We start from the raw sequence: 230,686 nt of genomic DNA on the forward strand, positions 1-230,686 counted from the left end.
GTTCAAAACTTAAGTTGGTCGTATCAACTTCAATAGCATCTACTGCTTTTTTGAGCGGATCAGTTTCCCTGTTCGAATCCTTATGGTCCCGCTCTTCGATATTCTGTTTCACTTGTTCAAGTGTTAACTCCGGATTGTCGGTCTTTCGCTCTTCATATCTGCGCCGGGCTCTTTCTTCAATATCAGCCGACATATAAAACTTTAAATCAGCATCTGGAAAAACGGCCGTACCCAGATCTCGTCCTTCCGCTATATATGTGCCGCGATCCACGACATCGCGCATCAAATCATTTACGAACTGACGAACATGGGGTCTTGCTGCTACCTCGGAAACATATTCAGCTACTTCTATCGTTCGAATACGGCTGGTAACCGACTCCCCTTCAATAGCAACATGGAAACATCCATTGCTATAATGGAATGTAATCGTTTTATCCTGCAACAACTTAAAGAACAACTCTTCGTTCCGGTCAGCCTCCAAATAAAGCAGGGTTGCTGTTCTATAAAGCGCTCCGGAATCCAAATATTCGATATCTAACTTGTCGGCAACGGCGCGTGCTGTAGAGCTTTTACCAGACCCTGCCGGTCCATCGATCACTATGATCATAATGGAAAGTCTCCTAAATTACCCTTCTTTTGTTAATTTTTCAATGATTTCTTGTTTTCTGATTCCAGAAATTTTAACTTTGGCCTCCTTCTGAAATGGCGAAGAAGATAATACGAATTAATTTGAAGAACTGATAAGAAACTCTCAAAAAATATGCCACAACATAAATCAGCAGTTAAGCGAGTACGACAAAACGAAAAACGCCGGCAACGTAATCAGCCCAAACGCTCAAAATTAAAGACGCTGGTAAAAAAAGCTCTCGACACAACCGAAAAAGAAGAGGCCAAAGAAGCTGTGAAAGAAGCCACCTCTTATTTAGATAAGATGGCGGCCAAAGGATTGATCCATGAGAACTTTGCAGCCAGAAAAAAATCCAAGCTGGCACAGCATGTAAATAACCTCTAAATAAATATCCCCTTTACTTTGGCCGATTCAACATCTAAAGCACTTTTGGTCATATTGGACGGCTACGGGCTTGCAGAAAATCCCGATGTTAGTGCAATAGACCGCGCGGATACTCCTTTTATTGACTCTCTATTCCGCGACAATCCCCATTCTAAGCTGAAAGCCAGTGAGGAAAAAGTGGGGCTGCCGGAGGGACAATTTGGCAACTCAGAGGTCGGTCATTTAAATATTGGAGCCGGACGTATTGTCCCCCAAGAACTTACCCGGGTCAACACTTCTATAGAGGACGGTTCTTTCTTTGAAAATGAGGTGCTCACTACCGCCGTTGAAAAGGCTAAGGAAAATGGTCGTATCCATATAATGGGGCTCTTTTCGGATGGCGGCGTTCATAGTCACAACGAGCACCTGTTTGCGCTCCTAAGATTAATGAAAAAAGAGGACGTACCTAATACCTATGTCCATGCTTTTACTGATGGCAGGGATACCGATCCGCACGAAGGCCTAAACTACGTAGAGGAGTTTAAAAAACAGGCTAAAGAAATTGGCGTAGGTACCATCGCCTCTATTGTTGGCCGATACTACGCTATGGATCGGGATAATCGCTGGGACCGTACCAAGTTAGCCTATGATCTGCTAGTCCATGGCGAGGGAGAAACGTATAACACCCCTCAAGAGGCTCTTCAGGCATCTTATGATGATGAGGTTACTGATGAATTTGTTACGCCCAAACTGATCGACCAGGATCCGGATTCGCGCATCCAAAAAGGGGATGTCGTTATCTTTTATAACATACGGGGCGATCGCGCACGACAGATCACCCGCGCTCTTACCGAAAAGAATTTTGACAAGTTTGACGTCGAAAAGGATCTCGACCTACACTATGCTACGTTTACCTCCTATGATGATACCTTCGATGTAGAAGTCGCTTATCCTCCCCTGCCGCTTACCAATACATTGGGAGAAGTCGTTAGCAGGCATCAACTTAAGCAGCTGCGAATTGCCGAGACCGAAAAGTATCCGCATGTAACGTACTTTTTTAACGGTGGTGAAGAAATCGCTTTTGAAGGTGAAGATCGCAAACTGATTCCAAGTCCCAAAGTAGCTACTTATGATCTTCAGCCGGAAATGAGTGCTGTAGAAGTGGCAGATACTTTATGTAAACAGCTAAGCACCGAAAAATATCATCTTTGCGTATTAAATTTTGCCAATCCGGATATGGTTGGCCATACCGGCGATATGGAAGCAACCATCAAAGCAGTTGAAACGATCGACCGACAGTTAAAAAAAGTAGTTGAGACGGCAACAAAGCATGGATATAAGATACTCATTATTGCTGACCACGGAAATGCAGATAAGCTTATTGACGAAAAAGGAAATCCCCATACCGCGCACACTACGGCGATGGTTCCCGCACTAATTTTAAATGAAGAAAAAGTACGAACGATGAATGACGGGATTTTAGCAGATGTGGCTCCTACCCTTCTCAAACTTATGGGACTTCCACAGCCAAACGAAATGACTGGCGACCCTCTGTTTTAACGGCCGACTACCCCTTTCCTGCAATTTATCACCTATCTTTTGGGCAAAAATTGAGTGAGAATTAAAAAAATACTGTTTGAGCAGTAAATCCTTCCGTTTTAGTTTGCTTTTGCACAACGCCAATACTACTTTCGATAGTGAGTATGAACTAAATTCCCGACTCACTCGTTAAAGCCATTGACAGATAACCCAAAAAAGTTAAGAAGGTTCGTTTTTTATGGAGGGTAATTTTTCAAGCAAAGTTCGAGACGTCATCCAGTTCAGCCGCGAGGAAGCTCTGCGGTTGGGGCATGATTATATCGGCACTGAACATTTAATCTTAGGAATTGTACGCCTCGGCGAAGGTGTTGCCGTTAAGATTCTAAAAAATCTTAACTGTGACCTTTTCAAACTGAAAAAAACCGTAGAAGATACGGTCCGTGGAACCGGAGGCTCTGTGAAAGTGGGCAACATTCCGCTCACGAAACAGGCAGAAAAGGTCTTACGCATCACCTATCTGGAAGCGAAGCTCTACAAAAGTGATACGATTGGCACTGAACACCTGCTGTTATCTTTGTTGCGTGATGACGAAAATATCGCTGCGCAGATTTTGCAGCAATTTAATGTGTCGTACGATGCAGTTCGAGAAGAGCTGGACCTTATTATTTCAGGTAAGTCACCAGACAGTGGAAACCGGCAGGACTCTCGTTCGGTTTCAGCCAGTCTCTCGTCTTCATCAAAAGGTTCAAAATCATCCGGAAGTTCACGAGAAAAGAAGATGGAAAAATCAAAAACACCAGTACTTGACAACTTTGGTCGCGATTTAACACAAATGGCCGAAGAAGGTAAACTCGATCCAATTATCGGTCGAGAAGATGAAATTGAACGCGTGGCCCAGGTCTTAAGCCGACGCAAAAAGAACAATCCAGTACTCATCGGGGAACCCGGTGTAGGAAAAACAGCTATTGCTGAAGGGTTGGCAACACGCATTATGGAGCGTAAGGTTTCCCGTGTTTTATATGACAAACGCGTGGTAGCCCTCGATCTGGCTGCACTGGTTGCTGGTACAAAGTACCGGGGACAATTCGAGGAACGCATCAAGGCCGTAATGAATGAACTTGAAAAAACGGATGACATCATCCTGTTCATTGACGAACTTCATACGATTGTAGGAGCCGGAGGCGCGAGCGGTTCTCTGGATGCATCCAATATGCTCAAGCCTGCGCTGGCCCGAGGAGAAGTTCAGGCGATTGGGGCAACAACACTCAACGAATATCGCCAACACATTGAAAAAGATGGCGCTCTGGAACGACGGTTCCAAAAAATTATGGTCGATCCCACTACTCCGGAAGAGACTATTGAGATTCTTTCCCAGATTAAAGATAAATATGAGCAGCATCACAGCGTTGCTTACTCAAAAGAAGCTATTGATGCCTGTGTAAAATTAACGGATCGCTATGTAACCGATCACTTTTTACCGGATAAAGCTATTGATGCGCTTGATGAAGCTGGCGCACGTGTACACTTATCCAATATTCACGTTCCACAGCACATTATTGATCTGGAAGAGGAAATTGAGGAAACAAGTAAAGAGAAAAACGGAATGGTCAAAAAGCAACGCTTTGAAGAAGCGGCCAGACTCCGTGATAAAGAAAAACGATTAACAGAAGAGCTTGAACAAGCCCAGGATGAGTGGGAAAAGCAAGCTGAAGAAATCATTTATGATGTTGAGGAAGAAGACGTTGCCAAAGTAGTAGGCATGATGAGTGGCGTTCCTGTCAGCAAAATAAATCAAAGCGAGAGTAAAAAACTCGTGAAGATGAAGGAAGAACTTTCAAAGCAGGTGATCGGACAGAATGAGGCGGTTGTTAAGCTTACAAAAGCGATTAAACGTACCCGCGCGGGTCTTAAAGATCCTACACGTCCGATCGGTTCATTCATCTTCCTCGGCCCCACTGGCGTAGGGAAAACGGAAATGGCCAAAGTACTTGCTCAGTATTTATTTGATAAGGAAGATGCGCTCATACGAATTGATATGAGTGAGTATATGGAAAAGTTCTCGGTCTCTCGCCTGGTTGGTGCGCCTCCGGGTTATGTCGGATATGAGGAAGGCGGCATGCTCACTGAAAAGGTACGCCGAAAACCGTACAGCGTTGTGCTTCTTGATGAAATTGAAAAGGCTCATCCGGATGTATTCAATATTCTTCTGCAGGTATTGGATGATGGTATTCTTACCGATAGCTTAGGACGGAAAGTAGATTTCCGTAATACTATCATCATTATGACATCCAACATCGGGGCCCGGGATATCAGAAATCTGGGTCAGGGCATCGGATTTACGCCTGGCGACAGTAGTTTGGATTACGAGAAGATGAAGTCAACTATTCAGGACGCTTTGAAAAAAGTCTTCAATCCTGAGTTTCTTAATCGTATTGATGATGTGATTACTTTCCGTGCACTCGAGAAAGAAGATATCTTCCAAATTATCGACTTGCTCTCTGACGACCTCTTTGAACGCATTCGTGATCTCGGCTATGAAATTGAGGTTACGGACGGAGCCAAAGATTTCCTCAGTGACAAGGGATTTGATCAGAAATATGGGGCACGTCCGCTTAAACGTGCTATCCAAAAATATGTAGAAGAGCCACTGGCGGAAGAGCTCCTTGAGGGAGAGCATCCTGAAGGCTCGCATATTAAGATCAAAATGAATAAATCCCGCGACGGACTTACTTTCAGTTGGTCAGAATCGGAGGAAGATGAGGTATCATCATCTGCCAATGAAGAAGAAACCGATAATAATTCTGATTCGAAAGAGAATAAGGAATCAACTGAAGCAAAAGCGTAATTTAACAACAACTTACAAATAAAAAGGCCTCCCTGATCGGAGGCCTTTTTTGTTTTAGGTAAAAATAGATTTTAAGAATGAATGTTTATATTCCAGTTTACTTTTCAACCTAAAAATTTACACCAATCGTTAATTCCTTATTTGCCCCTTTCAATTTATATTGATTGGCAGAAAGCCTGTCAATATCTATTTTAAAATCTTCATAAAAGCCTAATGCTTCCGATAAGCTGTTGCTCACAATATCGCGACGGGCTAAATCCACGGCCTTTAGTTCTATGTTATTCAGGATCCCTGAGGTTTCAGAATAACGGCCGCTTAGAATAACAATCATTTGATCCTCGGGGAAAAAATCTGCATAAAAGACCGGATCTTGTATACTTGTACTACCCAGGCGCTCCCCGCTCAGGACATTATGCACACGAACCCGCTTGGAGGAAAAAACTGTAATATGTCTGGCGTCTTTTGACAGTTGTGCTCCTTCCAATTGCTCTCCGGGAGAAAAAAACCCGATCTCATTACCATATCTATCCATAACCAAAACCCGGTCATTGGCTCCTTCCGCCCCGGTAATAATAGTTACCCAATTGCCATCTTCTGATACTTCCAACTCTTTTATAAACCGTTCTTCATGTTCAAAAATTCGTCTCAGCTGGTTATCCATTCCCAGTAAACCTGCTTTCGAACCAATTTTTTCACCTCTCTTAATTTTAGGGGTGAAGATAATTGTAGTTGCTCCATCTGCACTACTTCTTACTTCAGAAATAGTTTCTCCTTCCTCACTGTTACTTCCACTTGTTATGGTAGTGCCTGTATTTCCATAACCATCGTGCATGGCAAAATTCATAATATTACTGCGTAATAGTAATTTACCAGAGTTGAAAGGGTAAACAGCCAATGACGGATCATTCGGCTTAATTGAGATAGAAGAATAATTATTCAATGTATCTCCGTTGGCAGAAAGCAAGGTAATCTCTGCTGATTCGCCGGTATAGTCCAGTAAACTTATTATGGAACGATCAGGAGAAAATCCTGCAGAAAGATGACTACTAACAGACTTTCCAGAATCCAAAAAAGTTATTGCACTAGATTGAATTTCAACTTTAGCATCCCCGGATAATGAAAAAACAGTCGGGCTATTATTAGCGGTTTTACCTGCAGAGGAAAAATGGAGTGATTGTCCCAAAACTCCTATAGGTAACAAAAAAAGAATGAAAAAATACGATAAACTAATACGACTCATAAAACTATATTATTACTCAGCAATTAAAAATAAGAAGGTTCAAGAACGTAAATATTTAATACAGATGCAGAAAAATAGATCTCATTTTCTACCATATTCTTTGTAGATTTTGCCTACTTTGAATTTGAACAGAATAAGCATGTATTTTTCAATTATTATACCGGTTTATAACCGACCTCAGGAAGTAGATGAGCTCTTGGAAAGTCTTTGCAAACAGAGCTACACAAATTTTGAAACACTTATTATTGAAGATGGTTCCGATAAAAGCTGTAAAAATATCGTTGATAAATATATAGATCGGCTTAATATCCGGTATTATTACAAGGAAAACTCGGGACAAGGTTTTAGCCGGAATTATGGCTTCGAACGGGCGGAGGGGGATTATTTTGTGGTCTTTGATTCTGACTGTATCATCCCCCCGCACTATTTTGAGACTGTCAACCGGTTCCTTCTAGAGCATCCGGTAGATGCTTACGGCGGGCCAGATCGTGCTCATCCTGACTTTACACCTGTTCAAAAAGCGATAAGCTATGCTATGACTTCTCCTCTAAGTACCGGTGGAACAAGGGGAAATAAAAAACATGTAGGTATTTTTCATCCCAGAAGCTTTAACATGGGCATTTCTTGTGAAGTATATGAGCAAACCGGCGGATACCGGATTACCCGAATGGGAGAAGATATCGAATTCAGTATCCGAATAATAGAGTCAGGATTTTCTACCGCCCTTATTGAGAATGCCTTTGTTTACCATAAAAGACGGTCAAACATGATACAGTTTTTTAAACAGCTCCACTTCTTTGGACGAGCCCGTATCAATATTAGCCGGTTTTATCCAAATAAAGTAAAATTCATTCATTTTCTACCTGCACTCTTTACCCTTGGGATAATCTTTTTTTTCTCGCTCCCCTTTTGGAATCTATCTCTCTTTAAACTCCTCTCCGTTCCTTTTCTAGCATTCATTGCACTTATTTTATTCCATGCCTCATATAAAAATAAGAGTCTTAATATTGGAATACTGAGCGTAGTCGCAGTATTTACACAACTAACAGCCTATGGGATAGGTTTTTTACAGGAATTATGGACAAAGACTAGAAAATAAATTCATTTCAATTTGAAATTGATTTGGGTTAACAAGACTCTTATATTTGACATCTTTCTGAGAAGAAATTCGGGGAGTAGCGCAGTCCGGTAGCGCATTCGCTTTGGGAGCGAAGGGTCGCAGGTTCAAATCCTGTCTCCCCGACACATAAAATCGATATCTTCTCAAAAGATTGTTTTTTGAAATACTGCTTTGCGAAGCGTTTTTGATTTCAGCAGGCTTCGGACGCTTCTTTCTAAGCGCCCGTAGCTCAACTGGATAGAGCAACGGCCTTCTAAGCCGTAGGTTACAGGTTCGATTCCTGTCGGGCGTACTGGATAAAAATTGGCGACATGGCCGAGTGGTTAGGCAGAGGTCTGCAAAACCTCGTACGGCGGTTCGAATCCGCCTGTCGCCTCAATTTTGAAATAAACTATTAGGAGCTAATTTTACGCTAGTAGTTTTATCCACTCTACAGTTTTAAGATACGACAATTAATGCCGCGTTCGTCTAGGGGTTTAGGACGCCGCCCTTTCACGGCGGTAGCACGGGTTCGAATCCCGTACGCGGTACCATACTTATAGCCCTTGCATCCGGCAGATGCAAGGGCATATTTATTGGACAAAATGACGTATCGCGTTAAAGCGGCAAGTACTAATAAAGCCGCACTTAATTGATTGTTTTGAATATTCTTGTGTATCCAACTTAACAGTAAAATAAAGACTGGTGTTATATTTCCATTTTCTTTCTGTAAAGTTTGGAAAGATTATCTAATAACGAAGGCTAAAAACCTTTGAGTTGCAAAATAACATACAAGGTGTATCTTATGGGTACTTTAAGGACTAATCCAAATTAATCTAAAAATACTATAATGAAATCTTTCGTCCCTTTTTTGTTAGTGGTCCCTCTCCTCCTTATACTCTCGGCTTACTCAACTGAACAACCGAACGAACAAAAAATTGAAAGCCAGTCCACTAACATGCTACAGCATACCGTATATTTTTACCTAAATTCAGAAGTAACCACTGAGGAAAAAGAACAGTTTGAACAAGGATTAGAGGAGCTTCTAGAAATCTCTGCAATTCATAAAGCAGAGTTAGGGATTCCCGCCGAAACCGAAGAGCGTGAGGTAACTGATCACGATTTTGCTTACGCCATTTATACTTGGTTTGAAACCATGGAGGATTATAAGACCTATGCCGATCATCCCGATCACCTCGAATTTATTGATAAATACAATGATTTATGGGCGGATGTAAAAGTGTACGATGCAAACCTTATCGATACTAAGTAAAAATTATCCTGTAGTCTCAATTACATACGATAACATCTCTGTAATTTGGGGGTTCTTGAATCCACTAAACTTGTAGACATCACAAAATGCAAACGCTTTATCTTCACCCGGTATCTTCATAATACCGTTGACGGAGGCTTCTTTCCCATGGGTTATGATATGGTGGATTGTTAGCTCCATGGGTTTCTCCGTCTCCATCTCTTTTAATGCCCTGGTAAATGCCTTCTTGCCTTCTATCGTTTGATCGCCGACAATTTGCCACCGAATAGTGTCTGTAACATGGTCGGCAATAAAATCCGTATCGCTGCGGGCAAAGGCTTGGTTCAATTCCTCTAAAAATTCCTGATTCTTTGTTTTCATAGCATTTTTAATTTGGTGTCTATATTAGTTCACATTCTTTATTAAGAATAGCTGTTCCAAAATATTAAACCTATCAGATCTGGATTCATTTAAGTTTTATAATAATATTCCATCATCACTAAGCCATCTGGAAAAGCCTGACTATTCATAAACTCCAGCTCTGGTTTTTCTACAGCTCATTAAAATGCTGATGCAACTCTTCTCCAGATACATCCACTTAATTTTATATCCAGGTCTTCGATATATCCATCACCATCAATAGAGACCAGTTGGGGGGATTATTTTTCCTCATTAGATTAGTGGATTATTCCTCCGCCAATCTCTTCAATTTCTCCAGGGCTTTCGGCCACATATCTAGGAACATCTCTTCGTGCTCTTCTTCGATGTCCATGTCGACGGCTACCGTTGTTCTTCCATTTTCCTCAGTAAAAATGTAATTTTCAAATGCGGGCGCCCACTTTTGGGCTTCCTCGCTCTCGGTATCTTCTACACCGTCCTGTATGATGCCAATATGCTTGATGGAAATAAATTCATGCGGCCGGTTCTCCGCGATAGTAGATACCATGCCCTGACCGTTTGCGTCAAGGAAAAGAATCTTTTCTCCTTCCTCCCAGCTTCCCTCAAAATGCGAGCCTTCGGTAAAAGCCATAGTCCACTGCCGGTAGGTTTTGTCTTCAAGCATCGTACTCCAGACCTTTTCTTTCGGTGCGTTGATCGTTTTTGAAAAATGCAGTGTTATCATGATTTCTCCCTTTTTGATGATTACTTGTTTCCTTCAAACGCTTCCCGCAGCTTTTGGATGTCAAACTTTTTCATCTGCAGAAAAGCATTCGTTACGCGTTCTACTTTTTCGGAATCCGAATCGTTCAGCATTTCGAAAAGTTGGGTTGGTGCTACCTGCCAAAAAACTCCGAACTTATCTTTCAGCCAGCCGCACTGCTCGGCCGCAGGTACGGCTGACAAACTCCAAAAGTGATCAATTTCTTCCTGAGTATCGCACTGGATAAGCAACGATACGGCCTCATTAAACGTAAAACCAGCATGCTCTGGAGAGCTGTCCATGACCATAAACACCTCTCCATCGTTCAGGCGAAACTGGGCGTGCATAACGCTGCCCTCCGGCTGATCTTCACCCGGACCATAGCGCAATATTCCGGTGATGTCCGAATCATCGAAAAGTGAAGTATAGAGATTTACCGCTTCCTCGGCCTGACCTTCTTCATCAACAAACATCAGGGAGGGAACAATTTTTTGTCCGTGCACATCTTTCAGATTGCCGAGGGAAATCTGCCAGGTGAGTCCGTACTGGTCCTGTACCCAGCCGTATTTTTCACTCCATTCATATTTATCGAGCGGCATCATTGGAGAGCCGCCTTCAGATAGCTTCTGCCAAATTTTTTCTACTTCCTCCTCTGTTTTACAGGTCACATAGAAAGAAATGGCCGGGGTAAAACTGAAGTGTGGTCCGCCGTTGAGGGCGATCATTTTATAGCCTGCAAGATCAAAATCCACCGTCATTACGGTCCCAGCTTTCTGGCCATGAAATTCCTTTCCGGCTTCTCCGTATCGGGAGACACTTCCGATTGTTGAATCCTCAAAAAGCGAGGTATAAAAATTAACGGCTTCTTCGGCCTTATCATCGAACCACAGATGTGGTATAATTTTTTGAGTATGCTCTTTATTTTCGTTTGACATAATATCTCTCTCCATCTTTTTATTTTCTTTTAATTTTTAGTGAAGTGTCCATTATTAATTTTTACTTTCCATTATAGAATACATTCCATTTATGGCCGTCAAGGTCTGCAAAACCACAGCCATACCATTTTTCCATAATTGCCTGGGGTTCACTGAATACAGTACCGCCCGCCTTTTTAACTGCTTCCGCCCATTCATCAACTTCTTCTTTACTATCAGCCGAAAGGGTGAACATTACTTCATTACCTTGGTCTAAATCGGCTATTTCACCATCGATACTCCACTTAAATCTTTTCTCCTCAAAAAAGTGAACCACAAAGTCATCCTGCCCGACTAAAAAACTGGCCAGCCCATTTTCTTTGGAAAATTCTCCATTGGGCCTAAATCCCAACTTTGTATAGAACACGTGGGTTTGTTCAAGATCTTTTACCGATAAATTTGCCCAGACCAGCTTTGTTTTCATAATGTTTCTTTCTCTTTTGATTATTTTATTGTTTTTTATCAAAGTTTAGCATCCATACCTTACCAAACTTATCTTGTACAACTCCGAACAAGGCACCCCATGATTTTTCTCCTAAAGGATCAATGATGTTTCCTTCCCTGGAAAGTGTGGAAAAGCACCTGTCTATTTCTTCTTCGTGATCAAAGTTTAGAGAAATCGCCATATCATTCCCTGTGATGAATTCATCCGCCTGAGTCATATCCGTTGCCATTAACAAAAAGTCGCCATTGACAAGACTTGAATGCATAATCTGATCTTGCATGCCCGCCGGACATTGGTCAGCAATAGGTGTTTCAGCAATGGTTTGCAAAGTTAGTTCACCACCGAAACAATCCCGGTAGAATGTCATGGCTTCGCGGCAGTTGCCGTCAAATGTCAAATACGGATTTGCTTGTATCATAGCATTCGGTTTATTAGTAAGTTATTTTGCATTATGAAAAAGAGCCGAGCTTGATCTCACCGTCTCTTTTGTAAGAAGCAATTATTACACCGCTTGGTGACGACTTTGATTCGATTAGTTTGAAGGCGGCGGGAATGGTCCCCTTGCCAAATAACTGCTTGCCTTTCCCCAGCGTAATAGGAAATATTTTTAACCACAGTTCATCGACTAAATCATTTGCCAATAAAGTTTGTACAAAGTTACCGCTGCCATATACCTGTAAATCGGGCCCATCCCCTGCTTTTAGCTCTTTTATTTCCTCTACGACATTACCCTCCAATTGAATCGAGTTCTCCCAGGTGAATTCCATGGGTTCGTGTGAGGCTACATATTTAGTTGCTTCGTTGATGCCCGGCCATTCATCAGCATGCTCGGGCCAGTAAGAAGCGAATATTTCGTAGGTAACTCTGCCAAGAAGTAAATCAAACGGCTTACTCATCTGTTTATTCATGACATTGCCTAATAATTTATCAAAGTAGGGCACCGTCCATCCTTCAAGATCAAAACCACCGGAGGGATCTTCTCCTTCTCCTCCGGGTGCCTGAATAACGCCATCAAGTGATATAAATGTTAAAACTACCAGCTTTCTCATGATTTTAATGTTTTACTTAGGTGTTCCCTTAATTTAATTTCTGATAGTAATATAGTATCTAAATAAACAGGGTGCGTGGTGTTAATACGCCATTCTTACCGGTTGAATGCGACAAACCATTCTTGTAGATGGTGATCTGAATACAAAATGTAGTCTTAAATTAATCGATCACTCCGGAACCCAAGATTTGATACTTTTTTATCTATCAGCTTTGCTTCGAAATGGGGATGACATTCAATGCGCAATACATTATCCCGATCATCCAAATCTATATCCACCTGGTAAACATTATCTAGTTCCATAAGTTCTTTCTTTGTCTGCTCTACTTTGATCGGTGTATTTATGTTTGAACTAAATACCAGCACTTTCAGATTCTCCGAAATAATATTATTTCCCTTCACAGATTGTTGCATTTTTTTATAATAATTTGCTTTTCCTGAGTATAGCAGCAAGTATTGACAACCCTATGTCACAGTTTCTCTAATAAATTGAACTATATAGATATGTTTTTACCCTATAATCAGTACTTGTAACTACAATTAATTTTATAAATGCGACATGAATTAATGCTCTTGGAATAGTTTTACACTTGTGGAATGATTCCAAGTATGCTCATTATGCTTTGCTCTTCTTAGTCCTCATCATATTCATCCGGATAACGAATTTTATCACTACCCGCCTGGGCACCAAGCCCGGTGGCACGCCCTTTGGGCTCTTCCCATTCTTCTTGTCGGCCGAGGGCAGTCATATCCAGAAAATAATAGGCCCCACCCACCTGTTCTCCTCCGCGTCCATACGTGGAATAGGTGTGATAAACGATATCATCTACCTGCAAAAAACAACTTATGCCCGGTTGTTCACCTTCAGTGTGATAATGCTGCCCGAGATGTTCCAGTGTGGCTTTATCGCGATAGTTATAGATTATCGGTCTGACGGATTCATCCTGGGTTACATGAAAATCATAATTGAAATCGCTGCCGTACGAAGAATACCACGGTATCTTCCAGCCCATTCTTTCCTTAAAAGCGGTAATTTTATCCAGCGGGGCGCGTGAAACCAAGGCTAATGTGGTAGAACGAGCGTGCAAGTGGTTAAGATGCCCTCTTGCAATGTGATCCGCCCAGGCCGAACAGCTTGGGCATCCCTCGTCCCAATCCGGATCAAACATAAAATGATACACGATAAGCTGCATACGGTCTTTAAAAAGATCGAATAGTGTTTTCTTCCCGTCCGGACTTTCAAACTCGTAGTCTTTTTTAATCTCTACCATCGACAGGCGGCGGCGTTCGGCATTTAGCTGATCCCGTGCCCGCGTGAGTTTCTTCTCCCTTTTGAGTAGCTTTTTACGTTCTTTCAACCACTCTTCCCGTGAGACCACTTCGGGTAATGTTATTTCTGTTTCCATCATAATACCTCTTTTGTTGATTTATTAGACTTTTAAAACCTGGAAAGCCTCAAAATCTCCAGGTTTTAAGTTTTCGAACTCCTAGGCAAAATCCACATCTCCGGTATAGTTAACCATCCACTGGATACCAAATTTATCGGTAAGTGCACCATACCTTTCGGCCCACTCAGTTTCCACTAGTGGTATCTGAATTTTCCCACCATCTGAAAGCTTATTAAACAATTCTTCGGCTTCATCAGCACTGTCGACCTCAAGGGTAATGGAAAAATTATTACCGATTGTGAGCTTCTGGTCCATTGAGTCCAGTACATCCGTTCCCATCAATACAGTACCTCCAGTAAGAGGGAGCACGATATTTGCGATCTTATCCAGGTCTTCCCCTGTGGCTCCCATATTGTCAGCCATGTCTTTGAATCGCGTTATTTGAAGCTCTCCGCTAAAAATAGATTGATAAAACTCAAAAGCTTCTTCGCAGTTTCCGTTAAAGTTGAGGTAGGGATTTACAGATTTCATAACTAATTAGTTGTTAGCAGTTAATAATTATTTTTTACTCTTGATCATTTTCAACTGCCTCCATATCCATCCACAGCACTTCCCAGATATGTCCATCGGGATCACTAAAGCTTCGGCTGTACATAAACCCGAGATCCTGGGTTTCTCCGGCTTCCTTCCCACCGTTATTCAAGGCTTTATCAACGAATTCATCAACCATCTCTTTGCTTTGGGTACTCAAGGCATTGAGCACTTCCGTGGTTTCATGGGCATCCGCTATCTTCTTTGATGTAAACTGTTTAGCCTTCTCATGTGTTAGTAACATCACATAAATAGTGTCAGAAATCACCACACAAGCTGCAGTTTCATCGGTGAATTGGGGATTGATAGAAAAACCAAGCTGCTTATAGAAGGTCTTTGATATTTCGAGGTTTTTAACCGGAAGATTTACAAAAATTTGAGTATCCATAATATTCGGGTTTTGTTTTTTTATTTATTGATTAATGATTTAGTCAAAACTCATGGGCGGCTTTCCAAAAGCTCGCCGCAAAATTCCAATCTGACCAATATGATAGGATGTATGATGATTGATAAAAGCCCAGAGCTCTCCAACAGTTTCTGCTACTTGATTGAAAGGTGTCGGTGGCACTTGATTGAGTATTTCTGGGGTTAACTCTTTCAATCCGTCGCGGGTGGGTTCATACAACTGATTCCACTCAGATTTGATCTCTTTGATATCAGGATATTCAATATCATCTTTAGCCTCTGAATGTCCCATTACGGCAAAAAGATCGTTCCATTTTAACTGCGGATCTAAGCCAGCAATCATCGCCAGTCCGTATTGCGAATTCAGCAGATGTCCGGCCAAGTATTTTACATGATTTATTTTTTGGTCACCATAAAGCCGTTGATTGGTTTCTTCATCCGTAAAACCGTCCAGCACGTTATTATATAACCGCTGGTGCAGGTCAAATTGAGTTAATAAGGCGTTATTCATAATCCCTTTCTGCTTTCTCTATCAGTTTATTTGTTCTGTAAATAAGTATAATTGTAAAACAGCTCCCCTGCGTGGTGTATTTACGCCATTTTCACAGGTTGATTGCGACAAACTCTTTTAGTAGCATTAATTGTTAGTTGTTCGTTATCGATAGCATAAACAGTAATAACGAATAGCCGCTACCTTTTAATTAATTGCCTTTATCATGAAACATATATCCATACTCATACCGCGCGGACATACCAGTGTGGTCAATATTGGCGGAACCCATCAAATTTTTAACCAAGTCAATGGAATACTCGCCGAAAAGGGAAAAAATCCGGTTTTTGATATTCATCTTGTGGGGCTTGAAAAAGAAATAAGGCAGTCAACAGGACTCTTTGCCGTGAATGCGGACTGCCTGGTTGGGGATGTCGATAAAACAGATCTGATCATTATTCCTGCAATACACGACGACCCACGTCAAGGAATTGAAGAAAACAAAGACTTTATCCCCTGGATTGTAGATCAATATAAAGCGGGCGCGGAAGTAGCCAGCTTATGTGTCGGAGCTTTTTTTCTAGCGGCTACAGGTCTGCTGAACGGTAAACAATGCGCTACACACTGGATGCATGCTGACAACTTCAGAAAAATGTATCCTGAGGTTGATGTTGTAGATGAGAAGATTATGACCGAAGAAGACGGCATTTATACCAGTGGAGGCGCCTATGCTTTTACAAATCTGTTGCTGCATATTATAGAAAAATATGCCGGACGTGAAGCGGCTATCTTGGCTTCCAAAGCATTCTCACTTGATATTGACCGTGACAGTCAGTCCGCATTTATCATATTTGAGGGCCAAAAAGATCATGAAGATGAAAAGATTATACAGGCACAAAAGTATATCGAAAGTCACTATGAGGATGATATCAAGGTCAACCAGCTGGCCGAGGAATTAGCTATGAGTCGACGGACCCTTGAACGACGATTTAAAAAGGCAACTCATAATACGGTGACCGAATATAAGCAGCGCGTAAAAGTGGAAGCCGCAAAAAAAGACTTAGAAACTACCCGTAAGAATATTTCAGAAGTTATGTATGATGTCGGTTACTCAGATACTAAGTCTTTCCGCAATTTGTTTAAAAGAATAACCGGACTCACTCCTATTGAATACCGGGATAAGTATAACAAAGAAGCAGTTGCTGTATAAAAGCTCCCAAAATACTTAGAGATTTTTTTATCAAAGGAGTATTTCTGAGATAGGGAAGTTATTTGCGGTATAATATACTATGAAGTAGTGCTCCAGATGAGGGTGTAAATCTAACTTTGCCCAAGTTTTGTAACCTCAAACTGACTACACTATCTGGAATATTTCGACCAAGCTCATTTTGTGAAAAATTCCAAGTCCATAGTGGGGAGAACGCTTACAGAATACGCAGAAGCCAGGCATCCCAAAAGCTAAAGCGATCAATCTACTTCAGAAACCTGTTCAACAATTGAACCCACTAGCCCATATTCCTTTGCTTCTTCGGCAGTGAGCCAAAAATTACGTTGTGTATCTTCCGCTACTTTTTCGATCGGTTTACCTGTAGCTTCAGCAATAATCTTGTTCAATCGCTCCCTCATTTTTACAATTTCTTCTGCCTCTATAGCAATATCACTACCACTTCCCTTTGCTCCCCCGCTGGGTTGATGTAAAAGGAAACGCGTATTGGGCAGACAATATCGATCTTCCTTGGGCACTGAAACATAGATTAACGCGCCTGCACTTGCTACCCAGCCATTACCTACCATACGGACACGTGCATCTATGAACCGTATAGCATCGTAAATAGCGTGACCAGAGTCGACATGGCCGCCCTGTGAGTGAATAAACAAGGTAATTGGTTCGTTGGATTCCGAGGAAAGAGCTAAAAGTTGTCCCGCAACATTACCTACTAACTCTTGAGTTATCTCCCCATTAATGATAATGATACGTGATTTAAAAAGACGGTTTGCTACCGTTTGATGGAATGAGGTCTTGTTATCAGATCCCATAACAAGTATGCTCTTATTTTTATTATGTTAAAAATAGCTTCCCGATTTAGAGCTCTTATTCTTAGATAATTATAAAAAAGTGTATCGGTAGTTAAACTTAGAGTTCCGGAGTCAGAATACAAAAGAATTCTTTATATTTGATATGCCAAATCCCCATCATTCTTCAAATATTGATAAAAGACTTATTACGGATGGTAGAATTCTCAATTGGTAATATAAAACGAATATCTGACGTACTACTTACCTATTTTTATCTCTAAAAACGTAATCTCCGGATATTCGGAACCCCACCCCCTGGTTGTAGTCTCTCCGGTAAGCTTAATATCTGCAATAACCTGAACCTGATTCTTATTTTCAGGAAAGTAATCATTATAATCTTCCCTGTTCCCGGGAGCGCCATAGGTTTTACTTTTCGTCTCAAATAAAATACCTGCACCATCTGCAGCGGGAGGACCATTCCATGATAATGTACCCGTCTGGTCAAAAAGAACATCTTCCGAGGAATTTGAGCCAAATATTGAACAGGCCTGGAAAAGCAATCCTCCTATTAAGAATAGGATAATTAGTTTGGGAGTTTTCAAATTCATTTATTTTTACCTAAAACAAGTTTCTGGTTCATTCTTTATTACACTTCTATCGCATTAAGTACCTACTTGCCAGGTTTATTTCTATATAAAAATTATATACCCCATTCCTATTATCGGTCCTATTCTCCGATCTACCATATAATCCAATCAACTCCTAAAGAGAATTCGGGGACATTTAAATTAAAGTAGTATTTATGGATTCCCGATCTTAGGCTCAAGCCCAAAACAGAATATACATCCCAAAGCCCGATATCTTTTCGTTTGCCGAATGTCTCCATTTCCTGGATCGCGGTTATGACGACTGCCTCTATTCCATTGAAAGTGATCATCTCCTTAAGCCCTTATGTATTGAAGGGCAAAATATTCTCCTGAAAGTAACTGAGGAGCCAGCATTTTTAATTGTACAACCCTTATTTCCAAATGTAGTTTCGGAACAGACACTCAAGCAAGCGACAACCTATGTCCGCAAATGGTTCGATCTAAAACGCAATCTAAATCCTTTTTATCACCTCCTCGACGACCGGGAATCGCTCTCCTTTATGCAGAACCAGTACTATGGACTCCGATGATGGGGATACCAGACCTTTTTGAGGCCCTTTGCTGGTGTGTAATCGGTCAACAGATTAACCTGACATTTGCCTACCGGTTGAAACGTCGACTGGTAGAGAGATACGGAACCTCCATCACCTATAAATTACAGCGGCACCACTTCTTCCCAAAGCCGAAGATTCTAGCCCAGATAACGATAGATGAACTCCGAGAGATGCAGTTTTCACGCAGGAAGGCGGAATATATTATTGGAATAGTCCAACAGTTTGCAGAAGAAAAGTTATCAAAATCATTCTTAGCGAACCTTCCAAACAAACAACAACGGCTAAAAAGCCTGATAAAAATCAGAGGCGTAGGAGAATGGACCGCCAATTATGTATTAATGAAATCATTAAAACAGATGAACTGCATTACCTATGGAGATACCGGATTGCAAAGCGCCGTTTTCTCCCTTCTTAATCTTAAACGCAAACCCACCCGTAAAGAGATTGAGGACTTTTTTGAGCCTTTTACCGGGTGGAAGTCGTATCTGAATATCTATCTCTGGAGAACCTTGAGTTAAATATCCGCTTCTACCCACGATAAAACTCTGGTAGCCTACTACCAAGTAAATTACAAGTGAGCCGAGTTATTACTGATAGTCTATCGATTATTCATCTTTAAAAAAGACCCGGTTCTCAGGATTCATACGCTCGCCGGACCCGCAATCAATCGTCCATAGATTTTAAGTTTACGATTGCCTGCTAATGCAACGTTTCCATTTTTGACAAACTTTCGGATTTCTATTTTCCGCTTGTTTTCAGTGGTACCTAGCTCGGTGTGCCTAATCATTTTTTACATCCGTAATCTGTGACGCTTCCCATCCTATGATAGCCTGCTTTCGAATATCGCCCCATCGGTATTTCCCAATACCTCCCACCTTTCGAATTACCCGATGGCAAGGAATCAGGTACGCAATAGGATTATTAGCCAATGCGGTACCAACAGCACGGGAAGCTTTGGGATTCTCAATTGCTTCTGCTACATCGGAGTATGAAACCAGCTGACCAACAGGAATTTTCAAAAGAGCCTCCCACACTTTCAGCTGGAATTCAGTTCCTCGAATATGCAATTTAACTTCATCCAAATCCTGCCAGTCATTTGCTAAGATCTCTTCCAGATCTTGGATATGCTTATCTTTGCTTTGGGTAACATTGGCATTCGCCCAGCTTTTTCTGATAATTTCCTCTCCTCCCTCTTCGTCTTCTATAAAACTCAAATTACAAATACCTTTACCGGTAGAGGCTATCAACATTTTACCAAATGGACTTTTACTGAAATCATATCGAATATTTAGGTTATCACCTCTCTTTTTATATTCGCCGGGTGTCATCCCTTCAATATTGACAAAAAGGTCATGTAGTCTGCTGGTACTCGAAAGCCCGGTATGAAAGGTAGCTTCTTCGATAGACTCATTCTTTTTTAACAGTTCTTTGGCATAATTCAAACTAATATATTGCAGGAATTCTTTAGGAGTCACCCCTGCCCACTCTTTAAACATCCGGTGAAAATGATATGGACTGAGATGCACTGCCTTAGCAATAGCATCCAGATTGGGCTGCTCAACGGAATGTTCTTTAATGTAAGTGATGGCTTTGGCCACTCGCTGGTAGTCTGTCATCGTGTTCTTGCTCTATTATGTTTAATACAAACATATTAGGTATACACAATAGAAAAAATCCGATACTTGCGGAACTTGTTTTAAAATCTGTATGAAAAAAAATGCTGTAGCAGAATGCTAATCATTACTTTAATAGCAGAATCCTAGTATTTAATAAATATACCTCTATTATTTATTAACACTCATCCTTAGTTCTGCACAATTTTGATGGTTCCAACTTCTTTATCTCGGACATATTTATTACTAAGGCCATGAAAACTTTTTTTAGTGGAAATTAAATTTATGCTCAGGTAAAACAGAAGAGGACATCCCTTTTGCAGTTTTTTACTATAAAATTTGCTCATTAACCCCATCCTAACATAGATGGCATCTCTTCGAAACACGCTGTACAATCTTACTGACACTGATAACTTCTGTTTACGACTATATTTTATTGCTATAAACTTAGTTGCTAATTGTTATTGAAAATTATAGAAAAACTTTCATTAAGGCTTGCAGTCAATTCTTACATTGGATTTTCAATAGTCATTGCCTGAAATAATACCTACCTTTGCCCGCTTTGAAACTCCCATTACCCAAAGACTTAACGGGATAACAAAAATATTTCATGAACTATATTTTCTGTTTTACAGACAAAATGTAGGCTGAAATCAAGGTATTCACTTATAGCTTTGAACTTTAACACTACGAATGGTTTTTGTCGAACAACTTAAAAAGACTGATTTTAATCTTAAGAACGAAGTACTATCCGGCTTAACAGTATCCCTGGCCCTTGTACCCGAAGCCGTTGCTTTTTCGCTTATTGCAGAAGTAAGTCCCCTGGTAGGGCTGTACTCTGCCTTTATTATCGGACTGATTACTGCTGTTCTGGGTGGACGTCCCGGTATGATCTCGGGCGCCACCGGAGCCATCGCCGTCGTGATCATCAGTCTGGTGGCTCGTCATGGTATTGAGTACCTGTTTGCCGCTGTAGTATTAATGGGTATCATCCAAATGATAATCGGAGCATTACGGCTGGGTAAATTTATCCGTCTTGTCCCGCATGCTGTCATGTATGGCTTTGTCAATGGGCTGGCAGTAGTAATATTTATGGCACAGTTTAAACAGTTTCAATACGAAGCCGCCGATGGTGCTATGTATTGGTTAACCGGTATGCCACTGTGGATTATGCTGGGATTTGTACTACTTACGATGGCCATTATTCACTACATGCCTAAGTTAACCAAAGCGGTTCCGGCATCACTTACTGCAATTTTAGTAGTATCCGGTATCATTATTTCTTTTGGTATTTCCACTAAAACCGTAGGCGATATTGCATCTATTTCAGGCGGACTTCCCTCTTTCCATATCCCGGATATCCCGTTCAACCTGGAAACCCTTATGATTGTATTTCCCTACTCACTCATTATGGCGCTGGTAGGTTTAATTGAAAGCTTACTTACTCTGGCCGTAGTGGATGAGATGACAGAAACAAGAGGACGTGGAAATAAAGAAAGCGTAGCCCAGGGCATTGCCAACACCGTCTGCGGATTTTTCGGTGGAATGGGGGGTTGTGCAATGATTGGTCAAAGTATTATAAATGTCAGTTCGGGCGGCCGGAATCGTATATCAGGCATCGTGGCTGCAGTTATGTTGCTACTTTTTATACTGATGGGTTCATCACTTATTGAACAGGTGCCAATGGCTGCATTAGTCGGACTTATGTTTATGGTAGCTATCGGAACCTTCGAATGGGCTAGCCTGCGGATGTTTAAGAATGTCCCTCATACCGACTTCATTGTAATGATAACGGTGGCATTAGTTACGGTAATTTTTCACAATCTTGCTATAGCAGTGCTAATCGGAGTTGTTATTTCGGCCTTGAAATTTGCCTGGGAGAATGCTCTGCGTATTCGAGCCCGTAAGAGAATAGACGAAGACGGAATCAAGCACTACGAGATCTACGGCCCGTTATTTTTTGGATCTGTTGGTTTATTCCAGGAAAAGTTTAAGATAGAGGAAGATCCTGATGAAATTATTATTGATTTTGAGGAGTCGCGCGTGGTTGATCATTCAGCAATTGAAGCATTAAATAAAGTTACTGAACGTTATGCCAAGGTGGGCAAGAAAGTTCATCTAAAGCACCTCAGCTCCGATTGCAGAAATATGCTCGATAATGCTTCTGCAATTATTGATGTGAACTATTGGGAAGATCCCAAATACAAGTTAGTTTCGGATAAGCTTGCATAACAAGTCAAACTTCAAAAATCCCAACTGCCAGGTTTTTTATATTTTTCCTCTATATTCTTGCTCCATTCGGTTATGAACCGACCAGAATCCCCGGGGAGTTCGGCCATTAAGGCGATCAACCAATATATCCATGTGCGTATGCCAACCGCTGGCCACGCTAATGAGTATATCGGGATCATCGCCAAGCCGACGATGTGTTAATACAAGCCGAACCTTCTCTCCTTCAGGCGTCAGTTCAAAGGTAACTTCAGATTCTTCGCCCGTACCTTCTCCCCAGGTGTAACTAAGCAGGCGGGGTGGATCCCATTCGGTAACGCGCCCTTCGAAATAAGTTCCACCTTCCATATGCTTATATTTTTCCGGTATGGGTTCGTCGGTTTCAGATAAATCGCTGTGCTTGAATTTAAATTCTACTCTTCCGCCTACACGGGGCTCCACCACGCCGGCGGCCAGCCACTTTGCCTTCTTATCGGATTCTATCAAATAGGCCCACACCCGCTCAATCGGCCCGGGTAGAAGCCGTTCAAACTGAACGATACCCGGTTCTGGAAAGATGCCATAATTATCCATGGGGTTTCCTCATGTGTTAAAAGTTGCGTTCCTGAAAGGGAATGCCTTTTCCTTCTTCGCAATACCGTTTCAAGCTGTACAGAAAAAATGCCCAGTTGTAGTTACACCAGCGGTAGAATTCTGTTATTTCTTTCCATTTTTTTTGTTTAATAGTTACAGACGTCTTGCCGTTATTCTCTTCCAGCTCAAAAATTATGGTCGTTCCAACCCATTCGGGATCAGACTCGATGCAAAACCAGCGTATTTCTTTATTGGCTAAAAGTTCGTCAATCCGGAATTTAGTTGGACTCTCATCTCCAAATTCAAACACATTGATGGATCCCTTTTCATTCGCAACATTACATTGCCGTGTCCACGTTTCAGAGAGCCCTTTCTTGCTTGTAAGAGCCTGATGCACCACTCGGGGAGACACATTCAAATAGTTAGTAATTTCAATATCTGCCATAGTTTGTACTTTTTTTAAATTTGCACCAACTGAATGTAATTGCCACAGGTATCATCAAGAATTGCCTCATATCCCCAATCTGTCTGCGTAGGCTCCTTCCTGAACTCCACCCCGGCTTTTTGGAGACGTTCAAACTCTTTTTGTATATCTTCCACACCGAAAACTATAGCCGGAATACCTTGCTCGTATAATCCTTCTTTATAGTTTTTTGCGATAGGATTATCGCTGGGCTCTAAAAGCAGGGCCGTTCCTTCCGGATCTTCAGGCGAAACTACAATGGCCACATATGCATCAGGCATGTACATCTGCTCCTCAAAGCCCAGTATTTCTGTATAGAATTCAAAGGCTTTAATCGAATCGTCTACGTGCACGCTGGTGAGCTGTATTTTCATGGTAGTTATTTTTGTATTAAGCTTTTGTTGATAAAAAACTGATAATTTGCCCCGCATAGGTTTATCCTTCCTTCTCTGGTAGCTATCTATATATTTGGTTTGTGATCGCTTATCAGGTTCAAATTAATCCCATATTCCAGCCATGCTTTCATGGCCGAGAGTACTAAAGCCCAGCCTTCAGTTTGACCCGCAATCTTATTGATCAGCTGTTCATCATTTTTGTCAAACTCACTTTCAATAACCTGTACAAAGGTAGTTCCCCCTGCTTTCGATTCAAATGATAACCTAACCGTTCTATAGGCGGATTCTTCTTCACCGGAGGGCCATTGAAATTGGATCAGCTTATTATCCTCGATCTTAGTTACCGTTATATCTGCGCTAACGCCAAACTGTCCCCAAGTCCATGTCACAGTTTTACCTTCTTCCAGCCGACCACTGCTCTTGGTAAACCAAAATTGGGTTGTCACATCAGGATTAACCAAGGCTTCAAACACTTCGCCCGTGGACCGCCGAATGAGCATTCCTGATTTCGCATTAAGTTGAGCTTGTGAAGACATGATCTATTTGAACCTATTTTTCATTTTCTTCTTGCAATAAGGCTTCCAATGCATCCAGTTTCTGAGACCAGAATCTCCGATAGCGCGCCGCCCATTCCGCTACCTCTTGCAGCTTCCGGGGATCGGACCGATACAATCGCTTTCGACCTTTTTGTCGAATCACAACCAATCCGCACTCATCCAAAATTTTCAGATGTTTGGAAACGGCCGGCCGGGACATTTCAAAGTTGCTGGCTACCTCTTTAACCGGCAGCGACTGATCGGCCAACAGATCAATGATCTCCCTCCTGGTCGGATCGGCAATCGCCTGAAATACATCTCGTTGCATATAAGTACCAAGTTTATCAATTTATGTAACTGTTTGGTTACTAATTTAAGTGTAACCGATCAGTTACGCAAATATCTTTTTTAAAACTTAGACCTTTTTTGGGTTCCTCATTGCATATTTAAGAATCCATTGGGTATGCTCGTTCTCCGAGCTTCTCCAATCGGAGATAAATCCCTCCACCGCAGTAGGATTGACTTTTAAATAATCGGCAATATGATTGGCAACCGATTTTTTAACAAAAAGAACCGTGTCTTCTTTTAGGAACTCCAGAATATCAAATACCGGTTCCGGCTGGTTGATAAACAATTCCAGTTTAGTCGCCCAGGGCAATTTGGGACGAAGCCCTTCCAAAGCAAGTCGACGCAGATGAAAATTTTCGGATGTTGCCCATATCTTCATCTGCCGTAGCGTCTGATCAGGATATGCTCGGATAAAAGGTCGAATGGCATATTCCCCGGTATTTCGTTTCGTTATCTCTCCTATGGCCTCCATTGAAGTAGAAAAGTGGCTCAAACCATACTTTTCTATATATTTGGCGATGGGCATGACCCAATAAAAGCGGGAGAACATGCCCGTTTCCTCTTCGTTTTCGGGACCCAATATTTGAATCAACAGCGCTACGGATTCTTGGTAATCATCAGGAAGATACCAGTAGAGTTGATCCGCAATCAATTCAACGCGCTCTTTTAGGCTTTTGCCGTTACAACCAATAGCCACTTGCTGAACAAAAGATATATAGTCAAATCCTCATAGACTGATTTTATTTTTTTACCGAGTAACCCAGCGAGCTCTTCGTCAAAATATTCTGTCGGACGTTTATACGTCATGGCTGATGGTATTCTACGATATCAATACCCACACCATTGGGATCTTCAATGGCAAAATGGCGGTCGCCCCACAGCTCATCGCGCAACGCTATTTTAATATCAGCTCCCTTCCCTTTCAGCTCCTTAAATTTTTGATCTACATCCTCAACTTCAATGGTAAGAAACATCCCCTGTCCCTGAAAAGCATCCTGGAAGAGCGGCTGCTGTGAAGGATGATCAGGCAACAGAAAGCTAATTTCCGCCTGCTTGTTTGGCGTATGCATGAGCAGGTAAAAGTCGTTTTCAAAGGTTACATCAAAGTCAAGCAGCTCTGAGTAAAAAGCCTTGCTTTCTTCCATTTTGGAGGTAACAACACCAGCATATAATTTCATTTTCATAGGACATTTTCTATTAGTGAGAACGTTGAAATAAAAACCTATGGAATTTCATCTCCCGGGTATTGTAAAAAACGGACAAAATATCACCTCTTTAATGCTTTGGACGGGAGCTGACCATACAGCGCTTCAAACTCTTTGATAAAGTGCGACTGATCGTAATATCCGGCATCAAAGAAGTGACTCCTTCGTACATTATGATATGTTTTTGCTGTTCTCAGGACATGTTGAAAACGAATAATCCTGCTGAACGTTTTAGGTGATCCTCCGACGTCTTGATTAAATAACCTGCGCAGTTGACGTGGACTAAGTCCCGGATCCAGATCTCTTGCAAGCTGAAGATCTCCACCGTTCGCTAAAATCGTATGGAGTGCCCGACAGACTCTCGGGTCCCTCTTAACGGGGGCATGGCGGATGTGATTCAGAAAATAGCCGTCCAAAATCGACTTTTGTTCTTGAAACGTTAATGCAGGATGAAAACTTAGAGAAATAAATGCAGCCGCCCCTGAATCTACGCTATCCAGTGCTTCACACCGGTTTGTCAACTCCAAGGCAGTCATCCTAAAAAGCCGTGAGAATGCCGACGGCAAAAAACGAATCCCCACATAGTTAAACGATCTGCCAAGCGGAAATTCGGTATAACGGGAAGCCAAACCCATTACAAAGGATCTTTGGGAATTTTTTAGCTCAAAAAAATATCGATGCATCCATCGGCTACGACCCGATAGCGGAAGGAATCCTCCAGTTTGTCAGTCGTCTTAAGCTGCCAGTAGCAATAGATAAACTCCTGCCCCTCTTCATCGGGAGGCAGCTCTTTATAGGTTATGCTACCGTTCGTTCCGGAAACGGTTGGCTGCAATGGCTGGTAGAGCTTATGGATGTTGAATTGTTTATCCATAGTTATTTTTCATGTTCATCATCAGGCAATCTCGTATAAGTAAAAGATATAATCCGTTGGTACGCCGGCCTGCCCTTGTTGTCGGAGCATGGCAGTAATATTCCCCCTATGATAGGTTCCGTGATTAACTACATGTTTTACCAGATCCGCAACGGGCGTTTCAAGGCTTCCATATTTGGGATGATTGATACTAATAACTTTACTTAGATCTCCACAATCATCAAAAAATGTCTTGTATTCTTTGGCAAGCTCGGTATAGAGTTGCTGCATATGACCAAGACTCCGATCCGCGACTCTTTCTTTTAACTGATCGATTACGGACATGGTTTCTTCAAACGAATCGCCTGACATCACGCTCAGCCACATACCATCCGTTTGGTAGATATGGACAATCACTTCGGCGACGGATGAAAAGACACTTTGTATTTCCTTTTCGTACACTTTATCCGGAAGTTCTACCAGATGTTCAAAAAACCTGTTATTCGCCCATTGGTGGTAATCGTATTCCTGCTTAGTACGGTTCCCCATAGTAATTTCAATTGTTTTATTTACAGATATTAAATAGATTCCCGGTGCTTTTAGCACCAGGAACTTTCGGTTTCTTTATGCTAATTTCTTTAACCCGGTTTATTCAACAAAGTTGAACTATATTGTATTTTGTCAAAGACAAATATTAACAAAGTCTTAAACTATTGTGATACATAGTTTTGTAAATAATTCGGGCTAAAAACTTTGCTCATCTGCACTGGGACCATAACTGCCAGGAATCGGGATATCCAGCAGACGCAGATAAACCCCCAATTGAGCGCGATGATGAATAATCTGGCTTAGCGAGTGACGAATAATTTCGTGCCTGGGCATTACCATCAGTATCTGATCACCGTTTTTCATCGTCCAGTCAGGCAACAGATCGTCTTCGCTGGCTCCATTCAAGGCTTCTTTTGACTTCTGCACCGATTGTTCCAAAAGCTCTATCAAATCGTTCGAATTTTCTACAGGCGTCGGCTCGTATCCATCCGCAAAATCCAGTACATCTTGATTGAGAACCGTCTCGATCCAGCCGGGTATTTCGGCAATATGAACGGTTAGCTCCTTGAGTGTCATACTCTTTTGATGGGGGTTCCAGTCAAACTTCTCATCAGGAACAAGTTTAAGAAATTTTTGGGTTGTCTCGGCTTCCTGCTCCAGCTCATTAGAAAATAGAGGTACCAGTTCCATTGTAATATCAGTTTTGAGATTAAGATTATTATCTATTTTACAATGTAACAGCGGCTTGTGACAACCCTATGTCAATGGCAAAGAATTTAAGAATGATGAGGATTCACGAGTTGTGATGCTGGTACAACTCTTTACTCAACTCTCTTACCCGCTCCTTGAGTTGCTTAGATTGATGGACGATAACACCATCCCCCCACATCAGCAGCCAGCGGGCGAAATATTCTACCGAAGAAGTAAGGAAGGTCATTTTGACTCCACCATCGACTCTTTCTTCTGAGGTCCACCCCCGGTAATGCTTTTGGTCGCCCAGATAGCGAACCATCTCTTCATCGAACTGAACGACCACTTCCTTCAGGTCTTTCTCTTCACGCAGACTCTGCTCCGAAAACTCTTGCAGAGTATGCTCCGGCAATTCTGGTAATTGCTCTCCTGTTTTTTTATAGCTTTCTATCCGGTCAACGCGGAACATCCGATAGTCGGTGCGCAACCGGCACCAAGCCGCAAGATACCAATAATTGTCACGTATTAGCAGGCCAAGGGGCTCTACATCACGTTGAGTATATTGATCTTTGTAAGGCGAATAATATTCCAACGATATGACCGAACCCCGAACAACCGCATCCTGAAGGAAAACAAAGATGAGGTAATCAGTTTCGACCTGTCGTTCATCCGAATGGGTAAATGTTTTAATGTGTTGGTCAAGCGTATCGAGATATTTCTTTTCGCGGGAATGCAATACCGCCCGGATTTTATCTAAGGCAGAAAGGTAAGATTCACTGAGCTTGGTCTCTTTCCATTTTTGCATCAGGCGCTCACCAGCCAGCAAAGCCGCAGCTTCATCCTTATCAAACATGACCGGGGGCAGGTGATATCCTTTTACAATAAAATATCCCTTTCCCTCTTCAGATCCGATAGGTACCCCAGCCTCTTGGAGGGCGCGTAAATCACGGTAGACCGTACGAGTACTGATGTCATACCGATCGGCCAGCTCATCTACCGTGATCCGGTGATGTCCCTGCAGATAAATAATAATAGCTGTAAGCCGATCAATACGATTCATAAGTAAACGAATGAACTACTAATTAATGCAATAAGTAAATAGATATTGATACTAACCTATCTATAATTTCATACAATTTATGTCATATAAAATTTCATTTCCACAGATAAAATTTATTGAAATCCCCATATTATTCCGTATATTTGGAGCCTTGATTTAGGCGGTATTACTGGCAACTTTAATACACTTATTGTATCAGGATATATAAAGAGATGCACTGCTTTCTTAAGCAGATATTGCATCTTATTAAATTGTTACGGAGCCTGTAGCTCAGTTGGTTAGAGCGCCAGGTTGTGGCCCTGGAGGCCGTGGGTTCAAATCCCATCAGGCTCCCTTTTCTCATATTAGAGTGCTTGGAATAGAATAAAAATTATTGTATTCTCAGGCACTCAAATCAGCTTTGCTGAACAGCTGTTCGGTAAGGCTTTTTTACTGAATATTTGCCGCGTTCGTCTAGGGGTTTAGGACGCCGCCCTTTCACGGCGGTAGCACGGGTTCGAATCCCGTACGCGGTACTCAAGCCCTTGCAAGTCCTTGACTTGCAAGGGCTTATTTATTTCATCCTGCTGGAACCTGCGAAGGAAGCCTTCCCGTTCAGATTATCATCCTTTATTTCTCTATTTCTCAAATTCATCGTTTACCTCAACCCAATATCCATCGGGATCCGTAAAAAATATTTGCCTGATACCATCCGGACGTATATTGACCTCTCCCTCATTGCCATCGGAATCAGAATACACCAATCCGTGAGCACTAATTTTCTCAATAAAAGCATCCAGATCCTCGACGCTAAAACAAAAGTGAGTACTTCTATTATGGGAGGTTCTTTGATCAGCTGCTTTGATAACATGGAGCTGGGCTCCCCCCAGATCAAACCAGGCATGACGCCCCTCTTTAAAAGGTTCAGGTATTTGTCTGAGACCAAGAACATCCCTGTAGAATGCTTCACTTTCTGACAAATCAGTAACTGCAATAGCAATGTGATTTATATTCGACTTTATAGATGGAGAGTTTTTTTTGTCGGATGGTTTCGCCATAGTTCCTTAAAAGGTTATTCAATTATTCTTTTCACTAAGAATGAACTTATCATAGTTACATTCAACACATAAATATCTTCTTCTTTTAGACTTAAATAAAAGAATAAAATTCATCTTTTGGAGAAACTTTCAGGATGTATATCCTGATCTCCTAGTTATTATTAAATTGAAAATATAAATCTCAATTAAGAGTAAATAAAAAAAGGTGACCTAAAATTTAGGTCACCTTTAGAAGTATAATTATGCAATTCCTAAGTTATTTAACCGTGAGTATCCCCTTCATGCCGGCTGCATAGTGTCCGGGAAATGAACAGATATATTCGTAATCTCCTTTATCTTCTGGAACGGTAAACGTTACCTCTACGGTTTCACCACCACCGGCAAGGCCTGTTGCAGCAACGATCTGGTCCTCATAGTCGGGAGCCAAATATTCGTTATCCCGAGCTCGTGCGGAAGCGTTGGCAAAGGCATCTACTTCTGTATCTTTATCTAAGACAACTACATTGTGGGCCATTGCCTGCTTAGGAATCTGACTTTTGGTCGTCAGCTTAATTGTGATTTCTTCCCCTGGAGTAGCTTCAATGGTTGTTACATCGAACTTCATGTTATCAGTTCCAATGATCTCTATTGTTCTTTGTGCCATTGCCGAAGAAATAACTCCAGTGAATAAAACGGCCAGTATTAATGTTATTTTCGTAAGTGTTTTCATAATAGGTCCTCGTTAGGATTTATTTGTATTGTTTATTTAAAAAATATTCGTTTTTATATTTAAAACCTTCAGTACTGTCTCGGGAATACCTTCATCAGGATAGTCTGGGATAACATCAACAGAACCTGCAATAATGCGCCCTGCGTGTCCCATTCTTTCATGAGGCAGGCAGAAATAATCGTACACTCCGGCTGAAGAAATATTCAAAAGCCAAATATCACCACTTTTCAACAACCCGGAGTCAAAAGATTCAACGTGATCGGGTATTCTAAGAGGTCTCCGGTTATCTGGATGATAAGAGGTCACTGTATGCAACCCTTCCCGTACTACAAATTTGATCACATCGCCGGGATTTATTTTTGTAATGACCGGATCAAATCGCGGATTTTCACTTGTCCCCAGAACCTCCACCCTAACCGTGTCCTTATAAAGGTGTTGAGATTGGCTGGCAAGCGCTTCCGTGCCCATCCATAAACAGCTAAAGAAAAGGAATATTGTGGAGTATCTCATAACTCTATTTCCTCATTAGAATAGAATTTATCACCGCTGCAGCTTCTCCCATTGGCTGGTTTAGCCCTTCCATACGTATGGCAATCTTTCCTTCTTTATCCAATACCGTAACAAGATTGGAATGTGCGAAGTGACCGTCGCTCTTTTTTGAGTATTGCACACCCAGCATCATGGCAAGGCTACGAACGGTAGCATTTTTCGAGATCATAAAATGCCAGCCGGGGATATCCAGTTGTTCATATTTTGCATAGTTATTTAATACTTCTGGTGTATCATTTTCAGTGTCAAAGCTTACTGCCAGAACATTAACATCACCACGGACTGATTCATCCACACTGCTGTATAATCGCCAAGCATCCTGAATTAAAATAGGGCACACTTCCATGCAGTTGCCATAAAACATTACAACAATAACAGGTGATCCTCGAAAATCGCTAAGCTTGACGGTTTCATCCCGATGGTTTGTCCACTGGGCATCCAAATGATAGAGTGAGTGCTCAGCACTTATTTTACCTGCACCCAGTTCACCATCAGCCGCGTGATGATGCTGTGCGTTCAGGCTTGTTACCAAAAACAGGCTAAGCAATATGATTGAAATCATTTTCATAATTCTTCCTCTTCCAGTTTAAATTTGGAATCGATATCGTCATAGGCGCAACGAAATCCTATCATACTGGTAGAACTTCGGGGATTATAACTCATCCGGGTAATGTAGCGGATAGAGGCGGCATAGCTATATGCATTGCCAAGTTGTTGCATTCTTCCCACTGTTCCACAATCCAGAGAAAGTTCATCAGCAACGGGTGGTTTAAAGTCCTCTACCCATTCCATGATTAATCCAAACTGATCTTTAACGCCGACGCGGGTTTTAATACCGGTAGATCCTACCTCTCCTATGTTTTTGGTATCCACACTCGAATACCAACTGACTAATTTCGTGGTAAATTCATTTATTTCTGTGGAGGAATCAAAATCCATAAGTTGGGCGGAGTATTCCCATTCATTCAATGTAGGTAACCGTCCCCCAGCCCATTGACAGTACGCATTTGCAGCAAACCATGACACATTCGTAACGGGACGTTCACGACCAACATCTTCATAGTCAGGTCTCTGTCCTTCTTCTTTCCAATGTTTCAAATATCCTTTATTTGTAAATACGGCAGGTACTTCATTTGGCTGCCAATTTTTATTTTGATCTAAGAACTTTTCAAACTTTTCGTTGGTAACAGCTGTAACATCCAGATAGAAAGTATTTACCTTTACGGCTTCTCCTTCCACTTCGGGCATCACAGAATGAAATGAACCTGACGGAACCAACACCCGATTCTGCTGAGCCCAGGCGATATCCGCTGCGAAGCTCAACAAAGCCACCATAATAGTCCATCTGGACAGTACCGTGGCAACAGATGCTATGTTCGTCAGGAGTTTCATTTCAATGTTGACTAATTTTTTACTTAGTTATTCGTATGTTTATTTATTTACGCGGACCGGCTTTCAAGGTACCCGTGGCACCCTTTTCTGCGTCGGCAAATTCGTGATCGATCAGGATGTATTTACCTTCTTCAGGCACGATAAAGTCGATAGTGGCAGAACTAGAGGCTCCTAAAAGTACAGTCTGCATTCCGCGCATTTCATTAAAGGGGTGGCCTTCCAACCAAACACGATCAAATATAGCACCAATTACGTGGAAGCTTGATGTTCCGCTGGGACCGTTGTTTGATACATGAAGACGAACGCGATCGCCGGCATTGGCCTCCAGAGGCTGATCATGCAGAATAGTCTGGTGCCCGTTGAATACCACATGCGATGGGTTTACACTTTGAGCCGCTTCAAAATCGTACTGGTACAAGTCGCCGGCACCTTTTTTCAGGTAATATTCGGATTGGACCACTACAAATTCCTTGTCGACTTCGTAATCTGTGCCGTAACCGTCCTTGGGTGATACAACAACCACTCCATGCTGCCCCATAGCCGTGTGCATAAGTACACTGGGCGTACCACAGTGATAGATATAGGAACCTGGATAGTTAGCAACCCAATCGAACTTGATAGATTCACCTGGAGAAATACTTCTCCATTTGTCATCTTTTGCAACGGTTCCCGCATGGAAATCCATGGAGTGCGGCATAGGCATTGTGCCTGGTTGGGCTTTCATAAAGTTGTTTTCAGCAACCTGCTGCATAAAAGGAGAACCCTCTTTTGTAGGTTCGGTAATTGTAACTTCTTCATCCGAACGATTCTTCATAACAAAAGTAATTTTATCACCTTCTTTTACATGCAACACTGGGCCGGGTACGGTACCACCGAATGTCCATGCTTTATATTTGACCCCGTCGGCCACTTCTATTTCCTGAGCGACAATATCAATCCGTACCTCATGATGTTTGTTGCCTTCATAATCCAATGGCTTAAGATTGGGTAGCATCGTCAGATATTCCCCTACAACCGGAGGACCATCATAGTCTTCGGTGAAAACTTCAGCTTCCGGCATGCCAAAAGTCATTCCGTCTAGTTTGTATTCTTCCGTTTGGGCATAGGCAAAATTAGCCAAACCAGTGAATAGCAATCCAATTAAAAAGGATAACGTTATTTTTGAAATGTTCATGGTATTAGAGATTTACAGTTATTATATGTTAAGACAATTTTTTTATAACCTTATCTGCCTGTTCCTATAGCAAGAACAATTTAAGACAAGTTTGTCTTTTTTTGTTTACATATATACTTATAGCAATCGGCGTGCCAACTTTTCTATTTACTGGAAAAATATCTTTTATGAGTACTTGAGGTGCTTCTTTTACCTAAAAGGTGTGCTTAATCTAATTTCTTATGCAAAATTGCAACTGCTAATTAGGGCAATCTTGCATGCTTGCAATAGGTATTTCATACCTCAGGTAAGAGATAGCAGGAGGAAAATATTTTAAGGAAATTGACGGATAAATAACCTGCGATCTTCATACTCCTTTCAAAAAAGCGGCCTACTATATGGTCAGCATATCTTTGATATAACAATACCTAATTTTATTCTATGATCTTCATCCATAATGAACATAACACTGATCCACATCTCAATTTAGCTCTTGAAGAATACGCGCTACGCAACTTTGACCATGATTATGATTATCTACTATTCTACATAAACAGTCCCTCTATTATCATCGGACGCAATCAAAATACGCTCGAAGAGATTAACCATGAATATGTAGAGGACAATGAGATCAATGTGGTACGGCGTATTTCCGGTGGCGGAGCTGTTTACCACGATACCGGGAATCTGAACTTCAGTTTTATCACGAACTATGACAAAAAGAACCTAAATAATTTTCGAAAGTTTACCTCTCCCATCATACGTGTGCTTCAGTCCCTTGGAGTAAATGCTGAATTACAGGGTCGTAATGATATTGTGGCAAATGACCGAAAAATATCGGGCAATGCACAATACTCTACTGTTAAACGGATGTTTAGCCACGGTACCCTGCTATTTGACACGGACCTGGCCGAAGTAAGCAAAGCACTGGATGTGAAGATGAATAAGATAGAATCAAAGGGACATAAGTCAGTGCGCAGCCGGGTCGCTAACATCTCTGAATTTTTAACAGAAGAAATGAATATTCACACTTTTCGGGAAAAACTACTTGAGGGACTATATAAAGACCGAGAAAAATTTGAGACCTATCATTTAACTAATAGTGAGTGGGATGCCGTTTATGAGTTAAAAGAGAAAAAGTATAGCCAGTGGGACTGGAACTTTGGGAAATCACCGAAATTTAATATTCAGCGGGAACGACGTTTTGATATCGGCGAAATTGATCTTCGGTTAGATGTTGCAAAAGGATATATAAAAAATCTGAAAATTTACGGGGATTTCTTTGGGAATAAACCGATAAAACAGCTGGAAGATCACCTCCAGGGAGCTCGATATCACCGGCAAGATCTTTCTCAAAGATTAAAAGATGTGGATATAGAACAATATTTTGGAATGATATCCAAAGCAAATTTTCTTGAGCTACTTTATGGTTCAGATAAGTAATTATCCAAAGCCAATCCCTAAAATTGTGTAATCCACAAATAAGTGAGGGATCATACCTCTTTAGAAACTGAAGGTTTAATACTCGTAATAAGGGCATCATAGCCTGCGCTATGCATTTGGTGCTGAATTTTCTGCTGCGAAGATTCGGAATCACAGAGTGCGATCATGGCTCCGCCTCCTCCCCCTCCGGTTAGTTTTGCTCCCAGCGCGCCGTTTTCCCTGGCAATGCTAATAAGTTCCTCCACCTCGGGAGATGATACATTCAGTGCATTCAAGTAACCATGGTTCAGGTTCATAATGCGCCCCAACCTTTTGAGATCAAACTCTTCAATGGCTTCCTTTGATTCCAGCGCCAACTTATCCATTTTATGAAAAATTTCTCCATACCAGTCGGGCTGTTGCTCGTATTCCTCCCGAACACGCCGTACCATTTTTGCCGTCATGCTTTCCACACCACTTAAGCCAATCACAATTGGAATGGGCTCTTCAAGATTTAGTGTTTCCATCTCTGGGGGAGTCCCCTTCTGAAACATCAAAAGATTGCCGTAAGTCGAAACGGTATTATCAATTCCCGATGCTCCGCCATGTACAATATTTTCAGACTCATAGGATAACTCCCGCACTTCATTGTCGGACAGCCCAATTTGGAAATGTCGATCCAGTGCTCGGATAATTGCCACGGCCAATGCGGCTGATCCGCCCATTCCCATCGCCCGGGGGACCTCCGGTACAACCTCAATATTCATTCCCCGGTCTCTGAGCTCCAGCCGATCCAGAATCATCTCCAAAGATTTATAAATAGAATATTCGTGATCCTCTCCAAATTTAAGCGTTTGTTCCACTCCCCAGCGCGGAATAATAAGCTGTACATCTTTATCCGCCGCCCAAACTTTAGCTTTCATAGTGAGCGTAATGGGAGCAGCAACGGCATGCGTACCATGGACAACGGAATGTTCTCCGGTTAAAATAATTTTCCCGTAGCCAAAGGCCATATCCTCGGCTGTTTCTGATTTGGATGTCTGGACTTTTTTCTGATGTTGTTTGCGCTGGATTTCCTCAATAATTTCTTCGGCCTTCCATACCTTTATTTCTCCGCTTTCCACCAGCCGTTCCAGCACCTGGTCAAAAATATCGGCCGGCGCACCTGCCGTACTGGCAACACTGCGGGCATGGAGCGTCATGTGTCCCCGCTGGATGCCTTCGGTACCGAGAGAGCGAAGAGCTGAAAAATTTTGAGCTAAGCCCACCGCTCCCATGACCTGGGCTAATTCCGTAGCCGACTCTACTCCTAAAATATGATGCGCAATCTCCACCGCTTTGTTAGATTTAAGCGATCCTCCAACAATTCCCACTTTCATAGGGATATCGATGGTCCCAACTAAATCCCCCTCATCATTTTTAAACCAGTTTGTAAGCGACGTATAGTGACTACCCCGCGCGGCATAAGCATGGGCTGCGGCTTCAATGGCGCGCCAATCGTTACCGGTGGCAATAGCAACCGGATCGATGCCATTCATAATTCCTTTATTATGCGTGGATGCACGATAAGGGTCAATAGCAGCAAATTCAGCAGCCCGGATAATTCCATCACGCACTTCCTTTCCGGATGCCTCATTAAAATCCAGGTAGTCGACTGGAATTTCACATCGGGCCCTTACCATCGCGCGATCCGTCAAATTGGATAAAATGCGCAAATAAACCTTTGCGTTAGTAATTTTTTCGATCAGCGGCGCCACTCCTTCGCACATGCTGTTAACGAGGTTAGCACCCATGGCATCACAGGTATTTACCAGCAGATGAACGACTACCATACTCCCCGGATGTCGCGATTGCGGATAAATCATTACTTCTATATCTACAGCGCCGCCGCCCCGCTCTACCATATTGGGATGCAAACTGTTAGCCAAGTTTATGATCTCTTCCTTTTTCTGCAGCAGCAGGTGCTGGACCTTCATAGGATGGTCGACATCCACCAGCTGTATTTGCCCGATAAGAATTGGATCATCGGCATCCGCTGTAAATCCTCCTGATTTACGTACTACTTTAGCTGCCGAACTCACAGCTGCCAGTATAGAGGGCTCTTCCACCACCATAGGTACTATATAAGGCTGGTCATTTATGACAAAATTGAGACCCAACCCCATTGGCAAGCCAAAGACGCCAACCACATTTTCAATCATTTTGTCTGCCTCTTCCCGAGACAAAATTTGCTGCTGACTCAGAAGAGTTGTTAGCTGCTCCCGGGTAATAAGGTTCTTCTCGCGAAGTAAATGTAATCGTTCTTCAATACTTCGCTTATAGAATTTGGGAATACGAGATTGATCGGCAGAATTTTCTGTAGAGGATTTCTTGCTATTTATATTAGCCGATTCCATAAGGTTCTGTAGAGTTTACATCTTCGGTCTGAACTGATAGATTAAGCAATTCAAAAGAGCTTTCTTCTATAGCTTCTGAAATAGACTTGCATGTTTCGGAACTGCGACAAAACGCGGTTCCAATATCTCCTCCGCCTGCGCCGGATGGCTTGTAATAGCCACCTTTGTTTATAACTATCTTTGCAATTTGTTCATGAACGGAAGAAAAGATATCTGCTTTGCTATGGTTGGTTAATTTTCGTTCAATATTTCCAAAAGCTTCTATAACATCGAGAAACTTTTTAGTATTACCCAAACGAAAAGCCCGGCATCCGGCTTCAGATAAGTCAGCCATTTCGTTCATTATACCTTTATACATCGCTGTTTCTTTCATTCGAAAAGTACGCATTTTGCGTACCATCGTACGGGTAGATACAGATTTATCCGTCCATATGGAAAGCATATACAAATCATTAGGCCAGTGCACTTGCTGGATTTCTTCATTTGTCCCTTCAATAAGTTCTGGCATCCGATATTGTATGATCCCTCCGGTTGAGCTAGCTGCAATATCTACTCCGCTGCCAATCTTACCCTGTGCATACCGATGTGCGTGTAACGCTTTTTGAAAAAAATCAGTACTCGAGAAGGTGCTATTGAGCAGTTCCTCGATAGCGGATAGCAAGGCCACAGTTAGTGCGGCGCTTGAGCCCAACCCCATTTTTTTACCACTAATCGGATGAAAGAAATCGGCGGTATCAATACTGATATCAAAAGCGGGAACATTCTTATCCAGTTTCTGGCGGATGTATTTTAAAACCGACAAAACAAAATTCAACTGATTTCGCTGTAATTCTGTATGTCCATTGGTCAAGGAAATATCACCCTTTTCAGAAAGTAGAAAAGAGAAGTCCGGTATATCTAAATTCGGAGCCTCAATACGAAAAACATCATTTTGACTGGGACGTAGTTTAATCGTACAAAATTTATTAACGGTAGCAACAAGTGCAGGCGCTTGTTCGAGTACCGCATACTCCCCAAGCAAAATTAGCTTTCCGGGGGTTTTAACCGTAATTGTAGAATCAGCCATATATTAAAATTTATTTCTTTACTTCTGTTACTTTCGCATCGTCCCCAATGCCACTGGTTATAACTTTTTGCAGGCCTGTTACCGAAGTCAATGCCTGCTGAACATCCTCTATATCAGCCGGTTTACACAGTACTTTAATCTGGGGACCCGCATCAATAGTAATATACGCTTCGATACCTCTTTTGCGTAAGTCCCGAATCTTATGAATACTTTCCAAGGTGGCAGCATTCCAATATAAAATTGCAGGACGTGCAGACATAGCCAATCCATGCATCTTCAAGGCGCTATGCTCCGCTAATTCCCCCATTTGGGTAAAATCTCTTTTTGCCAGTGCATCCCGCATCCCTTCAAGGTCTTGTTCTGTAGAAGTAATCCAGGAATCATAATAAGGAGCCGTTTTTCGGCTGCGCTCCATTCCTTCAGTTGACCCAATTTTTTTAGGAGTAGCATCGGTGATACCTATAACTACCCGTAAATCCCAGTAATCTTTGCCATAAAGGGTGGCTGCATAATCTTCGCTTCCGGATAAATCCTTTCCACTCTTCATTTCCACAAATCCCCCGAATATAGAACGAGCAGCTGATCCCGATCCGCGTCGTGCGAGGGAGGACAATATCGATCGATCAGTTGGTTTATTCCACACTTTAGCTGCAGCTATGGTAAGAGCAGCAAAACCTGAAGCCGAAGAAGCAAGTCCCGCAGCGGTAGGAAACGAATTCTTACTGGTAATATAGGCCCGATCCCGTTCTTCCGTACCAACAATGATATCCAAAAAGTCAGAGATGCGCTTTAATCCCTCTCCGGAAACAGGCTTTCCATCCAGCTCGAAATAATCCTTTTGAAAGCTGGAATCTATCCGGATTTCTGTTTCTGTTTTCAGGGCATCCAAGGTCAGTGAAATAGATCCGGTAGCTGCCAAATTCTTTTCTAATGAGCGTTTTCCCCAATACTTGACCAAGGCAATGTTTGCATGGGCTTCCGCTTTTACCTGGCAATCCGCAGATTCTCGGGAACCTATTTTCGTTTTATTATCCACTAAAGGGAATTCTAAACTTTCTGAATATTAAGCTTATAAAGATACAGTTATTTCACGAAGATGTGTAATAGCGTGAGTAACTCTACCCTATATAACCTTTAACTGCCGGCTGCCTGTTCGATAGCTGCAATTATCCGCGGATGCTGATCTTCAAGCTTTTTCCGCTGATGAACCACTTCTCCTTCTTTATTTAATACAGTAATCATGTTGGAATGGGTAAAGTCAGTATCACTGATCCGTTTGTATTTTACCCCTAGAAGAGCCGCTATCTCCAATACATCTCCCTGATCTCCGTTCAATAACGTCCATTTATCTTCAGACAGATTATTTTCATAGGCAAAATTGGTGAGGCGCTGGGGTGTATCCCGCTCAGGATCAATGGAAATAATAGCAAAATTAGTCTGTGATAATATCTCTTCAGACAAGTTATCCCGGATACGCTTCATATCAGCCAAAATACGGGGGCAAGCATGTTCACAATGGGTATATACCATTGCAACGAGCTGTACCTTCCCACGCAATCTATCCAAGGCTACGATCTCTCCATGACGGTTTTTCCATTGGCTACTCACATTATAAATTGACTCATCGGTCGGTTCAATAGCGTCCATTTCCATATCCGCGTGAGCTGCGTGCTCATCACCCGCCATAGCCATTTGACCTGATTGAGATTGAGCGGTTTGTTGTTTCTCACCACTGCTACAAACTCCCAGAAGAAGTGCGACAACTGCGAAGAAAAAGCCAATGCTTTGATAGCTATATGTCTTCATATTTAATGATGTTTATTCCTTATCCTTGGCGCATCGAAATCCTAAATTCCCCACCGAGAAATCAGCTTCCAGACTGCCCCGAAAAGCATAACGCAAAAAAGCGGCATAATTCTCCTTGTCAGAATCTGTTGCAGCCGAACTTCCCGCGGCACAATAGAACTGTTTAAGCTCGCCCTGATCTGCCCGCGATTCTCCGCTTATAAATACGGTATTAAAGTCTTGCACCCACTCCCATATCAACCCATGCATATCATATATCCCATGGTAATTGGGCTCACCTTCTCCCACAGAGGGCATCTGATCTGGATTCGGCCGACTGTACCAATCCAATATTTGCTGAGCGAATACTTTATCACGACTGGCGAGTGGTTTGGATGCACTGGCTGAAGCTATGTATTCCCATTCATACAATGTTGGCAAGCGTTTCCCTTTCCATTTGGCATAAGCACGGGCAGCAAACCAGGTTACATTTGTTACAGGTGCATTGGGATTGATATTCCCCAGCTCCAATACTCCTTTCCAGTGCCGGAGGTAATCTTCACCAGCAAAAACGCTCTTGACCTGTGATCGTCTCCACTTTTCGTTTTCCTCTACAAATTCCAGGAATTCGGCGTTCGTGACCTGGTGCGTGTCCATATAAAAGGATTCTACTGTGGTACTATCATCAGTAGAGCTAGAAAAAGGCATAAAGGTTCCTTTTTCTACCGCAACCATCCCCTCCGGCTGTCCTACAGCACAAAGAGTTAACCCCCAGATTATGATAATTAAGAGCGATAAAAATTTTTGACACATATTACTAAATGCGAGCTATCATTTATCTAACTTATTCAATTGGTCCTTCCTCTCGAACGCGCTCTACATCTTCGGGGGTCACCCGGCCGCCCTCATTATCAAAACTATTGAGAAGATAAGTTGTTACGTTAGCGACCTCTTCGTTCGTAAGGTTTTGTCGGGGCATTACGCCATCATAAGTTTCCCCATTGACCGTAATTTCACCCGAAAGTCCGTGTACAATCGCGCTTATCCCACGATCTGGATTTTCATTCAAATAATCAGACTTTGCCACTGGTGGGAAAGCCCCTTCAATACCCGATCCATCTTTCATATGACACGATTGACATACGGAAGAATAAACTGACTTGCCCCTTTCGATACGTTCCTCAATTGTCTGTGCTGCAGGTTCCTCACGTTTTTCTTGCGGAATAGTTTGTACTGCACCGCCTTCGGGTTGATATACCTGTTCCAGCTGTTGTCCGGTATATATATTTTCGTCTTCTTCACCCGAAACAGACAACGTTGCAAGTGCTCCTTTGTTAAAAGCGCGGAAGATCGCGTGATCTACCAGGATATAATCGCCTGGCACTTCCGTTTCAAACTCAACAATTGCAGAACCACCTGCGGGTACGGATGTTGTTTGTACATTTTTCTGTATCCGATCGCCTCCCTCATAATGTACTCGATCAAAAATTTCGCCAATTACATGAAACGAAGAAGTTAGGTTTGGACCGCCATTCCCAACAAAAAGACGAACATCATCACCGGGATTAGAGGTAATCGCATTATCACCAGTCGTTGATCCAACAGAACCATTAAACACCACGTATTCCGGATCTTCTTTAATCGCACGATCCATATCAAATGGCTGCAGGCCGCGTTCCCCGTAGTCTCCCTCGGTATAAAATTCACTCTGCATTACATAGTATTCCTGATCCACTTCCGAAAGTCCTTCGGCTGGTTCAATTAAGATAAGTCCGTACATGCCGTTGGCTATGTGCATCCCGACCGGGGCCGTAGCACAATGATATACGTACAGTCCCGGATTTAATGCTCTAAATGTAAATACCGTTTCCCTACCAGGGGCGGTAAATGTAGATTCGGCTCCACCGCCCGGTCCGTTTACGGCATGCAAATCAATATTATGAGGCAATTTATTATCCGGATGATTCTGCAGGTGAAATTCGATCATATCTCCTTCACGCGCCCGGATAAATTTACCGGGCACTTCTCCACCGAAGGTCCACATAGTGTAAGTAACTCCATCCGCCAACCGTTTTTCTTCCTCGGTAACCTCCATATTTACAACAAGTTTTGTCGCATGATCTCGATCAATGGGTGGAGGCACATTGGGCGGTAACGTTAATTCAGCCTTTTCTTCACCAACTATTTCAGCTGTTTTCGGATCAAAATTATCTCCAGATGAGCATCCAAATAATATGCTGACTATTAAAAGAGTACCACATACCTTGATCATTTTGTTGTAAAAAACCATAATCCCTAATTGTATTATAATTATTTTAAAATCCTGAAAGGCACTATTACTCATTATATCCCCTTAGAAATGGGGTATAATGAAAATCGAGTTGTGATGTATAATCTTTAAAAAACCATCCTCAATCCTTTAGGTAAGGAATATTGTTAAAAGAAAGCAGAGTGTAAAATCAAACAAACAATTTAGACCTTATCAAAGTAGGTCCAGAAATAATAAATTAGGCCGATAGGACTACCATCAGATCTAGTAACCAAAAATAATAATATTTGGAGGTTAAGTTTCTCATCAACTTCCAACTAAAGAGTAAAGAATATTTAAACCCCAGGAGTTGCTCTTCCATCTTTACTCTATTATATGGAGCGTTGTATCAACAGGGATATCTTTTAAGTTTTGGGTATGACCGGAAGGCCAGCGGATGGATAGTTGTTTAACTTCTTCTTTACCCAATCCAAAGAAAAGAGATTTGGTACTGCTGCTTTGATAAGAGCCTCCGGCTTTCACTTCCTGGATGATGATATGCCCGTCAGTTTGCTCAAGGGTTACCCGCGCTCCTATGGCATCCCGGTTCGAAACAGTGCCTTCCAACTTTAATTTTAACCAATGGTTTTGATTTTGGGTACTGTTTAATAACAACTGTGGACTGCCTCCATCAATATTGGAAATCACTAAATCCGGCTTGCCGTTGTTCAAAATGTCGATGAGTGCAAGTCCCCTGGAAACATTATTATTTTGAAAGGTTCCTGAGGAGTGTGTTGCATCTTCAAATCGACCGTTCCCTTGATTCCTAAAGAAAAGATTCTCGGTACCTGTTGGGTTTACATCCCAGACCGGACCTGCGGCCATTACCAGGTCAAGGTGACCACTGTGATTAAAATCTGCAAATTCAATTCCCCAGCCGGATGATCGCCGACTGGGATTTAATCCGGAATAATTTGTTGCGTAATCAAATCGTAGGTCACCGTAATTACGAAAAAGAGAGATCATGGATCCCTCCAGGTTTGTAGTGACCAGATCGAAACTACCGCTGTTATTAAAATCAGCTGTATTGACTCCCATGCTACTTTTAACTTCATTCACTTTAGCAACGGCTCCAAGTTCAGCAAATGTTCCGTCCTCGTTATTGAGATAAAGTCGGTTGCGGCTCAAGTCATTAGCAACGTATAGATCTGGCCAGCCATTGTTGCTGAAGTCAAGCCAGACGGCTGACAAACCTTTACCTCCTTCATTATTAACCCCGGATTCTTTTGTTACATTAGTAAACGTCCCGTCCCCATTGCTTTTAAAGAGGAAAGACTCCTGTGCATCAAAAAAAGCGGGAAAAAGCTGTCGCTCGCCATAATGTTCAGGATTATTGACATCCCAACCCACATTATTGACGATAAAAAGGTCGAGGTGTCCATCACGGTTATAATCGGCCGCAGATGCAGCCGCACTTAAACAGGGATATTCACCACAAAGTCCTTTAAGATTTAATCCTGAAACTTCGGTAACATCTGTAAAGGTATTTCCATTGTTACGGAATAGTTGTCCACCGTCATAGGAAGCAATATATAAATCCTGGCGGCCATCATTATTATAATCGAAAAAAAGTACGCCCTGTGCATAGCCCTTAATATCACTTAATCCCATCTCTTCCGTAATATCTTTAAATGTACTATCTCCCATGTTTTTGTATAGGCTGGGTGGGGAAACTGTTTCATCGGAGTGCTCATCAAAGGAAGGCATACTTATAAAAAAGATATCTTCGTAGTCGTCCCCATCCACATCGCCTACAGCCATCCCCCCTGCCATTACCTCCAGGTAGGAAGGATTCGAACTATTCACTTTTGCACGTTTAAAGTTGTTAAGCCCGGCTTGTTTGGTAATATCTTCGAAAGTAAAGGTTTGCCCAGCTTCCGCTGAGAGAGCATTTCGGTTTGTCTCTTCAGCAGAAATCCAGGGTTCATCGAAAACCAGGTTTAGAACCGGTAATTCGTGTGGACCATAGTTATTAATTGCAAAAAGAAGCTGAGCAAAGAGAAAGAGAGTACCAAAAACTTTCACTTTTGTTGGCAGGGTACCGTTATTCATGAGTTGGTTATCCATAATAAGTCATCAGGTATTCAACAGTTAAGCCCGTAGCAATTCCCATCAGGAATGTAGCCACCATCAGCAATAAAGGTGCGGCATGTCCCACATCTTTCTTAAGCATAAAGTAGCTGACGATGCTGACCGATGGAGCCGTAACTATAAGTGCCGTGGCAGGTCCTAAACCCATCCCAATAAACAGAAAACCCAATACTAAGGGTATTTCAAAAAGCGTGGGGATTGCTATCATAGTCCCAAATGCCGACACCACAATAATTGCAAAAAAACCACTCCCGAGATATGTTTCTACTACTCCTGGGGGAAGCATTAAACGTATTATTGCTGCCAGGAACATAGCACCCGTCATCGGTAAAAACAGCCGATAGGCAATCTCTACACTGCTATTCCACCAATTTTTCAAGGCTAATAATCCAGCTTCTGTCCATCCCAGATTATCTTGTCCACCGTCCAGGACTGTACAGCTTTGGAGATTAGCAGAATCGGCTTTTTTTTCAAGGTAGTCCGAAGAAGAAATAAGTTTCCAGCTGTTTCTGTAATAAACAGCAAGTTTTACGACCAGTGGAGTTAAAACAACCACCAGAAGTATTGAGGCTACGATTCTTCCCCATGCTGCCGGACCGGGAAATAAAACAAATATGGTAGTTAAGCCCATGATATTCAGCAGTGCCGCTCCCATTACCACTCCCAGTGTAGTTTCGGGATTGGCTCCACGCTCTTTCCAACCGAGCGCTACAGGTACCGAGCAGGCACTACACATCATAAGAGGTGCACCGAGCAGTCCACCGTACGTAGAACCTTTGGTTCCTTTGGAATTTAACAATCTCCTAATCAGCCCCTGGGGTAAAACAAGGCTGGTAATAGCACCGCCGATTAGAAATGCGAAAGCCATTCCTATGGCATTGTTATCGGTCATGTTTATCCCGGTTGGTATCCATGAAAGCCAATAAGGCCAACCATCACGCGATACAATTTCTGTAAACGTATTTGGTGCACCCGTCGCCAGTACTGTAAGTATCTCAGACTTTGCCTGTACTGCTGGCCAGCGGGTATAATGCATAAAAATCCACCAGAGAAAAAGAGTGATCCCAATCCCAAACCATGTTTGTTTCGGGACAGCATATATTCCCCTCACCGCCTTAGAATAAAGTGACTGCATTGCAATAAAACATATTTAAGAGTATTTTATATTAAATATAGATTAACCAGATATCTTAATCAACAAAAATAAGAATATTTAAAACTCAACGTTCGGCCTAGATAAAATAGCTAATTTACTGGTACCTGAATTTACTTCAATTAATCCACTTGATATGAAATTCCCCAATAACCTCTCTTCTCCGCAAATTCCTTTAGAAGATCACCAAAAATTATCTGATTTGGGAATTATCAAAAGCTTTAGTGCCGGAAAAACAATTGTCAATGAGAACGCTCACATTCGCTCGGTGCCCATCGTACTTGAAGGAAGTGTTAAAGTCATGCAATCGGATGACGAGCTAAAGGAGATGGTTTTATATTATTTACGTCCCGGTGAAACGTGCGTGATGTCGGTACTGGCCGGATTATATCAGGATACCAGTAAAGTAAAGGCTATTGCTGAAGAGGATTGTAAAGTTTTGTTTATTCCCGTTAATACCTTTAATGATCTCATCCGAAAAAATCCTGGATGGCTAAACTACATTTTCCAAATTTACCATAAACGCTTTGAAGAACTGCTTGGCGTTGTTGATGCTGTAGCATTTAAGAATATGGATGAACGGCTACTTAAGTTCCTGGAGAAAAGAGCTGATTTATCAAATTCAAGGACCTTATCCATGACACATGAACAGCTGGCCCAAGAACTTGGTACAGCCCGTGAAGTGATATCACGCCTGTTAAAAAAGATGGAAGCAGAAGGCCTTGTAGAGCTCGGTAGAAATAAAATTACTCTTATGTAACAATTGTCACTGACATTGTTGGTTTGAAGATGTAATTTCTGATGAAATGAAATTATAAAACGATATTTAATGCAAACCAGAACCAAACAATCTTTTTTTTCAAACTGGCATTTAAGGCGGTGGGTGGCACTGATTGTTGGAATATTTTTTATGATCCAGGCTATCCGGTTTTCAGATATAATCTCCGGAATAGCGGGGGCTTTCTTCCTATTCCAGACATATACCGATAGTGGTTGCTTGGTCGGAAATTCTTGTACCCCACCCTCAGCTGATCACAATAAAGATGAGCAAAACAAAATTGAAGAGATTGAATTTACCGAAATAAAATAACCGTAATCATGACTACCGAAAAACAAAAAATTACTTTCTCGGATGTGATAAACAGCGATACACCGGTACTGGTAGACTTTTATGCCGATTGGTGTGGTCCATGTAAAATGATGTCCCCAATTCTCAAAAAGTTGAAAAATGAGATGGGCGATAAACTCAATATCATCAAAATAGATACGGAAAAAAACGCTGATGCCGCTATTAAATACCAAGTGCGGGGCGTCCCTACCCTTATACTGTTTCACAAGGGACGTATTCTCTGGCAGCAATCGGGAGTTGTACAGCTCCATCAGCTTAAACAGGTTCTAAATCAAAAACTACAGGAATTATGAGCAGCCAGGAACACTTTTATAATGTAGACCTTAACTGGAAAGAAGGACGAACCGGAATTCTCTCGTCTCCCAAACTATCTGAGGAGATTGAAGTCGTTACTCCACCTGAGTTTGAGGGCGGTATCGAAGGTAAATGGTCGCCCGAGCACTTGTTTGTAGCTTCCATAAGTAGCTGTTTGATGACAACCTTTGCGGCCATTGCTCAATATTCAAAACTCTCATATGAGTCGCTCATGATTAGGGCAACCGGAAAAATGTCTAAAAATGAGGATGGAAAATTTATGATGAGCGAAATAGTATTGAAACCTGAACTTATGATTTCAGATGGAAAAATTTCCGACAAAGCGCAACGTATTCTAGAAAAAGCTGAATCAAATTGCTTGATTTCAAGATCCATAAAATCAAAAATAGTTTTTGAACCTAACGTTCTAATAGGCACCTTAAATTAACATTTCTATAAAATTAATAAATCTATCATTATGGCAAATGTAAACGACATTGGATTAGACAAAAGTAAATCCAAAAAACTGGGAGAGAAACTAAACGAATTACTGGCCAATTACTCGGTATTTTATCAGAATACGCGGGGCTATCACTGGAATATCAAAGGAGATACATTTTTTGAATTACATGAAAAATTCGAAGAACTCTATAACGATCTCGTCGTTAAAATAGATGAAGTCGCAGAACGTATCTTAACGCTGGGTTACACTCCGGATCACCGGTATTCCAATTATGTGGAATTATCTGATATAAAAGAGAGCACACAGGTTTCGGATGGGAAAAAAGCGGTACACGAAATTTTAGATGCCTTTAAAGTAACGCTGAAGCTGCAGCGCGAAATTTTGGAGCTTTCTGATGACGCCGGTGATGAAGGAACCAACGCGCTGATGAGTGACTACATACGAGAGCAGGAAAAATCGGTCTGGATGTATTCCTCATACGTTGACAAGTAATTCTTAAAACTGGATATACATCATCAGTATGATCCATTACAATTTTAATTATCTAAACAAGTAATACTATGTCATATCACTTTAGTAAAAAATTGGATCTATCCTTTGAAGAAGCCATCGACAAAACAACGGCTGCTTTAAAAGAGGAAGGGTTCGGCGTGCTAACCGAAATCGATATTAAAGCCACACTCAAAAAGAAACTGGATGTGGACTTTAAAAAGTATCAAATTCTTGGAGCCTGCAATCCACCGTTAGCACACCAAGCCCTGAAGGCAGAGCCTCATATTGGATTAATGCTGCCGTGTAATGTTATTGTACAGGAACATGAGAATGGTGAGGTCGAAGTCTCTGCGGTAGATCCGGTAGCCTCCATGCAGGCTATCGAAAATGATGAACTGGGCGACGTAGCCGGTGAAGTCAGCTACCTGCTAAAAAAAGTAATCGATAGTTTATAACGACAACAAGCAGTTAGCTAATTACGGCTGCAGAGGACGAACCTGTACATCCGTATAATGAAAATTTTGCGAACATTGCAGAATATGAATGGTTGATTCCGCCAGTTCGTCGGGCTGTAACTTATTTTTATTGGAGTCCGAAAAACCGGTATCTACCGAGCCTGGCGACAGACAGGTAACTTTTATCCCGAAATCACGCAGCTCCTGATGCAGTGAACGGGAAATACCTACAACGGCATGTTTGGTCGCCGAATAGCAGCTCATCCCTGCAATGCCGTTGGTCCCGGCACCCGAAGATATATTGATAATATGTCCCTCTTCATGGGTTTTCATTTGTGGGATGACCAGCCGGCTTACATAGAAGATACCGTGAACATTCAAATCGAAGAGATAGCGCCATTTTTCCGGCGGCATCTCTTCCATTAGTCCTTTATATCCCAAACCGGCATTATTTATCAGGATATGGATCTGACCTCCAAACAATTCCTCGGTCTGTTGGTAAGCCACCTCCACCGATTCCTGTTGTGTAAGATCTGCCTTGATATGGTAAAAATGTTCATGGTGAAAATCTTTCGGTTCAGTGCGACTCCATCCGACCACCATAACACCATTATCCAATAATGCTTTAGTAATAGCCAGTCCAATGCCTCGGCTCGCACCTGTCACAAGAGCTGTTTTATTCTCCAAATTCATAGCTGAATATCTATATATTTTAAGTCTTAGCGATATTCTGTCCTCTGGCTATATCAATACCAACCATTATCTCAATATTTGATATCCAAGGAATAAATTGTTCCCGCACAATAATTTCTATGGCCAAACAGACCATGGAATACGGAGGAGAATAAGGAAGATACCAAGTCCGTAATAAATAAGAATTTTCTTATAACGCCCAGCATCGTCTTTGCCATTTTTAGCTTTGGAATATCCTACGGTGATCAAAATGATCCCAATAATCATTGTTAATGGATGTTCCAGCATATACAATCGTGACATTGCATCTCCCATCGCTTCACCTGAAAAATTGGATATTCCCATAGGAGAAATAAAATAAAGCACCAATCCAATCAAAAGCTGTATATGTGCCGCAATAAGCCCTGCCAGTGATATTTTACGAGCGCTTTCGGTAAATGTTTTTTTATTAATAAAATTAATGAGTGTGTAGAAAAACACACCCAATAGAACAGCAAGAACAATATAGGCTATATAGGAGTGCAGATGTTGAAAACCGATATACATACAATCAGGGTTTAGATGGATGGTTTAGTTGGATGGCTCAATAATAAGAAACTGATGGGGCAACGGAAACTTTAAAGTGTTCATTAAATTTTAGGAACTTAATAGACTAAAACTTCAAAGCCATATCATTTTGTCTCTACTGAGTCAGCTAAATGCTCATTACCTTCAACAACCGACTTTAACGACTGGACGAATGCCTCCGGATCATCAGGAGAAATGACAATTTGCTCATTTTCGATCTTAATGAGCACCGTCTTATCTCTGTGCGTTACGTAGGCTGTATAATTATTTAGAATACTGTTCCTAAAATATCCGATGTAGCCAAACATTCCTCCTATCCCCCAAGTACGGATAGATCCCATCATGGCAAGCGGTTTATATTCAATGCTTTGAATATCATTAATCAAAATATCTTTGGACCAACCCAACCGTAGCACTTTTAACTTTCCCTCTTGAATGCTATATCCATAAACCCCAAAAACAGCACATCCCAAGATAATACTCCAGGTTATTATGGTAGGAATGGTATTAGGAACAAAATAATTGAGTACCAACAGCATTGTGCTAATTCCTCCCGTCAGCGTAATTAGTAACCAATCCCAGGGAGCTTTAAATCGTTTTCGTGTTCCAGGCATAACTTCTTCCTATGTTTTAATTATCGCCAAGTTCTTTATTCACTGCAGGAGCTACCTCAGTAGCAAAAAGCTCAATAGAACGAAGCAACTTTTTGTGAGGGATACTGCCTACACTCATCTGTAATAAAAAGCGGTCGTGACCAAATATTTCATGCTGAAACAGGATTTTATCAATTATTTCCTGGGGACTTCCGACCACATTTGCCCCTCTAAGCGTTCGACTGGCTTCAAACTGGTCACGCGTCATCGGCGACCAGCCCCGTTCTTTTCCAATTTTGTCCATCGTAACTTTAAAAGCGGGAAAAGCAATATCCGCTGCTTCCTGTGAATCTTCAGCAACAAACCCATGTGAATTAATACTCAGTGCCGGGGTTTCTTTCCTATTTTCCCGGGCCCCTTTTTTGTGCAAATCTGCCAGGGATTTAAAACGCTCCGGCTGCCCACCTATAATGCCCAATGCCAGCGGCAATCCCAATGCACCCGCCTGATAAGCTGATTTGGGCGTGCCGCCCACCGCTTGCCAAATAGGAATTTGATCCTGATACGGTTGAGGATACACCGAGCGATTGTCAATATCCGGACGATGTTTGCCACTCCAGGTGATTCTTTTGCTTTCTCGGAGTTCCAGCAACAAATCCAGTTTTTCTTCAAACAACTCGTCGTAATCATTGAGGTCGTATCCAAAAAGCGGAAAAGACTCCACAAAAGATCCACGCCCCACCATAATTTCAACCCGTCCTTTTGAAAGCAGATCAATGGTGGAGAACTGCTGGTATACCCGCACTGGATCTTCAGACCCAAGCACCGTTACCGCGCTACTCAGACGAATCTGTTCGGTGCGCGCCGCCGCGGCAGAAAGAATGGTAGAGGGAGCAGAAGACAAATATTCTTCACGATGATGCTCACCGATTCCAAAGACATCAAGCCCGGCTTCATCGGCCAACTCTATCTCTTCCATCAGGTTTTCGAGTCGCTGGGCCGGGGAAAGTGTTCCGTTTATTTCGGGATGCGGGGTATTTTCAACAAAGGTATATATGCCAAATTCCATCTACACTTTCACTATTTTTCTAAATCAGTTTTATAAGTCTTTTTATTGCTATACCACTTCCGGGAGAAAGTCTTCAATGGCTGCCGGCTCGCGTCCCAAGAGCTTACCCAAAGCATCGTGCGTGTAGTTCAATGCTCCGTTGACAAAAGTAGTTGCAACGCTCGTACTCAGCGCAATGGTTTCATCCGGCAACCCTGCCTTTTCCAAATTCTTTTGAAAATCAGCAATGGATAGATCGTGGTAGGTAATATCATTGCCCGTTTCTTTGCTTATCAAATCCGCAATTTCTTCGAGGTCATAAGCTTGTCCCGAGGTTATCTCATAAACCTCATCTTTGTGCTCATCCCGGCTCAACAAACCATTGGCAAGAGCTTCGGCCATCTCCGAACGCAGAGCCAGATTTATTTTCTGCCCTCCGGATGGAAAGTACCATTCGCCGGTATCCAGCGCATCTCCCAAAAACATCGGTAGAAATTCACCATAGAACGTATGGCGATAGATCGTAGAATCAATTTCTGCATTCTTAAGAATGTTTTCGGTTTCATGATGATCCGGTGACAACGGACTTAGCTCCTCGTCGGCATGTACTATGCTTGTATAAAAAATATGATTCACCTCAGCTTCCTCAGCCGCATTGATCACATTTTTATGCTGCTGCACCCGCCCCTCCAGTGAACTTGAAGAAATCAGTAGCAGTGTATCCACATTTTGCATTGCCTCTTGAAGAGATGCATAATCGGTGTAATCGCCAATCCTTATTTCAACACCTTTTTTCTTGAGCTCAGCACCCTTTTCCTCACTCCTGACTAAACCTGCTATATCTTCAGAAGGATCCTGTTTCAGCAAAAAATCTATGGCCTGTGATCCTAAATTCCCGTTTGCTCCTGTTACGAGTATCATAATATCTTTATTTATATTTACCAGATTATTACCTCTTTCACCAATATATACCGAAAGCTGATTGAACCAAATTCGTTCCTTCAAAATTGTTTAAAAAACAGTGTTTTTCTATTTCTATTGATTATCTGGATGTTTAATAGCATCAGTAAAAACTATTTAGCAGATCATCAGAAATAATATTCAAAAATACTAACAGATTTCTATCTTGAAGTAATTCCAACGCATTATCAAAACCAATACCTATGCGCCCACTAGATACATCTATTGAACGAACCCTGCCCTTTAGCAGTGATAAAAAGCTGCGTAAAAAATTTATGATTGTAGATAAAGATATACCTGGCAATATTCGGTGGGGACGCCTGCTTGAAGAACTCGATAAGCTGGCCGAGGATATCGCGCTCGATTATGTACATCAGTTTGAACCGGAGGCCCGCGTAGTTACCGCTGCGGTGGATGATATTGCCCTGCACGTTCCGGCCGATATTACAAAGGATGTCTATTTGCGGGCCCGGATTAATTATGTGGGACGCACTTCCATGGAGGTCGGGATACGAGTGGATCAGGACAAAAAAGCGGAACACTCATTGGCGGCTTGTTATTTTACCATGGTTGCCCGGGTTGGGGAAGGTAAGAAAGCAAAAAGCCTCCCCATCCCTCCCCTGGATTATGAAAGCGATCTGGAAAAGGAACGGTACGAAGCGGCGATAGAACGACGTAAATCGTATCGTAAACAGATGGATGCGCTGGAGGAACCTCCCAGCAAGGAGGAGTTTCAACATCTGCGCGAATTACACCAGGCCCAGGAAGCGGAAGATTTTAAAGGACTTTTAGCGGGAAACCTTATCCGAAGCAATATGGAGCGGATGTATCCGGATCACGAGAATGTCCCGAAAAAGATATTCGGGGGCTACGTCATTCGTCGCGCTTTTGAACTCTCACTCATGCATGCCGAAGAGATCGCTCCCCATCGGCCCGTTTTTGTACGCGTCAACCGGATTAACTTTCTGCAGCCCATACGCATCGGGGACAAGCTTGATTTTACGAGTCGCATCGTTTATACAGGCGATACTTCCATAAGTATTGAAATTGATATCGAACGTACCAGCATGGACAAGATAACCAAAGCTCTGTCTAATACCTGTGTATTTACCTTTGTCAATGTAGATGAAAATATGGAACCACAGCCCGTTCCAAAGGTTTATCCCACTACCTATGCGGAGGACGAACGCTACCTTAAGGCCCATCGTCGCCGGAAAGAACACCTTGACACTATTTAGGTAATTTATTATCGCAGACTCCTCAAGTCAGCCCACTAAACTTAAAGGGGAAATACATTTTAAGTATCTCCCCTTTTATATCGTATTTACTGATTGCTAACTCAGTTAAAAACGAACACTGATATCTCCAAATAGTACCCGGCCCGGTTCGGCAATAGTCATTCCTGAATATGGGTTTTTAGCATTCAGGTGATTGATGTACTGGCGATCTAACAGGTTTTTCACCCCAGCCTGAAGCGAAATACTATTAGTAATATTCCACCCGCCTTGTAGATCAAAAACCGTATATCCTTCAGTGGATGTTTCTCCCCGTGCCGTTGCAACACGTTCCTGTTCACTTACAAACTTGGCTGTGCTCTCCAGAAATAGTGGCTGCTTTGAAAATTCGTAGCGCAGCCCAACGGTCCCGGAAAGAGGAGATACGCCCAGGGCCGGTTCATCGAGCTCTGTATCCTGTCCCCACAGGTAACTGAGTGAACTGTTAATTGTCAGTGGTTCGACAATACGATAGCAAGCTGAGATATCAAATCCTGCAAAACGCGCTGAACCGTTAATGTATTGATACACCGTTTCGGGACTCAGCGGCAGTCGTTTGGGAAAGTTGGTAGCTTCAAGCGTAATGTAGTTATCCATATGGCGGACAAATCCATTCAATGAAAGGTTGATATTTTCATATCTCCCGTTAAGCCATAAATCCGCCTGCGTGCTGCGCTCAGGCTCCAAGTCGGGATTACCGACAAATTCAGCGCTCATCTGGGCTTTACTTGCGGGAATACGGTCAGAATAGCGTTCCGTAGCATCAGCTGTGCGGACCACCGAGCCAAGCCCCAGACCAACCGACCAGAAATCAAAGAACTGGTAATTCAGTGTTCCTGAAGCGCTGAAATTAGCTTCCCGACTGTCCAGATTAGTAGCGATATTCTGCTCAAAAAACTGGCTGATGGTATCAGCATCCGCACGTACAAAATCCATCCGCCCGGTAGCGGTAGCGCTGAGTTTTTCAGAGAAAGAATAACTGAGGCGATTGAATATACCTAAATCTGTTATGGTAGCTTCGGGCCACATCAGGTCAAAAAACAGCTTTTGCCCATTGTCGCGGCGACTTAGTCTCCGTGTTGCATCCCGATAAGAACTGTATATATCGGTCCCTACTTCCCAGTCCCACTGATCTCCGGTTTCAATCATTGCAGCCAGCTTTCCCCCGGATACATAATTGTCCGCTTCGACTTCTACATCCAGCGCAAAAGGAGGCATGCGATCGGGATCAGGTTGGGCGGTCGGTTTATTATCATTATCCATACCATGGCTAACATTATTGATGTAAGCTTTGGCCTGTAGGTTTCGAATAATATTATTCTCAGGATTCCATTCCCAATCCAGAGAACCATTATAGGTGTTAAAATAGGTGGCATCGAGGAGTCGCCCGGGATAATCGATATCTTCCTGGTTTTGATATCCTAATGAAGCGGTAATCCGGCTGTTTGAGGTGACTTCATAACTTACCTTTCCACGGATCTCACGTGACAAATAATCACCGGGAATGTTCGTTCCGTTTCCAGAGGCGTAATCGTCACCAGTACGCCAGGCACCGCTGACCATATACCCCACTTTTCCAGATTGTCCATAGAGCGAAGCGGCCTCTTCGAGAGTATTGAAATTGCTGTCGTATCCACTGGTCAGGTTGCCCCCAAATGCTGTATTCAGATTATTCAACGACTTTGTTTCTACCCTGATGGCACTCATATTCCCAGCGCCCCAGCTCAGCGCATAGGGACCTTTTACGATTTCAATATTTTCGATCATCGTTGGATCAAGATGGCTGAGAGGGGAATCCATACGGGCAGGTCCGGCCGGAAAAATGCGGGTTCCATCCAAATAGGTACCCACTTCTGTTTCACGAAGGCCGCGTACCACGGGATCAAGTCCCACGGGTCCGCGACGAACGGCATCCACACCATTTACACTCCGCAACAATTCACCCGAATCGCGAGGATTGGCTTTTCTTATTTCCGCTTGACTTACGTTGGCATCTACGTTGAGATCGGGACGAAGTGCCGTAACCGTTATACCACCAAGCATCATTTCGGATGGATGCAGTTCTATGGTCAGCTCAACGGTTTCTCCGCCGCTAATAGCAACCGATTGCCGTATCTGTTGATAACCTACAAAAGAAATCTCAACATCGTAATTTCCCGGTGCTATCGACGGAATGGTAAAGTTGCCCTCAGAATCGGTCGCCGCACCTTTACTAAGCTCCGGAATAAAAATATTGGCTCCCGGAATAGGCTCAGAAGTTTCGGCATCAACGACGGCTCCCTCAAGAGTCCCTTTGGATTGGGCGAAAACGGCATAAGGTAGTAGTATACCTAAGAATAAAATTAAAAATAAACGTTTTTTGTGTTCAATCATTGTTATAGTCTGGTCCTTATCCGCTGAAAATCTGCAGCAGACTTTGTTAAAAGTTGTTCTTTTAAATGGATTGAGATATAGTTCTCTCCTCCTGTATTGGTCTGATAACAAATAGTGCAGGATAAGTTGAGAGAAAAATACTATGCAGTGGGTACGAACTGTGGCGGGGGGACCAGCGGATCAGAAATCCAGAGAGACTTCAGTTCTGATCGGAAAGGACTGAAATAAATTTTGTGGTAAAGGGGATCAATGGCAGAATTATTAGTATCCACAGCCAGCAAATTTATCCGGTATTGAATCAATAAAGATGTAGCTGATCGTGAGGTATTTTGATCATCTGAGTTATTGGATACATTTTCTACCATACAGCTTCCGTCACATTCATCATCAGGACTATCTTCATGATGATGCATTTGCATTTTAGATGCTGTCTCTGTCCCCATATCCATATGCGCATGCTGCAAGCAGTGCAGCGTACAGGGGATGGTAAAGCCTGCGACGCTTACAAAGACACTAAAGATAAGCGATATGGAGAGTAGTTTATTTTGCATCACCAAAAAATATAATCCGCATGTAAAATTATTATGAACCTTGCATAATTCAGATTCATTTTCTGTACTTAACTTAATATAAATTAAATAGAAAAATTTGTTTGGCTGATCTATTTATCCAACTTCATCACTTTCACCTTCCACTCTTTGGGCATCGTTTCCAGATACTCCCATTTAAACGGTTCGTCACTTTCGGCCTCCATCTGATAGTATAGCGGCTTCGGATCGTGGTCATTGATAAACACAAAGGCTTCCCCCGGTTTTAGCTCATCAAAAGCATCAAAAACCATATCGTGTCGTTTTGCGGGGATATGCGGACGCACATCAAATGAATTAACCACAGAAATATCCTCAAGCGCCGGATCCGTTTCCTCTTTTTTAGTCACGTGGATAATATATTCTCCCGGCCGGTCTTTTTTATATATCCATGTGTATTCCCCATCGAATTTTCTCTTAAAAATTTTGCGAATTTCTGCCGGATCTTTTTCCGATATGATCTCCATAGTATCACCTTTCAACATCATCCCATAGCGATGAAATACAGCATATTTCCAGTCTTTGCGGTCTGCCTTCCGAAGATCCATTAGGGTAGAAAAATCATCGAATTCACGCCCTTGTGATTCTTCAGTACGGGTCACACGCACCTTCCACTCCTGTCCACCGCGTTGCAGGTACTCCCAGCCGACTACATCGCCGTAAATCGATCGAAATTCATAATATAACGGCTTTGGATCGTGGTCGTTGACGAAGACAAAGCTGTCGTCCGCCGGTAGCTCCTTGAACAGCTTAAGCAGTTTTTTATGCCTTTTTATGGGGATTAGCGAGCGTACATCGAGTTCTTGTTCTGTTTTTTGCATTTGATCGTTTAATTAATTGTTTGCTGTTAATTGTTCATTTAAAAATTCTTTTAAAACCAAAGCATGATTGTGGTCTTCATCTTTGGCCGCATACAACAGTGTGACATGCTGCTTCTCTGTTTTGTCTATAAGATGATTTACCTCCTCTTCTTTTTGGATCAGCTCCCCCTTATACCGATTCGCAAACTCTTCGAATTTCCCCGGATCGTGATTAAACCACTTTCGAAGTTCAGTAGTGGGCGCTATTTCTTTGCACCACTCATCGAGCCCGGCCTCTTCTTTGGAAACGCCGCGCGGCCAAAGTCGGTCAACCAGCACACGGTATCCGTCATCCTCAGAATACTCTTCATAAATCCGTTTTATTCGAATAAGTTGATGATCAGAAGTATTCATAATTGATTTTTTTGAAAGATTATCTAGTTAAGGAATTGAGGAGTTAGCATTATCATAGCCCATCCCCAATGCTGCGTATATTTACCGGCTCTTTGTTGTAGGGCGTCCAGCGAAGAGCTATTGAAAAGTGTGGAATATCCCATTCTGAAACCTATTTCATCCGTAAAACTATAACTAAAGGACCAATCGATTTCGGATCCAAGATATTTGTCTGACACTTCATCTGTATTTAGAGGATTCTGAATGTTATTTGCCAATGCGAGATAATGATAAGTGAGACCAATACTGGCCTCCTCATTCACTTTAAAAGTAGTTCCTAAATATACGTCCTGTAATCCTCCACCTCGGGTATCTCGCGGAATGTTCAGGAAATAATCCATGTGGCCATAAAACTTGTGATTTGTAGCATACAAAGTATGAAAGGCGTGACGCGCTGGGTCAGCGTCATTTATACCTCCACCCGAAAGATAGTCGAAACCAGTTTTTAATTGAACATTACCTAAACTGCGTGTTGCGTTAAGCGAAAACATGCTAGCTGATATATTTCTCCTTGTGGCATCATCTCCCCCCTGGAAATAAGCGCTACCCGATAGTTCCCAGTCCTGCGTATTGTAGAGCAGATGTGTACCATAGGTATACCGGAAGTTTGTACCACCAGACTGGTGCTCAAAACCATCCGTCAAAAAAATCGCTGAAATATCCAGATAACTAATCTTTTTATTCATCCATAGATAAGACAATACTTTATAATTGTTCAGTGTATAGGGATTATTAAACAGGGTTTGGGCTTCCTGATTAAAAGCACCCCCCAGATCAATCTGAAGATTCGAGTCTGAGTCATGATATTTTAAAACAAGAGCATCGTGGCTTCTGGCCTGTTGTGTCCAGTTTACACTGCCGAGCAAACGCTGATCATCGTACACTAGTTCTTGTCGTCCCAATTTCAGTTGGAATACCTCAGACAGGTATAACTGAGCCCAGGCTTCATGAATATTGACATTCGCATTATCCTGTAACTGTTCAACCTCTCCCCAAACACGAACATCCTGGCCTGATACTTTTATTTTATATAGATCGGATTCGTAGTTAAGTGATAGCCGGGTTCGTTGTGATGTAAAGAATGCAGGTTCTGTTGCCGGAGTTCTCAGAAGTTGATAGCCATTTCTATATTCGCTTCTTGGCCGAAACTCTCCATCCAGACTCAGCTGTGCTAAAAGAATGCTCGGAGTTAAAAGAATGAGAATAAATAAGACAATATTTTTAAGGGATTTTAACATTAGGAGTCTCTACATTAAGATTAGTGTCAGGTATTAATATCATTTTGACAATGATGCCCATTTCAGCCATTTGGTATTATTCAAGGTGCATGTAGTTTTCTTATATAAATTAATAATTAATACTCTTTTATCTTTAATACAAGTATTCTACTTAATTACAATTTTTATGCCAGACTAAACGTCATTAGTAAATGCTGATCTTTACCGGTTTATTTATATAAAAACTACTCGCAAGTTGTAGAATATTGCAATCTTGCTAATGTACATTTCCCCTGCCCATTGCAACTCTGCAAGAATCTTTATCTCAAGCTGTTATTTTGCTTCTTATGATAAGGTGTTTAACGATGCCTTTTTTAAAAATGAGGCTAAGAATGATCATAACACCTTCCTCTTTGTGCAGGTTTTAGCATTGTTGGATTCATTATGTCACCATTTAATCTGTTGGGATCTTATAGGTACATGAATAATCACCTTCAGCGATAAAGGTAGCTCGTTCAGCATTTTCATTAAATAATTTTTTATAGAACATTTCTTCCAGCTTGCAAGGCAAACGCGTTTCTTTTATAACTTCACTAAAGGGGCAGTTACATTCTTTAACCGTGAGTTTATTTTCATCCTCATCAACCTGGTATTCCGGCATAAATCCCTCTTCCTCCAGCATCTCCATCAAAATCTGGATACGCACTTCGGGATCATCTGTGGAGGCATCTTCTATCCGCTTTCGTGCTTTTTCCAGCCGACTTTCCCAAAATGCTTCAAAAAACTCTTCAATAGCTTCTCTATCTCCTCGAGATTTAAAATAGCTAATCATCTCGCGGATTAATGCCGATTCTGAGGACGGAAACAGGCTATTTCCTTTTGAAGTCAACTGATATCGCAGGCTGGGTCGGCCCGGACCGGATCGCACATATTCTCGTTCCACGTAGCCATCCCTTTCGAGTTGTAAAAAATGTTCCCGAATGGTTGTTTTTGCCAGCTCAATTTCCTCAACCGCTGTATCTATTGAGAGGGTACCCTTGCGTTTGATTAAATCAATAATCTCTTTTTTTGAACCGGTAAACATAACGCTGTTATCAAATTATAATTAGATTACATTGAGTTCTTGCCTAACAATGGGAATCACATTTTCTACTTCAATCCTGAATTGCTTTTCCAGTATCTCCTCCAGCTCAAAAAAGTTATGATTCATAATACACAATGTCGTACATGCACCTTCAGGATTTTTAAAATTATTCCCTCTTTCTTTTACCACATCTTTCAGTTTAATTAACCGCTCCTGGTCATCTTCTATGATCTTAAGAGAACGTTCGAGTTTTCGAATAGTCCCATCCAGCACATTCCCATTGTCATTATTATAAAGCCTGAGTGCGATCGGATAGAATTTATTTCGTTCAAAACCGTAGTACAACCGCAGCGCTTCATCAAAAGAATTAAAGTGCCATTCCATATTCTTTAGCCAGGGATACTGATTGCCATGTATCTTATGAACCCTGGAAAAGCTATCGCTGATTTCATCCAGAAGACTAATACTTCTCTTAAGAAATTCCTCTTCCAGATAAGTTATCCACTGCGGTAGACTATCGTCATAATCAATATCCGTTTGTTTATGTTGATCTTCCTGTATTGAATAATCCTCATGATGTTTTTTGACCCAATCCAGTACTTCCACCTCACTCCAGTGGCGCTGCTGGCAAACCGATCGAAGAGTTTCTTCCTTGTGGTTCGACGGATCCAAACCAATAGATGCCAACAATTGTGCCGCCTTATCATAAACAGATATAATCTGATTCAACTTGGCATCAGGAGTCACTTGCTTGAAAGATTGATCGGAATTCATAACAATTTGTTGCTTTTTTCTATTGCAAATCTGTTTCTAAGATACTTATGATTTACAGACAAATCAATAAAAAAGGTTTAAACCGTTTTTATAGTTGATATTAATTTTCGGTACTCCTACCTTTAGGTCGAAACCAATTGAAATCGATTAGCAATAAGCAATATGGCTTATGTAGTCACCGATCCTTGCATCCAATGCAAGCACACTAATTGCGCGGCTGTATGCCCGGTGGATGCCTTTCGGGAAGGACCTAACTTTTTGGTCATTGACCCTTTTGAATGTATCGATTGTGATGCATGTGTAGCCGAATGTCCGGAAGAAGCCATATTTCCTGATGATGAAGTTCCCCTGGAATGGGAGGATTATATTGAACTAAACGATCGGCTTTCAGAAGAATGGGCGGAGCATGTTATCAACCAGGCAAAGGAGTCGCTGCCGGATGTTGACAAATGGAGCGGAAAGGAAAACAAGCGCAAACACCTAATCGAAAGCTGGGAAGAAGAAACAGTGTAATGGTTATTCGCTATTTATGATTTGGATCAAATCCATAGCCGATAACTATTAACAATAGCAATATGAAAAATTTGGAAACTAAATCTATGAATAATTCCTCTATAATTCGGCGCAGGATAGTCCGGCAGCTCCGTGAGGTTATCGACCCTGAATTAGGCGTAAATATTGTGGATCTTGGGTTGGTTTACAACATTTTGTTCGGCGATGACAAAGTGATTGTAGAATATACGACCACCACTCCGGGGTGCCCCATGCGCCGGTATTTACAACAGCAAATTGAGGAAGCCCTCAAATCTGTTGAAGAAGTCGATGAGTACGAGACGAACTTAGTCTGGGAGCCGGACTGGTCAGTGGATATGATCGACGGCGAGGTTGAATTCTTCGCGCATCCCCCACCCCGGACTCAAATGTCATAATTAGTTTTCTTCAATAATTAATAATTAATGACATCTCCTAAGGTTTCAACATATGTACTGGTAATCCTGCTCTTTGTAGCGGGTATTGGTCTGTTAAGCGGACTTTATTCCGGCTTGGTACGTTTAGGATTTTTAGCAGGAACTTCTGGAGGTATCTCTCCCCTGGCGCACGGTCCACTCATGATCAACGGGTTTCTGGGAACGCTCATCGGACTTGAACGAGCGGCCGCACTTGAAAAAAAATGGTCGTACTTAGCCCCTGTTTTATTGGGTATTTCAACCATCCTGGTACTTGCCGGATTTACAGTCCCGGCGAAGCTGCTGTTTATTCTCGGATCCTTTTTCCTGCTAGCGACTATGCTCTACCTTTACAATATGCAGCCGGTTGCTCATCATCTTATCATGGCCCTTGGGGCAGGCACCCTCCTCATCGGCAATATTCTATTCCTGTTTGATACTCCAATTTTTAACCTTGTTGCCTGGTGGGCCGGATTTCCGTTATTAACTATTTTCGGAGAACGACTGGAACTCAATCGTATTATGCGTCCGCCCCAAAGAGCCCAACACCTATTTTTAGCACTCATCATTCTCTGGACAGCTGCAATAACTTTTACTCATATCAACCGTCCGATCGGATGGACAATTGCCTCTGTTTCCCTGATCGCACAGGCCGGCTGGCTTTTTAAATATGATGTAGCCCGTCGCACTATCAAGTCTGTTAAATGGACCCGCTACAGTGCCATTAGCTTACTGACAGGCTACGGCTGGCTCGTATTAGCAGGATTTTTCAGCCTCTGGCAGGGCTTCCCTACAGCGGGTCCCCTGTACGACGCCCTGTTACATATGATATTTGTGGGTTTTGTATTCAGTATGATCTTCGCACACGCTTCCGTCATCATTCCTTCACTATCAGGGAAACTTGTCCCCTATCATCAATATTTTTATCTCCCACTTTTGCTCTTGCACGGATTTCTCTTAATAAGAGTCATTGGGGATATCGTCTGGCTGCCCGTTATACGTTCCATTGGCAGTTATGGAAATGTATTGGCTATTTTATTGTTTTTAGGTGGCATCATATTTCAATTACTAAGAGTAAGTGCAAGGAAGAAAATAACGAACAAAGGAATGTAACTCTTTTTAAAAGCCTTATATTAACACATAACTTACATCAATCAGAACTTAAAACACTATTATTATGCCTACAAAAAAAGCAAATGCAGAATGGAAAGGAGATCTTAAAAGCGGAAAAGGAACCATGGAATTAGAAAGTGGTTCTTATAAAGGAAGCTATACTTTCGCTACGCGATTTAAAGATGAAGACGGATCGAATCCAGAAGAATTGATTGGGGCGGCCCATGCCGGTTGCTTTTCTATGGCCCTTTCTAATGAATTGGCCGAAGCCGGATACGATCCAAAATCGGTCAAAACCAACGCCGAAGTAACTATCGATCCTTCAAAAGGAGAGATTACAGAAATAAAGCTCATTTCAAAAGCAACTGTTCCCGGAATAGATGAAGATACGTTCCAGGAATTTGCAGAGGGAGCTAAAAAAGGATGTCCGGTATCTAAGGCTTTGGCCAGTACTAATATTACACTGGATGCAACCTTGCTATAAGCAAAAAGATAGCTGTAATACAGCGAATACTTTCTTATTTTAAACCTATAAATTTCAACCTAAATAAATTCATTTTATGACACGTTTTGCACCATACTTATTCTCACTAATGCTATTATTTGTTACTGCTTGTGGGGGCGGATCTGACGATCAGCAACAAACAGAAACCCAGGAAAGCCAAACCACAGCTCAACAAGCTGATGATGGTGTTCGTACTATCGAAATAGTGGGTATCGATCGCATGAAGTTCGTCGTTGAAGGTGATGAAGACGGTATTTCTACCGGCGATACTATGGGCGATTATGTTCTGCTCGAATCTATCACTGCTGAACCCGGCGAAGAGATTCGTATTCGGTTAACCACAGAAAGTACTCTGCCCGCATCTGCCATGGCTCATAATTTTGTGCTGCTGGTTATGGATGCTGACGCTACTGCATTTGCTAATGCGGCAGCCAGAGCTAAAGATAATGAGTACATCCCTGCTGATATGGAAGATCAGATTATCGCTCATACCGATATGGCTGCAGGTGGTGAAACAGTAGAGGTAACCTTTACTGCTCCTGAAGAGGCTGGTGATTACGAATTTATCTGTAGTTTCCCTGGTCACTACTCCGGCGGAATGGCAGGTACGCTTACCGTAGAATAATCTCTGATATTTATATTTTATAATAAATTTAAAAGCGGCTGATCCTTTCAGCCGCTTTTTTTATTGCTAAAATTTCAGCCATTTAAAACTGGAAGGTTAGAAATCAGCCATGTATTACCTATCAATTTACACGCATATCCTTTCTGCTATTTTCTGGATCGGAGGGATGCTCTTTACCGCCGCCGTTTTAGTCCCGGCTACCCGCCATAAATTATTGAAAAATAAAAAAGGTGCCTTTTTTACGCTTATTGGGAAAAAATTCAGCCGAATATCCTGGGTACTCTTTATTGTTCTTACAGTCACCGGAATAACAAATTTACTTACCCGGGGTTTTACCACAGATCAACTTCTAACTGCTTCTTTCTGGACTGATATTTTTGGCGGAAATTTATTTATTAAGCTGCATCTTTTTGCCGTCGTACTAATTATTAGCGGTATCCACGATTTCTATGCCGGGCCCAAAGCAGCAGAATTAATGGACAAACAGCCAGACAGTAAAAAAACAAAGACAATGCGGAAACTATCTAGCTGGCTGGGACGTATTAATCTTCTATTGGGACTGGCAATTCTTTATTATGCCATGCGTTTGCTTCGGGGATAATCAGTAGAAAATAATGAGTATTGAGTATTAATTGTCACTCATTACTTACTTATAAGTCACAGCCCGATTCCAGTGGAGGCCTATAAACAAAATTACTGCTCCTATTTCAAATAACCGCCCGACAATGGTGGCCGATGAGCCAATCACATCCAGATAGGAAGCCACATTGATGAGAATGCCCAGATTTAATAATGCAACCATTACCAGCGCCAGCATGGGATTCCCTCTCGATGGTCTTATCAAGTAGCGCGGCAATATCCAGTAGGCGGTTCCCATAGTAAGCTGAATTATCCACCCAAAAATGCTGATTTCTATATGAATTGAAAGCAGACTCCACATTCCGGCAAATGCCGGATAGGCTTTGCTAACCAGAATTAAAGCGCCGATGGAAAATCCCACAAGCATATAAATCAACGATGCTTTTATCATCCAGCGACTCGGTATTGGCATAAGGTAGTTTTACTGGTTATTTGTTATTAGGATTCAAGCGAAAACTTAAATCATTAATTTTCGGATTTCTGTCGTTTCTTCTTTCGCTGCCTGCGACGCTGCTCTTTGGATTGAATTCGCGGCCAGAGTTCTATGGTATAAGTTGCAGCTGCTGCAACTTGGGCTATGGCCGAAACAACAATCAAAATATTCCAAATAGCTGCATTTGATGTGTAGGACGCGGGCTCAGAAACCATGCGGCATACAAGTCCAACATTTAACATGATATAGGTCAGCCATCCCCATTTTTGAGGCCAAAATCCTTCTTCTTTGGTTCGGCCGGGGAACATCCACATGGAGACGCCAAATATTATTTGTGTAATCCATCCAACCATCAGCAAGTGCCAGAAAAGGGGTGTTATTCCAGGAAAATTTAGCCATTTAAATTCGGTAGCTAACCCCAATAAGAGCGAGGCTAAAAAATAAAGGAGTCCCGTTTTAATAAATAAGCGTGCTAATCTTGGCATGGAGGTTCAAAGTCTTTGGATTCGTTACGATCACATTTTTTACAGTTCAATTCCTTTCCAAGACGACTTTCCCGGCCTTGTAGAGTCATCACCCATGGACGCAGCATCCAAGGAGGATTATGTCGCACATGCTGATTGTGTCCACATCGAAGCTCCGCTACCCAATCGTCTTCTTCATCTTTGTGATAGCCGATAATTGGTTGTTTCATAATAATATTTTGCTAGTCACCGGTCCTAGCAGAAGAAATGGATTCCCGAAAATTTGAGTGGCAATCCACACAGCCTTGCTGAACAATACGGTAGTGGCGAAGAACTTCCGTCATATCTTTTTGAATGGCAGCCATCCGCATTGAATCAGCATGATGATGTACTACCATGTCATACTCCACAAACTGCTTCATTTCGGTACCCAGCTTTTTCTTTACTAACTTCTTATCCTCAGATGTCATTGTAGGATGATCTGATATTCTGCCTGCTCCTTGTTTAATCAAACTAAATTCTTCCGTATAAATACCACGGTCAACCTGCTGCATATCTATCAACAGCTGTTGCATCATAGGAACCAGCGGCATGGTTTCCGGCTGTTTGGCTTTTTCATGCGGATAGATCACCCATCCCATAATGCTGATAGAAAAGACAATTAAAATCGTAGTTATTAATATTGAATCTCTCATAATTTCAAATATTTATTTTTAATTATATGAACTATATCTAAATTCCCGATTGCGCTAATGGAAACATCCATTGCCCCTTCAGTATATAATAATCTACTCATGGAGGCATCCCTTAGTCCTTCGCGTTCTGTGTCTATACAGGCATTTTGGACTTTTCAGCTAAGATCTGCATCCCTTGTTCCATTTTTGTTATTTTCATTGGCTTTCTTCTGATTCATTAAACTTACCTTCCATCTCCATTCTAACAGAAAAAGAAGAAGCTATTTTCCCTGCCATTTCCTTGGCATGTTCGGCTTTTTCACCTTCAAAATATTCATCTACGGTCTCTTCAAATAATCCATACCATCGACCAAAATCTTCCTTTTCTATAGGTAAAGGAAGGTGTTCTCTAAATGGATGTCCCTTATAGCGTTGAGTCTGAAACAACAATTTTGACCAAAAATCAACCATTTTAGGCAAATGGTTCTCCCACTCCACCCCCGCAAAATCATTAAAAATGGGTCCAAGCCGCACATCCTTTTCTACTTTGGCATAAAAAGCATGCACAAGTTTTTGAATGTCATCTTCATTTTGGATGTCTTTCATCTAATACTTCTCTTTTCTATATGATTTAACAATTTCTGTAATCTATTATAATTCCAAGTCGCTCAATTTCTTGAACCGTTCAATCTCATCCAATACGTAGTCACGGCAATAATCGGAAGCAGAGCACCAAATGCCAAAGCATATAAAATCCATGGCCCGGAAAGCACATCTGGCCACAACCGTGTAGGTATAAGTAACGTTACCAATGTAATGAGAATAGCAACCCCAACAGCCTGATAATATCTAATAGAAATGGGGGACTTTACCTGGATCCATCCTATTCCCATTAACGTAAGCCCTCCCAGCAATAAAATATGCAAATAGAACAGGCGTAATCCCGGATCGGACAGCCAGAATGAACTGGGTATTACTGAACTTACGAACTGCATTAATCCTTTTAAACTCAACAGGCAAATAGGCCAAATCCATATTCGGTGTTTCCAATTTCCAGATTTATATAATACCAGCAGCACTATTAATATTCCTATAGCCGCCAGTGCTCCCCCAATACGCGCCGTTATCAAAAGCGTAGAAGAAAGCAATGATTCGGATATTCCATATGGAAAAGTCAGCGGCGCCCCAATAGCTATACATCCTAAAGCCACGTGTGGAGGAATCGGCCAGTTTTTTTCGCTGATATTCAGCTCCGAAATTAAAACAGCCAATAGTATCAATACAACCCAACCTTCAGTAAAAGCAGCAAGAAAGAAATGAGTCATACTCTTCATCAACAGGTGCGACTGCGGAGCTATCTCCTGTATAACTGCCACTCCCCAGGCGCCCAGTGAGCAGATGGACAGCAGGAAGAGTGCTCCATCAAACCAAGGCAGACTATCATCCTCTTTTAAAGCGGAACGGCCTTTCCAGTATCCCCACATAAATCCATACCAGCTGAGCATTACCAAGCCTGAAAAGACCACGGAAAGCGGCATGGCAGCCGACCCCAAAGGTACAGGACGATAGCCATAGAATAAGAAAAAAGGATAAGCCAACAGGCCAAATAATAAAGTGGCGGCAATGGAATATTTCATCCATTTTATTACCCTGACCTGGCTGTGAGTATCTAATTTTCCGACTATTTTCTGCATAATAATGTAAAAAGGCAATGGAACCGCCCAAGCAAAAAACATCAAATGCGAATGAGCATGGCGAACATTGCCAAAGGATAATTCACCGGGCATCCATCCCAGCATTCCTAATCGATAGAAAAAGCCGGTAAGTCCCGCTAGCACAAAACAAGCCACTGATGCCTGCCATAGAAAGGAACCATTTTGCAATCTCACAGAACCGAAATTATGAAATCCCATAACCTGACTTTTTAAGATAAATCTTATAAATCATCGAATATAACAGGTCTTTATAAACATTTGATGATAAATAAGATGTTAACAAAATGAGACTCTTTAAAATATTACCTTGCCCTATCATTTTAGTATTGCGAGACACCTAGCTGATTATCAAATGTGTTGTAATTAACCTCATTAATACCTTGCTTCATCAAGCTGTCAATATTTGTTTGAAACATATCACAAAACATATCTTCTGAGAGCATAGCCCTCGCTCCTTTTTTTGTAGCCCCCTCACCATGTATTTGTATATGGCCCAGACTCTGATAAATCCTCCAGGCTTTCCGTAACCTTTTCTTGCCAGCCTCTCTTTTGTTCTCCTTCCAATCAATATAGCCTCTTAAAAATAGAGCCTGATAGTTTGAATTGTCAGCTGACAGAACAGCATCTAATAATTCCTTAGCTTCAGACATATTATTATCAAATATTGCAATTTTTGACAATTGCAAAGGAGCGCCAATCTCTTCGCGATTCAAATCTTTTGCATACCTATACTTTCTTTCAGCTCTCTCCATATCGAATAGCGGGTTATCGTCATCCGTACAGAAATATAGTTTCCCTAATTGCAACTGAGTACGCGGTACATTCTCCTGAATCTCTTCTAGTCGAAGCCAGTATTTTTCAGTCTGTTTGAATTTCCGTTGAAATAGATACATGTTTCCCAAATAGTATAATGCATCCGTATGTTCTCCATCTCGTTTCAGTGCCTCTTTATAATGATATATAGCTTGTTCATAGTCTCCGGCCGTTCGACTTGCAGTAGCTTGTTGATAGTGAGACCAAAATTCTTTACTTGCTTTCACTTCAACATTTTGTTCTTCCTTTATTGAATGAGCTTTTTGTAACTCTCCCTGTGAAATATACTTCCAAATACCAACAGATGAATACAGAAATACCAATAAAGAAAAGGATAATATATGTGACCTTTTGACCATCCTCTGATATAATTATAAGTTATAATTCTGCCAAGAATTAGTTTAGATTTCGTAACGCTGAATCACCCTCTTGGATATGCAGTCGCTGGTTTGCCTTCACATTCGTGAATACCTGTTCTTCTCCGCTCGGCCAGCGGATAAAAAGGGTATCGGCCTGACACGCTCTTCCAAGTCCAAATTGCTGTATTAACGTATTTTGTGAGAGATAGGAAGGCTGCATTCCAACCTGTCTTATTTGCACCTCATCATCCACAGTCAGTCTTATCTTTGTCCCAATTGCAGATTTATTACTTTCCGTACCTTCCAGCTTCAATTGCAGCCATTGATTGGCGGTTTGGGTTTGGTTTTCCAGCAAAACAGCAGGAGCATCATGATTCACAATAAAAAGATCCTGTTGCCCATCGTTATTATAATCGCCATAAGCACCACCACGCCCTACCCACTCTTCTTTGAAGTACGCTCCCGCTAGTTCAGATATATCGTAGAAGCCATCTTCATTGTTTCGATTCCAGAATATCCGATCTTCCATAGGAATCATATCTTGGGAGTTCTCTGTTTTTTGCATTGTGTGTCCGTTAACTACGAAAAGGTCCTCTCTTCCGTCATTATTTATATCCACAAACGAAGTTGCCCAACCTACATAATCAGTCGATAATTGTCCCATCCCAAATCGATCGGCTTCATCTCGAAATTCAAGTGTCCCCCTGGTATTGACCATATTGCTATAAAAAGCATTTTCTTCGGCAACCCAGTGGGTAACAAAAAGATCGTGATCCTGATCTCCATTCCAGTCACCAATGGCAACCCCCATTGAACCCCTATAATCAGCTACCTTAGCTTGGTAACTGATATTTATAAAAGTTCCATCACCCAAATTCTGATATAGCATATTGTCCGTTACATCATTTGCTATATACAGATCCGGCAAATTATTATTGGTCAAATCCACCCACGCTACCGCAAGACTTTTACCCTCCAGATTAGCAACACCCGCTTCTTTGGACACTTCTGAAAAGGTTCCATCCCCATTATTTTTATATAACAGATTGGAAGCAGGTTCAAAGACTGATGGATTAATAGAAGGCGGCTCCTGCAGGTTTCGGATTTCCTCATCATCAGGAATTTCAAAATATATTATGTATCCACCAATATAGAGATCAACGAAGCCGTCGCTATTATAATCCGCCCATGCCGCTCCCGACCAAAATCCCTCTTTCTCTGCAAGTCCCGCCTCAGCTGTAACTTCTGTAAAGGTACCATTACCATTATTATGAAAGAGTCTGTTTTGACCATAAGTGGTAATGAGACAATCAATATACCCATCATTATCATAATCGGCCCAGGCGGTACCAATACCATATACTGGAATTTTCAAGCCTGCCTGTTCTGTTACATCTGTAAAAGAACCGTCACCATTATTTTGATATAGTACAGGAGTTGCGGGTGAATTATTGAATGCTTCATGACCCATATCTGTCGGTCCGGCAAAATTCACCACAAACAGATCTTCATATCCGTCATTATTAAAATCAATCCACGCTACACCAGATCCCATATCTTCCGTAATCCTTGAGCCACGCTCTTTATAAAAATGCTTGAACTCAATTCCTTTTTGTGCCGTGACATTTTCAAAACGAATTTGCGGAACGTCTTCCGGAACTTTCCTATCCAGCCGTGCTGTTCGTCCTTCTACCTCGTCACCGGGTATATATTTTGCGGTATCCTGCTTCTGCCAAATAAAAGAAGCTGCAAGAATAGAAATTAATGCTATAAATACGGATGCGCTGAGTATTCTTTTTTTCCGGCGGCTTAAATTAGAAAACATGATGTTTTTTTCTTATCGAGACACTTTTACCTGATGAGTATCACTGGAAACGGTAGTTATAGGAGCCGTTTCGTCATCTACTTCTGTAAATACTTCATTCATCAAAAACTGGTTGAATTTTCGATACTGCAGCTTCGCTGTTATATAAATGTCTGTAATATTTTCTTCCGTTATATCCACAGCAAAACGAGCATAATCGGTTTTCCCGGGGTAGAGAGCCCGGCTGTACCGTACGCCTACAAGCTCCCAAAGATTGTGGCGGTCAATTAAATTTCCATATTGATCGACCGGCTCGGCTTTAAATATGAAACTACCGGATTCTATAAAATGATCTTCATCCAGCGTTCCTGATGAAAATAATATATTGCCATCCTGGTCTTTAGCTATTATTTCTATCCATGACTGCATCATATCCAATGGACCTGTTGGAAATTCATGGCCTGCTTTTTTGTTAGTAATAATGACATCCATATTTAATTCCTCGCCCACCTGGATACTATCTGGGCTGATAATTGAGATCGGAATGGTCTCACCTTTAACCCACTTATCCTGTATTTCCGGAATTTCATAATCTCCCCGAAGCCATTCCTCAATCAGCTCTACATGCTTATCTGCATTAGGCAAGTCCAGTAGCTTGGGCACATATTGATTTCCACCCAAAAACCGATGACTACGGTGTTTTTTATCATCAGCTGTCCTGTTTATATCAAGCGCATCCCCACGAGCCGGATCTTCTGAAGCTGTGAGCGGCATGTGGCAATCCCTGCATTCCAGTGTGGCAAATGCGTTCTCCTCATCATTCCAGTGACTCTTCCGCCATTGGTCATATTGATTCTGTAACTGAACCCACCCCACATTATTAATATCTTCGTCTATATATTGCTTATGACAGGAACCACAATACTCAGATGTTTTATAAAATGTCCGGCTGTAACTATCTACATGTTTTTCTGGATAGGCCCTTATCAGGAAATCGCTAATAAGCTTAGCTATCTTTCCATCCTTAAGCTCAAATATATATCGCTCCGGAGAGATAATGGCATAGTCTGCATTTCCCTGAACATCAGCCTCTGTCATAGTATGGCAAGAGACGCAGGATATCCCCTCATCAAGTCCGATATTATTAGTCAGTTTATCGGAATAGAGATTCGCAGAACCAGCAAATAATCCAATGGGATCGTGGCAACCAGCGCAATACCGGCTGGCCACTGCTCCCTTTTGTTTGCCCATATTTTCCTGAATTTTCCTAAAAAATGGATCCGAAGCAGCGTAGCGATGGGCACTAGTCTCCCATTCTTCTTTTATTTCAGAATGACAACCTGATGTACCACACGATTCCGATCCTCCGAGCCGTTCTGCGTCAATAAGATCTCCGCTTTCTGTACGGGCAAGGCTTGGCGCAAAGGGACTCTCAGCCCCCTCATGGTATGGATAATCATTGGGTAGTTTAACCGTATCAGAATAAGAAGATGAGTAAGCAAACATTAGTAGTCCTACTACCGCAAACTGATAGAGCAACAAATAGGCACTGTTAAAACTAAATTTCTTTTGGCCTAACTTTCTTTTTTGAATCGTTTCGCTCTTATTTTCTGCTTTTGAATCCCGGAAGATAATCAACCCTACGTGAGGGATAACCGAAGCGATGAGTACAAAGGTTGAGGTTAAATGTATTTTCTTCCAAACAGCTGTGATAGCCGACATGAATAACGCTTCATAAGTCAAAATCAAACCCGATATTATGGCTACTGTTGTAGCGGCCATTGCTACATATCCCATAATCACGAATTCGTTGATGGGACGGTCTTTATATTCCAGCCAATGCTGATATTGATACCACAGGTAAGGAAACAGAAATAGTAATCCCACAACTGTATGTAAAAGTACCATTAACTGATTGCCCACACTGAAAGGCAACAGATAAATAGAAAGACCTGTTAATATCTCAAATAAAAGAAAGCCAGATACCGTATAAAGAAGCGGCCGAACCCATTTGTTTCTTTTTGATGTCATCGATAGTCGCTAAAACCAATTATGAATTTCAAAAGTAATAATAAGATAAAATACTCTTTTATACCAAATAAAATCAGGTTCAATCATGCTTGGATAAAATTCTTGTACATTATTGAACAGTAACTGTATTTTTGAACTGATTAAATAAAGTTTATAGTTACCCTAGCCCCTTAACCCAAGGAACTATTTTATGAAACTAAATGAATTTGAATCCGATACTATTATTGAACCCTTTCGTATTCGGTCTGTTGAACCTATTCGATTCACTTCTATGGAGGAGCGGAAGCGACTTCTTAAGGAGGCCGGGTATAACCCCTTCTTGCTCAAAGCGGATGACGTGCTGATAGATCTGCTAACGGATAGCGGTACAGGGGCTATGTCCTCCAAACAGTGGTCGGGCATAATCGCCAGTGATGAATCTTATGCAGGCTCCTCTTCTTTTTACAAACTGGAATCTGCCGTACAGGATATAACAGGATACAAACACCTCATCCCTACTCATCAGGGACGGGCAGCTGAAAATATCTTCTTCACAACTATTGCTCAGGAGGGTGACGTCATTCCTAGTAACACTCACTTTGACACCACTCGTGCTCATGTAGAGCATGCTGGTGCCGAAGCACGTGACTTAGTGATAGCAGAGGGACATCAACCCGAAAGCCGGCATCCGTTTAAGGGGAATATGGATCTGGATAAACTGGAAAAAACCATTCATGATGTTGGAATCGATAATATTCCCGTAATTATGATTACGGTAACCAATAATTCTGGGGGCGGCCAGCCGGTAAGCATGGAAAATATCCGATCCGTCTCTGAGATTGCCCGAAAAAACGATATCCCTTTTTTCATTGACGCCTGCCGGTTTGCCGAAAATGCCTGGTTCATCAAAACCCGCGAAGAAGGATTTTCTGGTAAAAGCCCTATTGACATTGCACAAGAGATGTTCAGCTATGCTGACGGTTGTACTATGAGCGCCAAAAAAGACGGCATGGCCAATATCGGGGGATTCCTGGCACTGAACAGTGATGAACTGGCTTCTGAATGCCGAAACCTGGAGATCCTGACCGAGGGTTTCCCTACCTATGGCGGGATGGCCGGCTACGATATGGAAGCCGTTGCCCAAGGTCTCTATGAAGCCCTCGACAGCGACTATCTGCGCTATCGAATCCGTTCCATTGCTTATCTGGGAGATAAACTTACTGATGCAGGCATTCCCATTGTACAGCCTACCGGGGGACATGCGGTCTATTTGGATGCCAAGAAGATATTACCTCATATTCCGCCTACCCAATATCCTGCATGGTCTTTTAACAATGCCCTCTACCTGTTAGGAGGCGTACGCGGAGTAGAAATTGGAACCGTTATGTTTGGACAACACCCCGACGGTAGCGAAAAGCCTGCAGCTATGGAGCTGGTCCGTTTGGCTTTTCCACGCAGAGTTTATACGCAAAGCCATGTTGATTATTTGGCTGAAGTAATCATTTCAGCATATGAGCAACGCAAAAAACTCAGCGGCTACGAGATTGTTTCAGGCCCGGACGTGCTACGGCACTTTTCGGCCCGGCTGAATCCGCTTGAGGAATAACAAAATTAAACCTGTCGATCAAAATAAGTTATTACTTTATTTAGATAATTAAACTGTTTTTAAGCGGTATTGTACCGTGATAAAATGGGGGACTATTCTTTGAATCCATGAGTTTAAGAAGGGCTATAAATAGAAAAAGTCCTGCGGTTGCAGAACTTTTTTTCGATCAAGTGTTTATAATATAAGGCTAATACCCTACACAGAACAAGTCTTTCTTCTATTTGTAGATTAATATATAAGTAATATGTAACTAATAGTAACTAACCTATAATCAATAGGTTATTAATATAAGTATTTTAATACAACTACTGAATGTTTGATATCGAAAATATGAGCCTTTTGTGCTCCGTCCTGTAATAAAAAGATAGAATATCTGATTAAACTTTATTTTATATCAATCAGGGGAATAAACATTCCAAGCTCTGCGGAGGATGGGGAAAAAAGCAGAAAACTAATATTCTAATACTTGGTCCGCATAAGAGATACCGAACGAGGTTGATTATTACGACCATTAGTTTTGGGACAAACGGTATTTATCGCTTCTTAAATCGCGACTGGAAAAAGCGTAAATATTCCGGTTCATAATCAAATTCTAAACCAGTAATATCTTCGCGCTGGTAATAGACTGCTTCGACCGATTCGGCGACAACATCCATATGAGCCTGAGTGTAAACGCGCCGCGGTATGGTCAGGCGCACTAATTCCAGCTCCGGGTAATTGTGTTCACCGGTTTCCGGATCCCTGCCGGCGGAAACAACGCCCCGCTCCATGCTTCGGATACCCGCATCCACATATAGTTCGGCCGCTAATGTTTGGGCGGGCAATTCATCCTGACTCAGATGGGGTAGTATCTTTTTAGCATTGAGAAATACTCCGTGGCTTCCTATAGGTCGAACAACCGGAACCCCCATGTCAATCAGCTTCTCTCCAAGATACTGAACTTGTCCTACGCGGGCCCGAATATGATCTTCATCTACGGATTCTGTGATGCCAATGGATAAGGCCTCCATATCACGTCCGGCCATACCGCCGTACGTATGCAGGCCCTCATAAATAACAACCATATTCTGTGCTTTCCGGAAGAGCTCCTCATCATTAAGAGCCAAAAACCCGCCAATATTTACCAAGGCATCTTTCTTGGCGCTCATTGTTGCTCCATCGGTGAGCGAACAAATTTCCCTGACGATATCTTTGACAGGCGTATCCTCGTAACCTTCCTCCCGCTGTTTAATAAAGTAAGCATTCTCCGCTACACGCGTCATGTCGTGGATAATGGGAATCTCATATTTATTCGTTAGTTCCCGAACCTTTTTCAGATTTGACAGTGAAATCGGCTGTCCACCTGCCATATTTACTGAGGTGGCAATAGAAACATAGGGTATCCTTTCAGCGCCCTTCTCTTTGATCAGATTCTCCAGCTTAATGAGATCTACATCGGCTTTAAACGGATGCTCATTCTCCGGATCATGCGCCTCATCGATAATTACATCCACAAATGTGCCACCGGCTAGTTCCTGATGCAGTTTCGTCGTGGTAAAATACATATTCCCCGGAATGAAGTCCCCTTCATCAATCAACAGCTGAGAAATAATATGCTCTGCTCCCCTGCCCTGATGAGTAGGAACTACATAATCGTATCCATAATATTTTTGAATGGTTTCTTCCAGGTGGTAGAAATTTTTACTTCCGGCATAAGCTTCATCCCCCATCATCATACCAGCCCACTGCCGATCACTCATTGCAGAAGTTCCACTATCCGTGAGCAAGTCGATATAGACATCCCGGGACTTCAGCAAAAAGGTATTATATCCCGCTTCTTTTATAGCTTCTTCTCGCTCTTCCCGGCTAATCATTCGCACGGGCTCTACCATTTTAATTTTATATGGTTCTGCCCATGATCTTTCCTTATTTCTCTCCATCTTATCCTCTATTTTTGAGTTCTATTAAAAACAATGGATCTATTGGCTGATTAATTAATCCACTGAATAAGTAACCCAATGTATATAACTATAAAAGAACTTGTCAACTGTGACAGAGGTAATCCGTACTAGGCTTGAACCATTATCTTCGCCTCAGCGAATTTAATAATCTCTTCCAGTCGTTGTCGCTGCTCTTCAACAGTGGACGGAATAGAATCCAGGTTTTCCTCCTCATAAGCTTCTGTTTTTGCTATTTCAAGACAATAATCCATTCCCTTTTCCAAATTCTTCCGGATTTTTTTGAGTTTTTTAATATCCGCAGGATCGCCCTGCTGATTTGCAAGCTCTTCCACATAATCCACATAAAGTGTAATCTCTTTCGCAAACATATGCGGACGTTCAGCCGGTACCAGCGACGCTCCGCGCCCATAGATGTGATCGACCATTTCCCGCAGTGTATACTCTCCGTCAAACCAGGCAATATTGGGTCCTGGGCAAATAGCTTGTGGGGCGCGATGCTCGGCTAAAATTCCCAAATCAATGAGCGCCCCGTTGCCAAGATGGTCACATAAACAAGCCTTATTTAATACTTTTTCGCGCTTTTGTTCCTTCTGGTCTTCCGCCATTTCACTTTGAGCAATCTGGTCGAGCTTAAGCAGCTGATACTGCGTAGATGCGGTACAAATAGGCTGTTCCGTAAATTCGGTATTGGATTTTAGGAAGCCTTTGGGACAGGGTGAACCGGGTTTCCCCTTTTCTATTCGCTCCTTGTGATAATGCTCCGATCCGGTATCCCTAATGTTATTAAACGGCACTCCTAATGGGGAAACACCACTCAGATAAAGCTCGCTCTCACCCGCCTTTTCCAAGAGCTTACGTGTTGGTTTATCAACGGTAGTGGCTTCCGGAACTAATAAAAAGGGACTGCCCCATCCTGTGGCATCCATCTTAAAGTCCTTAAGCAGGCGCTCCGCTTCTCCGCTGTTGCCGATCCCCCCCTGCACCGTTAACCGGGGCTCAGTGATTTCCCAATCCTTTGAAAAGCCGCCGGCATGTTCATCATAATACTTTTTAATAAGCGGCTGTACCGCGGTTGTGAGCTGCTCTCTTTTCTCTCGGAATTCCCGAAGCAAACTTGGCATTAAGTGTCCATCTGAGGGGAAAGCGTGTCCTCCACAATTCAAACCTGATTCTATGCGATATTCAAATACCTCCAGACCTTTCTTAGCCAGGTACTTCCCCTGGATAAGGGCTGAACGAAAATCACTGACCTTCAGAATAATCTTCTTTTTAATCTCTCCACCGGCATCCCGATAAAAATCTTTAAACTCGGTAATATAATTATAGAGCCTTGGATTAAATCCCGCGGAGAGAATAAGACTCGACGACAGCTTGCTTTTTGCGTATCCACGTAAGGCAGCACTGGCATCACTGAATTCACTACTCATAGGCACATCGCCTTTGGTATAATTTAGCTTATCCACCTTCGCCATGATATTAACATCTATCGAACCCGGACTCATGAGCTGTGAGAGTTCACAGGAAAGACGATCACGAAGACTTCCCTCTTCGGTACTCATCAGTTTATTATATTTCTGCCTGATAACAGTCCCCCCAGGAAGCATCTCAAAGTACTTTGCCTTGTCGTTGTCCTCGAAGAAAGGCTGATTCCGGATCGCTGTAAACTTATCCTGAACAATCTCTTGCACCGTATCCAGGTAAACTGTAATACGGCGTGCGCGACCATCCTCCGCATTGCGGGCTATATTGGTGTATTCAAAGTCGAATTTTTGGCAATAATACTTGCGGATGCGTTCAACCAGCAGGTCATCTACAATAGAAATAACCGAATCGATTCCATAGGGACCAACACGGATGGGAGAATCAATTGAATGACCGGTTCCCATTACAGGAATAGAAAAGTCGTGAGGTGAAAGTTTCATAGTAAATAGGGTTATAGGTATAAAAGTTTTGCGTCGTCAATTCAAACGCTTCTCAAGTTCCAAAGCTTTTGGAAAGAGAATATTGTTTTCAAGGTGTACATGCTTGTGAAGGTCTTTTTCGAATCCTTCCAAATTTTCAAATAGGATTCGGTATGTGGTACATGCGTCTTCCGGTGGAGTAAAGTCATTACTCAGTTCACGGATTTTTGCAATAGCCGCTCCAGCATCGTCATGCTCATCTTCCATCATTGATACAGGATTAGCAGCACTGATATAATCCGGCTGTTCAGGGGTTTCATTATTCTTCTCAGCCTCTACCATCTCTTTGATATAGGGAAATAGGAGTTCCTCTTCCTTATCAAGATGATTAATCATTTCGCTGTGAAGTTTGGTAAACTCATAATAGATTTCTGTGAGTTCAGGATGGCGCTCCCCGTGTACTTTAGCTACTTTTTTTGCATAAGCACCTATTTCCGGAAGCTTCTTACGAGAAAACTGATGGTGGTTATTCACAATATAATCCACCAGGAAGTCCAGCGACCACTGGTCATAATTATCTTCTTTCCCGTTTTTATCAGTCAGTCCTTGTAAAGCAGTGTGTACTTTAGTTGGATCAACATTCTTTTTCTCACATGCTTCTTCTATGGTCAGATTTCCACCACAGCAAAAATCCAGTCCATAGTTTCTAAAAACTTGTGCTGCTCTATAATCATCAGTTACAACTTGTCCAATCGTTCGTTCTTTTACCGTATTCATAATGTGATTTTTATTTGGTTAAGCCTGTCAGGCCTTATTTAGTATTTAAGAGTATCTTATCTTAAATTAAGAATAATATTAGACTTTTACCCCATTAGATTTCAGATCGTGGTAGTACCAAATCCAGAAAAACAGTACCATAAACGCTCCGGCCTGGTGAATAACTCCTACCAAAATTTCCACATTGGTTATAACCGTTAAGATTCCGAGCACATACTGTGTCAAAATCATGCCGAGCAGAATTCGAGCTTTTTGTTCTATAATTGGACTGAGATCAGCTTTACGATTTTTCCACCAAAATATGGCAGCCGCTATTCCAAGGATAGTCCCTAAAATACGGTGCATCCATTGAACCGTACCGGGATTCTCTACCAGGTTTAATACCAACGGTTGCAGAACCCACGCGCTTCCGGGAAGCCAGTCCCCATTCATTGTGGGAAATGTATTGTACATATATCCTGCATCAAGTCCAGCGGTAAACGCACCCCAAACTACTTGAAAAGTAAAAATAATCAGTAGGGTTATGGACCACCGTTTGAGAGCAGGCAGATCGTTACTTTTCCCTGATGAATCTGAGTCGTAAAGATCCAGTGCATACCAGATACAAAATCCAAATAAAATCATAGCCAGCAGCAAATGAAGGGCCAACCGATAATGACTTACGTACGGCACATCCACCAAGCCGCTTTTAACCATAATCCAGCCCATAATTCCCTGCAGTGCTCCCAAAGCGAACAAAATACAGGCACGGCGTAACATTCTAGCATTAAAATACCCACGCACCCAGAAGAAGATAAATGGAACAAGAAAAACGAATCCGATGATACGGCCCAATAACCGGTGGATATACTCCCAGAAAAAAATTGCCTTAAATTCTGTTAGAGACATTCCTGTATTAATCTGCTGGTATTGAGGAAACTCCTTATAGCGTTCAAAAACTGCCATCCATTCGGATTCACTCATCGGAGGTAATGCTCCCATTATCAAGTTCCAATCAGACATTGAGAGACCGGAATCCGTCAATCGTGTAATTCCACCTACCACAAGCATGAAAAAAATTAACCACGCACCGGTCCATAGCCACCAGCGAATATATTTTTGTTGGTCGGGCGACATTTTATACTGTTTTTGAAAAGTTATGAACTTCCTTCTGTTCATTCAGGTAGTAATCAAAACACATAGCAATATTACGGAGAAACAACCGTCCTTTTTCAGTGATTATTAATTCATCAGAAGATCGTACAATAAGTCCGTCTTTTTCAAGCTCCAGTAAACGTTTCAATTCATCCGAGAAGTAATCAGTAAAATCAATATTCCATTGATTCTCAACGGAATGATAATCGATACCCATGCGACACATGATATCCATAATAACCGACTTGCGAAGCCGATCATCTCTGCTCAGTTGCAGTATTTTAAAAACCGGAGCATTTCCTTCATCCAATTGCTCATAATACCCTCCAATGTCTTTAGTATTTTGCCAATAATATTCCCCGACATTAGAAATACCCGACATGCCAAAGGCATATAAATCTGCTCCCGCCAATGTGCTGTAGCCCTGAAAATTACGCTGCAGTGTTCCATTGTCCATTGCCTGGGAGAGTTCCTCATCTTCCCGCGAGAAGTGATCCATACCTATAAATCGATACCTGTTCTCTGTTAAATAGGAGATACTCAGTTGCAACATGGCTAATTTCTCGTCAGTTGAGGGCATATCTGCCTCATTCAACAGCTTTTGAGCTGGCATCATGCTGGGAATATGGGCATAACTATACACCGCAAGCCGATCCGGATGCAAGGTGAGTACATCGTCTATGGTCTGCTGAAAAGTTTCCAGTGTCTGCAGTGGCAAACCATAAATTAGATCAAAATTAATAGAATCAATATTAGCTTCGCGAAGCCAATTTGTTACCTGCTGAGTTTGTTCAAAAGGTTGAATGCGATGTATGGCCTCCTGGACTTTTTCATTCGTATCCTGAACGCCCAGGGAGGCACGATTACACCCGATATCAGCCAATGTTTGGATATGCTCCCGGGTGCAGCGGCGAGGATCAATTTCAACGCCAAATTCCGTTTCCTCTGTAAGATTGAACCGTTTTTTTATTTCATCGCCCAAACGCTGCAGCTGATTCGGCTTCAAAAAAGTGGGGGTCCCGCCGCCAAAGTGGATCTGAACGATTTCAGAATCGGGATGCAGCAACTTTGAAATCTGGTCCATTTCTTTCTCAAGATAATCGAGATAGGCATCTCCCCGATCCTGATCTTTTGTAATAATTTTTGTACATCCACAATACCAGCAGAGCGAGAAACAAAACGGAATATGAAAATACAGAGATACCGGACGCGGTTCCCTATTACGATCGATTAAGTACTCATAAAGCGTTAAGATATCCTCATATCCCGTCTCGCTGAACTGTACCGCAGTGGGATATGAGGTATAGCGCGGACCCTGTACGTTATACTTTTTGATAAGGTCAATATTCAGTTTTGAAGCATCCATTTTACGTAGGTCTTTAAAATTGAACTAAAGCTGGAATTTTAAGCAGATAATCAGTTGAAATATTTGGGGATGAAATCTGTGGTTCCCTGCAAGAGTTCATAAACACACTCGGTACTATGAGATGTACCTGTAGGTATAAATCCCGCAGCGCTAAGCAGTATTTCTTCATCTATCTCGAAGTAGAAAGAGAATGTATCGGGATTTTTGATCTCCAGACACCGACGGGGAATAGCAAAATGACGATTTATTTTTCCGATAAAGTTGGCATAGCACAAAACGATATATGTAATCGCTCCATCCTGAGGAGTAATCATTACGTTCTGAATAACTCCCACTTCCTCTCCTGTAGGATTTTTAATTTTTGTTCCCATAATGTCGGTTACTAATTGTGTACCAGTTTTCATAATTTCATTTTCAATATTTAAGTGTTATTTGATTTTATAAGTTGTGTTTTCAACTCAAAAGTGCTGTTTCGGTTGTATATTTACATGCAGCTCATTCCTAAAAATCCTTCCTGTTAAACTGACGCTGACTTCTCCAAAGCGGAATGCCCATCCAGACCAGAAGGCTGGCAGACGCCACCCCTATCCCAAGCATGGTCCCAAAAAATCGATTGAACACCGCGCCGGTATATCCCATGAGTGCAGAAATATCGAATTCAAGTAATACAGTTATTCGAGCCAGATCTATTGGGTTTGCTAATGCCAGTGCCAGCATCGGTTTTTCAATGGGATAATCTCCAAAGGTAAAAATGGCTAACAGTACTAATCCGTCATAAAGCACCGCCAGGAAAAGCCAGCTGACCAAAGCAAAACCAAGCCCTTTTACCCGATCTTCGAAAAAGTATAGGCCGAACCAAAAACCAAGTCCTGTAAACAGAATCGTTAACACAATACCTAGTAAAAGAACCAGTAAAATTGACGATAGGTTGGCCGATAAAATCATACCGGTATAAATCATTGGCAGTGCCGTTCCCACTGCAAAAGCCAACGCCAACGGAACGCTAAGTCCGCCAAACAACCCCCAGAAAAAAGAGGAGCGATCAATCGGTTGGGCCAACAAAAGTTCGGTAAATTCTCGAGACTGATAAAGGTAGAGTGCACCGTAGATCATCCCTACCAGCGGTATAAGCAACAGCATTATATTTGACACACTAAGCAATGCCTTGGGACCCGCGCTACCGAAACGAATCATAGCATCGGCAATGAGCAGGTAAATGAGTCCATAGCCCACAATCCACTTCCCTCGAAGAAGATCTTTCCATTGGTATTTTAAAATTGTTAGTGTTTTCATGCTGCTGTTTCCTCCATCATTTTAGCCACAGCACCTTCGAGTCGCTGTTCTTTTTGCCGTTCCATCAGTTTATGCATGGGACCATCATATCGAATGTTTCCTTCTACAATAAATATGAGATGATCGGTTAATTCTTCTATCTCACTCATAATGTGGGAGGTCAACAGTACTGTTTTTCCTTTGTCCTTCTCTTCATGAACCAGCTTCTTAAACTGTACGCTCGACTTTGGATCAAGTCCCGCCGTGGGCTCATCAAAAATCAGGATTTCCGGATCAAACATCATGGACAGAATAGCTCCTACTTTCTGACGCATTCCACCGGAAAGTGTCCGCATGCGCTTGTCAATATCATTATCGAGCTCAAAATACTCGAGCAACTCCTTATCCCGATTTGTGGGGCTTCCACGCATATCTTTGATGAAATCAAACAGTTCTCTGATCGTCATATTTTCGGGATAACGGGCTATCTGTGGCATATAACCGATCTTTCGACGATAATCCCACTGCCCTTCTATGTTCTCTCCATTGATTAAAATATTTCCTGCCGTTGGCTTTACCAGTCCCAGCAGAGTTTTAATCGTGGTGGTCTTTCCCGAACCATTCGGTCCTACGATACCGGTAGCCTGTCCTGCCGGAATCTGTAACTCTATATCATTAAGGACCGTACGAGATCCAAAATCTTTACGTAAGTTTTTTATTGTAATCATAGAACAGGCTCCATTTTCGGTTTAGAATCAATAAGCGTTTCGGGAGTAAGGACCGGCATAAATTTTTCGGCAGCATCCAAAAGATCGATAAGCAGACTTCGTAGTAGCAGCAACGATTCTGGCTGTTTTTCTACCAGTATGGAAAACAATCGCACAGGACGATGAGGCACATCCCCTACTCCATCACGATCTAAATCGTATCCTTCATACTCACTCCAGTAATTTTTATCAAAATTATTGCTATAGTTCATCCTGCTGTTTGTTGATACTTCAAAGGAATTGGCGATAAAATTATTCTTACTAAATAGGTTGTCAGTAGAATTTGCCATCAGCTGAATCGCCCATCCATTTTGGCTGAACGTATTATCTTTTATATCATTTCTGCTGGATGCTTCCATATAGAGTCCCACTGAATTATTTTCAAAAGTATTATTTCTAATTACGCTTCTGTTTATCTCTTTCAGCAGCATTCCATAAGCAGATGAACCCCAGTTGTCCGCAAACCGATTATTAATGATCTCTACATTAGAAGTGTACATGACCGCCACCCCGCCACCATTATCACGGAAGGTATTATTTTCGTACCGGCAATTATCCGAATACATAAAATGGATTCCGTAACGGATATTCCCCTCACTGATATTACCGGAAATAGTAGCCCCGTCAACAAACTCAAAATAAAGTCCGTCGCGATGACCGTAGATATAGTTATCCGTAATTTCTACGTCTTTTGTGTACCAAAGGTGGATACCATTGCCGGAGTTGGTTTCACGCTGATATGATGCCGTAATATGATTGTTTTTCAGGACTGTTCCCTCAGATTTAGCCAGATAAATCCCAAAAAAGTTATTCACCAGCTTCACATTTTCAATGCGGACGTTATGCGCCGATTCAACCACAATTCCAGCATAATCGTCCATAAAACCGGCTTTGCTGTTATGAACTTCAATATCTTTTATTACTACGCTATCCGCTTCCACAACCACAACAAAGCCCTGTTCATCACCGTCGATGATGGCATTTTCTTCTCCCAATAACGTAATTCTTTTGTTTATGCGAATATCGTATTCAATATAGCGCCCTTCTTTAACAAACACGGTATCGCCTGGTTGAGCCTGATCAATTCCTGTCTGTACAGAAGTGATATCACCGTCTTTGGCAACAGTTATCTGGATAGCCGAAATCCGAGAGATAGGCATCGATAGCATCAGCCCCACAAACAGCATGGTTGTTAATTTTAATAATCTCATAGCCTCAATCCTTATTTGTAACTCAATTTACAGTACCAACTTGCAGCTTCAATGCTACCTTTCTATTTGGGACACCTCCGCCCATTTTAACAATGCTCCGGATTTTTCAGCCACATGCTCCCGGGCTTCTTTTTCCGATGGAAAAGCCAGTAGCGATTCGCCCATCGGGCTGTTTATCACCTCACTCTTCACGAACTGTGCCTCTCCGGCCTTAATCCAATTACCCGGCTGATTATAATCGCTCACATACCGTATTGCTCCTTGCAATTCATCGGCATTTTCTCGCTGATAGACTGCCATACATTCGATGGCGTCAAACTTTATCGCCTTTCCCTTATCTGTTACGATTTGGGAAGCGAACTGCTCGTCCGTTATCATCATCTTGCAATGCGCGCACTCGTCACTACCGTAGTGAATCACCGCCGGTTCCTGGCTGCAGGCTGTTGCCAAAAGAAACAACCCAGCAACAGCAATAATTTTAATAATCTTATAGAGATACATTATAACAGACCTCTTTTTTATCAATCCTCTTTGCTTTTCCACCATACCGTGCCGGCTATACCCATTGATAGTAGTGAGATATAAAATCCAATATGCGGCAGCGAAGTGGCATTAATATTCAGTAATTGCTTGCTACCCAAAAGCGGTGGCTGGTACGTCATGCCCGGTACTTTAATCGGGGCATCGGGGTTTAAATTATGACCATAATCGTATCCCCAGATATAAAAATCTACCAGTCCGGCAATGGCCAGCAATACAAAGATTCCAAGCCAGAACAGAATCCATTTCCTATCTCCTACTATTGCAATAACCACACCACTTATAATCAAAAAGCCGAATATAAAAGGCATGATCTTAAGTTCAGGGATAGAATCAGGGTTAATTTCTTTCATCCCGATATAATGGTTCAATCCATTAATATTTTGCAAATCATTCTTTTCCTTTCCCTGGATATTATCCACAGTAATATTCATGCCAATTCCCTCGGGATACTGTGGCGCATCCATGCTAATGCTCCAAATGGGTACAAAGTAAACGCCAATCAGTATTAGCGCCGCTACTCCCATCGAAATTCTTTTTTTTGTGTCCATTATATTAAGCCAAGAATGAAGGAAAATTACTACTATTATGAAATAAGAAGAAGAGAGGTTTCATCCTCTCTTCCACAGGGATTGAGGTCATTTAAGATTGACCTGTGCTATAGGATACTTCTACATCAGAATCTTCAGAAGATACTCGTACATAACCCTGCATCTCTTGGTGCAGCGCCGAGCAGAAGTCGGTACAGTAGAATGGGAAGACCCCTACTTTTTTGGGCTCCCACTTCAACGTCATAGTTTCGCCCGGCATAATAAGCAGTTCAGCATTATTGGCACCTTTCATTGCAAAACCGTGCGGTACATCCCAGTCCTGCTCGAGGTTTGTAACGTGGAAATACACTTCATCGCCCACTTTAATACCCTCGATATTATCGGGTGCAAAGTGACTTCGAATGGTGGTCATGTAAACATGTACTTCGTTGCCATCACGTTCCACACGTGTTTCTTTTTCGCTTTTAGCAGCATGAGGATGATTATTACCTTCGATTTCATAGAATCGTTTTTGATTCTCTTTGACCTTTTCGGCCGCGATGCCCTGTGCGTAGTGTGGCTCACCCTCGGTGGGGAAGTCAAGCAACAACTGCATTTTTTCGCCAGAGATATCAATTAATTGCGCCGAGTGGAACATTTCAGGTCCTGTTGGCAGGTAACGATCCTTAGTAATCTTGTTCAATGCAACCAAGTATTTACCGTCAGGATTTTGGCTATCTCCCCCAGGAATCATTAAGTGACCGGGAGAATAGTACACATCGATACGGTCAACAACTTCGAGTGTCTCAACGTCCCACTTTACAATTTCTGAAGAAATAAAAGCGGTAGTATAGGCATTGCCCTTATCATCAAACTCTGTATGCAATGGACCTAAACCTGGATTTTCTACTTCTCCATGCAGGATAGATTCGTAATTCAATACGGGAATGCCCTGTTCTTCGCCTTCGAAGTCTTCATTCTCGATAGCCGTCATCATTTTATCGAAGGAATGTACCGGAATGACGGTAGAAAGCTTACCGCCGGCAGCGATATACCTGCCAGATGGATCGACATCTACTCCATGGGGAGACTTGGGGGTGGGCAGAAAGTAAACGAGCCCATCAAGCTCACGGGGATCAAGCACCCGAACTTCCTCAATCAGTTCGCTTTTGGCAACTCCTCCCTCTTCATGATCAATATAATTGCGATAATGTTCACCAGGAATCATCTTTCCTTCACCGTTAGCAGCATATTCAGCCGCTTTTTCCCAGTTAATAGCCGCGATATAATCTTTGTCATTTTTCGAGGCATTGATCTCTAACATCGTGTGTGCTTCTTCACTGTTGTATGAGGTAAAGAATGCCCAACCATCAGAAGGACCTTTGCCCGAATGACTTAAATCATAATTGAAACCGGGCATCCTGATCTGGAAATCAATATTCATATGTCCTTCATCAGAAACCTTGATAAATGAAATTGTCCCCTGAAAGTTATCTTTATAACTATCAATACTCACATCCATGTTCTGGAGATTATCTTCATCCATCGGTACACTAAAGCGCGTTGCGGCAGTAACATACTCGGTATTCGGTGTTACAAACGACGAAGCGTGGTTACCGGCTGAGTTGGGTATCTCAATAATCTCTTGTGTTCGAAATTCATCCAGTCCGATTCGTGCAATTCGGGGAGTATTGTTTTCATTGATGAAGACCCAGCGTCCATCTGTTTCACCATTCGTTTGCGAAAGCTCAGGGTGATGTGCATCTCCCCAAGGTACAAAACCATCGCTTGTTTGAAACATTGGTTTGGTCTCCTCATTATATCCCCACCCGTTTACCGCAGCCTGCGAAAAGACCGGTATGGTAAAAATATGTCGCCCAGAGGGTAAACCGTATACCCCAAGCTGTCCATTATATCCTCCGGAGAAGAAGCCGTAAAACTCATCGTGTTCTCCTGGGGCTACATATACCTTCTCTGCAGCATCAGAAGAGGAACCAAATTCCCCGTTTGAGCTACATCCCATAGATAGAAAACCTATTGCTGCTACTACCGCAAACGGCCACAGCAAAGATTTTTTTAACATTTTACTCATAGTATTATACCTTTTTATTGTTATTTATTCGAGGTTATTTATTGTGATTCTTGTGCCAAATACTCTACAACAGCTCGTGCCTTTTCTCTGGTTAATTGCTGATTTGTCATCCGTGTCGGATATTCTGATCCAACTGATTTTGCAATAGGATGCTTTTCGAGCATTTCTTCAGGGTTTAAGATCATATTCATTACATAGGCGGGTGTACGCGTATTCATAATTCCTCCTAATGGCGGACCCACATAACGACTATCCATCTTATGACAGGCCCCGCACTTCATATCAAAAACCTGCATTCCCTCTTTTGCTAACTCAGGATCGATTTCATCAATTGTAATTTCTTCGTTAACCGGACCAATTCCATTTGTCATTTCAAACTCTGTAAGTTCCTGCTCCACCTCCTTATTTGCTGTGGCCTCCGTATTTGTATCCGAGCCTCCCTCACAACCAATAAGCAGTAGTATTGTTACAGTCATTAATCCCACTATTTTAGATATCTTCATAGGTACAATTAATTTTTATAATTAATTTAATTTTTAAGAGTATTTTATCTTTTATACATATATTACCTCAATAAACATGCCAGTTTTTCAATAGTCCTCTTTTTTCTGCTTTATAGGTGAATTTAATTTTTCAGATAAGAATAAATTGGCCAGATATTTAAATAGTATTGCAATCCTGCATTACTAATATCGAAGGGAACTGCATAATTGCAATAGTTTCAATTACTGCCAAACAAATTTCCCATCCGGTGTAATGCGCAAATCATTTTGTTTTCCCTTCTTGGACATATCTGCCAGACTGGTTGTTCTAAATACTTTCTCTATATCATCCCGGGTTTCCGCCCACATGCTATGCATGGGACAGGGTTTTTCACTCCCACATCCAGGGAGCCCCAATACACATTCCGTAAATATTTCAATCCCGTCAATTGCCACAACGATTTCTTGTAATGATATATCATCACTTGCTTTAGATAACCTTACTCCTCCCTTGGGTCCCTTCATAGACTCCAAAAGGCCCGCGGCCGTCAGCTCTTGAAGAATTTTCGTAAGAAAATGGAATGAGATATCAAGCTTTTCGCTTAACTTCTTTATGGAAATGTATTTTTCATTGGAACTCGAAGCCAGATACAATGTGGCCCTTAAGCCATATTCGCAAGATTTTGACAGTAGCATTGACGGAAATCAATATTTAAGAGTTATTTATCCAAAATTAAGTACTTCTTTTATTTTTTAAAACTAAAATTTGAATTTTCTAGATATGCTCTGTTGCTTTGTCCCTCCTTCAAGTCTATAAAACAAGGGTATTTAAGATCATTTACTCATAGAGTGAGTCATTATCAGTAACGGCAAGATCAGCAAGAAACTGACTAATGCGATCGGTTACAGCTTCTAAAAACTGCTCCCCCTTTTCGGCTGATGCCGCAACAGGATTGCCAACCCCCGTGTCTTCCGTTACCTGGGTCCACTCGCGCTGCACAAAGGTCCACCCCTCGTTTAAGCCATCCACTTTAAATTTGCGGGCTGCTCCCTCCCCCGCTTCCGAAAGAGGGAGTACCAGCTCTGGAGCAATATGCATGATCGCACTTGTTTCCATCTCCCCGGCATGATCTCCCGGTTCATCAAAATACTCCTCGGCATCAGCTGCCTGATACCAGTTTAATGCACAAGAAAACAACCCGGGAAAATCTACGGAAAGGGTACGGAGCATCTGCTTGAAGTGGTTTCCGCCATGGCCGTTCAGGATAACCAATTTGGGTATGCCCTGACGATGCAGCACATCGGCAATATCGTTTAGTACTGCCAGTTGGGTAGACGGATTCATATTCAGGCACAAATCCACATCCAGCTGACCGGTATTTACCCCAAAAGGTACGGTAGGAAGCACAATTATCTTTGCGTCCTTCTCCCAGGCTTTGCGAGCGGATTCGGCAGCTACATGGTCGCATTGGATGACATCGGTAGCATAGGGCATATGGTAATTATGGGCCTCGGTAGCGCCCCAGGGAAGGACCGCCACCTGGTAGGATTGTTCCTTCACGGTTTTCCAGTTCGTTTCAGCAAGAATATACGGTCGGGGTGAATTCATGTGACTGAATTGTATTTATATTTATGCATTTAGCGGTTATTGAATATACGTTAAGTGGTTAAAATCGAGGATAATGTCTTATAAATGGATTCAATCTCCCTAAATCCCTCTTCTCCAAGAGGGATTTATAACATTGGTTCATAAAATAATTCGTAGCAAATATATCAAACAACGAATTCCTCTGGCGAAGGAGGACATGCCCTGTGGAATTGAGCTCTATTCCACGAGGGCAGGAAGATTGATCTATTTTATTGAGTCAATTCAGATACTGCTCAATCTCTGACTTCCATACCAGATATCCGTTGCCGTTCAAATGCAGGCCATCCTCGGTATAATCCGGATTTAGCTGATCTCTATCAGTACTCATATCGTCAAACAAATTGATATAGGTAAGTCCTTTCCGGTCAGCCAGTTTTTTTAAGCCCTTATTTACTTCTTTAATCTCGGGCGTCTTGTCCACATGGGAGGAAAACTGCTCAAAATCCTCATTTACCGGCAGCACACTTTGGATATAAATCTTAGTATCCGGTGAATCCTGTTCTATTTTATTCACGATCTTCTCATAATTTTCCAATACATAATTCACCGAACGATCCCGTGCCAGGTCGTTAACGCCGATCATCACAAAGACTTTATCCGGATTTGATTCGGTCACTTCATTCAGTCGGTAGAGCACTCCATCGGTTACATCTCCGGATATGCCCCGATTTTTAAGCCGGGTGCTTCCAAACATCTCGGCCCACTCATTGCCATCGGTGATGCTGTCGCCAAGAAAGATAATTTCATCCTCCCCATTCGGCAGCTGCTCAAACAGGTTCTTTTTGTGGTAATAATAAGCTGAATAGTCAGGTTTTTCTTCCGTTTGCTGACCCAGAACATATTCTATTGATACTCCGGATATCAGCACAGTGCAGATTAAAATCGATTTAAGTAAACCTTTCATAGCAATAAAATTTAATTAACAGGATAATGGGTTAGGAGTTAGCTTCTAAACAACCTGTCAGCGTCCACAGGACCTGAAAGCGTTGTCTAAAAGACGCTAGACGCTGACAGGAATCAACAATTGATACGCTGTCAGGTCCTGTTTTTATTTAACCCTAAACACATTGACAGAATATTAATAAGTACTCCTTTTAATCTTTTTTTGCAAGGGCATAAATGCCGCCCCCCTTTTCATTATCATCGAATAGATCCAGCCACATCAGGAGTAATCCCACCGGAAGCGTAACTATATAATAAATGGCCATCAATGGCAGGGCCCAAAGTCCTATTTTTGTTAGCCACAGCATCGGATATTTGATGAGCAGCTCCCAGGCCAAATGCCCTTTACTGCCATAGGTGTACGCCACCTCTATCGGCGTAAGTCCAGCGGACTCCAATTTTTCCTGAATATCTTCTTTTGAATAACCCGTACGGGCATGTTCGTCAACAAACGATTCCTCATCACCGGCATCTTCTTCTGAATAAATAGAGGGCGAATGCATTAAGAAAAAACCGCCGGACTTTAGTGCCTTACAGATATTGCGCATTACCTTCACATCTTGTTCAATATGCTCCAGCACATCAATACAGGTCGAAAAATCGAAGACAGCATCAGATTCCAGTTCCAGGAGGTCTTTCTGCTCAAAGGATATACGCCCCTCATTAATTGCTTGTTGGAAATAATGCCGGCAATCCTGTAGATAATCCGCTTTCACATCGATAGCCCGGATTGAAACATTGGAAAATTGGCGGAGGATAAAACGATCGTACTGGCCGAATCCTGATCCGGCATCGAGCATCTGCCATTTTCCCTGCCGGTCAATATCCGAGGCATATTTTTTAAGCAAACGCCTTACATACCAGCTGCGCAGAAAAAAGAGATCGAGCAATTTATAAAACAGTGTCCGCAACAAACGGCTGTTTCGAATGATATTGGCAAAACGGTCTTTAACCGGATCGTAGGCAATGCGACTCATTGGCTAGAATAAGCTTTATAAAATTTCTTTAATATTCGGGGTATGCTGTTTTTCATTGCGTTTTTGGATAAGCTCTCCCAAAAAGCCGATGGAAAAAATCTGAGCGCCCAGAACCATCAGCATGACGCCAAACAACAACAGCGGACGATCACCCAGGTTAGCTCCGAAGAATAATTTTTCAATCGTCAGATAGCCGTTAATGATCCCTCCCAGGAAAAGCAATAAAAAACCGAGGGTTCCGAAAAAGTGCATGGGGCGCTGCAAATAGCGATTAACAAATAACAGTGTAAGCAAATCCAGAAAGCCATGCATAAATCGAGAGATACCGAATTTTGTTTCCCCGTACTTCCGGGCATGATGCTTGACGACCTTCTCTTCAATGCGGTCGTAGCCTTCCAGCTTGGCCAAAAAGGGAATATAGCGATGCAATTCACCATAAAGATAGATATGATCAATCACCTCACTCCGGTAAACCTTAAGTCCACAGTTAAAATCATTGAGATCAATGTCCGTAAAAAAAGACGTTACCCTGTTAAAGAAACGCGACGGTATGGTTTTGGTAATGGGATCGTGACGCTTCTTTTTCCATCCGCTCACCAGATCCAATTGGTGTTCTTTCAACTGCTGCAACATAGCGGGAATCTCAAATGGATCGTCTTGCAAGTCTGCATCCATCGTGGCGATATATTGTCCCAAGGCCTCTTCGAACCCAGCCTGAAGGGCTGAACTTTTGCCGTAATTGCGCTGGAGCCGAATTCCACGTACTAATGCTGAGTCGCGACACGCTTTCCTGATCTCCTTCCATGAACCATCTGTGGAACCATCATCCACAAAAATAAGCTCATAATTAGAAGCATCCGCCAGCGCTTCATCTACTTTCCGGGCCAGCTCTTCGACGGACTGTTCCTCGTTATACAGGGGAACTACGACACTTAATTCGATATCGGATTTGTTCGGCTGCTGTTCAGACAATGTTTTCTTACTTATTTTATGGCAAAGAGTTAGACAAAATCCCTAAGATCATGTATAATAAGCAATAAAGATACGCTTTTAGATTTGCTATGAAAAAACTTTATTACTCCATAGGCGAAGTTAGTGAAATTACAGATGTAGATGCGCATGTTCTGCGCTACTGGGAAACGGTTTTCGATGAACTCAGTCCCAAAAAAAATAAAGCCGGAAATCGCACCTACAAAGAAGATGATATAGAAACCATCTTAAAACTTAAAGAGCTCATTCAGGAAAAAAAATACAGTACGGAAGGTGCTCAGCAAGCACTTAAGCGAGAGGCGGAATCAGGTGAAACAGAAAAAGAAATTCCTGTTAATTTGAAAAAAGATTTAAAGGAGATGCGTGTATTTCTGAAGAATCTTTTAGAAAAGCTGTGATATTACAGTGAAACATTATATTACCAGCTTTCTTCTTTTCTGTAATGTAAACTCGCAATTACTGAAATTCTCAGCCAATGAATCTATCGGAGCTATCATTTGGACCGTTTCATCTTTATGCTATCGAAACCGGCCGCTTCCGCCTCGACGGCGGAGCCATGTTTGGAGTCGTACCCAAGACTTTGTGGTCGCGCTATATTGATGTGGATGAAAAGAACCGCATCCTGATGGCCATGCGCTGCCTGTTGATTACTTCTGAAAGCACCGGGCGTACGTACCTGGTTGATAACGGCTGCGGCACCAAGTTTAATGAGAAGTACGAGAATATCTATCAGCTGGATCACAACCACAGCAATCTGCTCAGTTCACTAGAGCATCACGGATTTGCACCCGGGGATATTACGGACCTTATTTTCAGCCATTTACACTTCGATCACTGTGGGGGAACAACCTATTATGATGAAGAAGATTCCCTCCGCCATACCTTCCCCAATGCGCAGTACCATGTTACAGAGAAGCATTTAGCAACGGCTACCGATCCCAATGCGCGCGAAAAAGCCAGTTTTTTACCCGAGAATATTCGTCCCATAGCAGAATGGGAAAAACTCAATGTAGTTGACGAGTATTATCAATATGAGGAAGGAATGGACGCCCTGCCGGTTAGCGGACATACCATCGGTCAGCAGTTACCAAAAATTACGGTCGGTGATCAGACGATCGTTTTTATGGCAGACCTCCTGCCCACTCATGTGCACCTGCCCCTGCCCTGGGTGATGGGCTACGATATGTATCCCGTTCAAACGCTGAAAGAAAAAGAGAGATTTCTGGATAAGGCTGTTGATCAAAATTGGTACCTGTTTCTTGAGCACGATGCCGAACAGGAAGTTATTACCGTAAAAAAAGAGGAAGGCAGATATAAGGTAAAAGAAAAACTTAGCCTCAGTGATATTCCGGTAGATAACTAATACAATTTACGGCTGACTTCTATTCATCCGTCAAGAGAAATTCTAACATCTTATCCCAGCGTCCCGTCGCACTCTTTATACCAGTCCGCGACTCCTTCACTGAGCGAATATTTTAGATTAAAAGGCGATTGGGCCAGCTTTGCGCCCGAAACATTGGTTGAGATCATCACTTTTTTTACCCGATCGGGATGAATACCGACAAATTCTTTACCGATCAGCTTGCCCAGCAGCCTGATCATGTGGGCCGCTCCCAGCAACAGCGTTGAAGGAATCAACAGCCGGGCCTTGCCTGCATCGGTCTGTTCATGTATCACTTCACAAATCTGCTCAATCGTAGGCGGCTCTTCATAAACCAGGTTATAAAGCTCGAGTCCCGCTGATCCATCAGCAAAATAGCGACATGCGCGCGCTACATCCTTTACATAAATGCAGGCTTTCCTGGTATCGCGCCTACCGGGATAGGCAAAAAAATGTTTCTTCAGAGACGTATAAAGCCGGGTAAAGTTGGCCCGCTCCCTGGGACCGAAAATAATGCCCGGCCTGAGAATGGTAAGCCGATTATTTTGGGGATCTTTTTCTTGCCATCCGCGGTGGATATACTCAGCCGCCAGCTTTGACGAGCCGTAAGGGTCCTTTGGCTCCGGGACTGAACTTTCAGTCTTAAGTTCCTCCGAAGCGCCGTATGGAGAGATAGAACTGGTAAATATAATCCGATTACAGCCGAGAGCTTCAGCCAGCCGACATACATTTTTAGCCCCTTCTATATTTGTGTGGAAGTAATCAGCATCGGGATAGCCGGGAATTTTACAAATAGCGGCGAGATTAAAAATAACACTATCAGATCCACATCCCTGTTCTCTAAAAAGGTCGGGGGACAGCTCCTCACGTATATCTTTCTTCAAATGAACATACCGGTCGGAGGTTTCGTGGGCTGATATTTCCGACGGCTCCAGATCTACATTGATAATTTTATCATATCGATCGGATTCCAACAGCTGGTTGACCAGATGGCTTCCCACAAATCCCGATCCCCCGGTAACTATAGCGTGCGGCATACAATGTAAATCTGTCCTTTAGAGTTAACGTCCCCACTGAAAGTCGGAAAAATACGAAGGATAGGTGCCTATTAAAAAATCTTTTATTGCGCTTCGAAAACGTTCGGGACTAAACCGGGAGGCATTCTCTCTACAGCGCTCCCGATCAAACTGCTTTTCAATCTTTTCAAATCGCTTTACTGCCTCTATAAGGGCTTCGGGGGTCTGTTCTTCAAAAAAGAGTCCCGTTTCATCTTCCTGAACCGTTTCCAGCGCTCCGCCCTCTTTATAAGCTATCACTGCCTTGCCGGAAGCCTGTGCTTCAAGGGGCGTTATTCCAAAATCTTCGACCCCCGGAAAGATAAATGCCCGACAGAGCTCATAATGCTCTTTGAGTACTTCAAACGGCTGGCTTCCCAAGAAACTGATGTTGTCTCCGGCCATCTGCTCCAGTCGTTCTTTCTCTGAACCGGATCCGATGATCACCAGCGGTTTTTCAAGCTCGTTAAAAGCCTGTACGGCCAACCCTACCCGTTTATAAGGCACCAGTGCCGAAACCATCAGGTAATACTCTTCCTGGGGATGTTTATAGCTAAATTCGGACAGGTCCACCGGCGGATAGATAACGGTAGATTCCCGGTTGTATATCCGTTTGATACGCTTCTGCACAAACTTCGAATTTGCCAGAAAGTGATCCACCTTTGCAGCCCCTTCGAGGTCAAACTTCCGCAGGTAGGGTGTAAGCCTTTTAAGTACTTGGGCTGAAAATGGATTCATCCGCTGCAGGTATTCCTCCTGCATATCCCACAGATAGCGGGGCGGCGAGTGACAGTAGCATACATGCGGCACATCATCCGGCTGACCTACCCCCTTGATCAGGCTCGCATCCGACGATAATATAAAATCACTCTCTACCCTGTGATTCCGTATCGCCATAGGATAGAGCGGCAGCAGTGATTTATAATACCGTTTGACGCCGGGCAGTTTACCTAAACTAGTAGTCCTAATCAGATGCTGTTGTAGCTCTCTGCTAATATTTTTCTCTACTGCCACCAGCGTATGGATATCTGCTGAGGGAAACATCGTTGAAAACTGTTCGAGCACCTTCTCTCCCCCGCGCATACTCACCAGCCAGTGATGTAATAAATCGATATTCATAAATAGCGTAATCCAAAAAAGTTCCAACCGGAAAGCCTGAAGATGAATCAAATAAAAGAATCTTTCAACGTTTTGTTTGGATATTTTCTGTGCTGATTTAAGCAGGTAAAAATAATCCTGTTACCCGAAACCATGTTGTATATTGCTTAGTGGCAAAGGATAGATTAATAGAAAAGATCCAGTATCCATTTTAAAGCTACTAAATACTTATCATTAAGACGGGCTAGCAGCCCGTCCTACATATCTGCCACTACTATTTTTATGGGATATGTAAGGCCCGGAAGCCTTCCCGGCCAAACTACTTCAGTATTTGGATGAAATAATAAGTTAAATACCCAATAAACGGATTTGATAACCCACCGCGGCACAACGCTAAAGCCCTTTCTTGCCCCATCCCACTGTTCTCCCTTCCCTGAACATCAAGGAAGGGAGAGACGCCTATATCACGTGACATATTGCAATGGTCATTTGAAGAAACAGGTGCATCCCCGATACCGACCGCACCTTGCCATATAATGATAGCGCCGTTAACATTAGGAGTCAGTGGTACTACCATTACTACTTAGTAACGCTATCATTGGGAGTCAGAGTCACTATGACCAAGACTTAATATCAATGGCACCAGGAGTTAGTATTGCTAACACCAAGAGTTAGTGGCACTGACTCCTGGAGTTAATAATGCCGATACCAGGAGCGGCTGTCGTTATCATTACACAAGAGAAAGCCTGCGCCGCAGGATCTATCAAAGCGCTCTCCAAAGGGGCATTCCATAAGGCCGAAGGATTGTAAAATGTCGGTTGGCGGATGGCGGTGGGCAGATGGTGACTAACGGATAGCAGATTTCGGATAGCAGGTCCAGCCCCCCCCAACTGGTTCAAGTTTGTAACTTGGACCAGTGATGAGGTCGATTATCGAAATAAAGGCCATTCTCGGCTCCAACTGCCCGGCCGCCTAAACTTTTTCCGTGGATAGTTGTATTTCTAACTCTATTGAAAGCGACCGAACCCACCCGTACCATTTCTGTGTGACGAAGGGTGGGCCGGAGCGGTAATCAGCGGCTCTGGGGTCGTCCACCTTAAGGAGTTAAATGGCCCTTGATTTTTCCGTCTCTTTTGGATCAAGCCAAAAGGGACACTATTAATATTGTTAAGGTTTTCCTTTTAGTAAGGAGATATTCTTATACCTTTTCCCTTGTTCCATTTTTGTAACAACGCTCCGCCAGTAGGCGGACCAGCAGAGCTGGAAAACCCAAAAGCCGTCGGCTGAGGGTTCTTCGCCTGAGCGCGTCCGCTCACAACCCAAGGCCGGAGGGAATATGATCTTGAACTTGCAAGTCCGGAAGCTAAGTCCCTCTTTCGACACGGCCGTTGAAAACCTGACAAATATGTTCCGAAGAAAATCTAGTGGTAATCAGTAAATATTCTAAAATATCTTGTAGGAGATGTCCATTTTTTGTCACCAAAAAATAGACGAAAAAAGTGCTGGGCAATAGCCAGATATTGTTTTGTTGTAAATCTCAATACGGGGAGAGCCCGACCACGGCAGTTGTTTTTACCGAAGTCGTTCCCGCTATTCCCCAGACCCCGATTTATTTCTTTGTACTTCAACGGACTCATCCTATTCGCAAGGCTGGAAAGGAAACAATTTAAGCCCCTTTCCCCAAACCGCCGGCCTTAGCAGGTGAGGCGTGGAAAGGGAGCGGGAGGTACGAAAAAGAAATAAATGGGGAACGCTGTGAGAAAAGCAGTAGGCGCTCCCGGGCTATTCCTTCTTGGGGCCACCTAATAAACGAGATCTTCATTTATTTCCGTACCGAGCGATCCCGAACGCCGAAGCCGGTTCGCCGGTCGTTTTTACAGCACTTTTGGCGACCAAAAGTGCTATGTTAAATGCCGAGGCGAAAGAAAACTAAGGCTAAACCATATTTCCCATTTAGAAACAACAAATGAAAACCACCGAAGAGCAAAAAAACTATCGTATCGCGTGCTGAGACAGTAAACTTTGGCTCATTTACCTGCAATTCGATGAGGCAATCTCTCCGCTAAAGTATTACAAACACTTTCCTATATATATGGCAAACAACCTGTCATATATATGGGAGACTCCCTCCCATAGTAATGGGAAACATCTTCCCATATATATCATAAATTCCAAACTTGTCGTGCAAACGTTGTTCTAATAATTATTCCGGGCAGGTGCCCCACACCGGGTGGTGTTCCTCGGAAAGGGCACTTCCTTCTGAAAAATTGGATGGTTCTTCATTGAAATTACTGACACACCAGCCGCTAAGATCCTGGTTGAAATTTATAGCTTCACGAAACATCCCACTCATCTCAGTTGCATTTTCCACATCCCAATTGCTGATATCCCCGTTAAAGCTTGTCGCTTCAGCAAACATCCCGCCCATATAAGTTACATTGCTGACGTCCCAACTGTTTAAATCCTGGTTGAAGTTTTCGGCTCCCTCAAACATATAACTCATATCTGTAACACTGCTCACGTCCCAACTGCTGATATCACGATTAAAGCTTATGGCTACACTGAACATACCAAACATGCTTGTAACCTTACTTACATCCCATCCGCCAATATCCCCATTAAAGCTGGTAGCCCCCAAAAACATATCTCTCATGTGAGTTACATTGCTGACATCCCAACTGCTGATGTCGCCATTAAAAGATGTGGCCCCATAAAACATTCGTTGCATAGTCGTTACATTGCTGACATCCCAGTTACTTAAATCCCTGTTAAAGCTTGTAGCCCCGATATCTTCGGGAGCTTCTACCCCTATAAACCCTGCAATCCCAAACATACTATACATATCAGTTACGTTGCTTACATCCCAACTGTTTATATCGCCATTAAAGCTTTCAGCCCCGGCAAACATACTTCGCATAGTGGTTACGTTGCTTACGTCCCAATTGCCTAAATCGCCATTAAAGTCTGTAGCCCTCCAAAACATACTTCGCATATCCGAAACATTACTTACGTCCCAGCTGTTTAGATCCCTATCGAAGCTTGTTGCTTGACTAAACATTCTTCGCATAATAGTTACGTTACTCACGTCCCAGCTGCTGATATCGCCATTAAAGCTCGATGCTTCCTGGAACATTTGATCCAAATTGGTTGCGCTGCGCACATCCCAGCTGCCGATATTACCATTAAAGCTTGAGGCACCAAAAAACATGCCATTCATTCTGGTTACCTCGCTGACGTCCCAGCTACTGATATCACCGTCGAAGTTTGAGGCTCCTACAAACATCTGGTGCATATCCGTTACATTCCCCACATCCCAGTTGTTTAAATCGCCATTAAAACTTGTTGCTCCTCTAAACATCCTTTCCATATCCGTTACATTGCTGACATCCCAGTTGCTAATATCCCCATTAAAATTTTTAGCTCCGGAAAACACATAGCTCATATCAGTTATGAGGGAAGTACATACGGTAGACAAATCCCCCCCATTATTTATTTTATGATCTAAAAGCGTTCGGTCAACCGCCTCATATTCCGTTCCATCTACCGTCCCTTTCTGGCCCGGTTTTGCATACGGGCATTGGATGGTCACCCCGTTTTCATGGAGGGAAAATAGATCTTCGCTCCTGATAAAGTTAGCTGTAAGAGCATAGTCCTGGTCAATGGTGACTGGCAGCGGATTGACGGTACGCTCCAAATCCCCGGACCAACCGGTAAAATGATAATCCTCGCTGGCTTTTGCCAGTAAGACAACCATGCTTTCGGCTTCATAGGTGCTGTCCGCTGCCGGGGAAATAGTTCCTGCCCCTTCGGGAACGACTGATACCGAAACGTCATAGAGCGTGGTATCAGGACCACTGTTGTCGCAGGAAATGAGCAGAAGCACTAATACAAAGAATAAAGAATAGCGTGCGATATTGATATTCATGATGGTCTCTCCTCGAATATTCAGGTATTAAAAAGCGAAATGGATACCTTTATGCAACTTAACTAATTGTATAGTACAACTTAATAAATATACAGGTATTATAATACCCTGCTTTCTTTCTGCAAGATAAAAACAGCCTGGTCTCCTTTTTGCTCTTTATTTAATTCTCTGGCTTTCTGGGTAAAAGAGCGGATATCACCTGCTGTAAACATCGACTTCTCCGGATTAACTGCATAAGAACTTTCGTGGCGCAATGGTATGTCATTCTCATACTGAATACTTCCCCAAAACTGGAAAGCAGTTGAATCGTAACTTACTTCTTTGAGTTTAAAGTCCGTTTCTCTTACAAGATATCGAATACTTTTGGGTGAATGAACAAATATATGCCGGGGTGGGTCTAGTTGAACCCAGTTCTCACGGAACTTCTCCCAGGCTACTGATTCAGTAACCGGAATACGAATAAGGCAATGTCCTCCCTCCGAAAGCAACTGGGAAGCTTTTTGTAATACCTCCAGAGGATCAGAAACATGCTCAAATACATGGTGCATCATAATCAGATCCCACTGTCCCTCTATTTCAAAAATACTTTTCTTAAATATTCTTGCATCATCCCCAATTTCAATGACCGCTTCTTTATTGTAGGGATCAATACCTGTTAGATTTTCAAACCCCAACTGAACCAGAGACCGCAAGAGCTCTCCGGTACCACATCCGACATCTAATATAGCAGTGTCTTTCTTTAGCGGAATATGGGACAAGGCCTGCAGATCAGGCTTGGGATATTTTGAATATATAAACTTGCCTATGAGGGATCTGTCAAAAACTGCGTATTGATCTCTCTTTCGCTTTACAAATTTCGTAATAAAGTTTTCTTTTTTTGCATCTTGAAATGAATAATATTCACCTGAATAATATTTTGATAAGTTGTCTGGTATTTCTGCTATTTGAAGACATTTACAATCATCACACTGGAAATAGGTAAAAACTTCTCTTAGTCCCATCATCATTTCCCGGGTTTCATAAGTGATATTGTTTTCCGTATTTCCACAAATTTTACATTCCATAGGAGTCGTTTAAAAATGTATGGGTCACAATTTCAGTGTGATTACTTACTATTCCAGTCCTCTCTGTATTAAATATTGGCGGGTTTTTTCTGCTGTTCGGCTCCACTGGAACTCCTGTGCATAATGATAGGCCTTTTCAGTCAGCTGTTTTCGCTCTGCTGCGGAATCCAAAAGCTTGTGTATTGCCGAGGCGATCTCTGAGGGTTCCCTGGGGTTCACGGTCAGGGCATAGCCTTCGGCCAGTTCTTTCAGGGAGGTTGTATTGGAGGTAACTACCGGCGTGCGGCAGGCCATCGCTTCTAACACCGGCAGGCCAAATCCCTCAAAGTGCGAAGGAAAGGCAAAAACGATTGCTCCCGAGTAGAGCGCAGGGAGTTCTTCATAGGGCACGTAGCCCAAAAAACGCACCGAATCGTCCACCTCTTCTTCCATTTGGAAAGCGAACTTTGAGGCTTCTCCTCCGGCTATAACCAGCTCCATTTCATTCCGGATTCTCTCCGGGAGCTGGTTCCATGCTGCAATAAGACCATTGATATTTTTTCGCGGATCACGCGAACCCACTGTTATGACATAAGGTTTCTGCAGATTATACTTCCTTTTCACCGCATTGATTTCTTTCTCTGGCCGGAGATAAAAATGGTCGGTCCGTACCCCGTTATAGATGACCTCAATCTTATCCCAGGTAGAGGGAAATTGTTCAATAATGGTCTGTTTCGAATATTCGGATACGGTGATGATTCCCTTTACACGCTTGAGCAGAGGCGGCAATACCACAGACCGCCAGCCTGCATATTGGGCATCAAACCATTCGGCATGCAGCTGATCAGAAATATCGTGCAGGGTCAAAACCTGGTTACGGCAGAAAACCGGTCCGATATTCGTAGGCGACCAGAGCAACTCGTCCCCGGAAAGTTGAAAAGGCATTCCTCCCTGCATCCACAGTTGACGCAGCTTATCGGATATTAACTTTTGGGGTGGTTCTGCGTACCGATATCCCCACCCTTTCTTGTCAAATTCCTTTATTATTTCCCGGGCATAGCGCTGCACACCGGTAGCCTGCTGTGCTTTAAAATGTCCGTTTATGACAATATTACTCATCCTTCACCTCCACCATTTTTACCCGCTTATAGTTATCGCGATGCATGAGCAGCATGCCTAGTGAAATGGTAAACGGCAGCATCATTGAGGGCGTTGTTATACGATGCTCGGTAAAAGCCGCAAAAGTGATAGTAAAAAAAGCGATTATCAAATAATCTCTTAGCACCGGGTGAACCTTAAGCCTCCTCAAATACAGGAAAATAGAGGTCCAGAATATCAAAAAGAGTGTCAGTCCTATAATTCCCTGCTCTGCTAACATGTGAAGATAAGAATGGTGGGCATGGGCATCGCTGTGGGTCTTGCTGGATTGCGCATTGTATTCTATGTAAGGTACCACCTCCTGGAAGTCAAACGGACGGTCATCATAAGATCCCACGCCGGTTCCTAAAAAAGGAGACTGTTTAAAAACATGCCAGGCACGGGGAAAGGTATAGAATAAGCGAATAAGGATATTTGCGTTTTTCTGGTCCACCTCCTCGTCAATCTCCAGCTCAACTACATTACCCGTCGCCAGACTGCTTTTATAATAGGGATAACCGATCATGACACTCCCGATCGTAAACATAACCGGTATGATCAAAAGTGCAATAAGCATTTTATATCGCTCGGTATGGGATAAATACCATCCCAGTATACCCAGCAATAGTCCGAGTATAGATCCCCGCGAATAGGTAGCTGCCAATATTATGAACACAAGCAGAAAGCCCAGAAATTCTTTTTTACCGCCGCGATGATAATAGTAGGCAAATCCCAGTCCGCCCAAAATGGACAAAAATCCTCCTACTGCATTCTGTGCGATAAAGAGTCCGCCGAAAACAATACCGTGAAGACTGCCTAAAAAATTAGTCGTCATTAAATGGTTTAAAAACAGCACTCCATAAAGCACTACGGCAAACAGGTAAAAACGCCGGAAATATTTTTCAATATCAAAGGTAAAACTGAATAGCGGGAGGACAAGAAGAGGAGCATATGATATTACGAAGTTCCCATCGCGCCGGTAAAAATCAAATTCAATAACGGATAACGGGTGATACAGCAGCACGCTTACTAGGAAAAGCAGCGTGAAGGCATAAAGCCACGCCACCGGACGCGGGAGCTCGTCTTTGTTAAATACATAAATAGCCAGGGGTACTAATAGCGTCAACAGCGGACTAAAGAAAACAAAGTTCGTCACCGTCCCAAAAAGGGACAAAAGTGCCAATACTAATACAAACTTTTTTTGGAGATCCACTGTTAGAAAATCTTCTGGTGTTATTTATTAAAGCTAAACATAAGCTTAATTATCATAGGAATACGATTCCATTGTCCTCTTAACGCTCGATTAAAAATGGCCAAAATAACAGTAGCGTACACCACCGGCAAATAGAGAGGATAAAATGAAGCTGTAAATTTCAATCGATTTTTGATCTGGTAGTAATCAGATTTTCTGCTTTTCTCTGCAGGTAAAGCCTGTTTACCCCCTATTGAGGCTCCCTCTTTATGATATACAATACTTTCGGGCGCAAAACCAACCTTAAATTTTCCTTTTGCCCGGGCAGCCCAGTCAATTTCTTCGTAGTACAAAAAATATTCTTCATTCAGTAATCCTACTTCCCGAATAAATTCCCTGGAAACCAGCATAGAGGCTCCAATTACAAAATCAAGCCGATCTTCCACTTCTTCAGGATTTATTTCAACATCTACCGCTGCTTGTCCCCCGATATTAGTGGACACTCCCAACCACTTGTTATAATGTCCACCGGCTAATGCCTGAATGGTATCACGTTGGTGGTAATAAATCAGCTTGGAACCACAAATACCTATAGCTGGGTTCTCTTCCATCCGTTCCACCAAGGCAGACAAAGCCCTTTTCTCTACCACGGTATCATTATTAAGCAGCCAGAAATAATCAGCGTCCTTTTCGATCGCATAATTAATTCCTAAATTATTTCCTCCCGCGAAGCCCGTGTTTTCCTTACTTTCTAGAAGGGTAATACCCGGATATTCTGTCTGAATCTTTGATACTGACTGATCTGTAGATCCATTATCAACGACCACAACCTCCTTATGGGGATAATCCAACGCCTCCAGTGATTGGAGACATTCAATGGTATCCCGCCAACCGTTCCAGTTGACCAGAATAATAAAGACTTTTGGTGCATTTATTGTTTCTATCCCAGATCCCATATCATTTTTTTGACATTCGGTCCTGTTTAAACCAGCTATTTATTACCGAGGATGCTTCTCCTTTTACCTCCTGATAGAAATCTAGCAACCGGTTTCGTTCTTCCAGTTTTAAAGTATAGGTCCAGATCAGGTAAAATATGAGTAGAGCTGATACGATTCCAAAACCTATCAGCGATAACCGATCCTGAATATAGAAAAATAGTACTGCCAAACACCCAAAAGTTGCAGCATGGATAAGTGCCTGAACATACAATCCACGGCGGGGGTAATCCATAAAAGAAATTAAGTTATTACAGAAATAGAGCAGCAGTACTCCGTCTATACTTACGCGCAATACCCACGCCAAAGCCACACCTATCACCCCCATCCAATAGGTAAAAAACCAAATCATCAGGAGGTAAATTGGCAGCTCTAATAAATGTAATTTTGCCGTTATGTCTGGCCGGCCCGCAGCCTGAAGGGCTGTATATGGAACCGTAGCTACCGAATTAACCAATATTCCTATCGCCAGTAATTGCAGAACTGTCGTACTGTTTTGAGCAAATTCGCTGCCAATCCAGTAAAACAGCAGTGGCTCTGCGGCTATGATTAAAAAAGTAACCACAGGCGCTAATATCAGCAAAAGATAACGGATAGATTTTTGATGTAATCCCGCCATTTTTTGGTGATCCTCCTTCGAATAAACGCTAAAGGCCGGAAACATAACCCCCATAAAGCTGCTGGATACAATCAAAAGACGGCTAATCATCTCGTAAGGAGTGGTATAATAGGCCACGGCGCTCATTGTCAGGATAGCCCCCAGGATAAAACGGTCCATATACACCATAATGGGACTGATCAAATTGCTGACAGTAACCCAGGCCCCAAAGCTCAGCATCTCCTTAGCCCACTGAACAACGGGATATTCGGCAAGATCAAGTGTAAAATCGTCCCTAAGACAAAAGTAAAGATACATTCCAAATGTTATAGCCCGTGCTGCTACCAATACAATAACCACATGCTGCAGCTGATTGCTGAAGGGCAATACCATGAGCGGACCCACATAATTGATTATTCCGGCCGGTACTTTTATGGCATTGACAATACCAAACTTTTGCTGGGCTTCGAGTGCTCCCCGCGCGCCAATAGATCCCAGTACCAACGGGATGGAAAAGCTGAGCACATAAAAAGCATACTCCGTTTCTATTAGCAGTTCATCAGGAATGTTTAAAATATCATATACCAGGTATGGGGTCATTAGCCAGATCATCCCTCCACCTGCAACCCCTAATCCGCTAAGCAAGAGGATAGAAGTAATAATAATGGGTGATAGTTTGGACGCTCCCCTGGCTTCAAGATCAGCTACAAACTTTGTGGTAGCGCGGCCGATTCCCATATCAAACAGTCCAAAATAGCCAATCACCATCCACACGATGGTAAGCACCCCAAACCGTTCCGTCCCCAGTCCTTCTATAACAAAAGGAATGGCAATAACAGCAAATATTAGCGGCAGGCCTCGCCCGATAAGATTGATAGCCGTATTACGGGCTAATACTCCTTGCTTTTTGGAAGAAGAATCAGACGAAGTTTCCATTTATTGTTTTCTTAAACAGCGTTCAATCAAAGAACAAATGCGCCAAAAACCACTACAGTTGTGAACGAACATTGTAATAAATATTTCGGCCTGCTATATAAAGGAAAGAAACAATCAGTCCGCTTATGATGGAGAGCACAATAATGAGTATACGCTGGGGCTCACTCTTGTTGTTGGGTACATTCACTGACTGGATAACCTTAAAAACCGGGGTCTGTTCCTGAACTTTCATTTTAGCCTCCATCAGCTGCTGGGATACATTATTATACATCTCATAGGCTAAATCAAATTCTGCCTGCAGGCGCTGCTCCTGGGTTCGCGACTTGGCTGTAGATAAATTCACATTTTGATCCAAAAATGTAGCCAGCTCATCCTGCACTTCCTTCAGTCGCTCCTGCGCCTGTTGATGCTGTGTTTGAGCAAAAGCCAAGTCTTCTTTGGCTTTCTGTGTACTATATTCTTCCACAAACTTTTTGAGCATATTAATCACCTCCCGGTTAACCTGGGCAGACGCCATCGCATCAGGCATTTGAGCGGTAGTAGTCAATACTCCTGTTTGACTGTCAAGCTCAATTTCAATGCGTTCCCGCATATTCTCTATTATCTCAAGCTCATTATCAGTCAGTTCCAATACGGCCTCTTCATCAAAAATATCACGCAGCCATTGAGGCAGTGTTTCTTGTGAGGAAGAAGAACTGAACTTGCCCGGAAGCTTTATGGTGTACTCTACCAGCCACTCAAAAAAAGAAAGATCGCGAATGTCTTTAAAATACGTATATCCACTAACCGTGGTATCCTTTTTAGAAAAGTAGTAGTCTTGCTGCAGCAGCGTATGTTGAAACCCAAGACTTTCAACAATTTTGGGATATACATCCGGAGCTATTTTACCCTCCTGGGATAAATCCATCGATCCCAAGCCTCCCAGCCCCAAGAGTCCTCCATAGCTATCCAACATATCTCCCGCAGAGCTCTCACTCTCTTTCATCTCAGGTAAAAGCAACGCTTCCGAAGTATATTCCACCGGACTAAAAAGCGCCAAAACGATGCCTAATAAAAGAAAAGAACCCGTGATTTTTTTTATTAGGGCTGTGTTATCCCCCATTAACCGGATCAAATCAATCAGATTTACGGCATTATCTTCATTGATATCTTCTTCAACGGGAATCAACCGATATTCTTTAACGGGAGCCTGGCCTTTTCCTTCGGGCAAATGTTCACCGGATTCCTGATTGTTATGTTGGTTTTCGTCGCTCAGAGAAATATTCTTTTAGATGAAATTTTGCACAGTTCTAATAAGCTCAAATTATACGGATTTTTCCTCAGCAGCAAAAGGCGAATTCTTTATCCATATATCCTATTTCCTTAAGGTTTATTAAATTACACTGATAGTTCGTTGGTTGCAAAACCAACTGTCATTATATTCACAATGACAGCTCTTTAAAGGGAAAGGGTTTGCCAAGCCATTGATAAATATTTCTCTTTCTCAAACCCAAAGCAATGAACTCTAATAATCATAGTATCTTCTTACTATATTTAATATTCTTGCAATATTACTCAAATCCCACAATAACCATAGATGCAGAATAATCCTATTTTAGTGACGGGAATCCACCGTTCTGGCAGTACTTTTGTTGGAAATATGCTGAGCCTGAATAGAAATATTGGCTATATCCAAGAGCCGTTTAACAGGGATTATGGTCTTAAAATTTTTGATGTCAACTTTACCTATCTCACAGATACATCAATAACACATCAGATACAGAAGACCCTCGACCAGCTTATTTTACTGGATAAAGCGGACTATCATATTCCTTCTATTAACCGGGAACACCACGGGCTTGAGAACAGAAAAGAACTTTGTAGGGATTTCTTTGCTCAGCCAAACATCCAAAACACTCCTGCTTTTATCAAGCGCTTGCTTTTTAAGTCAAAAGGGCAGCTTCTGTTTAACCGTGCCAAGTATGATCCCCGTGTAGACAGACTACTTATCAAAGATCCTCTTGCCTGCTTGGCAAGCTCATTTCTGCACCAGCGATACGATATGGATGTGGTGATATTGGTTCGCCATCCGCTGAGCTTTGCGGGAAGCCTTAAACGACTGGGCTGGCGATTCAATTTTGACAATATTCTGTCCCAGGAACAACTTATGAGTGATTATCTGAAGCCCTATCGGGAAGAGCTAATCTATTTACAAAATAAACAAACCACGGTTGTTGAGGAAGCCGCCATGCTCTGGAACTGTATTTATACGGTATTGACTAATTTCATTAGTAAAAATCCCTCATTTATCGTTTGCAGGCATGAAGATATCGCTCAAAGCCCTGTTAAAACCTTTCATAACCTCTATTCCAAGTTAAATTTAAACTATACTGCTTCTGTGGAAAAGAAAATATCCGAGCACACAAATGAGGATAATCCTGTATCAACCCAAAATAACCGGGCCCACCAACTCAAACGAAACAGCGAGGCACTCATTTATAAATGGAAAGATATTCTGACTGAAGATGAGATCATTCATATCTCTGAGAAAACCAAGAAAATAGCTTCAAATTTCTATCAGCAGGATTTTTTCCGAGATATCTAACCCGCTAAGCTGGCTTCCCCCGGGGTTTAAATTTTACTCCAAATGGTTTCATTAAAATTTAATGCGTGCCTGAATGCCTATTTCACTTCGGGTATCCCCTTGGATTTCATTCAATCCGCTCCCGATAACCTGCTTGTCCTCGTATTTGGTGATCCCAAATTTTGCCCACAGTTCCAGATAAGAAAACGGTTCGTAATTAAGCAGCAGGTACATCCGCTGTCCCTGGTCGAACAAAACCTGACTTCCAAACACGTACAGCAAATCATTCTCAAACTGATATACGCGTGTCGCAAAACTTTCGGTATCGAAGACCGTCAGGCGGGTATCCAGACGTAAATTATTACGCAGCTGAAGCCGCACATCCTGGTAAAGCAAAATACCGCTTTCAAGTGAGGCCCCCGGCTCACGGTTTTGAACCAGCTCTCCCCGGGTGCGAAGGCGGATATTTTTATTTACCTGGTATTCAATATTCGCACGAATACTACTGCGCTGACCATTTCCCAATGCCCGCTGTGTGCGTCCCAGTTCATCCGGGGTCTCATACTCTCCTTCTTTGGTTTCACTTCGCCACTGCAGATACACTTCCCAATCCGCAGTTAGCTTAACTTCCGCCCTGCCCAGCCATTCAAATCCCTTTGTCGACTGATGAGTCCCAAAACGCGGACCGGGAAACCTGAACTGATCCATATACCCGCTAAGCGTAATGTTCTCCCCGATGGCATGCTGAAGTCCCAAATAAACTCCCTCTTCATTTTTGGGCGCACCCGATGATTCTCCAAAACCGCTGCCCTGAATTGACTGGAACTCTTTCTTATAATTCCGGTAGGCTAAAGCCATATCAGTTTGCTCTCCAACAGGACTTTCAAGCCCTGCAACCAAACCCATGCCCCCATTTTCACTTCTTGCGGCCTCTCCGAATATAATAGCCGGCCCGACCAATAACGTATAATCTATCCCAAAAACGGAAATTGAGGTACCCCGAAAATCATAACGGGCATACGGCTGTTGACTAGCTGTAATATAGCGATTAAAAAAGGTTCGGTATCCTGTGGTACCTATAATTCCAATAGGAAATTCCATCTGTAGGCGTCCTCCATATAACATTTGCCGCACATTTCCTCTCCGTTCGTACTGCCTGGCCGTCCGGTGATAGCCACTTGAAGTTGGAAAGCGAATTGTATCGGATGAAATTTCACTGGCGGTAAGTCGCCGGACGGAATAAAATCCTGTTAGCTGGAGCCGACCTCCGACAGTAGCAGCCGCTCCCCGGAAATAATTGGATTCCTGCGCAGAGGTATAAGGCTTGATTCCTCTTCCACTGCGATTAGCAGCTCCCGTAACATCTCCGCCTTTGCCGAATACGCCGCCGTTCCACAAAACAAGTCCCTGCCCAAACGATAAGCTGTAATCTCCTAAGGCAAGCGTGCGCAACTTTCCGTTACCTTCCAGTGCCAAATGCCACGACTGATGATCGAATCGTACGGGACTTTCCAGTATCTCACCGGCATCTTTTTCCTGCGTCAGGTTTATGGACAAATGGTTGCTCCGGTATCCCATCCGCTGGTAATATTTTACAGCATTTCCCAGGTATCCGCCCCCTTCCGGCGAATCCAGATAACCGCGTGCTGGCTGTAAATCTCGCTGGTAACGGCTAAAAGACTGAAATTGTCCATTACTGGTCCAATACCGCGGATCAGTATAGAGTATTTTACCGAGCTGAAGTCCTTTCCCAATTGTAATATAGGGGCGTATTTTATCATACGTTACCCTCCCAATCCCGGATACTTCCACCAGCTCATCGGGCGTTTCAAACGGTTTTCTCTCTTCCCGGTAGCGAATAATAGCCCGGGCGGTTTTCAGGTTGAGACCCGGAACCTGTCGCAGACTGTGCAAGCCCGCAGTATTAACATTCACGGGATTTGCGGATAATTCCTGCAAGAACTGAATCAACTGCTCGCTATTTGCTTCGGCATCCTCGGGATCAAAGCCCTCAAGCGCCTGTTCCAAATCCTGCTGCACCTCCGTACTTAAAGAATCCCGTTCCTGGGCACTGCTTACATATGGAATTACCAGGAACAGAGATATTATGACAAAGACCTTCATACGCTACCACCGAACTTTAAAGTCAATAGCCGGACTGTATCCCAACACGTTATTCTCGTGTCGCTGTACTCCCACACTCGCTCCCCATAATCTGCTTTCATAGCCGAAACCTGCCGCAAAGGTTTGGGGAGCCGTTGTAATACCCGCTCTGCCCATTAATCCAGCAATAATATTAACCTCAATTCCACTTCTGAAGGCCACTGGGAAACGCACGTCTTTAAATATTTCTGTGGAAAAAAGAGCTATATCGGAAAGAAAGTATGAAAGTCCCACACTCAGATTACGCGGTAATTCCTCATCGTTAAGAGAGCCGTAGGCAGGTTGATTAAGATTAATGGCCTTGGCCCCGATCCAAAGTCCGGGTACAACGGAAGCAGCGACTCCCAGATCAACTCCAAATGCACCGGCTGAGCCATATCCTCCACCCTGTATGACGTGATTATAGTTTAACACAATACCGTAATGGAAGCCTGCCACTGAATGTTTATAGCCCATCCGTAACCTGCTTTCATTGAAAAGGTCGTATCCATAACGATGTGCACCTGCCGAAAATACTCCAATATCCGTAGGATAATTGACCGCAGCGGCCATATCCGTAATTTCAGCTAACCCAAAATAACGCACACCAAAAAAGGAAACATCAGGTCTTTGATCAGATATCATAGCCGGATTGCCAAATACAGACCATGAACTGTTGGGCAGCGCCGTAGTGGCCTGCCCCATCGACAATTCCCGGGCTCCTAATACGGCCTGTCCCTCTGCATCCGGAGGAGAACTCAGTCCGCTTAAACATACCAGGAGAAGAATTAAAAGTTTTCTGTGAGAATGCCTGTGCTTTTTTATAATATATTCCATAACAAATAACTCTCTTTGATTTAGGTGTTACGTATTTTGATATATCTATTTTTTACCAAACGAAACCGGATCCCAGTTCTCTTTATTTTTATTTGTATGGGACTCCTGTTGCTTCCTATGAGAGGCATTAGTCAGGAAATTGATGCGCGCGTAACTGTTGATCGCAGTCAATTGAGCAACACTTCGCTCAGCTTCCTTGACAATCTCTCTGATGAAATCGAATCGTATATAAACGAATACAATTGGACCGATACCGATTTTAAACTACAGGAAAGAATCAGGCTCGATCTTCAGATTACGTTAATGAGTACCGATGACAATTTCAACTTTAATGCTCAGGTTGTTGTTCAATCGCGACGTCCGATCTATAATACCCCACGCGAAACCATGCTCTTTTTTCATAATGATGAAAATTGGACGTTCAATTATACGCCCAACCGATCCCTCCGGCATGATCTGCTCCAGTTCGATACCCTAACCAGCTTTATCGATTTCTATGTATATATAGTTCTTGGATACGATTTTGACAGTTTTGAAGAGCTGGCAGGCACCCCCTATTTTTCGGAGGCTCAAAATATTCTTTCACAGGCCCAGAATTCTTCTGCCACCGGCTGGGATTCCAACAATAACAGGCGCAACCGGGCGCAACTTGTCTCAAATCTTCTAAGTTCTAATTATGAATCATTACGGTCAGCCATCTATGAGTATCACCGCCTTGGACTGGATCGTTTTGTCGATCACCCTAAAGAAGCGAGGCAACAGATTATAGCCACGCTCCAAAAAATTGATGAAGCAAAAAGCCGCACTTCCTCAAATTTTCTATTTGATATCTTCTTCAATACTAAATACCGCGAATTAGTATTTATTTTTGAAGATGCCGAACCACAAGTTCGGCGCAATGCCTTTGAAGTTCTGTCAACCGTTGATCAAAGCCATCTTTCTGAGTATCGAAAGCTGCAGTAGATCTTCTGTTAAGAACTGAATTAGCGATTTACATAAAATGAATCCTTTATTTCTACCCAATCCGATAACTACTCTTTCCTACCAGCTGAATATTTTATCTCAGGTTTTGTATATTCGTTTGCAAGAGGCCAATAAAATTCCATTCTAACAGAAAAAAATTTTTAGCCTATGAAATTTTATGTTTGTATCAAACAGGTTCCGGATATTGATGCCCCTATACAGATAAAAGATGGGAAACTAATCCAGGATACTGACCGCATGGTTCTTAACGCTTACGATGCATCCGCTGTAGAAGAAGCTCTGGTGCTTACTGAAGAGACTGACGGAGAAGTAGAGGTAGTTTTGGTCGGACCCAGCAAAGCCAAAGAAACTATTCGCAAGGCATTGGCTATGGGCGCTGATAAAGCTTCCCACATTGTACTTGAAGGAGAGGATACCTACGACTCGGCAACTTATGCCAAAATATTGGCAAAATTTTTCGAAGATAAGGAATACGATGTTATAGCCTGTGGGAAACAATCCCAGGACACGGATGCTGGTCTTGCCGGAAGTATGCTGGCAGAACACCTGAATCTGCCTTATACAACTAATGCAGTGGGACTTTCGATAGAGGATGGAAAGCTGGTCGTGAAACGTCAGGGAGACTCGGGACAAGAAATCATTGAACTCCCTCCCTCCTGTCTTGTCACCTGCTCAAACGATATGAACGAACCCCGCATACCCAGTCTCAAAGGGATTATGCAATCCAAGCGAAAGCCTATGGAAACTATTGAACTTTCTGACTTAGGTATAGAAGAGGATAACCTTTCTCCTAAAACCAAAGTAACCGGCTACATGGAAAAACCAGAGCGAGAACCGGGACAAAAGTTTGAGGGGGAACCGGAAGAGTTGGCGCAAAAGGTGGCGACGCTCCTCGATGAAGAAGCTAATGTGATTTAAATGAGTCATAAGTAATGAGAGTAAAAATTCTCATTACTCATCACTGGTTCACCAGAAATTTAGAACGAAAATAAAACTATTTTTACTATGAGTACCCTACTAACTCACATTGTTATCAGTGACGGCAAGATAAAGCGCTCCTCATTAGAAGTATTATCCCATGTCCGACAACTGGCGGAGAGTCACGGTCACCAAGCAGAAGCTGTAATTATTGATGAAAAAGCTTCAGATTATGTTGACGAGGTAAAGAAGTATGGACCTTCAACCATTTATACGATTGAGGATCCTGTGTTTAAGAATCATCAGAACAGACCTCTCATTAAAGCCCTTAATAAAGTAATTGAGAAAGCCGCCCCCTATCTGATTGCTTTTGCCTCAACGGAAAGTACCAAAGATATTTTAGGAGCTCTTGCCGCCAGTCAGGATGCCGCCGTACTTTCTGATGTTTCGGAGTTTGAACTTACTGACAATGGAATTCAGGCAAAGCGTCCGGTGATGGCCGCAAAAATATTATCTGATAATCAAGCAGAGGGGGATAAAATACTGGTTTCCGTACGTTCAGGCTCTTACGATCTAAATGAAGCTGACAGCGAAGCAGAGGTAATAGATATAGATTTCAGTATTGATGATAATGAAATAAAAGCCTCACTCCGCGAAATTATCGGAACGTCAGATGATAAAATTGATCTCTCAGAGGCTCAAACAATTGTTGCTGCCGGTCGCGGTACCAAAGACGAAGAGGGACAAGCTCTCATTGAAGAACTGGCCTCCGTCCTCAATGCCGGTATCGGAGCTTCACGTGCTCTTACTGAAGCGGGTATCATGGACCCAAGCCTGCAAATTGGTCAGACCGGGAAGGTAGTTTCACCACAGCTCTATATTGCCGTGGGCATTTCTGGAGCTATTCAACACGTAGCAGGAATGTCTAACAGTAAAGTGATTGTAGCTATCAACAAAGATCCCGATGCGCCCATCTTCGATATTGCTGATTATGGAATCGTAGGGGATCTCTATAAGGTACTGCCACCTTTTATTGAGGAATTGAAGAAGATCAAAAACTAATATAGTTGAAGTTAAATGTTCCAAGTTTGGAAACTATGACCTTCAACCTTTAAATCTTCAACTTTCCAACTGATTATAATGGACGAAAAATTTGACTGTATTATCGTGGGAGCGGGTATTGCAGGACTGGCAGCAGCCATGATCCTGGCCCGAAATAATATGAAGTTTCTCCTCATAGAGAAGGGAGAATTTGCAGGATCAAAGAATGTTTCCGGGGGAGTTCTCTGGGGCAGCGATCTGGCAAAGCTTGTTCCTGAATACTGGAAAGAAGAAGACGGGGGCTGGGAACGCTTCATCAACCATCGGCGCCTTACCTTTATGGACGATCAGTCAACCTTTTCCATTGATTTTAAATCCTCCCATTTTAATGAAACGCCCTATAGCGGCGTCGTTGTTTTGCGTTCGAAATTTGACCGGTGGCTGGCCGGGAAAGTACAGGATGCCATCGACAATAGTGATTATGCCATGGAGTCCTTTATTGCCACTAATATAAAGGTCGATGAAGTACTCATGGAAGAGGACAAAGCAGTGGGCATCCGTACTGGAGATGAAGAGTTCCACGCGGATAGCGTAATCATTGCGGAGGGAGTAAATAATCTGCTTACCCGTCATGTGGGTTTGCAGGACGACTATGTACCTGCCGATCATATGCTGACCGGCATTAAAGAAGTCATCCGTTACGATCAAAAGGTACTGGAAGACCGGTTTCAGCTCGACGGACTAAGCGGAATGTCGAATGAATTTGTGGGTTTTGCAACCGACGGGGTAGAAGGCGGTGGATTCCTCTACACAAACCGCGATACTATCTCACTGGGCTTGGTGGCCGGCATCAAAGACATGAGAGAGAAGGAAAAAAGTCCTCATGATATTCTAAATCATTTTAAAAACCACCCGGTCATACAGGACACTATTAAAGGGGGGGAAGTAGTAGAATATTCTGCTCATGTTGTTTCCTCAGGTGATAAACGGGTAATGCCAAAAGAGCTGTATAAAGACGGGATTCTTCTTTGTGGCGAAGCTGCTAACCTGTTAATGAACGCCGGAAAGGCCATTCAGGGAATGGATTATGCCATGCGGTCGGGCATTCTGGGTGCGGAAACTATTATAAAAGCGAAAGAAAAAGGAGATTATTCCAGCAATACTCTTAAAGAATATAAAAAAGCTTTGGAAGATAGTTACGTCCTGAAAGATATCAACAACTTTCAGGATGCCGTACATATGCTGCATAGTCCACAAATGTACCAGGATGTGCCTAATTTAATTTGTGATTTCGGACGAAAGTTTTTCACTATTGATGATGAACCTACCAAAAAGTCACGCAAGCTGATGTCTGAATCAATTAAAAAGCACTCTTCATACTGGGATTTAATGAAATTAGGATTTAAAGGGGCAAAATCGTTATGAAATTACTTGATCTTACGGAACGGCTGGGACTTGTTAGCTATCGCAATCAGGCAAAATCGGATATCAAGCCACATATCGTTGTTGATACCGATATTTGTAATTCTGTATGCCCGCACAAGTGTACTACCTATGTATGCCCGGCTAATTGTTATACTATGGATGAGGAGGGACAAGTACACTTTCAGGTAGAAGACTGTATTGAATGTGGTACCTGCATGTATGCCTGCGATCAGGGAGCCGTAGACTGGAACTATCCAGACCCGGAAATTGGCAGAGGCGTCACCTGGAATTTCGGATAAATTACCTGGGCCTCTTTTTAAAGACCTTGACCATTTGGCAAAATCTAATCTTTAAAATCTCAATTTTTATAAATATAAAAAAGGCCGCTCTCGTATTAACAAAAGCGGCCTTTTATTGTAAACAGCTCTCCTTTTAGGAGTTAACTTCCAGAAGGTGTCAGAGCGATTTCAAGCTCTTTATTTCCTTCCAGCATCACTTCCTGACTAAAGCTTTCATAACCATCAGCTTCAATCGTTACTGTGTATGTTCCTGGCTCAAGTCCGTCGATGTTAAACTTACCTTCTTCGTCGGTAGTAGCAGACTGATCGGCAGAAACCTTAACTTCTACACCGGCAACTGCCTCTTGGGAAGCATTATCGATGACTTTACCAGAAATTGTAGCAGCGGCTGTTGCTTCGGTTTCCGCTTCTGTGGTTTGAGCCACAGCGGTATTGGAAACCATTGCAAGTCCGAATATCAACATGAATGCTGAGAGAACGTATTCTTTTTTGAGAAACTTCATAATATTATATCTCTATTTTTTAATTAATCTTTAATGATATTTATGATTGTCATAGGGCAATCAATTATTGCACTTCTATATACCCGGCAACCATTTTTTTTGTTCCAAATTTTATTGATTTCTCATTTATTGGTTCCAGGTACCCGAAGAAACGGTTGCTAATCACAGCCTCAAAACGCGATACTAAAAATGAGGCGATAATAATTAGACACATTTTTTTGTATCTTTAGACTTAAAATATCAGCCATTAAATTCTAGTAAAATATCAGAGCATTATCTTATGGACTTTGAATTTTCCGAAGAACAGCAGCTAATACGCAATGCGATTAAAGATTTTACTGAACGGTATGTTGCTCCGGGTGTTAAAGAACGCGATAGCAAAAAAAAATTCCCTGCAGAAATTGTAAAACAGCTAGCAGAACAGGGATTTATGGGCATGATCCATCCTGAAGAGTTTGGTGGTGGAGGCGTGGACACTATTAGTTTTTGTCTGGCTATTGAAGAGATTGCACGATGGGATGCTTCCCTCGCATTGACGGTTGCCTCTCACACTTCCCTGGCCTCTGGCCATATCGCGCTGGCTGGGAGCAAGTCACAGAAAGAACAATATCTTACTCCTCTGGCTAAAGGAGAAAAGTTAGGGGCATGGTGTCTTACGGAACCCGGTTCCGGCAGCGATGCCTCAGGCTTGAAAACAACCGCCATAAAGAAAGGAGATCATTATATACTCAATGGTTCAAAAATATTTATTACCCAGGGTTCCGTTGGTGACATCTATGTGGTACTGGCTAAAACCGATCCGGATAAAGGAACAAAAGGTATTAGTACTTTTATCGTAGAGAGTAGATGGGATGGCATACAGCCGGGCAAAAAGATGGAAAAGCTGGGCATGAATTCCAGCGATACTACCGAAGTCCATTTTGAAGAGGTTAAAGTGCCGGAAGAAAATTTGCTCGGCGAAGCCGGAAAGGGATTTGTTGATACTATGAAAGTGCTTGATGGCGGGCGTATAGGCATTGGGGCCCTTTCAGTTGGAATTGCCCGTGGTGCGCTGGAAGAATCGATGAGGTATGCCGGAGAGCGCAAACAATTTGGATCACCCATCGGCGACTTCCAGGCCATAGAAACAAAACTTGCAGACATGGCCACGGAAATAGATGCCGCCCGCATGATGGTCCACCGCGCCGCTCAATTAAAAGATCAGGGAAAACCCTACACCAAAGAAGTTTCAATGGCCAAGCTTTTTGCTTCTGAATTAGCAGTACGCGCGGCTAATGAGGCCGTACAAATTCACGGTGGTTATGGATATATCAAAGAATACCACGTTGAACGATTTCTGCGCGATGCGAAGTTAATGACTATTGGCGAAGGTACTTCTGAAGTACAACGTATGATCATCGCACGTGAATTAAAGAAAGAACATTGGGGATAGTGGCAAAGCATCCGTTGAATACTCAATCCAACGGACTATTAGCAAATGACGGGAATTCTTTACTTTTTTAGAGAAAATCAATAGCATTCCTTTTTCTATGAACAAATAACCCCTTCTATGCCTAATGACTTCATCAGGATTGTCATTCTATTTTGTTTGGTCACCTTGACCTCCTGTTCGGAGCAGTCAAATGAACAAGGCTTTGTTTCCGAAAATCCAACGTTCGGAATTTGGCAGGATTTATCGGAACCTCCGATAACATTCGAGCTAGTACAAACCTTCGGTGATAATGAAGCGCTTATGCTTCCCCAAACTTATCAGTTACAAGGTCCGGTCACAGATCAAAACAACAACCTTTACGTAATTGACGGACAAAATGGAATTCTGTACTCTTTCGACCCGGACGGAAATTTACGGTGGCAAACGGGCAGAGAAGGAAGAGGTCCCGGTGATTTTGAGCAGCCGCGTGGATTAGTTACCGACGGCGAATATCTTTATACCGCCAATGTAAGTGGTTCCCGAATCGATCAATTTGATATGGATGGAAATTTTATAACCAGCACTTCCCTTGAATCCCTTGACCTTTCCTTTAATGCGGTTGAAGGGTTTTTAGACGATAGCTTATTGGTTACCTCCTCTACTGTAATGGGCCAGTTAGCGAGACAAGTGACCCTCTTAAATACCAGAGACAACTTAAATATAGTTAATCAGTTTACAATTGAATCTTCTTCTAATACGGATCTACCGGAAGGCCTCGGCTATAGTTTCAGTATCCAGGTCATTGACTCTTTAATAGCAGCCGGAAATATTCAAGACTATAAGATCCATTTTTTTAACAGTCAGGGGGAAAATGTTAAAAGCATTACCCGCGATTTTGATAAACTGATGCGGCCCGGTTTCGTTCAATCTGGCTCCAGTCGCTCTATCCGCGGTTACGGCAGCCTTAATGCTCCCATTCCTCTTACCAGCGGCTTTTACCTGACCACCTTAAACTGGCCAACAAATGTAGACGATCCCGACCGCTACCTGGAAAGGTCGCAACGTGAAGACAGTAGGGTACCACCGATTACCTTCAAAAATAGTCTTGACCTGTATCGCTCGGATGGCACTCTTCTCTATTCTTTAGAAGAGGAAGGTAGAACACCAAACATCGGATCTCTTGCCTATGTAGATACGCAAGGAAATATCTATACAAAAATAGATGATCCTTTTCCTCAAATCCGAAAATATGCGGTTACTATTAGTTCTCCTGAGAATAACTGATGTTGAACGTTAATAGGTTAAAAGTTGAACCTCCAAACCTTTAACCTGCAACTTTCACTCATATCATTTACCTTATTAAACAAATAAATATCCACAGCGAAAAATTATTCTATGTCCAGCAATAGTTTTAATATCAACGACCCTTTCCAGTTTGAACCCGAGTTGAATGAAGATGATCGCATGGTCATGGAAACAGCCAGGGATTATGCGCAGAGTAAACTGGAACCCCGGGCCCTTAAAGGAAACCAGGAAGAATATTTTGATCAGGATATTGCTACTGAAATGGGTGATTTGGGCCTGCTGGGATCATATCTGCCCCCTGAATATGGTGGTGTGGATGCCAGCCAAACGGCTTATGGACTTATTGCCCGTGAAGTAGAGCGTGTGGATTCCGGTTATCGGTCTTTTATGTCAGTACAATCTTCGCTGGTAATGTATCCGATTTTTAAATTTGGAACCGAACAACAAAAGGAACGGTTCCTTCCTAAACTGGCGACCGGTGAACTGATCGGCTGCTTTGGACTAACCGAACCCGATCATGGTTCTGACCCCGGTTCAATGAGTACCACTGCTGTTAAAACGGATGAAGGTTGGATTCTTAACGGGGCTAAAATGTGGATTACCAACTCCCCCATTGCGGATATTGGGGTAGTATGGGCCAAGGCAAAAGAACACAAAGAGGATGACGGAGTGATTCGCGGTTTCCTGGTAGAAAAAAATATGGAGGGATACAGTGCTCCATCTACTAAACACAAAATGTCGCTGCGAGCTTCAGAAACCGGTGAAATGATTTTTGAGGATGTGTTTATCCCCGAAGAAAATGTATTTCCAGATATTACCGGACTTAAAGGGCCGTTTACCTGCCTTAACAGCGCCCGGTATGGTATTGCCTGGGGAACGGTTGGAGCAGCAGAATTCTGCTATCAAAAGGCGCGTGAGTATGTATTGGATCGCAGTCAGTTCGGATATCCGATAGGGGCCAATCAGCTTCCCCAAACCAAGCTTGCAAATATGCTTACCGATATTACGCAGATGCAGCTATTAGCCTGGCGACTGGGAAAACTTAAAGATGAGGGACGTGATCACCATAGTATGGTATCGATGGCCAAACGCAATAATTGTGGAAAGGCACTCGAAATTGCCCGCATCGCTCGTGATATGCACGGAGCTAATGGCATTACCGGTGAATATCGAGTTATCCACCATGTCATGAATCTTGAATCCGTAAATACTTACGAAGGTACTTACGATATCCATGGACTTATTCTGGGAAGAGAAATTACCGACATTCAGGCCTTTGTGCCCCGTGGTAATGATATGCCTGAGGATTAATTTCCATATCGTTCAGCACTTATTCTCCGAAGAATTGACACTTGAAAGCTTGTTTCAGAATTTCAAAAGTACGTCTTTAACCTATTGGTATTGCTCCATATACCACCGAACGGTTTCGCGCAGATGGTCTTCAAATGAACGAGTGGCCGACCAGCCCAACTCTTCTTTAATTTTAGAGGCATCAATGGCATATCGAAAATCGTGGCCAGGCCGATCCATTACAAAAGTAATTAAGTTTTTATAGTCACCTTCCGGGCCTTCACCAACTTCTTCATTAAGGATATCGCATATTTTCTTTACCAAATCAATATTTTTCCACTCGTTATTACCCCCAATTACGTACGTATCCCCCTTTTTACCTTGTTGAAAAACCAAATCAAGGGCCTCACAATGATCCTTTACATAGAGCCAGTCACGCACATTCTCTCCCTTCCCATAAACCGGAATTTCCTTCCCATTTAAAGCTGTGCGAATAACCGTTGGAATTAATTTTTCATCATGTTGATGTGGACCGAAATTATTAGAGCAGTTGGTTGTAACCACATTCATTCCGTAAGTATGATGATATGAACGAACAATAAAGTCACTGCCCGCTTTAGAAGCTGAATACGGAGAATTCGGGGCATAGGGGGTTTTCTCCGAAAAAGCTCCTTCATCCCCTAGTTCCCCATATACTTCATCAGTAGAGACATGTAAAAAACGATGGGGATTCCAGTTTCCATCCTCCTGCTGCCAAAATCGACGACATTCTTCCAACAAATTAAACGTCCCCACCACATTCGATTGGATAAACGGCTCAGGGCCGCTAATTGAGTTATCTACATGTGATTCAGCAGCAAGGTGAAATACACCATCCGGCTCAAAACCTCGAATGATATCACGGAGAGCATCCCGATCCACGATATCAAGTTTTTTAAACCGATAGCGATTGGAAGTTTTTATGGAATTCAGATAGGATAAATCCGAAGCGTAACTAAGTTTGTCAATATTCAAAAACTCCGCCTCAGAATATCGATCATGAAGATAGCAAAGCAGGTTAGAACCGATAAATCCCGCTCCGCCGGTTACTAGAATATTCATTGTAATATTGTGACTTTAAGTATAGTTAATGGTCGTTATCTTCTTGTCCTGTGAAATACGATTTGAGTCTCCTTTTTACAAACATTTTTCCATAATGAGTTTTGAGATACTTCTCACGATTTATCGCATCTTGCCGATTTCTACAACCTTCGAAGTAAATAAGTTTAAAAGGTCTACGATGCTTAGTCGATGATACTTTACCTGCTTGGTGTCGCTCAAATCGTGATTGCAGATCTTGGGTAAATCCTGTATACCAGTTTCCGTCCTTTTGACTCTCTAAGATATAGGTATAGTAAAAACTACTCATAAATATCTGCAATCATTTCACGGGATAAATCCCGCTCCGCCCGTCACAATTATTCGCTTATTCATTAAAATAAAAATTCCTTTGAAATTTCACTGATTTTGGGCTGATTTTGATCTTTTTCTGAAATAACAGGATCAGTCACCTGCCAGTCAATATTAAGCGAGGGATCGTTCCAGAAAAGTCCGTATTCTCCCTCCGGGCAGTAATAATCGCTGCACTTATAATAGACCAGTGCGTTATTAGAGAGCACAGAAAAGCCGTGTGCAAATCCTTTGGGTATAAACATTTGGTGCTTATTATCGGAAGACAACTCACGGGCTACATACTTGCCAAATGTAGAAGAACTCCTTCTCAAGTCTACTGCCACATCCAAAATACGCCCTTCCATAACCATAATAAGCTTATCCTGAGGCTGTTCAATCTGGTAATGTAGCCCTCGGACCGTTCCCTGCTGTGATTTAGAAAGATTATCCTGTACAAAATGAATATCTATACCCACTTTTTTCAAGTGCTTTTCTCTATATGTTTCCAGAAAAAAACCACGATCATCTCTATATACCTTTGGCTCAAACAATAATACTTCAGAAATTTCGGTCTCGGTAATTTGCATCTACTCTTCCATTCAATTCATTTATAATATTAAGATATCAAATATACCATTTTAACGATATAATCTTAGGGTTTGTACAAGTTTCAAAGCGTTATAAGCGACTCAATGAATCCAGTTGGCTAAGTAGATTATCCAGACCCTGATTCCAATTTATAACATTGCTTCCCGGAACAGCTTCTATTTTATCAGTACATAGCTTGGAATAATGAGGCCGATCGGCCATAGTTTCAAATTGATCAGACGAAACAGGCTCAACCTTTACCTCTACTCCTGCTTTATCAAAAATGGCTCTAGCAAATTCGTACCAAGTAATGAGGCCTTCCGAGGTCAGGTGATAGGTACCTTTGACTTCTCGGTACAACAGATTAATACAATTTTCGACTACATTCGTAGTAAACGTCGGGCTGCCCCATTGATCATCGACAACCTGCAAAGTTGAACGCTCTTTCCCCAGCTTTAACATCGTCTTTACAAAGTTAGAGCCGAACTGTCCACACAACCAAGAGACACGGATAATCAAATAATTGTCAGTATTATCGCGGATGGCCTGTTCCCCCTTCCACTTTGTTTCTCCGTATTTATTTATTGGATCAGCCGGATGGTCCTCAGTATATCCTTTTGGAAATCGCTGCTTGTCTTCTTCGCCCCCGGGAAATATATAATCCGTTGAATAATGAAGAAGTTTAAAGTTCAACTCCTCACTTAGCCTTGCCAGTTCAGCAACTGCCTTTACATTTACAGTTTCGGCCTGCTTGATATGCTTTTCGGATTCATCCACTTTTGTATAAGCGGCACAGTTTACAACTACATCAGGATTTCTTTCCTGTAATACTTCAGCTAATTTATGTTTATCCGTCAGATCCAGCTGATCAGAATCGTATGCTGCTATGTTGAATTGGCTAAAATCTTCCTTATCCAGGATCTGCTGCCACTCCTGCCCCAGCTGGCCAGAGGCTCCCAGTAATATAAGATCCTTCATTTTCCTACTCCCACCAACTTATTTGCCCGCTTATACGATTCCGGGGTTCCGGCATCGGTCCACCATCCTTCCATTATTGAGAATCGCATTCTTTCGGCATCAATGTAATGATTATTTACATCGGTGATTTCAAGTTCACCCCGGTCTGAAGGCTCCAAGTTTCGTATATACTCAAATACTTTAGAGTCATACATATATACACCTGTTACCGCTAAACTACTCTTCGGTTTATCAGGCTTTTCTTCAATATTGACAACTTTTTCTCCTTCTACCTCAGCTACTCCAAATCGTTCGGGATCTTCTACCTCCTTTAGTAGAATCTGGGCCCCGACTCCGGGATAAGAGTCAAGAGCCGGCTTCAGGGAACTCTCAAAAATATTATCTCCTAAAATGACCGTCATGGTGTCATTGCCAACAAAATTTTCTGCCAGTCCCAAAGCCTGAGCTATACCACCAGCTTCATCCTGAACCTTATAGGTGAAACGACAACCAAAATCCTTACCTGAACCAAGTAGCGTGACGACATCTCCCATATGCTCAGTTCCCGTTACCACCAATATTTCTTCAATACCTGCCTCCGTTAACTTTCGGATAGGATAATAAATCATCGGTTGATCCCCTACCGGAAGCAGGTGCTTATTTGTTACTTTAGTTAACGGATAAAGTCGCGAGCCGGTTCCTCCGGCTAAAATAATTCCTTTCATTATACTTTTATATGGAATGTAATTGCAAATTCAGTGTAGTTTTTGACTACCGTTACAACAATATATATTCTTTTTAAGAGGTCTGTAAAAAGTTATTGGCGTTCTTTCCGAATGATAAAACAAGAGAAATACTTATCAGAAAGCAAACAAAAGTCTTTATTAAAAAAATATAATTAACTTTTGGAATTGATTTGCGTATATATCATATAAGATAAAAACAATCATCTACCAAGCACCTATCGCAGTATGTTCATCGCACTAGTATCGGGATATTAGGTGCACAATAGTTTGGCTACAGCATGAACGACTACTCTGACCTAATTTTTTTGATGGGAGGCATGATAATATTTTCGCTGTTATCATTGCAAACAAACCGGTTATTCCAATTAAATAATCGTATCCAACTCAACGGAGAGCTTGAATATAATGCTATTTCCATTGCTCAGGATGAAATAGATCAAATACGTTGGATTAAATCCGAATCTGCATTTAATAACCACCTGAGCTCCTATCCCAAACAAGTACCGCTTATAATAGATGACGATACGCTGCAATATGATGTGGATATAAACTCTACAAGTATGACGATCCCGGGCTCTTCTCTAAATAATAAAAAGGTTTCGGTAACCGTCTCTAATGAATTTCTAAAAACCAACAGTGATGATGATCCCGGCGAGCGGTATATCAGATTACAATTTATCAAAAGCTTTAATTAATGGAGAGTAAATTATGAATACAGGTATTTTAACAAGCTTTATAATCGGGGGACTGCTTCTGCTGAGTATGATTCATTTAAATAACCAGGCATTGCAAAACTCAACGGACGTAACGCTTGATCTGCATAATAAAACCCAGATCGAAACCATACGGAAAATTATTAAACAAGATTTTAACAGGATCGGATTTGGTAAAAACAGCAAAATAAAATCGTTTAATCCTCCTCATTTCATCAACTTTAGTGCAGATGTCTATGGCGATGGGACCTCAGAAGTTATTTGGCATTTCAAGAAAAGTGTTCAGGTAAAAGAAACCTCAAATCCTGATGACCGGGTTTTACAACGTAATGGACCCGTAGATAAAACGGGAGGAAGCAAGCCCACCAAGTTCAGAGTGGTAGACTTTTCCATTACTGGCTTTAGCGATACAGAGGGAGAAAACGAAACAACAGATAAAGAAAAGATTAAAAGCTTGCGTATCAATATTGTTTATGAATCACCCGAAAGCATATCTTCTTCTGGTGACTATTCCAAAACAGTTTGGCAAAAATTAATAGTTCCAAACAATTTACAACTCTAAGATCTCCAAAATAATCCAACTTTATTATGGGACGTGGTCTTTTATTATTGGCATCCGGTTTAATTATAGTAGTAGCGATCATTCAAAAGTCAATGAGTGATCGTCTTAATCTCATTCCTGAAAGAACCTATGACTATCATCAGGAAATGCATGCCCAAAATGTTTCCAATAGTGTTATGGAATATGGTATTCGCGAAATTGAAAAAGATCAGTCATGGGATGAGGGCCTTTCAGAGGAGGACTTCGTAGAATCAGAAGTTACGCTTCAGGTTTTCGATTATGACGATTACACGGATGGAAACCCAGATATTCCCTCCGATCATAGCATCGATGACTGGAATCAGTATACGATTCTGTTAGTAAGTAACGCTCAAACAAACAATGCTGAGGCTTATACCGAAGTTGCCATAACCAAAGATTCCTTTTCAAAGTACGTATATTTTACCGATAACGAACCTTCACATATTTATTTTTATGACGGTGATGTGCTGGATGGGCCGGTTCATACCAATGACCGATTTAATATAATAGGCTCCCCGGTGTTCAAGGGACCTGTGACCAGTCCAAATACTCCAAATGGAGGTGATCCGGTATATGAAGATATCACAGACTTTGCGTCTCCAACGATTGATATGCCAGGCTCTCAAGAGCTAAATAACCTACGGAATAACGGTATAGATGGGGGAATTACATATTCGAATGATATCTACGTTGAATTCAAACAAAATGGAACCGTAGATATTTATGAAAGTAATGGATGGAGCTGGAGTCCGCCGGTTACTTATAACCTCCAGGATTATAACGGGGTTATTTCTTCTTCGAAAAAAATCTACACCAAAGGAACCATCAAAGGTCAGGTAACCCTGCATTCTGCTGAAGAGGTGGAAATAATGGGGGATCTTAAATACTCTCAGGATCCGAAAAAAAATCCTGAGTCTACCGACCTTTTAGGTATTATAAGTGAAGGAAACGTAATTGTGGACAAAGATGCCCATAAGAACTCGGGTTCCAAAGACTTAGAAATAAATGCCTCTATTATGGCCCTTGATGAATCATTTGAGGTTGAAAACTATAATAGCGGTTCTGATCGGGGAACATTGAAACTAACAGGCGGCTTGCAACAACAAGAACGAGGGGCTGTTGGTCAGATAAAATGGGGAGGAATATCAGGTTTTCATAAAGATTATTCCTATGATGACCGTCTTCTTAGCATGTCTCCTCCATATTATCCGCGTGCCAGTACTTTTTCCAAAAAGTATTGGAAGGAAAAGCCCGTAGTATTAAATAAATAAGTATAACTGGAAGAATGTAAATAATGTCAACTAATAGATCCATTCCAGATGAAACCCGCTTTATATTGATACGATCAAGAGATCAGGAATTAGACGCTTTACATTTTAACAGCTTTGCGTGGTAAATTTTGGTTTCTCGAAATTAAAATATTTAAAGAAATAATATCAAAGGAATTGGACATGCATTGTAACTCTTTTTTATGTATGTTAATAATATAATACAATAAATATATCTACTGCTATGGTTGGCTATACGGAAGTACTCCAGACAATTGGAGCCATGGTGATCTTTTCACTGATCCTGCTCAGTGCTACACGCATGATTCAACGGAACACACTTATGCAGGTAGAGGGAGAATTGGAACAAGAAGTTGTCGCCCTGGCTCAGGATATTATCGAAGAGGGGCGAACAAAAGAATTTGATGAATACAGTGTGAGTAGTGCACTTCCCCCCGCCGATGCGAATGACTTTGCAGCTCCTTCTAACTTGGGACCCGATAGCGGGGAAAACACTCGACAAGATTTTGACGACTTTGACGATTACCACGATTGGGAAGAAGTGATTGAGACTGAACACGGAGAATTTAATATCCGCACGGAAGTCTTTTATGTTAACGACTCATTTAACAAGACGGCTTCCCCGACCTATTTTAAGAAAATGCAGGTTTTTATCACAAGTAAGTTTTTAAAGCAAGGTAGTTCCGGCGAAATGACGGAATACAGACTTGAATTTACCCGTAACTATTATGCCGACTAAGAAATTTTAGACTTATGGATTTAGGAGTCGTAGTAAGCTATATTATTGCAGGGATGCTGCTGATGGCCATCCTGATGATGAACATGTCTGTTTCCAGCAGCTCAACGGAATTGACTATGACGCAAATAACGCGTGAAAAAGCCGCTGCATTAACGGATATGCTGGAACATGATATTCTGAAGATGGGATATAATAAAACCAGCAAAACCAGTCCGATTATAGAACTGGCGGATAGTCAAAGAATTCGTTTCCGCAGTAATATTGATGACAGCAATGATAAAACAGTGGAAACGATTACCTGGGAATTAACCAGCGACCCCGTATCTGCAACAGAAAATCCCAATGACCTTGAACTAAAGCGTACGGTCAGTGGTGGGATTAATTCAGTAACTCCTATCACTTTAGGAGTAACCGAATTTGAAATCAAATATTTTGATCAATACGGGGAAGATACAAGTAACAATATGCTGACACCGGTATCCAATCCGGAAGATATCAAACAATTGTATATTAAATTAGTACTGGAAAGTCCTCAAAGAGTATATCAAGGGACTAATGACAATGGACGGTATGTTAAAACGGTGTGGGAAAAACGGTTTTCCCCTCCAAATATAGAATAAATTAATTAAGGCAATTAAATATAAATAGGGAGTCATTATGGGACGAGCAATGTTAATAATATGTACTGGTATGTTGGTTATACTGGGCATCATTGGTATTAGTACAGCTGATCAGGGGAAATCACTGACACAAAAAGCAGTAAAGTATGCGAATGAAACGACGGCGCAGAATGCAGCGCATACCGCTATCCAAATCGCTATGCAGAAAGTAAATGAAGACGACAGCTGGGCTACCACCTATGATAAGAGCAATACTTGGACCCAGACAATTGATGAGGCTACAGTAGAACTTTATGTAGAAACCAATAGTGACTATTCTACCAATGGCTATTGGGAAGAAGATTCACTTCGTATTACTTCCAAGGCCACTTATGCGGATGGATATGAATCTGAAGTCGTCAGCGTCTATCTAAAAGAACCTTTCAGTAACTTGGTACCAAAGTTTAAGGGAGCACTTTCGCTTGCTCTTATGAAGGAAGAGATTAAGTCATTAAGTATTGGTGGTAGTTCGATTATCAATGGTAATCCTCCAAGTGGCAGTGGATGTAGCAATATGCCTGGTATAGCTGCCATGGATGAAAGCTATGCTGATGAATTGGAAGCTTCGGGTACTGTTCCCGACTGGTCCGAAAATAAAGGTGTTACCGGAGATCCTCAATTGAAATATGACAGCGACCTAAAATATTCTCCTGTAGATGAGATGATTGCACGCCTTAAAAAGTCGGGCAATTCTAAGACAATTAGTGGCCAATATTCAGGATCATTAGGAACCCAAGAGAATCCAGGTGTCTTTTTTGTGGAAGACTACGTAAAGCTTACTGGTAAACAAGATGCAGGATACGGGATACTGGTAATACGAGGCGACGGAGGAATGGGATATGAAGGTGAGTTAGACTTGAAAGGAAATTTCGAATTTAATGGACTAGTTGTTTTCGAGAACGCTGAACTATTTGATGGTAAAGGAACTCCAACTATTAATGGCTCAGTTTTAGTTGGTAAACGCCCCCAGGAAGAAAGCAGCACCTATGAAAATAGCATTGATATAGATATTAGTGGAAATATCAGTATCCAATACAATTGCATTGCTGAAAAATACGCAAAAATGGCTGCGGCCGATGCAGTTAAACAAAATAAATACACCCGCGTTGTTACGTATGAATAATAAACTTTCGGTGAGATACCATTTAAAATGGCTTTTCTTATCCTGAGTGCGCGTTATACACAATCCTCTATTGTAGGAGAAGAGTATATAAAGGAAAAATTTAGCTTTTCATCGGCTTCAACGTATTAATATCTCTCCCATTCTAATTATAAGATAATTCTAATCAAACTAGTGCAGAAGCTTTACTCACTATTTTTTATGTTTATGATAGCTATTAACCCTCATTTGTAGCGAAGACCTCTCCTTTGTTACAATTTGCGACAAAAAAGTTACGGCTATGGACAAAAAATGGTGGAGTTTCTTATGTATAGTTTTTTTACTCTCAAGCTGTTCAATTCAGGCTAAAGCTCAGCAGAATGCAGAAATTGATATTTCTGTGAATGCCGAAGTTATTAGAAGCCTTGAAATGAATACCGTCCGTGATATTAATTTTAGTCCGGTACAGCCTAGCCAGCAACAGATCAATATAGCCCCCCAAACCGATAGTAACACTGGTAAAATGGTTGCCATTGGCGATCCCAATGCTCCCATACGGGTCAGCTTTGTCCCGGAAAGGATTCTAACCAATGGCAACGGATCTACTCTTGTTTTTACCTATTCCATTGCCGGAAATGATCGGGATGACCAGAGCTCTGCAGAAATTCTTCAGGCCGATAATAGAAATTTATCCTTAAACAGCGACGGAAGGTATTACTTTTGGATTGGCGGAAATGTAACAGTAGAAAACGCGGAACCGGGTAATTATAATGGCGATTTTACCATAGAAGTCGAGTACATTTAATTGTTTTGTGGTATTAAATACATGCTTATGGAGAAGCTTCTTCTAGTTTTAGTTTTCCTTTTTACCTCATGCCCGGTTGCCTTTGGCCAGTCCCTTGCATTTAATATCGATGCTCCACCAGATTTAGAGGTATCGGTATATAGTGACGGAATACTTGATTTTGGTAATTTAATGCAGAATCAGGGAACCGTTCAGATCCCGCTTGAAGATGCAAATACGGAAATCATTAGCATTACTGGATTTCTTTTTCGCAGGGTCCACGTAACCATTACTCCACCACCCGCACTGCAGTTAAATGCTTCTAATTCGCTTCCTTATACACTAAGAGCAGCTTATGCCAATAACGGAGAAGAAAATAAATCTCAGGCCGAACTTTTTAATGATAATACGGCTTCATTTCGGATATACAACTTTTCCGGTGGACCTCCTCCATGGGCCGGTGGTGGTAATGGCCGTGGAAATGGTATAGGCGACCTATTCCAACAAACAGCCTATGTTTATATATATGGAGATATCGAAGTCGGGCCCGTGCAAGCTGGAACATATAACGGAATAATAAATATTTCTGTAGAATAAGATAATGACTAAAACTTGCTCTAATAAAATTTTATTTCTATTACTCCTTTTTTCAGGGTTGCTGCCTATCTATACTCAAGCCCAAACCGTTAATTATAACATGGAGGTCCAACCTGAGCTGAGTGTTGAAGTGCTACGAAACTTAAATTTTGGAACCGTTATAACAAACAGCGGAACACAGCAAATAAATCTCGGCGATAATCGGATGGGAGTCTTTGAAATTCGTGCGTTAGCGACCCAGAGCGTATTAATAAGCCTTGATAAACCGGAGCACCTTGAAGCTGAACAGAATGGAAATACAGATCAAATCCCTCTTTCGCTCCAAGCCGCATATTCTTCCCAGGCAAATAACTATGATAATATAATACCCTTTACCAATAATAATCTTCGAACAGTTCTGGAATCAATTAGTGATTCGAAAAATAGTTCTGCCTGGGAAACCGGTTATGTTTATATTTTCGGAGACATCAATGTCGGTGATGTAATCCCCGATTCTTATTCCGCTACATTGGTATTAAATGTCGTATATCAATAAAGACATTTATATTATTATCCCTGTCAACTATTCCCTCCTGTTATAATATTATCTCGATTTCCTTCACTAGTGTAAAATGTCGGTAGCCCCCTGTTATTAACAGCTAGCTGACTTTACTCAGATTGAAACGACATACCCCTAAATCGTGTGATACCAACAAGATTAAAGGATTCTAACTACGATGATTTCTTTTTTACCATTATTTTACAACTGAAAAAAGACATAAAACCTCATTTACAGACAAACATCTAATCAACGGCTATCATGAAATCAATCATAAAATATATCTTTGTATTACTATTAGTAACCGGGATAACAACGACGGTCTCGGCCCAACAAGCTGACATTGCAGCAAACGCAACTGTCGACGCAAATGTCGACCTATCCAGCGGTGACGATCTGAATTTTGGTAATATTGCTGCAGGATCTCCTTCTACTGTTAATCCCGGGGATGGAACCGCAGGAACTTTTAGCGTTAGCGGAAATGTCGGGAATGTTGATTTAAGCTTTTCGCTACCAAGTGAGCTGACTGGCAGTGAAGATAACCTTCCTATTAGTTTCGGAGGTACTTCTGCTTCGTGGGGAGACAACGCCTACGATTCAAATAATGACTTCGATCCCAATGATGGAGCTTCTGTTAACCTGCTTGAACAAACTGATAGAGACATCACCGTATTTATCGGAGGAACAGTGGATCCTGCGACAAACCAGGCCGCCGGCAGTTACAACGGTACGATTACATTGACAGCGACTTATAATTAAGTATAAAAATTACCCTTGCAAAAAGCCAAGATATCTTTTGTCTTGGCTTTTTTTGTTTAATTCAAATTGTATTTAAAAGAACTTAACATATTTCCGGAAATAACTTCCAGGATCTTACTTCATTACCCCTATTAGTAAATGTCCCAAGAGGAATTTTAAAATTGATTTTGCATAATCTTCCGCAAATTTCTTAGCTTCCTTTGACATTAAGAATGATAATCAGTCTATCTGGAATGAAAAAAACGGCCGTTACCTCTATAATCCTGTTTCTATCTGTGCTGGCCTGCGAAGTTCAGGCACAAATAACCATTGCACCGACAATGGTGTTTATTGATCAACAAAACCGGTTCGGTAATTTCCTGGTTTTAAATGGATCTGATCAGGCCCAGGAAGTTTCTATCGAATTCCCTTTTGGCTATCCTGCTACTAATGCAGAGGGAGAGGTCCAAATGATTTACGATGACAGTACAAAAGCTGAGCAATTCGGAATCAGTAATTTAGTAAAAGGATTTCCGCAAAGTTTTGTACTACAACCCGGTCAGCGGCAAGTCGTACGATTGACCGTACGCCCCAAGGACTTCTCGGACGGGACCTATTGGACCCGCATAAAGGTAACGTCAAACGCACAGAATCCTCCGATTGGAGAGGAAACCGATGATGAAATAACGGCTCAAATCACCTATAAATTTGAGCAAATTACCACACTCTTCTACAAGCATGGCGAAACCAATACTGGTATTAAAATAAACGATTTCACTCATCGCAAGTCGGATAATTCTATTACATTTCTTGCAGATGTAAGCCGTTCCGGAAACTCACCGTTCCTGGGATCTATTAACTTAAATATTCTGGACTCTGAGGGAAATACCTTACTAACAAGAAGTGCAGCAACTTCGATCTACTTTGACTACCGGCAAACCTTTGATATTCCTAAAGACAGTCTGGACGAAGAAGAATATACGGCAGAGATTTCCTTTGAATCACAACGGCCCGATGTGGCCCGTGAAAATATTATCCAAATGGAACCGGTTTCAAATTCCATAAGCTTTAGCAGGGAGTGAGCAACAGGAAAGTAATAACGCTACTCTTATTTACGTGCTTACTTTTTTTCTTGTTTCCCCAGCCCTCCTTTTCCGACAGCTCCTCAGAGCCTATAAAGTTACGGCAAGAGGGCAATAGCAATGAAGAGCAGGAAGTCTTTTTATCTTTCAATTATCGTAATTTCTTTAATAAGGTAATTACCGCCTATTATGAAGATGGAAATTACTATCTGCCGGTTTCTGAAATTTTCAGTAGCCTTAAAATATCTCATGAGGTTAACAATGAAAATCTGACTATTGAGGGATTTTACCTAGAGCCCGAAAACACCTTCTATTTGGATTTTAGTAATTATCAGGTTGAGTTAGCGAACAAAGGTTTTTTTTCACTTGATGCTTCCCAGATGCGGGTCAAAGAGCTCGACTATTATATCAAAATGGAAGTTTTGGCTACTGTATTCGACCTGAACTTCTCTGTGGATATGAATAATCTGCTGTTACAGCTTGAAACTCCTCTTGAATTACCCGTTGTAAGTGAATATAAGCGTCAACAAAGAAGAGAACGGCAGGAAAGAGCAACAATCGGGCAGGAGTTACATCCTCTTCTATATGAACGGGACCGCAAACTCGTAGGAGGAGCTTTCTTCGATTATTCCCTCTCATCCTTTATAAATAATACCGAAAATGCCTATGCCTATAATTTTGATATCGGTTCTGAATTACTGGGCGGAGATCTCGAGGGATCAGCTTACGGAAATTATACAAGCAACTACTCAAATTTTACTACAAACAACCTCCGATGGCGATATGTATTAAGAAACAACGACTATCTTACACAATTCTATGCAGGCCAAACAACCTCAAACGGACTTATTGATCGTAATTTTACGGGTGTTCGACTTACCAATGAGCCTATAGAACCACGATATCTTTATGATTCCTATGAAATTGAAGGGACAGCCCCCATAGGTTCTGAAGTTGAACTCTATTATAACAACTCCCTTTACGACTTCAGAAGAATTACAGAAGATGAACAGTTCAGATTTATCGCTCCTTTAACCTATGGAACTTCCCGGCTCAGATTACGAATATATGGCCCCGATGGACGCGTTAGAGAAAGGGAGCAACGGATACAAGTCCCTTTTAATTTCCTGCCCAAAGATGAGGTTACCTATCATCTTAATGCAGGACGTCTAAACAATCCCATTCTTGGGAGTACCGAAGAAAGTTACCTGGCGCAGGGAAGTGTGGCTTATGGGCTGTCAGACTGGCTTACACAAAAAATTGGAATAGAATATTTTGACCAATTTTCAGATCAGGTCCCTCTCTTTTACAGTTCTACATCTGCACGATTATTTGATGACTACTTGTTCAATGCTGACATTGCCCCCAATGCATTTTATCGATTATCAGGAAATGTCATTTATCCTTCGTCTGCCAGCTGGGGACTAAATTATACCTATTTTTCTGATGAAAGAATATATAACCCCATAGGTAATAATCACGAACTTTCTGCTAATTTATTTATTCCTTTTCAAATCGCTGAATTGCCCTTAAACATCCGGTTTACCGGTGATTATACTCAAAATTCTGCGCAGAATCGCGATAACATCTATTATAACCTGGATCTCAACTCCAGAATTAATCGCCTGAACCTAAGATTAAGTTTTAGAGACCGGCAATTCGAATCGTTCACCTTATCACCAAGCAGTAGTTCTGAGTTAAGAGCATCAGCAACTTACTTAATTTCCCCTCAAACTAACTTGCCGCGATATTTGCAAAACACCTTTGTTAGTACCAGTGCAAGATTTAATCCTGGTTCTGGTACCTTTCAGGAAGCCCAGATACAGGCCTCAAGGAGTGTTTTTGACAAGGGACGCATTCAGGCTTCCTTTGCAAGAAATTTTGCCGGAAACTTTAATTTCATGAATGTCGGACTTATAATAGACTTTAACTCTATACGCTCAACTTCTACGATCAGGAATAATAGAAACCAGACTTCTTTTACCCAGAATTTTCGGGGCTCTGTGGGGTATGACGATTATAATAATGATCTTACCTTTTCAAACAGAAACCAAGTGGGCCGCTCCGCAACCTCGCTCCGATTGTATGTAGACTCTAACAACTCCGGTTCCTATGATGAAGAAGATAATACTATCCAGGATGATGCTATACGTATTGGCAGAGCCGGAGTCCAGTCAACATCCAAAGACGGTATCTTCCGCTTTAGTCAGCTCCAATCGTATCATAGAATTAATATGGAGATCAATGAATCGGCGATCCAAAATCCTTTGTTGGTTCCTGAATTTAAGGAATTTTCAATTGTTACTGATCCCAACCAGTATAAACCCATTAATATTCCTTTCTATACATCAGGAGTAGTCTCAGGGAAAGTGGTACAATTAGAAGGAGAAAGCTCTGCCCCTCTCTCTGGTGTTCGATTATATTTGGAAAGCAAGCAAAATGATTATTCCAAGGAGATGCAGACTTTCAATGACGGCAGTTTCTATGCCCATCAAATACCACCCGACAGTTACCGTTTGTATATTGATCCCAACCAGCTTCAATTTCTGAATGCTTTTTCAGAACCCGATACAATGACGGTAGAAGTAGAAGCTATTGCTGAAGGAGACTTCGTTGAAAATCTTAATTTTAAGGTAATACCAAAATCTGGTTCTGATAAATCAAATCAGCCTGAAGAAACAAGAACCTATCCAGAAGAGGCGGCACAGGATACAACAATAGAAAAAGACAAAAACAGCCGTTACCAGATACAAATAGCGAGTTTCAAAACGGCAGAAAAGGCCAAAAAAGTTTCCAAAGATGCATCTAAAATCATTAACCGTCCCTTTAAACCGGTACTAAATGTTCTCAATAATCTCTACGCCATTAGAAGTTCCTTCATGGATACAGAGCAAGAGGCTATAGAACTATTTCGTACGCTCGTCGATAATGATTTCGAAAGTAATGCTCTTGTAGTCCAAAATAGAACCAAGCTTTTACAAGAAGAAGCGGATTCAGTTCTTATTTTCCATAATTTCAAAACATTGCAAAATGCACGGAAATCAGCCAACCAGATAGCCCGTAATACTAACAAAGAAGTATCAATTGGACAATTTAGGGGAAAACAGGATTTTGTCATTTACCAAAAAAAGAGGGCAATAAGTAGGAAAGACACATCGGCATTTCAAACAACAGAATATCAAAAAAAGTACGAGGAAGCTAGAATAATCAATTTACACGAAAGTGAGGTTACGCTGATAGAGCAGAAGAAAGCCATGAATTTCACTTTCCAGATACAGGTTAGAGGAATAAAAACTGCCTCCCAAAAAACCAATTTGCAGACCTTTATCCAAGATAAGCCGCAGCTATCAATTGATAAAGGTGAAGATGCCTCAACTTATATACTGGAAGGTTTTCAAAAATGGTCATATCTGAAAAAAATTCAGATGGAACTTGATCAGTTTCATCATGATCTTGCTATCCCGATATTGATAGAAGAGTAACCTTCTATATAAAACATCCTAGCCCCCAACCAAAACAATTGATGAACTTAATTAATTGTATGCTATAGTAGTTGTAAGATCACCTTTATAGAGGCCCTTCCGTAAAGGCTTATTGGTAGAATTGTGGAGAAAAAAACTACTAGACTCTTTTGACCCTGAAATTTTATTTCTATTTACTGAAAAATAGATGGTCCCCCCTGCCGTATCTTTTAATGCTATTTTATTACTATAGGAAGTAGTAGTCTTTCCTTCTGCATTCCCACCAAAGATGATGCTGCCGATGGAGGTCTTTCCGGATTCTTCCAGAATTACAGAACTTTGGTGATTAGCTTCAACGTCTGCTCCCTTTACAACCTGAACAGTTATATCCATTACGGCCCTGGCCGATTTTTGGGCATGACCCTCACGTATACCAAACAGAAAAAGAAATAGAATTAATATTGGTACGTATTTGAACATAATGACTTTGGTTACCCCAACTCGATGAATACAATATTAAAAAATTTTAATATTAGTTTATACTAATGTTTGTAAAATATTGTAATACAAATTGCGCCTTTACCAAGAGTTGTTAAGAGTTATGCGGATAAAAACCAGGAGGGATATAAACTATAAAAGCTCCAAGCCGTTAAGCCTGAAGCTTTTAAAAAAAACTAAAATTTAATCTATGGTACTATATTATAGCAGCATAGCCAGCGGACTTTCAAGCATCTGCTTAAGCGTGCTTAAAAATTGTGCGGCCATCGCGCCATCTACAATACGATGATCGCTGGATAAAGTCACCTTCATTCGCTTGCCCGGTACAACTTCGCCATCTTCAACGACCGGAACCTCTTTAATAGCACCCACTGCTAAGATACAGGCATTCGGTGGATTGATAATAGCTGTAAACTCTTCAATACCAAACATCCCAAGGTTACTCACCGTGAAGGTACTTCCCTCCATTTGTTCCGGCTGTAACTTACGCTCTCGCGCTTTCTCAGCAAGATCTCTGGTTTCCTGGCCGATCTGCTGCAATCCTTTCTGATCAGTGTTATTGATAACCGGGGTAACCAGTCCTTCTTCAATGGCGACTGCCACAGCCACATTAACATCCCCATGCTCTACTATTTTATCTCCATGCCAGGAACTGTTTATCTCGGGATGTTTGCGCAACGCTGCAGCGCAGGCTTTAACAACAATGTCATTAAAGCTAATCTTCGTGTCACTTTTCTCATTAATTTGTTTGCGGGCGTCCCATACCGGTTGCATATCAATGGATATGGTTTCGTAGAAATGCGGATTATTGAACTTGCTTTCAGAAAGACGCCGCGCAATTGTTTTACGCATTTGTGAAACACGGTGCTCTTTGTCTTCCCGTGAAACTGTAGCAGCTGCAGGAACAGCTGAAGGTTCATAACTTTCAATATCGCGTTTGATGATGCGTCCCTGGGGCCCACTGCCCTCTACATTCGAAAGGGTTATCCCTTTTTCCTCAGCCATCTTACGTGCCAAGGGTGATGCTTTTAAACGACCATCATCCGAAGTAACAGTACTTTTCTCTTCTGCTTTCTCTGCTGAGGTATCAGTACTCTCTTTTTTGTCTGTTTTTTCTGAAGTATCTTCTTCGCCATCAGTTTCAGATGTCTCCTTTTCACCACCCGAAGCGGCTTCTTCCAATATATCACTGATATCTTCTCCTTCTTCACCGATAACAGCCATAAGCTGTCCCAGTGGTACGGCATCTCCTTCGTCGACTAATATTTTTAGGATCGTACCGTCATCAAATACTTCCACTTCCATTGTAGCCTTATCGGTCTCAACCTCAGCTATAATGTCACCGGATTCTACCTCATCACCTTCCTCAACATTCCACTTAGCAATAACGCCTTCTTCCATCGTATCACTAAGCTTGGGCATTTCAACTTTTACAGCCATTTGTTTGACTCTTAATTTAGATTAAAAAACGTTATCAATATTTATTTCCTAATAAACTATGCTTCATCTATCCCTTCTGGGAAGCAGTCTCCTTATTATTTACGATAGGTCACTGTATTAACGGCATCAATGACTTCATTAGCACTGGGTAGCCACTCATCAAATAAATTTTTAGCAAAGGGTGCACTGGTATCCGGCAGGGTGACTCGCTGTACCGGGGCATCCAGATAATCGAAAGCTTCACGCTGTATGAGATAACCCACCTCACCTGCCAATCCACCAAATGGATGGGATTCATCAACAATAACACATCGATTGGTCTTTTTAATCGATTTAACGATCATTTCAATGTCAAGTGGCTTGACAGTGCGGGGATCGATAATCTCTACTTCCACATCTTCCTTGGCAAGCTGCTGGGCAGCCTGTTTGGCCACGTGATACATCTTACCATGGGCAACGACCGTGACATCACTTCCCTCCCGTTTTACTTTCCCTTTACCAATAGGAATGGTAAAATCTTCCTCCTCTGATACCTCCCCTTTCAGGCCGTACATTTGTTCCGACTCCATAAAAAGGACGGGATTATCATCGCGAATGGCCGATTTTAGCAGTCCCTTGGCATCCTCCGGTTCAGATGTATAAATCACTTTCAATCCGGGGAAATGAGCATACATAGCATCATAGGCTACTGAGTGCGTAGCACTTAACTGTCCCGCTGAAGCATTAGGCCCTCTGAATACGATAGGAACTTCTACCTGTCCCCCGGTCATATACCGTACTTTCGAGGCATGGTTGATAATCTGATCTGCTGCCAATACAGCAAAGTTAAAGGTCATAAACTCAACTATAGGACGCAGTCCATTCATTGCCGCTCCTATACCTATTCCGGCAAATCCGAGCTCAGAAATGGGTGTATCGATCATCCGTTTTGGACCGTATTTGTCAAGCAGCCCTTCGGTCACCTTATAGGCCCCATCATATTCGGCTACTTCCTCACCCATTACAAAAATTCCTTCATCCTGTGCCATCTCTTCATCTATGGCAGCCCGGATTGCTTCTCTGAATTGTAGTTCAGCCATTTTTAATGAATTATTTCGAAATTAAATTATTTTTCAATTATAAAAGAAGTTAGAAACATAATGCTGAATACATAGTATCCGGCTTCAACCCTATCCTTAGTCCAGTGTTTAGGTATGGAAGGGATAATCATCCTCTACAAAGACGTCTTTATATAAATCGTCTTTTTCGGGGAAATCACTTTCTTCTGCAAAATCGATTGCTTCCATCACCGTATCCTCTACGGTATCCTGTATCTCATCAATTTCGTCCTGTTCAAGGATGTCATTATCCAATAGGTAATTCTTAATACGCTCTATGGGATCAAGCTTTTCATATTCCTTAAGCTCTTCCTTAGTTCGATATTTCATTGGATCTGACATTGAATGCCCCCTGTAACGGTAAGTACGAATTTCGATAAACCAAGGCATTGAATTTTCCCGTACATCCTCAGCAATCTCTTTCATCTTTTCATAAACGGTAAAAACGTCCATCCCGTTAATGACAGCATTCTTCATACCATACCCATGGGCCCGCTCATAAATTTCTCCAACAGAATGTCTGTGGACGGCCGTCCCCATCGCATAACCATTGTTTTCGACGGCATAAATACAAGGTAAACCCCAATTTTGGCTCATATTCAAGACTTCGTGAAGCACTCCCTGATCAACAGCACCATCGCCCAGGAAACAAGCCGTTACCCGGTCGTTCTGTTTGTATTTATTAGCAAAAGCGATACCACTTCCCAGTGGAATATGTCCACCAACAATACCATGGCCTCCCCAAAAATGCTCTTCTACATTGGCAAAGTGCATCGACCCGCCTTTGCCACGAGAGCAACCGGTAACTTTACCATAGAGCTCAGCCATTCCTTCCTTGGGTGAAACGCCCCGGACTAGTCCCCAGCCGTGATCGCGATAGGCTGTAATAATATCGTCATCATCATTTAAAGCATAAACCGTTCCGGTTGAGATCGCTTCCTGCCCCATATAAAGATGCAGAAAACCTCCAAACTTCCCCTTCTGGTACATCTGCATTGCACGTTCTTCAAAACGTCGCTGCAGATACATCTGATGGAACATATCCACCACATCTTCCTCGGAAAGTCCCAGCGATTTATGTTTCTTTTTGGTCGGTGAAGGAAGTTCTGTACTACGAACAATCTGTCCATTGGTACGAATTCCCGTCCCCGAAGGCGTAAACTGTATTTGTTCTTGTGTTTCTTTCTTATTTTTAGCCATAATATATTTCTATGACAACATCCGTCAATATTGAAATTTCTCGAATTTTACAGTCTGAAAATATACCTAATTTTTTGGAAAATTACAGACCTCAAGCGTTAAAAAACGTTTTACCATCATTTTGCATCTGTATATGTAACAAAATTTTTGCTGCCTGACCGTGACATAATCCTGTTTATGGAGGCTGAACAGCATTGAACAACCCTGTTTATGTCTTTAAATTTTATTTTAAAAAAGTATTTCCCTTAATATTAGGAGTCGACTTTTTCTTTAATAATAGCTGGCAATTGATCAAACACTTCATTGAGCTTCTCCGGTTGGCGCCCCCCGGCGGTAGCCAGATTTGGCTGTCCACCTCCACCACCACCAAGCATTTTTCCAAGCGTACCAACTAAAGAACCTGCCTGAAGATCTTTTTCGGATATCAAGTCATCGCTTATAGCAGCCATCACATAAACCTTGCCTTCGTCCTCATCGCGGCTTCCAAGAACCGTAATCGTTCCTTTCGGATTTTTGTCGAGGGACTCATACCCCAGTTGCTTTAGCAGATCCATATCCGCATTGGATATTTCCCCTTTAACTAATTTAATACCTTCCCCCAACTCCTGAGCATCATTAATAAAGGTATTCAAGCGAGATAAGCTTTGTTGGTGCTGCAGCCTTTCCACCTCTTTTTCAAGCGATTTCCGCTCTTCAACAAGTGTGTGGATATCTTCTACAAGATCCTCGCTCTGACCGATCTCGGTTCGTATACTATCCAAGATTTGCTGTTCAGTACGCAGATATTCATCAGCACTTTTACCCACCCGGGCTTCAATTCGTCGCACTCCTGCAGCAGCTGACGACTCACCCATAAAGCGGAAGTAGCCGATCTCTCCGGTGGCCTCCACATGCATTCCCCCGCAGAGCTCCATCGAATAATCCGGATCGAAGCTTATAACCCGAACGCGATCTCCGTATTTTTCTCCGAACAGCATCGTAGCTCCCCGTTCCTTTGCCTCATCGATAGGAACCTCACGTTCTTCGGTCTTAGGAATATTCTGCTGGATCTTATCATTGACCATTTCTTCTATTTCTTTCAACTCCCCGGAAGTAAGCTGTTCAAAATGGGAGAAATCAAATCTCAGATGTTTGTCATCCACCAGTGATCCTTTTTGAGCTACATGATCACCTAATATTTTTTTCAGAGCGGCATGTACCAAATGAGTTGCGGTGTGGTGTTTACGGATCTCGCGCCGGCGGCTTTCATCAACTATTGCTTGCCACTGGCCAGCTGGATTTTCCGGCAGCTTATCCACAAAGTGAATATAACCGTCGGGCGATTTCTGCACATCCTTAACTCGCAGGTGCTCCTCTCCGTTACTGATAACCCCCGTATCAGCTACCTGCCCCCCACTTTCAGCATAAAAAGGAGTTCGATCCAAAATAATAGCCTGTTGATCTTCATCCTGACGCAGTGCCTTTATCCGCGCCTCCGAAGTCAACTCGTCATAGCCTGTAAATATAAATTCATCCGTATCCGTAACGGTTATCCAGTCTTTTTGCGAGGATTGGTCCACATTAAACTTGCCGGAAGCCCGGGCTCGCTTCTTCTGTTCCTGCATGCGTTCTTCAAATCCTTCTTCATCGACCTCAACACCACGCTCACGGGCCATCAGCTTAGTCAAGTCAATAGGGAAACCATAGGTGTCATGCAGTTTGAATGCCTCCTCTCCGGTAACAAAATCCTTTTCCTCAGTAATATCTTCGAAGAGCTCGATCCCCTGCCCCAATGTATTCAAGAAGCTTTGCTCTTCGGATCTAACCACATTCTTAACATAGGCCTTCTGCTGATCCAGTACCGGAAATACATCAGCAAACTGTTTGGAAAGAACCGGCACAAGTTTATGAAAGAATGGTTCCTTCAAGTTTAAGCGATCCCAGCCATAACGAATAGCCCGACGCAATATACGTCGAACTACAAAGCCGCGACCTTCATTGCCGGGTGAAACCCCATCCGCGATGGAGAAGCTCACCGCCCGGATATGATCAGCGATCACCCGCATAGCAATATCGGCCTGCCCATCATCGCCATACTGTACATTAGCAAGCTCTCCTATTTTTGTGAGCAAGGGTTCAAAAAGATCCGTATCATAATTGGAGCGCTTGCCCTGCAATACGGCACAAATGCGTTCAAATCCCATGCCCGTATCCACGTGCTGCGCGGGCAGTTTTTCCAGTGTACCATCGGGCTGACGGTTGAACTGGATGAAAACCAAGTTCCAAATTTCCATCACCTTGGGATCATCCATGTTCACCAGTTCTGCGCCAGGCTTCTTAGCTCGCTCTTTTTCAGGACGCAGATCGATATGTACCTCGGAGCATGGACCGCAGGGACCTGTTTCTCCCATCTCCCAGAAGTTATCCGTTTTATCGAATTTTAGGATATGATCCGGATTAATATCCGTTTCCTCCTTCCAGAGTTCAATAGACTCCTCATCCACCGGAAGTCCGTCTTCTTCATCGCCTTCAAAAACGGTTGCATAGAGGCGGTCCGCTTCGAGTCCCCAAACATCCACTAACAGCTCCCAGGCCCACCGAATGGCTTCGCGCTTAAAATAGTCCCCGAACGACCAGTTTCCCAGCATCTCAAAAAGAGTATGATGATAGGTATCGTGCCCCACCTCTTCGAGATCATTATGTTTTCCGCTAACCCGTATGCAGCGCTGACTGTCGACAACCCGCTTCCAGGTTTCCCCTTCTTTTTTATAGCCTGACTGTTCTCCCAAAAAAATGGGTTTGAACTGATTCATTCCCGCATTCGTAAATAACAGCGTAGGGTCGTCCTTCGGCGCTACCGGTGCGCTTGGTACAGGCAGGTGCTCCTTTTCCTTAAAGAAATCTAAGAAATCCTGACGTATCTGAGCAGAGCTCTTGTGAGACATGAAACTAACTTTTACTTGTTCATAAAATTACAGCTCGTTGAAAATAGTAAAAAATAGTGTTGAACTCATCCCCTATCGCTTACAAATTTACATCAAACTTTGTATTTAAGGGATACGCAGCCAAATTATCAATTTAAACTTATTCCAATGCGTCCAATACTAAACAATTTTTTTCGGGGACTCCTGCTTGTTTTTCCACTGGGAGCCACAGTATATATTATTTATTCAGCCATCATATGGTCTAACCGGGTCCTAAATAATCTGCTTTTTGAATGGTTGAATATAGATATCCCCGGCCTGGGCATCATCACTGTTTTTCTCGGTATTTCAGTTATTGGCTATATATTTTCACTTACGTTCACCCGGCCCCTGGTAACCTACTTTGAGCGACTGCTAAGACGCGTCCCCATTATCAAAATTATTTACACCGCCCTTAAGGATCTTACGGAAGCCTTTGTAGGTGATAAAAAACGATTTAACAAGCCGGTAATGGTTGACTTTGGAGATACCACAATCCAGCGCATGGGCTTTGTGACTCAAAAAGATCTTTCGGAGTTAGGAATTACTGACCGGGTTGCGGTTTACTGTCCCCACTCCTACAACTTCTCAGGGAACCTATATTTTGTACCCTCCGATAATGTTCATCCCCTGGATATTGACTCCACAAGCATTATGAAGTATATCGTTTCCGGGGGTATTACGAATATTGAAGCCAGCAAATCCTAATAGTAATTGCTGGTTAAGAAGTTGAACGTTAACAGTTTCATCAACCCTCACTTAAACTTTAACCTGTAACATGTGACCTTTAACCAAATTCTTAATGGCTAAAATTCTAATAGACTTCTACAAACGTCCGGTTAGCTGGTTTAACATATCTTTTAAGATCTTTTTCGTTCCAATCCTCAGGCTCTTTTTCCGCGGCGGGTTCCCGGATATCCAGATACTCACGCATATTCTTCTTGGCCAATGCCCGGTATATACCCGCTTCCATGCCTTTGAGCCCACATATATATAGAAGCGAATTGTCTTTCTTTAGGATAGGATCCAGTAATTCTGCATCGTCCCAAAGGCAAGTTTGGACATATTTTTTGCTACCGTCTGAGCGTCGGGTTTCGCGCGATATATAGGGCAAATACTGAAAATTATCGTACTCATCATCCAATGATTCAAAATAATCGGCATAAAGGAGATCCGTACGATATGCGCACCCAAATATCAGAATGATATCATTTTCCATACCGGCATCCAGTAAATCCATGATCATACCCCGATATGGAGCGATGCCCGTGCCTGTAGCAAACATCACATAATTAAAATCAGTTGCATTCTCAGGAAGTAAAAACCGGCGGCCACTGGGTCCGGTCATCTTAACCTTATCTCCTGGTTGCAGATCCGCCAAATAGTTAGAGCAAACACCCAGATAAAGCTCGTTGTTATCAAATTCTTCGATAGTACGCTTAACGGTTGTAGAAATGAGATGTGACTTCCCTCCTTCTCCCTGTGTTGGCGAGGAAACCGAGTATAGCCGTAATTTATAAGGCCGCCCCCTCTCATTTTCTCCAGGAGGTAGAATTCCAATCGACTGCCCCACTTGAACATGGTTTACCAAGTCTGTTCCGGAAATATCAAACGTTACATGACGAACAAAATTGGGACTGTTCTCTTTAGTACATATGTAGTTTTCAACGATAGGGACTTCTACTGGATCTTTGGGCGTATATATATTAAGCTCTACTTCTGGCAGTTTTATCTGAGACATGACTATGCTACTGTGTACAAAAAATAATTTAGATTCGTTTTAAATGCCTTTGAAGTTGTAAAGCTTAAACCAAAGAAACAAGTGTAAATTACACCTAGTCCCCCACTAAAAAGGAAAGCCCGCCAAGAGGCGGGCTTTTATCCTTATTTCAAAATAAAATAACGCTATAAGTTACATATAGAACATTAAACCGACCGTTAATACATTACCGCTAAAATCGGCATCTTCCACATCCCCAAAAGAATCGCTACCGGGATCCAAAAAGATATAGCGGTAATCAACATTCAGGGCTGTATTTCGGTTGAAAGGCAGTTCCAAACCAAACCCCAGGTGATAACCGAAATCGACGCTGTGGTCATCCTCAAGGCCCGGGATGCTCTCTGCTTCCTCATTGTAATCGATCATATCGTAGTATGCCCCCAGACCAGCTACACCGTATGGCTGGAAAGATTCACTGACCGGTAGAAAGAGTAACGCAGAGGCCGTTACCGGTATTTGGCGGACATCGGCAGAGAATTCTCCTAAATCATACTCCTGGGCGGTACGATAATCGATTGCTCCTTCAAGACCAACTACTCGTCCTAATCGAGCACGAATCTGAGCACCGCCATAAAAGCTCCCTTCTTCGGCGTCATCGGCCTTATAATATCCCAGTCGAGGACCTATACCCAAGGTATTTTCAATGGCAGAGCCACTGGAACTGGTTTGAGCCTGGGTCGCAAATGGGGTAAACAGAAAAGCAAATAATGGTAATAGTATTAGTTTTTTCATAGCAAATAATTTGTGATTCGAATTCAATCATATTGTATCACAAACAATCTGCTTATGTTCCAAGGTAGGAATAATTACGTAATATAAGCTCTCAGCCCATTTTTTTTCACTTTCTGTGTCTAAACTAAAGCAAACAGGCACATGCTAAGGCTAGCATGTGCCTGTCTGTGCAATCCTTCTTTCTTATTAATATTTATTAAGCCGCTAGCTCATAAATCTTCATTTCAGGAGGCCAGACTAAAAGACCGGCTCAATTCAGAAAGGGTTACTGGTTTTGCCAAAAAGTCTATGTATTCTGATCTGTTTAACTTGCCCTGGTGTAATACATCTGTATTACCAGAAATATAAATTACGGGTATATTTTTGTTCTCCCGGATCTTTGACATAGCTTCTATGCCATTTAGTTCTCCTTCCAGGCGAATATCCATTAAAATAATATCGGGCTCCTCCTCTAAAGCACATGTAACGGCTTCTTCACCTGAAGACACCTTATGGATAACCTCGTGCCCCATATTTTCTACCATACGCTCTATGAGAAGCGAGATAATCCTCTCATCTTCAACAATTAACACTTTTTTCTTCATTATCTTCATATGAGGTTTATTATGCACGTCTGTAAATGGTTTCATGATATTTTATTATAGCCTTCATATAACAAGAGTGTTTTGCGAGCGATTTGTTACAAAAAAATTCCACTTTTTTTAACATCATGCCTCCTATTCGGTTCCATTAAAAAATTTTAATATTTCATTTCCATTTCTTTACCCACTATACCCTTATCATAAGTTTAGTAAAAACAACATCTTATCAGGTATAGTTACATAATATACCATACTTGTAATAACCATTTAAATCCTATGCCCCCCCATATAACTTTCCAAAAATTAGTAGTTTTTAATCATGGTTAACTTTTCATAAAACAAGTAGCCATTTTATATCTCACATACCTTTAACTGTCCCTGTTCCTAAATTCCACTTTAAGGTTTGTCAAAATCCAAATTTTAGCTATACTGCAAAAAACAAACATTTATAAAGAGACTTGCGATGGATGCTGAAACACTCACAATGATTTTCTTTATCGGGGGCATTGTGCTAATGATTATTGAAACATTAATTCCTGGCGGCGTATCTTTTTTCCTTGGTGTTAGCGGACTGTTCGTGGGTGTTTTACGCTGGATGGGAATTCTGGAAGATCCTGCTACTTCGATTATTACCTGGCTTTTCACTTCCGTTGCACTCATTCTTGCCATGCGTCCACTTTTAATGAAATACTGGGGTGGGGAAAGCAGCTATAAGCTGGCTAACGAAGATGTCGAAGCTATGGATCAGGTTGTAGATGTGGTTGAATCGGTTAATCCTGACGATAATTCGGGACGTATTCGTTTTCAGGGGATTTCCTGGCAGGCCAAAACACTAGAAGGTGAAATTCCGGCCGGGTCCAAAGCAAAAATACGGTATCGGGATAATGTTACCTGGATTGTCGAACCTCTTGACGAAATTGAAGAATAATATAATTAGCCAGCTCTAAATTTTAATCATTTTCATTTCAATCTAAACTTTTATCACATGTGGACGACCTTACTAATCTTTATCGCCTTGGGCGTCTTTATCTTTACCAAGGTGTTTATCATCGTGGAGATGCGCGAAGAAGTTATACAGGAACGACTCGGGAAATACATTAAAACACTAAAGCCCGGACTTCATTTTCTGATTCCCTTTGTGGATCGTCCCGCCTATCGGCAGGAAATGCGCGAACAGGTTATTGATGTGCCCAGCCAGACCTGTATTACCAAGGATAACATCGAGGTTGAAGTTGATGGACTGGTTTATGTGAAAGTGATGGATGCCTATAAAGCCAGCTATGGGATTGGTAATTACAAACTGGCTGCCATCAACCTGGCGCAGACAACCATGCGGAGCGAAATCGGTAAAATTACGCTTGACGATACTTTTTCTGAGCGCGAGCAAATGAACGAAAATATTGTCCGGGAAATTGACAAAGCCTCCGATCCCTGGGGGATAAAAGTACTACGCTATGAAATCCGAAATATTAGGCCCTCAGATAACCTGATTCACACCCTGGAAAAGCAGATGGAGGCCGAACGTGACAAGCGTGCTGAAATCACCACTTCTACAGGGACAAGAGACTTTAAGATTAACGAGTCACAAGGGGAACGCCAGGAAGCTATTCTACTTTCGGAAGCGCAACGACAGAAGCGTATTAACGAAGCGAAAGGAAAAGCAAAAGAAATTGAACTTATTGCCAAAGCTACCTCCAAAGGTATTAAGCGTATATCTGAAGCTATTGCCAAACCGGGGGGCGACTTAGCAGTAAAAACAAAGTTAATCGAGCAGTTTATCGGTCAGTTAGGCCATGTTATTGAGCACTCCAATGTATCGGTATTACCCACGGAAACTGCCAATTTGAAAACATTTTTTGAAGGGGTCGGCAAAGTTAGCGACGGCACACAGCCCTCGTCTTCAACCACAACAGCAAAGGGAGGCCAACAATGATAGAACTCATCAGTCAAGGCGTACTCGGACTTTTAAGTATTTATGTACTATTCAAATTCATTCAATCCATTCAGCTTGTACCTACTCAGAAAGCATACATTGTTGAACGGCTTGGAAATTATCATAAGACCCTGGGACCGGGCTTTCATGCCTTAGTGCCCTTCTTTGACCAGGTTAGGTACAAACAGGATCTGCGAGAAGAAACGATCGAGGTAGAGCCACAGGAATGTTTTACTAAGGATAACGTAAAAGTAGAAGTTGATGGCGTCATTTACTTGGCCGTTATAGACCCGGTGAATGCCAGTTACGGGGTAACAGATTACCGTTTCGCCGCGGTTCAACTGGCACAAACCACGACTCGTTCTATCATAGGAACCATGGACCTGGATGACACTTTCGAAGATCGCGCTATCATTAATAAAGAAGTGGTTGAAGTCCTCAGTGAAATGGAAAAAGCTTGGGGGATCCGGGTGCTTCGATATGAAATCAAAAATATATACACTCCCAAAACCATTCAAAATGCTATGGAGCGTCAGATGACGGCCGAACGCAACCGTCGGGCTACGATTGCTAAATCGGAGGGAATCATGCAGTCGACGATCAATGATGCGGAGGGAGAGAAGCGAGAAATTATCAATATATCAGAAGGAGAAATGCAGCGCCAAATTAATGAAGCAGAAGGAGTTGCAGAAGAGATCAAATCACTGGCAGAAGCGACGGCTATCTCGATTGAAGAAATAGCTGACGCACTTTCTAAGGATAAAGGAAAAGAAGCTATGCAAATGCGTTTGGCTGAGCAATATATCAATCAGCTTTCAAAGTTGGCCAGCGAAAAAAATGATGTCATTATTCCTAAAGACGTGACCAATTACGACGCTATTATGAGTGGACTTTCCCTGGATAAAATCTCAATTGTGCCGGAAGAAAGTGATCTAAAAAAATAAAGATGGCTGCTACTTCCCTTTCGTTCAGCATACTGTAGTTTTATACATTAAAAGCTACTGGTTAGTAGTTATTGGTATAATGGTTTATTTGCAAAGACCTAACTGAATAGCTTGTTAATTTTCCCCATCACTATTAAACCAGTAACTCATAACAAACATCCATTAACCATTTTTGGAAGTTGTTCCATTTCTATTTTCCTGCTGGAACTTCCATTGCATTATACTCATTTAAATGAGTAGTAAGTTGAAACCTAATACATAAATATTTTGGCAGAACTGGAAGCAGATTCTCTTTACAGGAAGTGCAACCCCGCGTCATTGGAATTCGAAACTACTGATGAGATTAAAAATTCCACGACCGTCATAGGTCAGGATCGGTTATCCGCATCCCTGGAGTTTGGAACCGGCATGGGTAAAGACGGCTTTAACATTTTTGCGCTCGGTCCAAACCAAATTAACAAGCAGGACCATCTGAAAGAGTTCTTCGAAGAAAAGTCGGCGGATCAACCTGTTCCATCCGATATTTGTTACGTAAATAATTTTGACGATCATTATAAGCCAAACGTGCTTGAGCTGCCGGCTGGGCGCGGATGCGAGTTACACAAGCAGATGGATCAGTTCATCGATGATTTGGTTCCTACCCTTACATCTGCATTTGAAACGGAAGAATATCAAAACCGACGACAATCCCTGCAAGAACAGGTTCAGCAGGAACAGGGACAGACTTTTGAGGACCTTAAAAACAAAGCTAAAGAAAAGGGATTGGCTTTAGTTCGAACTCCTGCCGGTTTCTCTTTTGCCCCTTTAAACGAAGAGGGAGAAATAATGGGCAAAGAAGAGATACAAAATTTATCAGAAGAAAAACGGGAAGAACTGGAAGAAAAAACCCAGGATTTGCAGGAAGAGCTGCAGAAAATTATCCAAAAGATGCCTTCCAACAGGCGTAAAGCCCGGGAGCGTCTAAAAGAACTAGACGAAGAAATCGCAACCTATGCCATTAAAGATTTATTTGATGAAATCCGTGATAATTTCTCCGAACTGGATAATGTGCAGGAATTCCTGGACGATGTAGAACTCGACATTGTCGAAAATGTACAATCCATTATGGGCAACCAGAACCAATCCGGTCAGGGTAATCAATTGATGCAGATGATGGGTGGACAACAATCACAACAGAGAACGTCCAAAAATCCCGTTCTGGACCGCTATCGTGTAAATGTGATGGTTGACAATAGCGAAGCGGAAGGTGCACCCGTTATCTATGAAGATAATCCCAACTATAAAAATTTAATTGGCCGGGTTGAATATCAATCCAAAATGGGAACACTTTCTACAAACTTTAACCTGATTAAACCCGGTGCCCTCCACCGTGCTAATGGCGGGTACCTGATCCTGGACGCCCGCCAGGTACTGCTCGAACCCTTTGCCTGGGAAGGTTTAAAAAGGGCGTTAAAATCAGGGGAACTTAAGATTGAATCGCTGGGAGAGTCATACAGCATGGTCAGCACGGTATCGCTGGAGCCCGAGCCCATCCAGTTAGACGTAAAAGTAATATTAACGGGCGAAAGACTGTTATACTATCTGCTTTGCGAATACGATCCTGAATTTAACAAGCTGTTCAAGGTGGAAGCAGACTTTGAGGATGAAATTGACCGTACGGAGGGAAACAACAACCGGTACGCCCAGCTTATAGCAGGATTAATTGATAAACATGAGCTTCGTGCCTTTGATAAAAAAGCGGTTGCCCGGGTAATAGAACAAGGATCGCGTATGGTCAGTGACAATGAAAAACTGTCTGCCCAAACCAATGAAATTACTGATTTGCTAAAAGAAGCTGATCATTGGGCGGATAAAAGTGAAAATGGACAGGATATTGTAACCTACGAAGACGTTGAAAAAGCGATCGAGCAAAAAATTTATCGTTCCTCACGCCTCCGCGATAGAATTCAGGAAAGTATTAATCGCGACTCTATCTTTATCGACACCTCCGGGGAAGAAGTCGGACAAATAAATGGCCTTTCCGTCGCCAAGGTGGGAAATTTAATGTTCGGTCGGCCTAACCGCATTACCGCCCGCGTACAGCTTGGCAAAGGTGAGATTATAGATATTGAACGTGAAGTGGACATGAGCGGATCCATCCACTCCAAAGGCGTGTTGATTTTAAAAGGGTTCCTGGGGGGACGCTATGCCCGGGAACGGCCGCTCTCCCTTTCCGCCAGCCTCGTATTTGAACAATCGTATTCTCATATCGATGGAGACAGTGCTTCTTCTGCTGAACTGTATGCCTTGCTATCAGCAATTGGAAGTATCCCGTTAAAACAGTCATTCAGCGTCACCGGATCGGTCAACCAGCATGGGAAGATACAGCCTATTGGCGGAGTCAATGAAAAAATTGAAGGATTTTTTGATATTTGCAATCAACGCGGACTTACCGGCGAACAGGGCGTACTTATCCCCAGTGCCAATGAAAAGAACCTGATGCTGCGCAACGATGTGGTTGAAGCGGTTCAAAAAGATCAATTTCATATTTATTCAATAGAAACCGTCGATGAAGGTATGGAATTGCTTACCGGCCTGGACATGGGGGAACTCCAGGAAGATGGCTCGTACCCCGAGGGAACCATTAATTATAAAATTACCCAAAAGCTTAATCAGCTTGCTGAAAAACGCAAAGCATTTTCGAAGTCAGAAAACAGTCAAGAATAGTCATGGCTGAAGATAAAAACCATACCATCCTGCTTCGGGAGATCCTGGTTGCTATTGATTCTTCCCCCCATAGCCAGGCAGCGCTACGAGCCGCGGCTACACTTGCCCGGCTTATGGAAGCGAACATTCGGGGACTTTTTGTTCATGAAGAACACTGGAGCCGAATAAGCAGGCTTCCTGCTATAGCCTCAATAAATGAACTTACGGGAAAAACAGATACGCTGGAAGAAAAAGGATTAGAAAAGCAGGTAAACCTCTTAAAAAAGCGGCTCCGCCACCAGTTAGAAGACATCAGCAGAAAAAACAAAATAAGTCATTCCTGGGAATCCACCCGCGGACAGGTAGCTGATGAAATCTTAGAAGCGGCAAAAAAGGCTGACCTCATCACTCTTGGCCGACGGGGACGATCATTTTCTTTAAAAAATAAGCTGGGTTCCACGGCCAAAGCCATCATTCAAAAAGCGGACAAGCCTATTCTCCTGCTAAAAGAAGGGCTGGATCTGGGTAATACAGTTACGGTTGTTTTCGATGCTTCTGAAGCAAGCCAGAAGGGACTCAGCCTGGCTCTTTCATTAGCCAAAAGGAATTATGGTAAATTATCTATTCTGGTGCTTAATAAAGATCAGGAGAGCGAAACGCGGCGAAATAAGGAACTTGAAAAATTAATAGAAAAGGCTGAGATACCTGTTTCGGTCACTATGCTTGATAAACCCAGCAGGTGGCAGCTATTAAATGCGATTAACTATCAGCATGCGGGATTATTGGTTATTCCCAAAAAACAGTCGTTCTTGCAGCTTGATTCGCTGGAAACCAACCTGGAATATCTCAACTGTCCGGTACTCATGATGAATTGACTCCCACCCTTCTTTGCCAGAGAACATATCCAATAAAATCCTCCCCCTCTCAAATCGACAATTCTACACGAATACTCACAGATAAGGCAACAAACCTGCTATGAAAACAGATCGGGACCGATAAATTCTCCCCAGTACCATATAATGGCAGCCAATATTAATAGCAGCCCAAACCATATGCCAATCGCTATGCGTTGGGCCTTTTTTGCGTTTTTAGCTTCCCACCAGCTCCGGGGACGTACTCCCTGCACCAGGAAAGTAAGAATAGCGGCCAAGTTAATGCATATTAGATTGGTCAAAGTCAGGATACCGGACCCCAGCGCAAGCGTGGTATAGCCGGCCCCAAGCATAAGTCCCACATTAACCAGCGGGGGCAGCAGGGCCACAGCCACCATGACACCCACAATAGCGGCCGAAACCCCGCGCGTGAAGGCTAATACTCCGGCACTCCCCGCTGCAAGGGCAATGATAATATGTTTGAGATCCACCATAGTTCGGGTCATAATCTGTTCCGTTTCCGGATTAACAGCAAACATCATCCCCATCAATACGGATATGACAAGGGAAGTTAATAATCCAACTGCATTCGCTTTTAGGGCTTCCCACCCTAATTCAAGATCACCCAGCGTAGCTGCCAGTGCCATTGAAACATTGGGCGCTAACAGGGGTGCTATCACCATCGCTCCTATAATGGTAGCCACATCATTCAGGATAAGTCCCACCCCTGCTACCAGTGTTGACAATACAACCATTGCGATGTATACCGCATCCGGCTCGCCGCTATTACTGATATTGGAATAGAGTTCCTCCCGGCTAATACGGCCGATGTACTGCTCCTCTTCTGAATCCTCGCTTGCCTCATCTTCGTTCTCTTCGGGCTTCGGCAAGGTGGCTTCCACCGAAAAGAGCATAATCCGAAACCCCTCCTCATTACCAAACCGATTGGTAAGAGCATCAGAAAGAGATTCTGTGCGCTCAGCATCAACAAGCGCACGCATAACCGCCTCATCTTTATCCAGATTATCGGTCCAAACCCCTAACACATTTTCTTCTTCCGCTATATCATGCGCCTCCTTAATGGTTTCCGGAGAACCCATCAGTTCTAACAGTCTGTACGTCATATAACAATTTTGTTGAATATCATTTTTTCAAGGGTACAAAGGATTCCTTGAATAAAAAAGTCGGGATTTTTTTGCTTATTCAATAATTGTATGATGAATAGCTTTTTTTATCTGCCATCTGCCCAAAAACAAAAAAGCCCTTCACCGCTATGGTGAAAGGCTTCCTGCAAAACAGTAACAATTAATAAAAGTGGAGGTGCGGGGACCAACGAACACCTCAAAAATCACTCCATATAGCTTCTAAGAGTTACTTTTTCCTTTACTTCATAATAATGGTAACCATATAGGTATCATTAAATTAATATATCTGTTGAAATTTGAGTAAACTTGATTAGCACAAATAATACATTTATGTATTGCTCAGATGGTACTTTGTAGAGGACATTATTGATCTCGTTCATTTAGTTTCTTTTCCACTCTCTTTTTAGCCTCTTTAAAAGTATTATCATCAGCCATTTTAAAAAACTCTAAATTCTCAGCTGGAACATTCTCAGCGATTAAGTCATAATCCTCATCAATATTATCTAGTAGTACTACATTTTTTGTTCCATCGGAATTATCGCTTACAACTTGTACTTTGTCGTAAATATCTACATACACTTCTCTTGTTTTACGTCCATTTCTATCACTTGCCCAAACTTTCATTGACTCATTTACTAATGCATCTTTAAAATTATTTTCTCTTTCACCCATGATGTTAATATTTTTTTCATTTAAAATTTAGTAGATAATATTCTTACTTTTCTTAAGAAATCAAAATGATAAACCTTTGTGGGATAAGCCTACTGATACTATACTTCTGCTCTTTATCAGAAGTCTCTTCTTACCAGTTTAGTTTTTACGTTACAAACACAAAGCCTTATTCACCCTTTCCAAATACGAATTTCTAACCTTGTATTGATTGTATTCGGAAAGCAGTAACTGCAAATAACAACCCTACTGCTATATCAATCACAGCCCAAATAGATTCATCATGTAGATAAACTGGAATTATAGGATTAAAGATTATTGCAGTTATTCCAAACATAATGATCCACCCATTTACCTTGCCTGCTTCTGAATACAATATAAATGCCATATACCCTGCTACCAGAGTTAAGTATATCCGCAGAAAGGTATAGTACCCCATTGGCAAGTCAGCTATGGCAAAGAAGGATAGAGCAGAGCCAATAATTAATAATAACTTCATTACAGCACCATGATGGTTTTTATAAGTCAAGCTCTTCTTTGATACCTATCATAATTACTTCATACATTGTTTCTTGAGCTGTTTCATTTACATTAAAATGCCATTTCCTTTCAATTTCCAAATCTCTTTCATCTACTTTATGGCTCCACTTAACTTTCAAGCCTATAATTTTGCGTTTGAAAAAAAGGACTTTCTTTTCACGAATTAAGTACTGAGTGATCGAAAATTGATTAAGTCCGCCCCATTTAACAAATCCTACAGTTATTAATAGATCAGATATATCAATTCTTCCGTAGGCATCTTCAGGTTTAAGCTCAGCTAGTTTGTCAGTTAACGTAGAATATTTCTTATAAAGCTTTTTGTCTTTGTGCTTAGTGAGATCATAATTCAATTTCATGATTTTATAAACTTAAATTGATTGAAATATTGAAAATTTGTCTTTTTTAATGAGCTTCCAATACCCAAGAATCATTACAGAGAACATATCCAGATCTTCGCTAATCATATAAGCCTCTTCCCAACTTAACCTATCACTCTTTTTCACTGAGGTTTGAGCAGGTATCCATAACTGGACAATGTATAATTTGTCCCCAATAGCTAGATCTAATTTTGAAGCTATGGTAGTAGAATATTTTTCGAATAAGGGGTGATAATTATCAGATTTTAAAAAAGTAATGCAATGGCTTGATTCACGATCTATACTCAATAGGCTATTGTTAGCTTCGATAACATCTAAATCTGTCTCCTTTAAAAACTTGTAATAATGTGGTTTCATAATGTCATTAAAAGCCAACTTATATTTTCTACCATTTCTGTAAACTGGAAACCTAAATTTGCCAATTATCCTTAATGAATATTCTTTTAAAAGTAATGGGACTTTACCCAACATTGGTGATCGTCATCAGGATTTTCCAGAAATGCTCGCTGATCATTGTTAGTTATAATGTTAGTGACTACTAATTTTACATATATAACCTCAAGTACATATCCAACACTGTGATTACTAGGCTTGTGAGGCAGTTCTAAACTTTCCCCAGCGTATATCAGTTGACCAGTATCTGTAGCCAAAATGTATTCTCCTGTTTCGGTATCTTCACACCAGTTTTTTTCAGATATATTATATTTTTTTTCAAATTCTTTAAACGAAATAGTTTCTTCAAAAATAATTAGGGGATCATTTGAGACTCCAAAATCCTCATCGGAACATTGATCTTCAAAATATTTTTCATCGATATAGCGTCCATCTTTTTGCCTATAGGCATTTGATTTACTTTTGGAAATTGACTCTTTGTTTTTTGTCTTACGCTCCCCGACTTCACTACTTTTTTCCACAGTATTTTTAACACCAAATCTATTTTTTTCGAAATCGTAGTTCTTGCTAAACTGAATAGCGGCATACTGAAATTCATCCAGTGTTTTACTTACAGCACTAGGTGCAATATCAGATATGTTTTCATAGATAACCTCCGTAGCTGTCTCAAAGGTTTTTTGGTGAGCCGTAACATTATTACGAAATGTTTTTGACTCTATACTCATCAGATAATAAGTGAGTAAAGGCAAGTCACCTTCACTTTTTTCAATAAGTGTTTCCAGGCTTTCTGAAGTAAAATTATCGGACATAATACGATTCGCATGCCAACTTCTTACTCGCTGTCCCACAAGAAATATGAATGCTTCCTCTCCATCTATATTATAATCTCTGCAGATAGCTTGGTAATTATTTGCCATTACCTTTGCTGTTTTTCCTGGAGACCCAGGACCAGCATTAAACCATTTCTTCTTAAGCCAACTAGCCATCGTATTTAAAATCAGTTAGTACTACTAATTATCGAATAGATTAAGAACCCCAGTATTACTAAACCTACACTTAGTACTGCCTCAAAACGAAATCCTTGCCAGAAAGTACTTTCCCCATTAAATACCGCATCTATACCTCCACAACTACCCCAAATTACTATCATGACTACCGCCAGTATAACTTTTGCTGCTGTATCACCCTCTGTTTCCTTTTGTTTAGACATGTTATAATATTTTTTTGTGGTATATTCAGGTAATATGTTATGAACTTACTTTTCAAGTATATTCAATTACTCTATATCAATTAGCCCTTCTTGATCGAAGCATTTATAAAAATTTACCACTTGTGTTGGTTTTATTGTGGGGACCCATCAGCTATCTTATTAAAAGATAATTTTTTCTTAGTGTCGATATTTAACTCATTGTGTAATAAATAAAAGGTATCAAGTTCACTTTCACATAAGGAGATGTACTCTGCATCCTCTTCATCCCAGACATTCTTTGCAACTTGTCCACGAATAAAAGTATCAGAACCCTGCCCATCAAAATATTTCCCACTTCTATTATCTCGTTCATGAAACCAAAAATCTGGTATGCCGTGTTCTTCTTTAAAATCCTCAACGGGAAATGTTTCTAAAATATCAATTTTGTAATCCATACGTATTGGAAGAGATGTATCCCCTTCTACGAAATCTAATGAATTGTTAAATAACAGATTATGCATCGTAATAAGAACTCTCTTTTTAATTATGGGAATGACATATTCTAATCGATATGTTTTTTTCTTTTTTTCAGAACTAGATTCATATTCAATTTCTGCGAATAGACTATTTGACTTATATATAAACCTTGTGTTGAACTGGAAATAAGGTCCATAGTATTCACATACATATCTATAGTCTGAAGATTTTTTAATACTAAATTTTGGGTAATCACGCCTTATTCGGTAAGCAACTGGCTTTATGTAATCCCAACAGGGACCAAATTTACTAAGCTTCTTTTTTCGAGAATTAAATAATCCAAACATACTTAAAGTCTGTATCTACTTGATTGGTGTTTCTATATAGAGCGATACCTTCTTTTTACATTTAGTTGCATTATGATAAAATAAGATGGAAATCCAATAGATCCTTAATTTTCCCATCTATATAATATATTATATCATTATATATTATATTTTTTTGTTGTCTATAGACCGTAGTCTAAATATACGATTTCCCTTTACTTATTCAAGCAATGGTAAAGGGAAACGAAATACAGAAAGCACTTGGTAAAACCGTGAGGGAATTACGGTTAGCTAACAATCTTTCTCAGGAAAAATTAGCAGAATTAGCCTCTCTTGACAGGTCTTATATATCTGAAGTTGAAAATGGTAATAAAACTGCTTCGATTATTACGGTTTTTAAAATTGCTGTTGCTTTAGATATTAAACCTAGCCAGTTGTTACAGAAGATGGAAGAGTATTTTGAATTTAATTAGGCTCAATATTTTATACGGAATAAATCTGTCATAGCCTATCAATTCAAAAAACTGGTCACTAACATCACTCTATCCTTCCCACTCTTTTAGCCTCCATGATCTTATTTCTTGCTAATTTTTGGCTTTGGCAAGCAGATCTAGGTGATTACTGGAGTAATAAATAAAAAATATTTAAAAAAATTTGTAAGGATTGTCCTCTGAAACGTACTTACTTATGAGAATGTATTTCTCTTTGATGAGATGAGTCAAGTCCTGCATTGTGAAAGGTGCAGGGCTTTTCATTTTTTATCAATTTTGTTAAGAATTTTTGTAAGGAATGCCTCTCTAAAGGTACTTACTATAAAAACAACAATTAATTACTGTACTGTTGGATCAAAAAAATAAGCTTACACAAGACATTACGAAGTATTTACGGGGACAATTTTCAGAAGATGAGGCTATTGATCTCTGGCTCCGATTACTGCAATACCCTGAATGGATCTTCTACCTGAAAGTGGAAATAGCTATTAATGGAATGATTAATTCTAAATCAGAAGTATACAGGCGACAGGGATGAATGTTTTATCAACCTGATATATGGATAAGGAAAGGTCACTTTGCATGATAATATTTAATAATAATACGTTATTTGTGTTTAAACGCAATATTTAGCAAACTACGTCTTTGCAGCATAATATCATTATAACATTAGCTTATTGACATAATTATAGGTTAGGTACTTTCAATAATTAAATCGGAATTGTTTTGTCAAAAAATTTCCAAACAATAAGTACATATGATAGCCTTGTCCTAATTGAGAGTCTTGGTATAAATGATAATAAAACTGGACTACAATTAGGTCAAAAATTGAAGACCTACTGTGACAACAATAATATAGTAGTCTCATATCTAAGTGTTTCTAATAGAAACCAATTTATTGCGACACTTAATCAAATAAATGATGATATACTAAATGGAACTAATCAGATTTTATCTGGTGGTGCGAAATATCCAATTCTCCACCTTGATATCCATGGTTCTGAAAGGGGGCTACATCTATCAAATGGTGATCTGATAGAGTGGGATGATTTTGCATCAGTATGTAGAAATATTAATAACAGCACTAAAAACAATTTGATAATTGTTTTAGCTGTATGTAAAGGTTATAAATCAATTGTCAATATTACGCCAAAAACTTTGACACCATATTATGCTTTGATAGGACCAGAAAAAATTGTCTACGAAAAAGATATCGAGAGATTATTCCCGAAATTTTATCTTAAACTCTTCAAGACTAATATTCTTACAGATGCAATTAAATTGCTAAAACCAGAATATCACCTATATCATTGCGAAATGGTTTTTGCCAATGCTTATAGTAAATATATAAGGGAAAAATGTCGTGGAGAAGGAAAAGAAGAAAGACTTGAAGAGTTAATTGATAAATTCAAGAAAATGAATCCACATGTTGAAAACTATTCTGAGGTTAGAGAGCTATTGGTTGACCTAATTAAACCCCGTAAGGAATCATATAATAAATTTAGACATAGATTTTTGTTATCAAATTTGAGGGTGAATAAAGATAGGTTCAGTGTTGATTTGGATGATATCCTTGACATTATTGGAAGAGAAGAAAGTACCTAACCGCGTTAAGTGGGACGTGCCTCACCCTTGCCTGCCTATTTTGTGCTGGTCAATTTCCATAGTACATTTTTTTAAACTTAACGTTGATCTGTCTGCACCATAAGTGCGATGTCGTTAGCCAGTTTTAACCTTAATCAGAAAACTGATTAGAATGAGAATTCAATTTGACAATGAAAGGTTCGATATAGATCAAAGGCCAGATGAATGTCCAATATGTCATCACGGTATTGAACCTGAAGAAATTTCATTTCACGTTATTGAAGTAGGTGATGTAATGCGAAGTGATATACTTCAAATATTTTACAGATGCCCAAGGAGAGATTGCCAAAACTCGTTTATTGGTAGTTATAGGAAAAGCACAGTAGGTGCTCGTGTTAGAGGTCCATTTCGTTTAAATTCTACAGCTCCACAGAGAACTAAAAGGCTCAGTTTTCACAAAGAAATTGAAGACCTGTCGGAAGATTTTGTGGAGATATATTCTCAAGCTCATATAGCGGAACAAAAAAATCTGCTACAAATTTGTGGTCCTGGTTATCGAAAAGCGCTCGAATTTTTAGTTAAGGATTTTGCTGTAAATGAAAATCCAGATGATGAAGAAAATATTAGAAAAACTTATCTATCAACTTGTATAAATAACTACATAGACGACGCTAATATAAAATCATGTGCAGAGCGGGCAGCTTGGTTAGGCAATGATGAGACTCATTATACTAGAAAATGGGAAGACAAAGATCTTCAAGATCTCAAAATATTAATTGAGCTGACAGAAGGTTGGATACGAAATGTTATTTTAACTAAACAATATAATGACGAAATGAATTAAACTTGCTAACCCCTTCAAAAAGGAAAAATGTCAAGCAGGCAGTTTTCACTTCTCATAGTTATATATATTTGGGCAAGCTTAATTGGTATAATTGTTTTTTAAATTAAAAATAAACTTTAAGTTAGTTATGCATGCTGTTTTGCAAAAAGGCTTAAAAGCATGTTAAAGCAACATATAAAGGGTTACTATATATGCTTATGCCTCTATAGTAACCCTTTATTTTTTTACATAATAAAATAAGACTTAAATAAATGCCTACTACTCAAGAATCACTCTGGCAACCTATCAAAAAAGCTTTGAGTCATGATGGGTGGACTAAATTACAATCAATTTACAGTACTGTAGAAACGGAAATTGACTTTGATGATGAGGACTTGCAACCCGAAGCTACTGACTCCAGTCAACCTGCCTGGAAAAAAAATGTCAGAAATGTACTTCAGTCCCAAAAAAGTCGAGGGGAAGTTTTGCATCAGAGGACTGCTAAATACAAATTACCTACAACAGGTGACGACTGGAGCTATTCAGAAGTAGATGCCACGGTTAAAGATTATTTCGAAATGCTAAAGCTTGAACTTCAGAATAAGTCCTTCAACAAAGCAGCTCATAACCGTTCTTTGAAACCCGAACTTAACAACAGAAGCAGAGGAGCTGTAGAGTTTAAACATCAGAATATAAGTTCGGTTCTTGAGGAAATGGGTCTCCCATATATAAATGGATATAAACCTTATCCAAATAAACAGACCCTTCTAAAGGAAGTAATCATTGACGAATTGCAATCTGATGAAAGGTTACAAAATCTTTTTGAACAATTAGCTGCAAAACCTGCGCAAAAAACTAGTCTTTTTCAAAAGGAATCGGACTTAGACTCTGTTTTTACAGATCCTCCTGATTTTATTAACAGTTCAAAAGACTCCCAAGATAGAAATCGGAAAGGAGCACATATAGATTTTGCACAAAAAGAAGCCCAGAATCGAAAACTAGGTCAGCAAGGTGAAGAGTATGTAATTTCAATTGAAAAAAGGAGATTGCAGAAGATTGGTCGGTCTGATCTTGCAGATCTTGTCGAATGGACATCAAAAGAGAAAGGGGATGGCTATGGTTATGACATTACCTCATTCAATGAATACGGAGATGAAATATTCATCGAAGTTAAAACTACTAAGCTTAGTATTAAGCAGGCTTTCTTCGTTACTGCGAATGAATTAAATACTTCAGAAGAACTAAGTGATTCCTTTCAACTGTATCGTGTTTATAACTTTTCTAATAATCCTAAGGTATATATTTTAAAAGGGAATCTAGCTGAACAGCTTAACCTTATTCCAACTGAATATCGTGCCGAAATTTAAATGGTAAGTTAGATATAACAGCATAAAAGTATAAAAAATTAACTGAGTTAGCTTATCTCAACTAGTTCTTGAATTCCCGCATCCCACTTTTCAGCAATTTCTTCTAAAGAAAAGAATTTAGCCTTTTTACCGCTGATTATGTGAAAATTATCTGTTCCATGATAATAAATGGTCACTCCATCACTCTGAGTTCTAAAAAGACTCCACATAACATCTCCCCCAGAGTTATACAGCAAATCTTCTTTAGCATGAGAGAATTTATTTTCCAATAATTTATTATGCTTATTCATCGCTTACCTCTTTTTTGTTTTAGAATTATCGCTACTCGCAAAATCCATATAATAGGTTTCAGCATCAATTTTATAAAAATCAATATAATTTCTCCCATATTTCTCCAAGTGGTGTATTTTTACGCGTTGACCAGAAGATAATCCTAGTCTCTTTCTTAAGTATCTTCCCAAGATACTATTACCTTTAGGAGTTTCTATCGCATCTCCTTCACGACCTTTCTGAGCTCTGGTAAATATCATTTTCTTTCCGTCATCAGTGTAAACAGTAAACCTATTAGGTTTCGGAGGAAAAAAGTCACTTTTATATACTTCAGGTCTTAGTTGAATATAGGCTTCATTTTTATTTCGTTTTCCTCTGAATCCCCAGTTCAATCCTGACTTATTTCTCATTTTTCCGTCACTTTTTTTAGGTAAAGGAACTGAAATGCTGGGCAAGCCTTCTAAAAAGTTCTCATTACCAGGCTTTTTACCGATGGGAGCTATGGAAACCTTACTTTCAATTTCAGGACTTGTACAAAGAGCTGAGCCTTGATTAATCCTGTTATAATAAGTCAATGCTTCTTCTGGTGGGCTAGAAACCAGTAATTCATGCTGGTTGTAAAAATTGCTTTCGTTCTCTACAAAAGCAACCTGTGAATAATTTGCTGAACCTATATATGCCTCTCTGGGCTCACCCCCAGATAACCATATATAGAGTTTAGAATGTACAGGATCTCCTTTGATGATGTATCTGCAACCAAAATTGTCAGATTCTCTTTGAGTGTATTCTTGAAAACACTCATGGTTAACTGAATCAATTCCACTTAACGGTGTCATACCGACAGTAAGGTTAACGCTAGGAAACAAGTCCAGTTCAACCAATTTAGTTAAGTGATATTCAGCCATTGCAGCAGATCCATAACCAGTAAGTATGCAAAGCTCATCACTATTATTAGCTGGATCTATCAGTATCTTTTTAAATAAATCTTTCTCAAGTACCATATTTTTAGTTATTAGTGGATGTGAAAAGACCTATGTATAAATATTAGCTTAATTAGCATTCTCTGTAAATATACTTTCTACAATCTCTTCTGCTCTCCTGAATGCTCTTTCATCCTCTTCATCGTCTAGCATATACTCATTCTCTTTAAGATGATTCAAAGCTTCATTGAGGGTGCAAATTTCTTTGTCATTTATCCAGTCAGCAAGTATCGTAAATCCGAGCTCTTCCAGCTCTAATAGTAAAAGATCTTTTTCCATATGCTTTAATCCATTAATAGTTTCCTTCAATTTCAACAAATCTCTTACCTGAATTAAGCCAGATAATCATTTTCTCAGTCACATTCTCTAGAGGTAAACTGTGTTTGCCTTTAAGTGCACACTCCCAAATAATCGAAATGCGTTTACCAGCATCTTTCAGCTCATTAATCTTTTGTCTGTCACGGTTTTGATTTCTCTTAAACTTATTTTTCCAGTAATCAATATTAGATTGAGGCATATTAAACAAGGGACAGTCATGTTTGTGCCAGAAACAACCATTTACAAACAAAACTGCATTATATTTTCTAAAGTGTAAATCTGGAGTTCCTGGTAGTTTTTTGTTGTGTAGCCCATATCTAATACCCTCACTATGCAAGGCTCTTCTTATCATTATCTCTGGCTTGGTATCCTTGCTCTGAATTGCCGCCATATTTTTTGACCTTACTTCTGTTGAGTGTGTATCAGCCATTGGAAATCAATTGAATTAAACCGAACTTTTAGCTTTTATTATAGCTTACATTATATTATTAATAGACTAACTAAAAAAGGAATACCGAAAGTTACAGACGAATATGAAAGTTTATCGGATGGCGGAATTGTTTTGTGGTCCTGGCGGCTTGGGATTGGGAGCAATGAACGCCTCAGAAAAGTTCTCTGATCAAAAGATACTCCCATTGTGGGCAAATGATATTCATGAAGAAACATGTGAAACTTATGCTCATAATATTCACGAAGGGCAAGGAAAAATACTTTATGCGCCAGTTGAAGGATCAGACTTCCAAGACAATGAAAACCATGGCACTGTAATTTGTGGTCCTGTTGAAGAATTAGACTTTAGGAAAACTCCATCATTTGAGGGGCTCTCTTTTGGTTTCCCTTGTAATGATTTTAGTATTGTAGGGGAACAAAAAGGAACTGACGGAGAATATGGTCCGCTGTATACATACGGAGTTAAAGCTCTCGAAACTCATGGACCAGTATGGTTCGTTGCTGAAAATGTCGGAGGACTTTCAAGTGCAAATGAGGGAAAAGCATTTGGCAAAATATTAACTGATCTGGAAAATGCAAACAGAGGATATAATCTAACGGTAAATCTGTATAAGTTTGAAGAATATGGAGTGCCACAAAAAAGACACCGGATAGTTATTGTCGGAATTCGAAAAGATCTTGACCTAAAGTTTCGAGTGCCTGCCCCTACTACTCCAGAACCTGAACAGCAAAAAACTGCCAAGCAAGCAATAGAAAATCCTCCGATACCAGACGGACACCCTAATCATATCTTTACTAATCAGTCAAAAACTGTTGTAGAACGTCTTAAACATATTCCACCCGGAGAAAATGCCTGGTATGAAGGGATTCCTGAAGAATACAGGCTCAATGTAAAGGGTGCCAGGATGAGTCAAATTTATCGTCGCTTACATCCAGAAGAACCTGCATATACTGTCACCGGCAGCGGAGGCGGAGGTACACACGGTTACCACTGGAAAGAGCCAAGAGCATTAACTAACAGGGAAAGAGCAAGGCTCCAGACCTTTCCTGATGAATTTATCTTTCAAGGCACCAAAGGTAGTATTCGGAGACAGATAGGCATGGCTGTTCCAGTAGATGGTGCTGAGATAATTTTCAGTGCTTTGCTGAAAACATTAAACCAAGAGTCATATAATTATGTAGAAGCTTCTTTTGATCACGAAGAGTTGATTAATACTACTGATCCGGATTTAGAAGTGGTACGCGTTTAAAGTTTATTTAAATTTCAGTTAAGCTTTAGACGACCACCTGCCATAACCTTGTCAAGAAAATCTTTTTTAGAGCAATTCTCATTTTTTTGTACATACTTAAAAAAGTCCCAAGCAGTAAGTCCTGCAGTCTGAACAGCAGAATGATCTCTTATTTCAGATAATTTCTTTTCAACTTCACCGCTCTTTTTATACCCCCCTGCGATATAACCAAACAGCTTTAACATTTCAGCTTCAGGTAAATCATGTTCACTGCACAGCTCATACCAGTTAGGTATATAAGTATGTACAGCTTTAGTTAGTTCGCCATGAGAAATTGAATAGTATTCTGATGCCTTGGCATCGAACAAAAAAGCTTCGTCATTGTATGAAAAATAGGCATCAGCATATCCTCCGCTACCATTAGGTCTTTTTAGATCACCAGTATGACGGGCATCAAAACCAATCCTTCTAAGTAGTCTGACCACCGTCTGCTCAAATTCTCTGGCATGCTTTGCACCCTCTGTAGCTATCTTATGGAATCTGTCTTCAAACAGAGAGGTGTTTAAACCATTTAGCTTTGCCATAATCTCATTTACCTTGTCTTGCTCCAATCCCAGCTTATGCATTTTTCCTCTGAACTCATCGAGTTCTTCCTCCTCACGAATACCTTCGGAAAGAAACTCAATAAATTCATTTCTGATTAGTAATTCCTCTGGGTCTTTTATTGGTTCCGGACTGTCAGCTCTTGCGGTGTCCTTACCCCCATCCCAGGCACCAAATCTCCTCTGAAAAGCTATTTTATTATTCTTTACCTCTTTTTTTGAATATTCTATCAGTTCAGTGCTAGCTTGGCTTAGTAAATCTTCACCAGGAGTTGTGAGCCTTGAAATCAGTCCTTTGTCTTCTGTTGTTCTCTCTATTAGACGTGCAGACTCTAAGTAATTTTCGAATATGTTCGGTATATCATCCGTTGCATAACTTATTTTATCTTCAATTGGATTATTTTTGATTCTCGTAGTCCAGATATCTTCTTCACTGTCTAATATTTCTGAAAATGAGCTACCATTTCTGAGTTCCTCGATTTTATTAATACAACGCTGAAAAGCCATTTCATGGTTGTGACCATAAATAACTGCGACACCAATTTCTTCTGTAGTTAGGTGACCAAGCTCTTTGATCAAAGTAAGAAGGAAAAGAAAAGGTCTTACTGTTACTTCTTCAGAGATTGCAACATTGTGACCTACGCTATATGCACTTGGATACTGCAGGCGGATTAACATTTTCTGGAGAATCAAAAGCGGCTCCGGATGACCTCCTACTAAGTCTCTTCCTGCTTTCGTCAGCTGCAGGTTTTTATCTTGATCTGTATACATCAGGCCCAGGCATTCAAGCTGAGATTTATAGGTACGATCTCCTCCGGGATTTTTGTGATAAGATCCGAAATCTCTTTTCAGATGTTTAGCTTCCAACATCTCCTTAACTCTATTATCCCATTCTCTGTCCTCAGAAGAGCTATTAAAAAGATTTAGCACCTTGATTAACCACCAAGGTGGTATAGATCGTTTATTCTTCGGAACCATCCACAATTTTCTTTGCATAAAATGCTTTGATTTTTTTTCTATACGAACTCAAATAAAATAGAGTAAAGAATGTAGAAAAGTGCCTTAATCTAAACAAATTACTAAAAACTACCATATCCCCTTTACCTACTCCTTGTCTTTTTAACATAAAATCCTTATCAACACGTAAACTTATTTTCATCAATGGAATGTAACTATGGCTAATTTAAAGTGGGTATTTGATCCAGGTCCCCCGTCTGGCGAGTCACAAGGTGGCGACTTAGCAAAAAAAGCTTTCAGCTTAAACTTAAATACATTTGTCAGAGAAGTATTACAGAATGCTAAGGATGCAAATAATAATAAACATGTAAAAGAAAAGACTGCCGAAGTTACATTTAAATTGATTGAGCTAACAGGTAGTAATGTCTCAGACTTCCTCGAAGCAATAAAATGGGATAAACTATCAAAACATCTTCTTGCCGGAGCTACTGGTGACTATACCTTTATGGAAGAAGAAATAGAACAGGTAGAAAGAGAGAATAAATTAAGATTATTGCTTATAGAAGATAACAATACAACGGGGTTGTATGGAGATGAACTACATGAAGACTCACCCTTTAAAGCTTTGATTAAGGATAAATTAAAAAGCTCAAAGGATGATGACTCCGCCGGTGGTAGTCATGGTCTGGGTAAGACTGTACTTTGGGGTTTTTCTGCTTTTTCGACTGTATTTTTTTACAGTGAAATTCATGAAGAGCTAAAAGATGATAAAGACAGAAAACGATTTATAGGAAGAACTGCTATTCCTTCTCATAAGTTTAAGAAAAAGCATCGAGGTTATTCAGGAAGCGGCTGGATTGGGAAAGAAACCCAAAGACCGGATGGTGAAGATACATATGCAGCCTCTCTGTTTGCTGAAAGTGCTGAAGAAATGTCTCAAAATTTATTTATGGAAAGAGAGGGTCTTAACAGCGGGACTTCTATATTAGTATTTGGATTCAGAGAACCTATCCGAGAAGAAAGCCGGTCATCAGACGAGATTCTTACTGATCTAAAGCAATCAGCTGCGGAGTGGTTTTGGGCTACCATGGTTAAAAATGAACCTGGTCTTATAGTAAACACACAATTGATCAAAAATGGTGAGATAATTGAATCTGAATCAGTTGACCCTAATCGATACAATGAATTAAGACCTTTCATAAAAGCATATAAAGATTTTCGAAATGGTAATATATCTGATGATTTTGAAACCGGAGATGAAACTGTACTTCGGAATATTAAGATGAATATTCCAGGCAGAAAGGACAACAAACATGATCCATTCACAGGACAAGTAAAACTACTTGTCAGACTTGCAGAAGAATCAACTTCTAAAACAAAAAAAGTTGCTCGTTTCAGGGGACAAGGCATGATTATTGACTATTTCAATGCAGGCGATTTAGCCCTGGATGCCCAAAATTATCATGCAGTACTTGCAACTGGAACAGCTGCGGGAAACACTACTGAAGATGAGTATTTAGACATGTTTCTCAGACTATCAGAGCCTCCTGAACATACAGAATGGACATCAACTGAAAAGTTGAGAAATAATTATAACACACCCTACCTCAAACCTTTAGAGGATCTGAAAGAAGAAATAAAGGATAAAATCCGGAAGTTAGTAACAAAAGAAAGTGAACCTGGAGCTGGTGTAACGCCCGAGTTACAAAAGAGATTCAGGTTAGGTACAAATAATGGTGGTTTCGTTGGAGAGTCAGATTTCTCAGTCGATATTGGTGCCGATATTCACAATTCAAGATGGGAGTTTAATTCAGTTGTTGAAACAAAATTTGATATTCAGAAGGATTGGAAAATTAAAATTTATCCCCGGATGTCTGAAGAAGATTCATCCTTTATGAAAGGGGACCTTTCTTTAATAAAAAACATTGAAGCTCATGCTGAAGGGACTCAACTTAACGATATTGTTTATAAAGACGGTTATGTACTGATTACCGTTCCAAAAAAAATTGAAAAAGTTTATATCAAGGGAATTACTAATCCTAAAAACTATCCGATTGATATGGATTTAAGTTCTTTTGAATTAAGAGTTGAAGGTGAAAAGTAATGGCAAAAAAACAGTTTTTACCTTATAAATACTCAAAAAGTCTTGATCTGAGTATCAATGATATTTTATTAAATGGTTCTCCAATACCTGAAATAGTTGACTATGAAAAAAATGTGATTGGACTTTTTGATGAAGACTTAGAAGGAGAAGTAAAAATCAAAGCCAGTACTGTAATTCCAGATAGTTTTGCGAAGTTGGTACCAGGTGACGAACGGGATCATCCCAATTGGGAGGTAGTGGCAAAGCTTGATTGCGTAAGTACAAAATACAGAGACGGATTTCATCTTGACAGAGGTTCTGATGAATTTAACTGGCACGGAGAAATTACATTTCATACTGATAACCTTGCTAATAAAGCAAAAGTAAAGCTATACTTAGTGAGAACCCATCCCTCAAATTCATCAAATGGTGAGGCAAAATATGCGTATACAAGGTTAGCAGAATCAAACTTATGGCATCTACAGCTTACTGAACCTAAAGCACCTTCTGGTCAATATCTCGATATAGAATGGCGTGCTTTTTCTGAACATGAAAAGCTCTATAAGCATAAGGATTCAGTATATTTTATTGATATATATAATTCTCCTCCGAAATTATTCCTGAATCTGGAAACTAATCAGCTTCAACAGCTATTAAGCAGTCCACATAAAAGTGGGTCACGTGCATATATGAGAGATCAAATAATAGACTCTATTGTTATAAATATTTGGACTGTCATGTTTATGAAAGCTGCAGAAAATTGTGAAAACGGAGAGGAGCCAAATATTGAATGGCAACAACTGATACTTAAAAGTATTTCACAAATGCTATACAATCAATTAAGTGCTGAAGATGCTTATCAAAAAATCCTTCAGGAAATTGATGAAAAACGGAATATAGCCAACTTTCTTCCTGAGATTACAGCAAATCTCCAGAGTTTTAATTTCGCAAAGGTAGATTTAAAAGGTAAGCTTGAAAAATTAATCGAAAGCCTATACGGATAATTATGAAGAGACTGAAAGCAGGGGCTAAAGAATATATAGATGACAAGTTCCTTTTAGGGGATTTCAGCAAAATTAAATTTATTACAAATCATTTAGAGCAGTCTGATATAAGTTTTGATATTGATAAACTGAAAAAAGAAATTTATTACGCTGAAAGAGAATGGGAGAAAAATGATCCCCAAATGGATGCTTATATCGCTCCTAAGTTACATAGTATTCTGGATATCTCACGAAGCCAAGCAACAGATTCCGGATTTTGGAAATACTTAACAATAGTCGAATTCCGTAAATTTGTGAGACACCGGTGGGCAAATGCTGATGGTAAGGTCAGTATTGACAGATACTGGGGTTCTAAGCGTAGAAACGCGTTATGCCGCCTCTGGTGGGCAGCAGAATTGACTGAAAGAGCCGGGAATTTTGATTTGACCATAAAATTATTGTCGGGATCAGGTCAGGATCAGTACGAATGGTTTTTGATGGGAAGTAAATTCAGCAACTATCCGGAAGTATTGGAACCTATCATAGAGACATTGATTGATGAAAAAAGGGATGTATATCGTAATGTTATTGAAAATTTCAACAGGCTATTAACTACAGTTTTATTAGAATCACTCGGAAAAGAGTCAATCAGAGAAATATTGATAACTTTAAAAAAAGCTTATAAGGAAGGGAAAAAACCTAATATTTCTTCTTTAGATATATTTGCAACTAAATCTAATACAGGCACATAATTCATGATTGACTCAACAACTTTAAAGGATTCCTTTTTGAAGCAGTGAAATGTAACCATCAGCCGTTAGGATAATATGATCTTCTACTGATATGCCAAGCATATTTCCCGAGTTCTTAATTCTATGGGTCAGGTTTTTATCAGCTTTAGAAACTTTAAGATTACCACTGGGATGATTATGAGCTAAAATAATAGATGTTGCATTAGCCAGTAGGGCTACTTGAAATACCGAAGCTGGATCTACAATGGTAGCTGTTCCTCCACCAGAGCTAATTTTACTCCAGCCTAATAGTCTTTTGGCATTATTTAGGAGCAGTACGACAAATTCCTCTTTTAACTGGATGCTGTCGGTATCCCATATTTCACGCAGTACCTGTTCTGCTTTTTCAGGGGAGGTGATTTCTGGAAATGATTTAATGGGTTGATCGTTTTTATATTTTAGTTTGACTTCTGCAAGTGACGGTGATTTTTCTATCTTTACATTCGTGTTCATAATTTATTCTCTTTCGTTTTTATGAAATAAAAAAGGGAGCACTGTGGCTCCCCTTTGATGACTAATTACTGATTTGATTATGTTTTTTACTATTGTTGCTGATCTTCATATTCCTCAAGATCAAAATCCGCTTGCTGGATACTGATGCAGTAAGTTTGTCCCTTGGCTTTAAACCAGACAAAACCGACATCGCCATCTACCCTGCAAATAGAGTTAAGATCAATATTTCGAAACAGCATTGCCTTCAGCAATGCGTTTATCAGTTGTATAAGCATGATTGGTGAATTTGTATTATGATTTTAAAATGGCTTCAGACTTGGATAGAGAAGTGGTAATGGTAGTACCCTTTGTTGCCGATGATATAGATGAGCTTCAGCTCCTTGGATACTTTGACGTTAACAACCTCTACCTCTTCCCATACCATAAAGCTGTCTACTGACTCAATTACTGTTACGGTAAAAGGACAATACAGGCGTATTAGTCCCTTTGTAGCAGAATGGACAAGAATTGAATTTGAGCTTGTATATTTGTTAATGTCATCGATTAGCTTTCTTCCCATGGCCACACTTAGTTGAGAAACCAGAAATCAGTATCCTCTTCCAAGGCGTTGACTATCTGAGAGGTAAATTGGTAGGCATTTACGCTCCTGTCCAGAAAGGTATCGATGTAGGAGGATTTGTTGGCTTCTGTGAAGAGATTGTACAGGTCCCACCCGTTAATGCTCCCATCAGAAGCTGGTCCAAAGTTCTCACTCCTATAATACTCTTTAGCTACAGTAGCTATCTGAGTGTCATTAAGTTTCAGCTCAGGCAACTGTTTTTTCTGCTTTGCTGGCAGATACTGGTAGAGTCGAGCCCTGCCTATTAACTGGCAAAATTGCTCTTCGCTGAGTTCAATATTCTGAAATTTTTCCAACTGATTAGTCAGATTAGAGTAGCTGAAACCTGTTACCAGATCGTATATCTTTCCCTCTAAATCACGTGGGTCGTCTACCTCAATATTTTCTGAAAAACCTTCTACCCATACACATAAATTGGTACACACCTTATTGACAAATCCGATAAACACTTTAAAATGTTCTGGTGCTCCTTTTCTGCGATTAAGATTGTCCAGATTATAGGCTTTTACTCCTCCTACTGTAAGAGAAAGTATATCTCCCTTAATCTCGTGGGTGATTGATGGGATCTGAGTGACAAAAGCCATTCTCTCGTAATACTTGGTTTTCTCATGGTCTTCTAGTTGATTAGCTGGTTTACCTTTAGCTTCAGGAATTCTACCCTTTACTGGATGCGAAACTCGGATTTGTGGCTTAGTAATTGTTTCCCCTTCAAATACATGATGTGCAATACCTACTGTCCTATCTATAAATTCAGCATGGGAAATAAGCGGCTCATTATCCTTCACAAAAACAGGGATGATATCCTGATTTTTAAGCATTTGTATATCTCTTACTTCGGTGTTTGCTTCAATAAATGGAGACTCCAGTTGGGATTCTTCTATAACACTATTCGAATTATTGTGGTGTTCTTGTGTTTCTGTGAAATTCATAGTTGTATATTTTTGGGTTAGAAATAAAAAAGGCAGCCCTGTTAAGAACTACCTGTGAATTCATTGTTTAATTGAGGTTCTTCTTACATAAGCTGAGTTATATAGTCTGGTTCAAGCCCGAAGTATTCCTCGCATATATGGTATGCAGAGTCAATATCTCCCCGCTGTAGATACCTGTCCATCTGATCCCTGGCTTCACGTATGAGATCATCAGCTTCTTTTTCGCTTAAGTTATCTCGTTGCAGTAGTATTTCTTTTATGTTTTTCATAATCTGAACATGTATTAAAAAAAGGCAGGACTATTCATCCTGCCTCTTCTGCTGTAATTACGATGTTTGCCATTGTCATCATGCAGGCAATTTCTCCTGTCCATTTTCAAAGACGTGCTCTTCTGTGGTAACGGGCTCAGGACTGTATTCCCAGCTGTGCTCTAATATTACTTTCTCACCTGTTTCTGGGATTTCATACTCATAAGGCTCGCAAGATACTCGCTGAATTTCACCTGGCATTGTACTACCAATTAACTGTTGGCAATAATCATCCTCAAAAGTAGAGGGTATTCTTGCTTTCCTTGCAGTAGCATAGTACTTGCCTGATTCCTGGGATTTCACCATCTCAACGTCACCTCTCAACACTAAAGCATTAAAAGGTTCGCCTTCTTCGTTTTTCATTTGTTCAAAATCAATTACAGTAACCATTGTCTTATATATTTTATTTAGCATTTAAGTTGGGGGGATACCTTTGATCCCTGAGACAGAGGGGGTGTGTTTATAGAGAAGATGCTTCCTCTTACAGATCAGATAAATTTTTTTTGACGGAGTTATACAGATTTTCTTTATAGAATTGTAAAAGCTCTTCCAACCTATATACTCCTACTGATGAGAAGGGTAAAAAAGATGCCTATAGAAGTATATTTTACAGTCTCATAAGTTCAAAATTAGTAGGACTATAAATAAGACCTGAGTAGAGATATGCAACTCCAAGACTGTTGAATAAGGTGGATAGGTAATATTCTCAGTACTAACAGAAAGGGTAGATATAAATAATTCAAGATCTGCTATTTCTTTTTTCTAAAAATCCCAATATCCCTCCCCTTCTTTCTTCTGCTATAAAGCCCTCAGCCCAAAATGGCAAAGTGTTATATAATAAAACAGCCTAATACAGGGATAAGCTACTTCAATATATATTTTAAAGCAGGCAAAATATTTTAATCATTCAGCGAAAGTTCATCATGGATAAAATTGATAGAAATTTTATATAAAAGCTCCTTTAAATCCTCCGCAAAAATAAAATCTATATCAGCATCATCGTTATTTAAACTATCATTTTCTTTTATATTTGATTCGGTAAATAAAACTATCTTTTGAATAATTCGTATGTTTTCATTTGACCAATATTTTTCTGACTTATTAATTTGTTGGATCACATTGCTTTTCACTTTTCCCTTGTAGTCCTTTACCTGAATGGCAATTCCCAATTGGACTTCCTTTGTTAGGCTTGGCAATTTTATTAAAATATCAGTTCCATGTTCTTTTTCTTTTTTTCCACCCTCTCTTGTAATCTCATAAAATGGAAATAATTCCTGAAGTCCCTCAACAAGTGCATATTCCCACTCTTCCCTTGCAAATTGCTGATTTAATTTGTCATAGATGTCATTCTCAAATTCATTTTTATCAAAATGATTATTAATAATGTCATTAATTGAATTGGATAATCTTTCATCATATCCAATACTTTTATTTAACTCCTCCTCCTTAGACTTAAGGATTTTTTCAACCTCTTGCTGATAATGGTTAATGTTCCAAAACCTAGATGGATTCTTTAGTGTTGATCGGATATTAGCATCTACATTCTCATTTTTTCTGACAAAACCCTTAATAAATTTTGCTGGAAATATATGCCCATATCCTCCAAACTCTTCAGTTCTTTCAAATCGATATCCTTCATCCCAATCCTCAGTAGCTTTTACAATAGCTACCTGATTCCATTCTGGTAACCGTGGAACTAATAAAATGTCTCCCTTTTTCACTTTAAGCATGGACATATTTCTTTTGGCTCCCTCATCCATCTTCAGGTTTCTTAAATCCTGTTTCTCATCCCATCCCCATCCTTGTCTCAGACGATTATGATTTACCAACTCATTTTTAAAAAACTCTCGTTCATTAGTATCTATTCTATAGCACCAATAGTTTGAATTACCCATAGCCTCTCCTTTTTTACGAATCTGATTCTGATTAAGATCCTTTTATTATAAACCAACAGTTTTAATCTCCATCTATCGTAGCATCTAATTATACTCAATTGTGTTATATAATAGTAATGTAGGTAAACACTCATTTTAATTTTGAGGGGTAAATAAGGGGGCTTACAGGCATGTCCATATATTCACGGGTAGTTTTTTTGCAATTTTAAAAATTACTATGTAATTTTTAATCGATATAAAATAGCCACCCACGCATAGATATAGAGGGTCAGATATACTTTAGTTGAGCTCACCAGATATATAAACAACTAAAGTGCAAAAATTGCACGGGGGCAATATTTTTTGCCTTTCTTTTTTTCATATTCATACAATTAATATCACTATGAATTATGATTATTACTTACAACAGGATACTGATGGTGATTTCATCAAGTACAGAAGTCCTTTTGCTGTAAATTTTTACCGATTAGAAGCCTATCGAGATTGGTGTTTAGAAAAGATTATCCTTTTTGAAGCCTATCTCCATCTCTATAGAAATTTGGGAAATGACTTCTATTATCAAAAATCCAGACTTTATAAGCTTACGAAGCTAAAAAGACATACAGTTGATAAATATACTCAACAACTAAAGGAAGCAGGATATATCACAGTAAATAGAAGAGGTGACGAATATAATTTTAAGAATTACTACCATATAAATTTTGACGAAATTATAGATGATCTTTATGAAATTTATGATCTAGAACAAATGGATGTCGCTGGTCAACTTGATAATTTAAAAGATCTCTATGAAATTCTTTTCCAATACGAGAAAAATCGATTCGAATTAGAAAAAGCTCAAAATATAAAAAAGGATGTTTTGACTAGATATAAAATAACTGGAGATGATGTTGAGGACCAGTTGGGAGGATTTGATAACTTTACAATGATATAAAATCGCTGTTAAAACCAACCTATAAAGTTAGTTATAAATTGAAGAGGACTACCTTTATTAGTAGAATTTAACAGTCTAAGACAAGATAGAATAACCCTGGATAGAAATTTTAAAAGGTAAACAAGCTATATATACCGCTTGAAAATATAGATTTAAACAAATGTGATATAATGGGATGGTTGCATTCTGCTTCAAATCTCCATTCCAACTAAGGCAAACAGACAGCTATTTATTTAAGTTTAAGAAGCAAAGTTACATTTTTAATAATGGCAAACTCACATTCTGGTCGGGTTACTATTGATGGTATAATGACACCTGACCAATTTGAACACTTTAAGCGTGAAATACTACAAAAGATAGATGATATAGCAGATAAAATTGATAATGATGAAGATGAGTTCTTGACCACAGAAGGAGCTTGTGAATATTTAAAAATTGGAAAGACAAAGTTATATAACCTCGTAACCGAAGGGATAATAAAAAAATATCGTATCACAGGCACCGTTTTATACCGTAAAGATGAATTGAGAAAAGCTGTGTTAGATGATTCTATTTGATAGATAAAACTAAATATAGAAATAAAAAGGACGAGTGTTTTATAGCACTCGTCCTTTTTTTATATGCACTTTATATTTCTACTTTTTCCATTTCTGATAAAGCTTTCTGTTGGGTAACCTTAGAATAAATTTGAGTTGTTCTTAACTGAGAATGTCCCAGCATATTTCCAACTGTTTCTAAGGAAACACCTTGCTCCAGGGTTATAGTAGTAGCAAATGTATGTCTGGCTACATGAGTAGTTAGATGCTTTTCTATACCACAAATATCCGCTAATTCCTTCAAATATGCATTATAGTTTTGATTTGAAGGAACTTCGAATAATAATTCTTTAGCAGTTTTTTCCTCGTAGTTATGTTTTTTAAGTATATCAAGTGGGGTAGGTAACAAGGGAATATAGGACTTGTTACCTGTTTTTTGTCTTTTAATTATAAGCAGCTTATTTCCTTCTGTATCATAAATATCTCTTTTCTTAGTTTTTGAGATATCAGAAAAACTAAGCCCAGTATAACAGCTAAATAAAAAGTAATCACGGATTCTATCTAATCTATCTATTGTAATCTCTTTCTCTTTTAATTTATTCACTTCTTCCAGAGATAAGCAGGTTCTATCTGTTTCCTTATATGTTAAATCAAGCTCTATAAAGGGATCTTTATTTATCCACCCTCGTTTAAGAGCTTTATTTAATACAACCTTAGTATTCTTAACATATCGCACTACTGTATTATGTTTAAATCCCAGCTCATTTCTAAGATATTTGAAGTAATCATTAATTAAATCAATGGTTAGGTTATCAAATTTAATATCCTTACTTCCTGTGTATCTTTTAAGAAAATTTTGGAAGTGATTTCGAGTAGTACGATATTTTTTATAGGTTCCTTCGCTTCTATTTTTATCCTTTTGTATTTCATCAAGTAATTTGTCCCATTCTTGAAGATAGAAATGTCTCTTTTGAACTTTACCCTGAAATTCACGTTTTATCTTTTCTAAAGGAGGGCGTTCTTCATCTATATATTTACGTTCTAATCTATTAACCTTACTTAGGGCATCTTCTATGCGGTTATTTACAGAATTATTTCTCCCAGTGGCTCTCTGCGAATCTCTATCCCAGTTATCGACCTCTACCTTTACCTTAAGAGAGATCTCAACTCTATTGCCATCATGCGTGAGCCTAAGATACACTGGGACTTTATTATTCTTATCGATTTTATCTTTTCTGATATAAATATAGGTTTTCAGTTTGTACATAATATTCACCATTTAGGTTTTGTGTTTTTATTTGATACCAAATTTCGAAATCGAAATTGGTAACCTAAATGGTCACCAGTTATGTGAAGAAAGGTGAACACATATGAAGGGGGAAAAATAAAAAATCCCTCCATACAGCTAGTATGAAGGGATTTGAATAAATACGAAATAATAAAAGTGGAGGTGCGGGGAATCGAACCCCGGTCCGAGATGGTATATCGTTCAAGCATCTACATGCTTAGTTACCGAATTTAGTTTCGCCTGTGGCAACGCTCGGTAACACACAACCACAGACTATTCCGCAGGAAGTTTACACAGCACCTGACGGAAGACAGGGTGCTATGCTATCCTGTCATAATCGGCGCTCTCAGCGGCACTGACAGGCAAGAAACCGTGAGAACGGCTAAGCTGCGTTACGCAGCCAAGCTATAAGAATAGTTGTTGTCAACTACATTTAATGCATGATGATTTTTTACGAGATTCATCGCTCGAACTCGGCATGCAGCCTGCGATGCTACTCATCCCGTCGAATCCACTACACCCCCAAAATGTCAAAGAACGTTCCTGCTCCTGTTTCTTCTCTTCTTTAATGCGCTCTAATATAACAAATTATTAACGGCTTATCATTCCACTTTATTTTGTTTTTTCGGATAGCAGAGGGCAGTGTGCGGATATCAGATGGCGGAAGGCAGATTCCAGATATCGGATAAGGAGAATTTAATTTTTTTGTAAGGAATTACGAATTAAAGGGTCTTACTAAGGACAAGATTAATTTAATTCGTAAATAATGAGTTATAAGAATCTGGATATTTGGCAGCGATCGAGGGCATTAGTTATTGATATTCACAAAATGAGTTTGACCCTGCCAAAATTTGAGCTGTATGAAACGGGATCACAAATTCGGAGATCTATGAAAGCAGTAAAAGCTAACATAGTAGAAGGATACGGACGACGTCGCTATAAAAACGATTTTATCCGGTTTATAATTTATGCTCTGGCATCTACAGATGAGACTATTGATCATCTGGAAACACTGTATGAGACCGGTTCACTCAAAGATGAAAAACTGTACGAGGAACTTCATTCAAAACTTATCAGTCTCGCTAAGATGATTAATAATTTTCTACAATCGGTACAATCAGGACATCTTAGCAAAAAATAACGGCCACTGCTATCCGCCATCCAGTATCCGCTAACCGAAATCTGCCTTCCGCCCTCTGCTACCCGAAATCTGACCCCTAAATCACGATATCCTTGGCCGGGGCACGAAGATTGTAGTTCGAGCTCATTACCTGTCCATAAGCGCCGGTATTGGCTACCAGCACCACATCCCCCTCCTCGGAATGCGGGAATAAGCGGTCAATCCCCAGCTTATCCCCCGACTCACAAATAGGTCCCACTATATTTACGGACTGGCTGTTCGGCTCATTCAGCCTGGTCAGGTTCACGATGGTATGGCGGGCTCCATACAGCGCCGGACGAATAAAGGAGTTCATGCCGGTATCTACGCCCACATACTTTACCTTCCCTTTCCCTTTTAACTGGGTCACGCTGGCAAGCAGTACGCCGGCTACCGCTACCAGGAAACGTCCCGGTTCCACCCACAACTCGTACTCCGGATGGGCTTCTTTAAACTTTTGCAGAGAGTTGCTTACTTCCTGAATATCCAGATGGGCTTGCGTTTCGTTTTCACGGATACCAAATCCACCGCCCAGATCCAGGATTTCAACGCCGCCCAGCTCTTTGGCTACTTCATGCAGTATCACGGCCGTTCGCTTCCAGGAAAAGGGATCTTTTATTCCGCTGCCTATATGGGCGTGTAGTCCCTTGATTGACAGATCCAGCTCGTCCACCAGTTCGGCTACCTCTTTAATTTCGAAGCGGGGAATGCCAAACTTGGAGTGCTTTCCTCCTGTTTTTACATGCTTATGATGACCATGGCCATGGCCCGGATCAATGCGCAGAAACAATTCCTGTCCTTTAAATAATTCAGGCCACTGCTGCAGGGGATAAATATTATCCAGCGTGAGGTTCACATCCAGCTCCAGCGCCTCGGCGTATTCCGTTCGGGGTGCAAAGTTTGGCGTGAATAAAATATCTTTGCGATCAATATCAGGAAACAGTTCAATTACGTGGTTTACTTCTCCAATGGAAACGCATTCAAAACCGAATCCCAACTCCCGAAAAGTTTTCAGAACATCAGGATTTGCATTGGCCTTAATCGCATAAAGGGATCGGTCCACCGGCTCAATACCTTTAACAAGATTTCCGTATGTGCGCAACGTATCGGTATCATAGACGTAGCAGGGACCCGACTCTTCCACGATATCAATTAGCTGCTGCTGTTTTTCTCTCCACCAGAGAGATACGTCACGGCCTTCTTTTTTCTTATCCTCCATCAATTCCGGCCATGTGAGTCCGAAGGAGGCCTGGTTTCCCGATTGTGTAATCACATGGTCGTGTAGCTGGCGGACCAGCCGATCAGCCTGTTCACTCTCAACCACAAAAGTAAAGTTCAAATCGTTGGCAGCCTGACTTACCAGGTAGACTTTGTGTTCTTCAAATACTTCAAAAGCTCCACCCAGCTGATGCAAAATCGTTCGTATCCGGCGTCCTAACAGGCTCACCGCAGAAACGGATTCTATAACCTTAACCCTGCAATACGCGCCAAGGTCTTCTACAAAAGAAGAGCGGATATCGTGAAAGTGCGTATTAAGTCCCGGATCCAGGGAAACGGTCACATTCGACTCCGAGGTAGAAACCAAGTCAATTGAAAGCCCGTACTGCCTGAACACCTCAAAAGCCTCGGCTAAAAAACCAACCTGCTGCCACATGCCCAGTGAATCCATACTGATCAGGATGACGTTATTCCGGACCGCAATGGTTTTTACCAGGGCTTCATCATCTGCGCCCTCTTCAGAGATAACCGTACCAGACAATTCCGGGCGTTGCGTACAGCGTACATGGATGGGAATTTTATGCTTGCGGGCCGGCATAATGCTGCGCGGATGCAATACCTCAGCCCCGTTGGTCGCAATTTCCTGCGCTTCTTCGTAACTCAGATGATTCAATAACCGGGCCGAGGGCACATTCTGGGGATTCGCCGAAAAAAGTCCCGGCACATCGGTCCATATCTCCAACCGCTCTGCACCTATCTTCGCCGCAAAATAAGCTGCTGATACATCTGATCCACCCCGTCCCAGTACTACGGTCTTATCTTCTGCATCACTTCCGATGAATCCCTGCGTAACAACCAAATCTCCTGCTTTGTGAAGCTTTTGTTCCAACGGCTCATCAAAATCGGTGTTACTGATAGCTGAGAGTATCAGCGAGCGTTCATTCGCATCTTTGGGAGCGATTGTTTTAATACAGCTTCGTGCGTCAATCCACTCTGCACCGCCAAGCTCACGATTCAGGTAAGCGGCACCCAGCTTCGTTGCCATCAGCTCACCCATGGCCAACAGGCGGGCCTGTACCCTGTAGCTGGCTTCTCCTATAAGTTCCATCCCCTTAACAATATGCTCAAGCTCACTAAAGTCATCAGCCAGAAGTTCCTCTGTTGGTACATCCAGTGCCTCACCCAGTTCAAGATGGCGTTCTTTAACTCTTTGAACCAGATCACCGGTGTTATTCTTCGGTGCATGAGCAATAATTTCTTCCAGGCAATCAGAAATGCCACTTAGTGCCGAATGAACGAGACAGACAGAAAATCCCTCGGATTTCCGCTGTTCCACTACCCGTGCAATATTTTTCCAGTTTTCAGCGGACGCAACACTGGTTCCGCCAAATTTTAACACAATCCACTTAGAATCTCCGCTACCCATAAGAAATCTAATTAATTCAAACGCATTCTCATTACTAATTATTGAACGCCAAAGATAACAATCTATTCATTCGTTTTTTTAAAAAAATCCATTAGTTTTAAGGCCGTTATAAATATCAAAACGTACTGCGACAGAGAGCATGAGATTTTCCCTGATACTATTCTTTACGATTGCCATTCCGACCCTTTGTTTCGCTCAGCAAACGGCATCGCTCAATGGATATATTAGCGATGCCCAAACAGGCGAAACGCTTATTTCAGCCAATATTGCACTGGATAATGGAGCGCGGGGTACCTCTTCTAATACTTCGGGCTATTACAATCTAACCGATATAGAGCCGGGCGAATATACCGTTATTGTTACTTATATTGGTTATCAGCGATACGAACGGACCATTACCCTTGAAGAAGGCGAAAGCCTGCGGCTTGATGTGGAGCTCAATCCGGAGGGGTATCAGCTGGAAGAGGTAGTTGTGGAGTCTGAGCGTGAAGAGGAAGAGCAACGCAATATCGGAGCGGCACAAATAGAGACGGAACTCATAAAGGATCTCCCCTCTGTTTTCCAGGCGGATGTCTTTCGTTCGCTTCAGCTTTTGCCCGGGATCAAAGCCGCATCTGATTTTTCAAGCGGACTTTATATTCGCGGGGGCAGTCCCGATCAAACACTCATTCTCCTGGATGAAACCACCGTATACAATCCCTCCCATTTTTTCGGTTTTTTCTCCACTTTTAATCCCGATGCCGTCAAAGATGTTCGCCTCTATAAGGGCGCCTACCCGGCCAAGTACGGGGGACGGCTCGGATCGGTACTTACTATTTACAATAAAGACGGAAATCGCAATGAATTTGAGGGGGCTGCTACTATCGGACTTCTCTCTTCGCGGCTTGCTTTAGAGGGTCCCCTGGAAAAAGGCTCCTGGATGCTGGCTGTGCGCCGATCAACGCTCGAACCCCTGCTAGGTATCCTGCGCCAATCGACGGATAACATACCCGACAGCTTCTATTTTTTTGATATTAACGGAAAACTCAACTACGACTTAAATCCCGATAATAAATTTTCCCTTGCTTTCTATTCCGGCTTAGACGATCTGAAATTTTCTTTTGCCGAGGATGCCGTTATCAACCTTAACTACGGCAATCAAACGCTGAGCTCTACCTGGACACATATCTTTTCTGACGATCTGTTTGGTCATTTTACCCTGACCGGATCCCGGTATTTTAACTATCCCTCTTTTAATATCGCCTCCACTCCTTTTGAGCAGTCAAACAACATCTATGATTTTTCTGTCAAAGGTGATTTTGACTATTATCCCAGCCGAAATCATCATATATCCGCAGGCTTTTGGACCGGTAATATGACCCTTAAGCTTCGGGATGTTTTTGACAATGAACCTACCTTTAATTCCCGGACTCAATCGCAATATGGCTCACTGTATATACAGGACAACTGGACTATTTCCGACCATTGGGAAGCGACCCCGGGCATACGCCTCAATGGCTTCAGCGAGGGCGATTACTTGCGGTTGGAACCGCGTGTATCCATCGAATATAGTCCGTCTGATCGTCTCCGGCTGCAAGCAGCCTATGGACGATACAATCAATATTTAACGCTTATTTCGAATGAAGCTTTTAGCGGATTCGATGTATGGCTGACTGCAGATGAAGGAGTCCCCCCGGCCTATGGAGATCAATATGTGGTCGGGGCCAAAACCCTGCCATTTGAAAATTATGGACTTGACCTGGAGCTTTACTATCGCACGATGAGGGATCTCTTCGAACCTGATCCCTTTTTGCCCGACCGGGCCGGGCTTCCCTATGAAGAAACTTTTCGTTTTGGTGAAGGGTATGCATACGGAGCTGAACTGTTTTTTGAACGTAAATCAGGTCGGTTAACCGGTTTCCTGGGTTATACTTTTGGCGTAAGCAGGCGCAAGTTTCCGGGTTTTAATGAACCGCCAACCGGCGATTCGGAAGCCCGTTTCTATCCTCCGAAATATGACCGTACGCACGACCTTAATCTGGTGTTGGAATATCGAATCAACAACCGATGGTCGACTAATGCGGTCTTTAATTATGCTACCGGTCAGGCCTATACCAAGCCCCTCGGACGTACTGCCGCTTTCAACTATCCTACATCAAATATTGCTCTGGATCAGTTGGTTGTAGGGCGGGTTAATGCTTCTCGCTTGCCCGCCTACCACCGGTTTGATATTAGCTTTAGCCGGCAGGGAACTTTTTTTGGACTGGGAGAAGCACAGTGGCAATTCCAGCTTATTAATCTGTATTCGCGGCGTAATGTTTGGTTTTATAATTACGATCTCGATGAAAATCCCGCCGAGCGGGAAGCCGTACAATTACTTCCAATTCTACCGACGATATCTTATACCTTAAATTTCTGATATGAAACGTTACATTAATCTTCTATTTGTACTTCTACTATTCTGCAGCGGATGCGAACTGTATACCCAGGATGAGTATGAAGAATATATTGTTGTTGAATCGTATCTTGTTGCCAATGGAACTCTTCCCAATGTTTTACTGTCGCATACTACTCCCATAGAAGAAGAATATAGCTTTCAGGATACCGCCATTGAAGGAGCTGAAGTACAGGTGAGGCGCCTGAATGCCGACAGCAGTATTATAGAGACCTTTGAATATAAACAAGTCAATCCGGGAATTTATGAACCGGTTCTCAGCCATACCGTACTGGACCAACAGCTCTATGAGCTATACATCCAAACAAATAGTGGAGAAACTGTAAAAGCGCAGACCTATGTACCCGGCAACTTTGAAACCGTTAACAGAGATCAAATTAAAGATGGTTATGTGTATCAGTCCGAGGAGCAGGTTCAGTTAAAGGTAACTCCCAGTGAATATCCCGGCAGGCAAACATTTTACTTCTTCACCGTTAATGTTTCTGCCGATGCCGATCTGAGATTAACTCCTTTTTATGCAGACTTGGTGGAAAACCAGGATGCTGATACGGCTAACTTTTACATAAACTCCTCGAATATTGTTAACGAAGGAAACTACAATCAAAATCAAGATGGCACCATTAGCCTGAACCTGCCCTGGATTTCCATCGCTTTTTATGGTAGAAATACTATTATCGCCAATGCCATTGACGATAATATGTACGATTTCTTGCGTTCCCAGAGCGTTCAAACTGGTGGGTCTACACTCTCTCCCGGAGAGATACAAAATATAGATTATAATGTTGAAGGTGGAATAGGTATTTTCGGAAGTATGGCAAGCGATACCGTTTTGGTAAACATCCTTGAGCCTCAACAATAAAAATCCGCGTTATCTTTTCAGACCAAAATTTTTCTTTCTAATTTAATGACACCATCCTTTGGTCTTAGCTTTTTTTTCGAGATATTTATGCTGCAAAACAGAATCAACCCATTATCATGATTATTCCTATTGCAAGCGACCATGCCGGTTATAAGGCCAAAGAAAAAGTAAAAAAAATGCTGGAAGAACTCGGGCATATGCCGGTTGACTTTGGCACTCATTCCGAAGAATCGGTAGATTATCCTGATTATGCCATACAGGTTACCGAAAAAGTAGATAAAGGAGAGCATGAAAAAGGTATTCTCGTTTGTGGCAGCGGTCAGGGTATGTGTATGACGGCCAATAAATATGGCAATGTTCGCGCCGCTCTTGCCTACGACCAGGATTCTGCCCGCCTGACCCGACAGCACAACAATTCCAATATCCTCTGCTTGCCCGGCCGGCAATTAACGGACGACCAGCTTCAACAAATTGTGGCAACATGGCTGGAAACTGAATTCGATGGAGGCCGGCACGAACGGCGGGTCAACAAAATTAAAGATCTAACCAAGAACAATTAATATTCATGAAACCTCTCGCTCAAGAAGATCCAACTATTTATAACCTCCTGAATGAGGAAAAAGAGCGGCAAAATAATAATTTGGAACTAATTGCTTCTGAAAATTTTGCCTCTCGTGCTGTTATTGAAGCAATGGGTTCTACCCTTACAAATAAATATGCTGAAGGGTTACCCGGCAAGCGCTATTACGGGGGTTGCGAAGTGGTTGACAAGGTGGAAGAGAAAGCGAGAGAAAGAGCGAAGAAATTGTTCGATGCGGAATGGGTTAATGTTCAGCCGCATTCAGGGGCACAAGCCAATGCAGCCGTATATCTCGCATTTATGGAGCCCGGAGATACCCTGCTGGGGCTGGATCTTTCTCACGGCGGACACCTGACCCACGGATCCCCGGTCAACTTTTCTGGCCTTATTTATAACTCAGAATTCTATGGTGTGGATAAGGAGTCCGGGCGTATTGATCTGGATGAAGTTCGAAAAAAAGCGAAAGAAATCCAGCCCAAGCTTATTTCTATCGGTGCTTCTGCCTATCCCCGGGACCTTGACTATAAGGCCTTTCGTGAAATTGCAGATGAAGTAGGGGCATATCTATGGATGGATATGGCACACACTGCCGGCCTCATAGCAGCAGGACTTTTAAATAATCCCCTGCCACACTGCCACGTAGTGACAACTACTACGCATAAAACACTGCGGGGGCCGCGGGGTGGCATGATATTAATTGGTGAAGACGGTGAAAATACACTCGGGGTTACCGCCCGCAAATCCGGGCGGACCAAAAACTGGAGCGAAGTTCTTGATTCCAGTGTATTCCCGGGAACGCAGGGTGGACCGCTGATGCACGTTATTGCCTCCAAGGCCGTTTCCTTTAAAGAGGCATTACAAGATGACTTCGTTGACTATCAGAAACAAGTGAAGGCAAATGCCCATACACTTGGGGAAACCTTCAAAAAAATGGATTATAACCTTGTTAGCAACGGAACCGATAATCACCTGATTCTCATAGACCTGCGTAATAAAGGATTAACAGGGAAAATTGCAGAGCAGGCGCTTGAAAAGGCAAATATTACCCTTAACAAAAATATGGTGCCCTTTGATACTGAAAGTCCGTTTGTTACCTCCGGAATACGGATTGGCTCTCCAGCCATGACCAGCCGGGGTTTTGGAGAAGAGGAGTTCAAAAAGGTAGCCCAGCTTATTGATCAGGTACTGCAAAGCCCTGATGATGGAAAAATCATTAATCAAACGCGTAATGAAGTTGCCGAACTCTGTGAACAGTACCCACTTTATGATTTCGTTACAGCTTAACCATATTAATAGCTATTTTTGGGACGTTTCATTGGTATCCTGCTCTTCATTCGTTTCCACATCTTTCTTGGAAACCTTTTTGAACTCAGTAATACCCTGACCAATACCGCGGGCCAGTTCAGGTATCTTTTTTGCGCCAAAGAATAAGATAATAACCGCAACAATCAGTATTATTTCAGTTGCTCCAAATGTCATAACAATTCAATTTCAACTATTTATGAATGGCTTTTTGTTCTACCTTCAGGATAAGAAAACAAAAGCACTTTAAATAATTTTAGTCAATGAAAGTTTTAACGCTTAGTTTGTCCCCGGGCAACCTACTTTTAAAACATTAAATCCGAGCATTAATATTGTACTTTAGTGGAAAAAAGAGAAACAATGACTAAAAACCTGCCTGAAGCAAAGGCTCCCAAAGACAGAACAGCCGATATGGCTTTTTTAGATCATCTCGAGGAGCTTAGGTGGCGAATCATCAAAGGATTGGGCGGCATTGGAATAGGAATAGTAATTGCCTTTATTTTCGGTGATTTCTTTATTGATACGGTCATACTGGGTCCTACCAACGCAGACTTCCTCGTCTATAGACTTTTAGGTATAGAAGCAATCGATCTGACCCTCCAAAGTCGTAAACTACCCGGACAGTTTTTTACCTATTGGGGATCACTTATTGTTGTTGGAGGTATTATAGGATCCCCAATTTTCTTCTATCAGCTTTGGGCTTTTATCGAACCTGCACTGGAACGCACAGAAAAATGGAAAACCCGTGGTAATACTGCTTTTATCACGTTTTTCTTTCTGCTGGGCGTAGCATTTGGCTATTTTGTACTGGTGCCATTTGCCCTACAGTTTTTCTCTCAGTTCCAAATTTCAACGGCCATTCACAATGACTTTGACATAAACGAATATTTTAGTTCGGTCACCATGTGGGTGCTTTCCTGCGGTATTATTTTCCAGCTGCCGGTACTCAGTTATTTTCTTTCAAAATTTGGTCTTCTTACCCCCGAATTCTTGCGTAAATATCGCCGCCATGCCATCATCTTCTGTTTTATATTGTCGGCTTTTCTCACGCCACCGGATCCGGTTTCCCAAATACTAATTGCGATTCCTCTTATACTGCTCTTCCAACTTGCCGTATGGATGAGTAAAATTGCAGTTCGCAAACGAAAGAAAGAACTTGATAAAGCATTTGGAGATGCTTAAAAATATTCAGGCTTTGCAGCCCGTTTTAAATACGTTACCTTTAGCAGCTGTATTGACCTAATTCATATTTACAGTTCTGTCCGGCAAAACTGCCAACTAAACAAGGAACTAAATATTTAGAGAAACTTCTGATAATGTCATCTAAAAGATCTGCTTTAACATTTTTACTGCCTATTCTGCTCGTTGCATTTATCATTCAATCTTGTGGCGATAATTCTACTAATTTCAGGGAAATTGAATACACCCCTCCCGAACCCTATGATATTAACAATGCCGTAAGCGACTCTACCACGGAAGATGGGCTTACTATTTATGTTATAGAAGAAGGATATGGGAAATCTGGTGTCGTTTCACGAGACCAATTACGCGTACGCTATACCGGTAGAACAGAAGATGGAGAGGTATTTGAGAGCACATATCGCAATGGCAATTCCACACCCGGCATTTTACGGAACCTTACTCCAAATCCCATGACTTCCCCACAAGGTCGACGCATTAATCCACTTGTGGATGGTTTCCGGCGAGGATTATTGGGGATGGTAGAAGGAGAAAAAAGAAAGCTGATTATTCCCCCGGAGCTGGGATACGGAACGGTGGATGAAGAGCCTGCAGAAGGAAGTCTCGAAAATAAAACCCTGTATTTTGATGTTGAGCTTGTAGAAATTCTCAATTGATCATCTGTTACAGGCTTATATCCATTTTTAACTGCACACCTGGTTAAATATAAGTTCGAGGAATACGCAGGTCGATACTGGTCAGTATTTCATAGGGTATAGTTTCCAACTTTTGAGCCCAATCATAAGCATTATTTCCGGCATGCAGCAGCTTTACTGCTGTACCTACCTCAAACTTACTTTGTTCTAAGAACACCATAGTGTAATTCATGGTTACCGTTCCCACAACCGGGTAATCTTCATTTCCGATAAGAACGCGAAGCTTACCACCAAGATTCCTTTTCAGACCATCTTCGTACCCTACCGGAAGAATCCCAATATATCCGTCACTGGGGGCCTGCCAGTCGGCCCCGTAACTTATGGCCTCCCCTTTTTTTACTTCTTTAACCTGCGTAAGAAAGGTATCCCACCTTAGTACCGGTTGTAATCCATCGATGGCAATATCTCCCGGAGCATAACCATACAGACCAATGCCCAAGCGCACCATGTTAAACTGTTCGGTATCATAAAAGGCCGTTCCCCCGGTGTTAGCTATATGGGTAGCCAGCTGATCCGGAAAGTGAGACCGGATTGTGTTAAACTTCCGGTGTTGCTCCCTTACTCGCGCCGAGCCCGGTTCATGTGCCGTTGCAAAGTGCGAATAGATCCCCGTACAAAAAAGCTCCTTCCTCTTTTTCACTAATCCAGCTACTTTTTCGGCTTGTTCAGCGCGGAATCCCAGACGCCCCATTCCCGTATCAAAATTCAAATGATAAGAAGTACCGTCAGGTACCCAGTCGAAATGTTCTGTTGCACTAAAGGTTGCTGTCAAATTATGCACTCGGTATTGCCTCACCATCGATTTTTGTGGTACCTCAAATACAAGTATGGGTATAGTAATACCGGCTTCCCGAAGCTCAATTCCCTCTTGAATAGCATTTACGGCAAAAGCACCTACTTTGGGTTCCAATGCTTCAGCAACCTTAATGGCTCCATGTCCATATGCATTAGACTTTACTACCGCCATAATGCGGGTATCTTTGTCAACAAACTCACTCAAACACCGGAAGTTATTATCAAGCGAAGACAGGTCAACGGTAACGGATGCATTACTCTTTTCAATCATATAATAAAAACTAAAATTTAAGCCACGATTTCTTTTTCAAATCCTTTAACACAATTTGGGCTGCATTATATCCCGCTGCCCCAAAAACTCCTCCTCCGGGATGACAGGAAGCAGACGACAAATACAGATTCTCTATGGGTGTTCGGTATTTGCTCATCTCCGGAATAGGCCGAAACATGAACATCTGGTCAAAACTCATTTCCACGTGCATCACATTGCCCTTTGGCATGGCGTGTTTTCGCTCAATATCAAGCGGCGACTGAATGTACCAATCAATCAGCTCACCCTTCATATTAGGTGCGTATCTGCAGACTACCTCGTATATTTTTTCCGCCTCCCGCTCCCGGATATCATCCCAATGCAGGTCATCACGCAATTCATAGGGATGCCATTGCGCCCAGGCATAAAGCGTGTGCCCCCCATCCGGGGCCACTTCGGGATCGATATTGGAAAAAGTCATTGCCAGCACGGCGGGATTTTCCGGCGGTTTCTTCTGCAGGTAATCCCCGATAGCATCGTTCATATAACCGACCGATGGGGCCAACAGCTGCATCCCATTATGGATATGCGGATCACCGGGACAGGCTTCGTAGCGCGGCAGCTCCTCCACCGCACAACGAATCACCATTCCAAAACCATTCCCCACATTAATATTTTCAACTTTTGTATAGGTACCCGGAGACAAATACTCCCTGCCCACCAGCTTCATCATCGTTGTCTGCACATGAGCATTGGAGATGACGATATCAGCCCGGTACTCGTTTTCTTCCGTACGAACACCTATGGCCTTCCCTTCATCAATTAAAACCTGTTGAACCGGTTCTCCAGTTAATACTTTGCCCCCGTGATCCTCCAGAAAAGCTACCATTGCCTGTGTAAGCATACCGCTGCCCCCGCGCGGATGCTTGGCTCCACTCTGATGCAGCATCGACTGCCAGCCCGCAAAATCGCCTGTAGCAGGATGATCGGGCGTAGGCCCTGATTGTGCCGCAAACCAGGTCATTGCTGCTTTTAAATAGCGGTTTTCAAAGGCATCATCCACCACCTTTCCGTAACTGCTGAAGATCTTTTGTAATCCTTCTGTCTGTTTACCTTTTTCAAACATCGAGCCGTCGCGCCACTGCCCTTTTATTAATTCCGTGGCAATATTTTTTCCGCTGGGAGGCACCATAAAAGCCTTCAGTACCCCTTCATTGACTCGACCCCAGAACTCTACAAAATCCCGGTAGTTTTCTACATCCTCCGGGCAAACACGAGCTATGGAATCCAGCGTACGATCCAGATCCTTAAAAAAATGGATAACCCCTTCTCCTTCCGGCAAAGGATACGACATGATCGGATCCATCTCTATATAATCTAATCCATATTCCTCCAGACTCAACTCCTCAATAATACCAGTTTGATGAATCATAATATGAACCGACGACCCCACATCCATACGAAATCCATTCGGAAAACGATCAGAGCGAAACATGGTTTCGGTAGCTACCGCACCTCCGGCCATATCCCGGCGCTCAAGAACCGTTACCTTATATCCCTCCTTTGCCAGGTAGCAGGCCGTTACCAATCCATTGTGTCCTGAACCCACTATGAGCACATTTTGTTTATTCATTGTAAATCATCTATTCGTTTAATAACATTCGTATATATTTTTCGTATCCTTGATAGGTAACAATTCGTTTTAAAAATTAATTTAAAATTGCTGATTTAATATAAAGGACTATGAACTTTTTCAAGACGATTATCGCCACCATGATCGGCCTTTTCCTGGCTATGGGGTTATTTACTATTATTCTATTTATTACGGTATCCAGCAGTTCACAGGAACCGGAACCTTATGTACAGGATAATACTATTTTAAAAATTGATCTTCGGGGTGCCCTACCACAGCGTACAACCACCAGCCCCCTGGATGAATTGATGGGCAGTAATAATAATAAAGCCTCACTGGAGACATTAAAAGAAAATCTGAAAAAAGCCCAAAGTCACGATAATATAAAAGGTATTCTTCTTCAAATAGATTATGTATCGGAGTCATGGGCTAATCTTGAGGAAGCTCATCGCCTTATCAGTACATTTCGGGACAGCTCAGATAAGTTTATTTATGCCAATACCAACGATATTGGCTACAACGAAAAGGGCTACTTTCTTGCCACGGCCGCTGATTCTGTTTTTGCTCCGCCGGAAACCTTCTTTGAATTTGACGGTTTTTACAGCGAAGTCACCTTTTATGACGGATTGTTTGAAAAACTGGGGATAGAAGCAGAAGTGACACGCCATGGCAAATATAAAGGAGCCGTGGAACCCTACTATCGCAGGGAAATGTCGGAAGAAAACGAGTATCAAATGAATCAGCTGCTCAATGAGGTTAACAATACTTTCATTACAGCTGTCAGCCCAAAAAGCGGCCGCAGTGCGGAAGAGCTTAATAGTATTTTGAACGATCAACCCCGACTTACTACCCAATTTGCTTATGATGAGCAATTGATCGATTCCCTGTTATATGCTGATCAGCTGGATAAACACATAGAAAAACGAATAGGACTTGAAGAGGACGAATCCTTCAAAACGATCTCCAACAGTCGTTATGCGCGGGTTACCCCCTCTTCGGCAGGACTCTCCACGACCTCTTCCTCTCATAAAATTGCGGTCCTTCATGCCAGCGGGCCTATTATGCCCAATGCTGATTCAAATTCTCCCTTTTTGGACCAGCAACTTATCACCGCTGACTTTTTTGATGAACAGCTCCAAAAAATTCGGGATGATGAGGATGTCAAAGCACTGGTAATACATGTTGACAGTCCCGGCGGTTCGGGCAGTACTTCCGATGCTATATGGCGCAACATTAAAACGCTCAAGGATGAAATGCCGGTCATAGTATCTATGGGTGGAGTTGCAGCTTCCGGCGGCTATTATATTGCTATGGCTGCTGATACTATTGTTGCCCAGCCAACGACTATCACCGGTTCGATTGGAGTGTTTGGCACCAAATTGAATACCCGTGAATTCTTTAATGATAAAATCGGTATTACTTTTGACGATGTAAAAACCCATGAGCATGCAGACTGGCTTTCACCAAACCGGGGCTTTACTGAAGCTGAACAAAAGGCCTTTCAACAGTTTATAGACGGCTTTTATGAAGTCTTCATACAGAAAGCCGCAGATTCGCGAAATATGGATGTAGAGCGTATGGATGAACTGGCACAGGGACGGGTCTGGACCGGGGCAGATGCCAAGGAGAATGGACTCATCGACCTGCTGGGAGGACTGGACACGGCTATTCAAACGGCTGCGGAAAAGGCGGAACTCACTGAATACAGCCTTCAAAAATATCCCAGTGAAAAATCCTTTTATGAATTACTTATGAGTTCAACGGCAGCCAAAGTTAAAAACTGGCTGGGAGATAGTTGGATAAGCACGCTTGGGGGCAAACAATTACAGGAACAGCTACCACTTTTAAAGAAACAGCAAGCCCTGACACTCTTCCCTTATCATATAGAAATTCAATAATTAATGCGTTTAGGGTTTAAGGGAAAATTGGATCTGACAGCGTATCAACGGATGTTGATTCCTGTCAGCGTCTTTACTGAGATAACGCTTTAAGGTCCTGTAAACGCTGGCAGGTTAAAGCTAACCCCTGAGTCCGTAAATCAATTATATAATACATATACTATGAAAGTTGGTTCTCTGAATATTGAAATTTTGAGTGAAGGACGTTTTGAAATGTTCAGAGATGGGCATATAAACCGTGCTCCGGAAGAAGATTCGCCGGAATCTAACGGCCCTGAAATAGATACACAATCATCTATTGTAGGTATTAATCCTATTCTGGTTCAACAAAACTCAAAAAACATCTTGCTGGATACCGGGCTGGGATGGGGCCTTGATGCCGGAAGTGACAACAAGCATGTTTCCAATGTACGGACCAATCTTTCTATATTCGGACTAGAACCGGCGGATATAACACATGTCATTCTTAGCCATCTTCACTACGACCATGCTGCCGGATGCTCATATAGCGATAATGAATCCAAAACCCGTCCCACCTTTCCCAATGCCACTTATTATCTTCATCAAAAAGAATGGGAGTATGCTCTTTCTCAAGTAAAAACCAGCTTTGACAAACCCGGAGCAGGATATCAATTAGATGACTTATACCGGCTCATTGCTGATGGCCATATCACCTTACTCCGAGATGACCAAACTGAAATTACGGAGGGTATTTCTACTATTTTAAGTGGGGGGCATACGGCTGGTCACCAAATAGTTCACATGAAAAGCAATGATGAAAGTGCCTACTATTTATCCGACCTGCTCCCCTCTTCTTCCCATCTTAATCATTATAGTATGCGGGGACTGGACCTGTATCCACTGGAGGCAAAAAAACAGAAAGTACAGCTATTGAACAAGGCCTATGAAGAGCAGGCCATCTTACTGTTCTATCACTCCAAACACAGTCAATCGGGGCGCCTCATCAAGGATGATGACAAACAATTTGTACTGGCAGACATTCCTCAAGGATAAGCAGTTAGTGAAGATACAAATCTTAAATTTCCCGGTTTTCCTTATTGGTTCATTGAAATAAGGAACTCTTCATTATCTTTGGTGCCTTTCATTTTATCCAGAACGAACTCCATCGCTTCAAAAGCGTTCATGCGATTCAGATAACGGCGCAGAAGTACTACTTTCTCCTTCTCCGTTTCCGGCACGATAAGATCCTCTCGGCGGGTTCCACTTTTAAATATATCTATAGCCGGATAAATTCTCCGCTCAGAAAGGTTGCGATCAAGCACAAGCTCCATATTACCGGTGCCCTTGAACTCCTCAAAAATAAGATCGTCCATACGCGAGCCCGTCTGGATGAGAGCCGTTGCCAGTATAGTAAGGCTTCCTCCATCCTCAATATTTCGGGCTGAGCTGAATAACTGACGCGGGGCCTTTAATGCCTCCGAATCCACACCGCCGGACATTGTACGTCCAGAGGAAGGCTGGCATACGTTATAGGCGCGGGCCAAGCGGGTTATCGAGTCCATCAAAATAAGTACATCGTGCCCGCTTTCAACCATACGCTTCGACTTCTCAAAAACAATCTCGGAAAGTCCCACATGATTTTCAGGACGCTCGTCAAAGGTAGAGGCCACAACTTCGGCATTTTTGACATTGCGCTCCATCTCAGTCACCTCTTCCGGCCGCTCATCAATGAGCAGGATAATAACCTTAGTCTCAGGATTATTATCATTCACTGCATTAGCGACGTTACGCAGAATAGTTGTTTTCCCTGTTTTCGGCTGTGCTACAATAAGACCGCGCTGCCCCTTGCCAATAGGAGCAAAAAGATCCATTACCCGGGTGGTGTACTCCGAGGGCTTATGTTCCAGCTTTAAACGATCTTCCGGATATATAGGGAGCAGATCTTCAAAATCCTCCCGGTTATCCATATCCGTTGGTATCTTACCATTCACACCATCCACGCGCAGTAAAGCGAAGTAACGTTCACCCACTTTCGGGGGACGAATGATCCCGATTACACAATCGCCCTGCTTCAGGCGGAAACGCTTAATCTGTGAGGGAGATACGTAAATATCATCCGGACTGGCCTTATAGTTATAGTTAACCGAGCGCAAAAAGCCGTATCCGTCTGGAAGTATCTCCAGGGTACCTTCCTGAATCAAATAAGGCCCTAAATCAGGCTCTATCTCCTCTAGACGTTCTTCCAGAGTTGGGGCATCTGATTCAGGCAAAATATCATGTACATTCTTTTTCTTCTTCTTTTTGCCCAATTGTTTCTTATTTGAGTGTTCTTTAGGGTTCCCGTTGGAGTTATTATTTTCCCTATCGTTTTGTTGAGCCCGTGCTTTATCGCGCACAGATTGGGTAATTCTATCAATTAGCTGCTGTTTCCGAAGGTCCGAGACAGATGATAAACCCTGTTCACGAGCCAACTCTTTCAGCTCCTTGACTGTTTTGTCCGGCAAAGTATCAATTTGCTCTAATGTAACTCCATCGGTCTGATAATCCGACATAATAATCCTATTCTATAGTTCTTTAATTTGATATGCGTTGTGTGATGAATAAAGGGTTATGCAATCTATTCTGTATAAAAGAATTGATCTACACTGCGTATAAAAGGGAATAATCTCAGGTGATAAGAATATAACGGCTTAATCAAGTTCTTGTATCCAATCCCGAACCGTGGCATAAAAGTAAAAACTTCCTGCAAAAATTACTAATTCTGACTTAAAAACTTTTAGCAGACGCCTTTGCTCATGCAGATGGGTCGGGAACTTCATCACTTGCGGCAGCCATTTTGCAATATCTTCAAACGGCGCCGCCCGTTTTGTGTTCAGTGTATAATAATAGATATTTTTGAATTCTGAAAATTCATTCATCACTTCATTATTTACCTTGTCCCGCATAAGGCTTAAAACCAAAATACTTTCTTCTACAGCTCCCACCGAATCGACAGCTTCCTTGAGCGCCTGGATCGCTTCTCTATTATGTCCTCCGTCAAAATACCAATTCAGGTCCTCTCCGAGCTTTTCAAAGCGAGCAGAAATTGACGGCAATTCTCTTAAGGCCTTGCGAAGTGATACTTCAGATACATCAAAATAACTACTCAATAATGCTACTACCCGATACGAAATTGCCATATTTATCGCCTGTACAGGTGCCATCGGTGGGATATCATATACTTTCCTGTGCCCATTAATCTGCAGCTGTAGCTTCCGTTTTTTGGTAATGCGGGGACTTAATTCCTCAACCGAATAAACCGTACTCCCTTGGTCCTCAGCCACTTCCATAATAACTGCTTCTGCTTCCTCTTGTATCTTTCCCAGTACTACCGGCCGATCCTCCTTTATAATGCCCGCTTTTTCCCGTGCAATCTGCTCGAGGGTATCTCCCAGAAGATCGGTATGATCCAAAGCAACACTTGTAATAACGCTCACCAGCGGGCGAACAACATTGGTTGCATCCAAGCGGCCCCCGAGTCCTACTTCGATGATTCCGATATCAATCTCCGAGTTTGCAAACCACCAAAACGCTATGGCCGTACTGATCTCAAAATAAGTGAGCCGATGCTCTTCAATCAGATGATGATAACATTGAAAAAAAAGTAGCAGATCTTCATCAGAAATACAGTTTCCATTTATATTAAAGCGTTCATTAAACGTCAAAATGTGCGGCGAACTGTAAACTCCAACGTTATATCCTGCCTCCCTGTAAATAGTAGAAAGTATCTTACAACAGCTTCCTTTACCATTGGTACCTCCTACATGAATTGAAGGAAAGGCATCCTGTGGATTGCCTATTTCCGCACAAAAATCAGTAAATTTCTGAAGATTAAAATCAGCTGCAGAAGAAGAAGCGGTCTGAAACTTAGGTATAGCATCGAGGTACTCTTGAACGTCCCCGAAAGAAGTAAACTCCATGATTATCTTAAATTTCGTTCTTAGCTAAAAGCTCATTACTTTGGTGGAGTTGGAAAAAGCATCGTTCTCATATTATGATATATAATTCGTTGGTCAAAACCCTTTTATTTCAGCTGGATGCTGAAAGGGCCCACGATCTGACATATCAATTTGCCCAAAAGGTTTCGGACAGCAGCTTCTTACAAGCGGTTGCCCGGGCTATTTACAACTATCAATCCCCCAAACTTAGCCAAAACATATGGGGATTAACGTTTAAGAATCCCATTGGACTGGCCGCCGGCTTCGATAAAAACGGTAAAATACCGCGTGCAATGGAAGCTACGGGCTTTGGCTTTGTAGAAGTGGGAAGTATTACGGGCGACCCCAGTATTGGTAATCCCCGTCCCCGCATGTTCCGCCTGCCTAAAGACCGGGCAGTTATCAACCGCATGGGACTTAATAACGACGGGGCCAAAACGGTGGTTAAGCGCCTTAAAAATAAGAAAATTTCCATACCTCTGGGAATCAATATTGCCAAAACCCACGATTCGAGTGTTATGGGAGACCGGGCGATCCAGGATTATATCCATAGTTTCCATGAGGCCAAGAAAATTGCGGATTATATTACCATAAATATTTCATGTCCCAATACCGAAGAAGGAAAAACGTTCGAAGATCCCAAAGCCCTGAATGAATTGCTCTCCGGGCTGAATATCCGGGGTGATGCACGCATGCTCCCTACCTTGGTGAAAATCTCATCGGATCTTTCAAAAGCGGAACTCATGAAACTGCTACAAGTCTGTGAGGAACACAGGGTACATGGTTATGTGGCATGCAATACCTCCTCTAAGCGCGATAACCTTATGACAAACTCTTCCGTGCTCGATAAAATAGGCACAGGCGGATTAAGCGGTCCTCCTATTGCAGAGAAGAGTATCCAAATCATCCAGTGGATCAGCAAAGCCACTAATGGACAAAAACCGATAATAGGGGTTGGTGGCATTGATTCGTTTTCTACGGCACTAAAAATGATGCTGGCGGGAGCCGATCTCCTTCAGGTTTATACCGGACTTATTTATGAGGGACCCTCTCTAATTAAAGACATCAACCGTCAGCTGGTAAAAGAGCTAAAAGAACTTAACGTAGATACCATCCATCAGTTGGTAACCGCCGCTGAATTATGAGCCTGAAAAACGTCATCTTATCGTTCCAGGGGAAATTCAACGCGGCAGCGAATCTGGGCTATCTCCCCATTGAGCTCAGGCGGCTGAAAGCTGAGATGTTTTTCAAATGCTTCTTCAAGAGCCGCTTCAACATCTGGTAAAGCCGACATCGATGCCAGCTCATACTCTTCTATCTCCCCCTCCTCATTGACCACAAAAAAATAGGCTACACTTCCAAAAAGAGACTGCTCCTCTGTTTGTTCAGGAAATTCAACCGAATCTAAAAACGCCTCCATACTGGGCTTCACCTCTAATGATATTCCTCTTTCGCTGCAAGTGGCTAGCTTCTCATGCTGCTGGGAGGGACCTAGTTCCTCTTTCAGCGTACTTACTTTGGACTGATAGGTTGAATTCTCAAATAATTCCTCATGTTCTTCGAGTAGTATCCTGACACTATCCCAATAAACTGATTGAAACACAGGAGCTTCTTGCAAAACCTGATTAGGGAAATTTATTAATGTATCGGCCAAAATATCCAGCGCCTTAGCTTGTTGTATATACTCTTCCAAGGCCTGGTAATGGATATGTGGAGCTTGTTCTTCAGATGCGTGGTCTTTTGCCAACCCCCGCATTCTTGCACCTTTAAACGGGATACTTACAGATGAAAGCTCATAAAATACTTTGCGCAGGCTATCGTTTTGTGCTTCTTCCCTTTTATTATCAGTAGACGCACCATCGGTGAGTAATAATTCGGCATACTCTGTATCAGGATATTCTGCTACCAACCGATCTGTCCAATACTCCAGGCTATCCGGATGGTGGGTTTCTCCCTCTGCATAAATTTCTGTAAGGGCATACATAGCCCTGGGACGCAGGGAGGTCTCCCCACGGTCAATAACCTTCCGATAATATCGCTTAGCGCTATCTGCTCGACTCAGCTCTAAAAATAACAGGTTTCCCAGCCGATAGTAGTGCTCTGTTTGCTCCTGTTGCAGGCGTTGCCGCTGTTCTTCTGTACGTGGTATAGCTTCCGGATTAAAATCTATGTCCAATTCTTCCATCGGACTCACACTCTGATCTTCTTCACTGTTAACCAGTTCTTCTTGTACACCTGTTGTTCGTATAGCCTCCTCCCTGCGCCAGTTATCCACCAAAGGACGAGATCCCCATATCATCTGGAATTCACGCTTACCTCTGGCCACCATTTCAGTACTTCGGTAATTTAAAAATCCATATATGGATGATTGATTTGTTTGTTCCATCTCATCAGGCGCATCCGGCTCGTTCCTCATCTGCTCATTAGTTCCCGATTCTTCCTGCTCCTGTAATTCCCGTCGTTTTTGGGTACGAATTTCTTCCAGCAACGAATCTAATTTTTCCGGAGGCAATTTTCCCAGCTGCAGGAGACTATCCGTATGGGCAATAGACTGTTTTAGATTCACATACTGCATCTGAAGATCAGCCGATTCTTCGCTATCTCCGGGAATCCATCCCCGGCTTGCGGAACTATCATAATAGGCCGCGGCCAGCTCATAATTATCAAAGTAATCACTGTACAACTGCCCAAGACGATAATAAACCTGTGCCTGATGCGTTCGTTCTCCCGATTGATCATTTCCATGCAACAACTGCTGGTACTGTCTTTCTGCCTCTTGTACCCTGCCCTGCTCTTCCATTGTACGGGCAATTTCAAATCTCAGTTCATGACGGCGTTCCAAATATTTATCATCATTTAAAAGTTGCCTATAAATCATTAATGCTGTTTCGGTGCTACCCTGTTTCCGGTGCGTCTCTGCACGCTTCCTTTCTGCCCAATAGGTGTATTCAAAACCGGCAAACTGAGATGCTACTTGAGAATAAGCATAGTTTGCTTCACCAAGCCGATCTCTACGCTCCAGAATCTGTCCATATAGAAAAAAGGTTTTTCCCAACATCGCCCGATCTCCTATGTTCGAAAGGGCTTCTGCCAGCATCTCTGATGCTAAATCCCATTCGTCCAGCATAACAGCATGTTCGGCGGCCAGCAATTGCAGCTCCCCCTTTATTTCAGGAGACCAAACGGATGGATAATTTTCCAAAACTGATTGAATATATTCTACCCCCCCTTGGTAATCCTGCATATCAAGCATGGCTCTCCCCTTCCATACAGCTGATTTCGCTATTAGGGTAGTATCACGGCTTATGTCTCCGACTTCCTCAAAGCGCTGTAGGGAAGCAGCGAACTCCTGCAGATAATACAACGACTGCCCCATCAGCATCAAGGCATCATCCGCCCAAGCTGAATTCCGATGTTCCTGCAGCACCTGGACACTCTTCTGAAGTGCCTGTTTAAATGACTCTGCGCCGGCTCCCGTAGGTGCCGAATGCACCCGAACAGGCTTATCAGGAGCTATATTTACCGGTTCATCCTCCACGGCTTGTAATCCATCGCGGTAGTATTCCTTGGCATTGTAATAGGTATTATAGTATGCCGTAAAATTAGTCCATCCACTTTTTAGTGCGCTCCCACAGCCTCCTGCCAAAAAGAGGATACACAGTAAAAGAAGAGGAATTCTATTCATGTTGAAAATGTCGCGACATCATGTTGGATTGACTTTAGAATCAATAGTAATAGTTTTTACGCTTTATTAACAGTAGAACTTGTGGTAGTATTGCTATAATCATCCCGAAATATCCGTCCGTGGGGAATACCGGGGAGCGGGTTACCCATAGAACAAATCTCCACAGCCGATGAACTAACTTCCAATGGTAATGTCTCCGGCTTCTAATGATAATAGTCTCCCTCCCGATTGGATACGATTTGAACACAGGCGGGGCCGATGGTGTAGTGGTATTGACAGGAATATCTGGCCGGAATACGTGTCCCCTAAGATACCAAGCAGCTTTTGATAAGAAAACCTCCTGATTCCACTGCGCTTCCCACGAAATGACGATGGATATTTTTTAGGTTTGGGATGGGGCCGTCAACCTATACTAGGACAAGATTCTGCCATCTGCTATCCGCCATCCTATATCCGAAAACCCATTAATGACCTTAAACCTGTAACCTTCAACATTTAATTTTAACCTTCAACCCCTAACCCCTATCCTTTTTCCGTTTTAAATCGTACTCACCTTAATCATATTGGTACCACCCCGCTTGGCAACGGGCATGCCCGAGGCAATAATAGCGCGGTCTCCCTCATTTACAAGCCCCTGACCAATCAGGTAATCTTCCATAACCCTTACACTCTGATCGGTCGTTTTACTACGCTCATCAATTTTTACGGAACGAACGCCCCATACGAGCCCCAACTTTCGGCGCACCTCATCACTTTCTGTAAAGGCGACAATGGGTACCTGCGGACGAAACTTGGCAATACGTCGTGCGGTACTGCCAGATCGGGTAATCGTACTAATGGCCTTGGCTTCCACATTATTACCCAGCGTAACGCAGGAATACGCCAGCGATTCCACAACCTGCTTCTCTTTCCACTCCGGCTTGCGATACTTCAGACTCTGATAGATTTGCAGCGCATCTTCTTCGACAGAACGACAGATTTTATCCATCGTCTTCACCGATTCCGTCGGATACTTACCAGCAGCGGTTTCCCCGGAAAGCATGACCGCATCCGTACCATCCAGTACAGCATTCGCGACATCCGAACTTTCTGCCCGGGTGGGACGGGGATTTTCGATCATGGAATCGAGCATTTGCGTAGCCGTAATTACCGGCTTGCCCACTCTTCGGCAGCGATCAATAATATTTTTCTGAACCATTGGCACTTTCTCACTGGGAATCTCGATTCCTAAATCGCCGCGCGCCACCATAATACCGTTCGCCTCTTCGATAATATCATCGATCACTTCCACCGCCTCGGGCTTTTCAATTTTAGCAATAATGCCTGCATTGGATCCTTCCGCCCGGACCCGTGATATCACATCCTGTATATCGTTGGCAGAACGCACAAACGACATAGCAAAATAATCCACATCCTGCGATGCAGCGAATTCCAAATCCTTAATGTCTTTTTCGGTAAGAGACGACATGGAGATATCTACATCCGGAAGATTCACTCCCTTCCGGGATTTCAACAGACCGCCCACCACCACCTGTGCTACAATACTATCCTCATCTTTCTTAACTACTCTTAGCTCCAGCAGTCCATCATCAATAAGGATACGGTTTCCTTCAGAGGCATCCTCAACCAAGTGAGGATAATCAACCGGGACAAGCTCTGAGGTCCCTTCTACATCCTCGGGCGTAAGCGTTACATAATCGTCTTCTTTTATCATCTGACCGTCATCCTTCATATTTCCAACCCTGATTTTAGGTCCCTGCAGGTCGGCCAGAATAGGTACAGCAAGATTATACTTGTCAGCTACTTTTCTCACATTTCGGATGACCTGTCCGTTGTCTTCGTGCGTGCCGTGGGAAAAATTTATGCGGGCCACATTCATACCGGCACGTATTAAAGCATCAATTTTTTCTTCGGTATTACTGCTGGGACCCAGTGTGCAAACAATCTTCGTTCGCCGTTCGCCTATATTCATCAATTTTTCTTTACTCAAAAATTCAAATTCTGTTGTTAAACGAGATCAAAAGACTAAAATAATGCCGTTAATCTACCAAATGGGTTTAATGTATGAAATAAAATTCGAAATCGTTATTGTAAGTGTTCTAAATAAGAATTGGAAAAATAATTTTACAAATAAAAAAGCCGCTCCCAAATTGGGAGTGGCTTTTGATTGCTTAAAAGGATTAACGGAAAAGCTATTTCTTATTCAGAATCCCACAAAATGTTTACTCTCATGGAAAGATATCCTCCCGACACTCTTGTTGCAGAAACATTCTCTTCATTATTCTTTAGCTCGAAATCCAAGTGAGAATAACTTTAGTTATTCCCGAAAAGGATTTTTTTGCCAAGGCGTATGATTATTTGGATCTATTCATTACTAGTATATATGAGCATTGCACAAGTTATTAATATCTGATGAAGTAACATCATAATTGTCTTCACTTGGGGCCCTACAGACTTACTTTGGATTGTTGCAAGAAATAATAACCAGAGGTTCATCATGGAACTATGAACAACAACCGGCGGCATGAATATTTTCCCCGTTTTACTGTTAGACGGGTCCATTATATAGCTCTACTATTATCCTATGACGGCCTCACAGATAGAGTATTAAATATTTTTATATCTGCCGGGTTAGTATCTGCCCGGTAAGCCAAAGCTGGCGCTGCATGTACTGAACGGTATAATAATAGTTGTTTCGCCGGAGCAAATAATGGTAGAAGGGGAAAAATTTATTTTTCAGCTTCGGTTGGTTAAAATAGTAGGAATATTCCGGATCACTGTGATTATAGGAATAGAACCATACAAGCTCTTTCAAATGGCTTCGGGTATACCAGGGACGGCCAAATAGGACATAGATCATTCCCAAATCGGTTTTCCAGCCTTCTTTGAAGTTAGAAAACTGTTTATTGGCCTCTTCTACACGCTCATAATACATCTCGATGACATGACGGGCTTCATTAGCATTCCCTACATTTTTCAGCCAAAAGCGATCCACTTCTTTTTTAAGGGAATCGTTGTTACTGATTTTCATGAGCTCCTCGTGATCATCTTCTCCCATCAGGTATACCAACGGACGAGCCAGCTCACGGGCCGACCGTACTGCTGGATAATTTTTACTTTTAACCCCAAAGTCACGGGCTTTAAAAAGTTCTTCCTCATCCCCATCGCGCTGAGCCCGCACCTCAAAACGGTAATTCCCCCGTTCCTGATTGGCAAATTTAAACTCTATAAAGGTACTCGCATAATCTGTCAGAACCCGTCGATTGGACTGTAATTCGGTTTCTTCATCATAATCCAATCCTTTGTATTCTATAGAAGAGGGACTGTAATTTGAATAATGCATGGGCCGAGTATAGGAAGTATCGGAAGCATACCTTAATAAACGGGTATTAATTTCCATTCTCTTATCAGTTTGCGGACTTATCACCTGGAAGACAAACCGCAGAGAATCAACTTTACTTTTCACATCATAAGTGCTTATGGGTTCCCATCCTCCTTCACCAACTATTTTACCATCCAACAGCACATTCGACAAGCTATATTCCCCTTTCTGGGTTTCCGGTATGGCGGTTTCAATAGATTGGGTGATATTTTTATTCGTATTCAAGTCGGTAACATTAACAACCACCTCGTAGCGCCCAGGATCAATAGGATGAGTATAATTAAGGTCTAGCGTTTCCCTAGTAGAGCTTATATCCTGATCGGTGCTTTTGATAATCTCCGTTGACTGTTCAGAAATAATCACATTGTTATTGTTATCAAGGTCCTGCACCTGGTATTCAACGGAGATTCGTGCCTGCAGGGTATCATCCTCATCTTTATAAATCAGGCTACCCTTAACAATTTTTGCCCCTATTTCAAGAAGGGTTCCCTCTTCTTCATCCATATAGCCAAAAACGGTTGTACGATATTCTGGATGACCTGCTTGAAAGTTATAGCCTGTACCCCGTTCTATATCCAAATTCCGGGAAGTACCACAGGAAAGCATAGTAATGGATACTATGGCGAAAAGCATCAACATTAAAAACCGGTTATTATACATGGCAGACTCTTTACATTAAATGAACGGCTATATTAACTGGCACAGGCAGTCTTTTGACCTCCCTCAACATGTAATGTAGAAATGAAAGACCTAAGAATAAAATTTTTCTGTTATTGACTATAAATTAAAATGCTTTACTGGTTATCTGCATACCAGAGCCAGGAATTTCAGAAAACTAAATAGCCATTTACTTATCCCGATAACGTGCGGGGTAAACGGAAACGCCCTTCATAGTATTGGGGGGAGGAGGCGTCAGCCAGCCGGCGGATAAAAGTCCGTTGAGCTACTAGCTATACCACTCCGCGATATGAGTCCGAAAGTTATAGGGTTTAACTCATTCTACTGCTCTTAAAACTTAAAAACCGGCACTTAACTGAATAGCAAAAACATCATCTTTTAACTCCATACCCTTGTTCTTGGAAAGCAAATAGGAAACCTTTAAAAGTATGTTCCTATTTAGCTTATATCCAGCAACAACCTCAAATCGGTCTTTGTCAGGAGTAGGTTTACCTGTGATATTTAGAGAATCAAGTGTTAGTTCTTTGGGAATATATCGTTCATAGCGAATGGCCCCATATCCGCCTACCCAAAAAGGAAAACGCATTTTAAATTTTGCAAGGTAATGTGCTACATCATTGTCAAGGTGTTCTTGAACAAGTTGACCATCCGGATCTATCCAGGGAGAATCCCAGCGATTAAAAGTATACTGGAACAATAACTGATAATAACTATAGGAAAACTCGGTATGGGCTGAGACAATCGTCTGTCGATACCCGGCTCTCTCCTTATCCGATAATACATCATTTATAGGATCGTCCAGCAAATAAGCTCCCCTCCCAAATGAAATACCGATTTTACTCCATATAACAGGGCGCAACTCCATCCGGCCTATAAATGCGGGAAGGTTTTGTTCCCCGACATCGGTATAACTGGAAACTCCGGTCAATGTAGCGGCAAGTTCATACTGAAACCTTTCATTTTCCGTTGCCCCGGTAAGTTTTACCCCCTGCGAATACATCCGCCTGTACACTAATGATTGTCCAGGTACCCCATCATACGAGCTTTCCCCAAAAAAGTAACCACGCTGCTGATTCACCGGCATATTCCATACATGGGACAGCGGCAAATGCACAAAAGGATTATTTGAAGAAAGCAACAGTTCATCAGTTCTGCCAAAAGGCGTGGTAAAACGACCGGCCGTAATCTTAAAATTCTCAGCGGCCAACCAATTGATATTAAAAGAAGAAAAAAAGATCTCACTTCTACTTCCTGTATAATAATCTGATTGCAGCGCACCCGAAACAAACCAATTATCAGAAATTGGTGCATTCACAAAAAGTCGGATAGAAGGCGTATAAATCAGCCATTTATCATTGGGGGTCTGATTCACCGTGGGATCTGAATCCGTCCCGCCCTTTCGCAATTCAAAATCTGCTAATCCGCCAATATCTATCTGCCCAAATGCTGTACCTGCCAACATCAACCAAATGCTAATGAACAAACAGAAACCTTTTCTATTTATCTCCATATGACATCGCATTAATTCAAATTCAATGAACTGCTTGATCCTTTTTTATCTTTTTTCTCAAAAATAACGGTGATCTTTGTTCCACGCTCAGATTCTATCTTTATTTTCGCGTCTATCTGTGTAGATAGTATTTTGATAAGAGAAAAACCCAATGACTCACTTTCTTCCAAAGAAAAATCATCATCCAACCCCTTCCCCTCATCTTCTACCTTGAGAACTACGCTACCTTCTTCTTCATAAAATGAAATGGCCACCGTTCCTGATCCCCCATCAGGATAGGCATGCTTAAAAGCATTGGTTACCAGCTCATTAACCATGAGCCCAAAAGGAACAGCTTGATTCACATTTAGATCAATATCTTCCGCATCAATATCTACACTCAGGTCCGAATAAGCTGATTTATATATATCATGAATGGAGTTGACCATCTTTTTGATAAAATCATTGAAAGCAAGGTTATTAAAATTCTGTGCTTTATAAAGCATTTCGTGTACCGTGGCCATCGACTGGATACGCAATTGACTATTCTTAATAATCCGCTCCGTTTGTTCATCCTCAACGTTATTACCTTCCAATTGCAATAATCCAGAAATAACCGCCAGATTATTCTTAACCCGGTGATGAATTTCCGCCAACAGGGTCTCTTTTTCCCTTATACTTTCCTTGATATTGGTTACCAGCTTATTAAAAGTTCGCGTCAATTGCCCAAACTCATCCCGGCTTTCAACAGAAACAGGATGATCATAATCCTCATTTTCAATCCTTTTAATACCATCGAGCAACCGATTAATCGGACGCGTCAAATTTTTTGTTAGAGTGATGCCAAGAACAATCGCTATTAATATTCCTCCAAAACCAATTAGATAAATAACGCGTTGCAATTGATGAAGGGGTTCCAGAGCCTGTGTCAATGATTTTGCAACAGCATAATAACCTGAAATTTCTACAGACTGAGGATCATATTGTACCATTGGCAATAAATATGCGAGCCATTGCTGATTCTTCATTTCCATTTCGATGGTCGTGCTGCCCTGCCGGTTAATTTCGTCTACAGAAGCTTGCTCAATGCCTTTAGAAAGAATTGTCCGATCTTTTTCCAACAAGGAATCAATAGAAGTAGTTAAGAGCTTTTCATCCACATAATACGATACCTCGTATCCGATCACTTGAGCAAGTAGTTCTGCTTCGCGATTACGAATAGGATACCCAAGTGAAAGTGCTGCAATAACCTGATTCTGCAAAAAGACCGGTATAGTAATCACATTAAAATAATTCTCTCCTTGTTTCCAGATATATGATTGTTGCGGATACTGTCCTTTCAAAGCTTTTTGTACCCCAGATTTACTACTCATAGATGTTTTGTTAGGATCGATATTGGATAATTGACCAAGAAGAACTCCATCTTTGTCAAAAACCATTACTAATCCCACAGAATCCAGGCTAGTCGTTAGCGGTTCCGAAGCCAGAGTATCAGAAATCAGGGGATCAAAATGCAAGAGGTGAACTAATTCCTGGCGAATTTGCTGGTTTATGGTGTTTGGATCTCCTGTTGAAATCGCAGCCTTCATATAGGGCATATCAGCCACGAGTGTAGCTGTCTGCCGAAGCTGTCGAAATCGAACATCCTGCAATTGCTCAAAAATCTTTCCAGCCTCATGAAAACTTGAGTTTATATCTTCGCGAATCCGGTTATCTAAGATTTGGCTAACTGCAAAAAGCACCACGACCAACACCAGCAGAGCAAGGCCTACGAATCCGGATAGTAACTTCCATCGAATAGGAAATTTAGGAGATTCCATTATTAAGATCCTATCCTGATTGGTTCCAGCGCTACATTTTCTTTATCAACAGTACTTATTTCCACACTTGCTTCCCGATCACCCAAGGCATAAAAATGAAGGGTATACTCTCCTTCGGGAATCGCGTCGAACCGGAATCCTCCACTGCTGTTCAATTTTTGCATTGCCACAGTTTGTTTGGGAGCGACAACAATTACGGCATGCATATCAGAATGGATATCACAGAAAACATCGATGACACCGGGTTTATTAAACTTAACCTCTTGAAAATCACCGGGCGAACGACGTCCTACATCAAAGCGTTTAGCTTTCGACAAACTGAACACATTGTGATATACCGGATCGGAATTAAGTATTCGAACCACATCTCCCGCCCGAATAATTATCAGCCGGGGTTCAAAACGTTTGTCAAGCTGATTTAAAACCCGTTGCTTTCTCGTGTCTTTCACTTCTGGCTGATTTCTGTTCTGGAATTCGAGCCAGACCAAAACATCATCTAAAGAACTATCTTCTTGATTTGTATTGCCGCCAAATTTGTCCTGATATCCCCCTCCTCCCATTTCAATACTTGGGCTTTGTGCTCGTTCCACTACTACACTTCCTTCAATACTTGTTCCCTGCGCTATCAAACGCTGAGATGGAAACAAACTTCCCATTAATAACAATAAAAATGCCTGTATTATAACTTTTGAAGAGTACCATTTTACTAAGAAAAGTGTAGGCTTCTTACCAATCATAATTTTAATATAATGCCAAAAAGATCTGCCCCGATTTTGTACCAACGAAACCAATTATCCAACGAGTATTTTATACTGTAGTAGTATATAAAAACACATTGGAGAAAGCACAATCTTTTTTACTAACGGATCTCGAATTGAGAAAACTTATATTGCTATAAGCGTAACTTTAACATGTTGCGTTCAAATACGAAAAGAAATGCCAAAATAAAAAAACGGCTTCCTGATCCTCAGAAAGCCGTCCCTGGTAGTGGCGGGGGGAGGATTCGAACCTCCGACCTTCGGGTTATGAGCCCGACGAGCTACCAGCTGCTCCACCCCGCGATGTGAGTCCGTAATAATAAGGCTTGACATGGGTATTTGTCAATAGTAAATTCAAAATTCTTTCCCCCATGATTTTATGCATGAAAAATTGAATTAAATCCTATCAGGAGACTTATGTCCACTATTACTGACGTCGATCCCGAACAAGTACACTCTATTCTCAATAAACATATGCTCACGGATGGCTATGATATTGTGCTGGATCTTAAAAACAGCGAAGGTGTTTATCTTCTGGATGCCAAGTCCGGAGAGCAGTACCTCGACTTTTTTACTTTTTTTGCTTCTAACCCCCTGGGGATGAATCATCCGCGTCTCAATAACAAGGAATTTCGGGAAAAGATAGGAGAAATTGCTATCAACAAACCTTCAAATTCTGATATCTATACTGAGGAGATGGCGGAATTTGTAGATAATTTTGATCGAATAGGCATCCCCGACTACCTCCCCTACTCGTTCTTTATATCTGGTGGGGCCCTGGCAGTGGAAAATGCCCTTAAAGTAGCTTTTGACTGGAAGGTTCAGAAAAATTTCGAGAAGGGATATCGGAAGGAAAAAGGACATAAAGTATTACATTTTGAACAGGCTTTTCATGGACGTACCGGCTACACAATGTCACTGACCAATACGGACCCTACCAAGGTTAAGTATTTTCCTAAATTTGACTGGCCCCGGGTTATTTCGCCAGCCATGACCTATCCTGCTACGGGTGAGAATATTCAGAAAACGCAAGCGGACGAGAAGCGTGCTATAGCACAAGCTGAACGCTACTTTGAAATGTATAAAGATGAAATTGCCTGCATTATTATTGAACCGATACAGGGCGAAGGTGGCGACAGGCATTTCCGAAAACAGTTTCACCAGGCACTGCGTAATTTAGCGGATGAACACGAAGCACTCCTTATTTATGACGAAGTACAAACGGGCGTCGGATTGACCGGTAAATTCTGGGCCCACGAACATTACGTGAAGCCGGATATCCTCGCTTTTGGCAAGAAGACACAGGTATGTGGTATCCTGGCTGGGAAACGCGTAGACGAAGTGAAAGATAACTGCTTCCACGTTTCTTCGCGCATTAATTCTACATGGGGAGGCAATCTGGTGGACATGGTTCGTTTTGGTCGTATCCTTGAAGTAATAGAAGAGGATAACCTAGTCGAGAATGCAGAAAAAGTGGGAGATTATTTATTGCAAAACATAGAGGGACTTGCTGATCAGTTCAAAGCGGTAACCAATGCCCGTGGCAAGGGCCTTTTCTGCGCGATAGATCTTCCCAACACAGAAATCCGGGACCAGATCATCAAGGAATGTTTTAATAACAAGCTGATGATTCTCTCCTGTGGCGCCCGAACCATCCGTTTTCGTCCACCGTTAACCGTCGAAAAACAACATATTGACGAAGGTATTGATATTATTGAAAAATCAATTGCTTCGGTACTTGGTTAAAAAGAGAGAGTACTAAGAATATTGGTTAAGAGTAAATCTTTGATATATTAAATTATCTTATTTAAATCTAAAACAGGGACTAACTATGGCTCATATTGACTTAAAAACAGATAAGCCCGGTATTGTAGGACTTTTTCACTTCAGTCCGGAAACTGCAAAACCGTTATGCCAGCTGGCCGAAACATTATTGCGTGGTCCTTCTCCGCTATCAAGCGGAGAGCGCGAAATGATTGCCTCTTATGTTTCTTACCAAAATAACTGCCATTTTTGCCATACTTCACATGGCGCTTCGGCTGCTCATCATTTTGACGGGGATCTTTCACTCATTGACGATATTAAAAAAGATTTTGAAGAAACGGACATTTCCCCCAAGCTTCGAGCCCTGCTGGATATAGCAAAACAGGTAAAAAAAAGTGGTCGGGATGTAGCAGAAAAAGATATACAAAAAGCTAAGGATGAAGGGGCCACGGATCGAGAAATACACGATACGGTGCTTATAGCCGCCGCCTTCTGCATGTATAACCGGTATGTTGACGGGCTCGGGACCTGGGCTCCGAAAGAAAATGAGGCCTATGATGAAATGGGGAAAATGATGGCTCACGATGGCTATATGAGGGCACGGCCCGGGCTTGATTAATAGCCAACTAAATATATCAGGATGAAGGTTAAGTTATCTCAGAACTTTGCCAGATAAAGAAAAGGGACTCTAAAAGTCCCTTTTCTTACATTAATTCAGAAGCTGATCTTTAGCTTATCACATCCTCTTTTTGTTTCATCGCACGCTCAATGACTCCCTCATACAGATCGTTTAACTCTCCGACGGAAACTTCCAAAAGATCCTCAATCTTCAAGCTGTCTTTTTCAGTACCAACTGATCCCAGCTGGTAAAAGGGAATATCATGATTTGAAAAGTGTGCTTCCAGCTCGTCCTGTTGGTCCGGACTACAACTAACCACCACACCAGACTGCGCTTCACTATAAAGCACCTCATGTTTGTCATCGCCCAATTCATCAATAGAAATGGCAGCTCCTTTACCGGCAAATAATGCCATCTCAGAAAGTGTTACAGCCAATCCACCGTCCGAAATATCATGGGCGGCGTTTACTTTCTGCCCCCGTATCGCCTCGAGTAATGCCTCCTGCAAACGCCCTTCAAACTCTAAGTCAATTTCAGGAGCATTACCAGTAGTAAGGTCGTGCACCTTATGCAGGTATTCACTTCCCCCCAGTCCTTTGCGTTCCGCGCCGATGTAATAAACCAAATCAGACGCTTCTTTAAAGACAGGCGTCATGCGGTGATTTTCCATATCCTCTACTAATCCCAGCATACCGATGACAGGCGTAGGGAAAATTGCCATCTCCGGATTTTCATTATAAAAACTTACGTTCCCACCAGTTACAGGAGTATTAAAAGTTCGACAGGCTTCGCCCATACCTGCCAGGGCTTCTTTAAAGGTCCAGTACACTTCCGGTTTGTAGGGATTGCCGAAGTTCAGGCAATTGGTGATAGCCATCGGTTTGGCACCACTGCACACTACATTACGAGCTGCTTCAGCCACTGCAATTTGTCCACCACGACGAGGATTCAAATACACATATCGCCCGTTACAATCCGTTTTTACGGCCAATCCCTTATTCGTGCCCTTAATACGCACCAATCCTGAATCAGAAGCACCGGGTCCATTTACCGTATTGGTCCGCACCATCGTATCATATTGCTCATACGCCCAACGCTTGGAAGCAATATTGGGGGATGTCATCAACGCTTGGAGCACTTCTTTATGATCAGAAGGATGCTTCAGGCTGCTTATATCAAAGGATTGTTTCTCTTCCAGGTATGCAGGCTTCTTTGTTTCCCGCTTATATTGTGGAGCACCTCCCCCCAGTACCAGGCTGTCAGCCGGAATATCGGCCTTTACTTCGCCGTCTTTAAGGTACGTAACATTCTCGCCTTCTACGACTTCCCCAATTACTACCGCATTGAGATCCCATTTTTCATAAATATCAATCACTTCCTGTTCCGTGCCTTTTTCGGCTACCACAAGCATCCGCTCCTGACTTTCGGAAAGGAGCAGTTCATAGGCGGTCATCCCCTTCTCGCGTGCGGGTACCTTATCAAGATCAAGGCGCATGCCCACCCCGCCCTTGGCCGTCATCTCTGAGGAGGAACAGCTGATGCCCGCCGCTCCCATATCCTGTATACCAACGATGTCAACATTTTTAATAACTTCAAGCGTAGCTTCCAACAGCTGTTTTTCTGAAAAAGGATCACCAACCTGCACACTGGGTCGTTTGTCTTCACTTTCTTCACTGATTTCCTCGGATGCAAAAGTAGCGCCGTGGATGCCGTCACGCCCGGTTTCGGATCCCACAATCAGCACCGGATTGCCAACACCCTCAGCAATGGCCGAAGCGGTGCGGTCTTCTTTGACAATACCCACACTCATGGCGTTAACCAGTGGATTGCCTTCGTAACTGTCATCAAAATAAATTTCGCCGCCTACCATAGGCACTCCAAATGCATTTCCATAATCGGCAATACCGCGCACTACCCCATCCAGCAGGAACCGAACGCGGGGCGTATCCAGGTTACCAAAACGGAGTGAGTTGAGGCTTGCCACAGGACGGGCTCCCATAGTAAAAATATCGCGATGGATACCGCCTACGCCGGTAGCAGCTCCTTCGTAGGGTTCAATTGCGGAGGGATGATTATGGCTTTCTACTTTAAATACACAACCGAGTCCGTCACCGAGATCTACCAGTCCGGCATTCTCCTCGCCGGCTCCTACCAGCATCTGCGGGCCTTCATTTGGTAGCTTCTTAATTTCAAGAATGGAGTTTTTATACGAGCAGTGCTCACTCCACATTACCGAATAGACTCCAAGTTCCGTAAAATTGGGGGTTCGGCCCAGATAATCTTTGATCATCTCGAACTCTTCTTCGGTAAGTCCATGATCTTTTGCTAACTCCAGTGTAACTTCGGGTTCGGTTATTTTTGTGTTAGACATCGGTTACATTAAGATTATAAAAGTTGAAAAATTACAGGTTGAATGCCAGATCTGGTTTGACTCTCACTTACAACCCGCTCTTATATATTCAGATAATTACTTAGATTCCGGAAATCATTGAAAACGAAGTCAGCCTGTTTATGTTTCTCAGCCTCCCCGTTTTGAGTATACCAGGCCGTATTCCATCCATAGGCGTTGCCTCCTTCCACATCCGAGGGAAAGGAGTTCCCAACGTAGAGGATTTCACTAGCTGAGCGCCCGGTGACTTTTGTGGCATGTTCAAATACCCGGGGATCAGGTTTGAGGGCCCCTAACTCTTCCGATATGACAAGATGCCGAGCCGTGTTGTTCAGCTCAAAATCTTCAAATTTCTTCTGCTGTGTTTCGGCAAATCCATTCGTCAGAATACCTACCGGGTAGTGCTTACAAATCTTTTCATAGACCTCTTTAGCTCCGTCTATCCACTGCCAGTGCTTGCGATACGTTGACAAATAAAATTGTCCGACTTCTTCGTAACGGCTGTTATCCAGCCCCAATTGCTCAAGTGTTTGTTCAAAACGATTACGCTGCAACTCATGTCGGTCTATTTTAGCAAGACTATATAATCTCCACTGGTCACTGTTAACCTCGCTATAGGTATCAAAAAGCTTTTCTTTGGATGTTTCATCGAACAAATCAAAATGATCATGCACCTCTGAAAGCCCTGCTTGCTCTGCTGCCTGGTGGTCCAGCAGGGTGTCATCCAGATCGAAATAGATAAATTTATAGGTCAATGTAAATCTTTATTTGCCGTTAGATTAAATTCGCTTCAAAGATAGGGATTAGATTATTAAGAATTAAAAATGAATATTTTAAAATGATCTAATAACTTTTGGCAATGAATTGCGTACTATAGGTAGTTATTTTTTGTACCTTTTAATGCTTTGCAAATATTAATAATATCAAAGAAATTTTGACTTATGAATATAAAAACGCTTATCGGAGTTGGAGCCCTTGTCCTACTTGTTATTTATGGCATCAACATTAACAACGGGTTAGTAGAAAAGCAGGAATCAGTAAATCAGGCGTGGTCGCAGGTAGAAAATCAGTATCAACGCAGAGCTGACCTGGTACCAAACCTCGTAAATACCGTTAAGGGAGCAGCCGACTTTGAACAGCAAACGCTGACAGATGTGGTAGAGGCCCGTAGCCAGGCATCTTCTATCCAGCTTAATGCCGAAGACCTGAACAATCCCCAGATGGTTCAGCAGTTCCAGCAGGCACAACAGCAACTTTCCGGTGCGCTTTCGCGACTGCTTGTCACGGTTGAGCGATACCCAGAACTTAAAGCCAATCAAAATTTTCGAGATTTACAGACCCAGCTGGAGGGCACAGAAAACCGCATAGCTACCGAACGGCAGCGATATAATGAGGCCGTTCAATCGTATAATACTGATCTCCGGAGGTTTCCGACCAATCTCTTTGCCGGTATTTTGGGATTTGATCAAAAAGCCTATTTTGAGGCCGATGAAGGGGCAGAAGAAGTACCCGAGGTTAACTTCAATTAATAGAAATCTAACCAGGACCTAAAAAAGTCCATACGCATATGCCTGCCAGACAATTTCTTACAGAAAAAGAAGAGCAGCAAATCATTGATGCCATTGCAGAGGCGGAGGGAAAAACCTCCGGAGAAGTTCGTATTCATATCGAACATCACTGCGAAGGCGATCCCCTCGAACGGGCGGCAGAAATATTTCATGAACTGGGAATGGATGAAACCCATTTCCAAAATGGTGTACTGATCTATGTAGCCACCGAGGACCATAAGGTGTCCGTTTATGCCGGCAAGGGAATCCACAAAAAAGTAGATAATGGATTCTGGGATGATGTTTTAAAGCTCATTGTTCAGCATTTCAAGGAAGATGCCTATGAACAAGGGCTTGAAGAAGCCATACGCAAAGTCGGAAATAAGCTCACGGAACTGTTTCCCTACCATCAAAAAGGCGATATTAACGAGCTTACAGATGAAATTAGTTACAATGCAAACACATAACACTCAGTTATTCTTAACCTAACTTTATTTTTATGAAAAAGGGATCTATCTATTTTCTGTTACTTTTATTTTGTGCTCAATTAGGTATTACTTCTGCATACGCTCAGAACCAAGGCGATGAGCAGCAGTTTTTCCAGATTAAAACCTATCATTTTGACAATGCTGAACAGCAACAACAAACAGACCAATTTTTAGAAGAGGCTTACCTGCCGGCATTGCATCGACTGGGCATTGAACCCGTGGGCGTTTTCAAGCCTCATGAGGCAGATACTTCTGGTGCGTTAAAAACTCATGTACTCATTCCATTTGATTCCCTGAATGAATTTGCGTCCCTCTCCCAGCAACTCAACAACGATTCTGAGTATCTTTCCGATGGTGAACATTACCTTCAGGCTTCGCACGATAATCCACCTTACAAGCGTTTAGAGTCTACTTTATTGCGGGCCTTTGAATATGCCCCAACTCTTATGACGGCCGATCTGGATGCTCCCAAGCCTGAACGTGTATACGAACTTAGAAGCTATGAGAGCCCAACAGAAGCCTTAAACGTTAATAAGGTAGATATGTTTAATGCCGGTGGAGAAGTGGAAATCTTTGATCGATTGAATTTTAACCCCATCTTCTACGGCAATGTCATATCAGGAAATAAAATGCCGAACCTTATGTATATGACCTCTTTTGAAGATATGGAGAGCCGTGATGCTCATTGGGAGTCCTTTAGAAATGATTCTCAGTGGGAAGAATTATCCGCGGTAGAAAAGTACCAGGATAATGTATCTCATATTGACATCTATTTCTTAAAGGCAACCTCATATTCTGACCTTTAATCTTTCAAGTATCCAATAACTATTTTCTATGTTCCGTCTTAAACATTTGATGCTTTGTGCTCTATTCGTAGTTGGAATAGTTATGTCATCCAAAGCCCAGGATCTCCCTTCTGAGCCGGTGGGACATGTAAACGATTTTGCACAGATGTTGAGTAATACCGAACGCCAGCAACTGGAAACAAAGCTGCGTAATTACCGGGATACTACCACCACCGTTATTGCTGTTGCCACACTTGAGAGTCTTAACGGCATATCCATTGAAGAAACAGCTACCACCCTCTTTAATAAATGGAACCTATGGGAGGGAGATAAGGATAATGGAGTACTCATCCTGATCGCACCCAATGAAAGAGAAATACGTATTGAGGTTGGCTATGGGCTGGAAGGAGCTATCCCTGATGTGATGGCCGGACGTATTATTCGGGAAATTATTTCGCCCAGCTTTAGAAAAGGAGATTATTATTCAGGGTTGGATCGTGCTACTTCGGCTATGATTGATCTGGCCAGTGGTGAATATACGGGACAACTCACTGAAGAACGAAGCTCACAAAGTAATGACGATATGCTCTCTTTTGTGATCTTTATATTGTTTATCGTATTTGTTGTCTATTCTTCTTCGCGCCGTGGTGGAGGTGGAAAAGGCAAAGGAAAGCGGCGGACCTTAGGTCCGGGCGGTTTTATCTTCCTCGGCGGTGGCGGTGGTTTCGGGGGAGGCAGTTCCGGAGGTGGATTCGGCGGCTTTAGCGGTGGCGGTGGATTCGGTTCCGGCGGTGGCGGTGCCAGCGGAGGCTGGTAATAAAAGTGGTTAAAGGTTCAAGGTTGCAGGTTTAATATTCCTCTGGGATAGTTTTCTCTTTATGAGTCATGATTTTTCTTTGGTTTTCCAAAGCCACCACCGCCCGGAGTCTTCAGTATAAATCGATCTCCTTCTTCAAGCGACCTTCCATCCGTAGAACCCATTTGTTCACGATCTCCATTCTTTCTAACGATCCACTGTTCTCCAACCTTAGCAGGTTTTCCATCTCGCAGGCCATAGGGCTTTTCCCTCCGGTGCTGTGTTAAAACGGTAAGCTCAACCGGTTCCAGGAAGAGCAGCTCCCGCAGTATTCCTTCTCCGCCCCTGCACTTCCCATTACCACCTGAACCTTTACGGATGGCATACTTTTCCAAGCGAACGGGATAGCGGTATTCCAGAATTTCAGGATCAGTCCCGCGGGTATTGGTCATATGATGGTGCACTGCATCAACACCATGGAAATCGGCTCCCGCTCCCGTTCCCCCACCCACGGTTTCGTAGTATCCAAAATTATCATTTCCGAAAAGCACATTATTCATAGTCCCCTGGCTGCAGGCTACCTTCTCAAATGGCTTTAGTAAGGTATCTACCAACCGCTGACTAACTTCTACATTACCGCCTACAACTGCCGGACATTGACTTGGATCTTCATTAAATTTAGGATTAAGCAAACAAGTAGGTAGATTCATGTCTATGGGTTTAAGAATGCCTTCATTTAAAGGAATGGGCTCATCAATCAACAGTCGCAGCACATACATTACCACACTGTTAACAATCGCTGGTGTTGCATTGAGGTTGTGGGGATGAACGGCTCCCGTCCCGGTAAAATCAATATTCACCTCCTCTTCTTTCACCTGAAGCGATACTTTTAATGGTGTTCCATCATCCAAGTGCTCTTCACTCACATAGTGACCTGAAGGAATATCCTTAATCGTCTCTCTCATTTTTTCCTCAGCGTGATCTGCGAGGGCATTCATATAAAACTTTACCTTTTCAACACCGTACTTCTTACATAAATCCTTCAAATTATTGTTCCCGCGCTGATTTGCAGCGATAGCCGCTTGCAGATCTGCTATATTTTCATCCACACTTCTAGTCGGATATTCGGCATCCAATAAAAGGTTTTTTATATCGCCCCATCGTTCTGAGTCACCTTTAATCAGGTGCATAGGCGGAATTACCACTCCCTCCTCTGCAAGACTTGTAGCCGTTGGAGGCATTGATCCCGGAGACGTTCCGCCGATCTCAGCATGATGTGCCCGACTTGCCGCATAGCCCACCAGTTGATTCTCATCCGTATAGACCGGAGTTACAACGGTGACATCGGGAAGGTGCGAACCTCCATAGGCCGGATGATTGGTTATTATGACATCTCCCGGATCCATAGCAATATGTTTCTTTAGTTTTCTCACACATAATCCCAGCGCTCCCAGATGCACCGGGATATGTGGTGCGTTGACTACGAGTTCTCCTTCTGTATTTAATAAAGCACAGGAAAAATCCAGTCGATCTTTTACATTAACCGACAGGGCTGTACGCTGCAGCATCACTCCCATTTCTTCCGCAATGGAGCTAAAGCGATTCGTAAATAACTCCAAATTCACAACTTCCGATTTTGGACGGTCTGAGATAGAAATATCCCGGTTTTGTTTTTCAAGTTTTAAGGTTTCTCCCCCAATTACCGTAAGATTCCAGTCCGGCTCTAAAACTATGGTGCTATGAGGATCTAAAATAAGTGCAGGCCCCGTAATAAAGTCCCCCGACATCAGATCCTCCCGCAGGTAAGCGGGACTATCCTGTTCTGAATCATCAAACCAAATGGATTTGTTAAATTGTGGTTCCGGGCTCCCCTCCCCGGTATGTATTGTCTCATGGTCATTCACATCCAGCTGCATGGAAGCCACTACGCGTAAACTTTCAACTTCAATAGAACGATCTGAGATCCAATGCCCATACTGTTCCTGATAAGCAGTTTTAAATGTTTTTCGGAGATTGGTTTCCTTATCATATTCTATCTCCAGTGTGGTTTCCTGCCCCTCTAAACGCATGGATAGCATTTTCCGTCGCACTATAATCCGATTACGTTCAATTCCCTCCTGTTCCAACTTTTCCCGGGCTTCTCGGACTAAGTCTCCACAAATCTCATCCAAATCTTTCTCAATACGATCAAGAGGTTGTAATAGTTGCTTTTCCGCAAACTCTTCAACTCTTGCGTTTCCAATTCCATAGGCGCTAAGCAGACCTGCCTGCCGAGGCACCAAAACTGTATCAATATCCAAACGGCTGGCAATGGCACAAGCATGTTGAGCACCGGCTCCACCAAAAGCCACTATCCCATATTCTCGGACATCGTATCCTTTACGAACAGAAACCTTCCTTATTGCATCGGCCATGCGCTCATTGGCAATTTTCAAAAATCCAGATAATATTTCTTCAGTCGAAGGCGCTTTCGACCGGGTATCTTTTATCTCTTTTCTCAGTTCTTCTAACCGTTTTTTAGCAGCCTCCAGACCAACCGGGATATGAAAATTACGGGGATCTAATCGACCCAACAGCAAATTTACATCGGTGATGGTAAGCGGTCCACCTGCCCCGTAACAAGCAGGCCCAGGTGATGCACCTGCACTTTCCGGACCTACACAAAGTTTATGGCCATCAAAATAGCAGATTGATCCTCCTCCTGCTGCTACTGTTTCTATATTAAGTGTAGGAGCGATCAGATGCGCATTACCCACTTGGTGTTCAAATTTATACTCGAAGTCAGAATTATAACGCGCGACGTCGGTACTGGTACCTCCCATATCCAATGAAATTACCTTATCAATTCCCGCTTCTGTTCCAACGGCAGCGGCACCTACCACACCCCCTGCGGGACCGCTGAGCAGGCTATCTTTTGGGGCATAATCTTCTTTCAAGGTAAGTCCACCAGCGCTTGTCATCACCCGCATTTTCTCCTCCCGGATAACAGACTGCACTTTATCCAGATAATCCTGAACTAATGGGGCCAGGTAGGCGTTAACAAGCGTCGTTTCTGTCCGTGAAATGATCCGGATAAAAGGACTAAGTGCCGATGAGACTGAAACATGATCGAACCCTTTGTCCAGGAGCCATTCTTTTAGCTCCTGTTCATGTTCCCCGTTTTTGTAGCTATGCATTAACGCGATGGCAGACGATCGTATCCCCTTGTCTAACAGTCTTTCAACTTCTGTTTCAAGTGAGGATAGATCCATTTGCTTTAAAACATTGCCATCTGCATCCAGACGTTCCTTTACTTCTATAACCTTCTTATAGATCGGTTTCCGCTTTTTGATCTCCAAAGCAAACAAGTCCGGTCGCTCCTGGGTGCCGATATTCAGTAAATCTCTAAAACCTTCGGTTACGAATAATGCGGTAGCAACCCCATTCTCTTCCAGCAAGGCGTTAGTCGCCTTGGTTGTAGCCAGTCGAAGGTCAATGGGCGGCAGTTCCTCCTGAGGAGTGGTCCTTGTAGCTAGTCGCATAGCTAAAACCGGGGCCTCTTCATCGGACAGCACTTCAAAAGAAACGGTTTCTTCCTTATTTATTGGGATGGGACGATCAAGAGTAATTGTGGAATCAGTGCTGTCATAGGCCGTAACTTTTGCCCGCCTTTGGGTTTCGCTTAACAATCGAAAGTCAAATCCCTTGATAAAATCATCCGGGGCCTGCCAGTCTTGCTCAATTGTATAGGTTCTTGCATCAGATACAGCATCTACGATTTTTCCGCGTAAAGAACTATTACTCAATACCTTTACTGTATGATAATTTTCCTCCGGATCGATAGCGATACAATCCGTAAACGTACCTCCCGTATCAATCCATATTTTCCATGACGGCACCTGACGCTCCTGCATAAAACTTTTTTATAAGGCGTTACTACTTTAAATCTTAATATTTAATTCATTATGTCAATTCTCCATAACAAGATAATACATAATCCATACCCATTATATTTTAATGGTATAATTCATTTTACTGAACTACCAGCGGAACTCAGTAATAAATTTTTCGCTCATCGGCCTGATAATCAGAGGGTCGTCTAAATCGAACATCCGTAGCACCATTGGCTTCAAAAATGTCAAACATTTTATTTCTCATTTCCTGCACTCGGTCTTGATGTGCCGGGACGTCTATAAGGTTATGCATTTCATTGGGATCCGTCTTAAGATCATATAGTTCATTTTTATCCCATATCCCATGATAATAGATATATTTGTAACGATCGCCACGGATGGCATAGGTAGTTGGAGTATGCGGAAAAGAATTTTCCCAGAAATACTGATACACAAATGTGGAACGCCAATCAATGGACTCACCTTGCAGCAGCGGTAGAAATGATTGGCCATCAACGGTATGATCTTTGGGCATTGATCCTTCGGCCAAATCCAACAAGGTGGGAGCGATGTCAATATTCAGGATATTTTCCTCAATCTTCGATCCCGCTTCTATATATCCCGGTGCCCAAGCCAACATTGGCACCCGCATTGATTCTTCGTAAGCCTGGCGCTTGTCGATCAATCCATGTTCGCCCAGCATAAAACCATTGTCTCCCATATAAACCACCAATGTATTTTCAGCCAATCCCTCCTGCTCGAGGTAATCCAATACACGTTCTATACTTTCATCAACGCCCATTAGCGATTCACTATAGCGTGGGATAATCTCTTCAATTCCCTGCGGATGATCATCTCTGCCGTGATACATGTGCTCAACCCCGTGCCAACTATATCGCTGTTCGCGTACCCAGTCGGGTTTGCCTTCATAGTTTTGTTCAATATTTTTCATTGATTGTGGCTTTGGAATGTCTACATCCTCATACATTCCCTCATGGCGCTCCGCCGGTTCAAACTCAGCATGTACGGCCTTATGAGACAAGTATGCAAAAAACGGTTGGTCACGGTTAATTTCATCCAGCCATTCCAGAGTATAATCAGTCAGTAGATCGGTTATATATCCTTCTACTTCTTGTCGTTCTCCATCAATATTCAGAGTTGGATCATAATACACCCCCTGTCCCCTGAAACTCACCCAGCGATTGAATCCAGATTGCGGATTATCAGAGGCATGACCAATGTGCCATTTCCCAAAATACCCGGTCTGATAGCCAGCCTCCTGCAAAGCTTCGGAAAAGAGTGCTGTGCCTTCCGGCATTTCGTTGTTATTGTCAACCACGCCATGACGAAAAGGATACTGTCCGGTAAGGATAGACGCCCGGCTGGGTGAACACAACGAGGTGGTAACAAACGCATTTGCCAGATGTACTCCTTCTTCGGCCATACGATCCATGCCCGGCGTCTCTAAAAAATCCGGGCTCTCGGGATGAAAGCTCATATAATCGTACCGATGATCGTCACTGAGAATAAAAATAACATTTTTGGGCTGGGCTTGTCCTAAAGACAATCCCAGCAAACTTATCAAAACAACGGATAAAAGAATCTTTATGGCTTTCATAATGGATATCTTTTTATTACAGATATTAAATGACTGATCACTAATCTAGTTAAAACACTTACTCTTCCAAATTACGCATGGGCGGAATCTCATCAGAGAACCATACCCCCGTCATGCGGTCGGTATGGTCGTCACGTACTCGCAGGTGGGGCGGAAAATCTTCCGTCTCCTCCATCCAGTTGTTCAGCTGTTGACCCAGCTCACGAGCCAACTCCCAGTAATCCGAATGGGCTGCTACGTTGTTAATTTCCCATTGGTCGTTCTCCAAATCATATAATTCGATGCGGGGACGGGGTACTTCAAACAGTCGCGACTGTGCATGTGTGAGTTCCCCTTCTTTTTTGTACTGTATTAAACTCCGGAATGAGGGACTGCCTCCAATATCTGCTGGAGTCCCGTGGGGCAACTCAGTGTAGGCATTTTGGATCAGCCGGTAACGATCAGTGCGTAAACTACGGATGTGCTCATCCGCATCATGCCAGTTTCGTTCGCTATAAGTATACTCTCTTCCCGGCAACGTTTGATCGCTCATCACTTCTAGTATGCTTTCGCCCTGCATGCTTTCTGGTATTGGGATGCCTGTCAGTTCTAGCAAGGTAGGAGCCAGATCGATGACGCTGGTCAGGCCTTCATATCGGCTACCATCTTTGATATGATCCGGCCAATGGAAGATGAGTGGAGTGCGCACCCCTTCGTCATAAACCGTTCCTTTAGCCCGTGGAAAAGGTGCCCCGTTATCACTCAAAAAAATGACCAAAGTATTTTTTAGCTCGTTATGCTTCTCCAGTTCTTCTGTAAATCGCCCAATTTGTCCGTCCATCCGGCTTATTTCGTCGTAATAATTTGCTAAATCAGCCCTAGTTTCAGGAGTATCAGTTAAATAAGGAGGTACCTTTATTTCTTCCGGATCGTGTACTTTCGGTGCATCTCCATAAGGACGATGAGGGTCAGAAAAGCCCACCCACAAGAAAAAAGGAGCTTCCTTCCTTGCATCTAAAAATTTGGGAAATGCCTCAGATAGTTGCTCACTATACCAGTCGAACTGTGCATTGGCATACGGACCGTAATGGGTCTTTTTCATATGACCGGTATAAAAACCGGATTCAGATAAATAGTCCGGCAGTATACGAGATCCTTCGGGAAGCGGCATGTGCAGATCTTCGGCTCCGGTTGCATGAGGATAAAGGCCTGTTAATATTGATATCCGGGACGGACTGCATTGTGCAGTGGTTAAAAATGCCTTATCAAACAATAACCCTCTCTCTGCAAGCCTGTCAATATTGGGCGTTTGGATTACCTCGTTTCCGTATGCCCCTGAGTCGCGCCACCCCGCATCATCTGCTACAAATATCAAAATGTTAGGAATGCTCTCCGAAGAAATCGACTGCCCTTGAACGGTCATACCTGTACATAAAACTAAACACAATAGCATCGCACTAAACCTTTGCAGGGCCTGAAGGGACTCATATAAGACTTCAGTTTTCATGGATTTTAAAATTTTTGGCAATTTAGAAGATACATGTAGACCCTTCATCCAATAATACTTACCAGTTAAACACAGAAATATTTATAGCTACTGCTATATATTATTTTGAACCGTTCAGAGCAAATTCTTTGCATATGGAAAACAAAGTATCGCTTATCCTTATTGGATGGTACAGCTGTATATGATTCGGGCTACTGTACAGTACAAAGAAGACTTCAACTATTATTAATGGTCATATATGCATGTATGTATGCTGGGGAATTACCCTATCTATTCTAATCATTCTGGACGCATTCAATTTGAAGATTATTGTCCGGGCAATGGTTTTTCTTCAAAATCTGAATCATTAACCCACCCCGTATTCATCTGTTCCCCGGACATATACCGGTGATAAAAGTTATAGGTCCCTTCATCCATATATCGGTATTCGTCAAAGACATACCCACGCCCAAACATTCTTGGATCATCCTGTTCCTTTAGTTTTTGGTATAATTCGGATTTCAATTCTTGCTTCATCTCTTGGTATTCGGGATCATCGGCCAGATTATGGAGAGCATCCGGGTCATCTGTGATATTATAAAGCTCTTCAGACGGACGTTTCCCAAAATTTTGGTCCCAGTAATGATACATTCCAGAAGCCGTTCGATTGTCAAGAATAACGGTCTTGGTCGGGCTACCGTCGGTGTTCAGATACCCGGTCTCCGGATTACCTGTAGGCCATCGATCCGGTTTAAAATTACGCAGGTACATCATATTTCCCCGAATAATACCCCGTACTGGATAGCCCCAGTCATAAGGTCGGCCAACGTCGTGGCGCTCTTTTCCCAACAACACATGATCCCTCTTAGGATTGACCTGTCCATTCTTTCCAGAGGAAAATATATCGGTCAGGCTTCGGCCTACGGTGGGATGCATGCCAGTCTCCTCCCAGTCAAGCCCAGCCAGTTCTATAAAAGTAGGTGCAAAATCCGCAAAACTGACAAAATCATCTACTACCCGGCCGGGCTCGGCAATTCCCTCTGGCCACATAATAGCCAGGGGCATGTGTGCCGAATGCTCATAGGTCTGCCCCTTGATGCGAGGAAAGGGCATACCGTTGTCGGCGGTAACGACTACAATTGTGTTTTGCAGTTCCCCATGCTCTTCGAGCAACGTCAGCATCCGCCCGAGGTGTCGGTCGAAATGTTCTATCTCAAAAGCGTAATCTAACATGTCCGTGCGGATACTGTCACGGTCAGGCCAGAAGGCTGGCACCGAATCAATCTCCGCTGGATCTTTGTCCCCTTTCTCAATGCCGGATCGGTATTCATAGGCGCGATGTGGCTCCCTTGCTCCATACCAGAAGGCAAACGGTTCATTTCCGGACCGGTCCTCCAGGAAAGCTTCAAAATTGGCGGCATAATCGTTATTGCTGATGTTGGAAGTAGGTGGCTCTGTTTTATGCTCATCATAGGGCTGTCCGGTCAGATGACGAGTCTCGCCATCAGCCGTCTTAGCTATTCCGGGCGCCCATTTTTTTCCCGTACTTCCCACAAAGTAACCGGCCTCGGCCAATGCTTCGGTATAGACCTTGAATTTTTGGGGAAATTCCGGCCAGTGGTTAGCTGCCTCCTCCAGCTGCCAGGAATTCCGGCCAGTCAGAATTATCGACCGAGAAGGTGCGCATTTCGGGTTGGGGACATACGCCTGGTCAAATCGGATCCCCTCTTCGGCCACCCGGTCAAAGGCCGGCGTCTTCACCCAATCGGTACCATAAGCAGAAGCGTGGGGAAACGACTGGTCATCACTGATTGCAAATAAAATGTTCGGAGATGTATTTTCATCCGGAGACTGTCCCATACCCGATACCGGTATATATAACAGTATTGTAATTATGGATATAAAGAGAAACACAAAACGATTTCTATCACTTTTTTTGCAAGACATTACTTATCAGATTAATAAATATTAAAAAAGGAAAGACAACTGAATGTAACACCTAAGAGGTCAGATAACCTAGTCCCTATTTGCAGAACCCGTTAAAGAAACTAAATTCAAATCATAAAAATTAATCTTCTGTCTCACTTCCCCACCAGCCATTTTCGGGATTAAAATCTTCTGACAAATATTCCAGCCGTTGCTTTTCCAGCCGGGGCAAGAGTTCCTCTTCAATCTTTTTCAAATACTGCTCCTCTTTTTGCGGATCATACTCCGGATCCTTTTTAGGAAATTTTGCTCCCATTTCACTTAACGCATTTGAAAGCCGCCTACTCAGCCGCTCGGCAATTTGTGGATGCTCATCATATACATCGGTTGCTTCTTCAAGATCCTCCTCCAGATTATATAATACCTCACTACTGTCGGCATGGTAGCGGATCAGCTTCCATGCCCCCTCCCGAATTACAGAGGAAGGGCGTCCCCCCTGATTGCCATAGTGGGGATAATGCCAAATTAGGGGCCGATCGGCTATAGAATCCCCTTCCAGCAACGGAACAAGACTAACCCCATCCCGGTGTTCATCGGGACGTAATTCACTCCCGATCAAATCAAGTATGGTGGGATAAAAATCGGTTCCGGTCACCGGCGTAAGATTTTCTGTTCCCTGGTTCTCGAGCCAGGGTACTTTTATAAAATACGGGACTTTCAGGCCGCCCTCATACTGATAGCCCTTCCCGCCCCTCAGGGGTCGGTTGGAAGTGGCATAATCGTCACCAGCGGCTACCCCACCGTGATCTGAGGTAAAAATAACAATAGTATTTTCTTCTAATCCATGTGCCTTAAGCGTTTCCAGTACCGATCCCACAGCCTCATCCATATGCTCTACCAAGCCGGCATAAACGGGGTTATCCTGCACCTGCCGGATGGGAAGAAAGTGGCCCATTTCAAAGCCGGTTTCTGCTATGCCCATTGCCTCAGCTTTATCCCGATATTTTTTCCATTTCCCACGCGACGATTGAATAGGAGCATGAACCGCATAAAAGGATAAGTAAGCAAAAAAGGAAGTATTTTTGTTTTGTCCAATAAAGGAACTGGTTTCTTTAGCCAGTTTCATTGGCAAACTCATTCCTTTTTCATCTTCATGATCTTCCATTTTAGGATTATTAAAAGGAGAAAAATATCCGCCCGTATACGGACCGCCAGCTTCAAATCCTCCCTGATTAACATCAAATCCGTGATCTTCGGGATAAGAACCTTTATTTCCGAGGTGCCATTTTCCCGCAAAAAACGTTCTGTATCCATTTTCCTTCATGGCTTCAGGCAAAACGTGGTATTCATGGGGCAGGTGGTCAATATAGTCAGGTGGGAGCAGCTTGCTATGGCGATCCTGTTCTCTCCAATCTTCTCCGGTTTTGGCCCCGATCCAGTCGGTAATTCCATGCCGTGCGGGGAACTGGCCAGACATAATGCTAGCCCTGGCCGGACTGCAGACTCGACTAGCAGTATAGCCATTTTTAAAAATCATGCTTTCTTCGGCCAGCCGATCAAGATTGGGTGTTTCATAATAATCACTGCCCATACTACTTAAATCGTGGTATCCGTAATCATCCGCAATGATGAACAATATATTCGGTTGATCCACAGGGTTTTCTTTCTCCATGCAGGAAACGCTAGAAAAAGCAACAAAAAAATAAATTAAAACTTTTTTTAACCACATTTCTTTCAGGATTCACTTATTTGTCATGCGAGTATCGTCTTTCAAAATACTGCCCTACTCATCTGTTTGGGGTATTTCAGCCCCGGTATCTTCCGCAACCTGTTCCATTTTCTTCCGCAACTGGTCCACAATTTCCGGATTCTCTTCAGCCCGGTTCCATCTTTCGCCCGGATCGTCCTGCATGTTGAACAGCTCCGCCTCTTCAGAGGCTAGCCTTAATTTCCAGGGACCTTGCCGGTAAGCCTGTAACTCCCCTCTCAGGAAGTATGGATATTCCTGCCTCGGAGACTCATCACGTTGGCCAGTCAAAAACGGCATCAAATCATATCCGTCGAGGGTATGGCCGGGCAACTCAGCTCCGGCAACTTCTAACAGCGTACGGTAAATATCAGGCATGGCCACTAATTCACTGCTTACCCTGCCCTCGGAAATATGTGCCGGCCACCGGATTAGTGCTGGTACCCGTGTACCTCCTTCATAAGTTGTGGCTTTTGAACCCCGTAAAGGACCTGTTGAACCGGTATGCCAACATTCATTCCCTTCCTGTAACATCCGATCGGGCAAATTATTCCAAGGGCCGTTGTCGGATGCAAAGAATACAATCGTATTCTCAGATAGTCCCTGCTCATCAAGGGTCTGTAGTACCTGTCCCACACTCCAGTCGATGGTTTCAATGACATCGCCATAAAATCCACCATTTGAACGACCACGGAATCCTTCAGCAGTATGTATCGGGAGATGCGGCATATTATAAGCTAAGTAAAAGAAAAACGGCTGTTCCCCGTCAGCATGGGATTTAATAAAGTTTACGGCCTCTTCGGTATAGCGAATAGTCAGGGAATCCTGGTTAATAGGATGTTCTACCATCTCTGTGTCTCGATAAAGCCCCAAGGACTCTTCGGTCTGAACCCAAGGCTTGCGGTAA

Annotated in this window: 225 protein-coding genes, 7 tRNA genes and 1 other RNA gene (2 of these 233 only partly in view); 84 read left to right on the forward strand and 149 right to left on the reverse strand. The window is 41.9% G+C overall.

Annotated elements, in window-relative coordinates:
* Positions 1 to 607, reverse strand: partial view of a (d)CMP kinase gene (gene cmk, locus ABEB05_RS06265; protein ID WP_265788509.1) — the 5' portion only. Its footprint begins 50 nt before the window's first position; 607 of the gene's 657 nt are visible here — the first part of the coding sequence; its start codon is at positions 605 to 607; the stop codon falls past the left edge of the window.
* A gap of 153 nt (positions 608 to 760) precedes the next feature.
* Here cmk and rpsT point away from each other — a divergent pair, with 153 nt between their 5' ends.
* The 3 genes from rpsT (at position 761) to ABEB05_RS06280 (ending at position 5,375) form a co-directional block, all read left to right on the forward strand.
* The gene (gene rpsT / locus ABEB05_RS06270; protein ID WP_265788511.1) at positions 761 to 1,012 is read left to right on the forward strand and encodes a 30S ribosomal protein S20; all 252 of its coding nucleotides are present in this window, start codon (positions 761 to 763) and stop codon (positions 1,010 to 1,012) included.
* An 18-nt stretch (positions 1,013 to 1,030) separates the two neighbouring features.
* A complete protein-coding gene (gene gpmI / locus ABEB05_RS06275) occupies positions 1,031 to 2,551 on the forward strand; it encodes a 2,3-bisphosphoglycerate-independent phosphoglycerate mutase (RefSeq protein WP_265788513.1) in 1,521 nt (506 codons plus the stop codon).
* Positions 2,552 to 2,768: 217 nt separating this feature from the next.
* Positions 2,769 to 5,375, forward strand: coding sequence for an ATP-dependent Clp protease ATP-binding subunit (locus ABEB05_RS06280; RefSeq protein WP_265788515.1), 2,607 nt, complete (start codon positions 2,769 to 2,771; stop codon positions 5,373 to 5,375).
* Positions 5,376 to 5,484: 109 nt separating this feature from the next.
* Here the strand turns inward: ABEB05_RS06280 and ABEB05_RS06285 are convergent, their stop codons facing one another.
* A complete protein-coding gene (locus tag ABEB05_RS06285) occupies positions 5,485 to 6,615 on the reverse strand; it encodes a hypothetical protein (RefSeq protein WP_265788517.1) in 1,131 nt (376 codons plus the stop codon).
* A gap of 139 nt (positions 6,616 to 6,754) precedes the next feature.
* Here ABEB05_RS06285 and ABEB05_RS06290 point away from each other — a divergent pair, with 139 nt between their 5' ends.
* From ABEB05_RS06290 to ABEB05_RS06315, 6 genes are all read left to right on the forward strand, one after another.
* The gene (locus ABEB05_RS06290) at positions 6,755 to 7,714 is read left to right on the forward strand and encodes a glycosyltransferase (RefSeq protein WP_265788519.1); all 960 of its coding nucleotides are present in this window, start codon (positions 6,755 to 6,757) and stop codon (positions 7,712 to 7,714) included.
* A gap of 70 nt (positions 7,715 to 7,784) precedes the next feature.
* Positions 7,785 to 7,858, forward strand: a tRNA-Pro gene (locus ABEB05_RS06295).
* Between the two features lie 95 nt (positions 7,859 to 7,953).
* A tRNA-Arg gene (locus tag ABEB05_RS06300) sits at positions 7,954 to 8,027 on the forward strand.
* Positions 8,028 to 8,040: 13 nt separating this feature from the next.
* Positions 8,041 to 8,111: transfer RNA gene (locus ABEB05_RS06305), tRNA-Cys, on the forward strand.
* Between the two features lie 81 nt (positions 8,112 to 8,192).
* Positions 8,193 to 8,268 (forward strand) — tRNA-Glu (locus tag ABEB05_RS06310).
* Between the two features lie 296 nt (positions 8,269 to 8,564).
* Positions 8,565 to 8,987: a Dabb family protein gene (locus ABEB05_RS06315; RefSeq protein ID WP_265788520.1), complete on the forward strand. Its 423-nt coding sequence runs from the start codon at positions 8,565 to 8,567 to the stop codon at positions 8,985 to 8,987.
* Positions 8,988 to 8,990: 3 nt separating this feature from the next.
* On the opposite strand, the gene ABEB05_RS06320 is transcribed toward ABEB05_RS06315, so the two are convergent.
* The 11 genes from ABEB05_RS06320 to ABEB05_RS06370 all read right to left on the reverse strand — a co-directional run bounded on the left by ABEB05_RS06320 (position 8,991) and on the right by ABEB05_RS06370 (position 15,469).
* Positions 8,991 to 9,347, reverse strand: a complete 357-nt coding sequence (locus ABEB05_RS06320) for a nuclear transport factor 2 family protein (RefSeq protein ID WP_265788522.1) — start codon at positions 9,345 to 9,347, stop codon at positions 8,991 to 8,993.
* Positions 9,348 to 9,651: 304 nt separating this feature from the next.
* Positions 9,652 to 10,089 (reverse strand): SRPBCC domain-containing protein, encoded by a 438-nt coding sequence (locus tag ABEB05_RS06325; protein ID WP_265788524.1) that lies wholly within the window; start codon positions 10,087 to 10,089, stop codon positions 9,652 to 9,654.
* 20 nt (positions 10,090 to 10,109) lie between these two features.
* Positions 10,110 to 11,042 (reverse strand): VOC family protein, encoded by a 933-nt coding sequence (locus ABEB05_RS06330; protein WP_265788526.1) that lies wholly within the window; start codon positions 11,040 to 11,042, stop codon positions 10,110 to 10,112.
* A 61-nt stretch (positions 11,043 to 11,103) separates the two neighbouring features.
* Entirely contained in the window at positions 11,104 to 11,505 is a 402-nt protein-coding gene (locus ABEB05_RS06335; RefSeq protein ID WP_265788527.1) for a VOC family protein, read from the reverse strand.
* Positions 11,506 to 11,530: 25 nt separating this feature from the next.
* The gene (locus ABEB05_RS06340; RefSeq protein ID WP_265788529.1) at positions 11,531 to 11,944 is read right to left on the reverse strand and encodes a VOC family protein; all 414 of its coding nucleotides are present in this window, start codon (positions 11,942 to 11,944) and stop codon (positions 11,531 to 11,533) included.
* A gap of 31 nt (positions 11,945 to 11,975) precedes the next feature.
* The gene (locus tag ABEB05_RS06345; RefSeq protein ID WP_265788531.1) at positions 11,976 to 12,575 is read right to left on the reverse strand and encodes a dihydrofolate reductase family protein; all 600 of its coding nucleotides are present in this window, start codon (positions 12,573 to 12,575) and stop codon (positions 11,976 to 11,978) included.
* 155 nt (positions 12,576 to 12,730) lie between these two features.
* A complete protein-coding gene (locus tag ABEB05_RS06350; RefSeq protein ID WP_265788533.1) occupies positions 12,731 to 12,988 on the reverse strand; it encodes a hypothetical protein in 258 nt (85 codons plus the stop codon).
* Between the two features lie 218 nt (positions 12,989 to 13,206).
* On the reverse strand, positions 13,207 to 13,980 hold the full coding sequence (locus tag ABEB05_RS06355; protein WP_425558403.1) for a DUF899 domain-containing protein: 774 nt from the start codon (positions 13,978 to 13,980) through the stop codon (positions 13,207 to 13,209).
* Between the two features lie 81 nt (positions 13,981 to 14,061).
* Positions 14,062 to 14,493, reverse strand: coding sequence for a VOC family protein (locus ABEB05_RS06360; RefSeq protein ID WP_265788536.1), 432 nt, complete (start codon positions 14,491 to 14,493; stop codon positions 14,062 to 14,064).
* Between the two features lie 34 nt (positions 14,494 to 14,527).
* Entirely contained in the window at positions 14,528 to 14,941 is a 414-nt protein-coding gene (locus ABEB05_RS06365; protein WP_265788538.1) for a VOC family protein, read from the reverse strand.
* Positions 14,942 to 14,980: 39 nt separating this feature from the next.
* A complete protein-coding gene (locus tag ABEB05_RS06370) occupies positions 14,981 to 15,469 on the reverse strand; it encodes a DinB family protein (protein WP_265788540.1) in 489 nt (162 codons plus the stop codon).
* Between the two features lie 205 nt (positions 15,470 to 15,674).
* Between ABEB05_RS06370 and ABEB05_RS06375 the strand changes: the two genes are divergently transcribed.
* On the forward strand, positions 15,675 to 16,658 hold the full coding sequence (locus tag ABEB05_RS06375; protein WP_265788542.1) for a GlxA family transcriptional regulator: 984 nt from the start codon (positions 15,675 to 15,677) through the stop codon (positions 16,656 to 16,658).
* A 257-nt stretch (positions 16,659 to 16,915) separates the two neighbouring features.
* On the opposite strand, the gene ABEB05_RS06380 is transcribed toward ABEB05_RS06375, so the two are convergent.
* Both ABEB05_RS06380 and ABEB05_RS06385 read right to left on the reverse strand, forming a co-directional pair.
* A complete protein-coding gene (locus tag ABEB05_RS06380; protein WP_265788544.1) occupies positions 16,916 to 17,485 on the reverse strand; it encodes an ATP-dependent Clp protease proteolytic subunit in 570 nt (189 codons plus the stop codon).
* A gap of 236 nt (positions 17,486 to 17,721) precedes the next feature.
* On the reverse strand, positions 17,722 to 18,072 hold the full coding sequence (locus tag ABEB05_RS06385) for a hypothetical protein (RefSeq protein WP_265788545.1): 351 nt from the start codon (positions 18,070 to 18,072) through the stop codon (positions 17,722 to 17,724).
* Positions 18,073 to 18,541: 469 nt separating this feature from the next.
* On the opposite strand from ABEB05_RS06385, the gene ABEB05_RS06390 reads away from it, so the two are divergent.
* Entirely contained in the window at positions 18,542 to 19,183 is a 642-nt protein-coding gene (locus ABEB05_RS06390) for a DNA-3-methyladenine glycosylase family protein (protein WP_265788547.1), read from the forward strand.
* A gap of 261 nt (positions 19,184 to 19,444) precedes the next feature.
* On the opposite strand, the gene ABEB05_RS06395 is transcribed toward ABEB05_RS06390, so the two are convergent.
* Positions 19,445 to 20,281 (reverse strand): bifunctional transcriptional activator/DNA repair enzyme AdaA, encoded by an 837-nt coding sequence (locus tag ABEB05_RS06395; RefSeq protein ID WP_265788549.1) that lies wholly within the window; start codon positions 20,279 to 20,281, stop codon positions 19,445 to 19,447.
* 690 nt (positions 20,282 to 20,971) lie between these two features.
* Here ABEB05_RS06395 and ABEB05_RS06400 point away from each other — a divergent pair.
* A complete protein-coding gene (locus tag ABEB05_RS06400; protein ID WP_265788551.1) occupies positions 20,972 to 22,510 on the forward strand; it encodes a SulP family inorganic anion transporter in 1,539 nt (512 codons plus the stop codon).
* A gap of 36 nt (positions 22,511 to 22,546) precedes the next feature.
* Here ABEB05_RS06400 and ABEB05_RS06405 read toward each other — a convergent pair whose 3' ends face one another.
* From ABEB05_RS06405 to ABEB05_RS06460, 12 genes are all read right to left on the reverse strand, one after another.
* The gene (locus ABEB05_RS06405) at positions 22,547 to 23,080 is read right to left on the reverse strand and encodes an SRPBCC family protein (protein WP_265788553.1); all 534 of its coding nucleotides are present in this window, start codon (positions 23,078 to 23,080) and stop codon (positions 22,547 to 22,549) included.
* Positions 23,081 to 23,096: 16 nt separating this feature from the next.
* Positions 23,097 to 23,525 carry an SRPBCC family protein gene (locus ABEB05_RS06410; protein WP_265788555.1) on the reverse strand — a complete coding sequence of 143 codons (429 nt, stop codon included), beginning with the start codon at positions 23,523 to 23,525 and terminating at the stop codon, positions 23,097 to 23,099.
* 14 nt (positions 23,526 to 23,539) lie between these two features.
* On the reverse strand, positions 23,540 to 23,917 hold the full coding sequence (locus ABEB05_RS06415) for a VOC family protein (RefSeq protein ID WP_265788557.1): 378 nt from the start codon (positions 23,915 to 23,917) through the stop codon (positions 23,540 to 23,542).
* Between the two features lie 86 nt (positions 23,918 to 24,003).
* Positions 24,004 to 24,474 (reverse strand): SRPBCC family protein, encoded by a 471-nt coding sequence (locus tag ABEB05_RS06420; RefSeq protein WP_265788559.1) that lies wholly within the window; start codon positions 24,472 to 24,474, stop codon positions 24,004 to 24,006.
* 13 nt (positions 24,475 to 24,487) lie between these two features.
* The gene (locus ABEB05_RS06425; RefSeq protein ID WP_265788561.1) at positions 24,488 to 24,802 is read right to left on the reverse strand and encodes an ArsR/SmtB family transcription factor; all 315 of its coding nucleotides are present in this window, start codon (positions 24,800 to 24,802) and stop codon (positions 24,488 to 24,490) included.
* An 87-nt stretch (positions 24,803 to 24,889) separates the two neighbouring features.
* Positions 24,890 to 25,519: a DNA alkylation repair protein gene (locus ABEB05_RS06430; protein WP_265788563.1), complete on the reverse strand. Its 630-nt coding sequence runs from the start codon at positions 25,517 to 25,519 to the stop codon at positions 24,890 to 24,892.
* A 106-nt stretch (positions 25,520 to 25,625) separates the two neighbouring features.
* Positions 25,626 to 26,000, reverse strand: coding sequence for a VOC family protein (locus tag ABEB05_RS06435; protein WP_345694255.1), 375 nt, complete (start codon positions 25,998 to 26,000; stop codon positions 25,626 to 25,628).
* Positions 26,001 to 26,089: 89 nt separating this feature from the next.
* Entirely contained in the window at positions 26,090 to 26,710 is a 621-nt protein-coding gene (locus ABEB05_RS06440; RefSeq protein ID WP_265788566.1) for a helix-turn-helix domain-containing protein, read from the reverse strand.
* Entirely contained in the window at positions 26,686 to 26,901 is a 216-nt protein-coding gene (locus tag ABEB05_RS06445; protein WP_265788568.1) for a DUF6597 domain-containing transcriptional factor, read from the reverse strand. Before ABEB05_RS06445 ends, ABEB05_RS06440 begins: the two co-directional genes overlap by 25 nt.
* A gap of 21 nt (positions 26,902 to 26,922) precedes the next feature.
* The gene (locus tag ABEB05_RS06450) at positions 26,923 to 27,429 is read right to left on the reverse strand and encodes a DinB family protein (protein ID WP_265788570.1); all 507 of its coding nucleotides are present in this window, start codon (positions 27,427 to 27,429) and stop codon (positions 26,923 to 26,925) included.
* A 195-nt stretch (positions 27,430 to 27,624) separates the two neighbouring features.
* Positions 27,625 to 28,119: a DinB family protein gene (locus ABEB05_RS06455; protein WP_265788572.1), complete on the reverse strand. Its 495-nt coding sequence runs from the start codon at positions 28,117 to 28,119 to the stop codon at positions 27,625 to 27,627.
* A gap of 103 nt (positions 28,120 to 28,222) precedes the next feature.
* On the reverse strand, positions 28,223 to 29,179 hold the full coding sequence (locus ABEB05_RS06460; RefSeq protein ID WP_265788574.1) for a helix-turn-helix transcriptional regulator: 957 nt from the start codon (positions 29,177 to 29,179) through the stop codon (positions 28,223 to 28,225).
* Between the two features lie 259 nt (positions 29,180 to 29,438).
* Here ABEB05_RS06460 and ABEB05_RS06465 point away from each other — a divergent pair.
* Both ABEB05_RS06465 and ABEB05_RS06470 read left to right on the forward strand, forming a co-directional pair.
* Positions 29,439 to 29,512, forward strand: a tRNA-His gene (locus ABEB05_RS06465).
* Positions 29,513 to 29,621: 109 nt separating this feature from the next.
* A tRNA-Glu gene (locus ABEB05_RS06470) sits at positions 29,622 to 29,694 on the forward strand.
* 102 nt (positions 29,695 to 29,796) lie between these two features.
* On the opposite strand, the gene ABEB05_RS06475 is transcribed toward ABEB05_RS06470, so the two are convergent.
* The 6 genes from ABEB05_RS06475 to ABEB05_RS06500 all read right to left on the reverse strand — a co-directional run bounded on the left by ABEB05_RS06475 (position 29,797) and on the right by ABEB05_RS06500 (position 34,040).
* Complete coding sequence (locus ABEB05_RS06475; RefSeq protein WP_265788576.1) at positions 29,797 to 30,216, reverse strand: VOC family protein; 420 nt, start codon at positions 30,214 to 30,216, stop codon at positions 29,797 to 29,799.
* Positions 30,217 to 30,472: 256 nt separating this feature from the next.
* Positions 30,473 to 30,925: a plastocyanin/azurin family copper-binding protein gene (locus ABEB05_RS06480; protein ID WP_265788578.1), complete on the reverse strand. Its 453-nt coding sequence runs from the start codon at positions 30,923 to 30,925 to the stop codon at positions 30,473 to 30,475.
* Between the two features lie 36 nt (positions 30,926 to 30,961).
* Positions 30,962 to 31,435: a cupredoxin domain-containing protein gene (locus ABEB05_RS06485; RefSeq protein ID WP_265788581.1), complete on the reverse strand. Its 474-nt coding sequence runs from the start codon at positions 31,433 to 31,435 to the stop codon at positions 30,962 to 30,964.
* A gap of 4 nt (positions 31,436 to 31,439) precedes the next feature.
* Positions 31,440 to 32,042, reverse strand: a complete 603-nt coding sequence (locus ABEB05_RS06490; RefSeq protein WP_265788583.1) for an SCO family protein — start codon at positions 32,040 to 32,042, stop codon at positions 31,440 to 31,442.
* Complete coding sequence (locus ABEB05_RS06495; protein WP_265788585.1) at positions 32,039 to 32,866, reverse strand: formylglycine-generating enzyme family protein; 828 nt, start codon at positions 32,864 to 32,866, stop codon at positions 32,039 to 32,041. Before ABEB05_RS06495 ends, ABEB05_RS06490 begins: the two co-directional genes overlap by 4 nt.
* A 43-nt stretch (positions 32,867 to 32,909) precedes the next feature.
* Positions 32,910 to 34,040, reverse strand: a complete 1,131-nt coding sequence (locus ABEB05_RS06500; protein WP_265788587.1) for a multicopper oxidase domain-containing protein — start codon at positions 34,038 to 34,040, stop codon at positions 32,910 to 32,912.
* A gap of 420 nt (positions 34,041 to 34,460) precedes the next feature.
* Here ABEB05_RS06500 and lplA point away from each other — a divergent pair, with 420 nt between their 5' ends.
* The gene (gene lplA, locus ABEB05_RS06505; RefSeq protein WP_265788589.1) at positions 34,461 to 35,462 is read left to right on the forward strand and encodes a lipoate--protein ligase; all 1,002 of its coding nucleotides are present in this window, start codon (positions 34,461 to 34,463) and stop codon (positions 35,460 to 35,462) included.
* Positions 35,463 to 35,512: 50 nt separating this feature from the next.
* Here lplA and ABEB05_RS06510 read toward each other — a convergent pair whose 3' ends face one another.
* The 8 genes from ABEB05_RS06510 to ABEB05_RS06545 all read right to left on the reverse strand — a co-directional run bounded on the left by ABEB05_RS06510 (position 35,513) and on the right by ABEB05_RS06545 (position 46,222).
* Entirely contained in the window at positions 35,513 to 37,837 is a 2,325-nt protein-coding gene (locus tag ABEB05_RS06510) for a hydroxymethylglutaryl-CoA reductase, degradative (RefSeq protein ID WP_265788591.1), read from the reverse strand.
* Positions 37,824 to 38,903, reverse strand: coding sequence for a mevalonate kinase family protein (locus tag ABEB05_RS06515; RefSeq protein WP_265788593.1), 1,080 nt, complete (start codon positions 38,901 to 38,903; stop codon positions 37,824 to 37,826). The genes ABEB05_RS06510 and ABEB05_RS06515 overlap by 14 nt, the downstream gene beginning before the upstream one ends.
* 10 nt (positions 38,904 to 38,913) lie before the next feature.
* Positions 38,914 to 39,939, reverse strand: a complete 1,026-nt coding sequence (mvaD, locus tag ABEB05_RS06520) for a diphosphomevalonate decarboxylase (protein WP_265788595.1) — start codon at positions 39,937 to 39,939, stop codon at positions 38,914 to 38,916.
* Positions 39,940 to 40,037: 98 nt separating this feature from the next.
* Positions 40,038 to 40,709 (reverse strand): SCO family protein, encoded by a 672-nt coding sequence (locus ABEB05_RS06525; RefSeq protein WP_265788597.1) that lies wholly within the window; start codon positions 40,707 to 40,709, stop codon positions 40,038 to 40,040.
* A gap of 12 nt (positions 40,710 to 40,721) precedes the next feature.
* On the reverse strand, positions 40,722 to 41,396 hold the full coding sequence (locus ABEB05_RS06530; protein WP_345694240.1) for a formylglycine-generating enzyme family protein: 675 nt from the start codon (positions 41,394 to 41,396) through the stop codon (positions 40,722 to 40,724).
* 136 nt (positions 41,397 to 41,532) lie between these two features.
* Complete coding sequence (gene nirK / locus ABEB05_RS06535; RefSeq protein WP_265788599.1) at positions 41,533 to 42,978, reverse strand: copper-containing nitrite reductase; 1,446 nt, start codon at positions 42,976 to 42,978, stop codon at positions 41,533 to 41,535.
* A 342-nt stretch (positions 42,979 to 43,320) separates the two neighbouring features.
* Positions 43,321 to 45,063 carry a CRTAC1 family protein gene (locus tag ABEB05_RS06540; RefSeq protein WP_265788601.1) on the reverse strand — a complete coding sequence of 581 codons (1,743 nt, stop codon included), beginning with the start codon at positions 45,061 to 45,063 and terminating at the stop codon, positions 43,321 to 43,323.
* On the reverse strand, positions 45,056 to 46,222 hold the full coding sequence (locus ABEB05_RS06545) for a permease (protein ID WP_265788603.1): 1,167 nt from the start codon (positions 46,220 to 46,222) through the stop codon (positions 45,056 to 45,058). The genes ABEB05_RS06540 and ABEB05_RS06545 overlap by 8 nt, the downstream gene beginning before the upstream one ends.
* 154 nt (positions 46,223 to 46,376) lie before the next feature.
* On the opposite strand from ABEB05_RS06545, the gene ABEB05_RS06550 reads away from it, so the two are divergent.
* The 5 genes from ABEB05_RS06550 (at position 46,377) to ABEB05_RS06570 (ending at position 49,073) form a co-directional block, all read left to right on the forward strand.
* Positions 46,377 to 47,000, forward strand: coding sequence for a Crp/Fnr family transcriptional regulator (locus ABEB05_RS06550; protein ID WP_265788605.1), 624 nt, complete (start codon positions 46,377 to 46,379; stop codon positions 46,998 to 47,000).
* A gap of 338 nt (positions 47,001 to 47,338) precedes the next feature.
* Positions 47,339 to 47,662, forward strand: a complete 324-nt coding sequence (gene trxA, locus ABEB05_RS06555; protein ID WP_265788606.1) for a thioredoxin — start codon at positions 47,339 to 47,341, stop codon at positions 47,660 to 47,662.
* Entirely contained in the window at positions 47,659 to 48,111 is a 453-nt protein-coding gene (locus tag ABEB05_RS06560) for an OsmC family protein (protein WP_265788608.1), read from the forward strand. Before trxA ends, ABEB05_RS06560 begins: the two co-directional genes overlap by 4 nt.
* Positions 48,112 to 48,141: 30 nt before the next feature.
* Positions 48,142 to 48,618: a Dps family protein gene (locus ABEB05_RS06565; protein WP_265788611.1), complete on the forward strand. Its 477-nt coding sequence runs from the start codon at positions 48,142 to 48,144 to the stop codon at positions 48,616 to 48,618.
* A 68-nt stretch (positions 48,619 to 48,686) separates the two neighbouring features.
* Complete coding sequence (locus ABEB05_RS06570; protein WP_265788612.1) at positions 48,687 to 49,073, forward strand: DUF302 domain-containing protein; 387 nt, start codon at positions 48,687 to 48,689, stop codon at positions 49,071 to 49,073.
* 21 nt (positions 49,074 to 49,094) lie between these two features.
* On the opposite strand, the gene ABEB05_RS06575 is transcribed toward ABEB05_RS06570, so the two are convergent.
* The 5 genes from ABEB05_RS06575 to ABEB05_RS06595 form a co-directional block, all read right to left on the reverse strand.
* Complete coding sequence (locus ABEB05_RS06575; protein ID WP_265788614.1) at positions 49,095 to 49,766, reverse strand: SDR family oxidoreductase; 672 nt, start codon at positions 49,764 to 49,766, stop codon at positions 49,095 to 49,097.
* Between the two features lie 117 nt (positions 49,767 to 49,883).
* Positions 49,884 to 50,312: a cytochrome B gene (locus ABEB05_RS06580; RefSeq protein WP_265788616.1), complete on the reverse strand. Its 429-nt coding sequence runs from the start codon at positions 50,310 to 50,312 to the stop codon at positions 49,884 to 49,886.
* Positions 50,313 to 50,437: 125 nt separating this feature from the next.
* Positions 50,438 to 50,947, reverse strand: coding sequence for a PH domain-containing protein (locus ABEB05_RS06585; protein ID WP_265788618.1), 510 nt, complete (start codon positions 50,945 to 50,947; stop codon positions 50,438 to 50,440).
* 16 nt (positions 50,948 to 50,963) lie between these two features.
* Positions 50,964 to 51,995 carry an Atu2307/SP_0267 family LLM class monooxygenase gene (locus ABEB05_RS06590; protein ID WP_265788619.1) on the reverse strand — a complete coding sequence of 344 codons (1,032 nt, stop codon included), beginning with the start codon at positions 51,993 to 51,995 and terminating at the stop codon, positions 50,964 to 50,966.
* Between the two features lie 48 nt (positions 51,996 to 52,043).
* Entirely contained in the window at positions 52,044 to 52,979 is a 936-nt protein-coding gene (locus ABEB05_RS06595) for an NmrA family NAD(P)-binding protein (RefSeq protein WP_265788621.1), read from the reverse strand.
* A 158-nt stretch (positions 52,980 to 53,137) separates the two neighbouring features.
* Between ABEB05_RS06595 and ABEB05_RS06600 the strand changes: the two genes are divergently transcribed.
* Positions 53,138 to 54,172, forward strand: a complete 1,035-nt coding sequence (locus ABEB05_RS06600; protein WP_265788622.1) for a hotdog domain-containing protein — start codon at positions 53,138 to 53,140, stop codon at positions 54,170 to 54,172.
* Positions 54,173 to 54,277: 105 nt separating this feature from the next.
* Here the strand turns inward: ABEB05_RS06600 and ABEB05_RS06605 are convergent, their stop codons facing one another.
* The 7 genes from ABEB05_RS06605 to ABEB05_RS06635 all read right to left on the reverse strand — a co-directional run bounded on the left by ABEB05_RS06605 (position 54,278) and on the right by ABEB05_RS06635 (position 61,496).
* Positions 54,278 to 56,581, reverse strand: a complete 2,304-nt coding sequence (locus ABEB05_RS06605) for a TonB-dependent receptor (RefSeq protein WP_265788624.1) — start codon at positions 56,579 to 56,581, stop codon at positions 54,278 to 54,280.
* 140 nt (positions 56,582 to 56,721) lie between these two features.
* On the reverse strand, positions 56,722 to 57,132 hold the full coding sequence (locus tag ABEB05_RS06610) for a hypothetical protein (protein WP_265788626.1): 411 nt from the start codon (positions 57,130 to 57,132) through the stop codon (positions 56,722 to 56,724).
* 110 nt (positions 57,133 to 57,242) lie between these two features.
* Positions 57,243 to 57,989, reverse strand: coding sequence for a DUF2249 domain-containing protein (locus tag ABEB05_RS06615; protein ID WP_265788628.1), 747 nt, complete (start codon positions 57,987 to 57,989; stop codon positions 57,243 to 57,245).
* Between the two features lie 12 nt (positions 57,990 to 58,001).
* A complete protein-coding gene (locus tag ABEB05_RS06620) occupies positions 58,002 to 58,382 on the reverse strand; it encodes a DUF488 domain-containing protein (RefSeq protein ID WP_265788630.1) in 381 nt (126 codons plus the stop codon).
* Between the two features lie 23 nt (positions 58,383 to 58,405).
* Positions 58,406 to 59,659 (reverse strand): alginate export family protein, encoded by a 1,254-nt coding sequence (locus ABEB05_RS06625; protein WP_265788632.1) that lies wholly within the window; start codon positions 59,657 to 59,659, stop codon positions 58,406 to 58,408.
* 433 nt (positions 59,660 to 60,092) lie between these two features.
* On the reverse strand, positions 60,093 to 60,722 hold the full coding sequence (locus ABEB05_RS06630) for a helix-turn-helix transcriptional regulator (RefSeq protein ID WP_265788634.1): 630 nt from the start codon (positions 60,720 to 60,722) through the stop codon (positions 60,093 to 60,095).
* 21 nt (positions 60,723 to 60,743) lie between these two features.
* Positions 60,744 to 61,496: a hypothetical protein gene (locus ABEB05_RS06635; RefSeq protein ID WP_265788636.1), complete on the reverse strand. Its 753-nt coding sequence runs from the start codon at positions 61,494 to 61,496 to the stop codon at positions 60,744 to 60,746.
* Between the two features lie 162 nt (positions 61,497 to 61,658).
* Here ABEB05_RS06635 and ABEB05_RS06640 point away from each other — a divergent pair, with 162 nt between their 5' ends.
* The 6 genes from ABEB05_RS06640 to ABEB05_RS06665 all read left to right on the forward strand — a co-directional run bounded on the left by ABEB05_RS06640 (position 61,659) and on the right by ABEB05_RS06665 (position 65,287).
* The gene (locus tag ABEB05_RS06640) at positions 61,659 to 62,009 is read left to right on the forward strand and encodes a ferredoxin family protein (RefSeq protein ID WP_265788638.1); all 351 of its coding nucleotides are present in this window, start codon (positions 61,659 to 61,661) and stop codon (positions 62,007 to 62,009) included.
* An 86-nt stretch (positions 62,010 to 62,095) separates the two neighbouring features.
* On the forward strand, positions 62,096 to 62,425 hold the full coding sequence (locus tag ABEB05_RS06645) for a metal-sulfur cluster assembly factor (RefSeq protein ID WP_265788640.1): 330 nt from the start codon (positions 62,096 to 62,098) through the stop codon (positions 62,423 to 62,425).
* 27 nt (positions 62,426 to 62,452) lie between these two features.
* On the forward strand, positions 62,453 to 63,556 hold the full coding sequence (locus tag ABEB05_RS06650; RefSeq protein WP_265788642.1) for a hypothetical protein: 1,104 nt from the start codon (positions 62,453 to 62,455) through the stop codon (positions 63,554 to 63,556).
* Positions 63,557 to 63,620: 64 nt separating this feature from the next.
* Positions 63,621 to 64,040: an OsmC family protein gene (locus ABEB05_RS06655; RefSeq protein ID WP_265788643.1), complete on the forward strand. Its 420-nt coding sequence runs from the start codon at positions 63,621 to 63,623 to the stop codon at positions 64,038 to 64,040.
* Positions 64,041 to 64,116: 76 nt separating this feature from the next.
* Positions 64,117 to 64,686, forward strand: a complete 570-nt coding sequence (locus ABEB05_RS06660; protein WP_265788645.1) for a plastocyanin/azurin family copper-binding protein — start codon at positions 64,117 to 64,119, stop codon at positions 64,684 to 64,686.
* A gap of 109 nt (positions 64,687 to 64,795) precedes the next feature.
* Positions 64,796 to 65,287, forward strand: coding sequence for a DUF4149 domain-containing protein (locus ABEB05_RS06665; RefSeq protein WP_265788647.1), 492 nt, complete (start codon positions 64,796 to 64,798; stop codon positions 65,285 to 65,287).
* A gap of 45 nt (positions 65,288 to 65,332) precedes the next feature.
* Here ABEB05_RS06665 and ABEB05_RS06670 read toward each other — a convergent pair whose 3' ends face one another.
* From ABEB05_RS06670 to ABEB05_RS06710, 9 genes are all read right to left on the reverse strand, one after another.
* Positions 65,333 to 65,737 carry a heme-copper oxidase family protein gene (locus ABEB05_RS06670; RefSeq protein ID WP_265788648.1) on the reverse strand — a complete coding sequence of 135 codons (405 nt, stop codon included), beginning with the start codon at positions 65,735 to 65,737 and terminating at the stop codon, positions 65,333 to 65,335.
* A 53-nt stretch (positions 65,738 to 65,790) separates the two neighbouring features.
* Positions 65,791 to 66,243 (reverse strand): hypothetical protein, encoded by a 453-nt coding sequence (locus ABEB05_RS06675; protein ID WP_265788650.1) that lies wholly within the window; start codon positions 66,241 to 66,243, stop codon positions 65,791 to 65,793.
* A complete protein-coding gene (locus ABEB05_RS06680) occupies positions 66,231 to 66,452 on the reverse strand; it encodes a DUF3565 domain-containing protein (protein WP_265788652.1) in 222 nt (73 codons plus the stop codon). The genes ABEB05_RS06675 and ABEB05_RS06680 overlap by 13 nt, the downstream gene beginning before the upstream one ends.
* Before the next feature lie 12 nt (positions 66,453 to 66,464).
* Entirely contained in the window at positions 66,465 to 66,917 is a 453-nt protein-coding gene (locus tag ABEB05_RS06685; protein ID WP_265788654.1) for a hypothetical protein, read from the reverse strand.
* Between the two features lie 195 nt (positions 66,918 to 67,112).
* Positions 67,113 to 67,502, reverse strand: coding sequence for a group III truncated hemoglobin (locus tag ABEB05_RS06690; protein ID WP_265788656.1), 390 nt, complete (start codon positions 67,500 to 67,502; stop codon positions 67,113 to 67,115).
* A gap of 62 nt (positions 67,503 to 67,564) precedes the next feature.
* Positions 67,565 to 68,809: a hypothetical protein gene (locus tag ABEB05_RS06695; RefSeq protein WP_265788657.1), complete on the reverse strand. Its 1,245-nt coding sequence runs from the start codon at positions 68,807 to 68,809 to the stop codon at positions 67,565 to 67,567.
* Between the two features lie 122 nt (positions 68,810 to 68,931).
* On the reverse strand, positions 68,932 to 69,783 hold the full coding sequence (locus ABEB05_RS06700; protein ID WP_265788659.1) for a tetratricopeptide repeat protein: 852 nt from the start codon (positions 69,781 to 69,783) through the stop codon (positions 68,932 to 68,934).
* Between the two features lie 37 nt (positions 69,784 to 69,820).
* On the reverse strand, positions 69,821 to 71,608 hold the full coding sequence (locus ABEB05_RS06705) for a CRTAC1 family protein (protein ID WP_265788661.1): 1,788 nt from the start codon (positions 71,606 to 71,608) through the stop codon (positions 69,821 to 69,823).
* 12 nt (positions 71,609 to 71,620) lie between these two features.
* Positions 71,621 to 73,618 (reverse strand): cytochrome b/b6 domain-containing protein, encoded by a 1,998-nt coding sequence (locus ABEB05_RS06710; protein WP_265788663.1) that lies wholly within the window; start codon positions 73,616 to 73,618, stop codon positions 71,621 to 71,623.
* A gap of 190 nt (positions 73,619 to 73,808) precedes the next feature.
* Between ABEB05_RS06710 and ABEB05_RS06715 the strand changes: the two genes are divergently transcribed.
* Complete coding sequence (locus ABEB05_RS06715) at positions 73,809 to 75,203, forward strand: tryptophanase (protein ID WP_265788665.1); 1,395 nt, start codon at positions 73,809 to 73,811, stop codon at positions 75,201 to 75,203.
* 533 nt (positions 75,204 to 75,736) lie between these two features.
* On the opposite strand, the gene ABEB05_RS06720 is transcribed toward ABEB05_RS06715, so the two are convergent.
* From ABEB05_RS06720 to ABEB05_RS06805, 18 genes are all read right to left on the reverse strand, one after another.
* Positions 75,737 to 77,122, reverse strand: coding sequence for a tyrosine phenol-lyase (locus ABEB05_RS06720; protein ID WP_265788666.1), 1,386 nt, complete (start codon positions 77,120 to 77,122; stop codon positions 75,737 to 75,739).
* A gap of 128 nt (positions 77,123 to 77,250) precedes the next feature.
* Positions 77,251 to 79,065, reverse strand: coding sequence for a hypothetical protein (locus ABEB05_RS06725; protein WP_265788667.1), 1,815 nt, complete (start codon positions 79,063 to 79,065; stop codon positions 77,251 to 77,253).
* Between the two features lie 36 nt (positions 79,066 to 79,101).
* On the reverse strand, positions 79,102 to 79,821 hold the full coding sequence (gene ric, locus ABEB05_RS06730; protein ID WP_265788668.1) for an iron-sulfur cluster repair di-iron protein: 720 nt from the start codon (positions 79,819 to 79,821) through the stop codon (positions 79,102 to 79,104).
* A 78-nt stretch (positions 79,822 to 79,899) separates the two neighbouring features.
* A complete protein-coding gene (locus ABEB05_RS06735) occupies positions 79,900 to 80,937 on the reverse strand; it encodes a COX15/CtaA family protein (RefSeq protein WP_265788669.1) in 1,038 nt (345 codons plus the stop codon).
* 1 nt (position 80,938) lies between these two features.
* A complete protein-coding gene (hemN, locus tag ABEB05_RS06740; protein WP_265788670.1) occupies positions 80,939 to 82,321 on the reverse strand; it encodes an oxygen-independent coproporphyrinogen III oxidase in 1,383 nt (460 codons plus the stop codon).
* Between the two features lie 50 nt (positions 82,322 to 82,371).
* A complete protein-coding gene (locus tag ABEB05_RS06745) occupies positions 82,372 to 82,725 on the reverse strand; it encodes a PRC-barrel domain-containing protein (RefSeq protein ID WP_265788672.1) in 354 nt (117 codons plus the stop codon).
* A 97-nt stretch (positions 82,726 to 82,822) separates the two neighbouring features.
* Positions 82,823 to 83,614 (reverse strand): ABC transporter permease subunit, encoded by a 792-nt coding sequence (locus ABEB05_RS06750; protein WP_265788674.1) that lies wholly within the window; start codon positions 83,612 to 83,614, stop codon positions 82,823 to 82,825.
* The gene (locus ABEB05_RS06755) at positions 83,611 to 84,321 is read right to left on the reverse strand and encodes an ABC transporter ATP-binding protein (protein WP_265788676.1); all 711 of its coding nucleotides are present in this window, start codon (positions 84,319 to 84,321) and stop codon (positions 83,611 to 83,613) included. Before ABEB05_RS06755 ends, ABEB05_RS06750 begins: the two co-directional genes overlap by 4 nt.
* Positions 84,318 to 85,571, reverse strand: a complete 1,254-nt coding sequence (nosD, locus tag ABEB05_RS06760; RefSeq protein WP_265788677.1) for a nitrous oxide reductase family maturation protein NosD — start codon at positions 85,569 to 85,571, stop codon at positions 84,318 to 84,320. Before nosD ends, ABEB05_RS06755 begins: the two co-directional genes overlap by 4 nt.
* Before the next feature lie 54 nt (positions 85,572 to 85,625).
* Positions 85,626 to 86,072 (reverse strand): nitrous oxide reductase accessory protein NosL, encoded by a 447-nt coding sequence (locus ABEB05_RS06765; protein ID WP_265788679.1) that lies wholly within the window; start codon positions 86,070 to 86,072, stop codon positions 85,626 to 85,628.
* Between the two features lie 20 nt (positions 86,073 to 86,092).
* Positions 86,093 to 86,662, reverse strand: coding sequence for a hypothetical protein (locus ABEB05_RS06770; RefSeq protein ID WP_265788681.1), 570 nt, complete (start codon positions 86,660 to 86,662; stop codon positions 86,093 to 86,095).
* A 91-nt stretch (positions 86,663 to 86,753) separates the two neighbouring features.
* Positions 86,754 to 88,733, reverse strand: a complete 1,980-nt coding sequence (nosZ, locus tag ABEB05_RS06775; protein WP_265788683.1) for a Sec-dependent nitrous-oxide reductase — start codon at positions 88,731 to 88,733, stop codon at positions 86,754 to 86,756.
* A gap of 38 nt (positions 88,734 to 88,771) precedes the next feature.
* Positions 88,772 to 89,236 carry a c-type cytochrome gene (locus ABEB05_RS06780; RefSeq protein ID WP_265788685.1) on the reverse strand — a complete coding sequence of 155 codons (465 nt, stop codon included), beginning with the start codon at positions 89,234 to 89,236 and terminating at the stop codon, positions 88,772 to 88,774.
* Positions 89,237 to 89,458: 222 nt separating this feature from the next.
* Positions 89,459 to 89,911 (reverse strand): RrF2 family transcriptional regulator, encoded by a 453-nt coding sequence (locus ABEB05_RS06785; RefSeq protein ID WP_265788687.1) that lies wholly within the window; start codon positions 89,909 to 89,911, stop codon positions 89,459 to 89,461.
* Between the two features lie 142 nt (positions 89,912 to 90,053).
* Positions 90,054 to 90,824, reverse strand: a complete 771-nt coding sequence (locus tag ABEB05_RS06790; protein ID WP_265788688.1) for a creatininase family protein — start codon at positions 90,822 to 90,824, stop codon at positions 90,054 to 90,056.
* 256 nt (positions 90,825 to 91,080) lie between these two features.
* The gene (locus ABEB05_RS06795) at positions 91,081 to 91,731 is read right to left on the reverse strand and encodes a GDSL-type esterase/lipase family protein (protein ID WP_265788690.1); all 651 of its coding nucleotides are present in this window, start codon (positions 91,729 to 91,731) and stop codon (positions 91,081 to 91,083) included.
* 226 nt (positions 91,732 to 91,957) lie between these two features.
* Positions 91,958 to 92,782: a class I SAM-dependent methyltransferase gene (locus ABEB05_RS06800; protein ID WP_265788692.1), complete on the reverse strand. Its 825-nt coding sequence runs from the start codon at positions 92,780 to 92,782 to the stop codon at positions 91,958 to 91,960.
* 15 nt (positions 92,783 to 92,797) lie between these two features.
* Positions 92,798 to 93,754: a glycosyltransferase family 2 protein gene (locus ABEB05_RS06805; protein ID WP_265788694.1), complete on the reverse strand. Its 957-nt coding sequence runs from the start codon at positions 93,752 to 93,754 to the stop codon at positions 92,798 to 92,800.
* 89 nt (positions 93,755 to 93,843) lie between these two features.
* On the opposite strand from ABEB05_RS06805, the gene ABEB05_RS06810 reads away from it, so the two are divergent.
* Positions 93,844 to 94,170: a MerR family transcriptional regulator gene (locus tag ABEB05_RS06810; protein WP_265788696.1), complete on the forward strand. Its 327-nt coding sequence runs from the start codon at positions 93,844 to 93,846 to the stop codon at positions 94,168 to 94,170.
* A 77-nt stretch (positions 94,171 to 94,247) separates the two neighbouring features.
* Entirely contained in the window at positions 94,248 to 95,135 is an 888-nt protein-coding gene (locus tag ABEB05_RS06815; protein WP_265788698.1) for an MBL fold metallo-hydrolase, read from the forward strand.
* A 50-nt stretch (positions 95,136 to 95,185) separates the two neighbouring features.
* On the opposite strand, the gene ABEB05_RS06820 is transcribed toward ABEB05_RS06815, so the two are convergent.
* From ABEB05_RS06820 to ABEB05_RS06865, 10 genes are all read right to left on the reverse strand, one after another.
* A complete protein-coding gene (locus ABEB05_RS06820) occupies positions 95,186 to 96,190 on the reverse strand; it encodes an NAD-dependent epimerase/dehydratase family protein (protein ID WP_265788700.1) in 1,005 nt (334 codons plus the stop codon).
* Between the two features lie 24 nt (positions 96,191 to 96,214).
* Positions 96,215 to 97,327, reverse strand: a complete 1,113-nt coding sequence (locus ABEB05_RS06825) for a glycosyltransferase (RefSeq protein ID WP_265788701.1) — start codon at positions 97,325 to 97,327, stop codon at positions 96,215 to 96,217.
* A 298-nt stretch (positions 97,328 to 97,625) separates the two neighbouring features.
* Positions 97,626 to 97,883, reverse strand: a complete 258-nt coding sequence (locus tag ABEB05_RS06830) for a hypothetical protein (protein ID WP_265788702.1) — start codon at positions 97,881 to 97,883, stop codon at positions 97,626 to 97,628.
* 1,626 nt (positions 97,884 to 99,509) lie between these two features.
* On the reverse strand, positions 99,510 to 101,231 hold the full coding sequence (locus ABEB05_RS06835) for a BspA family leucine-rich repeat surface protein (RefSeq protein ID WP_265788703.1): 1,722 nt from the start codon (positions 101,229 to 101,231) through the stop codon (positions 99,510 to 99,512).
* A gap of 98 nt (positions 101,232 to 101,329) precedes the next feature.
* On the reverse strand, positions 101,330 to 102,295 hold the full coding sequence (locus ABEB05_RS06840; RefSeq protein ID WP_265788704.1) for a class I SAM-dependent methyltransferase: 966 nt from the start codon (positions 102,293 to 102,295) through the stop codon (positions 101,330 to 101,332).
* Between the two features lie 48 nt (positions 102,296 to 102,343).
* Positions 102,344 to 103,393 carry a glycosyltransferase family 4 protein gene (locus tag ABEB05_RS06845; RefSeq protein WP_265788705.1) on the reverse strand — a complete coding sequence of 350 codons (1,050 nt, stop codon included), beginning with the start codon at positions 103,391 to 103,393 and terminating at the stop codon, positions 102,344 to 102,346.
* The gene (locus tag ABEB05_RS06850) at positions 103,386 to 104,624 is read right to left on the reverse strand and encodes an O-antigen ligase family protein (protein WP_265788706.1); all 1,239 of its coding nucleotides are present in this window, start codon (positions 104,622 to 104,624) and stop codon (positions 103,386 to 103,388) included. The genes ABEB05_RS06845 and ABEB05_RS06850 overlap by 8 nt, the downstream gene beginning before the upstream one ends.
* 20 nt (positions 104,625 to 104,644) lie before the next feature.
* On the reverse strand, positions 104,645 to 105,559 hold the full coding sequence (locus tag ABEB05_RS06855; RefSeq protein ID WP_265788707.1) for a glycosyltransferase family 2 protein: 915 nt from the start codon (positions 105,557 to 105,559) through the stop codon (positions 104,645 to 104,647).
* Position 105,560: 1 nt separating this feature from the next.
* Positions 105,561 to 107,132, reverse strand: a complete 1,572-nt coding sequence (locus tag ABEB05_RS06860; RefSeq protein ID WP_265788708.1) for a flippase — start codon at positions 107,130 to 107,132, stop codon at positions 105,561 to 105,563.
* A gap of 52 nt (positions 107,133 to 107,184) precedes the next feature.
* Positions 107,185 to 108,342 (reverse strand): GNVR domain-containing protein, encoded by a 1,158-nt coding sequence (locus ABEB05_RS06865; protein ID WP_265788709.1) that lies wholly within the window; start codon positions 108,340 to 108,342, stop codon positions 107,185 to 107,187.
* 366 nt (positions 108,343 to 108,708) lie between these two features.
* Between ABEB05_RS06865 and ABEB05_RS06870 the strand changes: the two genes are divergently transcribed.
* Positions 108,709 to 109,716 carry a sulfotransferase gene (locus ABEB05_RS06870; RefSeq protein ID WP_265788711.1) on the forward strand — a complete coding sequence of 336 codons (1,008 nt, stop codon included), beginning with the start codon at positions 108,709 to 108,711 and terminating at the stop codon, positions 109,714 to 109,716.
* 51 nt (positions 109,717 to 109,767) lie between these two features.
* Here the strand turns inward: ABEB05_RS06870 and ABEB05_RS06875 are convergent, their stop codons facing one another.
* Together ABEB05_RS06875 and ABEB05_RS06880 are read right to left on the reverse strand one after the other, a co-directional pair.
* The gene (locus tag ABEB05_RS06875) at positions 109,768 to 111,819 is read right to left on the reverse strand and encodes a ComEA family DNA-binding protein (RefSeq protein WP_265788712.1); all 2,052 of its coding nucleotides are present in this window, start codon (positions 111,817 to 111,819) and stop codon (positions 109,768 to 109,770) included.
* A 3-nt stretch (positions 111,820 to 111,822) separates the two neighbouring features.
* Entirely contained in the window at positions 111,823 to 112,674 is an 852-nt protein-coding gene (locus ABEB05_RS06880; protein WP_265788714.1) for a hypothetical protein, read from the reverse strand.
* A 96-nt stretch (positions 112,675 to 112,770) separates the two neighbouring features.
* On the opposite strand from ABEB05_RS06880, the gene porD reads away from it, so the two are divergent.
* The 5 genes from porD (at position 112,771) to ABEB05_RS06905 (ending at position 117,341) form a co-directional block, all read left to right on the forward strand.
* Entirely contained in the window at positions 112,771 to 113,637 is an 867-nt protein-coding gene (gene porD / locus ABEB05_RS06885; protein ID WP_265788715.1) for a type IX secretion system protein PorD, read from the forward strand.
* A 168-nt stretch (positions 113,638 to 113,805) separates the two neighbouring features.
* Complete coding sequence (locus ABEB05_RS06890; RefSeq protein ID WP_265788716.1) at positions 113,806 to 114,576, forward strand: electron transfer flavoprotein subunit beta/FixA family protein; 771 nt, start codon at positions 113,806 to 113,808, stop codon at positions 114,574 to 114,576.
* A gap of 87 nt (positions 114,577 to 114,663) precedes the next feature.
* Positions 114,664 to 115,638: an electron transfer flavoprotein subunit alpha/FixB family protein gene (locus ABEB05_RS06895; RefSeq protein ID WP_265788717.1), complete on the forward strand. Its 975-nt coding sequence runs from the start codon at positions 114,664 to 114,666 to the stop codon at positions 115,636 to 115,638.
* Between the two features lie 78 nt (positions 115,639 to 115,716).
* Positions 115,717 to 117,042 carry an FAD-dependent oxidoreductase gene (locus ABEB05_RS06900; protein WP_265788718.1) on the forward strand — a complete coding sequence of 442 codons (1,326 nt, stop codon included), beginning with the start codon at positions 115,717 to 115,719 and terminating at the stop codon, positions 117,040 to 117,042.
* Complete coding sequence (locus ABEB05_RS06905) at positions 117,039 to 117,341, forward strand: ferredoxin family protein (protein ID WP_265788720.1); 303 nt, start codon at positions 117,039 to 117,041, stop codon at positions 117,339 to 117,341. The genes ABEB05_RS06900 and ABEB05_RS06905 overlap by 4 nt, the downstream gene beginning before the upstream one ends.
* A 140-nt stretch (positions 117,342 to 117,481) precedes the next feature.
* On the opposite strand, the gene ABEB05_RS06910 is transcribed toward ABEB05_RS06905, so the two are convergent.
* On the reverse strand, positions 117,482 to 117,844 hold the full coding sequence (locus ABEB05_RS06910) for a carboxypeptidase-like regulatory domain-containing protein (protein WP_265788722.1): 363 nt from the start codon (positions 117,842 to 117,844) through the stop codon (positions 117,482 to 117,484).
* Between the two features lie 280 nt (positions 117,845 to 118,124).
* On the opposite strand from ABEB05_RS06910, the gene ABEB05_RS06915 reads away from it, so the two are divergent.
* From ABEB05_RS06915 to ABEB05_RS06925, 3 genes are all read left to right on the forward strand, one after another.
* Positions 118,125 to 119,276 (forward strand): acyl-CoA dehydrogenase family protein, encoded by a 1,152-nt coding sequence (locus ABEB05_RS06915; protein ID WP_265788724.1) that lies wholly within the window; start codon positions 118,125 to 118,127, stop codon positions 119,274 to 119,276.
* A gap of 117 nt (positions 119,277 to 119,393) precedes the next feature.
* A complete protein-coding gene (locus ABEB05_RS06920) occupies positions 119,394 to 120,539 on the forward strand; it encodes a 6-bladed beta-propeller (protein WP_265788726.1) in 1,146 nt (381 codons plus the stop codon).
* 111 nt (positions 120,540 to 120,650) lie between these two features.
* The gene (locus ABEB05_RS06925; RefSeq protein WP_265788728.1) at positions 120,651 to 121,871 is read left to right on the forward strand and encodes an acyl-CoA dehydrogenase; all 1,221 of its coding nucleotides are present in this window, start codon (positions 120,651 to 120,653) and stop codon (positions 121,869 to 121,871) included.
* A gap of 81 nt (positions 121,872 to 121,952) precedes the next feature.
* Here the strand turns inward: ABEB05_RS06925 and rfbB are convergent, their stop codons facing one another.
* From rfbB to ABEB05_RS06950, 5 genes are all read right to left on the reverse strand, one after another.
* Positions 121,953 to 122,951, reverse strand: a complete 999-nt coding sequence (gene rfbB / locus ABEB05_RS06930) for a dTDP-glucose 4,6-dehydratase (RefSeq protein ID WP_265788730.1) — start codon at positions 122,949 to 122,951, stop codon at positions 121,953 to 121,955.
* A 25-nt stretch (positions 122,952 to 122,976) separates the two neighbouring features.
* Positions 122,977 to 123,258, reverse strand: a complete 282-nt coding sequence (locus ABEB05_RS06935; protein WP_345694241.1) for a GIY-YIG nuclease family protein — start codon at positions 123,256 to 123,258, stop codon at positions 122,977 to 122,979.
* Positions 123,259 to 123,322: 64 nt separating this feature from the next.
* Positions 123,323 to 123,868: a dTDP-4-dehydrorhamnose 3,5-epimerase gene (gene rfbC, locus ABEB05_RS06940; RefSeq protein ID WP_265788732.1), complete on the reverse strand. Its 546-nt coding sequence runs from the start codon at positions 123,866 to 123,868 to the stop codon at positions 123,323 to 123,325.
* A gap of 91 nt (positions 123,869 to 123,959) precedes the next feature.
* Positions 123,960 to 124,847, reverse strand: a complete 888-nt coding sequence (rfbD, locus tag ABEB05_RS06945; RefSeq protein WP_265788734.1) for a dTDP-4-dehydrorhamnose reductase — start codon at positions 124,845 to 124,847, stop codon at positions 123,960 to 123,962.
* Positions 124,844 to 125,551: a sugar phosphate nucleotidyltransferase gene (locus ABEB05_RS06950; protein WP_265788735.1), complete on the reverse strand. Its 708-nt coding sequence runs from the start codon at positions 125,549 to 125,551 to the stop codon at positions 124,844 to 124,846. The genes rfbD and ABEB05_RS06950 overlap by 4 nt, the downstream gene beginning before the upstream one ends.
* A gap of 299 nt (positions 125,552 to 125,850) precedes the next feature.
* Here ABEB05_RS06950 and ABEB05_RS06955 point away from each other — a divergent pair, with 299 nt between their 5' ends.
* From ABEB05_RS06955 to ABEB05_RS07010, 12 genes are all read left to right on the forward strand, one after another.
* Positions 125,851 to 126,267 (forward strand): hypothetical protein, encoded by a 417-nt coding sequence (locus ABEB05_RS06955; RefSeq protein WP_265788737.1) that lies wholly within the window; start codon positions 125,851 to 125,853, stop codon positions 126,265 to 126,267.
* A gap of 13 nt (positions 126,268 to 126,280) precedes the next feature.
* The gene (locus tag ABEB05_RS06960) at positions 126,281 to 126,847 is read left to right on the forward strand and encodes a hypothetical protein (RefSeq protein ID WP_265788739.1); all 567 of its coding nucleotides are present in this window, start codon (positions 126,281 to 126,283) and stop codon (positions 126,845 to 126,847) included.
* A gap of 26 nt (positions 126,848 to 126,873) precedes the next feature.
* Positions 126,874 to 128,139: a DUF4900 domain-containing protein gene (locus tag ABEB05_RS06965; RefSeq protein WP_265788741.1), complete on the forward strand. Its 1,266-nt coding sequence runs from the start codon at positions 126,874 to 126,876 to the stop codon at positions 128,137 to 128,139.
* Between the two features lie 241 nt (positions 128,140 to 128,380).
* Positions 128,381 to 128,896 carry a type IV pilus modification PilV family protein gene (locus ABEB05_RS06970; protein WP_265788743.1) on the forward strand — a complete coding sequence of 172 codons (516 nt, stop codon included), beginning with the start codon at positions 128,381 to 128,383 and terminating at the stop codon, positions 128,894 to 128,896.
* Between the two features lie 14 nt (positions 128,897 to 128,910).
* Positions 128,911 to 129,516, forward strand: coding sequence for a hypothetical protein (locus tag ABEB05_RS06975; protein WP_265788745.1), 606 nt, complete (start codon positions 128,911 to 128,913; stop codon positions 129,514 to 129,516).
* Positions 129,517 to 129,553: 37 nt separating this feature from the next.
* Positions 129,554 to 130,678: a hypothetical protein gene (locus ABEB05_RS06980; RefSeq protein ID WP_265788747.1), complete on the forward strand. Its 1,125-nt coding sequence runs from the start codon at positions 129,554 to 129,556 to the stop codon at positions 130,676 to 130,678.
* Between the two features lie 277 nt (positions 130,679 to 130,955).
* Entirely contained in the window at positions 130,956 to 131,459 is a 504-nt protein-coding gene (locus ABEB05_RS06985) for a DUF4402 domain-containing protein (RefSeq protein WP_265788749.1), read from the forward strand.
* 27 nt (positions 131,460 to 131,486) lie between these two features.
* Positions 131,487 to 132,035 (forward strand): hypothetical protein, encoded by a 549-nt coding sequence (locus ABEB05_RS06990; protein WP_265788751.1) that lies wholly within the window; start codon positions 131,487 to 131,489, stop codon positions 132,033 to 132,035.
* 100 nt (positions 132,036 to 132,135) lie between these two features.
* Complete coding sequence (locus ABEB05_RS06995) at positions 132,136 to 132,570, forward strand: hypothetical protein (protein ID WP_265788753.1); 435 nt, start codon at positions 132,136 to 132,138, stop codon at positions 132,568 to 132,570.
* Between the two features lie 264 nt (positions 132,571 to 132,834).
* Positions 132,835 to 133,332 (forward strand): DUF4402 domain-containing protein, encoded by a 498-nt coding sequence (locus tag ABEB05_RS07000; RefSeq protein ID WP_265788754.1) that lies wholly within the window; start codon positions 132,835 to 132,837, stop codon positions 133,330 to 133,332.
* A 233-nt stretch (positions 133,333 to 133,565) separates the two neighbouring features.
* Positions 133,566 to 134,393, forward strand: a complete 828-nt coding sequence (locus tag ABEB05_RS07005; protein ID WP_265788755.1) for a fimbrial biogenesis chaperone — start codon at positions 133,566 to 133,568, stop codon at positions 134,391 to 134,393.
* 50 nt (positions 134,394 to 134,443) lie between these two features.
* Entirely contained in the window at positions 134,444 to 137,875 is a 3,432-nt protein-coding gene (locus ABEB05_RS07010; protein ID WP_265788756.1) for a fimbria/pilus outer membrane usher protein, read from the forward strand.
* Between the two features lie 51 nt (positions 137,876 to 137,926).
* Here the strand turns inward: ABEB05_RS07010 and ABEB05_RS07015 are convergent, their stop codons facing one another.
* The 5 genes from ABEB05_RS07015 to alaS form a co-directional block, all read right to left on the reverse strand.
* Positions 137,927 to 138,334, reverse strand: coding sequence for a hypothetical protein (locus tag ABEB05_RS07015; RefSeq protein ID WP_265788757.1), 408 nt, complete (start codon positions 138,332 to 138,334; stop codon positions 137,927 to 137,929).
* Between the two features lie 219 nt (positions 138,335 to 138,553).
* Positions 138,554 to 139,792 (reverse strand): pyruvate dehydrogenase complex dihydrolipoamide acetyltransferase, encoded by a 1,239-nt coding sequence (locus tag ABEB05_RS07020; RefSeq protein ID WP_265788758.1) that lies wholly within the window; start codon positions 139,790 to 139,792, stop codon positions 138,554 to 138,556.
* A 95-nt stretch (positions 139,793 to 139,887) separates the two neighbouring features.
* On the reverse strand, positions 139,888 to 140,871 hold the full coding sequence (locus ABEB05_RS07025) for a pyruvate dehydrogenase complex E1 component subunit beta (RefSeq protein WP_265788759.1): 984 nt from the start codon (positions 140,869 to 140,871) through the stop codon (positions 139,888 to 139,890).
* Positions 140,872 to 140,979: 108 nt separating this feature from the next.
* The gene (gene pdhA, locus ABEB05_RS07030) at positions 140,980 to 142,089 is read right to left on the reverse strand and encodes a pyruvate dehydrogenase (acetyl-transferring) E1 component subunit alpha (protein WP_265788760.1); all 1,110 of its coding nucleotides are present in this window, start codon (positions 142,087 to 142,089) and stop codon (positions 140,980 to 140,982) included.
* A gap of 251 nt (positions 142,090 to 142,340) precedes the next feature.
* On the reverse strand, positions 142,341 to 145,013 hold the full coding sequence (alaS, locus tag ABEB05_RS07035) for an alanine--tRNA ligase (RefSeq protein WP_265788761.1): 2,673 nt from the start codon (positions 145,011 to 145,013) through the stop codon (positions 142,341 to 142,343).
* A gap of 147 nt (positions 145,014 to 145,160) precedes the next feature.
* Between alaS and ABEB05_RS07040 the strand changes: the two genes are divergently transcribed.
* Positions 145,161 to 145,739 carry a DUF502 domain-containing protein gene (locus ABEB05_RS07040; RefSeq protein ID WP_265788762.1) on the forward strand — a complete coding sequence of 193 codons (579 nt, stop codon included), beginning with the start codon at positions 145,161 to 145,163 and terminating at the stop codon, positions 145,737 to 145,739.
* A gap of 106 nt (positions 145,740 to 145,845) precedes the next feature.
* Here ABEB05_RS07040 and ABEB05_RS07045 read toward each other — a convergent pair whose 3' ends face one another.
* The 3 genes from ABEB05_RS07045 to ABEB05_RS07055 form a co-directional block, all read right to left on the reverse strand.
* Positions 145,846 to 146,772, reverse strand: coding sequence for a ferredoxin reductase domain-containing protein (locus tag ABEB05_RS07045; RefSeq protein WP_265788763.1), 927 nt, complete (start codon positions 146,770 to 146,772; stop codon positions 145,846 to 145,848).
* A 171-nt stretch (positions 146,773 to 146,943) separates the two neighbouring features.
* A complete protein-coding gene (locus ABEB05_RS07050; RefSeq protein WP_265788764.1) occupies positions 146,944 to 147,543 on the reverse strand; it encodes a porin family protein in 600 nt (199 codons plus the stop codon).
* Positions 147,544 to 147,767: 224 nt separating this feature from the next.
* Positions 147,768 to 148,172: a response regulator gene (locus ABEB05_RS07055; RefSeq protein ID WP_265788765.1), complete on the reverse strand. Its 405-nt coding sequence runs from the start codon at positions 148,170 to 148,172 to the stop codon at positions 147,768 to 147,770.
* A gap of 415 nt (positions 148,173 to 148,587) precedes the next feature.
* Here ABEB05_RS07055 and ABEB05_RS07060 point away from each other — a divergent pair, with 415 nt between their 5' ends.
* The 5 genes from ABEB05_RS07060 to ABEB05_RS07080 all read left to right on the forward strand — a co-directional run bounded on the left by ABEB05_RS07060 (position 148,588) and on the right by ABEB05_RS07080 (position 154,561).
* Entirely contained in the window at positions 148,588 to 149,052 is a 465-nt protein-coding gene (locus tag ABEB05_RS07060; protein WP_265788766.1) for an NfeD family protein, read from the forward strand.
* A 57-nt stretch (positions 149,053 to 149,109) separates the two neighbouring features.
* Positions 149,110 to 150,057, forward strand: coding sequence for an SPFH domain-containing protein (locus ABEB05_RS07065; protein ID WP_265788767.1), 948 nt, complete (start codon positions 149,110 to 149,112; stop codon positions 150,055 to 150,057).
* The gene (locus ABEB05_RS07070) at positions 150,054 to 151,001 is read left to right on the forward strand and encodes an SPFH domain-containing protein (RefSeq protein WP_265788768.1); all 948 of its coding nucleotides are present in this window, start codon (positions 150,054 to 150,056) and stop codon (positions 150,999 to 151,001) included. Before ABEB05_RS07065 ends, ABEB05_RS07070 begins: the two co-directional genes overlap by 4 nt.
* Before the next feature lie 267 nt (positions 151,002 to 151,268).
* On the forward strand, positions 151,269 to 153,707 hold the full coding sequence (locus ABEB05_RS07075; RefSeq protein WP_265788769.1) for a Lon protease family protein: 2,439 nt from the start codon (positions 151,269 to 151,271) through the stop codon (positions 153,705 to 153,707).
* Positions 153,708 to 153,709: 2 nt separating this feature from the next.
* A complete protein-coding gene (locus tag ABEB05_RS07080) occupies positions 153,710 to 154,561 on the forward strand; it encodes a universal stress protein (RefSeq protein ID WP_265788770.1) in 852 nt (283 codons plus the stop codon).
* Between the two features lie 98 nt (positions 154,562 to 154,659).
* On the opposite strand, the gene ABEB05_RS07085 is transcribed toward ABEB05_RS07080, so the two are convergent.
* From ABEB05_RS07085 to ABEB05_RS07115, 7 genes are all read right to left on the reverse strand, one after another.
* Positions 154,660 to 155,682: a TIGR00341 family protein gene (locus tag ABEB05_RS07085; RefSeq protein ID WP_265788771.1), complete on the reverse strand. Its 1,023-nt coding sequence runs from the start codon at positions 155,680 to 155,682 to the stop codon at positions 154,660 to 154,662.
* 384 nt (positions 155,683 to 156,066) lie between these two features.
* Positions 156,067 to 156,375 (reverse strand): hypothetical protein, encoded by a 309-nt coding sequence (locus tag ABEB05_RS07090; RefSeq protein WP_265788772.1) that lies wholly within the window; start codon positions 156,373 to 156,375, stop codon positions 156,067 to 156,069.
* 193 nt (positions 156,376 to 156,568) lie between these two features.
* A complete protein-coding gene (locus ABEB05_RS07095) occupies positions 156,569 to 156,901 on the reverse strand; it encodes a DUF6804 family protein (RefSeq protein WP_265788773.1) in 333 nt (110 codons plus the stop codon).
* Entirely contained in the window at positions 156,891 to 157,268 is a 378-nt protein-coding gene (locus ABEB05_RS07100; RefSeq protein WP_265788775.1) for a hypothetical protein, read from the reverse strand. The genes ABEB05_RS07095 and ABEB05_RS07100 overlap by 11 nt, the downstream gene beginning before the upstream one ends.
* 12 nt (positions 157,269 to 157,280) lie before the next feature.
* A complete protein-coding gene (locus ABEB05_RS07105; RefSeq protein ID WP_265788776.1) occupies positions 157,281 to 157,760 on the reverse strand; it encodes a hypothetical protein in 480 nt (159 codons plus the stop codon).
* Positions 157,733 to 158,668, reverse strand: a complete 936-nt coding sequence (locus ABEB05_RS07110) for a hypothetical protein (protein WP_265788777.1) — start codon at positions 158,666 to 158,668, stop codon at positions 157,733 to 157,735. The genes ABEB05_RS07105 and ABEB05_RS07110 overlap by 28 nt, the downstream gene beginning before the upstream one ends.
* 355 nt (positions 158,669 to 159,023) lie before the next feature.
* On the reverse strand, positions 159,024 to 159,695 hold the full coding sequence (locus tag ABEB05_RS07115) for a hypothetical protein (protein WP_265788778.1): 672 nt from the start codon (positions 159,693 to 159,695) through the stop codon (positions 159,024 to 159,026).
* 209 nt (positions 159,696 to 159,904) lie between these two features.
* On the opposite strand from ABEB05_RS07115, the gene ABEB05_RS07120 reads away from it, so the two are divergent.
* The 5 genes from ABEB05_RS07120 (at position 159,905) to ABEB05_RS07140 (ending at position 163,939) form a co-directional block, all read left to right on the forward strand.
* Complete coding sequence (locus ABEB05_RS07120) at positions 159,905 to 160,147, forward strand: helix-turn-helix domain-containing protein (protein ID WP_265788779.1); 243 nt, start codon at positions 159,905 to 159,907, stop codon at positions 160,145 to 160,147.
* Positions 160,148 to 160,514: 367 nt separating this feature from the next.
* A complete protein-coding gene (locus ABEB05_RS07125) occupies positions 160,515 to 160,703 on the forward strand; it encodes a hypothetical protein (protein ID WP_265788781.1) in 189 nt (62 codons plus the stop codon).
* Between the two features lie 188 nt (positions 160,704 to 160,891).
* Positions 160,892 to 161,770 carry a hypothetical protein gene (locus ABEB05_RS07130; protein ID WP_265788783.1) on the forward strand — a complete coding sequence of 293 codons (879 nt, stop codon included), beginning with the start codon at positions 160,892 to 160,894 and terminating at the stop codon, positions 161,768 to 161,770.
* A 151-nt stretch (positions 161,771 to 161,921) separates the two neighbouring features.
* Complete coding sequence (locus ABEB05_RS07135; RefSeq protein ID WP_265788785.1) at positions 161,922 to 162,593, forward strand: hypothetical protein; 672 nt, start codon at positions 161,922 to 161,924, stop codon at positions 162,591 to 162,593.
* Positions 162,594 to 162,844: 251 nt separating this feature from the next.
* Positions 162,845 to 163,939: a protein NO VEIN domain-containing protein gene (locus ABEB05_RS07140; protein ID WP_265788786.1), complete on the forward strand. Its 1,095-nt coding sequence runs from the start codon at positions 162,845 to 162,847 to the stop codon at positions 163,937 to 163,939.
* A gap of 47 nt (positions 163,940 to 163,986) precedes the next feature.
* Here the strand turns inward: ABEB05_RS07140 and ABEB05_RS07145 are convergent, their stop codons facing one another.
* The 4 genes from ABEB05_RS07145 to ABEB05_RS07160 are packed head-to-tail and all read right to left on the reverse strand — an operon-like array spanning position 163,987 to position 165,937.
* Positions 163,987 to 164,229, reverse strand: a complete 243-nt coding sequence (locus tag ABEB05_RS07145; protein WP_265788788.1) for a hypothetical protein — start codon at positions 164,227 to 164,229, stop codon at positions 163,987 to 163,989.
* A 3-nt stretch (positions 164,230 to 164,232) separates the two neighbouring features.
* A complete protein-coding gene (locus tag ABEB05_RS07150) occupies positions 164,233 to 165,210 on the reverse strand; it encodes a restriction endonuclease PLD domain-containing protein (RefSeq protein WP_265788790.1) in 978 nt (325 codons plus the stop codon).
* Between the two features lie 48 nt (positions 165,211 to 165,258).
* Positions 165,259 to 165,468, reverse strand: coding sequence for a hypothetical protein (locus tag ABEB05_RS07155; protein ID WP_265788792.1), 210 nt, complete (start codon positions 165,466 to 165,468; stop codon positions 165,259 to 165,261).
* A gap of 13 nt (positions 165,469 to 165,481) precedes the next feature.
* Positions 165,482 to 165,937 carry a very short patch repair endonuclease gene (locus ABEB05_RS07160; RefSeq protein WP_265788794.1) on the reverse strand — a complete coding sequence of 152 codons (456 nt, stop codon included), beginning with the start codon at positions 165,935 to 165,937 and terminating at the stop codon, positions 165,482 to 165,484.
* Between the two features lie 103 nt (positions 165,938 to 166,040).
* Between ABEB05_RS07160 and ABEB05_RS07165 the strand changes: the two genes are divergently transcribed.
* On the forward strand, positions 166,041 to 167,207 hold the full coding sequence (locus tag ABEB05_RS07165; RefSeq protein ID WP_265788797.1) for a DNA cytosine methyltransferase: 1,167 nt from the start codon (positions 166,041 to 166,043) through the stop codon (positions 167,205 to 167,207).
* A 14-nt stretch (positions 167,208 to 167,221) separates the two neighbouring features.
* On the opposite strand, the gene ABEB05_RS07170 is transcribed toward ABEB05_RS07165, so the two are convergent.
* The gene (locus ABEB05_RS07170) at positions 167,222 to 168,784 is read right to left on the reverse strand and encodes a hypothetical protein (protein ID WP_265788799.1); all 1,563 of its coding nucleotides are present in this window, start codon (positions 168,782 to 168,784) and stop codon (positions 167,222 to 167,224) included.
* Positions 168,785 to 168,962: 178 nt separating this feature from the next.
* Between ABEB05_RS07170 and ABEB05_RS07175 the strand changes: the two genes are divergently transcribed.
* The 3 genes from ABEB05_RS07175 to ABEB05_RS07185 are packed head-to-tail and all read left to right on the forward strand — an operon-like array spanning position 168,963 to position 172,563.
* Positions 168,963 to 170,849, forward strand: coding sequence for a hypothetical protein (locus tag ABEB05_RS07175; RefSeq protein ID WP_265788801.1), 1,887 nt, complete (start codon positions 168,963 to 168,965; stop codon positions 170,847 to 170,849).
* Positions 170,849 to 171,832, forward strand: a complete 984-nt coding sequence (locus ABEB05_RS07180; RefSeq protein ID WP_265788803.1) for a hypothetical protein — start codon at positions 170,849 to 170,851, stop codon at positions 171,830 to 171,832. Before ABEB05_RS07175 ends, ABEB05_RS07180 begins: the two co-directional genes overlap by 1 nt.
* Before the next feature lie 2 nt (positions 171,833 to 171,834).
* Positions 171,835 to 172,563 carry a DUF6339 family protein gene (locus ABEB05_RS07185; RefSeq protein WP_265788805.1) on the forward strand — a complete coding sequence of 243 codons (729 nt, stop codon included), beginning with the start codon at positions 171,835 to 171,837 and terminating at the stop codon, positions 172,561 to 172,563.
* Between the two features lie 21 nt (positions 172,564 to 172,584).
* On the opposite strand, the gene ABEB05_RS07190 is transcribed toward ABEB05_RS07185, so the two are convergent.
* The 7 genes from ABEB05_RS07190 to ABEB05_RS07220 all read right to left on the reverse strand — a co-directional run bounded on the left by ABEB05_RS07190 (position 172,585) and on the right by ABEB05_RS07220 (position 176,806).
* A complete protein-coding gene (locus tag ABEB05_RS07190; protein ID WP_265788807.1) occupies positions 172,585 to 173,055 on the reverse strand; it encodes a JAB domain-containing protein in 471 nt (156 codons plus the stop codon).
* Positions 173,056 to 173,144: 89 nt separating this feature from the next.
* Entirely contained in the window at positions 173,145 to 173,330 is a 186-nt protein-coding gene (locus tag ABEB05_RS07195) for a hypothetical protein (RefSeq protein ID WP_265788809.1), read from the reverse strand.
* Between the two features lie 35 nt (positions 173,331 to 173,365).
* A complete protein-coding gene (locus ABEB05_RS07200; protein WP_265788811.1) occupies positions 173,366 to 173,614 on the reverse strand; it encodes a hypothetical protein in 249 nt (82 codons plus the stop codon).
* A gap of 8 nt (positions 173,615 to 173,622) precedes the next feature.
* Entirely contained in the window at positions 173,623 to 174,603 is a 981-nt protein-coding gene (locus ABEB05_RS07205) for a DUF3871 family protein (protein WP_265788813.1), read from the reverse strand.
* A gap of 83 nt (positions 174,604 to 174,686) precedes the next feature.
* A complete protein-coding gene (locus ABEB05_RS07210; RefSeq protein ID WP_265788815.1) occupies positions 174,687 to 174,872 on the reverse strand; it encodes a hypothetical protein in 186 nt (61 codons plus the stop codon).
* A 78-nt stretch (positions 174,873 to 174,950) separates the two neighbouring features.
* The gene (locus tag ABEB05_RS07215; protein WP_265788817.1) at positions 174,951 to 175,301 is read right to left on the reverse strand and encodes a hypothetical protein; all 351 of its coding nucleotides are present in this window, start codon (positions 175,299 to 175,301) and stop codon (positions 174,951 to 174,953) included.
* 509 nt (positions 175,302 to 175,810) lie between these two features.
* Positions 175,811 to 176,806 (reverse strand): PDDEXK family nuclease, encoded by a 996-nt coding sequence (locus tag ABEB05_RS07220; protein WP_265788818.1) that lies wholly within the window; start codon positions 176,804 to 176,806, stop codon positions 175,811 to 175,813.
* A 382-nt stretch (positions 176,807 to 177,188) separates the two neighbouring features.
* Between ABEB05_RS07220 and ABEB05_RS07225 the strand changes: the two genes are divergently transcribed.
* The gene (locus tag ABEB05_RS07225) at positions 177,189 to 177,740 is read left to right on the forward strand and encodes a hypothetical protein (RefSeq protein WP_265788820.1); all 552 of its coding nucleotides are present in this window, start codon (positions 177,189 to 177,191) and stop codon (positions 177,738 to 177,740) included.
* A gap of 266 nt (positions 177,741 to 178,006) precedes the next feature.
* Positions 178,007 to 178,297 carry a helix-turn-helix domain-containing protein gene (locus ABEB05_RS07230; protein ID WP_265788822.1) on the forward strand — a complete coding sequence of 97 codons (291 nt, stop codon included), beginning with the start codon at positions 178,007 to 178,009 and terminating at the stop codon, positions 178,295 to 178,297.
* A 70-nt stretch (positions 178,298 to 178,367) separates the two neighbouring features.
* Here ABEB05_RS07230 and ABEB05_RS07235 read toward each other — a convergent pair whose 3' ends face one another.
* Both ABEB05_RS07235 and ssrA read right to left on the reverse strand, forming a co-directional pair.
* Complete coding sequence (locus ABEB05_RS07235; protein WP_265788824.1) at positions 178,368 to 179,543, reverse strand: site-specific integrase; 1,176 nt, start codon at positions 179,541 to 179,543, stop codon at positions 178,368 to 178,370.
* 175 nt (positions 179,544 to 179,718) lie between these two features.
* Positions 179,719 to 180,088, reverse strand: a transfer-messenger RNA (tmRNA) gene (gene ssrA, locus ABEB05_RS07240).
* 242 nt (positions 180,089 to 180,330) lie between these two features.
* Here ssrA and ABEB05_RS07245 point away from each other — a divergent pair.
* Positions 180,331 to 180,705, forward strand: coding sequence for a four helix bundle protein (locus tag ABEB05_RS07245; RefSeq protein ID WP_265788826.1), 375 nt, complete (start codon positions 180,331 to 180,333; stop codon positions 180,703 to 180,705).
* 76 nt (positions 180,706 to 180,781) lie between these two features.
* Here ABEB05_RS07245 and ABEB05_RS07250 read toward each other — a convergent pair whose 3' ends face one another.
* The gene (locus ABEB05_RS07250; RefSeq protein ID WP_265788828.1) at positions 180,782 to 183,367 is read right to left on the reverse strand and encodes a bifunctional aspartate kinase/diaminopimelate decarboxylase; all 2,586 of its coding nucleotides are present in this window, start codon (positions 183,365 to 183,367) and stop codon (positions 180,782 to 180,784) included.
* 139 nt (positions 183,368 to 183,506) lie between these two features.
* On the opposite strand from ABEB05_RS07250, the gene ABEB05_RS07255 reads away from it, so the two are divergent.
* From ABEB05_RS07255 to ABEB05_RS07270, 4 genes are all read left to right on the forward strand, one after another.
* Entirely contained in the window at positions 183,507 to 185,765 is a 2,259-nt protein-coding gene (locus ABEB05_RS07255) for a TonB-dependent receptor (RefSeq protein ID WP_265788830.1), read from the forward strand.
* Between the two features lies 1 nt (position 185,766).
* Positions 185,767 to 186,660, forward strand: a complete 894-nt coding sequence (locus ABEB05_RS07260) for a DUF4249 family protein (protein WP_265788832.1) — start codon at positions 185,767 to 185,769, stop codon at positions 186,658 to 186,660.
* 116 nt (positions 186,661 to 186,776) lie between these two features.
* Complete coding sequence (rpiB, locus tag ABEB05_RS07265) at positions 186,777 to 187,220, forward strand: ribose 5-phosphate isomerase B (protein ID WP_265788834.1); 444 nt, start codon at positions 186,777 to 186,779, stop codon at positions 187,218 to 187,220.
* 5 nt (positions 187,221 to 187,225) lie between these two features.
* Positions 187,226 to 188,524: a serine hydroxymethyltransferase gene (locus ABEB05_RS07270; RefSeq protein ID WP_265788836.1), complete on the forward strand. Its 1,299-nt coding sequence runs from the start codon at positions 187,226 to 187,228 to the stop codon at positions 188,522 to 188,524.
* A gap of 12 nt (positions 188,525 to 188,536) precedes the next feature.
* On the opposite strand, the gene tatA is transcribed toward ABEB05_RS07270, so the two are convergent.
* Positions 188,537 to 188,719, reverse strand: a complete 183-nt coding sequence (gene tatA, locus ABEB05_RS07275; RefSeq protein ID WP_265788838.1) for a twin-arginine translocase TatA/TatE family subunit — start codon at positions 188,717 to 188,719, stop codon at positions 188,537 to 188,539.
* Between the two features lie 183 nt (positions 188,720 to 188,902).
* Here tatA and tatC point away from each other — a divergent pair, with 183 nt between their 5' ends.
* The gene (tatC, locus tag ABEB05_RS07280; RefSeq protein ID WP_265788840.1) at positions 188,903 to 189,724 is read left to right on the forward strand and encodes a twin-arginine translocase subunit TatC; all 822 of its coding nucleotides are present in this window, start codon (positions 188,903 to 188,905) and stop codon (positions 189,722 to 189,724) included.
* Positions 189,725 to 189,858: 134 nt separating this feature from the next.
* Entirely contained in the window at positions 189,859 to 190,398 is a 540-nt protein-coding gene (locus tag ABEB05_RS07285; RefSeq protein ID WP_265788842.1) for an FKBP-type peptidyl-prolyl cis-trans isomerase, read from the forward strand.
* 43 nt (positions 190,399 to 190,441) lie between these two features.
* On the opposite strand, the gene alr is transcribed toward ABEB05_RS07285, so the two are convergent.
* Entirely contained in the window at positions 190,442 to 191,503 is a 1,062-nt protein-coding gene (gene alr, locus ABEB05_RS07290) for an alanine racemase (protein ID WP_265788844.1), read from the reverse strand.
* Between the two features lie 10 nt (positions 191,504 to 191,513).
* On the reverse strand, positions 191,514 to 193,115 hold the full coding sequence (locus tag ABEB05_RS07295) for a phytoene desaturase family protein (RefSeq protein WP_265788845.1): 1,602 nt from the start codon (positions 193,113 to 193,115) through the stop codon (positions 191,514 to 191,516).
* Positions 193,116 to 193,225: 110 nt separating this feature from the next.
* On the opposite strand from ABEB05_RS07295, the gene sppA reads away from it, so the two are divergent.
* Together sppA and ABEB05_RS07305 are read left to right on the forward strand one after the other, a co-directional pair.
* Entirely contained in the window at positions 193,226 to 195,013 is a 1,788-nt protein-coding gene (gene sppA, locus ABEB05_RS07300; RefSeq protein WP_265788847.1) for a signal peptide peptidase SppA, read from the forward strand.
* Positions 195,014 to 195,175: 162 nt separating this feature from the next.
* Positions 195,176 to 196,027 carry an MBL fold metallo-hydrolase gene (locus ABEB05_RS07305; RefSeq protein WP_265788849.1) on the forward strand — a complete coding sequence of 284 codons (852 nt, stop codon included), beginning with the start codon at positions 195,176 to 195,178 and terminating at the stop codon, positions 196,025 to 196,027.
* A 41-nt stretch (positions 196,028 to 196,068) separates the two neighbouring features.
* Here the strand turns inward: ABEB05_RS07305 and rho are convergent, their stop codons facing one another.
* Entirely contained in the window at positions 196,069 to 197,526 is a 1,458-nt protein-coding gene (rho, locus tag ABEB05_RS07310) for a transcription termination factor Rho (protein WP_265788851.1), read from the reverse strand.
* Positions 197,527 to 197,664: 138 nt separating this feature from the next.
* Positions 197,665 to 198,933, reverse strand: coding sequence for a bifunctional folylpolyglutamate synthase/dihydrofolate synthase (locus ABEB05_RS07315; protein ID WP_265788853.1), 1,269 nt, complete (start codon positions 198,931 to 198,933; stop codon positions 197,665 to 197,667).
* 74 nt (positions 198,934 to 199,007) lie between these two features.
* Here ABEB05_RS07315 and ABEB05_RS07320 point away from each other — a divergent pair, with 74 nt between their 5' ends.
* Positions 199,008 to 200,096, forward strand: a complete 1,089-nt coding sequence (locus ABEB05_RS07320) for a quinone-dependent dihydroorotate dehydrogenase (protein WP_265788855.1) — start codon at positions 199,008 to 199,010, stop codon at positions 200,094 to 200,096.
* 17 nt (positions 200,097 to 200,113) lie between these two features.
* Here ABEB05_RS07320 and porW read toward each other — a convergent pair whose 3' ends face one another.
* The 7 genes from porW to ABEB05_RS07355 form a co-directional block, all read right to left on the reverse strand.
* Entirely contained in the window at positions 200,114 to 202,636 is a 2,523-nt protein-coding gene (gene porW, locus ABEB05_RS07325; RefSeq protein WP_265788857.1) for a type IX secretion system periplasmic lipoprotein PorW/SprE, read from the reverse strand.
* Between the two features lie 538 nt (positions 202,637 to 203,174).
* The gene (gene pyk / locus ABEB05_RS07330) at positions 203,175 to 204,626 is read right to left on the reverse strand and encodes a pyruvate kinase (RefSeq protein ID WP_265788859.1); all 1,452 of its coding nucleotides are present in this window, start codon (positions 204,624 to 204,626) and stop codon (positions 203,175 to 203,177) included.
* A 627-nt stretch (positions 204,627 to 205,253) separates the two neighbouring features.
* Entirely contained in the window at positions 205,254 to 206,651 is a 1,398-nt protein-coding gene (locus ABEB05_RS07335) for a GWxTD domain-containing protein (protein WP_265788861.1), read from the reverse strand.
* 382 nt (positions 206,652 to 207,033) lie between these two features.
* Entirely contained in the window at positions 207,034 to 208,179 is a 1,146-nt protein-coding gene (locus tag ABEB05_RS07340; protein WP_265788863.1) for a hypothetical protein, read from the reverse strand.
* A gap of 38 nt (positions 208,180 to 208,217) precedes the next feature.
* Positions 208,218 to 210,005 (reverse strand): histidine kinase dimerization/phosphoacceptor domain -containing protein, encoded by a 1,788-nt coding sequence (locus ABEB05_RS07345; protein ID WP_265788865.1) that lies wholly within the window; start codon positions 210,003 to 210,005, stop codon positions 208,218 to 208,220.
* Positions 210,006 to 210,007: 2 nt separating this feature from the next.
* A complete protein-coding gene (locus ABEB05_RS07350; RefSeq protein WP_345694242.1) occupies positions 210,008 to 210,652 on the reverse strand; it encodes a cupredoxin domain-containing protein in 645 nt (214 codons plus the stop codon).
* A gap of 341 nt (positions 210,653 to 210,993) precedes the next feature.
* Positions 210,994 to 211,066, reverse strand: a tRNA-Met gene (locus tag ABEB05_RS07355).
* A gap of 114 nt (positions 211,067 to 211,180) precedes the next feature.
* Here ABEB05_RS07355 and lat point away from each other — a divergent pair.
* Positions 211,181 to 212,509: an L-lysine 6-transaminase gene (gene lat, locus ABEB05_RS07360; protein ID WP_265788869.1), complete on the forward strand. Its 1,329-nt coding sequence runs from the start codon at positions 211,181 to 211,183 to the stop codon at positions 212,507 to 212,509.
* 85 nt (positions 212,510 to 212,594) lie between these two features.
* Positions 212,595 to 213,146, forward strand: coding sequence for a carboxymuconolactone decarboxylase family protein (locus tag ABEB05_RS07365; RefSeq protein ID WP_265788870.1), 552 nt, complete (start codon positions 212,595 to 212,597; stop codon positions 213,144 to 213,146).
* 109 nt (positions 213,147 to 213,255) lie between these two features.
* On the opposite strand, the gene purL is transcribed toward ABEB05_RS07365, so the two are convergent.
* Both purL and ABEB05_RS07375 read right to left on the reverse strand, forming a co-directional pair.
* Positions 213,256 to 215,517: a phosphoribosylformylglycinamidine synthase subunit PurL gene (gene purL / locus ABEB05_RS07370; RefSeq protein WP_265788872.1), complete on the reverse strand. Its 2,262-nt coding sequence runs from the start codon at positions 215,515 to 215,517 to the stop codon at positions 213,256 to 213,258.
* A gap of 80 nt (positions 215,518 to 215,597) precedes the next feature.
* On the reverse strand, positions 215,598 to 216,290 hold the full coding sequence (locus ABEB05_RS07375) for an HAD family hydrolase (protein WP_265788874.1): 693 nt from the start codon (positions 216,288 to 216,290) through the stop codon (positions 215,598 to 215,600).
* Between the two features lie 186 nt (positions 216,291 to 216,476).
* On the opposite strand from ABEB05_RS07375, the gene ABEB05_RS07380 reads away from it, so the two are divergent.
* From ABEB05_RS07380 to ABEB05_RS07395, 4 genes are read left to right on the forward strand one after another with little or no spacing between them, the layout of a single operon-like run.
* Positions 216,477 to 217,064, forward strand: coding sequence for a LemA family protein (locus ABEB05_RS07380; protein ID WP_265788876.1), 588 nt, complete (start codon positions 216,477 to 216,479; stop codon positions 217,062 to 217,064).
* Positions 217,065 to 217,102: 38 nt separating this feature from the next.
* Complete coding sequence (locus tag ABEB05_RS07385; protein WP_265788878.1) at positions 217,103 to 217,549, forward strand: TPM domain-containing protein; 447 nt, start codon at positions 217,103 to 217,105, stop codon at positions 217,547 to 217,549.
* A gap of 32 nt (positions 217,550 to 217,581) precedes the next feature.
* Positions 217,582 to 218,376: an NIPSNAP family protein gene (locus ABEB05_RS07390; RefSeq protein ID WP_265788880.1), complete on the forward strand. Its 795-nt coding sequence runs from the start codon at positions 217,582 to 217,584 to the stop codon at positions 218,374 to 218,376.
* Positions 218,377 to 218,404: 28 nt separating this feature from the next.
* The gene (locus tag ABEB05_RS07395; protein WP_265788882.1) at positions 218,405 to 219,172 is read left to right on the forward strand and encodes a TPM domain-containing protein; all 768 of its coding nucleotides are present in this window, start codon (positions 218,405 to 218,407) and stop codon (positions 219,170 to 219,172) included.
* A 59-nt stretch (positions 219,173 to 219,231) separates the two neighbouring features.
* Here the strand turns inward: ABEB05_RS07395 and ABEB05_RS07400 are convergent, their stop codons facing one another.
* From ABEB05_RS07400 to ABEB05_RS07425, 6 genes are all read right to left on the reverse strand, one after another.
* Positions 219,232 to 223,044, reverse strand: coding sequence for a hydantoinase B/oxoprolinase family protein (locus ABEB05_RS07400; RefSeq protein WP_265788886.1), 3,813 nt, complete (start codon positions 223,042 to 223,044; stop codon positions 219,232 to 219,234).
* Positions 223,045 to 223,183: 139 nt separating this feature from the next.
* Entirely contained in the window at positions 223,184 to 224,641 is a 1,458-nt protein-coding gene (locus ABEB05_RS07405) for a sulfatase family protein (RefSeq protein WP_265788888.1), read from the reverse strand.
* Positions 224,642 to 224,699: 58 nt separating this feature from the next.
* Complete coding sequence (locus tag ABEB05_RS07410) at positions 224,700 to 226,127, reverse strand: sulfatase family protein (protein WP_265788890.1); 1,428 nt, start codon at positions 226,125 to 226,127, stop codon at positions 224,700 to 224,702.
* 306 nt (positions 226,128 to 226,433) lie between these two features.
* Positions 226,434 to 227,966: a sulfatase family protein gene (locus tag ABEB05_RS07415; RefSeq protein WP_345694243.1), complete on the reverse strand. Its 1,533-nt coding sequence runs from the start codon at positions 227,964 to 227,966 to the stop codon at positions 226,434 to 226,436.
* A 208-nt stretch (positions 227,967 to 228,174) separates the two neighbouring features.
* The gene (locus tag ABEB05_RS07420; RefSeq protein WP_265788894.1) at positions 228,175 to 229,704 is read right to left on the reverse strand and encodes a sulfatase; all 1,530 of its coding nucleotides are present in this window, start codon (positions 229,702 to 229,704) and stop codon (positions 228,175 to 228,177) included.
* A 111-nt stretch (positions 229,705 to 229,815) separates the two neighbouring features.
* On the reverse strand, positions 229,816 to 230,686 hold the 3' portion of the coding sequence (locus ABEB05_RS07425; RefSeq protein WP_265788896.1) for a sulfatase family protein. The gene runs 503 nt beyond the window's last position; only the last 871 of its 1,374 coding nucleotides appear in the window; the start codon falls outside the window, past its right edge; it ends in the stop codon at positions 229,816 to 229,818.

It is taken from the genome of Fodinibius salicampi (genome assembly GCF_039545095.1).
GTDB classification, from domain to species: Bacteria; Bacteroidota; Rhodothermia; order Balneolales; family Balneolaceae; genus Fodinibius; species Fodinibius salicampi.

Bases quoted from the DNA above. Each gene is read 5' to 3' on its own strand.
- rpsT (WP_265788511.1), top strand. From the start codon at position 761: ATGCCACAACATAAATCAGCAGTTAAGCGAGTACGACAAAACGAAAAA.
- ABEB05_RS06280 (WP_265788515.1), top strand. From the start codon at position 2,769: ATGGAGGGTAATTTTTCAAGCAAAGTTCGAGACGTCATCCAGTTCAGC.
- ABEB05_RS06285 (WP_265788517.1), bottom strand. From the start codon at position 6,615: ATGAGTCGTATTAGTTTATCGTATTTTTTCATTCTTTTTTTGTTACCT.
- ABEB05_RS06290 (WP_265788519.1), top strand. From the start codon at position 6,755: ATGTATTTTTCAATTATTATACCGGTTTATAACCGACCTCAGGAAGTA.
- ABEB05_RS06315 (WP_265788520.1), top strand. From the start codon at position 8,565: ATGAAATCTTTCGTCCCTTTTTTGTTAGTGGTCCCTCTCCTCCTTATA.
- ABEB05_RS06320 (WP_265788522.1), bottom strand. From the start codon at position 9,347: ATGAAAACAAAGAATCAGGAATTTTTAGAGGAATTGAACCAAGCCTTT.
- ABEB05_RS06325 (WP_265788524.1), bottom strand. From the start codon at position 10,089: ATGATAACACTGCATTTTTCAAAAACGATCAACGCACCGAAAGAAAAG.
- ABEB05_RS06330 (WP_265788526.1), bottom strand. From the start codon at position 11,042: ATGTCAAACGAAAATAAAGAGCATACTCAAAAAATTATACCACATCTG.
- ABEB05_RS06335 (WP_265788527.1), bottom strand. From the start codon at position 11,505: ATGAAAACAAAGCTGGTCTGGGCAAATTTATCGGTAAAAGATCTTGAA.
- ABEB05_RS06340 (WP_265788529.1), bottom strand. From the start codon at position 11,944: ATGATACAAGCAAATCCGTATTTGACATTTGACGGCAACTGCCGCGAA.
- ABEB05_RS06345 (WP_265788531.1), bottom strand. From the start codon at position 12,575: ATGAGAAAGCTGGTAGTTTTAACATTTATATCACTTGATGGCGTTATT.
- ABEB05_RS06350 (WP_265788533.1), bottom strand. From the start codon at position 12,988: ATGCAACAATCTGTGAAGGGAAATAATATTATTTCGGAGAATCTGAAA.
- ABEB05_RS06355 (WP_425558403.1), bottom strand. From the start codon at position 13,980: ATGGAAACAGAAATAACATTACCCGAAGTGGTCTCACGGGAAGAGTGG.
- ABEB05_RS06360 (WP_265788536.1), bottom strand. From the start codon at position 14,493: ATGAAATCTGTAAATCCCTACCTCAACTTTAACGGAAACTGCGAAGAA.
- ABEB05_RS06365 (WP_265788538.1), bottom strand. From the start codon at position 14,941: ATGGATACTCAAATTTTTGTAAATCTTCCGGTTAAAAACCTCGAAATA.
- ABEB05_RS06370 (WP_265788540.1), bottom strand. From the start codon at position 15,469: ATGAATAACGCCTTATTAACTCAATTTGACCTGCACCAGCGGTTATAT.
- ABEB05_RS06375 (WP_265788542.1), top strand. From the start codon at position 15,675: ATGAAACATATATCCATACTCATACCGCGCGGACATACCAGTGTGGTC.
- ABEB05_RS06380 (WP_265788544.1), bottom strand. From the start codon at position 17,485: ATGGGATCTGATAACAAGACCTCATTCCATCAAACGGTAGCAAACCGT.
- ABEB05_RS06385 (WP_265788545.1), bottom strand. From the start codon at position 18,072: ATGAATTTGAAAACTCCCAAACTAATTATCCTATTCTTAATAGGAGGA.
- ABEB05_RS06390 (WP_265788547.1), top strand. From the start codon at position 18,542: ATGGTTCGATCTAAAACGCAATCTAAATCCTTTTTATCACCTCCTCGA.
- ABEB05_RS06395 (WP_265788549.1), bottom strand. From the start codon at position 20,281: ATGACAGACTACCAGCGAGTGGCCAAAGCCATCACTTACATTAAAGAA.
- ABEB05_RS06400 (WP_265788551.1), top strand. From the start codon at position 20,972: ATGGTTTTTGTCGAACAACTTAAAAAGACTGATTTTAATCTTAAGAAC.
- ABEB05_RS06405 (WP_265788553.1), bottom strand. From the start codon at position 23,080: ATGGATAATTATGGCATCTTTCCAGAACCGGGTATCGTTCAGTTTGAA.
- ABEB05_RS06410 (WP_265788555.1), bottom strand. From the start codon at position 23,525: ATGGCAGATATTGAAATTACTAACTATTTGAATGTGTCTCCCCGAGTG.
- ABEB05_RS06415 (WP_265788557.1), bottom strand. From the start codon at position 23,917: ATGAAAATACAGCTCACCAGCGTGCACGTAGACGATTCGATTAAAGCC.
- ABEB05_RS06420 (WP_265788559.1), bottom strand. From the start codon at position 24,474: ATGTCTTCACAAGCTCAACTTAATGCGAAATCAGGAATGCTCATTCGG.
- ABEB05_RS06425 (WP_265788561.1), bottom strand. From the start codon at position 24,802: ATGCAACGAGATGTATTTCAGGCGATTGCCGATCCGACCAGGAGGGAG.
- ABEB05_RS06435 (WP_345694255.1), bottom strand. From the start codon at position 26,000: ATGAAATTATATGCTGGTGTTGTTACCTCCAAAATGGAAGAAAGCAAG.
- ABEB05_RS06440 (WP_265788566.1), bottom strand. From the start codon at position 26,710: ATGCATCGATATTTTTTTGAGCTAAAAAATTCCCAAAGATCCTTTGTA.
- ABEB05_RS06445 (WP_265788568.1), bottom strand. From the start codon at position 26,901: ATGGATAAACAATTCAACATCCATAAGCTCTACCAGCCATTGCAGCCA.
- ABEB05_RS06450 (WP_265788570.1), bottom strand. From the start codon at position 27,429: ATGGGGAACCGTACTAAGCAGGAATACGATTACCACCAATGGGCGAAT.
- ABEB05_RS06455 (WP_265788572.1), bottom strand. From the start codon at position 28,119: ATGGAACTGGTACCTCTATTTTCTAATGAGCTGGAGCAGGAAGCCGAG.
- ABEB05_RS06460 (WP_265788574.1), bottom strand. From the start codon at position 29,179: ATGAATCGTATTGATCGGCTTACAGCTATTATTATTTATCTGCAGGGA.
- ABEB05_RS06475 (WP_265788576.1), bottom strand. From the start codon at position 30,216: ATGGCGAAACCATCCGACAAAAAAAACTCTCCATCTATAAAGTCGAAT.
- ABEB05_RS06480 (WP_265788578.1), bottom strand. From the start codon at position 30,925: ATGAAAACACTTACGAAAATAACATTAATACTGGCCGTTTTATTCACT.
- ABEB05_RS06485 (WP_265788581.1), bottom strand. From the start codon at position 31,435: ATGAGATACTCCACAATATTCCTTTTCTTTAGCTGTTTATGGATGGGC.
- ABEB05_RS06490 (WP_265788583.1), bottom strand. From the start codon at position 32,042: ATGAAAATGATTTCAATCATATTGCTTAGCCTGTTTTTGGTAACAAGC.
- ABEB05_RS06495 (WP_265788585.1), bottom strand. From the start codon at position 32,866: ATGAAACTCCTGACGAACATAGCATCTGTTGCCACGGTACTGTCCAGA.
- ABEB05_RS06500 (WP_265788587.1), bottom strand. From the start codon at position 34,040: ATGAACATTTCAAAAATAACGTTATCCTTTTTAATTGGATTGCTATTC.
- lplA (WP_265788589.1), top strand. From the start codon at position 34,461: ATGATCTTCATCCATAATGAACATAACACTGATCCACATCTCAATTTA.
- ABEB05_RS06510 (WP_265788591.1), bottom strand. From the start codon at position 37,837: ATGGAATCGGCTAATATAAATAGCAAGAAATCCTCTACAGAAAATTCT.
- ABEB05_RS06515 (WP_265788593.1), bottom strand. From the start codon at position 38,903: ATGGCTGATTCTACAATTACGGTTAAAACCCCCGGAAAGCTAATTTTG.
- ABEB05_RS06525 (WP_265788597.1), bottom strand. From the start codon at position 40,709: ATGAAGACATATAGCTATCAAAGCATTGGCTTTTTCTTCGCAGTTGTC.
- ABEB05_RS06530 (WP_345694240.1), bottom strand. From the start codon at position 41,396: ATGCCTTTTTCTAGCTCTACTGATGATAGTACCACAGTAGAATCCTTT.
- nirK (WP_265788599.1), bottom strand. From the start codon at position 42,978: ATGGTTTTTTACAACAAAATGATCAAGGTATGTGGTACTCTTTTAATA.
- ABEB05_RS06540 (WP_265788601.1), bottom strand. From the start codon at position 45,063: ATGGATAACCAACTCATGAATAACGGTACCCTGCCAACAAAAGTGAAA.
- ABEB05_RS06545 (WP_265788603.1), bottom strand. From the start codon at position 46,222: ATGCAGTCACTTTATTCTAAGGCGGTGAGGGGAATATATGCTGTCCCG.
- ABEB05_RS06550 (WP_265788605.1), top strand. From the start codon at position 46,377: ATGAAATTCCCCAATAACCTCTCTTCTCCGCAAATTCCTTTAGAAGAT.
- trxA (WP_265788606.1), top strand. From the start codon at position 47,339: ATGACTACCGAAAAACAAAAAATTACTTTCTCGGATGTGATAAACAGC.
- ABEB05_RS06560 (WP_265788608.1), top strand. From the start codon at position 47,659: ATGAGCAGCCAGGAACACTTTTATAATGTAGACCTTAACTGGAAAGAA.
- ABEB05_RS06565 (WP_265788611.1), top strand. From the start codon at position 48,142: ATGGCAAATGTAAACGACATTGGATTAGACAAAAGTAAATCCAAAAAA.
- ABEB05_RS06570 (WP_265788612.1), top strand. From the start codon at position 48,687: ATGTCATATCACTTTAGTAAAAAATTGGATCTATCCTTTGAAGAAGCC.
- ABEB05_RS06575 (WP_265788614.1), bottom strand. From the start codon at position 49,766: ATGAATTTGGAGAATAAAACAGCTCTTGTGACAGGTGCGAGCCGAGGC.
- ABEB05_RS06580 (WP_265788616.1), bottom strand. From the start codon at position 50,312: ATGTATATCGGTTTTCAACATCTGCACTCCTATATAGCCTATATTGTT.
- ABEB05_RS06585 (WP_265788618.1), bottom strand. From the start codon at position 50,947: ATGCCTGGAACACGAAAACGATTTAAAGCTCCCTGGGATTGGTTACTA.
- ABEB05_RS06590 (WP_265788619.1), bottom strand. From the start codon at position 51,995: ATGGAATTTGGCATATATACCTTTGTTGAAAATACCCCGCATCCCGAA.
- ABEB05_RS06600 (WP_265788622.1), top strand. From the start codon at position 53,138: ATGCGCCCACTAGATACATCTATTGAACGAACCCTGCCCTTTAGCAGT.
- ABEB05_RS06605 (WP_265788624.1), bottom strand. From the start codon at position 56,581: ATGATTGAACACAAAAAACGTTTATTTTTAATTTTATTCTTAGGTATA.
- ABEB05_RS06610 (WP_265788626.1), bottom strand. From the start codon at position 57,132: ATGCAAAATAAACTACTCTCCATATCGCTTATCTTTAGTGTCTTTGTA.
- ABEB05_RS06615 (WP_265788628.1), bottom strand. From the start codon at position 57,989: ATGCAAAAAACAGAACAAGAACTCGATGTACGCTCGCTAATCCCCATA.
- ABEB05_RS06620 (WP_265788630.1), bottom strand. From the start codon at position 58,382: ATGAATACTTCTGATCATCAACTTATTCGAATAAAACGGATTTATGAA.
- ABEB05_RS06625 (WP_265788632.1), bottom strand. From the start codon at position 59,659: ATGTTAAAATCCCTTAAAAATATTGTCTTATTTATTCTCATTCTTTTA.
- ABEB05_RS06630 (WP_265788634.1), bottom strand. From the start codon at position 60,722: ATGTTTACCGGTTCAAAAAAAGAGATTATTGATTTAATCAAACGCAAG.
- ABEB05_RS06635 (WP_265788636.1), bottom strand. From the start codon at position 61,496: ATGAATTCCGATCAATCTTTCAAGCAAGTGACTCCTGATGCCAAGTTG.
- ABEB05_RS06640 (WP_265788638.1), top strand. From the start codon at position 61,659: ATGGCTTATGTAGTCACCGATCCTTGCATCCAATGCAAGCACACTAAT.
- ABEB05_RS06645 (WP_265788640.1), top strand. From the start codon at position 62,096: ATGAATAATTCCTCTATAATTCGGCGCAGGATAGTCCGGCAGCTCCGT.
- ABEB05_RS06650 (WP_265788642.1), top strand. From the start codon at position 62,453: ATGACATCTCCTAAGGTTTCAACATATGTACTGGTAATCCTGCTCTTT.
- ABEB05_RS06655 (WP_265788643.1), top strand. From the start codon at position 63,621: ATGCCTACAAAAAAAGCAAATGCAGAATGGAAAGGAGATCTTAAAAGC.
- ABEB05_RS06660 (WP_265788645.1), top strand. From the start codon at position 64,117: ATGACACGTTTTGCACCATACTTATTCTCACTAATGCTATTATTTGTT.
- ABEB05_RS06665 (WP_265788647.1), top strand. From the start codon at position 64,796: ATGTATTACCTATCAATTTACACGCATATCCTTTCTGCTATTTTCTGG.
- ABEB05_RS06670 (WP_265788648.1), bottom strand. From the start codon at position 65,737: ATGCCAATACCGAGTCGCTGGATGATAAAAGCATCGTTGATTTATATG.
- ABEB05_RS06675 (WP_265788650.1), bottom strand. From the start codon at position 66,243: ATGCCAAGATTAGCACGCTTATTTATTAAAACGGGACTCCTTTATTTT.
- ABEB05_RS06680 (WP_265788652.1), bottom strand. From the start codon at position 66,452: ATGAAACAACCAATTATCGGCTATCACAAAGATGAAGAAGACGATTGG.
- ABEB05_RS06685 (WP_265788654.1), bottom strand. From the start codon at position 66,917: ATGAGAGATTCAATATTAATAACTACGATTTTAATTGTCTTTTCTATC.
- ABEB05_RS06690 (WP_265788656.1), bottom strand. From the start codon at position 67,502: ATGAAAGACATCCAAAATGAAGATGACATTCAAAAACTTGTGCATGCT.
- ABEB05_RS06695 (WP_265788657.1), bottom strand. From the start codon at position 68,809: ATGGGATTTCATAATTTCGGTTCTGTGAGATTGCAAAATGGTTCCTTT.
- ABEB05_RS06700 (WP_265788659.1), bottom strand. From the start codon at position 69,783: ATGGTCAAAAGGTCACATATATTATCCTTTTCTTTATTGGTATTTCTG.
- ABEB05_RS06705 (WP_265788661.1), bottom strand. From the start codon at position 71,608: ATGTTTTCTAATTTAAGCCGCCGGAAAAAAAGAATACTCAGCGCATCC.
- ABEB05_RS06710 (WP_265788663.1), bottom strand. From the start codon at position 73,618: ATGACATCAAAAAGAAACAAATGGGTTCGGCCGCTTCTTTATACGGTA.
- ABEB05_RS06715 (WP_265788665.1), top strand. From the start codon at position 73,809: ATGAAACTAAATGAATTTGAATCCGATACTATTATTGAACCCTTTCGT.
- ABEB05_RS06720 (WP_265788666.1), bottom strand. From the start codon at position 77,122: ATGGAGAGAAATAAGGAAAGATCATGGGCAGAACCATATAAAATTAAA.
- ABEB05_RS06725 (WP_265788667.1), bottom strand. From the start codon at position 79,065: ATGAAACTTTCACCTCACGACTTTTCTATTCCTGTAATGGGAACCGGT.
- ric (WP_265788668.1), bottom strand. From the start codon at position 79,821: ATGAATACGGTAAAAGAACGAACGATTGGACAAGTTGTAACTGATGAT.
- ABEB05_RS06735 (WP_265788669.1), bottom strand. From the start codon at position 80,937: ATGTCGCCCGACCAACAAAAATATATTCGCTGGTGGCTATGGACCGGT.
- hemN (WP_265788670.1), bottom strand. From the start codon at position 82,321: ATGGATGCTTCAAAACTGAATATTGACCTTATCAAAAAGTATAACGTA.
- ABEB05_RS06745 (WP_265788672.1), bottom strand. From the start codon at position 82,725: ATGAAAACTGGTACACAATTAGTAACCGACATTATGGGAACAAAAATT.
- ABEB05_RS06750 (WP_265788674.1), bottom strand. From the start codon at position 83,614: ATGAAAACACTAACAATTTTAAAATACCAATGGAAAGATCTTCTTCGA.
- ABEB05_RS06755 (WP_265788676.1), bottom strand. From the start codon at position 84,321: ATGATTACAATAAAAAACTTACGTAAAGATTTTGGATCTCGTACGGTC.
- nosD (WP_265788677.1), bottom strand. From the start codon at position 85,571: ATGAGATTATTAAAATTAACAACCATGCTGTTTGTGGGGCTGATGCTA.
- ABEB05_RS06765 (WP_265788679.1), bottom strand. From the start codon at position 86,072: ATGTATCTCTATAAGATTATTAAAATTATTGCTGTTGCTGGGTTGTTT.
- ABEB05_RS06770 (WP_265788681.1), bottom strand. From the start codon at position 86,662: ATGGACACAAAAAAAAGAATTTCGATGGGAGTAGCGGCGCTAATACTG.
- nosZ (WP_265788683.1), bottom strand. From the start codon at position 88,733: ATGAGTAAAATGTTAAAAAAATCTTTGCTGTGGCCGTTTGCGGTAGTA.
- ABEB05_RS06780 (WP_265788685.1), bottom strand. From the start codon at position 89,236: ATGAAGATATCTAAAATAGTGGGATTAATGACTGTAACAATACTACTG.
- ABEB05_RS06785 (WP_265788687.1), bottom strand. From the start codon at position 89,911: ATGCTACTGTCAAAATCTTGCGAATATGGCTTAAGGGCCACATTGTAT.
- ABEB05_RS06790 (WP_265788688.1), bottom strand. From the start codon at position 90,824: ATGAATTCACCCCGACCGTATATTCTTGCTGAAACGAACTGGAAAACC.
- ABEB05_RS06800 (WP_265788692.1), bottom strand. From the start codon at position 92,782: ATGAGTCGCATTGCCTACGATCCGGTTAAAGACCGTTTTGCCAATATC.
- ABEB05_RS06810 (WP_265788696.1), top strand. From the start codon at position 93,844: ATGAAAAAACTTTATTACTCCATAGGCGAAGTTAGTGAAATTACAGAT.
- ABEB05_RS06815 (WP_265788698.1), top strand. From the start codon at position 94,248: ATGAATCTATCGGAGCTATCATTTGGACCGTTTCATCTTTATGCTATC.
- ABEB05_RS06820 (WP_265788700.1), bottom strand. From the start codon at position 96,190: ATGCCGCACGCTATAGTTACCGGGGGATCGGGATTTGTGGGAAGCCAT.
- ABEB05_RS06825 (WP_265788701.1), bottom strand. From the start codon at position 97,327: ATGAATATCGATTTATTACATCACTGGCTGGTGAGTATGCGCGGGGGA.
- ABEB05_RS06830 (WP_265788702.1), bottom strand. From the start codon at position 97,883: ATGGTAGTACCACTGACTCCTAATGTTAACGGCGCTATCATTATATGG.
- ABEB05_RS06835 (WP_265788703.1), bottom strand. From the start codon at position 101,231: ATGAATATCAATATCGCACGCTATTCTTTATTCTTTGTATTAGTGCTT.
- ABEB05_RS06840 (WP_265788704.1), bottom strand. From the start codon at position 102,295: ATGGAATGTAAAATTTGTGGAAATACGGAAAACAATATCACTTATGAA.
- ABEB05_RS06845 (WP_265788705.1), bottom strand. From the start codon at position 103,393: ATGAGTAATATTGTCATAAACGGACATTTTAAAGCACAGCAGGCTACC.
- ABEB05_RS06855 (WP_265788707.1), bottom strand. From the start codon at position 105,559: ATGGGATCTGGGATAGAAACAATAAATGCACCAAAAGTCTTTATTATT.
- ABEB05_RS06860 (WP_265788708.1), bottom strand. From the start codon at position 107,132: ATGGAAACTTCGTCTGATTCTTCTTCCAAAAAGCAAGGAGTATTAGCC.
- ABEB05_RS06870 (WP_265788711.1), top strand. From the start codon at position 108,709: ATGCAGAATAATCCTATTTTAGTGACGGGAATCCACCGTTCTGGCAGT.
- ABEB05_RS06875 (WP_265788712.1), bottom strand. From the start codon at position 111,819: ATGAAGGTCTTTGTCATAATATCTCTGTTCCTGGTAATTCCATATGTA.
- ABEB05_RS06880 (WP_265788714.1), bottom strand. From the start codon at position 112,674: ATGGAATATATTATAAAAAAGCACAGGCATTCTCACAGAAAACTTTTA.
- porD (WP_265788715.1), top strand. From the start codon at position 112,771: ATGGGACTCCTGTTGCTTCCTATGAGAGGCATTAGTCAGGAAATTGAT.
- ABEB05_RS06890 (WP_265788716.1), top strand. From the start codon at position 113,806: ATGAAATTTTATGTTTGTATCAAACAGGTTCCGGATATTGATGCCCCT.
- ABEB05_RS06895 (WP_265788717.1), top strand. From the start codon at position 114,664: ATGAGTACCCTACTAACTCACATTGTTATCAGTGACGGCAAGATAAAG.
- ABEB05_RS06900 (WP_265788718.1), top strand. From the start codon at position 115,717: ATGGACGAAAAATTTGACTGTATTATCGTGGGAGCGGGTATTGCAGGA.
- ABEB05_RS06905 (WP_265788720.1), top strand. From the start codon at position 117,039: ATGAAATTACTTGATCTTACGGAACGGCTGGGACTTGTTAGCTATCGC.
- ABEB05_RS06910 (WP_265788722.1), bottom strand. From the start codon at position 117,844: ATGAAGTTTCTCAAAAAAGAATACGTTCTCTCAGCATTCATGTTGATA.
- ABEB05_RS06915 (WP_265788724.1), top strand. From the start codon at position 118,125: ATGGACTTTGAATTTTCCGAAGAACAGCAGCTAATACGCAATGCGATT.
- ABEB05_RS06920 (WP_265788726.1), top strand. From the start codon at position 119,394: ATGCCTAATGACTTCATCAGGATTGTCATTCTATTTTGTTTGGTCACC.
- ABEB05_RS06925 (WP_265788728.1), top strand. From the start codon at position 120,651: ATGTCCAGCAATAGTTTTAATATCAACGACCCTTTCCAGTTTGAACCC.
- rfbB (WP_265788730.1), bottom strand. From the start codon at position 122,951: ATGAATATTCTAGTAACCGGCGGAGCGGGATTTATCGGTTCTAACCTG.
- ABEB05_RS06935 (WP_345694241.1), bottom strand. From the start codon at position 123,258: ATGAGTAGTTTTTACTATACCTATATCTTAGAGAGTCAAAAGGACGGA.
- rfbC (WP_265788732.1), bottom strand. From the start codon at position 123,868: ATGCAAATTACCGAGACCGAAATTTCTGAAGTATTATTGTTTGAGCCA.
- rfbD (WP_265788734.1), bottom strand. From the start codon at position 124,847: ATGAAGGATCTTATATTACTGGGAGCCTCTGGCCAGCTGGGGCAGGAG.
- ABEB05_RS06950 (WP_265788735.1), bottom strand. From the start codon at position 125,551: ATGAAAGGAATTATTTTAGCCGGAGGAACCGGCTCGCGACTTTATCCG.
- ABEB05_RS06955 (WP_265788737.1), top strand. From the start codon at position 125,851: ATGAACGACTACTCTGACCTAATTTTTTTGATGGGAGGCATGATAATA.
- ABEB05_RS06960 (WP_265788739.1), top strand. From the start codon at position 126,281: ATGAATACAGGTATTTTAACAAGCTTTATAATCGGGGGACTGCTTCTG.
- ABEB05_RS06965 (WP_265788741.1), top strand. From the start codon at position 126,874: ATGGGACGTGGTCTTTTATTATTGGCATCCGGTTTAATTATAGTAGTA.
- ABEB05_RS06970 (WP_265788743.1), top strand. From the start codon at position 128,381: ATGGTTGGCTATACGGAAGTACTCCAGACAATTGGAGCCATGGTGATC.
- ABEB05_RS06975 (WP_265788745.1), top strand. From the start codon at position 128,911: ATGGATTTAGGAGTCGTAGTAAGCTATATTATTGCAGGGATGCTGCTG.
- ABEB05_RS06980 (WP_265788747.1), top strand. From the start codon at position 129,554: ATGGGACGAGCAATGTTAATAATATGTACTGGTATGTTGGTTATACTG.
- ABEB05_RS06985 (WP_265788749.1), top strand. From the start codon at position 130,956: ATGGACAAAAAATGGTGGAGTTTCTTATGTATAGTTTTTTTACTCTCA.
- ABEB05_RS06990 (WP_265788751.1), top strand. From the start codon at position 131,487: ATGGAGAAGCTTCTTCTAGTTTTAGTTTTCCTTTTTACCTCATGCCCG.
- ABEB05_RS06995 (WP_265788753.1), top strand. From the start codon at position 132,136: ATGGAGGTCCAACCTGAGCTGAGTGTTGAAGTGCTACGAAACTTAAAT.
- ABEB05_RS07000 (WP_265788754.1), top strand. From the start codon at position 132,835: ATGAAATCAATCATAAAATATATCTTTGTATTACTATTAGTAACCGGG.
- ABEB05_RS07005 (WP_265788755.1), top strand. From the start codon at position 133,566: ATGAAAAAAACGGCCGTTACCTCTATAATCCTGTTTCTATCTGTGCTG.
- ABEB05_RS07015 (WP_265788757.1), bottom strand. From the start codon at position 138,334: ATGTTCAAATACGTACCAATATTAATTCTATTTCTTTTTCTGTTTGGT.
- ABEB05_RS07020 (WP_265788758.1), bottom strand. From the start codon at position 139,792: ATGGCTGTAAAAGTTGAAATGCCCAAGCTTAGTGATACGATGGAAGAA.
- ABEB05_RS07025 (WP_265788759.1), bottom strand. From the start codon at position 140,871: ATGGCTGAACTACAATTCAGAGAAGCAATCCGGGCTGCCATAGATGAA.
- pdhA (WP_265788760.1), bottom strand. From the start codon at position 142,089: ATGGCTAAAAATAAGAAAGAAACACAAGAACAAATACAGTTTACGCCT.
- alaS (WP_265788761.1), bottom strand. From the start codon at position 145,013: ATGTCTCACAAGAGCTCTGCTCAGATACGTCAGGATTTCTTAGATTTC.
- ABEB05_RS07040 (WP_265788762.1), top strand. From the start codon at position 145,161: ATGCGTCCAATACTAAACAATTTTTTTCGGGGACTCCTGCTTGTTTTT.
- ABEB05_RS07045 (WP_265788763.1), bottom strand. From the start codon at position 146,772: ATGTCTCAGATAAAACTGCCAGAAGTAGAGCTTAATATATATACGCCC.
- ABEB05_RS07050 (WP_265788764.1), bottom strand. From the start codon at position 147,543: ATGAAAAAACTAATACTATTACCATTATTTGCTTTTCTGTTTACCCCA.
- ABEB05_RS07055 (WP_265788765.1), bottom strand. From the start codon at position 148,172: ATGAAACCATTTACAGACGTGCATAATAAACCTCATATGAAGATAATG.
- ABEB05_RS07060 (WP_265788766.1), top strand. From the start codon at position 148,588: ATGGATGCTGAAACACTCACAATGATTTTCTTTATCGGGGGCATTGTG.
- ABEB05_RS07065 (WP_265788767.1), top strand. From the start codon at position 149,110: ATGTGGACGACCTTACTAATCTTTATCGCCTTGGGCGTCTTTATCTTT.
- ABEB05_RS07070 (WP_265788768.1), top strand. From the start codon at position 150,054: ATGATAGAACTCATCAGTCAAGGCGTACTCGGACTTTTAAGTATTTAT.
- ABEB05_RS07080 (WP_265788770.1), top strand. From the start codon at position 153,710: ATGGCTGAAGATAAAAACCATACCATCCTGCTTCGGGAGATCCTGGTT.
- ABEB05_RS07085 (WP_265788771.1), bottom strand. From the start codon at position 155,682: ATGACGTACAGACTGTTAGAACTGATGGGTTCTCCGGAAACCATTAAG.
- ABEB05_RS07090 (WP_265788772.1), bottom strand. From the start codon at position 156,375: ATGGGTGAAAGAGAAAATAATTTTAAAGATGCATTAGTAAATGAGTCA.
- ABEB05_RS07100 (WP_265788775.1), bottom strand. From the start codon at position 157,268: ATGAAATTGAATTATGATCTCACTAAGCACAAAGACAAAAAGCTTTAT.
- ABEB05_RS07105 (WP_265788776.1), bottom strand. From the start codon at position 157,760: ATGTTGGGTAAAGTCCCATTACTTTTAAAAGAATATTCATTAAGGATA.
- ABEB05_RS07110 (WP_265788777.1), bottom strand. From the start codon at position 158,668: ATGGCTAGTTGGCTTAAGAAGAAATGGTTTAATGCTGGTCCTGGGTCT.
- ABEB05_RS07115 (WP_265788778.1), bottom strand. From the start codon at position 159,695: ATGTTTGGATTATTTAATTCTCGAAAAAAGAAGCTTAGTAAATTTGGT.
- ABEB05_RS07120 (WP_265788779.1), top strand. From the start codon at position 159,905: ATGGTAAAGGGAAACGAAATACAGAAAGCACTTGGTAAAACCGTGAGG.
- ABEB05_RS07135 (WP_265788785.1), top strand. From the start codon at position 161,922: ATGAGAATTCAATTTGACAATGAAAGGTTCGATATAGATCAAAGGCCA.
- ABEB05_RS07140 (WP_265788786.1), top strand. From the start codon at position 162,845: ATGCCTACTACTCAAGAATCACTCTGGCAACCTATCAAAAAAGCTTTG.
- ABEB05_RS07145 (WP_265788788.1), bottom strand. From the start codon at position 164,229: ATGAATAAGCATAATAAATTATTGGAAAATAAATTCTCTCATGCTAAA.
- ABEB05_RS07150 (WP_265788790.1), bottom strand. From the start codon at position 165,210: ATGGTACTTGAGAAAGATTTATTTAAAAAGATACTGATAGATCCAGCT.
- ABEB05_RS07155 (WP_265788792.1), bottom strand. From the start codon at position 165,468: ATGGAAAAAGATCTTTTACTATTAGAGCTGGAAGAGCTCGGATTTACG.
- ABEB05_RS07160 (WP_265788794.1), bottom strand. From the start codon at position 165,937: ATGGCTGATACACACTCAACAGAAGTAAGGTCAAAAAATATGGCGGCA.
- ABEB05_RS07165 (WP_265788797.1), top strand. From the start codon at position 166,041: ATGAAAGTTTATCGGATGGCGGAATTGTTTTGTGGTCCTGGCGGCTTG.
- ABEB05_RS07170 (WP_265788799.1), bottom strand. From the start codon at position 168,784: ATGCAAAGAAAATTGTGGATGGTTCCGAAGAATAAACGATCTATACCA.
- ABEB05_RS07175 (WP_265788801.1), top strand. From the start codon at position 168,963: ATGGCTAATTTAAAGTGGGTATTTGATCCAGGTCCCCCGTCTGGCGAG.
- ABEB05_RS07180 (WP_265788803.1), top strand. From the start codon at position 170,849: ATGGCAAAAAAACAGTTTTTACCTTATAAATACTCAAAAAGTCTTGAT.
- ABEB05_RS07185 (WP_265788805.1), top strand. From the start codon at position 171,835: ATGAAGAGACTGAAAGCAGGGGCTAAAGAATATATAGATGACAAGTTC.
- ABEB05_RS07190 (WP_265788807.1), bottom strand. From the start codon at position 173,055: ATGAACACGAATGTAAAGATAGAAAAATCACCGTCACTTGCAGAAGTC.
- ABEB05_RS07195 (WP_265788809.1), bottom strand. From the start codon at position 173,330: ATGCTTATACAACTGATAAACGCATTGCTGAAGGCAATGCTGTTTCGA.
- ABEB05_RS07200 (WP_265788811.1), bottom strand. From the start codon at position 173,614: ATGGGAAGAAAGCTAATCGATGACATTAACAAATATACAAGCTCAAAT.
- ABEB05_RS07205 (WP_265788813.1), bottom strand. From the start codon at position 174,603: ATGAATTTCACAGAAACACAAGAACACCACAATAATTCGAATAGTGTT.
- ABEB05_RS07210 (WP_265788815.1), bottom strand. From the start codon at position 174,872: ATGAAAAACATAAAAGAAATACTACTGCAACGAGATAACTTAAGCGAA.
- ABEB05_RS07215 (WP_265788817.1), bottom strand. From the start codon at position 175,301: ATGGTTACTGTAATTGATTTTGAACAAATGAAAAACGAAGAAGGCGAA.
- ABEB05_RS07220 (WP_265788818.1), bottom strand. From the start codon at position 176,806: ATGGGTAATTCAAACTATTGGTGCTATAGAATAGATACTAATGAACGA.
- ABEB05_RS07225 (WP_265788820.1), top strand. From the start codon at position 177,189: ATGAATTATGATTATTACTTACAACAGGATACTGATGGTGATTTCATC.
- ABEB05_RS07230 (WP_265788822.1), top strand. From the start codon at position 178,007: ATGGCAAACTCACATTCTGGTCGGGTTACTATTGATGGTATAATGACA.
- ABEB05_RS07235 (WP_265788824.1), bottom strand. From the start codon at position 179,543: ATGTACAAACTGAAAACCTATATTTATATCAGAAAAGATAAAATCGAT.
- ABEB05_RS07245 (WP_265788826.1), top strand. From the start codon at position 180,331: ATGAGTTATAAGAATCTGGATATTTGGCAGCGATCGAGGGCATTAGTT.
- ABEB05_RS07250 (WP_265788828.1), bottom strand. From the start codon at position 183,367: ATGGGTAGCGGAGATTCTAAGTGGATTGTGTTAAAATTTGGCGGAACC.
- ABEB05_RS07255 (WP_265788830.1), top strand. From the start codon at position 183,507: ATGAGATTTTCCCTGATACTATTCTTTACGATTGCCATTCCGACCCTT.
- ABEB05_RS07260 (WP_265788832.1), top strand. From the start codon at position 185,767: ATGAAACGTTACATTAATCTTCTATTTGTACTTCTACTATTCTGCAGC.
- rpiB (WP_265788834.1), top strand. From the start codon at position 186,777: ATGATTATTCCTATTGCAAGCGACCATGCCGGTTATAAGGCCAAAGAA.
- ABEB05_RS07270 (WP_265788836.1), top strand. From the start codon at position 187,226: ATGAAACCTCTCGCTCAAGAAGATCCAACTATTTATAACCTCCTGAAT.
- tatA (WP_265788838.1), bottom strand. From the start codon at position 188,719: ATGACATTTGGAGCAACTGAAATAATACTGATTGTTGCGGTTATTATC.
- tatC (WP_265788840.1), top strand. From the start codon at position 188,903: ATGACTAAAAACCTGCCTGAAGCAAAGGCTCCCAAAGACAGAACAGCC.
- ABEB05_RS07285 (WP_265788842.1), top strand. From the start codon at position 189,859: ATGTCATCTAAAAGATCTGCTTTAACATTTTTACTGCCTATTCTGCTC.
- alr (WP_265788844.1), bottom strand. From the start codon at position 191,503: ATGATTGAAAAGAGTAATGCATCCGTTACCGTTGACCTGTCTTCGCTT.
- ABEB05_RS07295 (WP_265788845.1), bottom strand. From the start codon at position 193,115: ATGAATAAACAAAATGTGCTCATAGTGGGTTCAGGACACAATGGATTG.
- sppA (WP_265788847.1), top strand. From the start codon at position 193,226: ATGAACTTTTTCAAGACGATTATCGCCACCATGATCGGCCTTTTCCTG.
- ABEB05_RS07305 (WP_265788849.1), top strand. From the start codon at position 195,176: ATGAAAGTTGGTTCTCTGAATATTGAAATTTTGAGTGAAGGACGTTTT.
- rho (WP_265788851.1), bottom strand. From the start codon at position 197,526: ATGTCGGATTATCAGACCGATGGAGTTACATTAGAGCAAATTGATACT.
- ABEB05_RS07315 (WP_265788853.1), bottom strand. From the start codon at position 198,933: ATGGAGTTTACTTCTTTCGGGGACGTTCAAGAGTACCTCGATGCTATA.
- ABEB05_RS07320 (WP_265788855.1), top strand. From the start codon at position 199,008: ATGATATATAATTCGTTGGTCAAAACCCTTTTATTTCAGCTGGATGCT.
- porW (WP_265788857.1), bottom strand. From the start codon at position 202,636: ATGAATAGAATTCCTCTTCTTTTACTGTGTATCCTCTTTTTGGCAGGA.
- ABEB05_RS07335 (WP_265788861.1), bottom strand. From the start codon at position 206,651: ATGCTTTTCGCCATAGTATCCATTACTATGCTTTCCTGTGGTACTTCC.
- ABEB05_RS07345 (WP_265788865.1), bottom strand. From the start codon at position 210,005: ATGGAATCTCCTAAATTTCCTATTCGATGGAAGTTACTATCCGGATTC.
- lat (WP_265788869.1), top strand. From the start codon at position 211,181: ATGTCCACTATTACTGACGTCGATCCCGAACAAGTACACTCTATTCTC.
- ABEB05_RS07365 (WP_265788870.1), top strand. From the start codon at position 212,595: ATGGCTCATATTGACTTAAAAACAGATAAGCCCGGTATTGTAGGACTT.
- purL (WP_265788872.1), bottom strand. From the start codon at position 215,517: ATGTCTAACACAAAAATAACCGAACCCGAAGTTACACTGGAGTTAGCA.
- ABEB05_RS07380 (WP_265788876.1), top strand. From the start codon at position 216,477: ATGAATATAAAAACGCTTATCGGAGTTGGAGCCCTTGTCCTACTTGTT.
- ABEB05_RS07385 (WP_265788878.1), top strand. From the start codon at position 217,103: ATGCCTGCCAGACAATTTCTTACAGAAAAAGAAGAGCAGCAAATCATT.
- ABEB05_RS07390 (WP_265788880.1), top strand. From the start codon at position 217,582: ATGAAAAAGGGATCTATCTATTTTCTGTTACTTTTATTTTGTGCTCAA.
- ABEB05_RS07395 (WP_265788882.1), top strand. From the start codon at position 218,405: ATGTTCCGTCTTAAACATTTGATGCTTTGTGCTCTATTCGTAGTTGGA.
- ABEB05_RS07400 (WP_265788886.1), bottom strand. From the start codon at position 223,044: ATGCAGGAGCGTCAGGTGCCGTCATGGAAAATATGGATTGATACGGGA.
- ABEB05_RS07405 (WP_265788888.1), bottom strand. From the start codon at position 224,641: ATGAAAGCCATAAAGATTCTTTTATCCGTTGTTTTGATAAGTTTGCTG.
- ABEB05_RS07410 (WP_265788890.1), bottom strand. From the start codon at position 226,127: ATGAAAACTGAAGTCTTATATGAGTCCCTTCAGGCCCTGCAAAGGTTT.
- ABEB05_RS07415 (WP_345694243.1), bottom strand. From the start codon at position 227,966: ATGGGACAGTCTCCGGATGAAAATACATCTCCGAACATTTTATTTGCA.
- ABEB05_RS07420 (WP_265788894.1), bottom strand. From the start codon at position 229,704: ATGGAGAAAGAAAACCCTGTGGATCAACCGAATATATTGTTCATCATT.